Below are 222,985 nucleotides of genomic sequence, written 5' to 3'. Positions count from 1 at the left end.
TCAGCTGACTTTCCTGATGAAACACGCGACCAATGATTTTTCGCGTTGGGATTCCGCGCAAAGCCTGCTGGCGATTTATATCAAGCTTAACGTGGCGCGCCATCAGCAGAAACAGCCCCTGTCATTGCCGCTGCACGTTGCGGACGCGTTCCGCGCCGTGCTGCTCGATGAGAACATTGATCCGGCGCTGGCGGCGCAGATTCTGACGCTGCCGTCCGAAAACGAAATCGCCGAACTGTTCGAAATTATTGATCCAGAAGCGATTAGTGCGGTTCATGAGTCAATCACTCGCTGTCTGGCGGTTGAGATGGCCGATGAATTCCTGGCGGTTTATCACGCCAACAGCCTGCCGTCTTATCGCGTTGAGCATGGTGATATTGGCAAGCGTTCGCTGCGCAACGTGTGTTTGCGTTACCTGGCGTTTGCCGATCCGGTTCAGGCCGACAGGCTGGTCAGCGCGCAGTTCGAGCAGGCAGACAACATGACTGATTCACTGGCGGCGATGTCTGCGGCGGTGGCGGCCAACCTGCCTTGCCGCGATCGCCTGCTGGCGGCTTACGATAACCGCTGGCATCAGGATGGTCTGGTGATGGATAAATGGTTCATTCTGCAAGCCACCAGCCCGGCAGCCGATGTGCTGGCGCAGGTGCGTGGCCTGTTGAACCACCGTTCGTTTACCATGGGTAACCCAAACCGCATTCGATCGCTGATTGGCGCGTTTGCACAGGGCAATCCGGCAGCGTTCCACGCGGCAGACGGCAGCGGTTATGCCTTCCTGACTGAAATGCTGACTGACCTCAACACCCGTAACCCGCAGGTTGCTGCGCGAATGATCGAACCACTGATCCGCCTGAAACGCTATGACGAAAACCGTCAGGGCCAGATGCGTCAGGCGCTGCTAAAGCTGAAAGGGCTGGAAAATCTTTCTGGCGATTTGTACGAGAAAATCACCAAGGCGCTGGATGCCTGACTGATTAACGGCTGACATTTAGCTTGCAAAAGACAAGGGCGACAGAGATGTCGCCCTTTTTTAATCGCTTGAAAATAAGCTTAACGCTGTGCCACTTTAACTTCGGCGGCAACGGGCTGAGGGCGCAGCACGCGGTCGAGCACCTGTTCTTCCAGCTCGGCAAGTTTTACAGAACCTCGTCGGCGAGGACGGGGTAAGTCAACCAGCATATCCAGGCCTATTTCACCTTGCTCAATCAAGATCACTCGGTCAGCCACGGTTACCGCTTCGCTGACGTCGTGAGTGACCAGCAACACCGTGAAGCCGTGCTGTTGCCAAAGGCGTTCAATCAGGCTCTGCATCTCGATACGTGTCAGAGCATCTAATGCGCCTAAAGGTTCGTCAAGTAACAGCAGGCGAGGTCGGTGAACCAGTGCGCGAGCCAGCGCGACGCGCTGCTTTTGTCCCCCGGATAACGCAGCGGGCCACTCATTGGCACGGTCAGCGAGGCCGACTTCTTCAAGCGCGGCCTGAGCTGCCGGTCGCCAATGGCCTTTCAGACCCAGTCCGACATTATCAATCACTTTCTTCCACGGCAGCAGGCGGTCATCCTGAAACATCAGGCGGGTGTCTTCCTGCACCTTGCTCAGTTCGGCGCTGCCACTCAGCAGATCGCCGCTGGTGGTTTTCTCCAGCCCGGCCAGCAGGCGCAGCAGGGTGCTTTTACCACAGCCGCTGCGGCCTACCACGGCGACAAACTGTCCGGGAGAAATCCGCAGATTGACTTCTCTCAGCACCGTGCGATTGCCGTATTTTTTAACAATACCGGCCAGAGTAACCGGCGTGCCTTGCGGAATTCGAGTCGGTTCAGTCATGCGGTTGCTCCTTGTTTACTTTGGTAAGCCGGGTGCCAGCGCAACCAGACGTGTTCAAGCGAACGCGCCACGATATCCGCCAGTTTGCCGAGGGCAGCGTACAGGATGATGGACACGACCACGACGTCGGTTTGCAGGAATTCGCGGGCGTTCATCGCCAGATAACCAATCCCCGAGTTGGCAGAAATAGTTTCGGCAACAATCAGCGTCAGCCACATAAAGCCCAAGGCAAAACGCACACCGACCATAATCGAGGGCAGCGCGCCCGGTAATACCACCTGCCAAAACAGTGGGAATCCTGATAAACCATAGCTGCGCGACATTTCGAGCAATCCACGGTCGATATTGCGAATGCCGTGATAGGTGTTGAGGTAGATTGGGAACAGCGTGCCGAGGGCAACCAGAAAAATTTTCGCCGACTCATCGATGCCAAACCACAGGATCACCAGCGGGATCAGCGCCAGATGCGGGATGTTGCGCAGCATCTGCAGGGAGCTATCCAGCAGGCGTTCGCCCCAGCGTGAAAGTCCGGTAATAAAGCCGAGCAACAGACCTATGCTGCCGCCAATCACAAAACCGGCCAGCGCACGATAGGTACTAATTTTCAGGTTGACCCAAAGATCGCCGGATTTGGCCAGCGTCCAGAAGGCTTCAATTACCGCACTGGGCGAGGGCAGAATGCGGGTTGAAAGCCAGCCTGCCTGCACGGAAATCTGCCAGCTGGCGACTAACACCACCGGAACAATCCACGGCGTTAAGCGATTTATCCAACGTTCAGTCATGTTGCTCATGATTCGTCCTTAACTTTCTGACACGCGCTGTGGTGCAAAATCATGGGCAACCAACTCACCGTGAGCCTTGATGGCGCGGCGGGCAGGGCTTTCAACGTCTTCGGAGGTTGCCAGATTAAGATGTGGGAACAGCAGTTCGCCGACGCGGTAGGCTTCTTCCAGATGCGGATAACCGGAAAGCACAAAGGTATCGATACCCAAGTCAGCATATTCCTGCATTCTTGCGGCGACTGTTGGACCGTCACCGACCAATGCAGTGCCTGCGCCACCCCGAACCAGGCCAACACCGGCCCACAGATTCGGGGCAATTTCCAGCTTGTCGCGCTTGCCGCCGTGCAATGCCGCCATGCGGTGCTGCCCCACAGAGTCTGTTTTAGCAAATTTGGCCTGCGCCTTGGCGATGGTCTCATCATCCAGATTGGCAATCAGGCGGTCGGCGGCTTTCCAGGCCTCTTCCGTGGTTTCGCGCACAATTACGTGCAGACGAATGCCGAATCGCACTGTACGGCCATGTTTGGCGGCCTTGGCACGGACTTCAGCAATCTTTTCCTTAACTGCCGCAAGAGGCTCACCCCAGGTCAGATACAGTTCAACTTGTTCACCCGCCAGCTCTTTTGCAGCTTCAGAAGAACCGCCGAAATAAAGAGGCGGGCGCGGCAGTTGAACCGGCGGATGCAGCAGGCTGGCACCCTTAACGCTGATGTGTTTGCCTTCGAAGGTCACGGTTTCACCTTCCAGCACTCGACGCCAGATATGAGTGAACTCGGCAGAGGCCTCATAACGTTCTTCATGATTGAGGAACAAACCTTCTGCGGCCAGCTCTTCCTCGTCACCACCGGTCACCAGATTGAACAGCGCACGGCCATTGGACAGGCGATCCAGCGTGGCGGCCTGGCGGGCGGCGAGGGTCGGGGAGATGATCCCCGGACGCAGCGCGACTAAAAACTTAAGCTTTTGCGTAACCGGGATAAGCGACGCAGCCACCAGCCAGGAATCTTCACATGAGCGGCCAGTCGGGATAAGCACGCCGCCAAAACCGAGGCGGTCTACGGCCTGGGCAATCTGGGTCAGATAGCCGTGATCCACGGCTCGCGCGCCTTCGCTGGTGCCGAGATAGTGACCGTCACCGTGAGTAGGTAAAAACCAGAATACGTTCAGACTCATGTGATATTCCTTTTTTCTTTACACCGCGTGGGTGTGCTTTCAATTTGGGTAAACAACGGCGCTATGCGCCATGGTCGATGGATTAAGTAAACTTACTGGGCCAGCGCAGGCGCCTGCCAGATACGATCTTTTATCTCGATGGGTTTTGGCAGCAGGTGATTGGCATAGAACAAATCGGCCGTGGCCTGTTGACGTTTTTCTGTTTCTGCATCTACTGGGCGAATTGTTTCGTCATCAGGTAAATGAGAGAAATATGTGGCGATGACTTTTTCTGGCAAACCAGTCGATTTCGCCAACAGTTGAATACTCTGCTTGGGCTCGCTTTTGATCAGCGCATTCGCCTGACTCAACACCTGCAAGACTTGCGAAATAAACTGCGGATGGGCCTCGGTAAATTTCTTCGGCGCCAAATAGAAAGAACCGGTCTGGTTCAGCGTGCTGCCATCAAGCAGGACGCGAACGTCACCGTGGTTCAGTGCCGCAGAATAGTACGGGTCCCAAATTGCCCAGGCATCGACGTCGTGCTGCTGGAATGCGGCCATTGCGTCTGAAGGTGCCAGATACTGTGGTTTGATATCGGTGTATTTCAGGCCGGCATTTTGCAGTGCGCGCAGCACGAAATTGTTGGAGCTGGAACCTTTCTGGAACGCCAGCGTGTGTCCTTTGAGGTCAGCCACAGTTTTAATCGGGCTGTTTTCAGGCACCAGAATCACCTCGGCCTTGGGCTGCGGGGGCTGATAACCGACATAAAGCAGGTCAGCACCGGCTGCTTGCGCAAACAGCGGCGGTAAATCACCCGTGCCGCCGAAGTCGATACTGCCGACGTTCAGTGCCTCAAGGATCTGCGGGCCTGCGGCAAACTGATCCCAGGTAATCCTGGTATTCGGAAAACGCTTTTCAAATAGATGATGGCTTTGCGCCAAAATCAGCCCAATCGATCCTTTCTGAATCGCAATATGGAATTCAGCCGGATCTTTTTCCTGCGCCTGAACCGACATGACACTGCTCAAACCTAAAGTGAGGGCCAAAGTGGCCAAAATACGGGAGCCAAAAATAGTCATTAATAGTTATCCATATCAGGCGTGAGCGTGTTGACGTTTTGCACGGGCGATAGCAAGAGAATGGCGATGGCCCAAAGCGGCCAGGAAAGTTTCCAGGGAGTCATCAAGACGTGACTGCAAACCCTCTTCCAGTTCGGCCGGGAAGTTCTGGTATTGGCCGACCAGCCTGTCGTCGGCAAACACACCTTGCAACACTTCTTGAGCCTTCAGTGCATTGAGAACCGGTTTCAGCGCGTAATCGATTGCCAGCATATGACCGATCGAACCTGCGGTGGCCAGTGGCAAAACGACTTTATGTTCAAGGGCGCGCTCGGGCAGAAGATCAAGCAGCGTTTTCAATGCACCAGAAAATGAGGCTTTATATACAGGGGTGGCAATAAGCAAACCATCGGCGGTCTCTAACTGCGCAATGAGTTCTTTCAGCTGCGGGCTATTGAAGTTGGCAAACAGCAAGTCTTCGGCTGCAAAGTCTTGCAGGCTGTAAGAAATAACTTCTACACCACGCTCCTTTAACCACTGTTGACTAATGGCCAGCAAGGCGGAAGAGCGAGACGGCTGACGCGGGCTACCGGCGAGTGATATGACTTTCATTGCATCCCCTTATAACTGTAAGTTATATAACTAACAAATTTGTGCAGAATTTGAATTAAATTAACAGGCCTTAGCTTATGACTGGAAATCTAAATTCTGGGTTTTAATAGATTGAAAATGGATATAAGGTTAAAAATCGTCCGACATTGAGGAGTTACTGTGGCGAGAATGTTTTAGAGAGGAAAATAAAAAAGGTATCGTTTGCCTGCCAGCGCGATTTTTCACGGGAATCAATTCCAATTAGTCGTGCCTTAGTCGATAATATCGCCCCGACTGGCCACCAGCCATTAGCCACCGGGACCTCAGGAGAATCCATGTTTTATCCCTTAGTAAAGAAAGCACTGTTTCAGCTCGATCCAGAGCGTGCGCACGAATTAACTTTTCGCCAACTCAGCCGTCTTTCAGGTTCTCCGTTCGAGTTTCTGATCCGTCAATCGGTGCCTTCCAAACCTGTTACCTGCATGGGATTAACCTTCAAAAATCCATTAGGGCTGGCAGCAGGTCTGGATAAAAACGGTGAATGCATTGACGCCTTTGGCGCAATGGGATTTGGATTCGTAGAGGTTGGAACCGTCACGCCACGCGCGCAGGATGGCAATCCCAAGCCGCGTATGTTTCGCGTAGTTGAAGCGGAAGGCATAATTAATCGCATGGGGTTTAACAACCACGGTGTCGATAATTTAGTCAATAACGTTAAAAAATCACACTTTGGCGGCGTGCTGGGTATTAATATTGGCAAGAATAAAGATACCCCTGTCGAAAATGGCGCAGACGATTATTTAATCTGCATGGAGAAGGTTTATCCTTATGCCGGTTATATCGCCATTAATATTTCGTCACCAAACACTCCGGGATTACGTACTCTGCAATATGGTGAAGCGCTTGATGATCTTTTGGGGTCAATCAAGAATAAGCAGCTTGAATTGCAACAGCGTCATCAAAAATATGTACCCGTTGCGGTTAAGATCGCGCCGGATCTTTCTCATGAAGAGTTGATCCAAATAGCCGACAGTTTGGTCAAGCATAATATGGATGGCGTAATTGCGACCAACACTACGCTGGAGCGTAATTTAGTTGCCGGTCTGAATTATGGTAATGAAGCGGGTGGATTAAGCGGTCGCCCCGTGCAGCTGCAAAGCACGCAGATTATCCGCATGTTGTCCGAAGAATTGAAAGGCAAGATGCCAATTATTGGCGTTGGCGGTATTGATTCTTTAACTTCTGCGCGTGAAAAAATGGCTGCGGGTGCATCATTAATTCAAATCTATTCCGGGTTTATCTATCATGGCCCGCAACTGATTAAAAATATTCTGATGAATATATAGTTGTTGCTCACAATTATTTTGTAAACAAAACGGGCCGGGGCTTTATTTCTGCTTCCGGGTCGTTTATATTTTATTCATTGAGTATTTAGTGTACTAGTCAGTGATTATCTCTCTTTGCGGGCCACCAACCTACGATTTGTCCTATATTGAGGTTCCCGCAAATAGTGTTACCGTTGGGCAATAAATTCTGTGGCCGGTCACTTGCATTGAGTGGCGCTGTGCCAATCATGCGGGCGAGGTAAATAGGATAACGTAATGAAAATCAAACCAGACGATAATTGGCGTTGGTATTTTGACGCTGAACATGACCGATTGATGCTGGACCTTGCCAATGGCATGATTTTCCGTTCCCGTTTTCCTGCGAAAATGCTGACGCCTGATGCTTTTGCCGAATCTGGTTTTTGTGTCGACGATGCTGCGTTATATTTTGATTTCGAAGAGCAGTGTAAAAAAATTAAATTAGCCGCCGAACAACGCGCTGAATTAGTTCTCAATGCCTTAGTCGCTTTTCGATTTTTAAAACCGCTGATGCCAAAAAGCTGGCATTTCACTCAACAATATCATCCTTTCCAGCCGGATAATGGTCAGTTGGCCTGCGTTAATGTTATGGAATCGGGTGAACAGGTAACTTTGCTGGTGGTTGAGTCAGGGGATAATGCCAGTTTGTGCCTGTTGGCACAGGAACGGCTGACTTTGGCCGGCCGAGGCATGGTGCTGGGTGACGCCATTAAAATCATGCATGACCGTTTGATGCCTGCGCAAATTAAAGCTGAAGCCGTTTACGACAGGGCAGTATAAACAGGCTCCTGCGTACTTTTATTACCCGACTCACTTTTCTATTTAAGATCATCGGGTTTATAAACCGCTTCGCTGAAGCCGAACTCTATATTATTCCAATATTAGATCCGACGCCGGAACACAGCTGCAAGAAAGAATTTTACCCTGTTTACCAATGGCGCTGGCTTTAAGTGCATTAACTTCACCCTCGACCATCGTCAATTTACAACTTCCGCAAATCCCCGCGCGACACGAGTAAGGGATCTTGAATCCTTGCTGCTCCAGCTGTTCTAACAGGATCTGCTGATTATTACCCTTAAACTCGCTGCCTTTATATGTGATAGCCACTGGTTGCGCTTCGGTTTCCGGCAGTTCGACATTCTCAACCACAACACCGGCCGAATAGCGGCGCGCAGGTTTGGTTGCGAGGATCTCCACGCTGTCGCCAGCGCGAATAATGCCACTGTTACGGGCAATCATATTCTGGCCGAAATCGACGTCGCCATCATCGGCGGTGCGATAACTCTGCAGCGTTTTCAAAGGTTCACCGGAAGGATGCTTCCTGCCGCGTTCGGTACTGACAGTAGTCAGCACGCAGCGGCTGCAAGGTTTGACCAAATCAAAAATCACGCTGCCGACGCGGATAGTCTGCCAGGTATCTTCGGCGTAGGCTTCAGCACCTGTTATCACCAGATTAGGTCGGAACTGCTCCAGCTTGACGCTGGCCGGGCATCGCTGCTTGAGATCGAACATCGAGGCTTCGTTGAGTAATAGATAAGGGAAGCCGTCAGCAAAAGAAAGCGGGATCTCAGGCTGGTTTTTAACGCGGCGAGTAAGATCCTTTCCGACCCAGCGCAACTCTACGTCACGTTTAAGATAACCGCTTAACCAGCGGTTGATGTCGGCAGGTGCAATCTGGGCAGTGAACTGATTTCCCCACACCTCGGTGGGTGCAGACTGCTCGGCAAATTCAGCGAATTTTACCGATACGCTGTTGCGGCCATCAGGGCTGGTTAAAATTAAACCATCAGGTAACAAAGCCGGTGTAAACTGCACCAGCTGCGGATACTGGCGGGCGGTAATAAACATCCCCTGGGGATCGGTTAGCATGAAGAGGCGGTCAAATGCCAGACCGCTGGGTGTAACCTGAGCATGCGAAAGTTGCAGACCGCGCATGGATTTGACTGGATGAACGTACAAGCGTGACAAACTGACCACTATTACCTCCGGGCCACACCAACAATCGGCTTTCTATACGGGCGCTAATTATTTGGTATTGGGCTCTTTTTATGTTGTAGCCACAGACTTTATGACAATCTTGCAAGATTAGCTATAATGCGCAGCTCATTATACCCGTCGTCCTTGCAACCGCAGCGGTGTTGGCTGCGCTCGCGCGCCCTAATCACTTACTGATGTAAGCTCTCGGGGAGATTTACTCGCTTGCCGTCAGGCTGTCTCATCTGGAGTTTTCTCCAGCAAATGCCAATGGCGTTGGGTATGTACCTTACTGATTAAAGTAAGGAAAGTTTTTAATTGTAGGAAATAACTTCTAGGTGATTACGTCAATATGAACTCTTTGTTTGCCAGCACGGCGCGTGGATTGGAAGAACTATTAAAAAGCGAACTTGAAACGCTGGGTGCGCAGTCCTGCAAAGTAGTGCAGGGAGGAGTCCATTTTGAGGGCGACGATCGCCTGCTTTACAAAAGTCTGCTGTGGAGCCGTTTGGCTTCGCGCATCCTGCTTCCTTTAAATGAATTTAAAGTTCACAGCGATCTCGACCTGTATCTGGGCGTGATGGCTATCGACTGGCCGAGCATCTTTGGCGTCGAGAAAACCTTCGCGGTGCATTTTAGCGGCCTGAATGATGAAATCCGCAACAGCCAATACGGCGCGTTGAAAGTTAAAGATGCGATCGTTGACAGCTTTACCCGCAAGATGGACGAGCGTCCGAATGTGGCAAAGCAGCAGCCTGATATTCGCGTCAACGTTTTCCTGCAGCGTGATACTGCAAGCGTTGCCCTCGATCTCAGCGGCGAAGGCCTGCATCAGCGCGGTTATCGCGACCTGACGGGTCAGGCTCCGTTGAAAGAAAGCCTGGCAGCGGCAATCGTCATGCGATCCGGCTGGCAGGCGGGCACGCCGATGGTCGATCCGATGTGTGGTTCTGGCACCCTGCTGATTGAAGCCGCGATGATCGCCGGCGATCGCGCTCCGGGCCTGCATCGTCAGCACTGGGGCTTTACCGCCTGGTCTAACTTTAATGAGGAACTGTGGCGCGAGTTGACCACTGAAGCCCAGGTGCGTACGCGCCGTGCGGTACAGGAAACCACCTCACGCTTCTTTGGTTCAGACATCGATCGCCGGGTCATTGAAATGGCGAAAGCCAACGCCCGCCGCGCCGGTGTTGCCGAGTTGATAAGCTTTGAAGCCGCAGAAGTTGGCAAGCTGAAAAACCCGCTGCCTGAAGGTCCGGTAGGCACTATTATCAGCAACCCGCCCTACGGCGAGCGACTGGAAAGCGAACCGGCACTGATTGCCTTGCACAACCTGCTGGGCCGCGTAGCTAAAACGCAGTTTGGCGGTTGGCAACTGTCGCTGTTCAGCGCCTCACCAGAATTGTTGAGCTGTTTGCAACTGCGTGCCGATCGTCAGTTCAAGGCGAAAAATGGCCCGCTGGAGTGCGTGCAGAAAAATTATCAGCTGGCTGAAAATCCAAATGGTACCGCCGGAACACAGATTGCCGAAGATTTCGCCAATCGCCTGCGGAAAAATGTTAAGAAATTGGAAAAGTGGGCGAAGCAGCAGGGCATTGAATGTTACCGTCTATACGATGCCGATTTGCCAGAATACAACGTTGCGGTAGACCGTTACGGCAGCAAGGTTGTGGTGCAGGAATACGCGCCGCCGAAAACGGTGGATGCGCAAAAAGCCCGCCAGCGTTTGTTTGATGTGATCAATGCCACCTTGTCGGTGCTGGATATCTCTTCCAGTCAGCTGGTGTTGAAAACCCGTGAACGGCAGAAGGGCACGAGTCAGTACGAGAAGCTGGCACAAAAAGGTGAATTCTTGCAGGTTGAAGAGTTTAACGCCAAATTCTGGGTTAACTTGACCGACTATCTCGATACCGGCCTGTTCCTGGACCACCGTATCGCCCGCAAAATGCTGGGTGAAATGAGCAATGGCAAAGATTTCCTGAATCTGTTTGCCTACACCGGAACCGCAAGTGTGCATGCGGGTCTGGGTGGCGCGCGCAGCACGACTACTGTCGATATGTCGCGCACTTATCTGGAATGGGCTGAAAAAAATCTGCGAGTTAATGGCCTGACCGGTCGTCAACATCGCCTGATCCAGGCCGACTGCCTGTCGTGGCTGGCCAATGCCGATGAGCAATTCGACCTGATCTTTATCGATCCGCCAACGTTCTCCAACTCGAAACGTATGGCCGAAAGCTTTGACGTTCAGCGCGATCATCTGGCGCTGATGAAAGATTTGAAACGCATTTTGCGTCGCAACGGCACTATCATGTTCTCAAACAACAAGCGCGGTTTCCAAATGGACGCCGAGGGTTTGAGCAAACTTGGCCTGAGCGCGAAAGAAATTACCGGCCAGACTCTGTCTCAAGACTTTGCCCGTAACCGCCAAATTCACAACTGCTGGTTAATCACTCACGCCAGCGAGGAAAAATAAAGTCTATGTCGTTAATTAGCATGTCAGGTGCCTGGTTGTCTTACAGCGATGCGCCTATTTTGGATAACACCGAACTTCATATCGAACCTAACGAGCGCGTCTGTCTGGTTGGGCGTAACGGCGCGGGCAAATCGACTCTGATGAAGATCATCAACCGCGAAGTGCCGCTGGATGATGGTCGTATTGTGTACGAGCAGGACTTGATTGTGGCGCGTCTGCAACAGGATCCGCCGCGCAATGTTGCCGGTACGGTATTCGATTTCGTTTCTGAAGGTGTTTCTGAACAGGCCGAACATCTGAAAGCCTATCATGCCATTTCTCATTTGGTCGAAACCGATCCGAGTGAGAAAAACATGAACAAACTGGCACAGGTTATGGAAATCCTCGATCATCAGGGCCTGTGGCAGCTCGACAGCCGTATCAGCGAAGTGCTGTTGCAGCTGGGTCTTAACGGCGATACTGAGCTTTCTGCCTTGTCCGGCGGCTGGTTGCGTAAAGCCGCGCTGGGCCGTGCGTTGGTGAGCAACCCGAAAGTATTGCTGCTCGACGAACCAACGAACCACCTTGATATCGAGAGTATCGCCTGGCTGGAAGAGTTTCTGAAAGAATTCCAGGGCAGCATCATCTTTATCTCGCATGACCGTTCATTTATCCGCAACATGGCGACCCGCATTGTCGATCTCGATCGCGGCAAGCTGGTGTCTTATCCGGGTAACTACGAGCTGTATCTGACCAGCAAAGAAGAAGCGCTGCGCGTTGAAGACTTGCAGAATGCCGAATTCGACAAAAAACTGGCGCAGGAAGAAGTGTGGATCCGACAGGGCATTAAAGCGCGTCGTACCCGTAATGAAGGCCGCGTGCGTGCATTGAAAGCCCTGCGTAAAGAGCGTTCCGATCGCCGTGAAGTGATGGGGACCGCCAAAATGCAGGTTGTCGAGGCTTCCAGCTCCGGCAAAATCGTCTTCGAGATGGAAGACGTTAACTACAGCGTGGCCGGTAAGCAGCTGGTTCGTGATTTCTCTGCGCAAGTTATGCGTGGCGATAAAATTGCTCTGGTTGGCCCGAACGGCTGTGGTAAAACCACGCTGCTCAAGCTGATGCTCAGCCAGCTGGAGGCCGATAGCGGCCGCGTACACTGCGGGACCAAGCTGGAAGTCGCCTATTTCGACCAGCACCGCGCAGAGCTTGACCCGGAACGTACCGTGATGGACAACCTGGCCGAAGGCAAGCAGGAAGTCATGGTAAATGGCCGTTCACGCCACGTACTGGGCTATCTGCAAGACTTCCTGTTCCACCCGAAACGTGCAATGACTCCGGTCAAGGCGCTGTCTGGCGGTGAGCGTAACCGCCTGCTGCTGGCTAAACTGTTCCTGCGTCCAAGCAACCTGTTGATTCTCGATGAACCGACCAATGACCTGGATGTTGAAACTCTGGAACTGCTGGAAGAGCTGATCGACAGCTATCAGGGTACTGTGATGCTGGTAAGCCACGACCGTGAATTTGTAGATAACTCGGCGACCGAGTGCTGGATTTATGAAGGCGACGGGGTGATCAACAGCTATGTTGGCGGTTATCACGATGCGCACCACCAGCGCAGCTCGCAGCGTATCCTGCGTTCTTCTGCTCCGGCCGAAAGCAAGGCAGCGCCAGCGGCCAAAGCTGAGCCGGCAAAACGCACCGCTAATAAAATGAGCTACAATCAACAGCGCGAGCTGGAACAGTTGCCTCAGAAAATCAGCGAGTTGGAAGGGCGTATCGAAGACCTCGGCAAGCAGATGAGCGATGCCAGCTTCTTTACGCGTCCTCACGATGAAACCCAGCAAGTGCTGAATGCTCTTGCCAGCGCCGAGCTCGAGTTAGAGCAGGCGTTTGAGCGCTGGGAAGCGCTTGAAGCTCAGAAGAACGGCTAAGTTCGCATCTTGCTTCTGCCGTCTCTCCCGTGGGAAAGGCGGCAGAAGTGTCGTTTTTCCCCGTGTTTCGCCATTGAGGAGTTGAATGTGTGTTCACACTCTAATGACCCGCACATCTTGTGCCCCCAGTGCGATCTGCTCGTTACTCTGCCCACTTTACAATACGGCCAGAAGGCTAACTGTCCTCGTTGTAAATCAACGCTTACCACTCGCTGGCAGGAACCGCGCAAACGCCCGGTGGGTTACGCCATAAGCTCGCTGTTTATGCTGCTGTTGGCTAACCTGTTCCCGTTCGTGAACATGAATGTCAAGGGTCTGACTAGCCAGATTACCCTGATTAAAATCCCTCAGGTGCTGGTCAGTGATGACTATTCCAGCATTGCTTCACTGTTTATGATCGTGGTGCAACTTATCCCGGCATTCTGCATGGTGTCGATCATCATCCTTTGCGGCGGCGTTACGTTGCCCAGAAAATGGAAAATCCGCATCGCCTGGGTGTTGTTCCACCTTAAAGCCTGGTGCATGGTCGAAATTTTCCTGGCCGGCGTGCTGGTCAGCTTTGTGAAACTGATTGCCTATGGCGAGGTCGGGATTGGCACCAGCTTCATTCCTTATGTCTTATTCTGCCTGTTACAAGTGCGCGCGTTTCAATGCACGGATCGCTTCTGGCTATGGAACCAGGCGGTACCGGCACCGGTGATTGCCCAGCCTTTGCGCGTCGGCCAAAGCGGGCTTTCTCAGGGATTGCGTTCTTGCGCCTGCTGTATGGCGATTTTGCCGGTCAGCCAGCAAACCTGTCCGCGCTGCTTTAGCAAAGGCTATGCCCGTAAAAAGCACAGCCTGCAGTGGACCATGGCGCTGCTGATCACTTCCATGATGCTGTATATCCCGGCAAATTTAATGCCGATAATGATCACCCAGTTCCTCGGCACCAAGATAACCTCGACTATTATGGCGGGCGTGGTGTTGCTGTGGAGTGAGGGATCTTATCCGATAGCGATGGTGATTTTTATCGCCAGTATCATGGTCCCTTCGCTAAAAATGCTGGCTATTGCCTGGCTTTGCTGGGACGCCAATGGGCGTAAGAAAGTTGACCGTGAAAGACTGCACGTTGTCTATGAGGTGGTTGAGTTTGTCGGGCGCTGGTCAATGATCGACGTTTTTGTAATCGCGGTGCTGTCGGCACTGGTCAGAATGGGGCAATTAATGAGTATTTATCCGGATATCGGCGCGTTGCTCTTTGCACTGGTCGTGATCCTCACGATGTTCGCCGCAAGTACATTCGATCCCCGTCTGATTTGGGATCGCTCAGGAATCTTTGAAACCAAGGAGCAACTCGATGGCGGAAAATAAGCCTACTCACGAGGAAAACAACGCCGGGATCGCTGAGGTCGGCAAGATCAAACGCTGGTCGCCCGTGTGGATCATTCCGGTACTCACCGCGCTGATAGGCGCGTGGATCCTGTTCTATCACTTCAGTCATCAGGGCCCGGAAGTGACGCTTATTACCACCTCCGCCGACGGCATTGACGCGGGTAAAACGGCAATCAAAACCCGTAATGTGAACGTCGGGCAGGTTGAAAGCGTGACCTTAAGTGATGACTTGCAGCATGTCATCCTCAAGGCGCGTCTTGATTCTGGCATGGAAAAAATGCTCAAGAACGATTCTGTGTTCTGGGTGGTCAAGCCGCAAATAGGCCGCGAAGGGATCTCGGGTCTTGGCACGCTGCTGTCGGGCGCTTATATCCAGCTGCAACCCGGCTCAAAGGGCGATGAGAAAGAACAGTATAAATTACTCGATTCTCCGCCGCTGGCCTCCCCGGATGCGCAGGGTATTCGCGTAGTGTTGACCAGCGATCGTGCCGGTCAGCTCAATCCGGGCGATCCCGTGCTGTTCCGAGGTTTCCAGGTGGGTACAGTGGAAACCAGCCACTTTGATCCCGCTTCGCGTCAGCTTCGTTACCAAATTTTCATTCGTGCGCCTTACGACAGTCTGGTGACGACCAATGTCCGATTCTGGAAAGACAGCGGCGTTAACTTTGATATGTCATCGTCAGGTATTCGTGTCGAGATGGGCTCGTTGACCACGCTGTTTACCGGCGGTGTCAGCTTCGACGTGCCAGACGGCTGGGAGCGCGGCGCTAAAGTTGATAGCAGTGCAACCTATGCATTGTTTAACGATCAGCGCAGCATTCAGGATTCTCTGTATACCAATCACACCGATTATGTGCTGTTCTTCAGCGATTCCGTGCGTGGCCTGCAACCTGGTGCGCCTGTTGAGTTCCGCGGCATTCGATTGGGTACTGTCGGACAAGTTCCGTATCAGAAATTCGGCATGCAGAATCAAATCGACAGCGATTATCGTATCCCGGTGTTAATCCGTATCGAGCCTGAACGCTTCAACAAGCTGTTGGGTAAAGATTTTAATATGGATGAACGTTTGCAGGACGCGCTGAAGCACGGCTTACGCGCTTCGCTGAAATCGGCCAACCTGTTGACCGGTTCGCTGTATGTTGATTTGGACTTCTATCCGAATGCTAAACCGTGGAAAGGTCCGTATGCCCTTGATGGCCAGGCACTGTTGCCAACGGTTAGCGGCGGATTGGCGCAGATTCAACAAAAACTGATGGCAACATTGGATAAAATCAACGGCTTGCCATTGAATCCTATGATTACCGAAGCGACGAAGACGCTGGCGCAAAGTCAGAAAACGCTTCAGTCGACGCAGAAAACCATCGATTCGCTCAACGCTATTGTGGCGAGCAAAGAGATGAAAAATCTGCCACAGGATATGCAGAAAACGCTGTTGCAGCTCAATCGCAGCATGCAAGGCTTCCAGCCTGGTTCACCGGCCTATATCAAGATGGTTGGAGATATGCAGCGCCTGGATGAAACTTTGCGTGAACTGCAACCGGTGCTTAAGACTCTGAATCATAAGAGTAATGCGTTGGTATTCGCCGCCCCAGGGCAAGATGATCCTCAGCCGAAGAAGGCCAAATAATGATGAAATGGATACCTGTCGTCTTAGCGTTGTTTCTGGCTGCCTGTAGCAGCGATGGCAAGAAAACCTATTACCAGTTACCGACTGTCAATAGTTCAGCTCCGACAGCGGTGGTGAGCACGGGCGGCGGATTAACACCGACCGTTGAACAGCCAAAACTGTGGATTTCGCAGGTTAGCGTGGCTGATTTCCTCGGCACTTCGGGACTGGTTTACCAGACCAATGATGTGCAATACGTGATGGCGGCCAATAATCTGTGGGCCAGTCCGCTGGACCAGCAGTTGCAACAGACTTTGCAAACCTATCTGGGGCGCAGTCTGCCAGGCTGGGTTATTTCGGGTCAGCAGGCCAGTGACGGCAAGCAGGAGCAGCTTGCGGTCAACGTGACGGGCTTCCACGGCCGTTATGATGGCAGGGCGCTGATAAGCGGTACGTGGACGCTCACGCGCGATGGCCAGGTCACTCAGCACAACTTTAATATCGAATTGAAGCAGCAAAAGGATGGCTACGATGCACTGGTCAGAACTTTGGCTAGCGGATGGCAGCAAGAAGCCAACAGCATTGCTGCACAAATAAGATAAATTATTTTTATTGGTTCGATAAAAAATCCCGATTTCTCCGCTTGGAGAGGTCGGGATTTTTTTATGGTGATCAGGTGGATGAGGCTCTGGCTTGCACGATTAGCTAGCGCGCAATCTATAAAGATAGCCCAATATTGTGACAATGGCGTGAATTTTGCGCATTGACCTGCACGACGATCGAGGCTATTTGTTAGATGTGGACGCAGATGCGCACCACTGTTTTCTTTCCACTTGACCTGAATAACGAGGGACACGAGGCATGAAGAGACAAAAACGCGACCGCCTGGAACGAGCACAATCACGTGGATACCAAGCCGGCATTGGAGGACGTTCGAAAGAAATTTGTCCTTACCAATCATTAGACCAAAGGTCACACTGGCTTGGAGGTTGGCGAGAGGCCATGGAGGTTAGGGCAGTTAACGCATAACTTGCGCCTGACAGTAAAGGGATAACCTCCGCCCGCGGCGGAGGTTTTTTGTTTGAGCCTGAGTTTTACCTCTTCTCTTTAGTTTTCCGAATCAGATTTCTTCCTGCATAACCTGTTCTTTGATTGCTCTGGCTGTCTTTGAGGCATCTGATGGGTTATCTATCAATAAGCTTTTTTCCCGCAGACTGTCTTCCAGAATATCTAAAATTTCCCCATCGACCTCACTGTCAAATTTTCGGGCAAACAGGTTCGGATTCGTCAGCAGAAAATTGGCATCGTTCGCAGTAAAATCACGCGGACGCAGTTTGACTGTTCCCATCGGTACCCAATCAATTGCTCGCATATCATCATTCACCAACTGTGGCTTGAAGCTGGTATTCATCATCACCGTCTGGAAAAAACCTTCATCGGCGATCAGCGTATTACGATAAAAGTCTTTAAACTTTTTAATTTCGGGACTATGGGTAACAAATTCGCAAAATTCACGGCTGAGGATCACCCACTGATTACCGATATAGGGCGTGATGTTGGGAATAAATTTGCGCTCAATAATCGGATCACAAACCACTTCATTATCATTTTCATAAACATAGTTGTGAATACGGTGCAGAGTATCTGGCCTGACTTTTTTCTGATCTAACACTTTCAGAAATTCTTTACCCTGATGCGCTGACAGGTATTCGCGAATATATTCCTGCGATTTAAGCGGAAAATCCTGACCGCTAAGATTGATAAAGAACTTCCATTTATTACTCATTTTCAGCAGCTTATTAATGCCGCGCAGTTCTGCGTCCACCAGGCTGTAACCTCCCCAAACTGCATTTTCACTTTTCAGCAGAGTCGTATTGGGAAAGTGGCTAAGGAATTCTTTAATTTCTTCCTGTAATACCGGACCTGAGCGTTTATCTATGTGGATAACATAATGATTTTCAAGGTGATAGATAGCTTTGAAAAGGCGTTTGAACTGATTCGGAAAACGGTGAACCAACAAAAGATAGGCAATCATGATTAAAATCCTGGGTGAGCCATTCTTTTGTCTACATTTATATTTAATCAACGCAGCGCAAACTCTGCCGGTGAGCTGACTCAGGCAAACAAAATAAGGATAAAAATAAAATGAAAACCCCCCGTCTTAATCGATTAAGACTGGTGGCAGCAAATGTCACTAAAAAAGTAAAGAATTGACGGACTTGATGAGGATGGAAGGAATGAATTGTGCAAGACAAACAGCAACGCTTCTGCGTCACTATAACACAGTTAGGTGGCAACACTGTTGGATTGCCAGAGATAAACGCTTAGAGGACAGTTGCGCGCAATAAAAAAGGCAGGAACCGTGAGGAGCCTGCCTTTTTATCGAGACGAAAAGTATTAGAAAGCAGCGGTGTCTTTAAACAACCCAACTTTAAGATCGGTAGCGGTGTAGATAACCTCGCCATCAACCAGTACTTCGCCATCTGCCACACCCATGATCAGTTTACGATTAATCACGCGTTTGAAGTGCAGACGGTAAGTCACTAATTTTGCCGTTGGCAGAACCTGACCAGTGAATTTAACTTCACCTACGCCCAGTGCGCGGCCTTTGCCTTCGCCGCCCAGCCAGCCGAGGTAGAAACCTACCAGCTGCCACATAGCGTCGAGGCCCAGGCAACCTGGCATTACAGGGTCACCAATAAAATGGCAACTGAAGAACCAAAGATCTGGATTGATATCTAACTCGGCTTCAACGTAGCCTTTGTCGTAGTTACCACCATCAACGGCCATTTTGACGATACGATCCATCATCAGCATATTGCCTGACGGCAATGGTGGTCCACCTGCTCCGAAAAGTTCGCTACGGCCAGAGGCCTCCAAGTCTACTTTCGTATAGGAATCGCGTTTTTCTACCATGTCTTCTTTAAGCCTTATTTTATTGAAGCACGCATGTTAGCTAACACCTGTAAGCTGAACAAGTCCGATCAGCTGCGACTGAACCAGTTTAACCAGCGAAGAGGCCATATGAACCGCGGACGTTCTGATGCAGAAACCAGCGCAATCCTTTCCTGAATTAGCCCCAATAGATTAGGGGTTTCCTGTTCTTCTTCCGAAACAGTATAAGGTAAGCCAGTCAAGATAGGGAGAGCATCTGCAGCATTTTCTACCGCCCAAAGATGGAATGTTCCTTCACGCACGGCATCGATAACCTGTTGATGTAAACAAAGATTACGCACGTTGGCGAGAGGAATAATCACCCCTTGCCTACCGGTCAAACCACGGCGCTGACAGACCTCGAAGAACCCTTCGATTTTCTCGTTGGCACCGCCGATAGGCTGCACGTTACCGAACTGATCGACTGAGCCAGTAACGGCAATTTGCTGATTAATTGGCTGCATCGCCAATGCGCTGACCAAGGCACAAAGTTCTGCCAGCGAGGCGCTGTCACCGTCAACCTCACCATAAGATTGTTCAAAAACGATCGATGCCGAGAAGGGCAGGGGCTGATCGAGTTCGAGTTCGGCAATCAGGAAGGCTTGCATAATCATCATGCCTTTAGCATGAAGATTGCCGCCCAGTTCAGCTTTGCGCTCAACGTCAGTGAATTCGCCGTCACCAGTATGCACCACGCAGCTTATCCGCGAAGGTTCGCCGAATGCGCGCGGATGACCCGGATATTCAAGCACTGACAGGCCGTTGATCTGGCCAATAACTTCGCCGTCGGTCTCAATAAAGATCTGTCCGAGTTCGATTTCGTCCTGCATACGCTCTTGCAGGTAGCTTTCACGCCACGCACGGGTAGAAATGGCGGCATCAAATGCTTTGGCTGTCAGCTGAGGTTCATCATTGTACAGCTCGGCTTCCAGCAGTTGGGCAGACAGCCATGACGGACAAAGTGGCAAACAGCCCTGATCGCTGCTAAATCGCACGGCGGCCTTCAGTAATTCAGGCCATGCGTCTACGGAAAGACGAGGTATTTCCAGTTCATCTGCCAGCGTATTGACGTAAGCGCACCATTTTTCCATGTCGTCAGTGTCGGACAGTGGCAGGTCGGCTTCAAATTCGCCATAAAACGCGGATTCCAGCAGCTCTGGCTCCATGTCATTAAGTTCCCCAAGGGAAACGCGATCGCCAACCAGGATCAGTTTGACGTCGAGCGGCATAGGGGGAATGCTGACAGGTAAAGGCCGAGACTCATCGGGAGAAACCCAGTAATAGCTCTCCTGAGTAATCATTTGCTTGAGGCGAAGCCACAGTAGCGGTTGCGCCAGCAGCGAGCGAATCGACAAGATCAGCACACCGCCATTAACCTGATGAATTAAACCGGGTTGCAGTTCAACTTGGTCCTTGTAAACGCGGACACAGCCGAACAGCTGCTCTGGCTCAATCCATTCCTGATAAAGACAGCCTGATGTTCCGACGAAAGGTGCATTGGCATCCTGTGCAGGCTTAACCTGGATCTTGCGTCCGTCAATCTGGTATTCGCTGCCTGCGAGTTCATCGGCTTCTGGCAATATCTCGGTTACAGCGTCGGCAAGACGTGAGAGGTAGTCTCGGCTTTCCTGACCTTTAACGGTCATAAAACGCGTGCGCGAATTGGGATGACAAAACAGCGAAAGCCCATTTTCCAGACGTGGCTGGATCACGGAGAAATCAACCGGCTCCAGCTGATCGGCTGTAGCAAAAATTGTCTGGTATGGCGTAGAATCCGGCAGTAAGAGCTGCCAATCAAGTCGGTTATTGGTCAATGTGTTAGCTGTAGTCTTCAAAAGGGAAAGGGCGATTATACAAGAATAAGTTCTGCTGCATACCACGAGAGTCACGCAAAGGTCATGCAGATGTGACATTCTGTCGCTTATGGCTGAAAAATAACCACTTGGTTCCTCTGGATGTCGTGACATATTTAGAGTAAAAAGTGACATAAAGCTGCTATGCTTATCAACGTTACGGGGTCACAGAAGAGCTTGCGATGAAATATCAGCAACTGGAAAATCTTGAGAGCGGTTGGAAATGGAAGTATCTGGTCAAAAAACACCGCGAAGGTGAAAGGATCACCCGACATATCGAGAACAGTGCGGCGCAGGAAGCCGTGGATCAACTCCTTCGACTCGAAAATGAACCGGTAAAAGTGCTTGATTGGATCAACAATCACATGAGTAAGGCTTTAGAGAATCGCCTAAAGCAGACTATCCGTGCGCGCCGTAAGCGCCATTTCAATTCAGAGCATCAGCACACTCGTAAAAAATCTATCGATTTAGAGTTTCTGGTTTGGCAGCGACTTGCCGCGTTGGCACAGCGTCGAGGATCAACGCTTTCTGATACTATCATTCAGCTGTTGGAAGATGCGGAACGTAAAGAGAAGTACGCGACACAAATGTCATCTCTCAAGCATGATCTTTTACAGATCCTCGATAATAAAGAAAGCCAAGGTTAAACAGGGCATTCGGGCCACGTGCCTGATTCAGCTAAAGCTAAGGCATAAAAAAAACCCCGCAATGCGGGGTTTTTTAATTCAGAGCTATCAAAAGATAGCGCTATTACTTAAGCCTGTGGCTGAGTAACAACGTCTTTGATGCCTTTAACTTCAATTTCTACGCGACGGTTTGGTGCAAAGCCAGCGATCTGAGCTTTAGTTGCACGACCAGATTTGTAACCGAGGTTACCAGTGATCTGGTTACGTTCGCCTTCACCACGTGCAGAGATCTTGTTAGAAGGGATACCTTTAGATACCAGGTAATCCACTACTGATTGAGCACGTTGCTCAGACAGTTTCTGGTTAGATGCTTCTGAACCGACTGGGTCAGTGTAACCCAGAACTACTACTGAACCGTCTTTCGGATCCAGTGAGCTCAATTGGGTGTACAGCTGATCCAGAGCCTGACGGCCTTCTGGTTTCAGAGTTGATTTGCCGAAGGTGAACAGAACGTCAGATTTCAGAGTGAACTTGTGAGTCTGTACAACTGGAGCTGGTGCTGGTGCCGGAGCAACAACTGGAGCTGCTGCATCTTCCTGACCGAAACGGTAAGAAACACCAACAGACAGGTTAGCGTTGTCTGGACGCGCGCCAACAGTAGCAGCATCACCAATGTTGTTAACCCACTGGTATTCCAGGCGGGTAGCCCATTGTTTGGTGATTGCATATTCGAAACCAGCTGCAGCCACTGGAGAAACACCAGTGTCGTTATCGCTGATGCGAGTGCCGTTGCCAAAGTTGCCTTTAGAATCTGCACGCCAAACCATTGCACCCAGACGAGTGTAGACATCCAGATCGTCAGTCAGTGGGTAGCTCAGTTTGGTGGTCAACTGAATACCTTGAGTTTTGAATGCGCCGTTGTTTACGCTGCCCTTGTAAGCCATACGACCAAGCCAGTCATATCCCAGTTCGAAGCCCACGTATGGGTTCACTTGGTAACCTACAAACGCACCAGCACCCAGTTGGCTGTCACGAGTTGGGCCATTGCCTACGCCTTTGTATGCGTTTGACATACCATGGTCGTGATACTGGGACCAGCCCAGTTTACCACCGGTGTACCAGGTGTTATCTTGCGGTGCGGCTTGCGCTACGGTCGCGAAACCTGCCAGTGCCACTGCTAATGCGATAGCTGTCTTTTTCATTTTTACGCCTCGTTATCATCCAAATAGGCAATTGAGCTTTAAGCTTTAAGCCCTTGGTTAAATTCCTTCGTCCAAGTTATTGCTTCACTTAGGTACTTGCTACTTTATCGTAAGCATTATAAGAGCAACCTTGGCGAACTAAAGTCTACAACGTGGCGGGAAAGTTACAAGCTTGATGTGATAACGCTCAGGAAAAAAAGAGGAAAATGTACACATTTCTTAACATCATAGACAAAATGTTGACGAAACTATGGGTTTTAAAAGCTCAAAAACACCCGAATTTACTGGGCTAAAAGGCCTTTTCAGCACAAAAAACTGAAAAGGTCTCATTTTTCGTAGGATTACTCCTAATTTGAATTAATGGTATACGGAAGAGTGAATTTTTACTGCTGAGGGTTGTCCGGCGACAGAAAAGGGGTCGTTTTGAGGCTTCATGATGAAACCATACGATCCTCCGACCTCTGCCGCGATCTGCAATCTTTTGCGATCTGAGTCACTTAATTCTGGCAACCATCCCAGCACGACGCTGTAGTTCCCGGTCAATAAAGCGCGCTCCATGGCATCGACGGATGCGATCCCCTGTAATTGGCTTACCTGCACTATTTTACTGACCGGCAGACCTGATTGAGCAAGCCAGCGACGGCTAAGCTTTTGCGTTGGTGTCAGCCACAGTAGCCACCGAGACTGCTCACCGAGGTGGTGTAAAAGAGGTAAAAGCAACTGAACTAGCGCGGGTTGATCTTCACTATAGACGAACTCACTGAGTAAGCCACTGTTAGCCTTGGAATTCTGGCTCATCGGCGCAGCGCTTGCCGAAAGGGGATGCTGACTTAAATGAGGGTAATGACGGTGATGAGTTCGCATAGTATTGTTCCACTAGTGAGTAACTGTATGGATATACAGTACTGCTGCTGTGGCGAGAGATCAACCTAAATTTTCCAAGACGTCTCGCATTTTTTTAATGCAATGGGCAGTAAATGAATTTTAGATTTGGCGGCATCCCTCGCTTTGCGTATTTTGCCTTTAGCGTTTCATGTACTTATAAATTTCTCATTGATAGCTACCATGGATAAGGAAATCAATATGTTAAATGCAACTAAAGCAAGGGTGGCTCAGGCCATAAAAGTGCTTATACCACTTGGATTGATCCAATCAAGGCCACAGTTTGGTGGTTACAGTCTGTCATCGGGAGGCGCGATGTTTGCTCTTGTCGCCGAAGGGGAACTTTATTTACGTGCGACTCATGAAAACGAAGCAATGATGAAGCAGCTTGCGATGCGGCAGTTTATCTATCCCAAAAGAGGGATCGAAATCTCGCTGCGATATTTTCAGGTTGACGAAGCTCTGTGGCAACAGCCGCAGCGTCTGATTGAGCTGGCCAATGACTCAATTGCGGGGATGCACAGTGAGCAAGCGCAAAAAAAGAACAATCCTGCACGATTAAAAGATCTGCCCAACATTAGTCTGTCGATGGAGCGTCTGCTCTGGCAAGTTGGGGTGAAAAGTTTCGATGAACTGCGATCGCAAGGCGCAATCAACACCTACGTTAAGCTAACTTTAATCAATAAGAAGGCGGGGTTGAATATGTTGTTTGCGCTGGAAGGGGCGATTTTAGGGTATCATCAGACCGTATTACCTGACGCCTCCCGCCATGAACTCATCAACTGGTTCAATCTGCAAAGGCAGGAGGGCCAAGTGTAAGCATAACCAGCAGGCAAACACTTTCCCTGCTGGTTAATGCGTTAATTTTATGCGACTTTTTCGACGGTGGAGATTTTCACACCCAGCGTGGTCATTTCCGGCAGATGCTCAATCAACAATCTAAGCTGCTGTAGCACCAGCTGTTCTTTGGTATCTGCAGCCGTGGTTTTAGCCTGGATCCTTTCTGACAATTGACTGCGCAACTGATGGATATGGGCCTTTTCTGCGCCTTCGCTATGCAGTGCTCCATCAACATAGCTGGCTGCATCATCCAGCAGCTTTAGCGTTTCAGTATCCTCAAGTTTTTCACGATGAGCCCCCAGCGTGGAGATATAGCTGAGCATGGTGTGATTGAGGCAAAGCAGGCGAAATGCCGATTCCAGCGTGTCCGGATTATTGTCTTTCTCAGACGTCATATTCGACACCACCGACGCTAACTCCGCGTCGCAATTATGCGCGTCGCGCCTGGCGATACGATAATCCAGGCCATTATCTTTGCCCTGATGATATTGCACCAGAATGGCATCCAAATAACGACAGTTGGCGTAAAAGGTTTTGTTGACCACCGCGGGTAACTGCCGGAATCGCCAGTCCGGCCAAACATAGCTGACGGCCAACCAGGCAATCAGGCAGCCTAGCAGGGTGTCGATGATGCGCGGGATAGCGACCTCAAATCCTTGCCCCATGAGGTTGAACAATAGCAGCGCCAGCAGCGTAATAAACATGGTGGCCTGCGCGTATTGCACGCTGCGAAAGGTAAAGAACAGCATCCCGCAGAGTACAATCAAGATCATTTGCCCCTCAAGAGAGGGGATGAAGTAGAGGATTGGCATCCCCAGCGCCACACCGGCTAGCGTACCCACTACGCGCAGGGCCAGACGCCGACGAGTAGCGCTATAGTTTGGCTGGCAGACGAACAGGCTGGTCAGCAGGATCCAGTATCCATGATTAAGCCCGCTGAACTGAATGAACGTGTAGCCGACCAGCAGCACCAGCGACATTCTCACCGCGTGGCGAAATAGAGCCGATTTCGGTGTCAGATGACGTGAAATACGCAGCCAAATATCTTGAAATCCACTTATTCGGTCATCGGCAAACGTTTTTGGACCTGCAGGCTGGTCGTCAGAAAGCGCCTGCTCAGACTCCATGTTCAATAGATTGGCATCGATGGCGCGCAGGTTTTTAATCAGATGGCGTAACGCTTTGATCAGGCTGCTGTCATGATCAAGGGCAGACTGGCGCTCAATAGCCTCGCCAAGCCTTATAAAAGCCCTCTCAAACAATGGATTATGTTGATATTTTTGACGATATAAAATGCATTGGGACAGTTGCTGACAGGCGGTAGATTGCATGCTCATCAACCGCTGCAAGCGGAACAAAATATCGGTGTGATGAAATTGTTCGCTAAGCTTTTGATACTGCACGTGGATTGAACTGGCGCGCTCATGTATATCCTGCGCGACAAAATAGTACTGCAGCGTGCGCCGTGTTCCCTTCTGGCCGCGATCCCCTTTTAAACGACTTTGTAGCGCCGTTTTGGTTTCATTCAATGTTGATACCAACTGGCTGTTGGCCATCGCCAGATTGACCAGCTGCTGGTTGTTGCTGCCATCCTGATCGGGATCAAACATGATGGATTTCGCATCCAGATAAACAGCCAACTGCTGATAACAGCGAGAAATATGGTCCTGTAACGGGCGAATCGGAAACACAATGTGACCGGTTAGCGTCAGAAGGTAATACCAGAGGGTGCCAATCAACAGTAGCAGCGACTGTTCGTACCACACAGGATAAACGTTATTGATCCCCAGCATGGTGTAAATGGCAATCAAAAGTGCGCCAAATGCGATGGTCGCATAACGCTGCCCTAGCGCGCCGAGTAGGATAAAGCCGCAGGTTGAAAAGGTTAGCCCGATGGCGAACAACCAGGGATAGGGAAAGAGTAAAACCACGGAAACCGAGGCGATAAAAAACGACACCAACGTAATCAGTAAGTTACGAAGCCGCCCCGCCAACCTGTCATCCAGGTCACTCAAACCGGCGGCAACGAGGCCCAGCGTAAGCGGGATGGTTAGCTTGGGCTGTGAGAGGAGCCAGGGACCGGCTACGGTCCCGGCAAGAGCAATAAAAATGCGAATGCTGTACAGCAAATTGCTGTTGTAAGCATAGCGCCGCAGACCTGGTGCGATAGAAAGCACGGAAAACTCCAGCAACAAGGTGAATTAGAAACTCAGCGGAAACGTCCGTTATTTCTTAAACGCGCAGCGCTGGCTTCGCGTGCCTGTCTCGCCAGCTCGACAGAAACCACGCGTCTTCCAACCGGCCATAGCGCGATGCCAGCGATTTTAAAGTTTGCGATGCCAACGGGAATGCCGATGATGCTGATACACTGCGCAATGCCGATGGTGATGTGTGAAAGACACAGCCACCAGCCAAAGAAAATCAGCCAGAAAATGTTTAATAAAGTTCCGCCGCCAGAGAGCAGGGCGTTGCGTTTTTCCGGATATAACTCATCCACATGAATCGCTTCATTGCCAAAAGGCAGAAATGACAGGCGGGTGATTTCCCAGCAGGAGCGAGTCAGCGGTAAGGTAAAAATCAGCACGATGCTGATAACGGTGGCGAATAGCCAGGCAAGAGTGGTAAAAAATCCACCCAAAACGAAATTTAGAATATTCAGTACAGTACGCATAAAAAGTCCCGTCTTTGATTTAAGCTGTCCAACGCCATTACGTTACGTTTTTCCTACTCTTATGTATTCTACTCTGTTTTTGGTGCTGGAGCGCCACCGCCTATCACAGGTAAACTGTTTTGGGACTCGCTCATAAATTAAAAATCATGGCGCATAAACATGGAACTGAAATCGACATCATTTGGCAAGCATCTGGCACAGCATCCTTACAACCGGGTGCGGCTTCTGAACGCGGGGGTCGAGGTCAGTGGCGATAAACACAACTATTTAATCCCTTTCAATCAGCTGCTCAATATTCGCTGTAAGCGCGGCATTGTCTGGGGCGAGCTGGAGTTTGAGCTGCCGGAGGCCAAAGTGGTGCGCCTGCACGGCACCGAATGGCAGGAAACTCAACAATTTTATCACTATTTAATGAAAGCCTGGCAGAGCTGGAGTCTCGAAATGAGCGAGGTCAGTGCCGGGGTTTTGCAAAAGCAAATCGAAAATATCACCCGCATTGAGCAGCAAGACAGCTGGTTTAAACGCTCACGGCTGGCGGAAGTGCAAAAGCAAATCCAGCAGGCGTTTGAGGCGATCCCTGTGCCGGTTGAGCGATTGGTCGAGTTCGATAACTGCCACGACGATTATGAAACCTGTTTGCGGTGGTTAAAGCAGGGATCGCAAAGCGTGATGGAGCGTAATCAGGCATGGACCGAGCAGGTTATCAGCCAGAACCGGGATTTTTTCGATAACGTCGAAACGAGTCCGCTCAATGACAGCCAGTGTCGCGCCGTGGTTAACGGTGAAGATGCCGTCTTGGTGCTGGCGGGGGCAGGCAGCGGTAAAACATCGGTGCTGGTGGCGCGCGCTGGCTGGCTGTTACTGCGTCAAGAGGCACTGCCAGAGCAGATTTTGCTGCTGGCGTTTGGACGTCAGGCCGCTGACGAAATGAACACCCGTATTAAAGAACGCCTGAAGATCGACGGTATTAAAGCCAAGACATTTCATGCTCTGGCGCTGCATATTATTCAGGAAGGCAGCAAGAAATCACCGAAAATCAGCAAGCTGGAAACGGACAGCAAAGCTCGCCGTAGCCTGCTGGTTAAAACCTGGCAACAACAGTGCGCCGAGAAAAAGGCTCAGGCCAGCGGTTGGCGTCAGTGGCTGACTGAAGAGCTGGAATGGGAAGTTCCTGAAGGCGATTACTGGAAAAACAAGGCGTTGGCCGAGCGTTTGGGCAGTCGTCTCGAGCGCTGGCTCGGATTAATGCGCAGCCACGGCGGCAGTCAGGCTGAGATGATTGAGCAGGCTTCTGAAGAAGTCCGCGAACTTTTCCAGAAACGTATTCGCCTGATGGGGCCTTTATTGAAAGCGTGGAAAGCCAAACTCAAAGAAGAGGATGCGGTCGATTTCTCCGGTCTTATCCATCAGGCTGTCAATATTCTTGAAAAAGGCCGTTTTGTCAGCCCATGGAAACATATTCTGGTCGATGAATTCCAGGATATTTCCCCGCAGCGCGCGCAATTACTTTCGGCTTTACGCAAGCAAAATAGCCAAACAAATTTGTTTGCCGTGGGTGATGACTGGCAGGCAATTTATCGTTTCAGCGGTGCCGAGTTACAACTGACCACCGCTTTTGCTCATCATTTCGGCGAAGGTGCACAGTGCGCGTTGGATACCACCTATCGCTTTAACGATCGCATCGGTGAAATCGCCAATCGCTTTGTCCTGCAAAATCCGCATCAACTTAAGAAGCCGTTGAACAGTTTGACTAAGGGCAACAAGAAAAACGTGGTGATCTTGCCTGAGGATCAGCTTGAGAAACTGCTCGATAAACTCAGCGGCTTTGCCGAAGATGATGACCAGATTCTAATCCTGGGTCGCTACCATCATTTGCGCCCTGAGGTGCTGCAAAAAGCCGCGACGCGCTGGCCGAAACTCAACCTTGATTTTATGACTATCCACGCCAGCAAAGGTCAGCAGGCGGAGTATGTCATTATTGTCGGACTGCACGAAGGCAATGATGGCTTCCCGGCGGCGGCGCGCGAGTCGGTGATGGAGCAAGTGTTGCTGCCAGAACCAGAAGATTTTGCAGATGCAGAAGAGCGCCGTTTGTTATACGTTGCCATCACCCGCGCCAAACATCAGGTCTGGCTAATGCAGGACAAATCGCGACCTTCGGTGTTTGTCGAGCAACTGGAAGCGCTGGGCGTGCCGACACAGCGTAAACCATAAAATCATGCGTCATCGGCAGGCTTGCTGACGACGCGCAATTTTAATGCCTTATTTCAGGCGATCTTGCAAATAACGCTGATAATCAGGAATGCTGATTTCAACTTTTTGCTCGAACAGTGGGGATTGGATTAGGAAATCTGCAGTCGAGCGGTTGTTGGCGACCGGAATATTCCATACCGTAGCCAGTCGCAGCAGCGCTTTGACATCTGGGTCATGCGGCACCGCATTCAGCGGGTCCCAGAAGAAAATCAATACATCAATTTTCCCTTCAGAAATTAAAGCACCCACCTGCTGGTCACCCCCCATTGGGCCGCTAAGCATGCTTTTCACCGGCAATCCGGTATTTTTCTGCACCAGATTCCCCGTAGTCCCGGTGGCATACAACACGTGTTCACTTAACTGAGCCTTGTTGGCATCGACCCAGCTCAGCAAGTTGCTTTTACAGTGATCGTGAGCAACGAGGGCAATATGTTTCTGTTTTGTAATCGTACGAGTGGTGTATTCCATCAGTCTGGCCTTAAGAGGGAGTATGGGGAATAGATTACTTAAACTCGGTTTTTCTGGGAAGCAATTAGCGGCTAAATAGGGTAAGCAAAGTGGCAATCGTGACAAGTATCAGATTAATGAGCAGAAAATTCACCTATTGTACTGTCGATACGCGGGGTGTGCCGCAGCATCGACCATAAAGAGAAAGATACCGAAGCGGTAACATTTTCGGCATGTAATGCTGAATTATTCTCAGTACGGCTGGCGTTTAAGGTCATGGCGCTCTTTTTAGTCAGTGCAAAAGCCGGAATCGAAGCCGGATGACCGGACAAATTATATTGGGTCATGGCTGCTTCCAGGTTGGCAGGATTGGCGTCTTTAATCTGTAACAGCCGATCCTGTCGGTAACTAATCTGATTACCTTTTTCATCCAGCAGAGCAATATTCATCTTTTGGCTGAAATCACGCCCTTCCTGCTCGGTAGTTAACGGCGGCAGACTGATGCTAACCGCATGAAGATTTTGTGCATTAAAGGCCACGATAATCGGCGGGGAGTGATAAATAGTTTGGGGAGCAGCGCCAAGATGCATATTTTTGCTGATTTGAAACAGCAGTTGATGTTGACCGGCGTCGAGTTCGAGGCTGTCAGCACCTTTTAGTATTGGCCCAGAAACCTGTTTGCCGTCGACAACCAGTAGATCAATTTCTGGTGAAAGTTTGAGGCTTAAGGCGTAAGCAGGCGCACTCAGGTTGGCCAGTAAAATACCGGCAACCATAAAACCAAGCTTCATCATTATCTCCAGCCCCAGTGACTCACCGCATTATTATTCAGCATTGCTTATATTGTGTCAAAGTTTTACAAAATGTATTTTAATTTATAGTGCTGAAACACCTGTTAAAAAGAGAAAGTTTTTTAATAAAACCTTCACTAGAGTCAGACTGAATTACACTTAACTAACCTACAACTTGGGGAGAGAAGCGAGTGAAAGACACTGAGCTAGCTGTATTACTAAAGAATATCAAAAGCATAGCGTTGGTGGGGGCGAGTGATAATCCTTCTCGCCCCAGCCACGGTGTGATGAGATATCTGCTCGACCAAGGCTATGATGTAACTCCGGTCAGTCCAAAATTGGCAGGGCAAACTTTGCTGGGGCAAAAGGTGGTGGCAACGTTGGCCGATATCCAGCATCCAGTTGATCTGGTTGACGTATTTCGTAATGCAGAAGCAGCGTATGGCGTGGCGCAGGAAGCCATTGCCATTGGGGCCAAAGCACTATGGCTACAGATTGGGGTGATCAACGAACATGCAGCTGTGCTGGCTAAAGAGGCTGGTTTGGCGGTAGTGATGGATCGTTGCCCGGCGATTGAAATTCCCCGTCTGGGGTTGGCGCATTGATGATGTGATTATTCAAGCAGCCAAAATTCAAAGCATAAAAAAACCGGTCATCAAGGACCGGTTTTTAAGTTTCAGCTATTATCTGAACAATTAGTTACGCAGGCGAGGCGCCAATAGCTGGCTACGCACAGATTCCGCCAGCTCATCCAGAGTGCTTTGTTCAGGATGTGGAATGCGTGCCTCATGATCGATTTGAATTTCTGCCAGATAAGTATGCATTGGCTGTCCTTCGTTATCTTCCATCACTACGTGATACCAAGGGGCGGCGCGCATCGCGTCATCGGCCTCGATTTCGGCAGCCTCTGGCTTGTCGAGCGAGAACTCGGCATCAACGTCAATAACCACGCCCAAATAGCCCAACATCCGATGGCGGACCTGTTGGCCAATGCCATACTTGCTGGCGACCCCATATTTGCTAGCTAACATAGCGACCTCCTCAAAAGTGTAACTTGTAAAGGATATGGGGCCAAAGCGTGCATTTTCAACCCGTGTGCTTTTTAAAGCTTACGCTGAAACCAGACAGGCGAACCCTTTCAGATATAAACCTTCAGGATAAGCGCCGGTTACCGGATGGTCAGCGGCTTGACGGAACTGTTCAACAAACTGGATCTCGCGGCCCGCGTCCAGCGCAGCATCGGCAAGAATTTTTTGGAACAAATCGGTAGGCAGCAGGCCGGAGCAAGAGAAACTCAGCAAAATGCCGCCGGGACGCAGCAACTGGATCGCCAACATGTTGATGTCTTTATATCCACGACAGGCGCTGGCCAACTGACTTTTGTTCTCGACGAATTTCGGCGGGTCCATAACAATCATGTCAAACTGCTCGCCCTGCGCGCGATATTTACGCAACAGCTGGAAAACGTCATCTCGAACAAATTCGGCCTTGGAAAGATCGAGCTTGTTCAATTCTACGTTTTTGCGCGCGATATCCAGCGCATCCTGTGAAGTGTCAACGTTGATCACTTTCTCGCAGCCACCCATCAGCGCGGAAACAGCAAACGCACCGGTATAAGAGAAGCAGTTCAGTACTTTTCGGCCAGCGGCATAGTTGCGCGCTGCGAGACGGCTGTCGCGCTGGTCAAGGTAGAAGCCGGTTTTATGGCCGCCTTTGATATCAACCAGCAGGCTCATACCGTGTTCCTGAATTGGCAGCAGATCCGGCGGATTTTCACCCAAGATCAAACCTTGTGTCAGTTCAAGACCTTCTTTTTTACGTACCGCAACATCGGAGCGGTCGTAAATTGCACATTCAGGATAGCAATGCTGTAATGCGCCGAGCAGCGCGGCACGTTGATATTCTGCGCCTGCCGAGAGCAGCTGCAATACCAGGAAATTCTGGAAGCGGTCGATGGTAATACCGGGCAAACCGTCAGATTCACCGGCAATCAGGCGATAACCATCAAGCCCGTCGCGTTTGGCAATCCAGTCACGCCAGGTTTGTGCCTGCTGCAGACGGCGAATAAAGAATTCGATATCGATAGCTTCGTCTTGCTTGAAGCTCCAGACGCGAGCCCGGATTTGAGAGTTAGGAGAATAGGCGGCAGTTGCCAGCCATTTACCCTGATTGTCTAAAATATCAATAGTATCGCCGGAGAGCGCTTTTCCTTCGATGCGTAATACTGCCCCGGAAAACACCCACGGATGGCGACGAAGAAGGGATTTTTCACGGCCTTTGGCCAGATACAAACGTGCAGTCATATAATTAGGTTCTGTCGGTCGGGAGACAAAAAAGAGCGACATTGTCCGAGCAAGAGAATGAGATTGCAACGAATCAAATCGCTATGAGGAGATAATTATGCCAAAAACCAGTATAGCCGCTTACGTTTATGGCCGAGTACAGGGTGTCGGCTTTCGATTTGCAACCCAGCAGCAGGCCAACGGGCTGGGATTAACGGGTTATGCCAAAAATCTCGACGACGGCGGTGTCGAAGTTATTGCCTGCGGTGAGCAGCAGCAAATCGATCAACTTCTTGACTGGCTCAGGCAAGGCGGCCCAAAACATGCCAAAGTGGATAAGTTGTTAACTGAGCCCAGGGCCGTTGCCGAATACCAGGGTTTTGGCATTTGCCACTGATCGCCGATGCTTTATTAAATACATTTAACCGGTTTTGGCAGACCGGCAATTTTGGTGGCCTGCTTGGCAGGGCCTTCAGGAAACAGGCGATAGAGATAACGACTATTGCCTTTTTCTTCACCGTATTTATTTGCCATGGCCTTTACTAGCATACGGATTGCTGGAGAGGTGTTGAACTCCAGATAAAAATCACGCACAAAACGGACCACCTCCCAGTGGGCGTCGCTAAGAACAATCCCTTCTTCTTCAGCCAGTATCGGGGCCAGCGCTTCCTGCCAGTCGGCGCTGTTTTTCAGGTAACCTTTGGCATCAGTTTCAATAACCTGGCCGTTAAACTGCAGCATATAACCTCTGAAATCTTGAAAGCAGTGCGCAAGTTTAGCAAAAAAGCGGTCCGCGCCAAACAAAAAGCCCCACCATTGGCGGGGCTAGGAGCAGGTTTAGCCATCAAATTTAATTACTGCGTGACGATAAACCCAGAATGCTTAGCAGGCTGACAAAAACGTTATACAACGACACGTAGAGGCTCACCGTGGCTCTGATGTAATTGGTTTCTCCGCCGTGAATGATGTTACTGGTTTCCCACAAAATGGCGCCAGCGGAGAACAAAATAAACAGACAGCTAATTGCCAGCGACAGGGCAGGGATATGCAGGAACAAATTGGCGATGACCGCCACCAGCAACACCACAAAACCCGCCATCATCATGCCAGACAGGAATGACATGTCTTTACGTGTAGTCAGCACATAAGCCGAGCAGCAGAAGAACACTAGAGCCGTACCGCCAAGCGCTAACATAATAATGTCGCCTGCACCGGCTGCCAGCAGTGAACTAAGCAAGGGTCCCAGCGTGTAACCCATAAAGCCAGTCAGCGCAAAGGTACATAGAATACCTGCCGGACGATCGGCCATGCGATAAGTGAGGAACATCAGCCCATAAAAGCCGACCAGAGTCAGGAGCATGCCCGGTGAAGGCAGCATCAATACGGTGCTGGCAGTTGCTGTAATTGCCGAAACACCCAGCGTCAGTGCCAGCAGGAAATAAGTATTACGCAGCACTCGATGCGTGCTGAGCAGTGAGCCAGCGCGTGAACGTGAAGAGGCAACGATACGATCCATTTTAATAATCTCGCTTATCGACAAAAAGTGAAGTCGGTGAAAAAGCATGTAGAGTGGGATGATAGATAGTTGCCTCGCGTGATTAAAGGGGTTTTACCCTTCTTTACCACCTGCCTAGGTTCTTTACCGGCAATGAATAAAAATAACCGCGATTAGCCGCCGACGTTGATGAAAATTTGTTAATAATGACGATAAAATCAGCATTCGGATGCCTAAAGTCGATTTTTACTGCAAATGAATAAATTCCGGCTTTACAACCCGATCGCCTATGTTTATAGTGCGTTCCGTTGCGGAGGGGTGGCCGAGCGGCTGAAGGCACCGGTCTTGAAAACCGGCGATGGGAAACCATTCGAGAGTTCGAATCTCTCCTCCTCCGCCATAAACAACACAAGAAAGCTGCTAAGAAATTAGCGGCTTTTTTTGTATCTAAAATTTGTGATTCTGTATGCCAAATACAAAGCCAGCCCGAAGACTGGCTTTAGAAATTAAACGGGTGCACCTGAATTCATACATCACAACCAATGGGCGGGAGCGAACCCCCGCCATTGAGTCGCTTCTACCTTTAGGCCTTGCAGGCCATCAAAGCCTCAACCGTCAGTAATATGCTCGTAATGTGGAGCTCACAAAGCGCGGGCCCCTTTATAAGTACAATCAAAACAATGGCCATACAAATAACCATCACGGCATTTACTATTAGTTTTAGGGGCATTTCTGACCTCCTTATCCTTGCCTTGCGGCGGGTAAGAGGCTAACCTGATGTTGTTGATGCATGCAGATAGGCCTCGATTTGATTAACTTCAATTCGGGGCTTTTCTCTTTCTGCCTTCACATACTCTCTACAACATGACTGCTTTACATCGTACTTCATGCTCGGGACAGAAAGATCCAGAGCACCCGCAAGCAGTGTACCAACATCCCAATCCAATTGATCAAATAATAAGCATTAAAATCAATTGTTTAAAATTTTAAAACACCACGGTTGGCATTTTGATTCCCATTGATATAGCTCTTTAACTCAGCTCGTTTAATGGCCTGATCAACTTGCATTCATTTTCGGATTGTTTTCCCAACGACTTTTGTTTGTAAAATCGACACTTCCCACGTCGCTGAGCCTTTTTCCGAAAAAAATTGAATTTGCGCCGATTTTTCAAGCAAATGAACAACATCGGGCTTTACATCCTCATCGCCTATGTTTATAGTGCGTTCCGTTGCGGAGGGGTGGCCGAGCGGCTGAAGGCACCGGTCTTGAAAACCGGCGATGGGAAACCATTCGAGAGTTCGAATCTCTCCTCCTCCGCCATAAACAACACAAGAAAGCTGCTAAGCAATTAGCGGCTTTTTTTGTGCCTGTCGCATTTCAAAAAACGCTTATTTTAGGCTATCTGCCTGCTTTTCATTACGTCGCCCTTATAAAGCAACCTCCCGCAGCCCGCGAAACGTTTGCTCAAAAAGGCTAGCCCAAACGTTTATCCACCGCATCCCTGAAGCGATACCAGCCACTGGCAAAGGGCAGGAACCACGGATTACCGTTATAAAGCGGGATAGTTTGAAAATCAGCGCGATCAAACGATAGCGGTTGTTTTTCGATTGCCAGAATTTTTTGCGCCAACCGGTAGCCCAGCCAGCTCATCAGCGCTACGCCGTTGCCGTTGCAGCCTACGGCATAGTCCCCGTTATCCATCTTTCCGACGTGTGCGGTTTTATCCGCCGTCATGCCGACATTACCGCTCCAGGCGTGACTAATGCGGTAATCCGCCAGCTCCGGCCAGATATCCAACATTCTTTGACGAATTTTAACTGCCGCACTGCGATCATCGACCTGCAAGATCCCGGGTCGTGATCCAAAGAGTAACCTCGTGCCGTCAGGAGAGGGGCGGGTATAAATCAGATCGCGTCGGCTGTCGGTTATCATGCGTTTTTTAGGGATCAGGTACTCAATCAGATCGGCAGGCAGCGGTTCGGTGGCAATTTGATAGCTTTTCACCGGTACAATGCGGCGCGCAATATTTGGCGTTGCCTGTCGGCCGGTGTAACCGTTAGTCGTGATCAGCACTTTTTCGGCGTTCACGGTGCCGCGCTCGGTCAAAACTCGCTTACCGTTGGCACTTTCTTCAATCGAGTTAACTCTTGCATGGGAAAATAGCTGCACGCCGTAGTGTTTTGCCAGATTACGCAGTGAACGGTGATATTTTCCCGGATGAATACCCCCGTACTCGTCCACCAGAATCCCGCCGTGATAAAAGTGGGAACCGATGACTTCTGACTGGCTATCGCGATTGATCTTATGCACGGTGACGCCGGTAACGCGGTTCAAGATGTCGCCCATTTCATACAAACGTTTCATCTGGGTCGGCGTGTGGCCGCCAAAATAGCGACCGCCAATGTAAAGGTCGGCGTCGAGATTTTCCTCACGCACCAGTTCCTGAATAAAGGCAAAAGAGGCTATTGAATCGGCAATCATGTTTTTAAACAGTTCTGGCGAGATACCTTTTATCGCGCCGCCAACCACCAACTTTTGTCCGCTGCTGATCATCCCGCCAGTGCGCGTGCTGGCACCGCTGCCCAGGCGATCGGCATCCAGCACAGCAACCTGGCGACCGTTGCGCGCGAGTTCAATTGCAGCATTCAACCCGGCATAGCCTGAGCCAACAATCAGAATTTCCACCGCCGACGGCAGCGGATCAAGTTGAGTTTCTGGTTCACTGGCGTCCCACCAATAGGGGGCAGGAGTGAAATCCGAGGTAAAAATATTATTTTGGCTGGACATGGTTTTCTCTGGGTTCGCTATCACAAAGGGATTACAAAACTTGTCCGAGAAACTCGCGAGTTCGCGGGTCCTGCGGGGCATCAAAAATCTGCACGGGTGGACCGGCTTCGACGATAGTTCCTCGATCGGTAAAGCACACTCTGTCGGCAACCTCGCGGGCAAAGCGCATCTCGTGAGTCACCAGCAGGCAGGTCATGCCTTCCTCCGCCAACTCACGGATAGTATTAAGCACCTCTTTCACCGTTTCCGGGTCCAGCGCTGCCGTCACTTCATCGAACAAAATGATCTCCGGCTGCATCGCCAATGCCCGTGCGATCGCCACTCGCTGTTGCTGACCGCCGGAAAGTTCGCCGGGATAACGGGCCTCTTTGCCGGAAAGACGGACCTTGGCAATCAGCTTCATGGCGCGTTCTTCAACCTCATCGCGTCGATGTTTCAGTACCTGAATTGGCGCCATCATAATGTTGTCGAGCACGGTGCGATGGGGAAACAGGTTGTACTGCTGGAATACCATGGCTACTTGATGGCGCAACGGGCGCATGGCTTTTTCGCTGTGGATTTCATGCACCCGGTGCTGGCCAACGCGAACAAATCCCTCTTCAAACGGCAGCAGCCCGTTGATGCAGCGCAAAATAGTCGATTTTCCGGAACCGGACGGGCCGATGATACATACCGCCTCGCCCTTGGCGACATTCATGGAAATGCCTTTCAGCACCTCAGTGTTACCAAACGATTTATGGACGTTATCGACTTCAATCAATGCGTCGGTACGGGCTATCATATGGCGTCCCCTTTGGTTTTGTTTTCCAGACGTCGCGCCAGTAGCGCAATCGGATAGCAGTAAAAAAAGAACATCAGCAGCACGGCTACGTAGAAGTAAATCAGCGTGCTTTCGCTCTCCATGGCCAGCGTAGTGCGTAGCAGCGTGACCACTTCCTGCACGCCGGTGACCGTCGCCAGCGCGGTGGAAATCATCAGTAGTGCATATAAGCTCATCCAGCCGGGAATAATGCGCCGCAGCGCCTGCGGTAAAATTACCAGCCGATAAATTTGCAGATGGCTGTAACCCAGCGAGCGGGCAGATTCCCACTGTCCGGCATGAATGGATTGCACCGCGCCGCGAATAATTTCGGCAAAGTTGGCCGCCGTCGGCAGACTCAGGCCGATAATTGATTTAGCTACCGGCGAGAAATCAAAGCGAATACCGAACAACTCGGCGTGGTAGGGCAGCAGGTAAAGCATCGAAAACAGCAGCACGAGCCAAGGGGCGTTGCGCAGAAAATTCATCAATAGAATTGCCGGGCGACGCAACCAACCACGGTGCGCCATCATCGCAATGCCCAGCAGCACGCCCATTACTGTTGCAGCGGCCATGCTGATAATGCTTATAAAAATATTGAGCGCAAAACCGCCGGTAATCGGCCAGCCTGACATACTGCCGGTTAATAACAGAGGCAGCCTCGCCACTACCAGCATCCATTGCGATGCGCCGTGACCAAAAGTGGTAAACACCAGCAACAGCAGGGTCAAAATCGCAACAGCCTGTTTAGTCTGACGTTTACGGCGGATATAAAGAACGTCACTCAGCATCTCAACCTCCGTTACCATAGCCGGGATAGGCAAACAGGCGTTCCAGGCAGGACAGTCCCCACGCCAGCAGGCTGACCAGCACCACGTAAATCACCAGCACCAGCAACATTACTTCCAGCGTGCGGAAAGTGTCGTTGTAGATTTGTCCTGCGGCATACATCAGCTCGGGGACGGTGATGACCGAGGACTGCGAGGTAGTTTTGAACAAATTGGTCAGCACATTGGTTAAAGCCGGTAAACAGACCCGTGAGGCAATCGGCACCTGAACGTGGCGGAATAACCCCAGACGGGTGTAACCCAGCGCTCGCGCGGCCTCCAACGTGGCCTTGGGTACGGCTTCCATACCGGAGCGGAAAGCTTCGACGCACAGCGCGCCGCCAAACAGGCTAAGCGACACGCAGGCCGAGGCAAAGGCGCTGAACAGCGGTTTTTGCAGGCCGGTAACCGGGTCCTCCACGGTAAAGCCCAGCTGAGTCAGGGTGAAGTAAAAGAAAAGCATCTGCAGCAGCGGCGGCGTATTGCGAAACAATTCAACAAAAAGCTCAATCAGCGCATCCAGCCAGGCAATCCGCAGAGTCAGCGCCAAAGTGGCGACCAGTCCGATAACAATGGCAAACAGCGAAGAGATAACCGCCAGTTCAAGGGTTATCCCCACGCCTTTGAGCAACCACTGCTGATAGACCGGATCAAGAAGCCAGGTGTAATCGAGTCCAGCCATAAGTCTTGCTCCTGCCGATTATTTTGCCGCAGCGCGGGCAGCTTCAGCGCGTTTCGCGATGTAGTCGGAAGCCGGCATATCGAACTGTTTTTCCCACGCGATCAGCTTGTTTTCACCTTCGGTCTTGACGATTGCTGCGTTAACCGCTTTCAGGAATGTCTCGTCACCTTTGCGCACGCCACCGGCCATCGGCAGGAATTCATAAGGCTGAATGGCAATTTTGTAACCCTTCCAGTCCGGCTGCTCGAGCTTGTTGCGAAGCGTCATGTCATCAAAGGCCATTGCCACGCAGCGATTATCCTGCAAGGCACGATAGGCTTCCGGCAGCGCGGTGAAATTCACCAGATTGATTTTGTATTTTTCGGTCAGCAGTTTGTTGTAGTACGAGCCTTGAATGCCGCAAACGTTTTGCCCGGAAAGCTGTTCCCATTGGGTAAACTTCGCTTCCTTGCGCGCAATCACCGAGGCTCCGGCAGCCGAAACATAAGGCACGGTAAAGTCGATTTCTTTGGCGCGCTCAGGCGTTACGCCCAATGTCGCCATGATCAGGTCAATCTGACCGGCCTGTAAAAATTGAATACGGTTGGAGGCGTTGACGGGGACCAGCTTGATTTTGTCGGGTGAGCCAAGCAGTTGGTCAGCGATAGCGCGTGCCAGCTGGATCTCGAAGCCGTCAGTTTTGCCCTGCGCATTCATAAAACCGTACGGTGGATAATCATTTTTAACGCCAACGGTCAGTACGCCACGACTTTTGATGTCACTCAGCGTATCGGCGTGAGCCAGCATGGGCGCCAGAACCAAAATCGATGCAGCAACGGTGCGAAGCAGTGTGCGATGTTTTTTCATGGTGTCGGACCTTATTGTTGTGAGTGAGACAAAATGCCCTGGCTAGAGGGTCAAGCTAATGCGCATGGCATCAAACATGGCGGCGTGAATATCACGACTCGCCAGTGCGTCGCCGATGCGGAAAATGGCAAATTCGCCGGAGTGACGGTCAAAATCAGGCTGTGGAGCAAGGTCGACAAACGCCTGCCAGTCAGTGTTGCCGTGGTTGTAAGCCTGTGATTTAAGCTGGTGAAAAAGGGTGTCGTCGGGGATTGAACCATGTTCGACCACCACCTGATCCACCTCGCGAATCATTTCCTGCTCGGAAAACTGGTTGCGAAGCCGTGCCAATAAAGCGCCGTTTTCGCTGCGAGTCAGGCTGACAAGCTGATGGTCCGGAGTGATTACTCCGCCCAATTGATAAATGTTACGCAGGTGAACGGCATAGTTTGAGGCGGTCATCTCCACGCCTAAACGATTTTCTGGGGTGACAATCTCTACCTGACTGCCAGCGCGCAGCATTTTTTCGGCGCATGATGGGCCGGGATTGTAACCATTGTCGTCAAACAGCAAAACGCGTGCAGCGGGGGCAACTTCATCGGCCAGAATGGCGCGTGCGCTGACCGCCAGTTCATGTCCGGCAAACTGCCCGAGGCTGGCGGTTCCTCCCGTGGCGATAATCACCACCTCAGGCTGGCAGTGCAAAATATCCTCTGCCGTAGCGCGAATGCCCAGTCGCAGGTCAACGCCGCGATTTTCGATTTGCAGCAGCAGCCAGCGCGAAATATCGGCTAACTGAGCGCGCCATCCGCCTTTGGCCGCTATCAACGTCTGGCCGCCAACTTTGCTTTGTGCTTCAAATAACGTGACCTGATGGCCGCGTTCTGCACAAACTCGGGCGGCTTCAAGTCCTCCAGGACCTGCACCGACGATCACCACTTTCCTTTTATCTACGGCAGGGGTGATTTCGTGGGCCAGGCTGGTTTCACGGCCAGTGACTACGTTATGCAGGCACAGTGATTGCCCGCCGAGATGCAGGCGCTCCACACAATAGTTGGCACCCACGCACGGGCGAATATCCGCACTGCGCCCGCTCAGGGCTTTTCTCACCAAATGCGGATCGGCAATGTGCGCCCGCGTCATGCCAACCATGTCAATCTGCCCGCTATTAACGGCCTGCGCAGCCTGATCCAGTGTGAGAAATCGCCCTGCGTGGAAGACGGGAATTCCGGCAGCGCGCCGCATCTCACTGGCTAAATCCACATAAGGATGCGGCGGGGCCCACATGCCGGGGATCGACCGCGCCAGCCCCATCGGTGAGGCGTTTTGCGCGGTAGAAATAGTCAGAAAATCCACCAGACCCGATTTGCCATACAGCTCGGCAATCTCCAGACACTGCTCATGATTCAGACCATCGACGATCATCTCGTCGCTGGGCAGGCGCAGACCGGCAACGTAATCGTCACCGGAAAATTTACGAATCGATTCAAAAACTTCAAGGCCGAAACGTGCACGGTTTTGCAGCGATCCGCCGTAACCATCGGTACGCTGATTGGTGGCCGGTGAGAGAAACTGACCAATCAGATGCGCGCCGGAGCTGATGATTTCCACCGCGTCAATATCACCCTCACGGCAGCGGCGCGCGGCCTGTCCGAAATCGGCAACGACGCGGCGAATGTCAAACTCGTCCATCTCGCGGGCAAAGGAACGATGAGCAAATTCTTTCAACGCAGAGGGGGCAATCGGAGCTAGCCAGGGATCTACGTCATAACGAGAGCGATGGCCGAGATGGCTAAGCTGGCACATTAGCGCGGTATCGTGGCGATGAATGCGCGCTGCAAATTCGCGAAACGCCGGAATAATGTCATCGGCGGCGACGGAGATTTGTCGCCATTGGCCGGCGGGGGAGTCCATCGAAACGGAAGAAGAGCCGCCGAAACTGGTCATCGCCAGCCCGCCTTTGGCTTTTTCTTCATGATAGGCAATATATTTTTCACCCGGCTTACCGGCCACGGCATAGCCCGGCGCATGACTGGTGCTCATCACACGATTTTTCAGCGTTAGCCCCTTAAGGGTAAAAGGGCTGAACAAAGTCGTGAAATGTTCTGGTAGCGTTGCGTCCTTTGCCTGCTGATTATCAAATGCCTGGGTCATGGTTTGCCTACCTGTACTCAGTAAATGATGCCGCCTGGTTGTCAATTGAATGTGATGTATGCTAAATCTTGTGTCAATAAAAAACCACATACCGAAATCTTATGTTAACTTGTTCCATAATGTGGAATTTAAAGGTTTTTGATGGAGAGTTTGGATGAGTGAATCGGCGGTAAAGAATGGGGTGCAACTTTTAGATCGAGCAGTACTTTTGCTTGATTTGGTGGCCAGTGCCGGCAGCGATGGCGCGACACTCAAAACGCTGTGTGAGCTATCGGGTCTGAATAAAGTCACCTGTCACCGCATTCTGAATTCGCTGGTGGATCACGGTTTTCTTAACAAAATGCACGGCGGAAAACATTACCGTCTTGGAACCAAGCTGTTGATATTGGGCGTGAAGGCGGCGAATGGGCCCGGTTTACGTCATCATTTTCAACCTGCGTTGGAACGCATTCGTCAGCAGACCGGAGAGACAGTGATGCTGATGGCTCGCGACAAAGATGATTCAGTCTGTATTGACCGCTTTGACGGAGACTTTCAGATGCAAACGCTCACCGGTTCCATTGGTGGCTTTGTCCCGCTGGGCGTGGGGCCGGGCAGTCTGGCGATCCTGTCATTTTTGTCGCTGGAAGAACGTGAGCAGATTATTGCCCGAAACCTGCCGCGCATGACGGGATACCCGATGCTGACGCCAGAACGTATTGAACGCTGGATAGCGGAAACGACGGAGCAGGGGTTTGCCATTGATTCCGGTGAATTAATTCCCGGAATTGCCGGTATTGCGGTGCCCGTGACCGTATCAGGAACCGGTACTGTCGCCTCTTTGGGTCTGACGCTGCTTTCTCCGCGCCTGACGCCAGAACTGATCGCGCAGCACGTAGCTTTGCTGCGTGAAGAAGTGGCTAAAATCGAACCAATGCTTAACCCGCTGGATAAACGCCTCAGCTCACCTGAACGGGTATCTACGCGCTAACTAATTGATTATCATTTCTTTTTACCAACATTAAGAGAGCAAGCCGATGAGCAATAGTCCACGACGAGTCGCCATGATAAGCGGAGCCAGCCGAGGAATCGGCGCGGCGATTGCCAAAAACCTGATCGACAACGGCTGGGATGTCAGTCTCGGCTGCCGCAAGCCGGAAGACGTGCTGATTGAGCATCAAGACCGCCAGTTGGTGTGCCAATTTGACGCGCTCGACCCGCAAACTGAAGACCGCTGGGTTGCCGCGACTGTGGCAAAATTCGGAAAAATTGATGCCATTGTGCACAATGCCGGGGTGATGTTGCCGGTATCAGTGCTTAAAGCTACGGATGAAGAATTTGATCAAACCTTTGATACCAACGTGAAATCTCCAATGCGCCTGAGCCGAAAAGTGTGGCCGCATCTGGTGGACAGCGGTCAGGGGCGTATCGTGATACTGGTGTCGCTGTCCGGCAAGCGCGTCCGCGGTGAGCGTTCAAGCCTGTATTCTATGAGTAAATTTGCTGCGCTGGCTTTGGCTCACGGTCTGCGTCGCATTGGTGATGAGGCAGGAATTCGCTGCACCGCAATTTGTCCGGGATTCGTCGCCACCGATATGGGCACCGCACTTTCCAGCGCCGAACCGGAAAAAATGACCCAGCCTGAAGACTTGGCACACCTGGTTCGCACGGTTCTGGAGCTGCCAACCACCACCAGTATTGCCGAGATCCCGGTAAACTGGACGGTTGAAGATCAGTATTAATCACTTATTTTTCATTTGATTGAGGTAAGTAATGGGACCTATAGTCGATGTTGTGCCTTCTTCGGCAGATTTCCCGCGCCAGACAGAGGTCGTCGTCATTGGCGGGGGAATAGTCGGTATCGCCACCGCGCTGGCTTTGGTGAGGCAAGGCGTGCAAACCGTGTTGCTGGAAAAGGGCACTGTGGCCGCCGAACAGTCCAGCCGCAACTGGGGCTGGTGTCGCCGCACTGGTCGCGATATTCGCGAACTGCCGCTGATCAATGCCAGCATGCAACTTTGGGAAACCATGAACCAGACTACGGGTCGTGAAACGGGGTTTCGTCGCGAGGGAATAATCTATAGCTCGCGCAACGAACAGCAGCGCGAGAGGCATTTGCGCTGGATTGAGGAAGCCAGACAGTACGATATCCACAGCCAGATGCTCGGCCCGTCGGAGTTGGCCGCGCGAGTTCCGGGTCTGACCTCAAGCTTTGCCGGTGCGCTTTTTACCGAGGCCGATGGGCGTGCCGAACCGCAAAAAGCAGCACCGGCCATGGCGATGGCAGCTATTGAGGCGGGCCTTAATCTGCAACAGCACTGCGCGGTTCGCACCATCGAGCGCAGCGGCGGGCGAGTCACTCAGGTTGTTACTGAACACGGGGCGATAAACTGCCAGTCGGTGGTCGTTGCCGGAGGAGCCTGGTCGCGTTTGCTGCTGCAAGGCTGCGGTGTTGAAATCCCACAGCTTAAAGTGCTTTCAACGGTAATGCGTACCCGTCCGCTCGAGGCCGATATCTCTTCCTGCGTGAGTTTGGGGAGCGTCGCGATGCGCAAGCGGCTCGACGGCGGCTGGACTATCGCCAGTTCGGCCACCAACGTGGTTGATATTACGCCTGATGGGCTGCGTTTTATGAAGCAGTTTATGCCGGCGTTTAAGGTTGAGCGGGGAGCGTTGAAGCTGAAACTGGGGGCGAGATTTGTTGAGGAAGCGCTGTTATGGAAACCTGGGCAAGCTGATAAAACGTCCATTTACGAGCGCATTCGCGTGCTGGATCCCGCGCCGCATCAGCCTTCATTGCAGCAAATGGTGGGGGATCTGAAACGGGCATTGCCAGCCTTCGACGGATTACAGGTGGCACAAAGCTGGGCTGGGCTGATTGATACTATGCCGGACGCTATCCCGGTGATCTCTGGCGTAGACAACGTTGCCGGGCTGTACATCGCAACGGGTTTTTCAGGGCACGGTTTTGGTATTGCTCCCGCGGCCGGTCAGCTGATGGCGGATTTGGTGCAGAACGCGACTCCAATTGTCGACGCCACGCCTTATCGCCTGTCGCGTTTCACCGATGGTGAGCTTGTGCGCGCTCAGCACTGGCTGTGAGCATGAGAATTGGCATTGGCTTCGTCGCAGAATCCGAGTCATAAAGAGTCCCCGCCTAATAAAAAAATGGCTGTTTTGGCCATTTTTCCATCACATTTACTTATTTCTTGTCTGCATTACACTGCGCAAAAGCAAAAATTACAGTGTTTGCGGGCAAGTTATTTGCTTTGAGCATTCGCGCTGTGCCACAGCAGCATGCTGCCTTCTGTGTGGCCAGTAACCGGATCGCTGGCCGGAAGTGGCACTTTGGCGACCGCTTTGCTGCGTGCGGCAAGTTTTGATGGTTCGTCATGGCACAAATCGGCAGTGGTATTTGGCGGATAAGCCCCGACCATCATAAAGTTGTCATCGGCAGAGACTTGTTTGTGACCGACACCGGCTGGCAGCAGCAGTACATCGCCTACATTCACCTGAATAATGCTACCTTTCTCGCCACCCAGTTGTAGCTTGGCCGAGCCGGCAAACACCCCCAGCGCCTCGGGCGTATTGCTGTGGAAATGGGTAAAGGTATAGACGCCATAGCGCCACTGCGGCGGCCAACCGTTGGTGCTAAACAAATGCTCGAGATAGTCGGCATTGTCTACCGCCTCGGGAGGAATGACACGATGATAAATCAGCACGGGCAGGGGGCTGTTGGGCACGCCGCCGTCGGGTTTGGTGATGTGCAAAACCTCCATGGCCACCTCTCTTGGCTCGGCAAAGCTCCACCGCGGAAGTGTCATTAACGGTATAAAACCGAGAAGAGCACAAAAACGTCTTCGATCCAGCGGCATTGGCACTGCTCCTTGTCCGTATTGGGCACTGACCTGCTCGGCAGGGTTTGATGAGCATAAATTATTCCGCTCACATTATTCTCAATGGCTTACCTTCTTCATTTATAGAACAAAATGGCTGGAATATCACGCAGAGGTGTCGGCTTTCTGACCGTAATCGTGTCTAAAAGATCAGATAAAGCCGAATTAGGGCCTGAATCAACAAATAAAAGTACTAAAAATTTGATTAATGACCATTTTCTTCTAGCCTTAATGGAACATAAAGCACTTCTGGAGGAGAAGTCATGAATAAGAAAATGTTGATTATGGTTGCTACAGCGGTTTCCGTACTTGCGGGTTGTCAAACTTATGACCGAGCTGCAAGCTATGTTAAAGATCCAGTGGTCAGTGATGTGAAAGTCGGAATGACCCGATCTCAGGTTCGCGCAATTGCCGGTCCACCGTCTACCGAAATTACCATGATCCACGCGAAAGGGACTTGCCAGACTTATGCCGTTGCCCCTCGTGATGGCAAAGCACAGACCTATTTTGTTAGCTACAATGACACCGGTCATGTGATGAACAAAGGCTTCCAAAGCTGTTCAGATTACGATAAAGACCCACAGTCAGGCATGTAATCTGCTTGCTCTGAGTTCAAAAGAAAGCCTGCTATCGTAGCAGGCTTTTTTGTGGGTAATGGCCGGCAGCTTTCTTTAAGTGGTCAAGCCTGCTGCGTTACGATGCGCACGCCCACCTTGCTCACCCGTTTACCTTCCATCTCGGCGATTGTCCAGGTCAGGCCATCCCACTCGATATGGTCGCCAATAACCGGTTCACCCCCCAATAGCTGGATGACGAAATGCCCCAGCGACAGCGTTTTGTCGATTGATTCGTCGAGGTTCAAACCATAGACCTGAGAAATGGCTTCCAACGGCGCATCCGCTTCCAGAATAAAGTCGCCGAAGAAGCGTTCGTCCATCACGACCGCATTGGTATCGCTGAACAGCTTGCCTAATTCTGGTAAATCTTTCTCCTGACCGATTACGCAAAGAATATCACCCTCCTTGAGCCGCGTGCTGCCGGTAGGATGCAGCATCACCGTGCCGCGAAACAGCGCCGCGATGCGAGTTTCTTTCGGCATTTTTAAATCACGCAGTGCCGCACCGACACACCATTTCTCAGACCCAAGTTGATAGATGAAATGCTCCCACTGGGTATAGATGTCAATGTCTAGCCCAACGCGGGAAATAGGCGTCGGGGCAGGGGGAATAATCACCTTGGCTTTTTTCGCCGCAAATCCCAGCGAAGTTCCCTGCAATAGCAGCGAGACCAGCACGATAAAGAACGCCACGTTGAAATAAAGATGCGCTTGCGGAATACCGGCCATCATCGGAAATACGGCCAAAATAATCGGAACTGCGCCGCGTAAACCCACCCAGGAGATAAAAAAGCGCTCGCGCAGGGTAAAATTTTTGAAGGGCAGCAGGCCGACAAATACCGATAATGGGCGGGCAAACAGGATCATCCACAGCGACAATGCCAGCGCAGAAATAGCAATCGGCAGCAGATCGCTGGGCGTCAGCAGCAGGCCCAGCACCAGGAACATGGCAATCTGGCTCAGCCACGCCAACCCATCGAAGGTCTGCATGATGCCGTGTTTATTTCGCACTGGCAGGTTGCCCAACATCAAACCGCAGAGATAAACCGCTAGAATCCCACTGCCGTCGAGGCTAACCGTAGCAGCATAAACGAGCAAGCCGCCGCTGAAAGCCAGCAAGGGATAGAGACCGGTTGGTAGTGTGACGCGGTTAATAAGCTGTTGCAGCAGCCAGCCACCGACCAGCCCGAAGCTAATGCCTAATCCAAACTGGCGGATCACGTCGACGACGAACATCCAACTTAGCCCGTGCTCGCCCTTGGCAATCATATCGATCAGGGTGATAGTCAGAAATACAGCCATGGGATCGTTGCTGCCCGATTCTATTTCCAGCGTCGCACTAACGCGTTCGTTTAATCCTTTACCGCCAATTAGCGAAAACACGGCGGCGGCATCGGTTGATCCAATAATCGCCCCGATCAACAAACCTTGCATCAGGTTGATGTGAAATAGCCAGGCGGCGGCGAGGCCGGTCAATCCTGCGGTAATCAGTACGCCAACGGTGGCCAGCGAAAGTGCGGGCCAAAGTGCCACGCGAAATGATGAGGCGCGAGTGCGCATGCCGCCATCGAGCAGGATCACCGCCAGTGCCAGATTGCTAACCAGATAGGCGGCGGGATAGTTGTCAAAAACGATACCACCAATACCATCGACCCCGGCCAGCATGCCGATAGCGAGAAAGATAACCAGGATAGGAATGCCAAGGCGTGACGAGAGCGAGCTAAGCAGAATACTTGCTGCTACCAACATTGCGCCTATGAAAAAAAGTGTGTTGATAGTACTCGCATCCAATGTGTCATTCTCCTGTGAATATAGCGGCGATGAAGCAGTCACTCGGTCAATGACTATAGTGTTAATTTAACAGGAAATTGTAATATCCGCTGGCCTAAGTGCGGATTTTTATTGACCAATAAGTCGAGCTGATAATTTCTGGTTGGTTGTCGTCTAAAACTTATCGATTTGCGGCTTTGGACTCCTAAAAGCCATGGAAACGCTATGCTTATTAAGTTGAGATAAATGCTCAAACTAATCAATGACTGAATGGCAATAGGGAGGCAGCAATGGCTAAATTTACTGGAATTCATCGTGAGGTTTTACAGGATGGCACCATAAAGCATGTATTGGTGCGCGACGAGGAGGGAAACGAACACGTTAAAGCGGCTAAAGATTATATTTCTGAAGGGATTCGACCACAGCTCGAGGATCTGCCCGAAGTGGGGACTGACTCGGAATTTCCGCAAGATGCGGCTAATTGATATCACTGTGCCCGCAATCTCGTTCATTGATTTTCCGCAGCGCGGGGCTTTAGATGCTGCACACGGGCTTTAGGTGCTGCGCACGGGCTTTTTAAGGTCAATGATCACCGAGGAGTTTTCCGGTTCACGAATTTCAATGGTCAATTAACCGGCCGCGCCGGAACCGGGCAAGAGGTCTCCAGGGCGAGCCCTCTTGCATCTCCGCGTTTTGGGTGCTGCGCATGGGCTTTAGGTGCTGCGCACGGGCTTTTTAAGGTCAATGATCACCGAGGAGTTTTTCCGGTTCACGAATTTCAATGGTCAATTAACCGGCAGTGCCGGAACCGGGCAAGAGGTCTCCAGGGCGAGCCCTCTTGCATCTCCGCGTTTTGGGTGCTGCGCATGGGCTTTAGGTGCTGCGCACGGGCTTTTTAAGGTCAATGATCACCGAGGCGTTTTTCCGGTTCATTAATTTCAATGGTCATTTAACCGGCAGTGCCGGAACCGGGCAAGAGGTCTCCAGGGCGAGCCCTCTTGCATCTCCGCGCCCCTTTGGTGTCGCTTATTTGTACGGCACCAGACGATGAGTTCGTTTCAGTTGCCAACGTGTGTGGCGTTGGTCGCGCCGCTGCGCGGTCCCCTCGTTCGTTCGAAAGCCAAAAGCGTCTTTCTCACTCCCTCAGCGCCGCCCCGAGACCGCCAATCAGATCATCGACACTTTCACTTTAATTTTATTTTAAAAAAGATTTTGCCTGAGGAAACGGCTTTTGACCGCCGTAGAGTTGCCGGTTTTTCTTTTTAGCTGCTATTGGCGGCCTCAGGCCTACGCTGAGCGAAGGAAAGGGAGACGCTTTTGGCTCCCGACTGAGTGAAGGCAGCCCGCAGGGCCGTGGCCAACGCCACGCACCGAGGCTTCTGAAAAGATCTATTTTTTTTGCACCAATCTGGTCACAAGAAAAGGGGCCCGGGATTCTTAAGGGTGGCGGCCCAAGGGCCACCCTTGAGGCGGTCTGGGCCGCCACCCAGTAAGCGCAGCGCATAAAGTTGAAGTTGAATTTGAAGTTAAGCTAAAGGCCGTGCGCAGCATCAAGTGTGGCTTTGGTCGCGATCAACTTTTAAGGTCAATAATCACCGGGGAATTTTTCCGGTTCACTCATTTCAATGGTCATTTAACCAGCCGCGCCGGAACCGGGCAAGAGGTCTCCAGGGCGAGCCCTCTTGCATCTCCGCGTTTTGGGTGCTGCGCATGGGCTTTAGGTGCTGCGCACGGGCTTTTTAAGGTCAATGATCACCGAGGCGTTTTTCCGGTTCATTAATTTCAATGGTCATTTAACCGGCAGTGCCGGAACCGGGCAAGAGGTCTCCAGGGCGAGCCCTCTTGCATCTCCGCGCCCCTTTGGTGTCGTTTGCCTGTACGGCACCAGACGATGAGTTTGTTTCAGTTGCCACCGAGTGTGGCGTTGGTCGCGCCGCTGCGCGGTCCCCTCGTTCGTTCGAAAGCCAAAAACGTCTTTCTCCCTCGCTCAGCGCCGCCTCGAGACCGCCAATCAGGGCTATTAAAGAAAAATCGGCAACCTAAGCTGAGGTCAAAAGGCCTTTCTTCTGACAAGAATTTTTTTTGAAGGTGACATTCTGTGAATATCGGTTTTATTAATTCAAAAACGAAATCAAAAGTTATATTTAGTCTCGAACAAACCTAAGAGACCTATCTTTGTGAGATCGGGTTTTGACCGCCGTAGAGTTGCCGGTTTTTCTTTTTAGCTACTATTGGCGGCCTCGGGCCTACGCTGAGCGAAGGAAAGGGAGACGCTTTTGGCTCCCGACTGAGTGAAGGCAGCCAGCAGGGCCGTGGCCAACGCCACGCACCGAGGCTTCTGAAAAGATCTATTTTTTTTGCACCAATCTGGTCACAAGAAAAGGGGCCCGGGATTCTTAAGGGTGGCGGCCCAAGGGCCACCCTTGAGGCGGTCTGGGCCGCAGCCCAGTAAGCGCAGCGCATGAAGTTGAAGTTAAGCTAAAGGCCATGCGCAGCATTAAAGGCCGTGCGCAGCACCTAAGCCATGCGCAGCATTATGGGCCGTGCGCAGCATTAAAGGCTTTGCGCAGCACAAGATTTTGACTTAACTTTCTTGATTTAAAATAGTTTTTTGAGGATTAAAAAGAAAAAAACCAGCAGGTAAATCGGACGGGTGGACCGATTAGCTGCTGGCGATCATCAAAGTTGATGAGCTAAGGAGAAACTGAGGTCGTCAGTGATCTTTTAATGCAGTATCCGTGCCAACAACGGCGAGCTTTCTATTTTTAAGCAGCGCGTTAAGCAGGATAGCCCCGAAAGTGGCGGTGCCTATTCCACCCATGGTGAATCCACCGAAGGTCAGCGAAAAGTTGCCAGCCCCCAGCACCAGCGTCACCGCGACCATAATCAGGTTGCCATTCTGGTTCAAATCCACCTGGTTTTGCAGCCAGATGCGAGCGCCAGCAACGGCAATCAGGCCAAATACTACAATTGAAGCGCCACCCAAAACCGGACCGGGGATGGTATGGATTAATGCACCAAATTTGGGAGAGAAGCCCAACAGAATGGCAACTACGGCGGCAGCAACGAAAATAAGTGTCGAGTAAATCTTGGTTACCGACATTACGCCGATATTTTCAGCATAAGTTGTAACCCCTGTGCCGCCCGCAGAGGCAGAAAGCATGGTGGCCAGTCCATCACCGACAAAAGCGCGGCCCAGAAACGGGTCAAGATTTTTACCGGTCATTCCTGCAACAGCCTTGATATGACCCAGGTTTTCGGCAATCAGAATTACTGCAACCGGCATCAGTAACAGCATCGCATGGCTGCTAAACACGGGTGCGGTAAAGCTCGGCATGCCAATCCACGCGGCGCTGGCAATGCCACTAAAATCAATAGGCTTGCCCCAACCGAGCACGTTAGTGATGACAAAATAAATCACATAGGCCGCAATGAGGCCCAGCAATAGCATCAGACGCTGCATCAGCCCGCGAGTAAACACTGCAACACCGCCAATACACAGCACGGTTACCACCGCCATCCAGCTGTCAAACATTGAGGCAGAGACACTGTTGACCGCGATCGGTGCCAGATTCAGCCCAATCGCCATCACCACGGCGCCAGTAACTACCGGCGGCATCAGTTTTTCAATCCAGCGCGTGCCGACTGCCATCACCACAAAGCCAATCAGCGTATACAGTGCACCACAGGCAATAATACCGCCCAGCGCCAGCGCAATATTCGGATTGGGGCCGTGACCGCTGTAGCCGGTGACGGCAATCACCAGGCCGACAAACGAGGCGCTGGAACCCAAATAGCTCGGCACACGACCGCCGACGATGATGAAAAACAGCAAAGTCCCAATCCCTGACATCAGGATTGACACATTGGCGTCAAAACCCATCAGCAGCGGCATTAACACTGTCGCGCCAAACATCGCTACCGCGTGCTGTAAACCCATGATAATCGTTGGTATTAAAGGCAAACGCTCGTCCGGAGCAATCACTGCACCTTCCAGACTGCCGGTCCTTTTTCGCCATTGAGGAAACCAGGTATTCGCCATCGTCTTCTCCACGTCTTGTTAATATCGCTGTGATAAAAAAACAGAGGAAAGGCCTGCTGTCAGGCCTGTGATTTTTGACGTATCAGAGGGTGATAGCGTCGGTCGAAATAGACCAATCCGTGGCTTTCATCATTACGTAAAATATCGATGACTTCGCAAAACAAAACATCATGGGTGCCGACGCTGGTGACCTGACTCACGCGGCAGTCGAACGAGGTCAGTGCGCCTTCGAGCGCCGGAGAGCCGCTCGCCATCGCAGTCCAGTTAGCGGCAGCAAAGCGCTGCTCCATCGGCGTCTTACCGCCAAAAAGATTAGAAAGCCCTTCGTGGCTGTCGGACAGCGTGTTGACACACAGCACCTGATTCTGCTGGAAAATCGGATAAACCGAAGCCGAGCGATTCAGGCATACCAGCAGCGTTGGCGGGGTGTCGGTCACACTGCACACCGCTGAGGCCGTAAATCCTGCACGTCCGGCCTTGCCATCGGTAGTGATGATATTCACCGCCGAACCGAGGTGTGACATCGCATCGCGAAAGGCCTGTTTTTCGACCCCGGCCAGTTCAGTCAGCGGGATGTCGAGAATTTTTTCAGGCATGGGTTCCAGAGATAATGGTTTCAAAGACATAAATCACTCCGCTATTCGCTGGTTCAGATGATTTTACAAACGCGCTCAAAGGCCAGTCGCGGCGCACGCGGATAAACCTTGCCGCTGTCGCCATAGCCGATATTGAGCAAAAAGTTGGCTTTCCAGCCGCTCTCTGCCAGGAAGGTGTCGTTAACTTTGGCTTGATCGAATCCAGACATTGGACCGGTATCGAGACCCAGCGAGCGCAGCGCTAGGATCAGATACGCCGCTTGCAGGCTGGCATTGCGAAACGCAGTCTCGTGGGCCAACTCAGGGCTTGAAGTGAACCACGAGCGGGCATCACCGTGTGGATAAAGCTCCGGCAGCAGATCGTAAAACGCCGGATCGTAAGCCAGAATGGCGGTCACTGGCGCGCTCAGAGTCTTTTGCAGATTGCCGCTCGACAGTGCAGGAGCGAGCTTTTCTTTTTGCTCCTGGCTGCGAATAAACACCACGCGCAATGGGCAACAGTTAGCCGATGTTGGCCCCATGCGCGCCAAATCGTAGGCCTGTTGCAGCAGTTCGTCGCTGACCGGTTTTTCCTGCCAGCCATTGTGAGTCCGTGCTTCAGTAAATAATGTTGCCAGTGCGCTGGCAATTAATGCGTCGGCCATTGGGACTCCGAAGTCTGTGGATTGGCATCGCTCGCAAAACGCAGCAGCCATTCCAGTAAAAGAGGGTTGAAGGTTTCACTATCGGTCACGCTCATCGCATGGCCGCCGTAGTTCATTTGCAAGTGCTCACCAATCGGCAGATTGCGCGCCAGCGTGCTCGAGCAGTGCCATGGTACCAGCAGATCATCTTGGCAGCTGAAAGCCAGCGTCGGCGTATTAATGCTGTCCAGACTATCGCTGAGATCGTGCGCCATCAGTGCCTGCAAGCGATGCAGCAGGTTTTCCATTCCTTGAAAATGCTCAACCTGATGCGCCTGTTCGTTGTCCAGCAAATCCGCGTGGGCTGAAAGCCAGTCAGCCGGATACAGGAACAGCGGCTGGGCGCGCACATAGGCTTCCACGCCGCTGTTGAGCAGCAAATCCTGGCGCACCATGAAACAGCGGCGAGTCTGGCTATCAAGCACTGTCCAGCCGTTGACAACCACCAGACTTTCCAGCAGCGCCGGGTAGCGTTGGGACAAATGCAATCCAATATTGCCACCTAATGCATGGCCAATAAGATGGCAGCGGTCAATCTTAAGAGTATTGAGCAGCGCGGCGAGCTCGTCTGCCATGTCTTCCAGGCGATAACCTGCCGGAATCACGCCCTGACTGCGGCCAGTACCAAACTGATCGTAGACGACGACCCGAAAATGCTTTTCCAGCATTGCCAGCTGTGGCTGCCAAAATCCGTGTACGCCGCCCAGACCCGACGAAAGCACCACAGTTTGCGCCGTAGGTAATGTACTGCCAGAAACTTTGTAAAACAGGGACGTTTTGCTCATGCCATTCTCACCTTGTTTCGCGGTGTCGTTATTTGCCTATGTGGGCAACGGAGGCTATCTCTACCAGCGCTTCGGGTTTGACCAGGCCACACTGTATGCAGAAACGAGCCGGTTTTTCGCCGGGAAAATATTCGGCGTAGACCTGGTTAACTGCGGCATAGTTGCTCCAGTCGGTGATGAAAATCGAGTTGAAAGTCACGTCATCCATGGTGCCGCCCGCGGTTTCAATCACCCCTTTGATGGTCTCCAGTACATGGCGGGTTTGCGCCTGGGCATCACCGGGAAACACCACATTATTATCTTTGTCGAACGGCAGGGTTCCGGAAACATAAACAATGCCGTCAGCCAGCGTGCCGGGAACAAATGGCGCAATGGGTACGCCGGTGCCTTCGGGGATGATGATGCTCTTTGGCATAATGCTTTTCCTTTTCAAAGTGTAATGGGCAATATTTATTGTCTGTAAGTCAGGCCGTTTGGCTCAATTTCTCTGCGGTTTTCGCTACCGTGTTACAGAAACTGTCGACGTTGGAAACCCAGCCGAAGAAGGTTTCAATGTTGTATATCGCCGCTTTCTGGGCAAATTCCGGACCCGCCTGATGGGTTGCGTCTTCCAGCACGACGCTGAAATATTCCAGGAAGAAACCATCGCGCAGTGTGGATTCCACACACACATTGGTAGCAATCCCGGTAAATACCAGATGATGAATGCCGTAGCTGCGCAGCAGGCTGTCGAGTTGGGTATTGAAGAAGCCGCTGTAGCGCGGTTTTGGCAGCACAATGTCGCCAGGCTGTAGTTGTAATTCATCAACCAGATCGTAATCCCAGTCACCCTTGGCCAGCAGCTTGCCCATCAGTTGCGGGTGCTTGCGCATGGTTTTCAATGCATTGGATTTATGGAAGTTTGGTGAACCTTCACCGCCAGCCTCGACGTATTGATTATCCCAGCCGTTCTGGAAAAAGATCACTTTAATGCCCGCAGAGCGAGCGGCAGCGATAGCGCGTTTGATGTTGGCGATTACCGGGCCGGTATGTGAAACGTCAAAACCGGCCAGATCCAGATAGCCGCCCTTGGAGGCATAAGCATTCTGCATATCTATGACGATAAGCGCCGTCTGCTGCGGGGAAAAGGCCAGCGACTCAGGACGCGCGGGTAAAATAACTTCGCCGTCAACCGAACCTGGATCACGACGTACCACGGCATTTTCAACAATTTTCATTACGCGACCTCTTTTTCGGCAGATGAGTCATTAAGCAGATATTGGCGAGTTTTCATTAATGGCTGGATAAACTGGCCAAAGTTTTCAATTCCCTGAACAAAATCGTCGAAGGTTAGCAGTACGCCCTCGGTGCCTGGTACGGTAGCAATTTCGTCGAGCATTTTTGCCACGTTGGCGTAGGAACCTACCAGCGTACCCATGTTGATGTTTACCGCTGAAGTCGGGTCGCCCATCTGACGAACATTGGTATCCGCGCCAGATTTGGTGTCTTTGCTGGCCTGATCGGTCAGCCAGGCCAACGCCTCGCTGTCAGCACCTTCTTTGTAAGACTCCCACTTGGCGCGAGCCGCGGCGTCACTTTCATCAGCAATAATCATGAACAATACATAGGAAGCGACATCGCGTTTTTCGGCTTCGGCGGCAACTTTCATGCGTGCAGGAACGGCTGCAAATGCGGTCGGGGTATTCACGCCTTTGCCAAAGCAGAAGTTGTAGTCGGCATATTTGGCAGAGAACGCCATGCCAGCATCGCTTTGCCCGGCACAGATAATTTTCATCTCGGCCTGCGGACGCGGACTGACGCGGCAGTCGTCCATCTTGAAAAATTCGCCTTTCATGTCACAGTGTCCGGTGCCCCACAGGTCACGCAGCACGGTGACGTACTCGGTTAAATAGTCATAACGACGGCTAAAATACTCATCGCCTGGCCACATTCCCATCTGCTCATACTCAGGCTTCTGCCAGCCAGTAACGACGTTGACGCCAAAGCGGCCGTTGGAAATCGAGTCAATGGTCGCGGCCATGCGTGCAACAATCGCCGGTGGCATAACCAGCGTAGCGGCGGTAGCGTAAAGTTTGATTTTGCTGGTCACAGCAGCCAGACCCGCCATCAGCGTGAAAGACTCCATGTTGTGTTCCCAGAATTCAGTCTTGCCACCGAATCCGCGTAACTTGATCATCGAGAGCGCGAAATCAAAATTATAATGTTCGGCTTTTTGTACGATGGTTTTGTTCAGCTCAAAAGTCGGCTGATACTGTGGCGCGTTTTCTGAAATCAACCAGCCATTGTTACCGATAGGAATAAAGACACCGATTTTCATAGCACACCTCTTGAATGAATTTGGCCCGGCTTAGGCAGGGCGCTTCGACTACCTGTCTATCCAAATCAACACAGCGCGGCTTGAGTGCATCCTGCGGGTTCCTAATTGCGCCTTGCTGTTCGACTACGTAAGGTATTGATTGCAAACTCGATGCCAGTTTTTAAAATTCATTTATTATCAATGTGTTAAATATGTGTGCTAAATTTTGGTAGAGCAAATGGTCTAAATCGGACCATTTGGTAAAAAATAACTGCACGAAAATCATGCAAGATTGAACGAAAATGGTGCGAAAATGCCTGTTGATTAGACTGTGAGAAGCAGTAAATTCCGGGCAATGGGCGGGCATGGTCGTGATGACAGGGTTTTGTTATGCTTGGCAAACGCAAGAGTCGATGAATAGAGGATGAAGCCAGTGGCAGCAGAGGGAACGACCGGGAACAAAAAGCCGCCGAGCCGGCGTTCGCGTGCCGTGGCGGCAAAACGGACCACGATTATGGCTGCGGCATTAGAGTTTTTTTCTTTGTACGGTATTCATGGTACCAGCCTTGATCAGGTGGCCGAGCGGGCCGACGTTTCAAAAACCAATCTGCTGTATTACTTTCCGTCAAAGGAAGATTTGTACGTTGCGGTTTTGAAAGACTTGCTGGATATCTGGCTAGAGCCTCTGGCGGCGCTGAATGCCGATCAGCAGCCAATGCAGGCAATTAAAGAATATATCTATCTCAAGCTTTGCGTGTCGCGTGACCATCCTCAAGCTTCACGACTGTTTTGCCTGGAGATGTTGCAGGGCGCGCCGCTGCTTAAACAGGTGTTGAGTACTCATCTTAAACAGCTGGTTGACGAAAAATCTGCGATTATTCGTGGATGGGTAAAAGCCGGACAACTTGCGCCGATAGAGCCTTTGCATCTGTTGTTTATTTTGTGGTCAACCACCCAGCACTATGCCGATTTCGGCGTGCAGATTGAAGCTATTAGCGGCCAGACATTAGATGACGAGGCTTTCTTTGAGCAGGCGGTGTCTAACTTACAGCAGATTATTATTCAAGGTATCAGGCCGCGAGAGTAATGTTGCCAACTCTTGCCATCGATAAAAAAATGCCCATCTGGTTAAACCGATGGGCATTTTTCATTGATTGAGCAGCGGCATTACTTCAGTGCTGGCTGCTTTTTACAACGGATCCAGTAGCCGATTCCCAGAATAACGAACCACAGTGGCGTAACCATCAGTGCCTGGCGGGTATCATCTTGCAGTGTCAACAGCACCAGTACGAAGGCGAAGAATGCCATCCCGACCCAGCACATTAAAATCCCCAGCGGCATTTTATATTCCGAAGCGGCGTGCAGCTGTGGGCGTTTACGGCGATAAACCAGATATGAACACAGGATAATGGTCCAGACGAACATAAACAGAATCGCTGAAACCGTGGTAACCAGAGTGAACACCGTCAATACGTTAGGGATTAGATAAATCAGCACTACGCCTGCCAGCAGGCAGATGCAGGAGAAAATCAGTCCGTTGGACGGTACGGCACGCGAAGACAGTTTGCCAAAGGCTTTTGGCGCCATTCCTTCCTGTCCCAGACCAAACAGCATGCGACTGGTGGAGAAAATGCCGCTGTTGGCGGAAGAGGCGGCGGACGTCAGCACCACAAAGTTGATGATGCTGGCAGCAGCGGGCAGGCCGGCAAGCACAAACAGTTCAACGAACGGGCTTTTATCAGAGGCAACCGAGCTCCACGGCGTTACGCACATAATGGCAATCAGTGCGAAAACGTAAAACATGATGATACGCAGCGGAATGGCGTTGATAGCGCGGGGCAGCGATTTTTTCGGATCTTTAGTCTCTGCTGCGGTGGTGCCTACCAGTTCAATGCCAACGAAGGCGAAAATGGCAATCTGGAATCCGGCAAAGAAGCCGCTGATACCTTTCGGGAAAAACCCGCCGTTGTCCCAAAGGTTGCTGAATGCAGCCACGGAACCGCTTGGCGTCTGGTAGTGCATCAATACCATTACCAGACCGGTAATGATCAGACCGACGATAGCGACAATTTTGATCATCGCGAACCAGAATTCGGTTTCGCCGAACATTTTTACCGTCGCGAGATTAAGCCCAAACAGGATCAATACGAAAATTAGCGAGGCGACCCATTGTGAAAGACCCGGGAACCAGAATTGTGCGTAAGACGTGACGGCCACGACGTCGGCAATGCCGGTAACTACCCAGCAAAACCAGTAGGTCCAGCCGGTAAAATAGCCAGCCCATGGACCGAGCAGGTCGGCGGCAAAGTCGCTAAATGACTTGTATTCGAGATTGGACAGCAGCAATTCACCCATCGCACGCATCACGAAAAACAGCATAAAGCCGATGATCATATAAACGAAGATGATAGAAGGGCCGGCGAGGCTGATCGTTTTGCCAGAGCCCATAAACAGGCCGGTACCAATGGCACCCCCGATGGCGATCAACTGAATATGCCGATTGCTTAAATTTCGGCGCAAATGTTCCGGTGTTTCTTCTTCCGTTTTTGCAATGATTTCTGTCTCGTTTTGCATAGCTTTCAGGTTCCTGTCATGTATGGAATAAGAGCTCTAACCGGCTCTTTTCTCTATTATTGTGGTGAATTCTGCCGCTTGAGGATGAACAGCATTCGGGCAGGTGTGCCACATAGTAATGTTAAATTCCGGCGCATTATAACTTCGTGAAGAAAAAATCTGACAGCAAATGTACCTTTATTTTTACAGGGTTATGACAATGCTCACTTCCTCGGCAATCTCAGTGTTGCTTTGTCCGTTTTGCGCGGGTCAATGTCATTTAGCGAGGCGCGACACTTTGCAGATTGCGCCATACTTGTTTCTGGCAGCGGAATTTGGTCCGCACTCAAGAATGGAGAAATACTATGTTAGCCAACCCGTCGCAAAAATACGTGGCCTTCCCACCGGTAAATCTGCCCGACCGTCAATGGCCGAGCAAAACCCTTGATAAGGTTCCGCAATGGTGTTCAAGCGATTTACGGGATGGTAACCAGTCGCTTGCCGAGCCAATGGATAACCAGCGTAAGCGCCAATTTTATGACATGCTGCTGCGTTGTGGATTCAAGCAGATTGAAGTGGCATTTCCTTCGGCTTCGCAAACAGATTTCGACTTTGTCCGTGGTTTAATCGAAGACAAGGCCATTCCTGAAGATGTTTATATTCAGGTATTGACTCAATCGCGCAGTGATTTAATCGAACGTACCTTTGAATCGCTGATTGGCGCGCCGCGTGCCATCGTGCATTTATATAACGCGACATCGCCGATGTTCCGCGAAGTGGTGTTTAACACCGATAAAGCTTCCACAGTCGAATTGGCAGTGCGCGGTGCCAGGCAGATCCGCCAGCTTTGCGAAAAGTATCCGCAAACAAAGTGGACCTTTGAGTATTCGCCGGAAACTTTCTGCATGACTGAACTCGATTTTTCGCTGGAAGTGTGTGAAGCGGTTGCCGCAGTCTGGGAGCCTTGCGCCGAGCGGCCGATGATCCTCAACCTGCCAGCCACGGTAGAAGTGAGCTCACCCAATATTTATGCCGATCAGATTGAGTGGTTCTGCCGTCATTTCAGCCGTCGCGATCAGGTTTCTATTAGCGTGCATCCACACAATGACCGTGGTACCGGAGTCGCCTCTGCCGAACTGGCGTTGCTGGCCGGTGCCGACCGCGTTGAAGGGTGCCTGTTTGCCAACGGCGAGCGCACCGGCAATGTCGATTTAGTGACTATGGCACTAAACTTCTACACTCAGGGTATTTCTCCGGGCCTGGATTTCAGTGACCTCAAAGGCATTGTTGAAATTGTCGAGCAGTGTAATCAGCTGCCGGTGCATCCGCGCCACCCGTATGCCGGTGAACTGGTATTTACTGCCTTCTCAGGTTCGCATCAGGACGCGATAAAAAAAGGTTTCGCGGCGCAAAAACTGCGTGGAGATCAGCGCTGGAATGTCCCATATTTGTCGCTGGACCCTGCCGATGTTGGCTGTAGTTATGAAGCGGTGATCCGCGTCAACAGCCAGTCTGGCAAGAGTGGGGCGGCGTGGTTACTTGAGCAGAACCATGGGCTTAAGCTGCCGCGCGGGTTGCAGATTGCGTTTAGCAAAGCGGTACAAAAAGAGACTGACACCAGCGGAAAAGAGATGAGCACCAGCGACATCTGGCGTTTATTCCGTCAGCAATATGGTCTGATAGATCAGCCGAAAATGAAGCTGCTGAGCTATGACATTCGCAGCGATGAAAGCAGCGTTCGCCAGTTTAGTGCCAAGGTAAATTATCAGGGCAAAGAGCTGACCTTGACCGGAAGCGGCAATGGCTTGCTGTCTTCAGCCGTGGATGCACTGCATCGGACGTTTGATTTAATGCTGGAGATTGGCGATTACGACGAGCATACGCTGGGACACCAGAGCCACAGCCGTGCGGTGGCCTATGTCAGCGTTCAGCGCCCTCAGGGAGAAAGAGTTTACGGCGTGGGAATCGACAGTGACGTTTCCAGCGCCTCTCTCCAGGCGCTGTTTAATGCCAGTGCTCAACTTTTAGGATAATGACTCTGCTGTTTCTGCGGCGCGTGCCGCAGAACTGAAATATTCGCTGGGTGACACGCCCAGCGTTCTGCGAAACATGGCGCTGAAAGCACTGGGGCTGTCATAACCTAGCTCCAGCGCCACATCTAATACCGATTGCCCCAATGCCAGCCCGTTCATTGCAGACAATATCTTCGCTCGTCTAATCCAATCGCTAAAACGCAATCCGGTCTCGCGCTGAAAGCGGCGTGACAGCGTTCTCCCACTGATCCCCATGTTGGCGGCTATCTCTTCCAACTCCCAGGCAGCAGACAAATCTTGTTGTATTTGCTGGCAAATAGCCAAAAGCTGAGGATCGCGCGGTTCAGGAAGATGCAGTGGCAGGATTGGCAACAGTCGTAGTTCGTCGAGGATCAGTTCAATGATTCGTTCGTCGCGTCCGCCTACGGCATAATTTTCCGGAACGCTAAAAGAGGCCAGAATAAGTTCGCGCAGCAGCGGTGAAACCTGGACCACCTGGCACTGATCCGGCAAGTCGGCGCGAGCGAGAGAATCAACAAATAAAGTGCGTGCCTGTACGCCACCGATAAATCGCAGACTATGAGTAACATTGGCCGGCAACCACACGCCGCGGCCGGGTGGCACCATCCAGACGCCGTGATGAGTAGTCACCTGAACAACGCCGGAAAGAGCATGAATTAGCTGGGAGCAGCCATGACTATGCGACGGCTCAAAGTCTCCGTGTTGATAGTCGATTGCCTTTGCGACAAGCGATTGGTTTTTAGCTAAAAAATTCTCATGCATGGTAATCACAGCGTCCGGGGTGCAGGCAGTTAACGCACAAAGTATCAGGGGTGCGGATTGTTCTTCGCGTCTTCGGCCGCTTTTCTGGCCTCTTCGGCAATTTTATGCAGTTCTTCTTCGGTGAGTTGTTCGGCAACTTTATGCATTTCTGCCAATCCATCACTAACGTGTACATCATCAGCTTTGGTTTTGTTTTCACTGGATTTTTCAGTCATAAAAAGAGCCTCTGGTTGAAAGTAAACGGTTCTTTATTTTAGCAGATTTAATCTATTGGGCGTTTATCTCAAGAGAAACTTTGGCTCACGACTTGATGAGGATCAGCTTAATGACAAAAAAAGAGAGCCGCGGGCTCTCATATAAATGTGTTTAAAGTTAACGCGTTATTATTGGCGGTAGCCAAGTTTGATCTGCTGTAGGGTCGCGTTGAAAATTTCAGCCTGCTGTGGGTCTTCAATTTGGGTAATGAATTTTTCGAGATTCAGCACTGCTTTGCTCGCATCAACCTGGCCGATAGCCTTGAGTAAAAAGGTGACGGTGGCCTTCAGACAGGCAACTTCGGTTGCGAGGGTTTCAACGTTTGCCTGGGTGTTAAAATCAGATGCGCTCATTTAAGCTCCTTAAAACTGGCCACTCTTTGGAGGCCATTGGGGTCGTTTGAAAATTTATCGCCAATATGGGGACAAGCTGCACAAAAGGTTGCACCATATTAGCACAGTCATCTTCTGGCGTGGAGCACCTTGCCATTAGCACTGGGTAAAACACTATTCTGGCGTTACGGATAAAGCAGATGCAGGGATAGGATTCTAAACAAAGTCTCTAACATGAGAATGCTTCAACCTAATGTTGACGCTTTTTCATATTAAAAATTTAATCAAGCTCACAACAAAAAAATAATTCCTGATTAAATCAGTAATATATGTTTTCCGTTGGCTGCTGTTATTTTGCTCGTTAATAAAATCGTCATGACCAAATGCAGTTTTTGCTTATCTTGTTATCTTCGTCTTTTGACGATTGTTGCGCTATTTCATGATTTTTATAGGATTTCGTCTTATACTGGAATAAGCCTGTACAGTAGACTGGAATTTCTCCCTTACATTTTTAAAGGTTAAGTTTTTGCAATCAGTACTTGGTTAATTTCTCCCGCATGCAGTAAAATACGCCAGTTGATTTAATTAGCTTCAATACTATTTTTTATATCCGCAGTCATGTTTGTTGCTTTCAGGTCTTACCTGGTACTAATGAAAAATACGACCGTGTGACGCCCTTAATTTTGGAGAGTTCTCTTTGATTAGCGTTCTTCTTGTAGATGACCACGAACTGGTGCGCGCAGGGATTCGACGCATTCTTGAGGATGTCAAAGGCATCAACGTTGTTGATGAGGTGCAATGCGGTGAAGATGCCGTAAAATGGTGCCGCAGCAATCATGTCGATATCGTTTTGATGGACATGAGTATGCCGGGTATCGGCGGCCTGGAAGCCACAAAAAAAATTGTGCGTTTTTGTCCTGACATCAAGATAATCATGCTGACGATATATACCGAAAACCCTTTGCCCGCGAAAGTGATGCAAGCCGGTGCGTCCGGTTATCTCAGTAAAGGAGCTGCACCACAGGAAGTGGTTAATGCAATACGTCTGGTAGATTCTGGCCAGCGTTATATTGCCTCCGATATCGCTCAACAAATGGCGCTTGGCCAGCTTGAGCCACAGTCTGAAACGCCTTTTGACAGCCTTTCTGAACGTGAGCTGCAAATTATGTTGATGATAACCAAAGGACAAAAAGTCACTGAAATCTCAGAGCAGCTTAATCTCAGCCCTAAAACGGTAAACAGCTATCGTTACAGAATGTTTAGTAAACTAAATATTAATGGTGATGTAGAATTGACCCATCTGGCAATTCGCCACGGTCTTTTCAACTCGGAGACGTTATCTGGCAGTGAGTAATGAGCGCTTTGATCCCCAGGCCTTTTTAAAAACGGTCACCAGCCAGCCCGGCGTCTACAGAATGTACGATGCAAGCGGGACGGTCATTTACGTTGGTAAAGCCAAAGATCTTAAAAAGCGGCTTTCCAGTTATTTTCGTGTCCAGGTCTCAAGTCGCAAGACTGAGACACTGGTCAAAAATATCGAGCAGATCGATGTCACGGTAACTCACACAGAAACCGAAGCATTGCTGCTTGAGCATAACTACATCAAGCTCTACCAGCCGCGCTACAATGTATTGTTGCGTGACGACAAATCTTACCCGCTAATTTTCCTGAGTGCCGATAATCACCCGCGACTGACCATTCACCGTGGCGCTAAACATGCCAAGGGCGAATATTTCGGTCCGTTCCCAAATTCTTATGCTGTTCGGGAAACATTGACCCTTTTACAGAAACTGTTCCCTATTCGCCAATGCGAGAACAGTGTCTATCGCAACCGCTCCCGCCCGTGCCTGCAATATCAGATTGGGCGTTGTCTAGGGCCTTGCGTCAGCGGGTTAGTGAGCGAAGATGAATATAAACAGCAGGTTGATTACGTTCGTCTTTTTCTGGCCGGGAAAGACCAGCAGGTTGTAACTCAGCTGATTGAGCGCATGGAAGATGCCAGTAAGAATCTTCGTTTCGAAGAAGCGGGGCGTTTTCGCGACCAGATCCAGGCGGTGCGTCGTGTTACCGAGCGCCAATTTGTCAGCGGAAACAGCGAAGATCTCGACGTTATCGGCGTTGGCTTCGAGTCCGGTATGGCCTGCCTGCATGTGCTGTTTATCCGTCAGGGTAAAGTACTGGGCAGCAGAAGTTATTTTCCCAAAGTGCCGGGTGGCACCGACATGTCAGAAGTGGTGCAAACCTTTGTTGGCCAGTTTTATCTGCAAGGTAGCCAGGCCCGAACGCTGCCGGGCGAGATCCTGCTCGATTTCAGTCTGCCGGAAAAAGACCTGTTGGCCGAATCACTGAGTGAAATGGCGGGTCGCAAAGTTTATATTCAGAGTAAGCCGCGAGGCGACAGGGCGCGCTATCTCAAACTGGCTCGCACCAATGCGACTACCGCCCTGACAACCCGTTTGTCCGAGCGTTCTACCATCCATCAACGTATGGCCGAGCTTGCCAAAACGTTAAATCTTTCCGAGATTAACCGGATGGAATGTTTCGATATTAGCCATACTATGGGCGAGCAGACTGTGGCTTCATGTGTCGTATTTGACGCGAATGGTCCAGTGCGCGCCGAGTATCGTCGCTATAATATTACCGGTATTACCCCCGGCGACGATTATGCCGCGATGACACAGGTTCTCAATCGTCGTTATGGTAAAGCTATCGAAGAGGCAAAAATCCCCGACGTTATTTTCATTGACGGCGGCAAAGGCCAGCTGGGGATGGCTATCGATGTGTTTAAACAATTAGACGTGGCGTGGGATAAGACCAAGCCGCTGCTGATTGGTATTGCCAAGGGTGCAGATCGTAAAGCCGGTCTCGAGACGCTTTTTTTCAAAGCCGAGGGCGAGGGCATTGCATTGCCATCTGACTCACCCGCACTGCATGTGATACAACATATTCGTGACGATTCGCACGATCACGCTATTACTGGGCACCGAAAGAAACGAGCGAAGGTCAGAAATACCAGTGCGCTTGAAGAAATTGAAGGGGTAGGGCCAAAAAGGCGTCAGGTTCTGCTTAAGTACATGGGAGGCATCCAGCCATTATTGAATGCCAGCGCAGAGGAAATTGCAAAAGTGCCGGGTATTTCACACGCATTGGCAGAAAAAATCCATAATGCGTTGAAACACTAGGGTCATTGTAGCAACATACTCATAATATCTACATCGGACAGATAGTTACCTAAGCACATGCAATTTAATATACCGACGTGCCTTACCCTATTTCGCGTTGCGATGATCCCGTTCTTTGTACTGGCTTTCTATTTGCCGTACGTCTGGGCTCCAGCCGCATGCGCGTTAATCTTTGTTTTCGCCGCTATCACTGACTGGTTTGATGGCTATCTTGCTCGTCGCTGGAAACAGACGACGCGCTTTGGTGCGTTTCTCGACCCAGTGGCCGATAAAGTGCTAGTGGCAATTGCGCTGGTGCTGGTGGCAGAATACTTCCACGCCTGGTGGATAACCTTGCCGGCAGCAACCATGATTGCTCGTGAGATTATTATCTCTGCACTGCGTGAATGGATGGCGGAAATTGGCAAACGCAGTAGCGTGGCGGTGTCGTGGATAGGCAAGGTTAAAACCATGGCACAGATGCTGTCATTGGTCGCTCTGCTTTGGCGTCCAGATGACATTGCAGTGGCAGTGGGCGTTGTAGCGTTGTACATCGCTGCGGTGCTGACATTCTGGTCAATGTTCCAATATTTGTTCGCTGCGCGAAACGATTTGCTGGAACCTTGATCGAAGTGATTTAAAAAGCGGCAAACAGTCGCGATAAGCAGATAATTTTATTGACTCATCGCGTCATCTAAGTAGAATGCAACGCATCGGAAGGCAGCAAGCCAACAGCCAGAAGATAAGTTAAAAAAATCAGTAAGTTCTGATTAAAGCGGGAATAGCTCAGTTGGTAGAGCACGACCTTGCCAAGGTCGGGGTCGCGAGTTCGAGTCTCGTTTCCCGCTCCAAATTCGATATATAGAATCAAGTTCTGTATAACAGTAAGATTAGTAAAGAATTAAGGCGCGTTAACAAAGCGGTTATGTAGCGGATTGCAAATCCGCCTAGTCCGGTTCGACTCCGGAACGCGCCTCCAATTTTCCCGGAGCCCGGGTGGTGGAATCGGTAGACACAAGGGATTTAAAATCCCTCGGCGTTCGCGCTGTACGAGTTCAAGTCTCGTCCCGGGTACCATGGAAAATTACAGTATTATCATAAGCATAAAGTAGTAATGTCGTTATGCCACCTTCGGGTGGTTTTTTTGTTTTTGGGATTTCATAATATCATTTCATAATATTATTGGTCACCACCGTAGGAACGACCTTCATTTTTCTGTCATAAATCGCAGTTTGCGATGCATTTTTATGCCCGGTAATCGCCTGCTTGTTGTATAGATTTCCGGTCAAATCCGAAATGTCTTTCGCCCTCAAATCATGAAAGGTGAAATCGAATTCAATTTCAGGAAATTTTGCCTTTGCTTCATCCCTAGCAGCTGCGCAGAAAACCTGAGGTAATTTGTTAGGTAGATAGGGATTTTATTTAAAGCATCTGATTGAAAAGAAATTCAAAAAGATGCTTTATTGAAAACTTGCCGTAAAAGCGGAGTTAGCCTTTGGCTGACAGGGCGGGGATGACGTGCTGCGGGTCGCGCTCAATGGCTCTAAGCAGTGCTTTGGCAGGGCCAGTGGGTTCTCGCCGGCCTTGCTCCGAGTTTTTAACGTATCAACGCTCACTGAAAACAGTTTTGCGAAGCCGCTTTGTGACAATCCGAAAGCAGTTCTGATCGCCTTGACCTGAACGGCAATCACGTTAGTTTCACGCGAAGGCTCGCGCGAGCCTTCAACAATTTGCTCCAGTAAGAGATCGCAAAAAAGCATTGTGAGTTATAACATTATGATTAATAACGCCCATAAGGGGACATGCTTAATACAAAACTTGCTTGTAGATAAAACGGTGAGTTTTTAGCTAATTTTTTCCTTAACTTAGGGAAATAGCGTTAATTCCAGCTTTGAATTTGGCGATAAGTTTTGAATATTTATTTAAATAAATATACATAGTTCGCTTTAATAGTTAATTCTTTAACTTATTCAAGAGAGTTATTTGAAATTAATGAGTGGCTAACGATATATGAATTTTGAGATGGCTGAATGATTTTTAGGATTTAATACTTATTAGGAGCGTGTTAGTCTGGTTTTTCCATGCAATCAGAAAGGAAGTTTATATATGTCAAATGAAGACGTGCTTGTCTATATTCCATCAAGTCTGGATTGTTGTGAATGCCAACAACTCGCCTGTTTACGGTTCAATTACCAAATCGAGGATTTACCTCAGCTTCCCACTGCAGGAAAGCTGTTTACTGGCCTTACTCTTGAGCAGGCAAAGGTTATGGCGGCATTCCTTGATGAGTATATTCATAACACCGAATTGTCACGCTTACCTGTATTTTTAAACTAAAAGTATTAGTTTAAAAAGTTAACGTAATGCATGTAGCGAATATTGACGCCATCAATAGTGGCGTTTTCAAAAGCACATACATTATTTGGGTAGACTTAGCCGTGATTAGTTTATAGGGAATGCATTCAAATAATCAAATCATTAAATGCATATTTGATATTCTGCCTAGGCTACCAACCAGGTGAAACGTATTTCTCCAGTGAAGACTCTCTGAATAGTTGGTGTTGCACTTTGCCATCGACAAACCACTCACAGCGGTATTTTTCATCATCCTGATCGTAACTGTCGATAGTCATTTTTGGACCACCAGATTTAAGCAGTACTACGTCGCCCGCTTCAAATTTCTCTGCCATCTGTATTTCCTCATAACAAGGTAAAATTCCCTTTGAATATGGTTGATATTGCAGATAATTCAAGTCGCAAGGCCCGCGGTTCAAGTCTCTTGATGAGATTCATTACAGTGAGTTTCGGCGATTTTATACGCAATGAAGATGAATATACCCTCCATTTTAAAAACTTTAGCTTAATTTTCGAAGGTGAAAAAAGAGCAAAAGCCGCCTAGCCTCAACTCTTTTTACTATCAGAATTTCTTTAGATTTCGTACTGCACTCCGCGAACGACACCAATAATTTCACAGTTGTCGCAAATCGGAATATTGGCATAGCGCGGATTGAGAGGAACAAGGTATTTGTTTGGACCATCAATGACTAACTTTTTCATTGTGGCCTCGCTAGTACCGGCTATACGAGCGACAACAATTTTGCCATTGGTGGCTTCGACATTGGGATCGACAATCACAGTAGAGCCTTCCGGGATGCTAGGCAGACCAGATGGATTAGTCATTGAATCACCACGCACTGTTAAAGCGAATGCGTCTGAAGACACTCGTAATCCGGTTTCCATCCAGTACTCTGCTCTCTCAAAAAGTTCACTTGATTCCGATTCTGTAAACACCCCAGCTTGTACCCATGAGAGTATCGGGATTTTCCTGACGCTGGTTGCCAACGGCTGAAGGCCTGTAAAATCAGTACCATACAACACATAAGCTTCAGTGGTGTTAAAGTATTTTGCAAGCTTTAACAGTGACTCTGCTTTAGGAACGTTTAAATCCTTCTCCCAATAGCCCACCGTAACGTCTGATACACCGCAGTATTCACCGAGGACTTTTTGTGTTGTTTTAGTCACACGGCGTAGTCTTTTTAGTCTCGCTCCTACTGATTCCATAAATTACTCTCACCAATCTTATCTACGTTGCATATGATAAAACTTAACTATAGGCATACTAGCTAATTTAACTTAGGTTGGGAAGATCAAGGATTAATAATTCTTAGGTATGACTTATGTTGATGACTTTAGCAAACCAAAAAAGCTTACACGGTCCGCAAAAAGCCATTTACTCTGTTAAAAGTGGTTACTGAGTCACGTAGCAATCCCGTAAAAAGCATGCCGCGGCCGCAACTCAAATGGCGTAAATTAAAATATCATTACTTTATGGATGGCTTAACATGCTGTTTATTAAGGCCATTCACTTTATGCTGGGTATTCAAGGGATTTGAAAAAATATTTTTTGATCTGAGCGGAATGTATTACGCCACTTCAGCCATTGATTAGTACATATAAGAAACTATTGAGTATCGGTAGTACAGTTGGCCAAAATCGGTGGCAGGTCAAATTTTATCCATTAGATTCACTGTCTGAAAATTTCAATAATTTAGCTTTAGGTTCTCTTAAGGCTGGACCCACAATTCTTATTTATTTCTTGATATTGCTAAGTATTTTAGAGATTTCGCCTCGGTATTTTTATTCATGCGCAGCAGTTTCTCACTCGACACCTCCCAGATTCACATAAGTTATGTTCACTAATTTTTGCTAAGTTAACTTAGTTTTATTTGATCAAACTTAAGTTTGAATATAAAATCTAAGTTAACTTAGCAGGGTGATGCGTAGCTAATAGAACTTGGGTATGGATGTTTTAACCTGGGAAATCAACTCAGCCGCTAAATGGCAAGGTATGAATAAGCGATCTTTGGAGGACATCTTATGAGAGATATACCACAAGTTCTGGAGCGGTGGGGCGGCTGGGCGGCAGCGGATCACAGTCAGTTGGATTGGCAGAAAACGGCTGCCGGTTTCCGGGGATTATTGCCACGCCCTTCATCTTCGCGAATCAGCTGCTGCGATGATGACGGACTGTTAATTGACGGCTGTGTCACGCGCCTCCAGACTTCGCGGCCTGAAGAATATCAGCTGCTTATTCTGCACTATGTCATGAAGCAGCCTAAGCGTGCGATTGCCCGCTCTATAAAACGTGATGAAAAACTGGTGCGGATCATGCTTCAAATGGCTGAAGGATTCGTCGAAGGATGTCTGGCAATGTTAGATGTAAAGCTGGATATGGACCCGATTGTTGAAATTTATCGCGAACCTAAAGAAATCTTCACGCGGTCCGCAATAAGCCGTTTACTCTATCAATAGTGGTTACTGAGTCACGTCGCTAACCCAGAATGTAAAACCTCGCTTCGGCGGGGTTTTTTGCGTTTAGACCTCAAAAAGAGGTGATGTTGAATGTTTAAAAGTTTTTTCTACTGGCTGAAAAGCCTTTATTACACACCGGCAAATGCCAATGAAAATACCACTGAAGAGGAAATAACCATGAGTGAATTAGCCCCTAATGTTTCAAATGCAACCGTTGCTGATGCGACACCTGCGGCAGATGCCACTGCTGCGGATACCGCCTCGGTGACACCAGTGACGGACGTAGCTTCTGCCAATGCCGCATTGGCAGCGGCTTCTACAGATACATCATCTTCTGATACCGAATCGGCCAGCAGTTTGGCTCAAGCTGATGCAAGTTCACCCCTGGATGATTTTAAGGCCAAGGCTCAGGCTTTTGTAGAGTTTGTGGAAAAGGGGATTGAAGTTTTGGGTCAGGAAGCTGAGGCCGAACTGGTTGCGCTAAAGGAAAAATATTTCTAAGCGCCTAGGTGAATTGATTAGTTTAAACAAACAAATTTACCCTGCTTTGGCAGGGTTTTTAGTTTCATTCTAAGGGTCACTTCGGTGGCCCTTTTTGTTTACCTCTTTAGTGCCGAGTAATCAACCTCCCAAGACTTTATGTCGCAACTGACTCCGGCGCTGAAACTATGACTACAGAGCACAGCCAACAACAGTTGGAGGTGGAGACTATGAAAATGAACCCACAAAGTGACGGATTCTGGACGCATTTTTGGGCCACGATCACTGCACTCTTTAGTGCGGCGGGTCTGACCACTGAACAATGGATTTATGTGTTCTGCGCCATCTTCGGCGCATTGCTATCTTTTAACTCTTATCGCAACAACAAACGTGCCCTGGTAAACCGCGAAAATGAAGACTCGAAAAGAACCGAGATCCTTCGTTCCTATCTTGCCGGTAGAAAAAATAATACGGAAGTGGATACCGCAAGCGTCGCCGAAGAGGTGAAAGATGTGATGAATAAGGTAGGTTCCTGATGGCTATGTCAGCAGCATTGAGAAGCAAATTAGTCAAATTGGGCGGCACTACCGCATTAACTATTGTGATTGCCTTACTTGGCGGGCCGGAGGGCGTTGAGGGGCAAAAAAGTACCCCTTATCGCGATGCGGGTGGGGTATGGACCGTTTGTAGTGGTATTACAGGGGCTGATGTTGTTCCGGGGAAATATTACTCGGACAAGGAGTGTGAGGCTCTGTTGCTAAAACACTTGCAGCCGGTCAAAAAAGCCGTCGATGCGGCAGTCAAAGTCCCCATCGATAATTACACCCGAGCTGCGCTGTATTCCTTCGCCTACAACGTCGGTGTCGGCGCTTTTAAACACTCTTCTTTACTCCGACACCTCAATGCCGGTGATACCAAGGCTGCCTGCGATGACCTGCGCCAGTGGGTTTACGTGAATAAACAGCGCAATCGCGGGCTGATAAACCGGCGGGAAATCGACCGGCAAGTGTGCCTGATGAGGCAATCATGATTAATAAAATTGCGGTGATGACTACTGTGCTGATCCTCGCCTGCATAGGCCTGTTGCTGGCCGTTGCCTTTCATTTTTATGGAAAAACGCTAACGCAGGCCACGGCATTGACTGCACTGACCCAACAAAAGGAGCAGGCCGAGTTTATCACTCAGTCACAGGCCCTGAGCGTAGGGATTTTCAACCAGATAGCCGGAGCGACGCTGAATGAACAGAAAAGTAGCCAGACCGCCAGTCAGCAGCGGCAGACAGTTATTAAAACGGTGCTTGCAACGGCGCCCTGCGCTGTGGTGCCTGTTCCTGCTGCCGCTAATGACAGCCTGCTCAACCACTACAACGCAGTACGTCAAAGTTCCAGTAACACCAATTCCGGCAAGCCTTCTGGCACAGTGTCAGCCGTCGTCTCCTCCCGCTGACCCCCTCAACTACGGAGCATCTGTTGTGTGGAACGAGCTTTTATTGACTGATTTGCAAAACTGCAATGCCCAACTGGATGGCATTCGCCAGATAGAACAGGCAAGACAGAAGTAGCCTGCGCCGTTAATTATTAAGGGATATTCGCCGGGCAGCATCGACCTGCCCGTTGAATCTTTTCAACTTGTGATTATTTTGTTACAAACTTAAAATCATCATAAAGCAGCAGTTCTATTCCGATCGGTATAAAATGACATTTTTGAAAATGGCGAGCTGTTGATCCTACTATGAAATGGTTATCAAAAAGTGCGATTTTATTTGCCGTAAAGACCTGTATTGCGGCCTTTCTGGCGCTTTACATTGCGCTTAAACTTAACCTCGATAAACCAGCCTGGGCCATGGTTTCGGTTTATGTCATATCACAACTTTATTCAGCCTCCACTGTTTCTAAAGCGATTTTTCGCTTCTTAGGCACCGTTTTAGGCGGGATTTTTATTTTCATCATCTATCCCCTTACCGTTCAGCATCCTGTACTTTTCAGTCTCAGCGTGTCGCTATGGGTTGCCTGCTGCCTGTTCCTCTCGCTTCACGATCGCACGCCCAAAAGTTACATCTTCATGTTGGCTGGCTATAGTGCCGCAATCATGGGCTTTGCCGATGTCACCACGCCGCTCGGGATAACCTACACCGTTATTTCCCGTGTTGAAGAAATCACTGTTGCCATTATTTGCAGCAGTCTGATCCACATGCTGGTGTTCCCGGTGCGCATGCGCAATCTGCTCGAGAGTAGTGTTAGCAATTGGTATGAAAGCGCCAAAAAGCTTTGCAACGAATTATTGACCGCCGAATCGAAAGACAGTACGCCGGAAAGGGCGCAGATTCTGGTGCAAATGGCCAACTATCCACTGTCTGTGGAAACGTTGATCACTCACTTGGTGTATGAAGGCGATTCTGCGCGTAAGCTCATTCGGCTAGTGAGTGCTCAGTACCAACATCTGTCTTATTTAATCCCTACGTTAACTGCTATTGAAAAACGCCTCAGCCTGTTGGCGGAGCAGGGGATTGTTTTTCCTGACTATGTCGCAGAGTCCTTTAATCATTTTCTGCAATGGCTCAACAGTCCGGAGCAAAGCGGGCAAGCCAAGTGGATTGAAAGCGACATCAGCGCCTCTCAGGAACGCATCAAGGGACAATATGAGCGCGAAGAAATCAGTGCCGAAGAGGGCCTGTTGCTGATTGGCCTGCTCGAGCGTCTGCAGAATTTTATTCGCTTGTCCGAGTCTTACATGGGGGCTAAAGAACGCGTCAGCAGCATGGGTACCGAGAGAAAACGCGACAAAGTCAAGCTCATCAGGAAACACGCCGACCGTGGCATGATCCTGCTTTCTTGTTTTACCGCTTTTACTGCCACCATGATTGGTTGCATGTTCTGGATAGGCACCGGCTGGAAAGATGGCTCTACCGCGCCGATGATGGGAGCGGTGGTGTGCTCATTCTTTGCTTCGATGGACAGCCCGGTTGGCTCGATGAAAGTATTCCTGAAAGGCGTGTTGGTGGCCATTGTCATCAGTATCTTTTATGTCGGGCTGTTAATTCCTCCTGCGATTAACTTCGAATCGTTAATCATTGTGCTGGCACCCGGTCTTCTTGCCCTGGGTTTAGTTATTGCCAACCCCTCAACCAACTTCCTTGGGCTAATTGTTGCCACCCAGATCCCGGGTTTTATCGGTATGACTCACAATCTTAAACCTGATTTGCTGTCGATCATTAATGCGTCGGTTTCTACGGTAGTCGGTATTGTGATTGCCGTGGTTTTGACGGCGGTTATCCGTAACAAACGGCCTTCCTGGACTGCGAAACGTGTGCTGCGTCGCGGTATTAAAGAGCTGTTGCAGTTTACCTCTGAAATCAAAATGAATGCCTCATCGTTATTGGCGCGTCAGAGGTATGTGGCCAGTATGATCGATAAGATAAATATCATTCTGCCGCGAAACACCGTCGACCCAATTCCTGACGTAGCTTTGGGGGGGAATTTGATTACCGAGATATGGCTGGGGGTCAATTGCTACGATTTTTACGCCCGTCATCAGGATTTACTCAGGGAAAATATTCTCGATAGCGACGCGTTAATGGCTGAAATTACTCGCTATTATAAAAAAAGGCTAAAAAATATCTATATCAAGCCGCCGCAGTCACTTTTGGACGAACTCGACAAATTGCTGTTGCGAACTGAGTTTCTGTGCCGCTCGAACATGCAGTTATATACCCCATTGTTTTATCTGTTCAACATCCGCATGGCGCTGTATCCCGCGCAGAGATGGCCTGAACAATAACCACTAAGTTTCAGATTAATAACGGAAAGTCACTTTAATGTGACTTTTCGTTTTATTTATACATAATTGTGAACATCTTTGTTACAAACAAAACAAGATAACTGCTTTATTAGAGGTATAAAATAATTCTTTAAAATTTACGTGATTTGTTTAAATAAAAAATGAAGTGGCTGACAAAAAATGCTTTTTTGTTCTCGGTAAAAACCTGTATTGCTGCATTCCTGGCTTTATACATCGCTTTAAAACTTAATCTTGATAAGCCTGCCTGGTCCTTGACCTCAGTTTTTATCATCTCTCAGCTTTACTCCGCGTCGACGCTCTCAAAGTCCGTATTTCGTCTTTTGGGAACGCTGTTGGGAGGCGCATTTATTTTCTTTATTTATCCGATCACGGTTCAGCATCCGCTGCTTTTCAGCGTAAGCGTTTCGCTGTGGATTGCTTTCTGCCTTTATCTTTCGCTGCACGATCGCACGCCTAAAAGTTATGTCTTTATGCTGGCAGGATACAGTGCGGCGATTATGGGCTTTGCCGACGTCACCTCCCCGTTGGACATCACCTATACGGTGATTTCGCGAATTGAAGAAATCGCTGTCGCCATCGTCTGTAGCACCTTGGTACATATGATCATTTTCCCGGTTCGTATGAGTACGTTGCTGGAAAATAGCGTCAACAACTGGTTTGAAAGCGCCAAGAAAATTTGCGGGGACATGCTGACGCGCGTGTCGAAAGAAAAGTCGCTGGAGCATGAAAATATCCTGATCCAGATGGCCAATTATCCGGTCAACGTCGAAGTGTTGATCACCCACTGCGTTTATGAGGGCGACTCGGCGCGTACACTAATCCGCATGGTGACGGTGCAATATCAGCATCTTTCTTATTTAATCCCGACCCTGAGTGCGATTGAGAAACGGCTGATCTTGCTGAGCGATCACGGTATTACCTTTCCTAATTTTGTTGCCGAAACTTTTAGCCACTTTCTAATTTGGCTCAATAATCCTCAGCAGTTTGGTGATACCACCGTGCTGGTGGATGAGATGATAGCTTCACAGGAAAGCATCAAAGATCTCTATATCCGTGGAGAGATGAGCGCGGAGGAGGGGTTATTGTTAACCGGCCTGGTTGAGCGCCTGCAAAACTTTATCCGTATAGCTCACGCTTATCTGGCAGTAAAAGAAAAAGTCAACGCGTTAGGCGATGAAAGGAACCCTGCGAAGTTTAAGCTATTTAAAAAGCATGCTGATAAAGGACTGATTTTCCTGTCTTCACTGACGATTTTTATCGTCACTATGCTTTGCTGTCTGTTCTGGATTGGCAGCGGCTGGAAGCACGGCGGTACCGCGCCAGTGATGGCATCGATTGCCTGTTCGTTTTTTGCGACTCAAGACAGCCCGATTGCCTCGCTGCAGGTTTTCCTCAAGGCGGTCATTATCGCCATCGCTGCCAGCCTGATTTATACCCTGATTCTTATCCCCACGGCGACCAGCTTTGAAGCATTAGTGATGTGTTTAGTGCCGGGTCTACTGGCTTTGGGGTTCGTCATTGCCAATCCGGCGACTAATATCTTTGGTCTGATTATCTCGACGCAGATCCCAAGCTTTATGGCCATGAGCCATGATTTCCGGCCCGATCCACTGACGATTATCAACTCGGCAATCTCTACCATTGTCGGCATTCTTATTGCGGTGCTGGTTACGGCAATTATTCGTAATAAACGACCTTCCTGGACTGCAAAGCGCGCGCTGCGCAGAGGAATAAAAGATCTATTGCAGTTCACCCAGGCAATTAAAATGAATAAATCGTCATTGCTGGGGCGTCAGCAATATGTGGCGGGAATGCTGGATAAAGTTAATATCATTTTGCCGCGTATCAAAGTGGACCCTATTCCTAATGTGGCCCTGGGGGGCAATCTGATAACAGAAATCTGGATTGGCGTTAGCGTATTTGATTTTTACGCCAGACATGAAGAGTTGTTGAGAAACAACGGTATTGATACAGACGCGCTGCTGTTTGAGATAAACAATTATATTAAGAGCAGGCTGAAAAACATTTACGTAGCGCCTCCGCCATCGCTGCTGGGCGAGCTGAATCAGCTGTTATTAAAGCTGGAACCAGCATGTCGGGCCGATATGCATCTATTTATGCCGCTGTTTTATCTATTTAATATCCGTATGTGGCTCTATTCTTCAGAGCGCTGGCCAACCGTTTAAATCCTGCCTGACGCTGCTGCGGACCTGCGTTTTCGGTCCGCAGCATTGCCTGTTTTATCAAATATTTTCTAGCTCTATGTCTTTGGTTTTCGGTCCCAATATCGAGATAACCAACACCACAATGATCATACTGGCGACGATAAACGACAGTACGCCAATATTGCCGGTGTATTGCAAAAACATTCCGATAATAATGCTGCTAAACACTGTCGATAGGCGGCTAAACGAGTAGCAGAAGCCAACGGCAGTGACGCGAATACGCGTCGGGAACACCTCGGTTTGATAAGAGTGGAAACTATAGGTCATCCAGGCGTTACAGTAGCTGACCATAAATCCGCAGAAGATCATGCCGATTGGACTGCGCTGGAGACCAAATAGCGCACCAAAAATGACTACCCCCAGCGCGCCTGCCACTACCTGCCACTTGATCTCGAACTTGTCGGCGTAGAGTACTGAAATCAGACACCCCAGAGGAAAACCGAGCGTGATTACTATTGAGTAAGACAGGCTGTGGGTGAAGCTGCTGCCTTGTCCGGCCAGCAGAGCAGGTAACCAGTTGCCGAAACCAAAGAAGCCAATGGCCTGAAATATATTGAAAATCATTAGCATAATAGTGCGAGAACGGAACTGTGGCGTCCAGATTTCTTTGAATCTTCCGCGACGCTCGAACTGTTGTTCATCATGTAGAGTCACCAGACGCTCAAGGCGTTCTACCTTCGCTGCTCCACACTGTTTTTCCAGATCTTCAAGCACTTCAAGGGCTTTATCAGCTTTGCCATGCTGTAACAGCCAGCGAGGAGACTCAGGCAGTTTTTTGCGCACGATCCAGATAAACAGTGAAAACACTACGCTGACCAACAACACGTAGCGCCATCCGGTAAGGCCAAACCAGGTATGCGGAACGAACCACCATGAAATCAGCGCTACCACCGGGACCGACATAAACTGGATGAAAAATGAAAAGGCGAAGGCTTTACTGCGCAGGCGAGTAGGCACCATTTCAACCAGATAGGTGTCGATGGTTACCAGCTCGATACCCAAGCCAACACCGACCAGAAAGCGCAGGAAAATTATCCATTCGGCCTGGTTCTGAAAGACGATAAGCAGAGTGAAAAAGCTGTACCACAACAGGGCAAACATAAAGGTCAGGCGACGACCAAACTTGTCGGCCAACGGACTCAGAAGGCTGGTGCCGACAAACAGGCCGAGGAAGGTCGAAGAGGCGAAAGCGGCCTGATCCGAAATACCAAATACGCCAGCGCTGCCGGTGTGGAAAATGCCTTCAGCGATCAATCCCGGGCTAATATAAGCCGTTTGGAACAGATCGTAGAGTTCAAAGAAACCACCTATTGCCAACAATATTATAAAGCGCCACAGTCCCGGTGATGAGGGCAGGGCGTCTATCCTGGTGATCAGCTCAGGGGCATTAATTGCCGCCGACTGATGCGATAAAGACGATGAATGTGCGAATTCCATAAGTACCATTACCCGTTAAAAAAACTCCACCATGCTAAGTTTTTATCACCGGATTTAAATTCGGAATAAGGTTTCAAGATGTAAAAAAATAGAGGAATATTCTGATTAAAATTATCTTGGGAGATAATTAGCTTTGTATCTGTATCAAATCCCTGAAGCTAGTATTTATCCGATTCGCACAAAACTCATTCAGTAAATATTCAAATAAAGTTGAAGTCGTCAAGTCGGGCGTTTAATGGTGATTTATTAAAAAAACCATCAGCAATCAAGGGCTTTTAAAACTGATCTTTTCCTGAGATTTTCCCAATAAAAAGCTGAGTAACATCCACCCACAGGCCAGTGCTACGCTAAAAATCGCCATCGGCGCTAATGCCAGCCCTAATACACTTAGCGCCTGGTAGGACCATGCGCCAATCTGGTCACCGGTGCGATAAACCAAGGTGTCGATAAACACCTTTGCATGATATTTTTCCTGCTTGCTGACTACGGTAAACAGGATTTCACGACTTGGTCGAGCCAAAGCAAAATTAACCGCCCGCCGTAAAATAGTGAATCCAACCAGAATGCTTAGAGAAGGTGCCCAACCCAGCCAGGCAAAACCGATGATGCTAATAAAAGGCAGCAGCGCCAAAGTATAAGGTGTACCAAAACGGGAGATGATACGACCCGTAACCGTCAACTGACAGAGTAAGGTCAGAATATTGATCGCCAGATCGACGCTGGCAAAAAAGGCGGTACGCTGACTTTCATCGCTGAAAGCCTGCCTAACGATGCTGGCTTGCTGAAAATAAAGCAGGGTTGAAGTGACTGAGTAAAACAGAATATAACCGCAGATACCTAGCAAATAAGGAGATTTTATCGTTTGTCGAATTCCGGCCAACAGGGGTGTCAGCACGTTTTTGGCCGTTTCGTTCACCAACATATTGCCGGTAGTTTCTTCGGCAGGCTTCTTTAGCTGCGCCCCGCGTCGCGATAATCTCACCGCGCTGAATACCGAAATCTGCACCAGCAATGCCGATAGCACCAACAGCGCTGAAGTTGAGAGGTGTCGGGCCAGCAAGGCAGTGACTGTAGAACCGGCTATTGCACCCACTGTGGCTGCGGCCGCCAGCAATCCAAACAGTCTCTTTCCTCGTCGGGTATCAAAGACATCGACAATCAGCGCCCAAAAAACCGAGACGGCAAATAGATTGAAAACTGAGACCCAGATAAAGAAAATCCGACCAACCCAGCGGTTATTTAATCCACCAGGCAGAAAGAACAGCGCGGCGAACAGCAGCAGAATCAGGCTACAGAAATGGTAGCTGTAGGCAATAAAGCGTTCACGCGGCAGGCGCTGAGTCAGGAAATTATACGGCCACTGCAATAGCAGCATCGTCACCAGCACCGCGCTGAATAACCAGGGCAGGGTATTAGCCCCCGCGACGGTACTGATCGTATCGCGGATTGGTCGGATAATGTAGTAAGCACAAAGCAGTGAAAAAACGTATAACCACCCCCACAGCAGAGGGGCGATTTCTTCACGGCGTACGCGCACCACTTTATGCCAAAGCCTTGGCCGAAGAAGGCGATGCAAAAAGTTATTTTTCAGCCTCATCAAGAAGGATTGGCCAGGCTAGCGCGCAGCTCTTTTTCGTTTAAAGCCTGTAAGAACAGTGATGATCCGGGTTGGAAAAGCTTGGCGCTGTCAAGATTACCGGTAACGACCGGCACGAAGCCCGCAGCATGAATCAAAGTAGAAATCGCTTCAACGGCGGCGTGACTGTCTCCGGCCAACGGTACGGCAATCAGCGGCGATTGATGGGCATCGGAAGCCAACGTGCTGGCCGCTATCGAGTTAAAGGCCCTGACGACTTGAGCGCCGGGCAAGAATTTTGCGCTTGCCCGACCGCTGCCGATGCTCAGCGCGGTTTGTGCGGTTTGACCATCGCGACCTGGATACGGATTACCGACATCGAGTACGATTTTATTTTTCAACGCGGGTCCCAGCGTTTTGCCCAGTCCCGGCAAAGCTCCGTAGGGAACCGCCATCACTACCACGTCGCCAAACTGGGTTGCCTGCTGCACCGTGCCGACCTGGGTGTTATGCCCCAAAGAGCTGGCAAGCGATTTCAGTTCATCTGGATGACGCGAGGCGAACATTACCTGATAGCCAGCATCGACCCACAGTTTGCCTAATGTCGATCCCATCTGACCGCCGCCAATAATGCCAATTTTATGCAGCGGACGCGGCGCGGCCAATGCCTCGGAAGATAGCATTGCTGTGCTGGTTAATATCAGGATTAACGCTAAAGGTAGCGCAGTGGCCAAATGAGTCAGGCGTTGGACAAAACCTGATAATTTCCTTAAAAACATGATTTTTTCCTCAATTTATTGCGTCACAACGGGTCAATAACTAACTATTGGTACCGGTCCCATTTTGATCGAACAATTTGGTATCTATCTTATTTTCTTAGCTTTGTTGCCAACGTTGCCGAATACCACCCTGAGTTCCGGTCACCGGATCGGTAGTCGGCATGGCGATCCGCGCTATGTTTTGACGTGTTTCGGCGAGCTTGGAAGGATCGTCGTGATAAAGATCCGGGCTTAATCCAGTAGGGTAGGCCCCCAATACTTGAAAATCGGCGCTGGCGGAAAGCTGTTTATGGCCTACTCCGGCGGGTATGAGAATGACATCACCCTTCTGGATTGTCGCTGTCGGGCCGGTTGCGCCACCCAACTGAACTTTTGCCTGACCCTGGCTGACGCCCAATAATTCATGGGTGTTGGAATGATAATGGGTGAAGGTGAATATCTGATAGCGCCACTGTACAGGCCAGCCGTTGCGGGCAAATAAATCAGTAAGATAGCCATCGGTATTGGCGATGTTTTTGGGAACGGCCTGTTGGTAAATCAATAGAGGAAGTTTATCGTTGGGCACGCCGCCAACGGTTTTATCTAAGGTGAGTGAGCGGATGTTGACGTTCGGCTGACTGTCTTGCGCGTAGCCGGTCAATGGCATGGCTGAGGCCAGTAACAACAGCTGGCAAAAATCTCTTCTTGAAACTTGATGACGGTTGAGAATCTTCATTAAACGCTCCTGTGCCTGGGTTAACACATTGCCTGGGATGGCTTTATGAACGCAGACGCACCTTTGCCAAAGCAAAAAGTGTCGCGAACCCACAGTTAAAATATGTGAGTTAGATCGCAATTTTGTCAAGGTCAGGAGCAAAATGAACAGAATAAATTGTGAAGGATTAGGAAATAAAACAGCCCCGAAGGGCGTTTATAGGGCTAGAAATCGCCCGCAGGTTCAGGATTACTTATTGCCTTGAGTGATAAAGGCAAATGGTAATTTGGCTGGCTTGAGAAGAAGGCTTGCAGAGCAACGCGCTTGCTTCGATCAACGGAAATTTCTTGCACGGTTTTGCGGAAAATACTGTAGCGTCCGCAGGTGGTGCAGGTTACGTTAACCACTTTTTCAGTCAGGTTGAGTGAAGTTTTGGTCTTGGTTGTACTTTGGCATAATGGACACTCGTCAGGAGTGTTAACTGCGGTGGAGCTCATAAAACCTCCGGTTTTATTTGGGCCAGCAGGTAGTATAGCGCAAAAAGCGGTCAAGACCTTAATGCTAATTGATTAAAAGACGATCTGTTTTTTTAAATGCTCAAGGACTGGGCATAATCAATGGTTTACACGACTTATTTTCATTCGTTGTAACAAAGCTCAAACTAAGAATAAAGTAATGTTAAGAAACCGAAGAGGATATCTAACATTATGGCACTTACCCAACATATTGATAGCAGTAAGTATCGCAAAGTTTTTGTGGTTGGCGATCTTCACGGCTGCCTGACTCAGCTGAATCTGGCGCTGGAGTCACAGGCATTTTCTGCGCGGGAAGATCTGCTGATTTCGGTAGGCGATCTTATCGATCGCGGTGAAGACAGTATCGGATGTCTTGAGCTGATGGAGAAACCGTGGTTTGCCTGTGTCAGAGGCAATCATGAGCAAATGGCAATCGATGCGCTGCAAGGTCGTAATGTAGACCGCTGGCTGAGAAATGGCGGCGACTGGTTTTTTAAACTGCCGCCAGCGTTGGAAGCGCGCGCTCGGGAGCTCATCATTCAGGCCGCAAACTTGCCACACATGATTGAAATCACTACAGACGATGGACAGTTCACGGTCGTCGCCCACGCCGATTATCCGCTGAACACTTATATAAGTGGGCAACCCGTTGATGACTACGCCGTAATATGGAATCGCGAACGGATAACCGAGTCTGCTGCAGGTAATTTATCGACTATTGCGGGAGCGCAGCGATTTTATTTCGGCCACACTCCAGTGGAAGAAATCAAGAAATATGGTAATCAGTATTATATTGATACGGGCGCGGTATTTGGCGGACATCTCACGTTACTACAAATTCAGTGATATTATTGAGTTAATCAGAAACAAGGCGGTACTGAATTTTATCTCCCGAGAATAATAGATCATGGAAAACAAGCGTGAAGATCGGCTACAAAGATTGCTGCTGGCCTTGAAAAAAAGTGACAAGATCCACCTTAAAGATGCGGCATTGCTGCTTGATGTGTCGGAAATGACTGTTCGGCGTGACCTCAATGGGGCGGCATCTCCGTTAATTCTGCTCGGCGGTTACATTGTTATTGATCCGAAAAACAGTCCGGCAACGCACTATTTTGTCAGCGAGCAGAAATCTCGTCAGGTGGCTGAAAAGCAGCATTTGGGAAAACTGGCCGCGCAGTTAATCAATGATGATGACCTGGTGTTCTTTGATTGCGGAACTACCACGCCCTATATTATTGAGCAAATTCCTGACGAGCTTGTATTTAGTGCCATTTGTTATTCGCTTAATACTTTCTTGGCTTTGCAGGATAAACCCAACTGTGAAGTCATGATGTGTGGGGGAAAGTATCGAGCCAGTAACAGCGTCTTTATTCCTTTTGGGCACAACAACAATGAGCTGAGCAATACTTTGCCGGATAAGGCTTTTATTTCCGCTGCGGGAATTAGCCTGGAGTATGGTGTCAGCTGTTTTAATTTCGATGAGCTGATCATGAAACACCCTGCAATGCAGCGTTCGCGCGAGAAAATTCTCGTGGCCGATAGCAGCAAGTTTGGACAGGTTCGCCCCGCTTCTATCGCGCCTTTGAATGAATTTACCGCGCTGGTGACAGATTCCGCACCGCTGCCAGAATATATCGATTATTGCCGGCAGTCAGGTATCAGGCTTCTCTATTAATAAGTCTTAGCGCATGGCGGAAATTTTCTCGACCGACTGGTAGAAGACCACTTCAAATACTCCGGTTTGTCGGCCATCGCTGAGATACTGTTCATAGCATACTCGGCCATCAGGGCGGTAGCCGCTGTTGGCGAGATGAATACTATAGAAATCATTCCAGGCCTGAGCAAAATTGTCGTCATCGACAGTGGTATGAAATGCTGCATAAGTCCCGGCAGGCAAGGTTTGTAGCGTAATTCCCTCACTGTGATTATCCAGCTTGAAATCCTCATTTACGCTGACCGATGGGTCGGCGCGGCAGGCTTCGGGTGGGGTGGTATTCGGGTTATCCCAAAATATTGTCAGCCATTCTCCCTCCGAGAGTTCGTTCGCCTCGGCCCAGGGTGTCAGGGTTGAGAATCCCTGCTTGATGGTAGTTTCATAAGGTCCGACCACGCGGTGGCTGGCGACAACTTTTGCAGGTTTTTCCAGGATCATAAATGCCACAATATATTCCTCATCTTCAGTGAGTTAAGTGATAACTGCGATTAATCCTATAACAGATAGCCAAATAAACCGTGCGAACTGCTCTACGTCATATAACAGTCAGCGTGATAAAATCAGGCTATCAAATTGCAGTATAGCCCTGACTGTAGTGAGGTTTTCAATGGATGTCGTTAAAAGTATTCTGAATAGTGAAATAGAGCGCATTAATCGTACCGAAGGCCGTGATGGCAAACCGCGTATTAACAATGAATTCTTTATTCATCACCCGTGGCTGTGTCTGGCAATGTTTGTCGGTTATATCGCAGTGGGTGTTGTCATGTACGCTTCGCCTTATATGGGGCTGGGCTGGTTTGCCGGTTTCACCCTATTTCTGGTATTTATGGCCGCGATGCTGCTGCTGGAAATCAAGCCTACCTATCGTTATGAAGATATTGGCGTGCTGGATCTTCGCGTTTGCTATAACGGGGAATGGTTTTTCAGCCGTGAAATTTCTTCGCAAGCAGTGGATACCCTACTGCAAAGCACGGTCGTAGACAGCAGATTCAAATCCCACGTCAAAAGTATTGTGCAAAACAAAGGTGCGATAGACTTCTATGATGTTTACGATCTGGACAGGCAATATCAATCTCATGTGCCTGCTTCACAAAGTTCAAAAATCGCCTGATAAAAAGAGCGACAAGTTTCATTTCTGCTCTGACTCTTCTGCGGCGGCTCTGTTAAACTGATGGTTAAGTACTATGCAATGAAATGTACGCAAAGAAATGATAAAATGTTCTTTGCAAGCCTCAGGAGCCGTCGTGGAACGTATCAAACTTTCTATTCATCATCTGCATAAACTCGTTGCTGGCGAAAAAGTCGCGGCTAATGCTACAGCCAGGATTTATGCAGGGGATCAACTCATTGTCGTCGAAGAAATGCAGGGCCAAACGGCCTGGTATGATCGCTACATTCACGCGAAAGACGATAATGGACAGCCTTTGCGGGTCGAATGGGACTGTGACGGGGACGCCAGCATGGACGTTTCTCGTGTCGAAGTCTGTTCTTGCTGCGGCGGCGATGAGAGTTTGCACGGTTAAGCGTTTTCGCCCTGTACCGATAGCGCGAGTAAATTGTTTAGGAGCGAGTAATGAAATTTCTGAATAATGAATTTGAGTATCGTACCTGGATTATCCAGGAAATTTTCCAGGCATCAGTTGTCGGTGAACCGTCTGACTTTGCCGACCAGGAAATTGATGATTTTATCTTTGACGCGCGCCCCGTGGCGTATCCATGTATCGCCGTGATGATTCAGACCCCTGGGCAGCCGGGCGTTTGCGAACCTCGCTTTGTCTATAAAGAGCAGGTTTTCGAGTGGGCACATCAGATGGGATTTGGCTTCGACAGCTAAGCCCTGGAATAATCCAGGGCCTGACAGCTTTATCAAGCACGTTAATTTTCACTGACGTTGCTTAATCAGACGTTTTTACGATCTATCTTCTCTTCGCCCCAAAACAGATAGTCTTCTTTGGTTTTGGCAAAAGCGACAGGCAAGACTTCATCATTGCCTTCTTCCCAGATTTTCTGGGCCAGTACCTCGTCATTATCCGCCAATTCGAAAATAGCCTCAGCAATCTCGTGAGAGGTTTCGCGGACGTTGGCCCAAGCTTTTATATTTGAACTTGTCATACCTTTCTCCTTTGTTTTGGCACTCCTTAACTATGGGTGCTGGTTCGGAGAGACGCAAATTTGAATGGCTAACTGTTGTGCAATCGCGGCTGTACTAGAGATGCGAGCGTGCTATCACGCTTTTCGACAGCACAGATTAATGGTATCTGTTCCGCGCTGTCGTTTATACTTATCAAACACTGTTTGTCAGGCGCTGAACGTCAGGGAGGCAGTATAATGATTAAAAACACGCGGTGTTTAAAACAAGGTGATAACGATGAGTGACGATATTTTTGATTTTGATATAGATGCTGCGCTGGAAACTGCTGAAGAGAAAGCCGCCGAAAAGGCGTCTGCCTTACCGGAAGTTTTGGAAGATGAAGCAGACTGCGAAAGCTGCAAAATCTGATTCAGCATCTATTAAGATAAAATTTAAAGAACCGCTTCGGCGGTTTTTTTGTGGGCTTAAACTGCCAATTTTTCTTTTCAAGCATTTTTTTAAAAATAATTTCCAGAAAAATTTAGAGGATTAAATATCCAATTTATTAAGCAGGGTGTTAATTTTTTCTTTGGCGCCATAGCCTTACGTATTCGTAACAATTGCAACTGCGCTGAAGCAACTGTAAGGAAATTGTGAGCCGCCGGTAAATGGGATAAATTCCTATAGAACAGCTAGATAGCCAGAGTAAACTCACTCCCATCAGATCGGATAGATCCTGGAGTGTAATATGAAAAAAATAATGTTGATGCTCGCCGTGGTTTCCGCCTTGTCAGGCATCCCGGCAATAGCACATGCAAATGTCTCGGTCGGGGTTAATGTCCCTGGCTTATCACTGAATATTGGTTCCCGCGATCATCGTGGTTATTACTGGGATGGCGGTGACTGGCGTCCACCGGGCTGGTGGGCAGAGCATCGTTATTATGGCGGTCGTTGGGTTTATTATCGCCCTGGTCCGCCGCCGCCGCCACGTGGTTACTACTGGCGTGAAGGTCCACCACATTGGCACGGTGGCCCACCTCCGGGCAGATGGCATGAAGGCCCGGGCAGATGGCATGATGGTCCACCTCCGGGTCGCTGGTAACAGCTATAACCCGCAGGTAAAGTAATTTATTGAGTAATAAAGATTTTTAGTACAGGGTTGGCGCTGGCTATGCGAAGGCATCCCCAACGTCAATTCTGTACTTCTTTAAATCAAGATCGGCACATCTTTGTAAAGCCATAGAATAAAGCGTTAGTTACCACGAACTTCTACCAATACCGGGCAGTGCGCATTGGCCACTACCTCGGCACTCACCGAACCGCTAAACATTCTGCCAAACGCCGTTAAATGGCGATGCCCCATGATAATCACCGACGCATTTTTACTTTTCGCTTCCGCGACCAACGTTTCCCCAGCCGATCCTATTACCAGATTTCCCTGAGCCTTAATGCCTGCTTCAGACAATTTGCGCAAAGCGTTGGTTACCACAGCTGTGGCCATATCCTGCTCGGCCGTGGCGGCAGGGTACTCAATAACGTCCGCTGGCTGTTCTTGCTTATTGGCAAATGCGTAAGATTCATCGATACAACAGGTGACATACACAGTCGGTGAGCCGTATTGAGCAACCTGACTGGCCAGCGCGAGCACCTGTGGCATTTGCGATGAACCGTCCACCGCCACGATAATCACATCAAACATAGCCTGTTCCTTTTTTCAGGGATATAAAGACCAAATGAGTTGGTTGTTTATAAATGCGTTATTGAAGTTATTTAGCGCTATTTAGTCGGCCAATTTCGCCGATCAGCGACTCTTTGCAGCGCAAGATGGCCTGCTCGACGATTTGCTGCCTGGAGCCGAAGCGCTCGGTAGGCATCAAAACAGAAATGGAATAGTGCCCAAGAATAGTTTCAATCGCGGTCGACATGGTCGAAACGCCCAACACGGTTTCGCCACTTTCCATTGAGATGCCAGTGGACCTGACCTGTTCAATCTTGGTCAGTAACGTGCTGATATCTTTCACCGTATTTTTGGTAGCAGGCTCCAGCGTTTCACCCACCAGCTGGCGTATTTCTTGATTGCTTTTCATCGAGAGCAGGGCGCGCCCGGCAGAGGTGCTATAAATGGGCAAGTTGAGACCAAATTTGGGCACAACACGCAGTTCACGCTCGGCGACAATGTAATGAATGTTGGATATTTGCCTGCCGCTGGCGCGGCCTAACGAGACGGTTTCTTCAGTTTCATTACACAGCTGTTGCAAGTAGGGCGAGGCAATGGCGATGACGTCGGTGTGAATGGTGGAAACCAGACGCAGTAACATTGGCCCCAGCCGCACGCCTCCAGCCCCTTCGGTACGAACCATGCCTTCTTCTGCCAGCGCGGCGACAATTCGTTGCACCGTTGAGCGCGGTAACTGTACCTCATTGGCAATTGCGCCCAGGCTCAAACCCTCAGGATGACTGCCTAACGCGTTCAGGATAGCGGCCGCGCGGGAGATGACCTGTATCCCACCGCTGCGTTCTTCGTCCGCTAAAATCTCATTATTCATTGCATCAATCCTTCTAAATTTTCGCTTCCCTGCCTCGATTATACCCTATCAATGGAGTGCCAGTGTGTACTTAAAACCGTCAAAAACCACATTGCAATACACTGCACCGTATTATAGTATCTTGTCAGTGTATCGTATAGTGATGCACTGCATCATTTAAATAATTAACAAATCTTTGCAATTACTGTCTTTCAACCTCTGGTATAAAAATGATTATTAACGCCGTTGAGCTGAATAAATAATATATGAATCAGCAAACTACACCTGTCAGTTCCCCAAGCGTGCCTGCCGCACCACCTCCCCCAGCGCCACAGCCTTTTACCTTAAGGCTGGTTATTGGAATGATTGGGGTCCTTATAGCCTCGATGTTTTCTGGACTCAATGATCGAGTGACTGACATCGCATTGGACGATGTACAGGGCGCGCTCAATATCAGCAGTGATCCTGGTAGTTGGGCAATCGGTGCTTATCAGGCTGCTGAGGTAGCCGCCATGATGCTGGCTCCCTGGTTTGCGATGACCTTTTCTCTACGACGATTTGCCATTGGCGTTTCGCTGGGCTTTTCACTGGTCGCTGCGGTGCTGCCTTATTCGCCGAATATCGACACTTTTATAGCCCTACGCGTGATACAGGGGATTTTTGGTGGTGCATTGCCGCCGTTGTTGATGACCGTTGCGCTGCGATTCTTGCCGCCAAAGTTCAAGCTCTACGGCCTCAGCGCCTATGTGCTTACCGCGACTTTTGGCCCGAATGTTGCCACCACGCTGGCGGCATTCTGGACTGATGTTGTCGGCTGGCAGTGGGTATTCTGGCAGGTAATCCCGCCATGTTTGCTGGCGGCCACGCTGATCGGCTACGGAATTCCTCAAGATCCTTCCCGTTTTGAGCGATTCAGGCAGATTGACATCGTGGGCATGCTAACCGGCACCAGCGGTATCGCCTTGATGGTGTTGGTTCTGCAACAGGGCGAGAGGCTCGACTGGCTGAATTCACCGCTGATTGTGGTGATGTTGCTGTCGTCGATTGCGCTACTGCTGGTCTTCTTTATCAATGAATGGTCACACCCGCTGCCGCTGTTCAAATTGCAGATGCTGAAACGGCATAACTTGAGTCACGGCTTGTTGACGCTGGGCGGATTAATGGTGCTGGTGCTTTCCGGCTCGGCACTGCCATCGAGTTATATGGAAAGCGTGCAGGGTTTCCGCGCGGTGCAGGTCGGCCCATTGGCGCTGACGATTGGTCTGCCACAGCTGATCATTGCTCCACTAGTGGCGGCGGTATTGAATATTCGCTGGGTAGACAGCCGCGCGATCCTGATTATCGGTCTGGCGCTGATTGGCATCTCCTGTTACGGCGGCAGCCATATCACTGAGGGATGGGCCAGACAGAATTTTTACTGGTTGCAGGCGATGCAGGCCTTTGGTCAGCCGATGGCGATTTTACCTGTACTGATGGGTGCCACAGGCGTAGTGCAACCGCCAGAAGGGCCTTTTGCCTCGGCGATGTTCAACACGGTTCGCGGGTTTAGCAGCGTAATGGGCTCCGCGCTGGTTGGAGAATTCTCCACTAAACGCGAGCAGTTTCACTCTAATGTGCTGTTAAATCATGCCGGTAGCGTTAACTCACTGCTTTCCCAGCCTTATGACGGCGATGGAACCTTTCTGGCACCGCTGAATCCAGACGGATCCGCGGTTTCAACGGAGGCGTTAAGCGCATTTTCATCGTTGGTTAAACGACAGGCCACAATTTTGGGAATCTCAGACAGTTATCTGATGATTATCGGCATTGCGATTGTGTTGGCACTGTTAACCATTTTTTTGCCTAAACGCACTTATCCGCCGCAGTCGCTGTTCAAGAAACCAGACTAACTACGCCATTTTTGCTTAAAGACTATCAATAAGAAAATCGAGAGAAAAAGAACCATGTCAAAGACATCTTCAATCAAACCTGTATGGCTGGCAGTGGTCGCTATCATTATTTTACTGGCCATCGTTGGCGGGTATCTGATTTCCGGGCAGACATCGCCAACCACCAATGATGCCGTGATATCCGCCGACTCCACGCTGGTCGCCCCGCGAATTTCCGGCACCATCCAGTCTGTGCTGGTTGAGGATAATCAAACGGTAAAGGCGGGGCAGCTGCTGGCCAAGATTGACGATCGAGATTACGTTAACGCGGTACAAACAGCCCAGGCGGCATTGGAAACGGCGCAGGCGCAGATGCAAAGTCTAGTTGCACAAGTGGCCAAACAAGGGCCGACGATCGATCAGGCACGGGCAGTGGTCAATGCCGATGCGGCGGGTCTGGTTTATGCTCGCAAGAGCGCCGAGCGTTATAAAGCGTTGTCGGCCAGCGGTTCAACCTCGCTGGATCTGCGTGATGACTCTGATGCCAACTATCGCCAAAAACTGGCTTCGCAACAGAGTGACATGGCGGCGGTGCAGGCTGCAGAGAGGCAACTGGATGTCTTGAAAGCCGAGCAGTCGCAGGCCAAAGCGGCTATTGATTCTGCGCAAACGGCATTGCAGCAGGCACGGCTTAACCTGTCCTATACCGATATCAAGGCCCCGGTTGATGGGGTGGTGGGGGTGCGTTCAGTGCGTGTCGGGGCTTATGTCAGCGCGGGTACTCGTGTTCTGGCGGTAGTGCCGGTGCGCGAGGCCTATGTGGTCGCCAACTATCTGGAAACTCAGTTGGCTCATGTTCAGCCACATCAGACGGTGAGCATCAAAGTCGATGCTGTTCCGGATGTGACCTTCAAGGGTACGGTAGACAGCATCGCGCCAGCAACCGGCGTGACGTTCTCGCCTATTACCCCGGATAATGCGACCGGCAACTACACCAAGGTCACGCAGCGTCTCGAAGTCAAGATTCTGCTCGATGCCAATCAGCAGGATTTGTCGCGCCTGAGAGTCGGCATGTCAGTGGTGCCAACGATTGATATTCATAGCCGATAGCTTGTAACGAAGAAAACTGATTTATCGGGAAGGGAAGAGCGGCACTGCGCGGCGGTTCAACCCTTCCGCCACGCAGTGCCTGTCATCTTGATTAACTCTGCTGCTGGTTGCCCGCAGTAACAGGTTTGTCGTCTTTATCTTCTTTCATAAACTGCCATTTGCCTGAGAACAGGAATCGCAGCAATGGAATGCGTTTGTGCACCTCATAAAGGAAGAAGGCGATACCAAACACAAACACCAGCCCCAACCAGAAGCCCAACCAGTCACTTTTGATCAGCGGAGTAATAAACGCGCCATAAATCAACGTTAAAGGGTGGTGAATCAGGTAAACAAACAGCGATGCATTAACCAGGTAAGTGACGAACGGCGACTGGAAGTTCAGCACGTAATGGCTGAACGAGAACACCACGTTGACCATCAGAATGCCCAGCAGGCTGGTAATAATTGCATCCAGCTCCATCGAATAAAGCTCTGGCGTATTTACATGCTGGTTAATCATGTAAGCGGCGAACAGCAAGATACAAACCGCACAGGCAGGAACCGAGGGTTTAAGGAACATGCTTTTTAAGCTGGCAAATTTATAGGTACAGGCACCAATAAAGAAGAACGGCAGATAAAAAAGCGTCTGCATCACAATAAAGTTAAATGCACCGTTACCTAACAATTCAGGGGCAAAAAGATACAGGCTGCGATTAAACGCCGCGTATATTAATCCGAAAAATAAAAATAATATTGAGACTTTTCCTAATGAGTCAGCCTCGCGAATTATTTTAATAATCCGATTATTCTTATTTTCTTTTAATGCCCGGAATAAATAGAAGGAGATGGCGGTTAATATAACCAGAGTTAACAGGAACCATAAATGTGCTACCAATTCCCAAACGGTGATATTAAGTTTCTGGTACAAATCCATCGTTCCCCAGTTTGCGAACTTGTCTGTAAAGAAGTACAGGAAGAACAACTGCGGGATGGTAATCAGCGGGAACGCCGCGGCCAGCGGGATGGCGACACGCTCTAGCCGCACCTTGAGCCACTTGTGGCGCTCGTAGCGCTCGTACAGCATGTAGGAGAAGTAGCCTGAAATGACAAAGAAAACCTGCATGCGAAAGGCATGAATAGTATCGTTTAATATTGTCAGACCATCAGAGGGCGTCGCGCTGTTAACAGCCCAAATATGACTGGAATAAATCAACGATATATGAAATGGAATACCGAGCAGCATTAAGTATGCTCGTATGGAGTCCAAAAAGAACTCACGTGGTTGAGTTTGTGGTTTCATAATGATCCATTTTAGCAAAATATCCGTTGACCACCGCTTGTTTTCTTATCAATTTACTCATTAATAAGAACTGTCTGCTTTTTGTAAAGCGACAACAGTAGCGGGCCGCAACCCTACTATAGACTCAGACAAGTTTCCATAGCGGGACTTTCTCCGAATTGATATCCTTGTACAACTATGTGCTTAAACGGTTCATCAACGTGATGATCCATTCACCTCTCAGTTGTCGGATTTCCGACTATTCCTTAAAATGGACTAAATGAGTTGAGCGCATTTAAAGGAGGGGACGTGCCGGGTAAAAATTTTTCCAAAGGGCCAGATATGACTAAAGTCCGTTTGCTGAGTGCCGCAGTGTTGATGACCTTGTTCACATCATCTGCCTGGGCTTTTTCTATTGACGATGTCGCCAAGCAAGCTAAAACGCTGGCTGATAAAGGCTATGAAGCGCCTAAAACCAATCTGCCATCGCAATTTCGCGACATGAAATTTGCGGACTACCAACAAATACAGTTCAATCATGACAAAGCGTATTGGAATAATCTGAACACGCCGTTCAAGCTTGAGTTTTACCATCAGGGAATGTACTTCGACACTCCGGTCAAAATTAACGAAGTGACCGCAAACAGTGTTAAAGAAATCAAGTACAGCCCGGACTATTTTAATTTCGGTAATGTTAAACACGACGCTGACTCGGTAAAAAACCTCGGTTTCGCTGGTTTCAAAGTTCTTTATCCAATCAATAAAGCAGATAAAGATGATGAAATTATGAGCGTGCTGGGCGCGAGCTATTTCCGTCTAATAGGTAAAGGTCAGGTCTACGGCCTGTCGGCTCGTGGTCTGGCAATCGATACTGCGCTTTCCTCTGGGGAAGAGTTCCCACGTTTTCGCGAGTTCTGGATTGAACGTCCTAATCCGGACGAAAAACACCTGGTAATCTATGCGCTGCTCGACTCACCTCGCGCAACCGGTGCCTATCGTCTCGACGTTTACCCTGGTAAAGAAGCCTCTGTAGACATCCAGGCCAAGATTTATCTGCGTGACAAGGTTGGAAAACTGGGTCTGGCACCATTGACCAGTATGTTCCTGTTTGGCCCGAACCAGCCTTCAACCGTGATGAACTATCGTCCGTCACTGCATGATTCTGATGGCCTGTCGATTCACGCCGGTAACGGTGAGTGGATTTGGCGTCCGCTGAACAATCCGAAGCACTTGTCGGTTAGCCAGTTCACTATGGAAAATCCGAAAGGCTTTGGCTTGCTGCAGCGCGGTCGTAACTTCCACGAGTATGAAGATCTCGACGATCGCTACGATCTGCGTCCAAGCGCCTGGGTAGAACCAAAAGGCGATTGGGGCAAAGGTAAGGTCGAGCTGGTGGAAATCCCGACTGCGGATGAAACCAATGACAATATCGTGGCCTTCTGGACACCAGATCAACTGCCAGCTGCCGGCAAACCGATTGATATCAGCTACCGCCTGCACTTCACCCGTGATGAAGACAAGCTGCATTCTCCGGACTCTTCCTGGGTATCACAGACCCTGCGTTCGGCCGGCGATGTCAAGCAGTCAAATCTGGTGCGTGAACAAGACGGCAGCATTGCCTACGTGGTCGATTTCGTGGGTCCTGCCCTGAAATCACTGAAACCGGATACCCCGGTCGCGTCTCAGGTCAGCATGGGCGACAACGCCGATCTGCTTGAGAATTCTGTCCGCTATAATTCTGTCACCAAGGGCTGGCGTTTGACGCTGCGTCTGAAAGTGAAAGATCCCAAGAAGCCGGTTGAAATGCGCGCTTCTCTGGTTAATGGCGACAAAACGTTGAGCGAAACCTGGAGCAATCAGTTACCTGCCAATGAATAAAACAACGCATTCTACTCAAGAGTACGTAGAGGCATTGCCCCTGACTGAGACTCAGAAAGGGGATATCACTCAGCAACTTCCGGCTGCTGATGATGTTGCTTTCACGTCTCTGCATCACCGCCTCGGCGGTGATTCTGCGGTGGCGATTGAAACCGCTGACGCACAGGCGCCACTTGCTTCGGTGAAAGCGCGCATTGGCGAAGGCTGGCCAGACGCCGACGAGAACGGCACGTTATCCGCCGTGGATAACGAAGGCCGTACCGTGGTGAAAGCCATGCCGCCAGTCAAGCGTTCCAGCATGTTCCCAGAAATTTGGCGTACCAACCCGGTAGGCCGCTTCTGGGATACGCTAATGGGGCGCAGCGCGATTGCCCGCCGCTACACTTCTTCTCAAATGCCGGAGTCAGAGAAAAGGTGGCGCGCAGCAGGTTCCATTCGCCGTTATATCTTGCTGGCGCTGATGCTGGTGCAAACCGCCATCGCCACCTGGTACATGAAAACCATTCTGCCGTATCAGGGCTGGGCGTTAATCGACCCGTCCGATATGCTCAATCAGGATCTGCTGCAATCCGTGCTGCAATTGTTGCCGTACGTGTTGCAGACCGGAATTCTGGTGCTGTTTGCGATACTGTTCTGCTGGGTTTCGGCCGGTTTCTGGACTGCGCTGATGGGCTTCCTGCAACTGATGATGGGGCGTGATAAATACAGTATTACGGCTTCCACAACCGGTAACGAGCCGCTGAATCCCAATAATCGCACCGCGCTGATTATGCCGATTTGTAACGAAGACGTTGAACGGGTTTTTGCCGGTCTGCGAGCGACCTATGAGTCAGTAAAAGCCACCGGCGATCTCGACCAGTTTGATATTTACGTTCTCAGCGACAGTTACGATCCGGATATCTGCGTGGCCGAGCAAAAGGCGTGGATGGAAGTCTGCCGCGACGTCGACGGCCACGGGCGCATTTTCTATCGTCGTCGTCGTCGTCGCGTGAAGCGCAAAAGCGGCAACATCGATGACTGGTGCCGTCGTTGGGGCGGAGAATATGCCTACATGGTTATTCTTGATGCCGACAGCGTAATGAGCGGTGAATGTCTCACCGGTCTGGCACGACTGATGGATGCAAACCCTAACGCCGGTATTATCCAGTCTGCGCCAAAAGCGTCAGGCATGGATACGCTGTATGCGCGCTGCCAGCAGTTTGCAACACGCGTTTATGGCCCATTGTTTACTGCCGGTCTGCACTTCTGGCAGTTAGGCGAGTCGCACTATTGGGGCCATAACGCCATCATCCGCGTGAAGCCGTTTATCGAGCACTGTGCACTGGCACCTCTGCCGGGCGAAGGTTCGTTTGCTGGTTCGATTCTGTCGCATGACTTCGTAGAAGCCGCGCTGATGCGTCGCGCAGGGTGGGGCGTGTGGATTGCCTATGACCTGCCGGGAAGCTACGAAGAGTTGCCGCCAAACCTGCTGGACGAGCTGAAACGCGACCGCCGCTGGTGTCACGGTAACCTGATGAACTTCCGTCTGTTCCTGGTTAAAGGCATGCACCCGGTTCACCGCGCCGTGTTCCTGACTGGCGTGATGTCTTACCTGTCTGCTCCGCTGTGGTTTATGTTCCTGGCACTGTCTACTGCGTTACAGGTTGTACATACGCTAATGGAACCACAGTACTTCCTGCAACCGCGCCAGCTGTTCCCGGTGTGGCCGCAGTGGCGTCCCGAGCTGGCAATCGCGCTGTTCTCGACCACCATGGTGTTGCTGTTCCTGCCTAAGCTGCTGAGTATCGTGCTGATTTGGGCCAAAGGTGCGAAACAATACGGTGGAGCGATTCGTCTGCTGCTGTCGATGCTGCTGGAGATGCTGTTCTCTGTGCTGCTTGCGCCGGTGCGTATGCTGTTCCACACCGTTTTTGTGGTCAGTGCGTTCCTGGGTTGGGAAGTGGTCTGGAACTCACCGCAGCGTGACGATGATGACACCCCTTGGGGCGAAGCATTTAAGCGTCACGGCTCACAGCTGTTGCTGGGTCTGGTTTGGGCTAGCGGTATGGCCTGGCTTGATCTGCGCTTCCTGTGGTGGTTGGCGCCAATCGTCTTCTCGCTGATCCTTTCGCCGATCGTGTCTGTGCTTTCCAGCCGGGCGACGTTGGGTATCAAGAGCAAGGCCGCCAAACTGTTCCTGATCCCAGAAGAGTACGATCCGCCGCGTGAGTTGATCGCGACAGAAGAATATCTGAAGCTTAACCGCGAACGTATGCTGAAAAATGGCTTTATGCACGCGGTGGTCAACCCGACTTTCAATGCACTGGCAACGGGTATGGCGACTTCGCGTCACCTGCTGCGTCAGACAATTGAAAACGGTCGTCGGCAAACGCTTGAAAAAGCCTTGCAGAGCGGGCCGAAAAGCCTCGGTAAGGCCGATCGTCTGGTGCTGCTGAGTGACCCGGTGATTCTGGCAAGACTGCACTCGGCTGTGTGGACCAATCCAGAATTACACGAATGGCGAGACTATTATGGCGAGCTGCCGCGTAACGTTCAGGCCTTCCCTGAAACGCAAACGCTGGAAGTGAAAACCGCCTGAGAATATTGGGTTGCCAGTTAAAGCGGTAGCCCATTCTCAACGGCATTTAACTTCATAAATCAGACGGTTGAGCTAAATAAAACGGGCAGTTTGCGTGATGCAGACTGCCCGTTTTTTTATGCGCAAAAGATTTCAGAGAAGGCTTTTTACTCCCTTAACTCACTTGGCCGGAGCCTGATCTTCTACCGCTGCCAGCTTCTCAACTGTGGTGTGGAAGGTGTCCTCATTCAGCTTGGGTAAGCCATCGAAAACCACCTTGTTGCGGTAAAGATCGCGATCTGCTTCAACAATATGCGGTTGAGTATTCAGACTGCCAGTCGCAACACAGATGTTGTTAACATCTTTCAATTTCGGATCCCAGATATTGCCCATCTTGCTACAGCTATCTACCCAGACAAACTTCTCGTTCGGGTCGAGTTTCGAAAGCTGTTGTTCTAAAGGAGCTGAAAGATAGACGTCAAACATCGGGTCGACCCTGCCATCGGTAACCCGCAGGATTAGAGGATATTTGAACGACACGCCGGAGAAGTTCAGCATTTTGCTGTCGGTGTGCAGTACATAATCGGTGATCGTTTTCGGAAAATCCCACATCTTGATAATTGCCGGTTTCCAGCGCAAAACGTGACGACGGATATCGCGATAGTTATTGGCGAGCGACTCGCTGGTCAGGCTGCTGCGCCCCAGTCCGATATAGTTGTCGCCGCCCATCACATCCAGCACGGTCGCACCGTTATCCAGCGTGGTTCTCTTCTGACTGATGACCTGATTATTGGAGCCTGTACCGCGCAGCACGAAGAACAGATCTCTACGATTTTGTTTGGTCAGAATCGAATACGCGGTGTTGTTCATTGCCAGATGGTCAGAAGACACCACAATCACTGTATTTTTGAAATACGGCGAGGCCTTGATTTTATTGATAAGTTTTGCAACCTGTTCCTGACTACAGGCAACGGCGCTTAACGACTGATTGCGCTTGTTGTCATAGGAATAGCTTTTTCTGTTGCAGGTCGCATCAATATAACCGTCGGGATGATGAGTATCGACGGTCAGCGCGAACAGTGAGAAAGGTTTACCGGCTTTAGACAACTCGATAAAACGATTGTAAACGAAGTCCAGCATCGTATCGTCATACCAGCCCCATTCATTTTTATAATTTGCATCTTTGACTAACGGCTTAAGCTCGTTATAGCCATAGAGATGGTCGATGCCGTGGGTCGACAGCAATAGTTCTTTGCCGGCAAATGCCAGGTTCGCGCCCTGATAAAAATAGTTGGTATAACCAGAAGCTTTCAGGATATCGCCAAGACAAACGCTGCGCGGATAAAAGGTCGACAACGAGCTTGACGCGTTGCTGTCAAAAGGGGCAAAAAGCGGGATGCCGCACAGGGCCGAAACCATGCCGGATACGGTGTTTTCTGCCCCGGGTATCTGAATGGTATTACTGAAGTCTAGCGACTCTTTCTTTATTGCGCCCAGTTCAGGAGTCAGGTCCGGAAATAAGTCATTATCGAAATAAGTACGCTCGAGGCTTTCACCAAAGATATACACCAGATTAGGCTTGCTGCCGTTGATAGTCTTGACCGCGTCTTTATAGTTTTCGGAAAAATCAGACTTATCATCGCCATACTGAGAAGTAGTCAGACTGACCAACTGGGCCGTAGCGGGCGAAGTACCAATCGCCAGCAGCGCAAAAAGCAGCGCTCCATAATTGTAAGTGATCCTGCGGTCGGTGTTTTTATTGCGTAAAATTAACCAGGTCAACAAGCCAAAGATCAGGAAAATAAATACGATCAGGCCTATTGCCGGGAGAACATATTTGCCAACTCCGGCGCCGGTCAGACTATTGGTAATGGTAAACAACACCTCGTCATTTACGCCCTCACCGGTGAAGTAATTACTTGCAGTCCAGATAGCGCTCAGGAGCAGAAACAGCGCCGAAAGTAACAAATTCACGGAGATCCAAAAGGAATTTCGTTTCGCCTTGAAGATACTGAGGGTAACTGAGGCGATAAAAAACAAAACGGAAATGAGTTCAAGTGCCATGCACTTTCCTTGAGTGGGAATTAACCGATGGTGTAATAACCCTTTGATAAAAAACATCTAATTAAAACGGAGATGACTCTTATTCAATAGGACCCTTACGGTTCATCTTAATATAATTTTAATAAACAATTCTTATACAGAATGATCGCGCCGCATTTTATAGCATTTTCTTATCTAAGGTGAAGCCTTATGACAGTATTGGTTTTACGTTTGCTTAACGCAGGCAGAGGCTTTGGCTGTGGTAAACTTAACACTAGAAACGGTAAGAAAAAGGGGATTCTGGTGTGAACAAGGGTGTAATCGCAAGGGCAGTTGTGCTTGGGGTTGCCGTGGCTACTTTATCCGGCTGTGGCAGCATTATAAGTCGTACAGTACCGGGGCAAGGGCATAATAATCAATACTATCCGGGCGTGCAGTGGGATTTACGCGACGGGCCGTGGCGATATGTCACCGTCATCGATGTTCCGCTTTCGATGATAGTAGATACCTTTATGCTACCTATTGATGCCCGCCACGGGCCGTACGAGTAAAATCAGGCCAACCGCGCCTGACTGGCAAAATTAATCAACGTCACGTCCTGGATAGTCGTCTTCATCGTCCCATTCTTCAGCCGCGGCGGCACCTTCTTCCGTATCCAGTGGCGGCTCTAGCTGATATTCGCCTTCGTCCCATTCATACAACGTATTCTCGTCCTGCCATTCCTCCAGCAATTCTTGCTTATCAAAATCGTCATCAAAAACTGCCTGTGCAGCTTCGCCGCTCAAGAAGCTTAAATCCTGAGTCTCTTCGCCTTCCTCGGCACCGAACTCGGCTTCCCACATGGTGTCGCCGTCTTGCATAATATATTTCTGCAAGTTGAGCTGGCTGACTGACGGTGATTCGTCGTCTGAAGTTTCGGCATTTTTCTCCAGAAACTCTTCTCGTGCTGCATCTATAGCCTCTTCCAGCGTGGCATACAGTGACATATTTCCTCCTTTTACACAGGTTGCAGTGTTTTTAGGAAAGGATAGTTGAAGATTTACGGCTCACAGACAATTAGGAATAAAAAAAATTAATTTGCGATTCGGTAGGAGATTTATTGAGCTAAAAGACCGCGTTAGTTCAACTTGAGTAATGAAGGGCGGGGCACTGTTAAATGATGAGGACTATCACTAATGGCTATGTTTAATCCCCCCCATCCAGGGGAAATTATCTCAGGCATTCTTGAAGATTTAGGTGTCGGGATCCGAGAACTAGCGCGTGCGCTTGATATAGCCCCTTCAACGGCACAGCGTTTAGTCAGTGGCCAAGCGGCCGTTTCACCAGAGATGGCAATAAAACTGGCGGCAGTATTAGGAAGCACTCCTGAAATGTGGATGCGGCTACAAGCGAGCTATAGTTTGGAAGTTGCTGCAAAAGCTGTTGATACCTCTCGACTGACCCAGCTTTATAAGCCTACTTCTTTTACGCCTCATTGGATTTAAGGGACAATGTATGCGCTACAAGATGGGGAAACGGACGAGGGCTATTTTCGGGAATTTCACTTTATAAACGGGATTGCAGGCAATGAGTAATAATCGCTTTCTGCACCGGCAATAACCACTGCTTTTGCTGATAACCGGCAAAATTTGCATAGAGCAGAGGATCAAAATCCAATTCTTGTCCGATGGTGAAAGGGGGCGTGGGCAGGAGTTTGGGCCGACCGAGCTTTTGCAGCAATGCTTCTGTGAGTGAGAGCGGTGTTGCACAATTTGGAGGCCAACCGTCAGTTATCACAACATCCGCGTTAAAATCGAGTGTTGAAGTAAATTTTACCCCTTGTGATCCATCGTGAAATTGCCGATCGCAGAAATGGGTCAGCTGTAAACCCAAGACTAAAGCCAGCTGGTGCCATGAGCGGAAGACATTAGTCGTTGGCCCCCAAAGGCAAATACGCAGCTGGTTTATCGCCCCTATCGACTTATTAATCCAGAATGCATCGGTTAACACCTCGCACGGATGTCCCTGACTGGACATAGCATTAATCACCGGTTTAGCAGAGTGCTTTGCAAACTGCGAGAGCCTCTGGTGATTTGCTTCTCGAATCACATAAAGACTGTAAAAGGGGTCAAGATAACCGGCTAGATCCTCCACGCGTTCAGCTGTTTTCAAAAGATTCGGCAGCTCGATAAAAGGGATTTCAAGCTCCTGGAATGCCTGAATAAAGGTCGTGCGCGTTCGTATGCCATTTCCTTCGAACGACCAGGCTGCTTTGCAATTTAGGGATTTCAATGGGGCTTCCGCCAACCGCCAAATCTCATAAACGTTTTCAACGCTGAGTTCACTTAACGCTATTAGATTCATCACATTATCTCGGATATTGACCCATCTTGAAGTTCAGGCTTTTTTTAACCGTTGGCCATTCGCTGTCAATAATCGAGAAAATTACCGTATCGCGATAGGCACCGTCGGGATCCTTTTGCATATTGCGCAATACGCCGTCCTGCTTGGCGCCGAGGCGCGCAATGGCGGCTCTGGAAGTGTGATTGTGCCAGTGGGTTCTGAATTCCACCGCAATGGCGGCAAGTTGTTCAAACGCATGCTGTAACAGCAGATATTTACACTCGGTATTGACTGCGGTTTTTTGCACACTTTTCGCATACCAGGTAAAGCCTATCTCAACGCGGTGATGCTGATTATCTGCGCGGCAAAAACGCGTGGTACCCACTATCTGCCGAGTTGCGTTAAGCATTACCGCAAATGGCAGAGAAGCTCCGGCCTGCTGCTCTTTTAACGCTGTTGCGATGTAACTCTCAACGCTGCTTTTAGTCGGCACAGAGGTGTACCACAATTTCCATAACTCCCCGTCGGCGCACACCTTACCGAGTTCCTCGGCGTGTTCGCTGCGCAGGGGGATTAACGTGACCGTTTTGCCAGGTAGTGTGATTTCTTGCAGCCAGTTTTCAGAAGTCATAATCCTTTATTTTTCCTTTAATTAGAGCATTCCTATACCCTATAACTCCAAAACGGTTTTGCCAATAGGTTTTAGGAAAATCGATGGTTAGTTTGCAAGCGTTTTTGTCAATGGAGATTCAGCTTTGCAAAGAGGGTGCGGCGATAGGGTAAAGGTTTAGCAAACGGGGTTTATTCATTGAAAATAGTGGCTCAAAGTAAGCCTGAATTCATTTGATAAGGCCGTTGCCATGAAAATTTCTACCCGCAGTATCTTGTTACCGCTTTGTGGTATTGCCGCGTTAATCAGCGTGGGAAGCCATGCGGCAGAGTCTACGGAAAAAGCTCCACAGAATGCGCCTGTCAGTCACCCTCAGGATGAGCCGCCGTTTCACGGTGAAGGCCCGCATTTTCCACCCATGGGGATGATGATGCCGCCTCCGCCAATGCACGGTTTCTGCCACGGCGGCGAACTGTTCTGTGCATCGGTTGCCAGTGATAATCCCACCGATACGCTGCAAAAGTTGAACGGTGTGATCCCTGCTCCAACTGCCGGTAAACACTATGAAGTGCGCGTATCTGTGATGGAAGTCCCGGACTTCCCGCACCATGAGCATGGTCCAAGAGGCCCGCAGCCGGAAGGCAACAAATAGCGTTTTGACTCATTCAGCGTCATTCGGGGCAGGGCAGAGGTCTTACTCTACCGTTGCCTGGCTCGGACGGCGCTGTAAACTCCAATAGGAGTAGCAGGCATTAAACAAGACGACACAGGCGGTGACGCAAAATACTGCTCTAAACCCATAACCTGCCGAAACTGATGCGCCTAGCAAGGGGCCGGTTACGTTTCCGACATCGCGGAAAGACTGGTTATAGCTAAATACTCGCCCGGCGACCTGATTAGTACAGTTATAAATCAGCAAAGTTTGTACTGCTGGCAGTAATGCGCCATCGCACGCCCCCAACAAGAATCTGAGAATCCCCAACTGTAGCGGATTTTGCACGAACGCCATCGGGATAAGCAGCAGCACCGACACTCCAAGCATTGCTACCAAAATTCTCTCAGGTCCAATCCTGTCGCCCAACTTGCCTAATTTCGGCGCGCTTATCAGTGCCGCCACCCCCGGTACAGAGGCGATCATTCCGCTGATAAATGCCAGACTTTGGGTATTTCCGGCCAGTTCACGGACGTAGAGGGTCAGGATTGGCGCGATCGAGCCGGTGGCAACCTGAATGATTAAGGTGGTGATAAACAGGCACAGCACTAATTTGGGATCTTTAAGCGAGGCGAAAACCTGCTTGCGGTTAAGAATATCTTTCTTGTTAACCGGAACAAATTGCTCGCGGATGAGATACAGCGTCATCAGGAAGCAAATAAACAAAACCGTCGCGGTAATAAAGAATACCGGTCGCAGGCCGTAACTATCGGCCAGAATTCCGCCAACTAATGGACCAATCAGCGCACCGCTTACCGCGCCGGTGGATAAAGTCCCTAACGCCCAGCCACTTTTATTGCGCGGTATTTGAGTGGCTATCAGGGCATTGGCATTAGGCACGAATCCGCCGAGCAAACCCAGCAGTGCACGCAGGATAAGAAACTGCCAGATATTTTGCGCCATTCCCATCAGCGCCATGACGATGGCCATTCCCAGGGCCGAGCGCAACAGCATGATTTTGCGCCCTTTGCGATCGGCCAGGCCGCCCCAGAACGGCGAGGCAACGGCAGAAAACAGGAAAGTAATGCTGAACACTAGCCCTGACCACATGTTCAGGGATTCATGACCTGTGACGCCGAGCGTTTCAATATAGAGCGGCAGGAAGGGCATGATAAGACTGAAGGCTGCACCGGTGAGAAAACAGCCGATCCAGGCAACAAAGAGATTGCGCTTCCAATTAATGGGTTCTGGTGCTTGGTCCGATGCGGGTGCCGAGGTCATAAAATACCAATGAGTGAGGTCCATTTACTCTGTGAAGAGGGCAAAACAGAGCACAACAATAGTGAGTTAGCTCGATAATTATGCGCCGAATTATTACCCACTTCAATCGTGTTACTAACTTATTACGAAAAATTAAATAAGATTATCAAGATGAGAATAGCGAGGATATCAGATAAAAATCACAACAAAATCAGGTTTAAAGCCGGGTAACCCAGACCTGGGTTACCCGTGAAATCTGCAACTTAACGCAGTGCAGGATTACTCATCACCGAGTAACGACCGCTGCCGAGCAACATAATCACTAGGCCACCAAAGAAATACAGAGCCTCGCCTTCAAGCCCCCAGGCCCCCACTTCGGTGAGGGTGAAAAATTTACCCCCGACAACCAGCAGGACAGCAACAACCAGATTGAAAGACATTACCAGAGCCGCAGGGCGAGTAAAGATACCCAGAATAATAAGGATTGGGGCAATAACCTCACCAATGTATGCGCCGTAGGCAATAAAGCCCGGCAGGCCGTGAGAGCCTAGCATCTGGACAATCCAACCCACACCATTTTCCATTTTGGCGACACCGTGGAACAGGATCAGGATGCCGAAAGTCAGGCGTAACAGTAGCTTGCCAAAGTCAGGATGATCGGTAATCCGAGTAAAACAGGTGTTCAATTTTGCCAGCATAGTGTTGTCCTTTAAAAGTGTGAAAGCAGCCAATCGACGTTTTAAGCTTTAATCATGAAAAAATCAGAGATTAATCACGTCAGGAAATTATGACTTAGTATTGGCTGCATTTCGTTCAGAGGAAATCAGATAACTTTGATGAAGTCTGTCAAAAAAACTGTTTTAGCAAACCAGAAGGGTTGAAATACAAAACCCTCTGGCAGTAGGTTTGTCATTGCCAGAGGGGCAGAATGGAAAAAAGGATTAATACAGTGAAGACTCGCCTTCAGGACGGGTTTTAAAGCGACGATGCAGCCACATATATTGTTCTGGGGCGAGCTTAATTTCGTCCTCAACCACTTTATTCATATAAGTTGCCGCCACAACTTCATCATCGAGCGGGAAGTTTTCTACCGCCGGATGGAGCAGCAGTTCATAACCTTTACCGCCAGGTAAACGGCGCGGTGTAAAAGGAATAATTGCCGGTTTGCCCATTCTTGCAAGCAGATAGGTACCGGTAGTAGTCGCGGCTTTATCAACCGCAAAGAAAGGCACGAACACGCTGGCCCGTGGGCCATAATCGTGATCCGGCGCGTACCAGATGATATCGCCCTGCTTCAGGCTGCGGATCATACCTTTAAGATCTTTGCGATCGAGCATCGCCTTATTTGACCGCATACGGCCTTTGGTTTGCATCCAGTCCATTAGCTTATTGTCATGTGGACGATAAACGCCGATGCCTGGATTGTGGATGCCGAAAATGCGTGCGCCGAGTTCAAGCGTCAGAAAGTGAACACCAATCAACAGCACTCCCTGCTGGTTATCACGAGCCTGCTGAATGTGCTCCAGACCGCTGACCTTAAACCAGCGTTCGATACGCCAATCAGGCCAGAACCACGCCATTCCCGTTTCAAACAGTCCCATGCCGACGGATTCAAAGTTTTTTACTATTAACTGATCGCGCTGATTTTGCGGCATATCCGGGAAACATAGCTCAAGATTACGCTGCGCGATGGTAGAGCGGCGCTTAAGAAAACGCATGGAAAAACGACCGATACCGCATCCCAGACGATAAATAACTGGATAGGGCAAAAGCACCAATAAATACAACAGTCCCAGACCCATCCAGGTAGGCCAGTATCTTGGATGCAATAATGAACGGTTAAAGGTAGGTACTTGAGTCATAAAATCTCTGCGTCATAGTGTTGAAGTAGGAAAATATAAGCTCCGTCCAGACTGTATTCGCGACCGGATCCCATGAGGTAACGCGCCGTGAAGCCAAACAATCTGCTAGCAGCTCGCCGAGGTAAACACCTGCTTAATGTGATATCACATTGTTACAGCCGGTAAATTTGTCTCAGCAAAGGGGTTTATTTTGACATTTTTTTTAATCAAGTTGAAAAACCAAGGCATTAAAACATAATTTACAATGGGTTAGACTCTGAATCCACGCGAAAACGAATGAAATTTATCCTTTGTTTATCATTTTTGAACCGCACGGTTTTTGCATTACCGCTGCAAGGGATTGCAGGAGCCGCCTGGGGCTTGCGACTTGAATATTGTTAAAGAACCCGATTTTGTCAATTTCTAGGGTACATTCTTTGATTATTTAAAATGAAGGTCGTCGCTGATTCGTGGCTTGGCCTGATAAGCCATAAAAAAAGGACATCTGACTACAGACGTCCTTTGGTTGCGCATAGTTAATGAATTAATGATTACTTGGCGTTAAATAAGCCTTTAACGGCATGAGGTTCACTGCGCCAATACTGTTTCGGAGCACTGACTTTGGCACCGAGTTTGGCGGCAGCGTGCCATGGCCAGCGTGGGTCATAAAGAATACCGCGCGCCAACGCAACCATATCTGCCTGGCCGGTGCCAATAATGGCTTCCGCCTGCTCCGCTTCAGTGATCAGGCCTACCGCAATGACTGGCATATCCACGGCTTGTTTAATGCTTTGTGCAAAAGGTACCTGGTAATTTGGGCCAACCGGGATCTTCTGCTGAGTTGAAAGACCTCCGCTTGAAACGTGAACATAATTACAACCCAGTTTTTCAAGAACTTTAGAAAGCTCTACGGATTGCCCGATGTCCCAGCCGCCTTCAACCCAATCACTGGCAGAAATACGCACGCCAATCGGTTTGTTGTTGGAGAAGACTTGACGAACCTCCTGATAAATTTCCAGCAGCAGGCGAATACGGTTTTCAAATGAGCCACCGTACTGGTCAGTGCGCTGGTTGGAAAGAGGTGAAAGGAACTGATGCAGCAGATAGCCGTGCGCGCCGTGAAGTTCAATCAGATCAAAGCCCAGCTTGTCAGCGCGTTTGGCGCTTTCAACAAAGGCTTTTTTGAATTCATTTATTCGTTCAATAGACATGGCCTGCGGGGCCGCATCGGTGTCGGCAAAACCAATGGCTGAAGGAGCAACAGTTTGCCAGCCGCCCAGTTTTGCACTGATCTGTGTTCCACCTTCCCATGGTGCGTAGCAAGAAGCTTTACGCCCGGCATGACCTAACTGTATACCCAGTGGAATATCACTGTTTTCTCGCAAAGAAGTGACAAGATCCGCCATTGCCTCTTCGGTTTCGTCATTCCACAGGCCTAAATCCTGGGGAGAAATACGACCTACGGCTTCAACGGCGGTGGCTTCCAGGATCAACAGTCCAGCTCCCGAGAATGAAAGTTGACCAAGGTGGGCATGATGCCAAGAGGTTGCCTTACCTTGTTGTGCTGAATACTGGCACATTGGGGCTATGATGATACGGTTCTCTAAGGTCAGTGAACCCAGTTTGATACTTTCAAATAGCTTGCTCATAGTGAACCTCGAATGAGTTTGGGTTTATGAAGTATGCACACAATTTGCGTTAACCGAAGCTTTAATCCTGGTGGCTTTTTCAGGTATGATAGCGCCGCTTAAATTTTTACTCTGCTTAGAATAGCCTCAACGAAAGACAGGAAAGTACACCATGCCAGTGTTACATAACCGAATTTCTAACGAGGAACTGAAAGCGCGCATGTTGGCCGAGACCGAGCCGCGTACTACAGTTTCTTTTTACAAATACTTCCATCTTGATGATCCTAAAGCATTTCGTGACCAACTCTACCTCGAATTGGTTAAGTTAAATGTTTTTGGCCGCATTTATGTGGCCAAAGAAGGCATCAACGCACAAATCAGCGTGCCGCAAAGCCAATTTGAGGCCTTTAAGCAGCTGTTGTTTACTTGTCATCCCGCTTTTGAAAATATTCGTTTGAATATTGCACTGGAAGATGATGGCAAGTCGTTCTGGGTTTTACGTTTCAAAACTCGTGAGCGCATCGTTGCCGACGGCATAGATGATGAGACTTTTGACCCTTCCAACGTAGGTGAATACCTCAAGGCGGAACAGGTCAATGCGATGATTGACGATCCGGACGCTCTGTTTGTCGATATGCGTAACCACTATGAGTACGAAGTGGGGCACTTTGACCAGGCGATTGAAGTTCCTTCCGACACCTTCCGCGATCAGCTGCCTATGGCCGTTGATATGCTTAAGGAAAATAAAGACAAGAAAATTGTTATGTATTGCACTGGCGGCATCCGCTGCGAGAAAGCAAGTGCTTACATGCTGCATAACGGTTTTAAAAATGTTTATCATGTCGAAGGTGGGATCATCGAATACGCACGTCGTGCCAAAGAGCAAGGCTTGCCGGTTAAATTCAAAGGTAAAAACTTTGTCTTTGACGAACGTATGGGCGAGCGTATTTCAGACGACGTCATTTCCAACTGTCATCAATGCGGCGCTGAATGTGATAATCACACTAACTGCCTGAACGACGGCTGTCATTTGCTGTTTATCCAATGTCCGGCCTGCGCTGCAAAGTTTGAAGGATGCTGTAGTGAAATTTGCCAAACCGAGCTGAAGCTGCCTCCTGAGCAGCAGCGCGCACTTCGTGCCGGCCGTGAGAATGGCAATAAAATCTTCAATAAATCCAAAGGATTATTGCAGACCACTATGCATATTCCCGCCCCTAAAGATGCCACTTCTCAAGATTGATTAGCGGTCTCTCGGGTCAAGCCTGCAGATATTTTCCCGCAGGCTTGGCCCTTTGTATCTATTTATTAGCTATTGGAAATCTGAACTTCCAGGGTCTGTGCCGTAGCCTCAATTTTTTTGAGCGCTACTTTAAACAAATGAAACTGTTCACTATCCAGTTCGGAAAATATTTTCTCTATAGCCTCGTGTTTTGGCTGTTGAACCGCCTCAAGTGCTGATATCCCCTGGTTTGTAAGCTCAAGAAGCTGCGCTCGCCTATCGGTTGGATGTCGCTTCCTTACCAACAATTCGTCTCTTTCCAGCGCATCAATAGCATCGGTGATCGTGCGGGGTGACTGTTGTAATTGCTGGGCGAGTTCACCTGGCCGACAAGTTCCTTCATTACTGATAATCGAGAGTAATTTCCCTCGGGCAAGAGACAGGCCCTGTGCTGACATCGCCGAATCAACTTGCTTGCGCATCAGACGAATGACGGACAGCATCAGCTCAACGATTTCCAGAGAATCTGTAGCATTTAATTTATTGCTCATAATTTGCAGAGGCTCATTGTTATGTGGCTGAGTGGGTCGAAATAATTGTCTTAGGATAGGCCAATATTGTGGTGTATTTACCTCTCATTTATTTCAGGGAGATGTCACTTATCATCAGTGTAAATTTTATCTTAGCCCCGGTTTTGCTGACTATGCTTTAGTGAAGCGTATCAAAATTTTGACAATTTCTTTAACCCTGAAATTATATAATTACATTATAAATCAAGTTTTTGTGATTTTTTTATTTACTGGATTGATGCAGGTTTACAGCAGCTATGGATGCCAATAAATACCGCAAACTTGATCAATATCTCTTTTTTGTATAGGTTAAAGATATGTAAATTTGTGTGTTTCAAATAAAAAACGGTCCGGATTTAAATGCCGTTTTAAACACAAAAAAAAGTGAATAATAAACGCAGCTGCATAGCCTTCGCATCATGTTTATTCGTCATGAATGAATAGACCAAATGACCAGGGAAGCGAATGCTATGGTGCTGCACTGAAAGTCATAGTGGCAACATCTGAGGTTATTTTATGCATGATTCAACAGAATCTCACACTTCACACATCAGATTTTGGCGTAAGCGTAATAAGCCAGAGCTGACTCTAGACGACATCACCATTGTAGACCGAAAAATGCTCAATCGCGCCGTTGGTGCTGCGGCATTGGGCAATGCTATGGAATGGTTCGATTTTGGTGTCTACAGCTTCCTTGCCGTCACCATCGGCCACGTATTCTTTCCCAGCGGTAGCGCCTCGGCGCAGCTGATTGCGACATTCGCGACTTTCGCTGCTGCTTTCTTGGTGCGACCATTGGGCGGCATGGTCTTCGGACCTCTTGGCGACCGTATTGGCCGTCAAAAAGTGTTGGCATTCACTATGATTATGATGGCCACCGGGACTTTTTGTATTGGTTTGATCCCAAGTTACGAGCGTATTGGTCTTGCTGCGCCGATCTTGCTGCTGGTGGCCCGTCTGGTGCAGGGCTTCTCAACTGGAGGGGAATACGGTGGAGCGGCGACATTTATCGCTGAATACTCAACCGATAAACGCCGTGGATTTATGGGCAGCTGGCTGGAGTTCGGCACCTTGGGCGGCTATCTGTTGGGCGCTGGCTTAGTCACCGGTTTGACAGCTTACATGTCCTCCGAGCAGCTGCTGGCCTGGGGTTGGCGTATTCCTTTCTTTATTGCTGCGCCGCTGGGCCTGTTCGGTTTATATATTCGTTTAAAGCTTGAGGAAACCCCTGCTTTCCAGAAACATATGGAAAAACAGGATGAGATTGAGCACAACAAACCACAGCAAACCTTGCTGGAAATGTTGCGTAAGTATTGGCGTCCAATGTTGCAGTGTATTGGGCTGGTACTGTTGTTTAACGTCTCCAATTATATGCTGACGTCATATATGCCTAGTTATTTGACTAGCGTTTTGGGCCTGAGTGAACTTAGTGGACTAATGCTTATCATGGTGGTGATGTTTATCATGATGCCGATGACACTGCTGTTAGGTTACTGGAACGATCGTCTGGGGCGGAAACCGGTCCTGCTGGCCGGAGCCGGTGGACTTATTCTGTTTTCAATCCCGGCTATGATGCTGATTGGCCACGGTGGAATGACAGGAGTATTCTGCGGCCTGATGCTGCTGGGCGTGTTGCACACTTTCTTTAGCGGAACCATGCCAGCCGCGTTACCTGCATTGTTCACTACGAATACTCGCTATAGCGCATTAGCCATTGGTTTTAATATTTCAGTATCTCTGTTTGGCGGGACTACACCGCTGGTCACTTCATGGCTGGTATCGACCACCGGCAACGTGATGGTGCCAGCTTATTATCTGATGGGGGCTGCGGTCATCGGTGCTGTTACTGTTTTCTCTCTGAAAGAGAGCGCTCGCAGGCCACTCATGGGTTCAGCTCCGGCCGTTGAAAACAAAGAAGAGGCTAAAAAGTTGTTGAAGAGAATTCATTTACGTCGTAAAAAACGTGATGAAGAAAAAGCCGATTTGGTAAATAACACTCCAGCTCGTTAATCTATGCTGCTTTAAAGAGTTTTAATAAAAAGGCTTCGAAAGGTAGCCTTTTTAAAATAATGTTTAATACTATCGAGTCAGTGAGAAAATATCGGCTTTTGTTTGACGACTCATTGGCTTTTGTGCCAGTGGGTTAATTGGCCAATAAAAATATTTGATCAAATTATAAATAAAACAAAACTCGAGTCGATTTCTGACTTTAATTTTTTGAGTAATATGTCGTTTATGCACATAAACCGTTCTATCACTAATATTGAGCTTTTTAGCAATACGATAATTTGGCACTTCAGCCATCCAGTCATTCATAACCAAAATCTCTTGATCACTGTAGATTGAGTAAGGTTGGGTGCAAATTTTTAATGGTGCCCGAGTTGAGGCTAAATCATTCAAACGGTGTAATATTGAGTTAACCATCTGTTTTTTAAGTATTAAAAAATTTTCGGCGATAGTAATTGGTTCATCACTTTCTGGATAGTTGGCATCCAGATAACAGTAAATTCTGCTGGTGGTTCTTAACTTTAAAAAATTATTAATATTACAGCTGGTTTGAGTGCTGTGGCAGTGGCTAGTCATATTTGCCAGAATAATATCAGGTTTTAAATTCGTCGCTTCAACTAACGCTTTTTCCAATGAGTCAACGTCTACTACTTCAATTTGACGATTTTTAGTTAACACCGAAAGCATACCTAGACGCATGTATCCACACGGCTCTACGATAAGTATTTTCATCATTGACGTCCTTGTTGTATTTGCCAAAAGAAAAAGACGATCACTCCTGTGATCCCGAAAATTCAGAATAGGGCGAAATAATAGGCAATGTCAAATAACTGTTTAAAAAAAATTGCGAAATATAGATGGGGGTTATTTTTGTCATAATAATTATTCGCCGAATGGATTAATCGGCGAATAATTCAATCATTGATGTAGTGTTATTTGAAACGAGAAAGCGAAAACGGCGTCATGTCAGTTTTAGGCGGGAGATCCTGCGCGAATAAGGACACAGTTTCGCCTAATGCGCTGGCGAATTTAAATCCATGGCCACTTAAACCCGAAATAACCAGCGTGTTGCTGTGACCAGGTACTCGATCGACAATGAAATCTTCATCTTCTGTCACGTCATAGGTACACGATGCACCGTGCAGGCATACGCCAACTCCCGGCAAAAATTGACGCAGGACACTGAAAACTTCTCGGCCGTCCTCCGCTACGCTACCAAACGGTGTGCGTTGCTCTGGAGAATCAATAGGTTGTCCGCCATTGTGTTTGCCAAGCTTCAGGCTGTCTTTTACCGCCGGAAAGCCATAAAACTGATCGCCCGCGGTGGTTTCAACGGTAAATGCCGGGAAGTGATTCTCTTCGCTGTAGCGGCCATCTGCCTGATGCCAGGCAAACACCTTGCGCATTGGTGTCATTGGCAAAGACGGCAGGAATTTTTTCACCCAGGTGCCTGCGGTCAAGGCTAGCTTGGGGGCGCGATACTCACCCTCTTTGGTGACGACGACTGCCGTGTCACCTTCATAGCGAATAGCATCTACCGGGCAATTAAATAGCTGTGCACAGCCTGCTTCTCTGGCGAGTCGGATATAGCCAGAAATCGCTTTTTCGCAATACAGGTAACCTGAATCCGGCTCAAATACGCCGCAGTAATCGTCAGTTACATTGAGCTGAGGCCATTTATGTCGAATTTGATCGGCATTAAGAGATTGAGTATTGAGATTGAATTCCACTGCGCTGGATTTAACGTTGGCAATAAACTCTGATCCTTGCGGACCAATATTGATGACACCGCAAGAGCGGAAGATTTCTTCGCCAGTCAGGAAACCTAGTTCGTTCCACAGTGCCTGCGCGCGTAAAACCATAGGCACGTAGCGCGCACCTTCACCGTAAGCGTGACGGATAATTCGCGTCTCACCGTGGTGACTGCCTTCCTTGTGCGGCGGCATTGCGCTGTCAATCATCAATACTTTCAGTCCGGCACGGGTGGCATAAAAGCCTGCTGCAGCACCCACAGAACCACTACCAACCACAATTAAGTCATAATCCATCAGACAAAGGTTCCTCAACAAAAAATAAAAGGGGACAGGTCATGATAGTGATTTATTGGGGCGAATGGCAAGGCAGAAGGAGGCATTAAAAAAGGCACCCGGAGAGTGCTCGCGGGTGCCTTAGGCTAAAGGTTTCTGATTAATGTTTTCTTTGATCAAGATACTCATACTCGTGTGATTCGATCTTTTCTATGCCAGCTTCAAGGATATTGATCAGTTGCCTGGCAACGTCGGTAGTTAACCATAAGGTTCTATCTACCTGAGCATCCTCTGGCGGTTGGTCTTTAGAAGACAGGTAATGAAGACGTATCATCATGGCGTCGTAAGAATCTACGGTACTGATATCCCAACCTACAAGCGGGTGTGTCTGAATAACTTCGTCATTTCTGTCCATATAGACCCCTTAATTTGTAGTGACTAGCGTGAGTGACTAACGAGGATCAATGCGGCTCATTATCTGGTGAGCAGATTAAGTATAAGCATTTCTCATAAATTTGGCATAGAAATCCCTTATTTAGTTGTAAATAAATTTTTGAGTACAATTTATAGGCGTTGTTTGGCACATTCGATAAATAAAAAAGCCGGACAGCGACGCCCGGCAAAGTTACTTTTGGCTTATTCAGCCTGGTTATTATCAATTTATAGGGTGATTAATATTCGCTTTCATTAGAAAACCAGTCATCGGCGCTTTCCCAGGTTTCCTGCAATATTTCTTCGATCAGATCTTTATCAGTTTTCAAGCCGCCCATCACTGTAAGATTATTGGCACCGGCATAGCGGACGTGCACGCTATTATCGGTGTCAGAGAATTTTTTATTGATACGCTTACTCAGCTCGCCTGACAGTGCTTCCAGTGCGCCTGCCGGCAATGGTTTGGTCCTGTCAATGCAGACTTCAATACGCATGATTGCCACTCCGTATAATTAATGCTGTGAATATATACAGTTAATTTAAGAAGAGCAAGAGGGAGAGTTAAAAAACGGGAAGGGCGCTGCCTTCCCGTGATATTACGTGCCCATTAACAGGCGGTGACTTTCCAGTTCAGTGTTTGGCCGGCCAGGAAAGGCACGATGGAATCATTACCCAAAGGAATAGTTTCAGGCTGAGTCACTGGCGTGCGGGTCAACTCAACGGTTCCTTCATTCAGCGGCAACCCGTAGAAGTTCGGGCCGTTCTCAGAGCAGAATGCTTCAAAATGCTGTAACGCATTCATCTCTTCAAACACAGTGGCATAAGCAGATAGCGCCAGAGGAGCGTTGAAACAGCCTGCGCAGCCGCAGCTGGACTCTTTCAGATGTTTAGCGTGTGGTGCAGAATCAGTGCCCAGGAAGAAACGTTTATTACCGCTGGCAATCACTTCACGCAGCGCTTGCTGGTGTACGTTACGTTTGAGGATTGGCAGGCAGAACAGGTGCGGACGCACGCCCCCGACCAGCATATGATTGCGGTTGAACATCAGGTGCTGTGGAGTAATCGTCGCGCCCAAATATTCGTTACCGCTTTGCACATACTGCGCCGCTTCCTGAGTTGTGATGTGCTCGAAAACAATTTTCAGCTGCGGGAACTGGCGACGGATAGGGTCCATCACTTCATCAATGAAACGCGCTTCACGGTCAAAAATATCAACATCGGCGTGGGTCACTTCTCCATGAATAAGCAACGGCATGCCAATTTTCTGCATGCGCTCCAACACCGGATAAATGCCTTTAATGTTTGTCACACCGTGGCTGGAATTCGTGGTCGCATTGGCCGGATACAGTTTAGCCGCGGTAAATACCCCCTGCTCGAAGCCGCGAGACAGCTCATCGGGATCCAGTGAGTCGGTCAGATAGCAAGTCAGCAGCGGGGTAAACTTGTGTCCCGCCGGAATGGCCGCTTCGATACGAGTGCGATAGGCAATCGCAGCTTCAACCGTGGTAATTGGCGGTGTCAGGTTTGGCATCACAATAGCGCGACCAAAAACTTCACTGGTAAACGGCAATACTGTATTTAACACAGCATCGTCGCGAAGGTGGATATGCCAGTCGTCTGGGCGGCGTATTTTCAAAACTTGCGGTATTGCGGTCATGTTACAAAACTCCGGCATTGAGAGACAGGACGTTAGAATCAGGTGCAGTAATGGGAGCATTATCGGCGGGGTATAAGGATAAGCGCAAAATGTAAAGGATGCATCAGTTTGTTAGGTTAACATTGAAATCAGTGTTAATCGGCGAGCATAGTTGAAGGTAATTATTAGACCTTCTTAAATTATCTAGGTGCTTAGAAGCGAAAGTTATTATACAGGAGCTGAATCTATGGAAGTCCGTATCGTTGCCCCACTGACCGTAAAACCAGAGTACATCGAAGAAGTCACCCACGCACTGTTGGACGTTGTGGCAGCAAGCCGCGAAGAATTGGGTTGCCTGCAATACGATTTACATCGTGAAATAGACAATGCCAACAGCTTTGTCTTTTACGAGCGCTGGCGTTCTGATGAAGCGGTTGCCCAGCACGAGGCAAGCGAACATTTTAAACACTTTGTTAAGCAACTGGATGGCAAGCTCGAGAAGATTGAAATCAAGAAACTCAAGCTGTTCGCCTGATATCCTGAGATACGATAATAAAAAAACCCGCCATTGGCGGGTTTAATAGTTTTGAATCTAGCGTCGATTTACTGTGGCATTTCTGGCTTGGTTGCCGGAGCTGTCGCAGTGGTTACCGCGGCATGACCGCCGGCAGAACCTTTACCATCGAAATCATAGGCTGGGCGAACCCAGTCACTGAAACGAGGCGGCTCGGCAACGTAGACGGCAGCCGGGGCTTTTGTCATCGGCGCAGTCGCATGATGCTTGAAGCGAGGCTGTGCATCGCCTGATGCCTCAGTTTTTGCAAAGGATTCAACCGCTTTTGGCTCAGCGACAGACTGCTCCACGACAACCGGTGCTGGAGACGCCGGAACTTCAATTGCCGGTGCCTGAGCTTCAGTTGCCTGAATACCTGCAACTTCCAGCTTAGCCGAGGCTTCTTCTGGCTGTGCCTGAGGCTTGGCTTCTTCAACCACTGGCTGGGCCGTTTCAGCTACTGGTTCAACCGTAGCTGGAGAAGCGATAACTTCTTCAACTTCAGGTTCAACAGCCGCCACTGGCTCCACAACAACTGGTTCCACAACAACTGGTTCCATAACAACTGGCTCAGTAGGAGTGGGTGCCGGAATTTCAGCATCAGCGACTTCCAGAGTCGCAGGCTCAACCACGTGAGGTTCAGCGGCTACTGCAGTTTCGGCTTTAATAGCTTCACCTTCCTGCTCAATAACCTGCTGCGCTTCTTCGAAGGTCAGGGCAGCTGACTTGACTGGAGTCTCAGCAATCGGTGCCGACACTGCCGGAGCAGTTTCAGTTACCGGAGCAATCACTGTCGCGGCTGGAGTATTTTCCTGCGCAATGGCAACCTGCTCAGTCAACACTGCTGCCTGAACCACTGGCTCGTCGTGGCGCTGAGTTTGTTCGTTCTGCGACTGGACGTGTTCAGACTGCACTATCGGATAAGAGATCCACACTTTACCAGACGCCATCTCTGGAGAGACAAACGCACCCGCCAACGGCATCGGCGACTGAGTCGGGTAACGTTCATCACGGTAACGACGACGGCGTTGGCCGCTGACGCGCAGGTGACGCGGAGAACGACGTGAGCGGCGTGGCATACCGTTTTCACGGTTGTTGTCCTGCGCATCGTCGGTATCTGCATCATTAGTCACTTCAAGAGGTTGCGCAGTATCAGATACTTTTACGTCTGCGGCTTTTGGCTCGACAGGACGCTCAACCGGTTTAACGCCGGTAATCAGCATCTGTGCAGCATCTTCAACGTCCTGGTCAACTTCAGCGGACTCGAAACGAATCTTCTGGTTAAGCGGACGACGTTGGCGACGGTGAGAAGGCATGCGATCTTCTTGCTCTTCTACGGCGACAACCGGTGCTGCTACAACTTCTTCAACGACAACTGCTTCAGCAACTTTCTCTTCCTGCTGATTTTTGCGTTTGTCATCATTACGGCGACGTGAACGATCGCCACGTTCGCGACGAGGCTGCTGTTCTTCGCGAACGCCAGCGTTTTCAACATCCTGAACTGCGGTTTCTGCAACAACAGGCTCTTGATTACGACGGTTGCGCCGCTGATCTTCGCGTGGCTCGCGGGTATCGGTACGAGTATCGTTGCGTTCCGTGCGGTCAGAACGTTCGTTACGACTATCGGTACGGTTTTCGCGGTTATCGCGATTGTTGTTGCGATCTCCGCGTTCACCACGTTCACCGTTGCGATCGCGACGAGTGCCCTGACGACGCTGATTGCGGCGCTCATTGTTACGGCGATTTTCAGTTTCTGCCGCGGTTTCCGGCTGGACCTTAACTTCTTCAACCGGTTTCGCTTCAGGCTGAGGCTCTGAGGCAAACAGATTTTTCAGTCCACCAAACAGTTTGCTCATAAAACCAGGTTTAGCGACGGTAGCCGAAGCCGCAGGTGCGGTGTTCACTGAGGTAGTGCGAGTTTGGACAGGCTGCGCCGCGGCCGCTGGCTGCTCGTAGGCTGCCGGAGGCGCTTCTGCTGGCAGCGCGAAGGTCGCCAGAGCCGGTTGCTCGGGACGTTTACGCTCGGCTGGCAGATCTTCAGAAGGTTGCAGCATTTCAGCTTCGTGCAGCTGAGGAAGCAGGTAGCTCAGAGTTGAAGACTCTTCACCCTTGCGCACGCGCAATACGTGATAGTGCGGAGTATGCATCTGGTCGTTTGGCACGATAACCGCGCGAACGCCGCCCTGACGCTTCTCGATAGCGTTTACCGACTCACGTTTTTCGTTAAGCAGATAAGAAGCAATCGGCACTGGCACGATAGCGTGAACTTCTTTGGTATTTTCTTTCAGTGCTTCTTCTTCGATGAGACGAAGAATAGACAGAGAAAGGGATTCGTTATCACGGATGGTACCGGTGCCGCTACAGCGTGGGCAAACGTGATGGGTAGATTCACCCAAAGATGGGCTCAGACGCTGACGTGACATTTCCAGCAGGCCAAAGCGGGAAATGCGACCAATCTGGATACGTGCACGGTCCTGACGGACGGCGTCGCGCAGACGGTTTTCAACTTCACGCTGGTGGCGAACCGGGGTCATATCGATGTAGTCGATGACGATCAGGCCGCCGAGGTCACGCAGACGCAGCTGACGAGCAATCTCTTCTGCTGCTTCAAGGTTGGTATTGAACGCTGTTTCTTCGATATCGCCACCGCGAGTTGCGCGAGCGGAGTTGATGTCGATAGCCGTCAGGGCTTCGGTAGTATCAATAACGATTGAACCACCGGAAGGCAGGCGAACTTCACGCTGGAAAGCGGATTCGATCTGCGATTCGATTTGATAGTGACTGAACAGCGGGATCTCGCCGACGTACGGCTTGATTTTGCTGCTGAAATCAGGACGGCCCAGCGCGGCAATGTGCTCTTTTGCCAGTTCGAGAACCTTTGGGTTGTCGATCAGGATTTCGCCGATATCCGGACGCAGATAGTCACGGAAGGCGCGAACGATTACGTTGCTTTCTTGATGGATCAGGAACGGAGCAGGGCGGCCTTCAGCGGCTTTCTTGATGGCATCCCAGTGTTTCATACGGAAGCTCAAGTCCCACTGCAGCGCGTCTGCGTCCTTGCCTACACCGGCGGTACGCACGATGAGACCCATGCCATCAGGGAGTTGCAGAGAAGACAGAGCTTCTTTTAATTCGGTACGGTCATCACCTTCAATCCGGCGGGAAATACCCCCGGCACGTGGATTATTAGGCATTAACACTAAATAGCTGCCGGCCAGACTGATAAAAGTAGTCAGTGCTGCGCCTTTGTTACCACGTTCTTCTTTATCAACCTGAACAATGACTTCCTGGCCTTCGCGCAGAACATCTTTGATGTTTGGACGACCATGGGAAGAATAATTGCTGGGGAAGTATTCGCGGGCGATTTCTTTGAGAGGGAGAAAACCATGTCTTTCCGCACCATAATCAACGAATGCTGCTTCAAGGCTAGGTTCTATGCGGGTGATTTTACCTTTGTAAATATTGGCTTTTTTCTGCTCATGCCCAGGACTTTCAATATCCAGATCGTAGAGCCGCTGTCCATCTACAAGAGCAACGCGCAACTCTTCTTGCTGAGTTGCGTTAATCAACATTCTTTTCATCTTTAACTTACTCGTTATTTTTGCATTATTGTCAGAACTGCGGGCAAAATAACCTCTATGACCGGATAAACCGTTGGCCCCGAGTCTTCTCGCATAGTCGTCAACCTCCCGGTTGTCGCCTGCATAGGGGCGCATTATTTCGGTAAGTCTGCTTTTGCCGGGTAAATAACCACAGCTTTGTGAAAACAGTACTTTTAGTAGGGGAATAGCCTCTGATTATAAGTAGACAGATCTCATTCCATTTGCCGGCCAAGCTGCAACCCGCAGCCCGCTAATTGCTTGATTTCACATTACGTCTTACGCCATTGCTGCGTTTTTGTGCGATCAGGCAAATCTATAATTCCAGCGTTTTCCCTAAGTTCAAGAGAATCAACGCGGAAGTGACTTCATTATTCCATTGCTGGCACTGATATAGCAAGGTGACTTTTAAGTGAAGGTAAAGTTTATTTAGCACCATTGGACGCTGTTACCGTGCCTTTATTCTCCAAAAAATCGCCGCTTTCAAGTAATCCTCTACAGTTGCTGGTAAACTTAGAGTTAAGCACAGAAAAATCTGCGGCGCGAACCCCGCCTTTAATATTTAGAACCATCTAGAATCATGGCCAATGAAAACTGAGAATCCAACTGTACAATTAATCCCCATTACCGATGAAGAAGCGGGTCAAAGAATTGACAACTTTTTGCGCACTTTCCTTAAAGGTGTGCCGAAGAGCATGATTTATCGCATTTTGCGTAAAGGGGAGGTTCGCGTTAACAAAAAGCGAATCAAGCCGGAATATAAATTATTGGCGGGTGACGAGATTCGCGTTCCTCCGGTTCGGGTCGCCGAGCGCGAAGAGGGTCAGGTTTCTGCCAAGCTCGACAAAGTCGCTGCATTGGAACACTGCATCCTGTTTGAAGACGATCATCTGCTGATCCTCAATAAACCTTCAGGAACGGCAGTTCACGGCGGTAGCGGTTTAAGTTTTGGCGTAATTGAAGGCCTGCGGGCGCTGCGTCCCGATGCGCGTTTCCTGGAGCTGGTTCACCGCCTGGACCGCGATACTTCCGGCGTTCTGCTGGTAGCCAAAAAGCGTTCCGCGCTGCGTTCTCTGCACGAGCAATTGCGCATGAAAACCATGCAAAAAGATTACCTTGCATTGGTTCGCGGCGAGTGGCAGTCGCACTGCAAGGTTGTACAGGCACCACTGCTGAAGAATATTTTGCAAAGCGGTGAACGTATTGTTCGTGTCAACAGTGAGGGTAAACCTTCCGAGACGCGCTTTAAAATTGAAGAAAAATACGCTTTCGCGACACTTATAAAGGCCAGCCCGGTTACCGGACGTACTCACCAGATTCGTGTACACACGCAGTATGCTGGTCATCCGATCGCTTTTGACGATCGCTACGGCGACCGCGAATTTGATGCACAATTGGCAGGTGCCGGTATCAATCGCCTGTTCCTGCATGCCGCTGCGCTGCGTTTTGAGCATCCGGCCAATGGCGAAACGATGCGTATCGAAGCGCCGCTGGAGCCAAAATTGCGTAATGCTTTAATCAAGCTGCGTAAAAGCGCTAAATAAATTCAGCCGGGCCATTTCCTGCCCAGCAAGATAAATCGAATACAAAAGCGCCGCAGGGCGCTTTTTTTATGCCGGTTGGTTGAGTGGATTAATGCCGTGTTCTCGCAGCAGAGCCAGAAGGGCGATCAGCGGCAGACCAATCAGCGTGTTCGGATCGCGGCCATCGAGTTTTTCGAACAGGCTGATACCCAATCCTTCGCATTTAAAGCTGCCAGCACAGTCATAAGGCTGTTCCAGTTGTAAATATCCAGCAATTTCTTGCGAACTTAAAGGACGAAAATGCACGTCAAAAGTTTCGCAAAGCGTCTGTACCTTGCCGCTATCACTGTCGAGCAGACTCAGGCCGGTATAAAATCGCACCTTTTTGCCACTTGCCTGCTCGAGTTGGGCACAGGCCCGTTCAAAAGTGTGAGGTTTGCCGAGGATCTTTGAATCGATCACACAGACTTGATCCGATCCAATAATAAGATGGCCGGGGAAATTTGCCGCCAGTGCGTGCGCCTTTTGCGCAGATAAGCGACAAACCAGATCCTCCGCTGACTCTTGCTCGTGCGGCGTTTCATCAATATCTGGCGCGGCGCAGCTGAATTTTAGCGTGGTTTTTTCAAGGATTGCGCGACGATAGGCCGAGGTAGAGGCCAGAAGGATCCTTTTTTGGGTCATTGTTTGCATAATTTTTTTCACAAAGCATGGCGTTATTGAATCACACATTTTAAACTGTCCGCCGCTGAGGAAGCGAATATTGGTGAAAGGAGCAGTAAAATGCCCTTTTTCTTTGACTCTATGTCGTTACAAAGTTAATATGCGCGCCCTATGCAAAAAGTAAAATTACCCTTGGCTGTTGATGCCGTTCGTACCGCCCAAAAGCGTTTAGATTACATTGGAATCTATGACGCTGAACAGGTGACGCGTGTTGCAGCATCAGTAGTCAGTGTGGATACTGAAGTTCAAACCTCTTTGTCGTTTGATATCGACAATCAGCGTCTGGCCGTTATTAAAGGTCAGTCGGATGTCACCGTTACTCTGGAATGTCAGAGATGTGGCAAGACGTTCGAGCATCAGGTTCACACAACATATTGTTTTAGTCCTGTTAAGAACGATGAACAGGCTGAGGCATTACCGGAAGCGTACGAGCCGATTGAAGTCGACGATTTTGGCGAAGTTGATCTGCTGGCAATGATTGAAGACGAAATTATTCTTTCACTGCCTGTCGTTCCGGTACATGAATCTGAACACTGTGAAGTGTCCGACGCGGAAATGGTATTTGGCAAACTGCCTCCCGAGGCAGAGAAACCGAATCCGTTTTCCGTATTAGCAAGTTTAAAGAAAAGTAATTGAGGAGTAAGGTCCATGGCCGTACAACAGAATAAACCAACCCGTTCTAAACGTGGCATGCGTCGTTCACACGATGCTCTGACCACCGCCACTTTGTCTGTTGACAAAACTTCTGGCGAGACTCACCTGCGTCACCATATCACTGCCGACGGTTTCTACCGCGGTCGCAAGGTTATCGGCTGATTTCTTACTTGCTAACTATTTACTTGATAACATTAAACTTGTTAAGTAATAGCAAGGCGATACCTTGAAACGTCTGACCATCGCGTTAGACGTTATGGGCGGGGACTTCGGTCCTTCCGTCACAGTGCCTGCTTCATTGCAGGCACTGACCTCTAATCCTGAACTCAATCTTCTTCTTGTCGGCAATCCCGATGAAATCACACCCCTGTTGGCTACAACCGATCCTGCCTTACTGGACCGGATAAAAGTTATTGCCTCAGAGTCAGTGATTGCGAATGATAGCCGAGTTTCTCAGGCCCTCCGCGCCAGCCGTGGCAGCTCGATGCGCATTGCGCTTGAGTTTGTTAAAAGCGGCGAGGCACAGGCCTGCGTCAGCGCCGGAAATACCGGTGCATTGATGGGATTGGCAAAATTGGTTATAAAGCCTCTTGAAGGCATTGAGCGCCCGGCGCTAATGACCGTGTTGCCGAATCAGCAGCGCGGTAAAACCGTGGTGCTTGATCTGGGGGCAAACGTCGAATGCGACAGCCGTATGCTGGTGCAGTTCGCCGTAATGGGATCGGTCATGGCCGAAGAGGTTGTCGGCACAGTTAACCCGCGTGTCGCCCTGCTGAATATCGGTGAAGAAGAGTCCAAGGGGCTTGATAACATTCGAGAAGCAGCCGCAATTTTAAAAAACATACCCGTAATCAATTATATCGGCTATCTTGAAGGCAATGACCTGTTAACCGGTAAAACTGATGTTATGGTGTGTGATGGTTTTGTCGGTAATGTCACACTGAAAACTATGGAAGGTGTGATCAGGATGTTTTTGTCGTTGCTTAAATCCTCTGGGGAGAATGGCAAGAAGTCTTGGTGGATGCGATGGTTTGGGCCAGCTTTGCAAAGAATAGTTCAAAAAAAATTAGCAAAGCATTTCAAACATTTAAACCCCGATCAGTATAATGGCGCAAGTTTGTTAGGATTACGCGGCATCGTGATAAAAAGCCATGGCGGAGCAAATCAGCGGGCGTTTGCTGTAGCTATCGAACAGGCTGTTCAGGCGGTGCAGCGGCAGGTTCCCGAGCGGATTGCCGCGCGCCTTGAGGCTTTATTACCCAAGAGTGACTGACTGTACATGTATACAAAGATTCTCGGTACGGGGAGCTACTTGCCCGTACAAGTTCGGACTAACGCCGACTTAGAAAAAATGGTTGAAACCTCGGACGAGTGGATCGTAACGCGCACAGGTATTCGTGAGCGTCGCATTGCTGCGCCGGATGAGACTGTAGCCACAATGGGCCTGACCGCTGCTGAGAGAGCGCTGGAAATGGCAGGCGTCGATAAAAACGACGTTGGATTGATCATTGTTGCCACAACCTCGTCTTCCCACGCCTTCCCGAGTTCTGCCTGCCAGATTCAACACCTGCTGGGCATCAAAGACTCGGCATCGTTTGACCTGGCTGCGGCTTGCGCAGGGTTTACCTATGCGTTAAGCGTTGCAGATCAATACGTTAAATCGGGAGCCGTCCGTTATGCGCTGGTTATCGGTTCTGACGTGTTGTCCCGCAAGCTCGATGAAGACGATCGCGGCACCGTTATTCTGTTTGGCGACGGCGCAGGCGCAGTGTTGCTGGGCGGTTCGCAAGAACCTGGCATCCTTTCTACTCACATGCACGCCGACGGTCATTACGGTAATCTGCTGAGTCTGGAATATCCAAACCAGAAAACCCCTGACCAATCTGCCTATGTCAAAATGGCCGGTAATGAAGTATTTAAGGTAGCTGTAACTGAACTGGCACATATCGTCGATGAAACTTTGCAGGCCAATAATATGGACCGCGAACAGCTCGATTGGTTAGTGCCTCATCAGGCAAACCTGCGCATTATCAGTGCCACAGCCAAGAAATTGGGCATGGGCATGGATAAAGTTGTAGTGACCCTCGATCGTCACGGTAATACTTCAGCGGCGTCTGTGCCTACTGCATTTGATGAAGCCGTTCGCGATGGACGCATCCAGCGTGGACAATTAGTGCTGCTTGAGGCCTTTGGTGGTGGTTTCACCTGGGGCTCTGCATTGGTTCGTTTCTAATTTTTGCGAACCTGATCAAATTTTTGACTCAACAGAGCGCTGCTGATTCAACAGGGCTTTGTTGTTTTCACGGATTAGCAAAATTTTACGGGATAAGTAAATGACCAAGATTGCTGTAGTTTTCCCCGGGCAAGGCTCGCAGGCGTTGGGAATGCTTTCTGACCTCGCGATCGCGCATCCGATCGTAGAAGCGACCTTTGCTGAAGCTTCTTCAGTTCTGGGCTATGATTTGTGGCAGCTTGTTCAGCAGGGCCCGGTCGAAGAATTAAACAAGACCTGGCAAACTCAGCCTGCCTTGCTGGCGGCGTCGGTAGCAATCTGGCGCGTTTGGCAGCAGGAAAAAGGCACCGAGCCAGCATTAATGGCCGGTCACAGCCTGGGTGAATATTCTGCGTTGGTTTGTGCCGGTGTTCTGGATTTCAAACAGGCAATCAGCCTGGTTGAGCTGCGCGGCAAGCTGATGCAGGAAGCGGTTCCTGAGGGTACGGGCGCAATGTACGCCATTATTGGTCTGGATAACGCTTCTATCGCCAAAGCCTGTGAAGAGTCCGCCGAGGGCCAGGTCGTAGCTCCGGTAAACTTTAACTCTCCGGGCCAGGTAGTTATTGCGGGTAACAAAGAAGCCGTTGAGCGTGCTGGCGCAGCATGTAAAGCCGCTGGCGCCAAACGCGCACTTCCATTGCCGGTTAGCGTTCCCTCGCATTGTGCATTGATGAAACCAGCGGCAGATAAAATGGCCGTTGCGTTACAAGACGTCAGTTTCAGCCAGCCACAGTATCCCGTTGTCAACAACGTAGATGTCAAGGTTGAGACTTCTGCCGAAGAAATTCGCAGCGCACTGATTCGTCAGCTTTACAATCCGGTTCGCTGGACTGAAAGCGTTGAATACATGGCACAGCAAGGCGTGGAGCAGTTAGTTGAGGTGGGTCCGGGTAAAGTATTGACTGGATTGACCAAACGTATTGTTGACACCCTGACTGCGGTTGCAGTGAACGATACTGCAAGCTTGTCAGCGGCGCTTGAACAATAAAAAGAGGATAATAATGAGCTTCGACGGAAAAATTGCTCTGGTCACTGGCGCAAGCCGGGGTATTGGCCGAGCTATTGCAGAGAAACTGGTTGCCGGTGGCGCACGTGTTATTGGCACCGCGACCAGCGAACAAGGTGCTGAAGCTATCAGCGCCTATTTAGGCGAAAACGGCAAAGGTATCGCTCTCAATGTGACTGAATCTTCGTCAATTGAACAATTATTGGCGACGATTCGTGCTGAATTTGGCGAAATTGACATTTTAGTCAATAATGCTGGCATTACCCGTGATAACCTTCTGATGCGCATGAAAGATGACGAGTGGCAGGATATCCTGGATACTAATCTGACTTCTGTGTTTAAGCTGTCAAAAGCGGTAATGCGGGCTATGATGAAAAAGCGGTTTGGCCGAATCATCACCATTGGTTCTGTTGTTGGAACCATGGGTAACGCAGGGCAGGCGAACTACGCGGCGGCTAAAGCCGGTTTGATTGGTTTTAGCAAGTCTTTGGCGCGTGAAGTTGCTTCACGCGGCATTACTGTCAACGTCGTGGCTCCTGGCTTTATTGAGACGGACATGACAAGGGCGTTGACAGATGATCAACGTGCAGGCATTTTGTCATCAGTTCCAGCCAACCGGTTGGGCGATGCAAAAGAAATTGCCAGCGCTGTTGCATTTTTAGCCTCTGATGAGGCCAGCTACATCACTGGTGAGACTTTACATGTCAATGGCGGCATGTACATGATCTGATAATCACTAGGATTCTGCTTATTTGGTTTTAAATATAGTCAAATAATGCAAAATAGTGGTTTGACCAGCCGGGATTTAGTTGCATCTTTTCCAACATTTTATACACTACGAAAACCATCGCGAAAGCGAGTTTTGATAGGAAATTTAATAGTATGAGCACTATCGAAGAACGCGTTAAGAAAATCATCGTTGAACAGCTGGGTGTTAAACAGGAAGAAGTAGTTAACTCTGCATCTTTCGTAGACGACCTTGGCGCAGATTCTCTCGACACCGTTGAGCTTGTTATGGCTCTGGAAGAAGAGTTTGATACCGAGATCCCTGACGAAGAAGCTGAAAAAATCACTACTGTTCAGGCAGCTATTGATTTCATCAACAACGCTCAGGCGTAATCGAAACTTTTCTTTTTATAAGTTTTGATAGTTAGGCGGTCAATTGACCGCCTAAGTTTTTTTTGTCCCACGGTATTTTTTTCCCTCCCTGGAGGATATACGTGTCTAAACGTCGAGTTGTTGTGACTGGACTTGGCATGCTTTCTCCTGTCGGCAATACGGTAGAGTCCACCTGGAACGCTATTCTTGCCGGTAAGAGTGGCATTGGCCCTATCGACCATTTTGATACTAGTGCATTCGCAACGCGTTTTGCTGGCTTAGTCAAAGATTTCAACTGTGATGAATACATCTCGCGCAAAGACGCTCGCAAGATTGACCCCTTCATTCAGTACGGTATTGCCGCCGGTGTTCAAGCTATGCGTGATAGCGGGTTTGAAGTCACCGAAGAAAATGCGCCGCGTATCGGTACCGCGATTGGTTCTGGCATTGGTGGCCTGGGTCTTATCGAAGAAGCCCACAGTGCATTGATCCATGGTGGACCGCGCAAAGTCAGCCCATTTTTCGTACCTTCTACCATCATAAACATGACCGCTGGTCAGCTGAGCATCATGTTTGGATTACGTGGACCGAGCATTTCCATTGCCACTGCCTGTACCTCAGGCGTCCACAACATCGGCCATGCCGCGCGCATCATCGCCTATGATGATGCTGATTTGATGCTGGCCGGTGGCGCAGAAAAAGCCTGTACGCCATTGGGTATTGGCGGATTCGGTGCAGCGCGCGCGCTGTCGAAACGCAACGACAATCCTCAGGCCGCAAGTCGCCCGTGGGATAAAGACCGCGACGGTTTCGTGCTGGGCGACGGTGCCGGGATCATGGTGCTGGAAGAATACGAACACGCTAAAAAGCGCGGTGCGAAGATTTATGCCGAAGTTGTCGGTTTTGGCATGAGCAGCGATGCATATCACATGACATCTCCACCAGATGATGGTGCCGGAGCCGCATTATCGATGGAGAATGCGCTGCGTGATGCAGGGATTTCCGCCGCCAAGGTGGGTTATATCAATGCTCACGGTACTTCAACGCCAGCGGGTGACAGGGCTGAAGCTGAAGCAGTTAAATCTGTTTTCGATGCTGATGCGCGTCGCGTAATGGTCAGCTCGACCAAATCCATGATTGGACATCTGCTGGGTGCAGCCGGTGCTGTCGAGTCGATTTTCAGCGTGCTGGCGCTGCGTGACCAGGCCGTTCCGCCAACCATTAATCTGGATAATCCAGATGAAGGCTGCGATCTTGATTTTGTCCCGCACGAAGCGCGGCAGGTTAAGGGCATGGAATACACCCTGTGTAACTCTTTCGGATTTGGTGGCACCAATGCTTCTCTGGTGTTTCGCAAACTGTAATTAAACGCTTTGCACAGTCAAAGGCCCGATTCCGGGCCTTTTTGCCGTCTGTAGCCTGGCGTGCTGTGCCGTATTGAAAGTAGGAATGATCTCGTGGTATCCATGAGTCGAATACGCCAGTCTGACTGCCGAAAAGGAGAGGAGCGATGTTTTGGATTAACGGGATTGAACAGCGGGTGATTTCAGTGGCCGATCGCGCAGTGCAGTTTGGCGATGGCTGTTTTACCACCGGCTGGATAAAAAACGGCGAGGTGCAGCGGCTTGAGGCGCATATTTCCCGTTTGCAGCAAGCCGTTTCCAGATTGATGATGCCGGAATGTGACTGGCCGGTGTTAATCGATGAAATGCGTCGCGCGGCGTCCAGTTGCCAGCAGGAAGGGGTGATTAAAGTTATTCTTTCGCGTGGCGAGGGTGGGCGTGGTTACAGCAGCCAAGGCTGCGTTGGGCCGACGCGAATTATGTCGCTCAGCCCTTATCCGCAGCATTATCACCGGTGGCGTCAGCAGGGGATAGAACTGGCACCCAGCCCTGTCGCACTGGCGCGCAATCCTCTGCTGGCCGGAATTAAGCATCTTAACCGACTTGAACAGGTGATGATCCGTCGGCATCTGGATATTACCTCGGCACACGAAGCGCTAGTGGACGATACCGATGGCATGCTGATTGAGTGCTGCGCCGCCAATATCTTCTGGCGTAAGGGCAGCAAAGTTTTCACCCCTGACCTTTCACACTCCGGCGTTGATGGTCTTATGCGACAGCACATTATTTCAATACTAAACGATTCACGCGACTTTAGCGTCGAAACAGTGCGAGAAACTCGAGGAGTGCTGGAAAATGCGGAAGAAGTTGTCGTTTGTAATGCCTTGATGCCAATTCTTCCAGTCAGAAAGATAGAAAACTGGCATTATACCGCAGCGAAACTATTCGAGTTTTTACAGCCACGTTGTTGTTGAACAAGCTAATTTGTATTTAAGTGAAAGAATCATGAAAAATAAAAAAACCAAAATTTTCGGCATCATTGTTATTGTTCTGCTGGCCTTGACGTTTGCTGGCTATCTTAAAGTCGAACGTTTTGCCGATCGCAAATTAAACATAGTCAAAGAGAAGATTTTTACCTTACCTGCCGGGACGGGAAGGGTGGTTCTGCAAGATATGCTGTATCAACAAAAGCTGATCAAATCACCGACGTTGTTTGGTTGGCTACTGCGCGTTGAACCTGAGCTGGGCGAATTCAAGGCCGGCACCTATCGTTTTCCCGAGGGTATGACGGTCCGTCAAATGCTCGAGCTGTTAAAAAGTGGCAAAGAAGCACAGTTCAATATTCGTTTCGTCGAAGGTTTCCGCTTACAGGACTGGATGCAAGAGTTGCAAAAAGCGGGTTATCTTAAGCATGATCTGACGGGTAAAACCGACGATGAAATCGCCACGGCACTGGGCATGAAAGATGCTAAAAACGCCGAGGGCTGGTTGTATCCGGATACCTACGCCTACACGGCAGGGACCAGCGATTTGTCACTGCTGAAACGCTCGCATCAGCGGATGGAGAAAACGGTCGATCAAATCTGGAAAGACCGCGATACTTCGCTGCCTTACAAAACGCCAACCGACATGCTGACCATGGCCTCGATCATTGAGAAAGAAACGGCGATCAAAGATGAACGTAAAGAAGTTGCTTCGGTGTTTATCAATCGCCTGCGTATCGGTATGCGACTGCAAACTGACCCGACGGTGATTTACGGCATGGGTGACAGCTATAAAGGCACTATCAGCAAGAAGGATCTTGAGACCGCAACGCCGTATAATACCTACGTGATTGATGGGTTGCCGCCTTCGCCGATTGCGATGCCGAGTGAGGCGTCTATCGAAGCCGCAGCTCATCCGGCGAAAACCGATTTTCTTTATTTTGTCGCTGATGGCAAGGGTGGGCATACCTTTACTACCAACCTCGACAGCCATAACAAGGCAGTGCGCGCGTATCGCGACCTGATGAAAAACAAGAATGAAAAGTAGTTTTATCGTTATTGAAGGCCTTGAAGGGGCGGGTAAAACCACTGCGCGAGACGTTGTGGTAAATACTCTGCGCGAGCAGGGCATCACCGATATTCAGTTTACCCGTGAGCCGGGCGGTACCCCGCTGGCCGAAAAGCTGCGTGATTTAATCAAAAACGGCATAGAGGGTGAGCAGCTTACAGATAAAGCCGAAGTGCTGATGCTGTATGCCGCACGGGTTCAGTTAGTTGAGAACGTAATCAAACCAGCGCTGGCCCGAGGTTCCTGGGTGGTTGGCGATCGTCATGATCTCTCTTCTCAGGCCTATCAGGGCGGAGGACGAGGTATTGATAATCAGCTAATGACCTCCCTGCGTGATACCGTACTCGGAGATTTTCGGCCGAGCCTGACGTTGTATCTTGATCTCTCACCGGTGATTGGTTTGCAGCGCGCCCGCGCCCGTGGCGAGTTGGACCGAATCGAGCAAGAGTCGCTGGCATTTTTTGAGCGTACTCGCGCGCGTTATCTGAGCCTGGCCAAAGAAGACTCGAGCATCAAGACTATCGATGCTTCACAAACAATTGAACAAGTCAGTTGCGCTATTCGCCAGACTTTAATCGACTGGATTGCGCAGCAACGCCAGCAGGAAACTCAGGAATGAACTGGTATCCCTGGTTAAACGGCCCTTACCGGCAGCTAGTGGCTCAATATCAGGATGGACGCGGTCATCACGCGCTGCTGATGCATGCTGCCAAAGGCATGGGCGAAGATGCGTTGGTCTATGGCCTGAGCCGCTGGTTGCTGTGTCAGCGTCCGGAAGGGGAAAAAAGCTGTGGCAAATGTCATAGCTGCAACCTGATGATTGCTGGTAACCATCCTGATTGGCACGTACTGACACCAGAGAAAGGCAAAAACAGTCTCGGTGTCGAACCTATTCGCCAGTTAATTGAGACGCTGTACAACTATTCTCAGCAGGGCGGGGCTAAAGTCGTTTGGTTACCCCATGCCGAGCTGCTGACCGAAGCGGCGGCCAATGCGTTGCTTAAAACGCTGGAAGAGCCGCCGGAGCGCACCTATTTTCTGTTGGGATGCCAGGAGCCGTCCAGGCTATTGCCGACCCTGCGTAGCCGCTGTTTTTATTGGCATTTAACGACACCCGATGCTGCACTTGCCAGTCAATGGATTGCCCGCCAGCTGCAAGTCGCGCCACTGGCTATTCAAACAGCACTCAGGCTGGGAGAGGGTACGCCGTTGGCCGCGCTGGAATTACTCCAGCCCGAACGCTGGAAACAGCGCGAACAGCTTTTTCAGCAACTAACCCTCAACTGGCAACAGCGTGATTTACTCTCACTGCTGCCACAGCTAAATCATGACGACGCCGCCGATCGCCTATTTTGGCTTTGTTCGCTGCTGCTGGACGTTATTAAAACTCAACAGGGTGCAGGACATTACACCATTAATCTCGACCAGCAGCCGTTGATTGCTCAGTTGGCGAGCGGCCTGGGCAATTCGGCTCTGCAAAAAGATCTGCAAGGGTGGATGCACTGCCGTCAACAGCTTCTCGGCATCGTGGGTGTTAACCGCGAGCTGCTGCTCACCGAACAGCTACTGGAATGGGAACATTCCCTGTAGAGAGTTCTCTGTAAAACTGAAATTCCTCGAAAAATTAAAGAGTTAATACTATGTTTTTAGTCGATTCACATTGTCATCTCGACAGCCTTGATTATCAGACGCTGCACAGCGGTGTAGACGACATGTTAGAGAAAGCCCGTGCCCGCGATGTGAAGTTTATGCTGGCGGTGGCCTGTACGTTGCCTGGTTATCGCGAAATGGCTGAATTGATTGGCGATCGCCCTGAGGTTGCCTTCTCTTGCGGCGTGCATCCGCTGAATATTGAGGGTGGTTACGACTTTGACGAGCTGCGCAAGCTGGCTGCCGATCCGCGCGTTGTGGCGATGGGTGAAACCGGTCTGGACTATTTTTACCAGAAAGAAGATTTCCAGCTGAAATTGCAGCAAGATTCTTTCCGTCATCATATCCGCGTCGGCCGTGAGCTTAACAAGCCGGTCATCGTGCATACTCGCGATGCACGTCAGGACACGCTAGATATTCTGCACGAAGAAAAAGCCGGGGAGTGTGGCGGCGTATTGCACTGTTTTACCGAAGATAGAGCAACTGCAGAGATCTTATTGGATCTGGGTTTCTACATCTCTTTCTCTGGGATCGTAACTTTCAGAAACGCAGAGCAGCTGCGTGAAGCCGCTCGCTACGTCCCGCTGGATCGCCTGTTAATTGAAACCGATTCACCTTATCTGGCGCCGGTTCCTCATCGTGGTAAAGAAAATCAGCCAGCTTATGTCCGAGATGTTGCAGAATATCTGGCGGTATTGAAAGGCGTGAGCCTGGAAACGCTAGCGGAAGCGACTACGGCTAACTTCTCGCGCCTGTTCCACGTAGATGCAGCAAGGCTTGCATAGATTCCCCCCCCCCCAAATATTTTTTGCCTCGTAATAAACATATTAAACGCTTCTGATATTCGGAAGCGTTAGGCTAATTCTTCTCAATCCCTGCCCAAAACACCCCGATTTATTGATATTAGGAAACTTTTCAGACAGGAATAGGCGTTTTTTTAACAAAACGTGACTGTCATCAATTATTATTGCGGCGATTTATTTTACCCTTCGTAAAAATTAAAAGGGGCAAATATATGTCCCGCCCGCCGCGGTTAAAAATGCCGCAGCAACAGGGTTGATGGCACCAGCTAAAAACCCTGAGAAGTAGATACTCCATTATTATCAGTAGCAGCGTTTGGCGTTGCACGCTGATGAATACGGGAGTATCACGCACCATTACTCAGGAGCACTCCCAATATGTTCAAGAACGCGTTTGCAAACCTTCAAAAGGTCGGTAAATCGCTAATGCTGCCCGTTTCCGTATTACCTATCGCAGGCATACTGCTGGGTGTCGGTTCCGCAAACTTTAGCTGGCTGCCAATCGTAGTTTCACATGTTATGGCCGAAGCGGGTGGGTCAGTTTTCGCCAATATGCCGCTGATATTTGCCATCGGCGTGGCGCTAGGTTTTACAAATAATGACGGCGTATCTGCGCTGGCGGCGGTTGTTGCTTACGGCATTATGGTGAAGACCATGGCCGTGGTTGCGCCGATGGTGCTGCAATTGCCGGCGGCCGAGATTACCAGTAAGCATTTGGCTGATACCGGAGTTTTGGGAGGCATTATTTCTGGCGTCATTGCCGCCTATATGTTTAATCGCTTTTATCGTATCAAGCTGCCCGAATATTTGGGATTCTTCGCCGGTAAACGTTTTGTGCCAATTATTTCAGGCCTGGCCGCGATTTTCCTCGGCGTGGTGCTGTCCTTTATCTGGCCACCGATTGGCAGCGCTATTCAGACCTTCTCTCAGTGGGCTGCCTATCAGAACCCGGTCGTGGCATTTGGCATTTACGGTATCGTAGAACGCGCGCTGGTGCCCTTTGGCCTGCATCACATCTGGAACGTGCCTTTCCAAATGCAGGTTGGTGAATACGTCAATTCAGCGGGGCAGGTATTCCACGGCGACATTCCACGCTACATGGCGGGTGACCCGACAGCGGGTAAACTGTCAGGTGGCTTCCTGTTTAAAATGTATGGACTGCCAGCGGCGGCGATTGCGATTTGGCATTCAGCTAAACCAGAAAATCGTGCCAAAGTGGGCGGCATCATGATTTCAGCCGCGTTGACCGCGTTCCTGACGGGTATTACCGAGCCGATCGAATTCGCGTTTATGTTTGTTGCGCCGATTCTGTATGTCATCCATATGATTTTGGCCGGTCTGGCATTCCCAATTTGTATTTTGCTCGGCATGCGTGATGGCACCAGCTTCTCTCATGGTTTAATCGATTTTGTGGTACTGAGTGGCAACAGCAGCCGCATCTGGCTGTTCCCGATCGTCGGCGTCATTTACGGTCTGGTTTATTACACTATTTTCCGTGTGTTAATCGTCAAGCTGAACTTGAAAACACCAGGCCGGGAAGACACGACGGCTACTCAAACAGCCCAGGGTGGTAGTGAGATGTCAGCCTCTCTGGTTAAGGCATTTGGTGGCAAAGAAAATATCACCAATCTTGATGCCTGTATTACCCGTTTGCGAGTTAGCGTGGCGGACGTGACCAAGGTTGATCAGGTGAGTCTCAAACAGCTGGGCGCGGCGGGGGTAGTTGTTGCTGGCTCAGGCGTGCAGGCGATTTTTGGTACTAAGTCTGACAATCTGAAAACTGATATGGACGATTATATTCGCAATAACTGACCTGTATGATCAGCCCTGTTAGGGCTGTCATTTCGTTTCGAAATCTTTAAGGCTTGATGAATTTCATCAGGCCTTTTTTCCTTTCTATTTCTCCGCCACCCACTTCTTATCCTGAACCTACCTTGCTTTGGCTAACATCGCGAAACACCTAAAATTAAATAATTATCAAGAAAAATGCATTCATCATATTAATTATAACTTAAAGTAGTCACTGATTATTAAATTTATTTAAATTTGATTTTTAATAATCACTTCTTTTTTAGTGATTAATGTGTTGATTATTATGCCATTAATTTCTTTAAATATCATTGGTGTTTCGATTATCGCTTATAAGGTGGTGCTTATTTTTTGCTATAAGGGTAAAATTAATTTCCGCGATATTTTCATGCTATTTTATATTTAATTTATTTTTAATGGCTGTGTTTTAAATAATATTAAAGCAAGGGTGTGCTGTCTTTTTTTCTTGCGCTTGAGTTTTTCGTAATAAATAAGTTGTTCAATAGTATTAATCCAATGCAACGGAGGCAATATGGATATGTTCAAGGGTTTGATTCATTCTAAAAAAATCAAAATTGGTAAAGCCCAAAAACTCGCAATGATTATTATGTTTTTTATAATGATCGCGTGTGTCATTTTTAATTTTGCACTGGCTTCGTCTAATTCGATCCCATCCTTGGGTTCCGAAAATAACAATCAGCAACAGGCGAAGGAGAATGATAAAAATGATGCCCTTCCTTTAACCTCGTTCATGGAGCAGTTGGGGCCTTCATTAGCTCAGGAGCCGCTATCTCAGCAGCTATCCTCAAAAGCTGCCAGCGCACTGAATAGCCAAGCCTCGAAACAAATCGAACAGTTCCTGTCTTTTTCTGATTCGAATGTAAGAGCCAGTATTAATAGCGGTCTAAATAGAAATAGCCGCTTTGAATTCGGGCTCGATCACCTTTATCCCTGGATGGAAACAGAAAAGAATACTCTCTTTTCACAACTGAGCTTTCATCGCTGGAACGAGCGTAATCAGCTGAATTTGGGGTTGGGCTATCGCTTTAGCCTCAATGATAATCTAATTTTAGGCTCCAATGTCTTTTATGATCAAGATGTTACGCGAGGGCATAAGCGTATGGGCCTTGGGTTAGAGGCGTGGACTGAGCGGGTCAGGAGTTCCTTTAACTACTATGTACCTCTCAGCGGTTGGAAACACTCCAAAGATAAACAGTTTAATCAAAATCCTATGCACTACGATTTGTACGAGCGTGCAGCCCGTGGGTGGGATGTTAATCTGGAGGCATTAATATTTAGGCCGCTTTCAGCAAAAATGACGTGGTTTCAATGGTTCGGTAAGGAAGTTGATTCGCTGGGGAGTCGAGATCGAGTCAGTGCTGACCCCTATGGTCTGACAATTGGTTTGAAATGGCAGCCAATTTCTTTGTTGGGTTTCATGCTTGAGGAGACGCTAACGGCCGGTCAACCTAACGATCACAAAATTGGAGTCAATTTTTCCTGGAAATTTAGTCAGAGCATGCAGCATCAGCTTAATCCAGAGCAAGGCCAGGCAATGAGTGCCTTGGCTTTATCACGTAAAGACTTTGTCACGCGTAATAATAATATTGTTTTAGAATATAAAAGAAAGGAAGTATTTAGCCCGCTCTATTTTATGCCTGAACATATGATATTAAAAGCCGGGGAGCCAGGAGGGAGCAATATTGCTAAAGGCGGTTATAGTGGAGTAATAAAATATACCTCCGATCAACAGGCAATAGCCAAAGTTGAATTAGATAGTGGGTATGTTACGCCATTAAAACGCGGTGAGACAGTCATTCACGCTCAGGAATTTCAACAAGGTAGATGGCAGACCCCCGTTAATAATGCTTCTTATCGGGTTACCGTTTTACCAGGGAATATTGCTCCTGCAGCATCTAATGTGAATATCGCAGGCACACCTAATGTTGGCGAGACACTCACGGCGAGTTATCTTTTCGTAAATAATGAAGGGAATGACGAAATAGCCGGCGGTTCACCGGTTAAATGGTTTAACGCAAAAGACAGTTCTACAATATTAAGCCAGACCTTAAGCTATAAAATCACCGAAAAAGATCGCGGGCAGGATATTGTATTCCAGGTAACGCCGACTAATAAAGACAAGATCTCTGGAGATTTGGTAGAAAAAACCGTTAACATTCCGGAGATTAAATTGAGTCAACTTTTAGTTGCCAATGGAAATACTTCAGTGGAAGGCGATGACGTTATCGTATTTCCTCAGGCGAGCCAAGGGCAGCTATTTTTAACCGCCATTGTCAAAGACAGTAATAATAAACCTGTTTCAAAGGCAACGGTGTTTTGGCATCAGAAAAACTCAAGTCTTGGCAGCATTAGCACACGCGTGGGCGTCACTGACACACGCGGAGAAATGATTATTCGCTATGAGGGAATTACCAAGCCTGGCAATGACACCATCACGGTAAGTCTAGAGTCTGATACTGGCGAAGGGGCATCTCTCGATTCAACCACGAAGTCACTCTCACGCCATATTAGAGTGGAGTTCTCTGCTGGAAAAATAGATCCGCTACCCGCGTTAACACTCAGCGTTGGAGAAAGTAAAACCATTACTCCAACGGGGGGGATTACTGGCGGTGAGTATTTATTGACCTCGAAATCTACAGATATTGTTGCTATCGAGCAGGGTAAGCTGGTGGCTAAGAAAGCAGGCGTGGCTGAGGTAATTGTTTCCCAAAATGCCAATCAAAATGTTAATGCACCCATCCCGATAACTTTCACTGTTAACGTAATTAAAAAACTATCAGATGCACTTCAGGCCAAATCGGTCACCGTTGATTTTGGTGCATCGACTCAAATGCTTCAGGTCTCCGGCGGCAACGGCGGGGCTTACCTCTATGAATCTACTGACAAAAGCATTGTTAAGATTTCGGCAACAGGCGAACTGACATTTGTTGAGGCGGGCAGTACTAACATCATTGTCAGTCAGGAGGCCACAGCAACAACGGCAGCCCCAAAAGACGTTATCGCAAAAGTTAACATCAAAAAATCCGCAGGCACGGCGCTTAAAGTAAGCCCGCTGGCGCTGAAAGTTGGTGAATCTAACAATACAGAAGTAAAAGGCGGCAATGGCGGCAAAATTACCTATGAGTCAGCCAATCCTGCAATCGCTAGCATAGATAATACGGGAAAAGTGACCGCTCATGCTTCCGGCTCTGCAACGGTAACGGTAACTGAGGCGGAGAGTACCAACTACATCAGTCAGAAGGCTACGCTAACTGTTACTGTCGATATGAGAGATGCCATCGCGCTGGAGGCTGATCCCGTGTCATGGGCCTTTGGTACAGTGCCGCGCCCGCTAATTATCAGGGGGGGTAATAATGGGATTTTGAGCTATGAATCTGCGGATAACAGCATTGTAGAGGTTAGCCGCACAGGCGTTATGACGTTTGTGAAAGCGGGCCGAACTCATATCACCGTAAGCCAGGCGGCAACGGAAAGCATAGCTGCTCCGCAAGCAATCGATGTTGAGGTTACAGTACGGAAAATAATTGGGCCGGTATTGTCAGCGAGTCCAATGACGTTAAAAGCGGGAGAAAAGCAAGAGTTAAGGCTGAAAGGCGGAAACGGTGAGCGAGGCGGCGTGCTGAGTTATCGCAGTGACAAAGATACTGTCGCCAGTGTAGACAGTAATGGCAAAGTCACTGCTCATACCTCAGGAAAGGCAAAGGTGACAGTGACAGAGGCTGAAAGCACCAATTACATTGGCCAGCAGGCAATGCTTACCGTCACTGTTGATCTGAAGGATGCGACTGCACTAAAAGCCGAGCCAGTGATTGTGGAGTTCGGCGCAGCGGTTCAAAAGCTGGAAGTTACCGGCGGCAATAACGGTTTACTTAGCTTTAACTCGCTGAATAAAAACGTTGTTAAGGTGAATAGTCAGGGAGAATTAACGTTTGTTGGCGCGGGCAATACCAGCATCGTCGTCAGTCAGGCTGCCACCGATACAGTGGCTGCACCTAAAGACATCACCGTTGCCGTAAATATCAATAAGACTACAGGCACGGCGCTCAAGGTAAGTCCGCTGACGCTGAAAATTGATGAGTTCAAAAATGCCAAGATAACGGGCGGCAACGGCGGCAAACTAAGTTTTCGCAGTGACAAAGAAACAGTCGCCAGCGTAGACAGTAATGGCAACGTGAAAGGGCATATGAAAGGCACGGCAACGTTAACCGTTACTGAAGAGGAGAGTGTTAATTATAAGGGGCAAAAAGCCACGCTCGCTGTCACCGTTGGGGTTAAAGATGCGCCTGCATTGCAGGCTGACCCAGTGATAGTTGACTTCGGAGCGCCAGCTCAAATGCTGAAAGTTACCGGCGGAAACGACGGTGCTTTCTTCTATAAGTCTTCGGGTAGAAACGTGGTGACTGTTTCTGATAGTGGCGAACTGACGTTTGTGGGGGCGGGTAATGCCAGCATTACAATAAGCCAGTCAGAAACCAATACTTCGGCAGCTCCTGAATCCATAAATGTTTCTGTTACCGTTAAACACGCAGCGCCGGAGATTAAAGATTTGAAGATTACCGGGCAGCCAGCTATAGGAAGTAAGCTAGAGTCGTCATATACCTACATTGGCCACGGAATGGCAGAGGGGAAAACGGGCTTCCAGTGGATGAACGATAAAGGTTGGATAACCGGTGCAACGAGTAAAGACTACGTTATAAGCCTGGCTGATGCTGGAAATGAAATATTTGTCAATGTTGTTCCACAAAATACCTTAGGAGAATATGGTAATAATATTAATTCTAATAAAATAAAGGTATTGGTAACAAAACCAGAGGCTCGCAATGTCAACCTTAGCGGAAGAGCATTTGAAGGCACTAGCTTATTGGTTAAATACGACTATGTCGGCAACGGCTCAAAAGAAGGGAACTCCGAGTTTGAATGGTTCAGAGATTCTGTCCCGATTGTTGAAGCAAGAGGAAGAACCTATCTGACGTTGTCTGATAAGGATATCGGCCACAAAATTTCTGTTAAAGTGACCCCAAAAAATGAGAGTGGCGTGTCTGGTTCTACCAGCGCTTCCCAGAATGTTGGGCCAGTGTGGGGAATACCGGAAGCAAGATTTGTGAAAATTGACGGCAAACCGATTGTTGGAAGTGTGCTCAGAGGGGAATATACATATGCCGGCCTGGGCGCAGATGAAGGTGAGACCCGTTTTCAGTGGAATAAAGGGCAGCATGGTATAAACGGAGCAACGCAGCGTAGTTATACCATTCAGGCAGCTGATTTAGGCTCTCGGCTATATTTGACAGTAACGCCAAAGAATGTCAAAGGTGATGAAGGGCAGAGGGCAGATGCATGGACGGAAACTGTCATCGCCGTTCCTGAGGTGACTAATGTTAAAATCAGCGGCACACCAAAAACAGCAGAGACACTCTCAGTCAATTACTCCTTCCAAAGCAATGGTGGAGGCGGAGATGCTTCGACGTTTCAATGGTATTTAAACAGTAAGCCGATATCTGGAGAGACTCGCAATTCCTATAGAGTGCTTAGAAACAATGTAAAAGGATTCATCACGGTAAAAGTCACGCCTAAAACTCAGCAGGGTTTTACAGGATCAATCGTGACATCAAGCAAAACTAGCGCAGTATTGCCTATAAGCGACGGGAAGCTAGATCTTTACAATTATGGATGTAACTATCAACTTAGCGGCAATAACACTTCAGGAAGGGTTTCATGGAATATTGCCAACGTGAGCGATTCCCAAATTAAGGTCATTTTCCGACGCAACTCATCAGTAGTATATCAGAGCAGTGCTTATGAGGGAGTGAAAAGGGACATTGAGGCTGGGAATCATGAATATGAAGTAAATGTTGAAGACCAGTATGGTAATTCTAGCGAAAAAGTAAGAGTTTCTTTCATGAATCAAGGTTTTCAGTGTAACGCATGGATTTCGACAGGAGGTACGATCGTTATACCTAGCTGGCCGAACTAAAGTCATAACCCATAGTGTCAATTGATTGTTTCAAAATTAATTAGCCTTAATAAACGAGGGCGGCATCTACCAACGAGTAGATGCCGCCCTGATTGTTTTGCTGATTAAACCAGCAAACACCTTAAGAAACTTGAAAATAGTGGAACGGCTGAATCATACTGCGCTCACAGCTTAAGTAGTGAAGAGCTATCAATGGAGAGAAGTCATGGCCGAAGAAACAATTTTCAGTAAAATTATCCGCCGCGAAATCCCGGCAGATGTAGTTTATCAAGACGAACTGGTTACCGCTTTTCGCGATATCGCGCCGCAGGCCCCCAGCCACATTTTGATCATTCCTAATATCCTGATCCCCACGATGAATGATGTGACGGCAGAGCATGAGGCAGCTTTAGGTCGCATGATGACCGTGGCCGCTAAAATTGCCGAGCAGGAGGGGATCGCAGAGAATGGTTACCGTTTGATTGTTAACTGCAACAAAGACGCCGGTCAGGTGGTGTATCATATACATATGCACCTGGTTGGCGGCCATAATCTAGGCCCTCTGCTGGCGCACTAAAATGCGGCTGGTTCGTTAGATACCCACACCGGTGGGTATCTTGCCGTTTAACGAGGGAAAGGTATGCGATTTTTGATGGCTTGTGCTGTGTTGTTTTTTCTGGCGGGCTGTAGCACTAAACAGGGCATTGCTCTGAATAATCAACAAACCGTGATTATGGAGTCCCCAGTGCTGACCGCCGGTATAATTCCAGGCACGCCGTCGCTGGGTAGCGATCAGGGGCGGCAGAAGGCCACCTTGTCGCTCAGTAATAATCAGTCAAAATCGATAGCAGTTCATTATATATTCTATTGGTATGACAAGCAGGGATTAGACCTGCTGCCTTTTGCCGAACCGCGAACGATTACCGTTCCGGCGGATTCAAACGTTGATATCTACTCGCTAAACGGCAATCTTGATGCGTACAGCGTGCGTGTACACATCTATCTTTAATATCCCGTACGGAGAGGGTTGATGAAAAAGTATTTACTCGTGGCATTGGCAACTTTGGCGTTGAGCGGTTGTATTTCCACACAGCAAGAACAACAGCAGCAAACACAGACCCAACCTCCGGCGACTACTGCACCTATCACAACGGTGCCGCCTATTGGTGCGCCCGAAACGTCGGGCCAGCCTCCGGTTGAAACCATTCCACAACCACCGAAACTGCAAAGTATTGACTGGAGTGCAACGGTTCAGCCTCTGGTGGCTAAAATGCTGAAGGCTGAAGGCGTTCAGTCAGGCAGCGTTCTGCTTCTGGATAACGTGAAAAACAGCACCAATGGTTCGCTGCAAACCGGTAAAATTACCGATGCAATGCACACCGCGTTGGCGTCTAACAATACCTTCACCGTCGTTCCCGCTTCGCAGCTGGCAACAGCCAAACAGGCGATGGGATTATCTGCCGATGATAACCTGGTTTCACGCAGCAAGGCTATTGCACTGGCACGTCAGGTCAATGCCCAATACGTGTTGTACAGCGATGCCAGCGGAAACGTGAAGTCACCGACGCTGGATATGCAACTGATGACCGTTCAGTCTGGCGAAATTGTCTGGTCAGGCAGTGGTGCAGTTCAAAATCAAAACTAATCCTTCCCTCGAGGCATGGGTTAAAAAATATCTTCCGGCGGATTATTCCGCCGGTTGCATTTTTACACCTGTAGAAGGTCTCAGCAGTGAGAGCTGGCGTATCGAAGCAGCAAGCGGTGTGTATCTTGCGCGATTGCAGTCGACTGAAAAACGACAGCTGGGTATCGACAGGCGCAGGGAAAATCGGTTGTTGCGTCATCTATCTTCAAAGCACATTGCCCCACAGGTTTATGCCTGGGCCTGTCCGTGGCTGGTGGTGAATTGGATCGCCGGAGAAACGCTTGATGAGAAGCACTTTTTTGCCGCTCAGTCTCAACAACAGCTGGCCGCTCTGCTGGCAAAGCTTCACCGCAGCCAGCCGTGTGGCGAAACGCTGGATATCAAAAGGCGTTTTGCCGACTATTGGCAACTGATTGACCGCCGCCGGTTAACGCCGTCCTGGCTGCATTTACATAAACGGTTACTCAAGCAACGATTGCCTAGGGCGTTAAAAATATCTCTCGCGCATATGGATATTCACCCGCAAAATTGGGTCAACAGCCCTGAAGGAATACGTTTGATCGACTGGGAGTACGCGGTGTCTGCGGATATAGGCCTTGAATTTGCCGCGCTATTTAGCGGTAATGCTTATAGCAAAACTCAGCGGTATGAATTGTTGCAAGCGTATGCCCAACAAGGCGGTTTTGGTGATGTTGCAAGGCTTGAGCAACAGGTTCGCCAGTGGCGACTTTGGCTCGAATATTTGATGCTGATGTGGTTTGAAGTGCGCTGGCAGCAAACGGCCGATATTCGTTATGCAAGCTGGGCGCAGCCACTGCGTCAGAAATTATTATCTGAATTTTAGAACAGGAGTATTGGGTCTTGGGTCCAGTCATGTTAGATGTTGCCAGCTTCGAGCTGGATGCTGAAGAGCGCGAAATTTTACAGCACCCGCTGGTGGGTGGATTGATATTGTTTACCCGTAATTATCACGACGTTGAACAGTTGCAGGAGCTGATCCGCCAAATCCGCGCGGCTTCCCGCGAGCGTCTGGTGCTGGCGGTCGATCAGGAAGGCGGTCGTGTTCAGCGTTTCCGCGAAGGTTTTACCCGTATCCCTGCGGCTCAGTCTTTTGCTGCTTTAAACGATGAGCGCGAAGCCGGTAGCTTGGCAGAAGAGGCCGGTTGGCTGATGGCGGCAGAAATGATCGCCATGGATATTGATATCAGTTTTGCCCCAGTGTTGGACATCGGCCATATTAGCGCTGCGATTGGTGAGCGTTCTTTCCATCAAGACTCGCAAAAAGCGCTGGATATCGCCGAGCGCTACATTCGCGGTATGCACGCGGCTGGCATGAAAGTGACCGGCAAGCATTTTCCCGGACATGGCGCAGTCACTGCCGATTCTCATAAGGAAACGCCACGGGATAATCGTCCGTTGGAAGTAATCCGCCAGCATGACATGGCCATTTTCCGTCAACTGATTGAACGCAAGATGCTCGATGCTGTGATGCCTGCACATGTGATTTATACCGATGCCGATCCTCTCCCAGCAAGTGGATCGCCTTACTGGTTAAAGAAAATATTACGCCAGGAACTTGGTTTTAAAGGCATTATTTTCTCCGACGATCTGTCGATGGAAGGGGCTGCGGTAATGGGCAGTTACGCCGAGCGCGCTCAGGCTTCATTGAATGCTGGCTGCGACATGATTCTGGTTTGCAATAACCGTGATGGCGCAGTTAGCGTGCTCGACAACCTGCCGCCAATGAAAGCCGACGGTGTGGCCTCGCTGTATCACGGCGGTGGCTGGCACGGCAAATCGAGTCGACAGGCATTACGCGACTCCGATCGTTGGAAAAAATCCCACCAAGAGCTTACCGAGCTAGATACTCGTTGGCAGGCACACAAACAGGCTTAATATTTTCTGCGCTAAACATCTGCTGTAACGATTCTCCTCCTCGGCTTCCCGGTGCTAACTAATTGAATAGCAAGATGCAAAATTTTTGTTATCACCGGGGATTATCAAAAACAATTGATGTAGATCAATTTTGGTATAATCAACGGACTCCCGCGTGTTATCCTCATTCTTGAAGATGATTTAACTTGAGCAACCCTATGTTATCTAAGGATAATAACGTTACCCTTAGATAACATTTGGTTTACATTTGAGGGAGTCATAGTGACTGAAGCAAAGAAAAAAATTGTGATAATCGGCGGTGGAGCGGGCGGTCTTGAGCTTGCGACCAGCCTGGGTCACAAACTTGGCCGCAGCAGCAAAGCCGAGATAGTGTTGGTCGACCGCAACCACAGCCATCTGTGGAAGCCGTTGCTGCATGAAGTTGCCACCGGAAGTCTTGACGACGGCGTCGATGCGTTAAGCTATCTGGCTCACGCGCGCAATCATGGATTTACATTCCAAATCGGCTCTTTAACCGATATCAATCGTGAAAATAAAACCATCAAGTTGGCTGAAATCCGTGACACCAACGGTGAGCTGCTGGTGGCCGAGCGCGACCTGGCTTACGATCAGCTGGTTATGGCGCTGGGCAGCACTTCAAATGATTTCGGTACGCCGGGCATTAAAGAAAACTGTATCTTCCTGGACAACCCGCATCAGGCACATCGCTTCCACAATGAAATGCTTAACCTGTTTCTGAAATATTCGGCCAATCCTGATAAAACCGGGACAGTTAATATTGCGATTGTTGGCGGTGGCGCGACGGGCGTTGAACTGTCTGCCGAGCTGCATAATGCAGTAAAAGAATTGCACAGCTATGGCTTTGAAGGCCTTCAAAATAGTGCGTTAAACGTGACACTGGTTGAAGCTGGTGAGCGAATTCTGCCTGCACTGCCTGCGCGTATCTCCGAGGCGGCGCATCAGGAATTGACCAAGATTGGCGTTCGGGTCTTAACCAAAACCATGGTAACAAGCGCGGAGAAAAAGGGTCTAAACACTAAGGATGGCGAATTTATTGCTGCCGATCTGATGGTGTGGGCTGCGGGTATTAAAGCGCCTGATTTCCTCAAAGATATTTCAGGGTTGGAAACCAACCGCATTAATCAGCTGGTGGTCGAGCCTACGCTGCAAACCACGCGCGATCCTGATATCTACGCGATTGGTGACTGTGCTTCCTGTGCCTTGCCGTCAGGTGGTTTTGTGCCTCCGCGCGCGCAGTCTGCGCATCAAATGGCTTCTCGCTGTTTTGCCAATATCATCGCACAGCGCAACGGTCGAACGCTGAAACCTTATCTCTATAAGGATCACGGTTCTTTGGTCTCGTTGTCGCGCTTTAGCACTGTTGGCAGTCTGATGGGGAATCTGACCAAGGGCTCGATGATGATTGAAGGCCGTCTGGCCCGCATGGTGTATGTTTCTTTATACCGCATGCATCAGATTGCTCTGCACGGCTATATTAAAACAGGTTTAATGATGTTTGTTGGCAGTATTAATCGGGTTTTGCGCCCGCGACTCAAGCTTCACTAAGTCGCTATTTGGCCTCCGGTTTTTTTTAACTGGAGGCTGAATCGATTCGAGTTTCTTTCTAATTAATGTTTATTAACTTCTTGGCTATTCACCATATCTTCGGGACAACTTTTAATTTGGTTTGTTAACACTGTTTTCCTGAGAATTATCTTAAAGATAGATTTACACCTCTCACTTCCCGTGTTTTATCCAAATGTCTTATTGTCCGTCGTAGGCTAATTGAGCAAACTTTACCGTGATATCACTTTCAGGAGGATGTCCTGTGAATAAGTCAATGTTAGCTGGCGTCGGGATAGGCGTCGCAGCAGCCCTGGGGGTTGCGGCAGTAGCAAGTATGAACGTTTTTTCTTCCGGTCCTCAATATGCGCAGGTCGTCAGTGCAACGCCTATCAAGGAAACCACGAAAACCCCGCGTCAGGAATGTCGTAATGTGACCGTGACGCACCGTCGTCCAGTACAGGATGAGAATCAAATCGCGGGCTCATTGCTGGGTGCGGTTGCCGGTGGGGTGATTGGTCATCAATTTGGTGGCGGTCATGGGCGCAGTTTGGCGACAGTTGCGGGAGCAATCGGCGGTGGTTATGCGGGTAATCGTGTCCAAAGCAGCATGCAGGACAATGATACTTACACCACTCAGCGTCAGCGTTGTACCACAGTGTATGACAAGTCAGAAAAAATGCTGGGCTATGATGTGACCTACAAAATCGACGGCCAGCAGGGCAAAGTACGGATGGATCACGATCCTGGTACCAAGATCCCGTTGGATAAGAGCGGGCAGTTGGAATTAAGCACCGTTCGTAGTTAAGAACTTGTCCAATAATACGCTCTGCCAAATATCGTGCATTTAAAAACAATAGTTAAAGATGTTTAAATGACGATGTAGGACACCCATGGCACAGTCGTAAAAGATAAATTGCCAATGAAAAGCCCGAGTTTTAAGCTCGGGCTTTTTTGTGCCTGTTATTTAACAATTAATTTAGCCAGGGAGCTGATTGGCGGCGAACTCTTCCAGCAGCTCATCAACAAACTTCAGACGTTTTGGTCGGTCAGTAAGATCCAGCATAAACTTCAGTTTGCTCGGACCATCGAGGCGATAAACCTGTGGCTGCTTCTGTAACAGGCCAATCAAGTAACTCGGATTGACACGATTTTTGTCGCTGAAATCAACAAAGCCGCCGCGCTCGTTGCCTTCAATGCGCTTGATGCCGAGTTGTTTGGCTTTCAGGCGCAGTATGGCGATGCTGAGCAGGTTGCGCGCGCCGTCGGGCAGGGTGCCAAAGCGGTCAATCAGTTCGACCCGCATTTCGTCGACCTCCTGTGTGGTACGCGCACTGGCGATGCGTTTATACAGCGACAGGCGAGTGTTAACATCGGGGATAAACTCTTCTGGCAGCAGCGCGGGCATGCGCATTTCGACTTCGGTCTGGCTGGTAGTCAAGTCTTCCAGAGAAGGTTCACGGCCTTCTTTTAACGCTTCGACGGCGTTCTCCAACAGCTCCATATACAGCGAGAAGCCAATGGTACTCATCTGGCCGCTCTGGCCTTCGCCGAGTAGCTCACCGGCACCGCGGATCTCGAGGTCATGAGTTGCCAGTGCAAAACCAGCACCTAAATCTTCAAGCGAGGCAATAGCTTCGAGGCGTTTATGCGCATCGACAGACATCGCCTTCGGATTTGGCGTCAGCAGGTAAGCGTAGGCCTGATGATGCGATCGGCCTACGCGGCCTCGCAGCTGGTGCAACTGTGCCAAACCGAAATGGTCGGCGCGTTCAATGATGATGGTATTGGCGCTGGGAATATCGATCCCGGTTTCGATAATGGTGGTACATACCAAAACATTAAAACGCTGGTGATGGAAATCATTCATCACCCTTTCGAGATCACGTTCGCGCATCTGGCCGTGTCCGATGGCAATTCGCGCCTCGGGCACCAATTCAGCCAGGCGTTCCGTGGCTTTATCGATATTGGCCACGTCGTTATAGAGATAGTAAACCTGCCCACCGCGCAGGATTTCGCGCAGGATTGCCTCGCGAACGACCAGGCTGTCGTACTCTCGCACGAAGGTTTTTACCGCCAGACGTCGTGCCGGTGGCGTGGCGATAATCGACAGATCACGCATGCCGCTCATCGCCATGTTCAAGGTTCGTGGAATAGGCGTGGCGGTCAGCGTCAGGATGTCGACATCGGCGCGCATTGCCTTGATTCGTTCTTTATGACGCACGCCAAAACGGTGTTCTTCATCGACGATCAGCAGGCCCAGATCTTTCCAGCGTAAATCGCTTTGCAGCAACTTATGAGTACCGATAATGATATCGACTTTGCCTTCAATGGCCTCTTCCAGCACCGTTTGCTGCTCTTTGGCGCTGCGAAAACGTGACATCATTTCAATACGGATTGGCCAGTTGGCGAATCGATCGCGGAAGTTATCGAAGTGCTGCTGTGCCAGCAGGGTGGTCGGCACCAGTACGGCAACCTGCTTATTGTTGGAGACGGCAAGAAACGCGGCACGCATCGCAACTTCGGTTTTACCAAAGCCCACATCACCGCATACCAGGCGATCCATAGCCAGTGGCTGGGTCATATCGGTCAGCACGGCGTTAATGGCCTGTGACTGATCCACGGTGGTCTCAAACGGGAAGGTTTGGCAGAACAGCTGGTATTGTTCCTTGTCGTGCTTGAAGGCGAAGCCTGTCTTGGCCTCTCGCTGAGCATAGATATCCAACAGCTCGGCGGCCACGTCACGCACTTTCTCTGCTGCTTTTTGCCGCGCTTTAGACCAGGCTTCACCGCCGAGTTTATGCAACGGCGCAGATTCGTCGGCACCGCCGGAATAGCGGCTAATTAAATGCAGCGAGGAAACCGGCACGTAAAGCTTGTCTTCCCCCGCATAGGTTAAAATCAGGTATTCGGCCTTGATGCCGCCCGCTTCTAGAGTCGTCAGGCCGAGATAGCGTCCGACGCCGTGTTCGAGATGCACTACCGGCTGACCGGGGCGCAATTCGGCAAGGTTGCGGATCAGGGTATCGGTATTAATTGCCCGGCGAGTATCCTGCCTGCGACGGGCAACGCGCTCGCCGAGCATGTCACTTTCGCACACCAGCGCGAGCTGATTTGCGGTATCCAGGAAACCCTTTTCGCAGGCACCGATCATGATGTATCGGCCCGGGGCGACGGCTTCTTCAATTCGCGTAATCAGCCGTGGATTGATCTTGATACGGCCAAGCAAATCTTGCAGCGTTTCGCGACGACCCTCACTTTCCACCGAGAATACCAGGCTGCCGCTAAAGGATTCGTTAAAACGGCGCAGGTTATCCATCGGCGCTTTGTTTTGCGGCACCACAGATAAGTCCGGCAAAGTCTGATAGCCAAGATTCGTATTGGCGGCTTTAGCGGACAACTCATCGGTTTTCAGCTGAACCCGTGGCCACTGTTTCAGTTCGGCAAACAGCCCATCGACTTTTAGCCACAGCAGTTCTGGCTCCACCAGCGGACGCATCGGGTCAACGCGGCGGCTCTCATAGCGCGTCACCACGTCAAGCCAGAAGCGCTCGGCGGCGTGTTCGAGATCGCCAGTATTGAGCAGCAACGTATTTTTCGGCAAATAGCTGAACAGGCTGCTTAGCGGCTGGCTGAAAAACAGTGGCTGCCAGTATTCAATACCCGCCGGGAAAGTGCCTTTAGTTACCTGCTGATAAACGTGCTCGGCGTCGCGGCGCACTTCAAACTTCTCGCGAAACTGGCTGCGGAACAGCTCGATAGCGTTTTTGTCGGTAGGAAATTCGTGTGCCGGAAGCAGATTAATAAAATCAACTTCACTCAACGTGCGCTGGGTGTCGACGTCAAACAGGCGCAGGCTGTCGATTTCATCGTCAAAAAAGTCAATGCGGAACGGTTCGTCGCTGCCCATGGGGTACAGGTCAAGCAGGGCACCACGGGTGGCAAACTCGCCGTGTTCCATCACCTGGTCGACACTGCGATAGCCCGCCTGCTCAAGCTGTGAACGGAGCTTGTCGCGTGACAGGCGCTGGCCTTTCTTCATCACCAGCGCATGGCCGTGCAAAAACTCGTGCGGGCAAACGCGCTGCATCAGAGTATTCACCGGCAGAATAATAATTCCCCGTTCCATTGTCGGCAGTTGGTACAGGCTCGACAGGCGGGCAGAAATAATTTCCTGATGTGGGGAGAAACTGTCATAAGGCAGCGTTTCCCAGTCAGACAAACTGATGACTTTATGCTCGGTAAACTGCTGGATCTCATCACGTAAACGCAGAGCATTCTGCATGTCAGGAGCGATAAGCATCACCGGACCTGGGTGGCGTTCACTGATTTGCGCACACTCCAGCGCACAGGCTGACCCAGTCAGTTGCCCGAGTTGGCGGGTATCGCCGGGACGTTCTGGCAGTGAGTAACGCGTTCCTTGAGGCATTTTTTGAAGCATAAGCTATTTCGCTATCTCTTTAGTCGGCGGTAAGGGCCAGATTTATAAACCGTATCTTGCGATGGTGTTTACTATCAGGTCAATCCGATTTGTACACGACTCTTCATAAATAAAAGCCGCAAAGTTACACCGTTAATGGTTCCATAAAGCGCATGTAGCCTTTATTATCCTTGATCACTTTGCAATGAGCTACTGCACTTAACGGATTTCATGTATCAACCTGTCGCGTTATTTATCGGCCTGCGTTACATGCGCGGGCGTGCTTCAGACCGCTTTGGGCGGTTTGTCTCCTGGCTATCCACCATTGGCATTACCCTTGGGGTGATGGCGCTGGTCACTGTATTGTCGGTTATGAACGGATTTGAGAAAGAACTCGAAAGTAATATTTTGGGTCTCATGCCTCAAGCGTACATCACCACGCCGCAGGGATCGCTGAATCCACAACAAATTACCCACGATGACGCCGCAAAACTGCAGGGTGTGAATCGAGCTGTGCCGTTTACTACCGGCGATGTGGTGCTGCAAAGCCCCGCCAGCGTAGCAGTTGGCGTGATGCTGGGAATTGATCCGCAGCAAAAAGACAATTTGTCCAATACGCTGGTGGGTGTGAGTCAGCAGGAGCTGCAGCCGGGTCAATTCAAGGTCATTCTTGGCGACCAGCTTGCGCAGCAGCTGAAAGTCAAGCGCGGCGACCAGCTGCGTCTGATGGTCACCAGCGTCAGCCAGTTTACGCCGATGGGCCGTATTCCCAGCCAGCGTCTGTTTACTGTAGCAGGCACTTTTGCTGCCAACAGCGAAGTTGATGGCTATGAGATGCTGGTCAATATTCAGGATGCTTCGCGCATGATGCTTTACCCGTTGGGCAACGTCACCGGCTGGCGTTTGTATCTGAATAAACCGCTTGATGTCGACTCACTGAGTACCCAGTCGTTGCCGAAGGGCACGCAGTGGAAAGACTGGCGCGAACGTCGCGGAGAGCTGTTCCAGGCGGTGCGCATGGAGAAAAATATGATGGGCCTGCTGCTTAGCCTGATTGTGGCGGTTGCGGCGTTCAACATTATTACCTCTCTTGGCCTGCTGGTGATGGAAAAGCAGGGCGAAGTCGCCATCCTGAAAACCCAAGGCCTGACTCGCCGGCAGATTATGGCGATCTTTATGGTGCAGGGTGCCAGCGCCGGTATTATCGGAGCACTGCTTGGTGCCTTGCTGGGCGTGCTGCTTGCAACCCAACTTAACACCATCATGCCTGCGATTGGCGTATTGCTCGACGGCGCTTCATTGCCGGTGGCTATCGAGCCGACGCAGGTCGTGGTTATTGCGCTGGTGGCCATGGTCATCGCGTTGTTGTCTACGTTTTACCCTTCATGGCGCGCCGCCGCCGCCCAACCCGCAGAGGCTTTACGTTATGAGTGATTCTTTGTTGTTGCAGTGCGAAAACCTCTGTAAAACTTACCAGGAAGGCAAACTGCATACTGACGTGCTGCGTAATGTTTCGTTTGCCATCAAGCCGGGTGAGATGATGGCGATTGTCGGCAGTTCTGGTTCTGGTAAAAGTACTTTGCTGCACCTGCTGGGCGGTCTGGACTCTCCCACTTCCGGCGAAGTGGTATTTAAAGGCAAGTCGCTTAACGAGATGTCTTCAGCCGCCAAGGCTGAATTGCGTAATCGTCAGTTGGGCTTTATCTACCAGTTCCACCACTTGCTGCCAGATTTCACGGCGCTGGAAAATGTGGCAATGCCGTTGCTGATTGGTAAAAACAAGGCTTCCGAAGTGCAGGATAAAGCCCGTGAAATGCTGGCTGCTGTAGGGCTTGAGCATCGCAGCAAGCATCGTCCTTCCGAGCTGTCGGGCGGTGAGCGCCAGCGTGTGGCGATTGCTCGTGCGCTGGTGAATAACCCGTCTCTGGTGCTGGCCGATGAACCGACTGGTAACCTTGACCAGAAAAATGCTGACAGCATTTTTGAACTGCTTGGTGAGCTTAACGTCCGTCAGGGCACGGCGTTTCTGGTGGTCACCCATGACTTGCAGTTGGCTAATCGTCTTAGCCGTCAGTTGGAAATGCGCGACGGCAAGTTACAGCAGGATTCTACCCTGCTGGGGGCGCGTTAATGTCAGCGATGCCTTTTTCCCTGCTTATCGGCCTGCGTTTTAGCCGTGGCCGCCGTCGTGGCGGCATGATTTCACTCATTTCGGTGATTTCCACACTGGGAATCGCGCTGGGGGTGGCAGTATTGATCGTCGGCCTGAGTGCGATGAACGGTTTTGAACGTGAACTTAAAGATCGCGTGCTTGCGGTCGTACCTCACGGGCAAATTAGTCCGGTCAATCAGCCCTTTAACGGCTGGCAGGGCGTGATAGATCGCGTTGAGAAGGTGCCGGGTATTGTTGCCGCCGCGCCTTATGTGCAGTTTAGCGGGCTGATTGAAAATGGTGCCAAGCTGCGTGCTTTACAGGTTAAAGGTGTTGATCCACAACAGGAAGGGCGCGTTAGCGCTGTGCCAAACTTCGTACAGGGCGACGCCTGGCAGAATTTTAAAGCCGGCGAGCAGCAGATAATCCTGGGTAAAGGGGTCGCTGATGCCCTAAACGTCAAGCAGGGTGACTGGGTCACGGTCATGATCCCCAACAGTGACCCCGAAATGAAGCTATTGCAGCCCAAGCGCATTCGTCTGCACGTCACCGGTATTCTGCAATTAAGTGGTCAGCTCGATCACAGCATGGCGATGGTGCCGTTGGCCGATGCTCAGCAATATCAGGAGATGGGAACCAGCGTGACCGGAATCGACATCAAAGTTAATGATGTCTTTGCTGCCAACAAACTGGTTCGTGATGCGGGAGAGGTCACAAAAGCCTACGTTTACATTAGCAGTTGGATAGGTACTTACGGTTATATGTATCGTGATATCCAGATGATCCGCGCCATTATGTATCTGGCGATGGTGCTGGTGATCGGCGTGGCCTGCTTCAATATTGTCTCTACGCTGGTGATGGCGGTCAAAGATAAAAGCAGCGATATTGCCGTGCTGAGAACCTTGGGCGCTAAAGATGGCCTGATCCGCGCGGTGTTTATCTGGTACGGTTTGATGGCCGGTTTGGTCGGCAGTGTTTGCGGCGTAGTGATCGGCGTGATTGCATCGCTGGAGTTGACCAATATTATCAACGTATTGCAAAAATTGGTCGGGCATAAGTTTTTATCCGGTGATATTTATTTCATCGATTTTTTGCCATCGGAACTGCATTGGTTAGACGTGGTCAGCGTTTTGGCTACCGCACTGGTATTGAGCCTGCTCGCCAGCTGGTATCCTGCGCGTCGCGCTAGCCGTATTGATCCCGCACGCGTGTTAAGCGGCGGTCAGTAAACAATCTTAACGATTAAACACGTTTTCCGAGTCAAGAAAAGGAGCGGTGAATATGCGCACAAGCCATCGGCTGCGTCGATTTCGCAAAAATAAGCGCATACGCCATCAGCGTTTTCGGTCAAATATCTTCCATCGCGACAGCATGGCCGCGGCGCAGTTAAAGAGACCGTTTGTTGTGGTGCTCACCGGAGCCGGAATTTCGGCCGAGTCAGGGATACGTACTTTCCGCGCCGCAGACGGCCTGTGGGAAGAGCATAAAGTCGAAGACGTGGCGACGCCTGAAGGTTATCGCCGTGATCCACAGCTGGTGCAGGCGTTTTACAATGCCCGCCGCCAACAGCTGCAGGAAGAGGAAATCAAACCTAATTCCGCGCACTACGCGCTGGCTACGTTGGAAGAGGCGTTGGGCGATAACTTTTTACTGGTCACACAAAACATTGATAACCTGCATGAGCGCGCAGGCAGTTCACGGATTTTGCATATGCATGGTGAATTGATGAAAGTGCGTTGTACCGAGTCCGGACAGGTATTTGACTGGCCCAAGGACTTATCGGTAGACGATCGCTGTCACTGTTGCCAGTTCCCGGCACCGCTGCGCCCGCATGTGGTGTGGTTTGGTGAGATGCCGGTGCGCATGGATGAAATTTACACGGCGCTTTCCAGGGCGGATTTCTTTATCGCTATCGGTACTTCTGGCCACGTTTATCCGGCTGCAGGATTTGTTCACGAAGCCCGCATACAGGGAGCTCACACCTTTGAACTTAACCTTGAGCCTAGCCAGGTCGAGAGCCAGTTTGACGAGCGTATTTACGGCCTGGCCAGCGAAGTAGTGCCGGAGTTTGTGCACGCCTTCCTAACCAATAAGAGTGAGAGTTGGGGTTAAATCTCGGGTTCCAGTAACGCAAGGTATAATGACCTGAAGCAATATCCGTGATATTCAGGCTGCGCATAATGAGGTCTTATCGCCTCTGGATACCTGAATATGGATATGTTACTGGAACGCTTCTTGCACTATCTGACTTTTGATACCCAATCAAAAGTGAACGCCAAGTCTACCCCAAGCAGTGACGGGCAAACCCGACTCGCTTACTCACTGCGGGACGAACTTATCTCTTTAGGATTCGACGCGGTAACGTTAAGCCCCAAAGGCTGCGTAATGGCAACCCTTGCCACCAACGTCAGCTGGCCGGTGCCAAGTCTGGGGTTTATCGCCCATCTGGATACTTCGCCTGATTTTTCCGGCAAAAATGTCAACCCACAGATTATCGAAAACTATCGCGGTGGTGATGTCGCACTGGGTCAGGGAGAAGAGTATCTCTCACCAGTGATGTTCCCTGTCATGCACCAGCTGCTGGGCCAAACATTAATCACCACCGACGGTAAATCCCTGCTCGGTGCCGATGACAAAGCCGGGATTGCAGAAATAATTACTGCCATGCAGCGTCTGAAAAACAGCAATCTGCCGCACGGCACGCTGCGTATGGCTTTTACGCCCGATGAAGAGATTGGCAAGGGCGCGCAGAATTTTGATGTTGAGCAGTTTGCAGCCGATTGGGCCTATACCGTTGATGGTGGCGGGTTGGGCGAGCTTGAGTTCGAAAATTTTAATGCTGCTTCAGCCACCATAAAAATCGTCGGTAACAATGTGCATCCCGGAAGTGCGAAAGGAGTGATGGTCAATGCCCTGTCATTGGCGATGCGTTTTCATCTCGCTTTACCTGATGATCAAACACCGGAAACCACCTCTGACTATCAAGGGTTTTATCATCTTACCAGCGTCAAGGGCACGGTAGAACGCGCCGAAATGCATTACATCTTGCGTGATTTTGACCACGCAGGATTTTCTTCGCGTAAACAGAAGATGGTGGAAGTGGCTGAGCGGGTAGGAAAAGGGCTGCATCCGGATTGTTATATTGAAGTGACGTTGGATGACCATTACTACAACATGCGCGATGAAATCCTCAAACATCCGCACACCATCGAATTGGCGAAGCGGGCAATGGCAGATTGCAATATCAAAGCTGTAATCAGGCCTATTCGCGGCGGCACCGATGGAGCACAGCTCTCGTTTCGCGGATTACCCTGCCCGAATATTTTCACCGGTGGCTATAACTTCCACGGCAAGCATGAGTTTATTACTTTGCAGGGAATGGAAAGTGCGGTTGAGGTGATCATGCGTTTGGCACAATTGGTGGCTGAGGATCATCGTTGATCCTGGTCTTCCCCTGCAAGCAGGGGAAGGAGCCAGCGGCATTGATATTATTCGTTAAAATACCAGTAGCCGTTGTTTACCAGTGCACAAAGCAGTGCAAGGAAGGAAGGATCTTCCATCGCATCGCCGAGCATAGCGTGGGTAACAGTCATATTACGGCTCAATGCATCGGCCGCGTGCAGATGCTCAGTCTCAATCTTTTCGCCGTTTACGTAGCAACGATCGCCAACACGCAGCACGCGCAGGCCACCGAGACGTTGCAGCGTTTCGCCTGCTTCCAGTAATTCGTAAACTTCACCAGGCTGATAAGGCGGCTCGGGTGGCGCAACGTCAAGCTCATGGCGCGATTGGGAAATAAATTCACCCATCCAATTGTTGAAGTGCTCAGGGTTGCCTATCAGATCCTGCATCATGCTGCGCATACCGTCGAGCTCGTGTTGCTGGATCTCGGCAGAGTTTTCGCGTTTCACCAAGTCTGCATCGGTATAGCGTTTGCCGCCTAATTCACGTGACAAAACGTAATCTGCAAAGCCGCTTATCATCTCGCGCGAACTTGGCGCACGGAAGCCAACGGAATAGTTGATGGCATTTTCCAGTGAGTAACCTTCGTGCGGGAAACCTGGTGGAATATAGATAATATCGCCCGGTTCCATCTCTTCATCGATGATGGCATCGAAAGGCTCAACCTGCAGCAGATCAGGATGAGGCGTGTGCTGCTTCATCGGGATCTTCTCGCCTACTCGCCAGCGACGACGGCCAGTGCCCTGAATGATAAATACATCGTATTGGTCAAGATGTGGGCCAACGCCGCCGCCGGGAACCGAGAAGGAGATCATCAGATCATCCATGCGCCAATCGGGTATCTGGCGGAAAGGGCGCATCAGGCGTGCGGAAGGCTCGTGCCAATGATCGACAGCCTGAACAAGAATCGACCAGTTGTTTTCGCCAAGGTGATCATAGCTTTCGAAAGGACCGTGTTTCACATCCCAGCGCCCTTGGTCATGGCTGACCAAACGGCTATCGACTTCATTTTCCATGGCAAGACCTGCCAGTTCGTCGGGAGAAATCGGATCGATAAAGTTTTTAAAGCCGCGTTTAAGCAGGACTGGACGTTTTTGCCAATAACGAGCAAAAAATTCGTCCCAGTCTAAATCAAGTTGATAATCCATTTAGTTTTTCCACGGATTGCTAAAGTCTGTGATGGATTATAACGGAACATCGCGGTGCTGGCTTAGGCAATCGCCAGCAAATTTGTACAATGGTGCGTCAATCACATCATGTTGGCGCGCTAAATCAGGATTGATCGCTGTCATGCTGCTGGCCAAAGCAGATGCGCATGCTGGCACCCCCCAACTCACTTTCACCGATCAGGATCTTGCCATCATACTGCTCGATAATTTCGCTGGCGAGAGACAGCCCAAGACCCTGACCAGGCCGCAGAGTATCCGCTCGCTGTCCTCGTTTGAAAATTAGCTCACGCTGATGTTCAGCAATTCCAGGGCCGTCGTCCTCAACCAAAATCACTAGCTCGTTTTCAGTGTGCACCGCGCTGATTTCTACAAATTCAAGACAGTATTTGCAGGCGTTGTCGATGACATTGCCCAGAATCTCCATGAAATCGTTTTTTTCGCCGATAAAGGTGATTTCCGGTGAAATGTCTACCGTTAGCTCAACGCCTTTTCGTTGATAAACCTTATTCAGCGCCGAACACAGGCTGTCGAGTAACGCAGGAACCGAGTGGATTTCTCGCACCAGAATCAAATGTTCGGAACGCAACGTGGCGCGATGCAGGTAATAGCCAATCTGTTGTGAAATACGGCTGATCTGCTCGAGCATGATCGGTTCGGCTTTCTCGATTGTCATCTGCTGGCTGTTACGCAGTGAGCGCAGGGTGGTCTGTAACACCGCCAGAGGTGTTTTCAGACTATGAGTCAGGTCGGCAAGTGTCGTGCGGTAACGGTCATAACGACTACGTTCGCTGCTGAGCAAAATATTCAGGTTACGCACCAGCCCGCGCAGTTCGTGCGGCGTGTGCTCGTCGAGCAGTTCACGCTCTTTGGTTTCCAGCTCGGCAACCTGTCCGATGAGCGCCTTGATAGGTCTCAGGCTCCAATAGGCCACCAGCCACAGCAGTGGCACCACCAGCAGCAGGTTGGCGAGCAGCACATAGCTAAACCATTCCCACACCAGGTCAGAGTGCTGCAATTCTTGCGGAATACTGTCGATGACCACGATATTCAGCGCCGGTAAACGAGAGGTCGCCGCATAGGTATTGACCGCCACCGAGTGCGTCATTGCCGTGGCGTTGTTGGCATCATAATTTTTGAGCTGATTCTGTGCGCGCGGATTATTGCCTACTACTTCACTGGAGGTGAGTGGGTCGGTGTCCAAATCGTAAAAGCCGGCTTTGTTCAGCCAGCTTTTTTGTATTTGCGCCTCAAGATCCGGCACACGGCGCTGCGCCCAGAGTAGCTTGCCGTTATTATCGTAGATAAATACTAACGTCGGGAAGTTGAGATCCAAATCCGGGGGCACATTGATGCTGAGTTTGTTGTCTCGCCATTGGGCAAGGCTAAAAAACAGGTTACTTTCACCGCGCAGCAGGCGGTAAGCCGTTTTATCAAAGCTCACCATGTAGCCGACCACCGCCACCAGGCCATAGGCCAGCGACAGGGCAAGCACCACCGCCGCAGTCGCCATCATATAGCGCGAACGCAGCGAGAACGGATTTTTACTCTTGGATCTCATTAGATTCAAGGCCGAATATCAAAGCGATAACCTTGACCTCGAACCGTTGTAATCACCTCGACCGGATGTTCAACCTGCAGTTTTTTACGTAAGCGACCCATCAAAACGTCAACGGTGTGGCTCTCGCGCAGTTCGGCATCGGGGTAAAGCTGCAACATCAGGCTGTCTTTGCTGACTACTTTTCCAGCGTTGCGGATCAGCGTTTCAATGATGGTGTATTCAAAAGCGGTAAGTTTAACCGGTTGATCGTTAACGGTAAGCTCACGACGAGACAGGTCAATACTGAACGGCGGCAGGGCAATGACCTGTGAGGCAAGCCCGCTGTTGCGGCGCATCAAGGCCTGCATGCGAGCAATGACTTCTTCCAGATGAAAAGGCTTGGTGACGTAATCGTCGGCACCGGCTTCCAGCACCGCAACTTTGTCCTGCCAGCTTTCACGCGCAGTCAGTACTAGAATCGGCAATTTTACCTGATGATTGCGCCAGCGCTGGATCATGCTGAGTCCGTCTTCACCGGGCAAACCCAGATCGACGATAGCGATATCCGGCGCATGTTCCTGCAGAAAATAGTCGGCCTCTTTGGCATCCTCTGCGGAATCTACCTGATTACCCATTTCCCGCAGCTGCACAGAAAGGTGATGGCGCAAAAGCGCATTATCTTCAACGACTAAAATTCGCATAACGTTCTCCGGTTTCGGCTAAGGCTCATTATGATCGTCATAAGATAAACCTGTTATCAACCATAAGGTGGAAAATATAAACGAAATATAAATGAGAAACGAAAGGCGCGTCGGGTTATTTGTTCATAACGTGACGAAATCGGGCGAGAGTTAAAAAAATAGGGCAAAAACGCGTGGTTTCTGCCCCATCGAACTTATTTTAAACTGACGGGGATTATTTCAGTTCGTCAACCATGGTGGTCGCACGGCCAATATAGTTGGCTGGGGTCATGGCTTTCAGGCGTACTTTCTCTTCTTCCGGCAGCTCCAGGCTGTCGATGAAGACTTGCATGCCCTGAGCATCAACGCGTTTACCACGAGTCAGCTCTTTCAGTTTTTCGTATGGCTTTTCAATACTATAACGGCGCATTACGGTTTGAATTGGCTCAGCCAGCACTTCCCAGTTGCGGTCCAGCTCGCCAACAAGGTTAGCTTCGTTGACTTCAAGCTTGCTGATGCCTTTCATGGTTGCCTGATAGGCAATCAGCGCATAGCCAAGACCCACGCCCAAGTTACGCAGCACAGTGGAGTCGGTCAGGTCACGCTGCCAGCGCGAAACCGGCAATTTGCTCGCCAAATGTCCCAGAACGGCATTCGCCAGACCCAGATTGCCTTCGGAGTTTTCGAAGTCAATTGGATTAACTTTATGCGGCATGGTTGAAGAACCGATTTCGCCAGCAATAGTTTTCTGTTTGAAGTGGTTCAGCGCGATGTAACCCCAAATATCACGATCGAAATCGATCAGGATGGTATTGAAGCGTGCAACGCAGTCAAACAGCTCGGCAATATAGTCGTGCGGCTCGATTTGCGTGGTGTATGGGTTCCAGGTAATGCCCAGCGAGGTCACAAACTCTTCGCTGAACTGATGCCAGTCAACCTCAGGATAAGCCACAATGTGCGCATTGTAGTTGCCAACAGCACCGTTAATTTTACCCAGGATTTCAACCTGTTGCAGCTGCTTAACCTGACGATCCATGCGGTAGGCGACGTTAGCCAGCTCTTTACCAATGGTTGACGGGGTCGCAGGCTGTCCATGGGTGCGAGATAGCAGTGGAATGTCGCGATACTGGTGTGCAAGCGCTTTAAGAGAATCAACAATTTTTAACCAGTACGGCAGAACCACGTCCTGACGGGCAGTTTGCAGCATCAGCGCGTGAGACAGGTTGTTGATATCTTCAGAGGTACAGGCAAAGTGGATGAACTCGGAAACCGCATGCAGAGCCGGGATGTCTGCTACTTTTTCTTTCAGGAAATATTCCACAGCCTTGACGTCATGGTTAGTGGTTTTTTCAATGTCTTTAATACGCTGTGCGTCTTTTTCATCGAAATTGGCCACCAACTGGTCAAGGAAAGCGTTTGCGTCGGCATCAAAAGCAGGAACTTCTTTGATTTCTGCACAGGTGGCCAATTTTTGCAGCCAACGTACTTCAACCTGCACGCGAAATTTCAGCAAACCAAATTCGCTGAAGATTGAGCGCAGCGCGCTGACTTTGTCACCGTAGCGTCCATCAACGGGGGAAACGGCTGTCAGTGAGGATAATTCCATCGGTAGCAACTCCAGGATCTTATTAACAGTAGAATTTCATACCTGCTTGCAGCAGGTATAACAAATCAGATTTTCAGCAACGGGCGAGGATGCTTTTCGCCTGTTCGAACAATCGGTTACGGGAAAACATTAGCTGCAGACGGCCACCGCCTACTTGCTGCCAAAGTACTGCTGCGCGGATACCCGCGAGAAGCAAGGCCCGGACTTTAGCCTGAATTTGCGTGTTCTGCAAAATTGCCGGTGTGCCGATCACTTGAATGCGCGGACCGGCAGGGCTGACAATATCGACATATATCGACGCCAGCGAACTCATTACCTGCTCCGATTCCAGTTCAAAATGTGCCAACTGGCGATCTAACTGATCGATGCGCTGACCCAACTGATCCATGGACGATTTTTTTGCGTGCAGTTTACGCTCAAGCACCATCAGACTCAAAGTATAGCGCGTCAATTCCGCGCCTAATCCCTGACGGTTGGCGTTGAGCACGCCGAGCAAGGTTTCGAGCCCCATTTTGAGGTTGGCTTCATTATTGCCATACACTGCCAGTGTGGAAGCCGGATTCATTTCGAGCAGGCTGCGCAGTGAAACGGTCATTTCTTCCTTGGCGCAGTTACCTTCGTGGGCCAATTGCTGAACTAAACGCGCAGATTGGCACATACCAGCCAATGCCAGCGTAATGTCATAATAGTTTTTGGCCACGATTACTCCTGTAAGCGTTGCTCAATAGCAACATTCTGCGACTTTTTCTGAGTGCCCAACTAATGGCGACAGATCATGCCATAAAACGGCGGCTAAACACAGCGCCGAAAGGCAGCGAATCCATTGCTAAAGTCGATAACATAAGTCCAAGAGCGTAAACCTGGTGGGTAATAAGCGTTTTATGGCAGAATTATCGTCCAGTTGCGCGCAGAATCACCGACTGGGTCACCTCAAAAAGGAAAATCAGATGAAGAAGTTAGCCTCATGGGTGTGCTGCATTGGTGTGTTACTTACTGCTATGGCGGCACATGCTGCAACGCCGGGTAAGGCAATCGATAAAAAAATTGAGGATTGCTCCAAAAAGGCCGTCTCGACCTTGGACTCTGAAGGCTGTTTGCAACAGGGGTACACCGACTGGGACAAGGAGTTGAACGTCCAATATCAGGCTCTGTTAAAAGGGCAATCTGCGGCGGCTAAAAAGGCTATCGTTCAGTCACAGCGCGATTGGCTGGTTTATCAGAAATCGTATTTCGCCGCGTTGGATAAATTTTATCAGCAGCAGCAGGGCACAGTCTGGGGAATTGTCGATTTGCAGGCCAAGCTCGACTTTATTCGCAACAAGGCGATTGAGTTAAATACCATGGCGGCGAGTCTGGACGTTAGCGGCGGGAATGGCTAATACCTTTCATTTTTCATTTTTCATGCTGCAGCTGTCATGCTTCCTTATTACCCCAGTCACTTATCTATGTAAGCTCATAGGGGAAATTAGGTTGCTACCTTGCTGCAGCATCAAATCTATTGGGTATGAATTATTGAATTAGCGGGATGCGTTGCTCAATAACGCCGCCGCCAAGGCAGATTTCACCCTGATAGAATACGGCTGACTGGCCCGGAGTGACTGCCGCGACAGGTGATTCAAAGCGAACTTCGATACGGTTGTCGTCGAGCGGTGTAATCACGCAGGGAATATCTTCCTGACGATAGCGTGTTTTCACTACGCATTGCACAGCAGTAGAAATTGGCTGGCGATCGACCCAATCCAATTGCTGGGCGATCAGTCCAACGGACATCAGACGCGGATGCTCGTGGCCCTGTGCGACATAAAGAATATTGTTGGCCACGTCTTTATCGACCACATACCACGGATCTTCTCCGCCGTCTTTTTGACCGCCAATGCCCAGACCCTTGCGTTGGCCAAGGGTGTGGTACATCAGACCCTGATGCTGCCCCATGTCCTGACCGTCAACGCTTTTGATAGGACCCGGTTGGGCTGGCAGATAGCGACCCAAAAAATCACGGAATTTACGCTCGCCGATAAAGCAGATACCGGTGGAATCTTTTTTCTTCGCCGTCACCAGCTCTTGCTCTTCCGCGATGCGGCGAACCTCTGGTTTCTCGAGTTCTCCGACAGGGAACAGGCTTTTGGCAATTTGGTTGCTGCCGAGCGTGTACAGGAAATAGCTTTGATCTTTATTGCCATCGAGGCCGCGCAGCAGCTGGCTTTGCCCGTTGCTGTCCTTGCGACGCACGTAGTGCCCGGTGGCAATATAGTCAGCACCTAAATCTTCAGCGGCGAACTCCAGGAAAGCTTTGAACTTGATTTCTTTATTGCAAAGAATATCCGGGTTTGGCGTGCGTCCGGCCTTGTATTCCTGCAGGAAATGTTCGAAAACGTTGTCCCAGTATTCGGCTGCAAAGTTAATGGTATGCAGCTTGATGCCCAGCTTGTCGCTTACCGCTTGCGCATCGGCAAGGTCAGTCGCGGCGGAGCAGTATTCTTCATCGTCGTCCTCTTCCCAATTCTTCATAAAGAGCCCCTCGACCTGATATCCCTGTTGTTGTAGCAGGTAAGCAGAGACTGAGGAGTCGACGCCGCCGGACATCCCGACGATCACTTTTTTCTGGCTGTTGTCTGACATAGCAGTTCCAAAACATAGAGTCATAACCCGTTTAATGCCGTTCAGGCGAGGATGAAGGCCGCGCGCCAACGACATTTTTTACGGGGGCTTAAAAATAGCGGGAAGAATTTTATCACGTTGCCGCCTTTGCTGCACCGCCGATCGGTGCGGCGGGCAAGAGAGCGTCAATTAGTGTGGAAGATTGTAATTGCCCAGAAGATCCAGCGGATAGCGCGCGCCTTGTTGATACAAACGAATACTTTCTGCCACTAGCGGGGAGCGCAGCTCGGCCGAGTTGATAATTTGTTCGGCACTTAGCCAACGACAGCCAGAGATATCGCTATCTTGCGGGAAAGTGGCCACAATCTCAGGTAAATCAATCACAAACGAGAAACGCAGGAAAGAGGTTTTATCCGGAGCCTGCCATTGGTGCAACCCAAGGAAAAATTGCGGTGGTGCATCAAGGCCCGTTTCTTCAAACAGCTCGCGTTGAACAGCGGCAATCAGCGTTTCATTGGCCTCAAGATGTCCCGCAGGCTGGTTTAGGGTCAGCTTGCCGTTGACAATTTCCTCAACCAGCAAGAATTGTCCCTGGGCATGAACCACACAGGCGACAGTTACGTTCGGTTTAAACATAAGGTATTTCCTTCCATTGTCCCGGAGCCAAATCGCCAAGGGTAAGATCACCCATGCTGTAACGGATAAGACGTAAAGTAGGATAGCCGATATGCGCCGTCATGCGTCGCACCTGCCGGTTTTTACCCTCATAAAGCGTAATTTTGAGCCAGCGGGTAGGAATATTTTTACGTTCACGGATTGGCGGCACGCGCTCCCAAAGCCATTCAGGTTCTGCAACGAGTTCAACTCCAGCAGGGAGAGTTTGACCATCTTTAAGCGGCAATCCTTGGCGGAAGGCTTTCAAAGCAGATTCTTGTGGTTCACCTTCAACCTGGGCAAAGTAAATTTTGGCGGTACGTTTACCTGGCTGAGTGAGCTTCGCCTGCAACTGCCCGTCATTAGTCAGCACTAACAGACCTTCACTATCGCGGTCTAGGCGACCGGCCGCATAGACGTCGGTAATAGAAATATAGTCTTTTAACGTTGCTCGCCCAGCTTCATCGGTAAATTGCGGTAACACATCGAAAGGCTTGTTGAAAAGCAGCACCTTACGTGGCTTTTTCGAGTCTTGACTTTCTCGATGAGACTGGGTGCTGAAACGTTTAACCTTGTGATTCTTAACAAATAATTTATTCATGATGGTTGTAGTTGAGAATAATTAGCGCATTATACTTGAAAAAGGTTTCGGTTTGGCGTCGGCAAATTATTGAAGTAATATTAACCGGCATCTTACAAATAATTAACATAAATCATTAACATAATAGTGCGCTGAAGGAGAGGTTAATGGAAAGCAAAGTTGTTGTTCCTACTGAAGGTACCAAGATTACCGTTGATGCCAAAGGTAAACTGGTCGTTCCCAATAATCCTGTCATTCCTTACATCGAGGGGGATGGTATTGGTGTCGATGTGACCCCGGCAATGCTCAAGGTTGTCGATGCGGCGGTCAAGAAAGCGTACAACGGTGAGCGCAAGATTTCCTGGATGGAAATTTATACCGGTGAGAAATCCGTTGAACTTTATGGTCAAGACGTTTGGCTGCCGCAGGAAACGCTGGATCTGATCCGCGAGTACCGCGTTGCGATCAAAGGCCCATTGACCACTCCGGTCGGTGGCGGCATTCGCTCACTGAATGTGGCTTTGCGTCAGCAGCTTGACCTGTATGTCTGTCTGCGCCCGGTTCGCTATTACACCGGTACGCCAAGCCCGGTCAAACGCCCGGAAGATATCGACATGGTAATTTTCCGTGAAAACTCAGAAGATATCTATGCTGGCATCGAATGGAAAGCAGGTTCTGCCGAAGCAGATAAAGTGATTAAGTTCCTGCAAGACGAGATGGGCGTGAACAAAATTCGCTTCCCGCAGCAATGCGGCATCGGCGTTAAACCTTGTTCGGAAGAAGGCACCAAACGCCTGGTACGTGCGGCCATTGAATACACTATCACCAACGATCGTGATTCACTGACTCTGGTTCACAAGGGCAACATCATGAAATTTACCGAAGGTGCCTTCAAGGATTGGGGCTACCAGCTGGCTCGCGAAGAGTTTGGCGGTGAACTCATTGACGGTGGACCTTGGGTCAAAATCAAGAATCCTAACAATGGCAAAGACATCATTATTAAAGACGTTATTGCCGATGCCTTCTTGCAACAGATTCTGCTGCGTCCGGCTGAATATGACGTGATCGCCTGTATGAATCTCAACGGTGACTATATTTCCGACGCATTGGCGGCGCAGGTTGGCGGCATTGGTATCGCACCGGGCGCAAACATTGGTTCTGAATGCGCACTGTTTGAAGCTACCCACGGCACGGCACCGAAATACGCCGGACAGGATAAAGTGAACCCTGGTTCAGTGATCCTGTCTGCGGAAATGATGTTGCGTCATTTGGAGTGGTTCGAAGCGGCAGACCTGATCGTTAAAGGTATGGAAGCGGCGATCGCCAAGAAAACCGTGACCTACGATTTCGAACGTCTGATGGACGGCGCCAAGCTGCTGAAATGCTCTGAGTTTGGCGATGCGATGATCGCTAATATGTAATGCGGTCATTTTCAAAATAAACATGGGGCGGACGCAGGTCCCCCTTTGTTTTTAACCCTCTAAATATTCCTCTGCAAAACCCCTGCAAAACTCTTCTGCAAAACTGTACAAAATACGCACTGATTAAATCGCCAAAACAACCCAGTCCTTTCCTCGGTCATCGTTATAGCGATCTGTCATTTGCTGGTTTTTGTGGCCTAATAACTTTTGTGTGTCGATGCCCTGGGCACGGTAAAGCCGTTCTGATAGTGAGCGCTGTTCGTGGAATGTTGGCGGGGTACCTTCCGTCCACTTTAAGCCGCTGCGATCTCGAACCTGGGAGAACGATGACGTTATAGAAGCGGCTGAAACTTTACCCCCACGCTTTGCTATTCCTGTGGTGTGATGGATGTGCAAAATATAGGGGCTAACAATCATATCCCGGCAACGATTTATAATATCCCTCAGAGAAATGTCCAACGCATCGCAACGCAGTGAAAGCGGGATCGCCAGCTTCATTCCCGTTTTCTCCTGTTCAACATGCAGATGGTCATCCCATATATCGGAAAACTTCATTCGCGATATATCACCCAGGCGCTGGCCAGTAGCGACGGCAAGGAGCATAGAATTTTGTACGTACTTTTGAGCACTCTCAGCCGCTTTAAAAATCACTTGCCACTCTTCAAGATCAAAACGTTCTCGCTGAACTTTATTCACTGGCTTTCTGGTGGCCATCGCTGGGTTGTAGCCTGGACTAACCTCGCCGGCATGCTGCGCTTCTTTATAGACATCAACTAACACCATGCGCACAACCTGGGCCATTCTGCGCTGTCCCTTGTCTTTATACTGCTCGATGATGGCAGCGATGTCCTTTGCTCCAACCGACTGCAGTTCCATAGACCCACATTCACGCCTGAAGGTTTCAATGGGGGCTGTTTTTTGCTTAAAGGTGTTCAACTTTATTTCGGCAGCCTTCAACCTTTCCTTCTGGATCATGAGATACTTATCCAGCCAACTCGTAACAGTAATCGACATCCCAATTTTGGTACTAATCCTCTCCTTTATCGTAAACATCTGCTTCATTTTTTGCTCGGCAAGCCGGGAGTTCGCCTCAATCGCTATTGCTTTTGCTTCCTCTTCGTTATCACCTAAACCATGAAACTTCCCAGTGAACGGGTGTTTATAACGCCAGTAAACTTTTTTGGTTCTGGCGTCGGTATAACAGGACAACCCAGGGATGTTCACGTTGTATTTACGTGGACGTGCCATCTTCGAGAATCCTCATTAAACGTGGATTATCATCCTTCAAGATAACGGGTTTATCAGCCATGCCAATGAATCGCGCTGACGCTTCAACACGCCAGCAACGCCCAGCCTTAAAGGGTGGGGGAGATATCATGCCGCTTTTTGCATACCTCAGCAGTGTTGGTTTGCTGGGTATCGGCGCGGAAAACTCATCCCGAGCCCATGCATCTAACGTTAATGTTCTCGCCATAAATTACTCCATATATTAACCTGCTGCACACAGGGTGATATTTAAGTGCTTGCTGGTGGAAACTCTGCCACGGGATCAGCAGATAAAACGCTAATGCCAGCGGCTTCAACAGCTTTACGGTCCATAACTCCACGAACGTTATATCCATCCATAAAATCCGAAGAAATATTGGTCTTAACGGCATCAGACATCTGCATGTCTTTAGGGAACTTCACCGGCTTAACCTCGGCGGCGCGGCGGGCGAGGAGCTCTTTTGCTATGTTCTCTGCCTCACCCCACCGTAATGAAGGGGATCGTCTTTCCATAATTTCTATAAGACGTTCATCACTGATTTTATCGCTCATGCTTCACTCCAAAAATCCTCAATTGCCGCGCCCATTCGCTGCAACCATTCTGCGTATTTCAGCGCGGCTTCTCGCTCCGACCCGTAATCTTTTGGAAAACCTGCCATAACCATATTGGCGGTATAATGACGGTAGTCCAGCCTGCCAGATATAATCAATTCTTGGTCAATAATGGACCTGCTGTTCTTACCAATTACCGGAACCGTTCTTGAGGCTTGCTGGACATAATAAATTGTTTCAGTAGTTCTGTTTTCACGGTCAAGCTTGTAGGAAATTAACTGCGAAAATGTCGGCATCACGCCTCCTCGCCATCGACAGTTTTAACGGTGATGCCAGCAGTCTTGTACTGGTTGATTGCCCAGTCGGTTGCAGAACACCAACCTTCGGCATACTGCCTATCAAACCCGCTTCTATGCATAACCTCACCAACAGTTAGTTTTTCCAACACCACGACAGGTGGCGCAGGGTGGGTAAACAGTGGCTGGTATTCGTACCAGATAACGGTTGGTTTTGGTGCTCCTTCTACAAGCACTCTAGTGTCAATAGTCCAGTGGTCTGAAATTCCATACAATTCACGTCGTTCGGCTGTCGCTCGGCAAGCCCATGCCACAGGCACCGCCGCCCCGCGCAGCGCGGCAATCTCGGCCTCTGCCGCTTCGAGTCTGGTAAATACTGACCTAATTTCATCTTTGCAACGCGAACAGCTGCCGCAGCCACTACCGAATTGAAGGGAGCCTTTGCAAATAACTCCCTCTACGAGCAAGGTTTTATTGGTCATGAGGTTGCTCCTTCATCACTAGGCGGCCATCCATCAGTGCCTCTTTAATAGCGTTAAATTCCCAGCAGTAGATATTGGCATCTACGTAGACCCGCAGTCCTTCACGATAATCGTGCTTCTTGCGCTTAATGAATGCCTCCGCGCCTTCTCTGGTGAAATGGCTATTAACGTATTCCCACTCCTCGCTATATCCGATGACGGTGTGATTTTCTAACTCCCCTACCGCACCAGTTAAAAAACTCCTGGACGGTATTTGCAGACATTGCGCCCCAATATGCCGTCCAAGAACTGCCATAGCAGCTGATGGTGATTTTGCCTTTGTGCTCGGCAATGTTGTCCACGATCACTTCAACTGGGTCTAGATTCTTGAGCTCGGTTAAACGGAGCCTGGTAATCTGTGAGTTTTCAATTTTCACGATTTAACTCCTTCACCAAGTTTCGCTAATTCGGTGTTAAACACCGCTTCATCAACCCAGATAACAAGCCCAACCTTATTAGTGCCGGCCAGTTCTCCAACTGCTGTGACTGCATCAGTTTTAAAAGAGATAGTGGAGTGGGCTTTAGCGGTGCGGATGCTGGTGATAGCGTGGTTTAGGATTTGGTAGTTAATGCGATCGTCACCGATCACTTTGATGAGTTGGGACACTCCAACTTTCATAGGCACCTCACAAGCGCATAGGCATGACGATGACGGAGGCTTTACCGAATGCTCCAGTGATATCAATTTGAGCAGACCCTTCTGGCCCGTTTGGCTTGATCGCAATCCCTGACCATTTGCGGTTATAGAGTTTTACCAATTTTTCAATATCGCTGAGATAACCGGCATTAAATCCAATCTCATGAACTGCAACGTTTTGTTTGGGTAAAACGCGTTTATAATCGGGATATTTTCCATCGATCATTTCACCGAGCGCCAAGCCAACTTTTTTATCAACACTGTCTAGGTAGGTTACGACCCCAGATTCGGTATCAATCGTCAGGTGATCAAACGCAATGAAACGAGGGCCGGTGATTCTGACGATGACATTTTCCGTTAACCCTTCAGTTTCATGCTCACCGATAAACATTCGATGACCGTCAGTGCTAATTAATTTCTTATCCGGAGTGAAGCAGATCCCGCAAAGGTAATAGCGTGGATCTTTCTTTGCCATAAAAATCATGGCGCCGAGGATTGCTTGTTTGGATGCGGTAAGGATCATGCTGTCACCTTTTTAAATTCAGAAGAGGGAACAGTGTTACCGTCGTTCATCATGTATGCGGTCGCCATCTGTTCAGCGTCGCCCATAGCATCGTGGAGGGCATTGTGTTTGATCATTGGGAAGCAGGGCTGGTGGTCTTTGATGTAGCCTTTGCCGCCGCGCACCATTGCATCGATGTACGTTCGAATGTCCCGCTTGCCGTTATATTTCCACGGGCAGGTGATTCCTGCAGCGCGATAAGCGTTTTCTAAAATAGAGCCGTCAAAGTCGGTACCGCGAAAGAAGATCCGTGCATCCGGATGTGTTGCTATCCACCTCTTCAAGTCTGAGAGGGATTCACCCAGGCTAAGACGTTGACCGGTCAGGGCTTCATGAGCCTCTTCGCCTTGCTCATGCCACCATTTCTGGGTTGAAGGGCTGACAGTGCGGCCTGACATCAACTGGTCGAAAGAATCAACACAGCGATAAAATGCGAACTTGGAGTTGTCCTGCAGCTCAATGTCATTTGATACATCCATGATTGCCTGCTGCGTTGTGTTCAAGTCAGTTACATCGAAAGCAAAAGCGCCAATCGAGAGGATTAGCGCTGTTGTGGTTACATCCATCGTTTCGGTATCGATGGTGATTGCGTTTACTGTCATGGTTATCTCCACAATGCCTGTCTGCAAACAGGGTTAGTACGGCTGGACTTCTTCCCAGCGCTTGAGGAACTGGGCGCGGGCCTGCGCTGGGTTAAGCGGGCAAATCGGTTGAGCGCATGGCTCTATGCCTACCAGAACAGGCCATTCGGTACCGTCATAAAGTTCAAAGTCGCGTCGCTCGGTGGCCAGCATGATCAAGTCAGCTTTTTTAACCTCAGGACTCATTACCAGTGGTATGCAGTATTTGAGGCGTATAACTTTATCCAACCGGGCTTCTACTCGTTTGTAGTCGGGTAGCAGCAGCTTTAGCGGCGCGGGAATGTCTTTGCAAAATGCCTCGGTGGCATCATGGAGTAGGGCTTCCCATGCGAGGTGCGGAGGCACCAGGTAACTGGTTAAGACGGAATGCTGGGCCACGCTGTAGAACTGCGGGATTTGCCCGTTAAAACGGCATTCATGGGACAAGCCCTGAGCGATACTATCTTTATCGAAAACGTGAGGGTCTGGCGCGGTGTAGTCGAGGTACTTACCAGAAAAGGTGGCAATACGGGTCATAGAAATCTCCACAATGAAAAAGACGCCTGCAAGCGCCGGTAACACTTCACGAAGCCACCCGGTTACGGGTGACTTGATGAATTGCTAACGCTGAATTTCACCGCCGAGTGATTGGAAGAGGTTGTTATACAGAGCTGATAATTCGCCAGTGAAAAGCACAAAGTCGGCATCGAAGCGCTGTGCGGCATCTTCACGATCAATATCATCATTCTGCTCAAGTAAAGCGTCAGAAAACTTAATGCGTTTGATGGTCAGGCTATCATTGAGAGAGAACCCAATTCGCTCCTGCCAATTCAGGTCCAGAGTGGTAACAAGTTTGCCGCTTTCTATATGAGCGCTAATCTCATCACTAACTAAAGCCTGCCTTTTACAGCGGACAATCCCTCCCTGTTCCAGAATGGCTTTTAATTCAGCCGAATCTCCCAGAGCAAAACCAGCTGGCACATTGCCGTTGCGCACCCACTCAGTAAGAGTCAGCTCGATAGGTGTTTCCATGGTCACCGGCACGACAGGCAAGGATCCCAAACTCTTTCGCAAAAGTGCCAAAGCATCTTCAGCGCGGCGTGAGCTCGGCGTGGCGACTGTGATCAGACTGGTTGAAGTGTCAATCCAGATAAATACCTGAGATTGCTTAGTAAAAGCGCGTGGCATGAGAGTATGTAGAACCTCATCCCTTATCGAGTCGCGCTCTGTTTTCTTCAATTTGCGGTGCTGTTCCAGCTCAATTTGTTCTGTTTTGTTAATCAATTCAGCCTTGATTACGCCCGAAGGGAGGATCTTTTCTTCTTTCTGTACACAAAGCAGAATCTGGCCGTTTACTGAATGCGTTAGTGAATCACTGAGCTTTCCCATCGGCGAAACCCAGCCAGTTTTCGCCATGTCCTGGCTACCACATGGCGAAAATACGAAATGCGAAAGCTGAGTGTTCAACTCATCAATGTTCAAAGATACCTCACGGTTGAGGCGGTAAATCACGATGTTTTTAAAGAGAGGATTAGTCACGGGGCAATCTCCAAGGTAAAAAAAGCACCAGGCTTCTGCAAAAGACTGGTGCTAGACGGTTACTCCACATAGAGAAGGGGTCAACGGGGCTTATACTGTACAAAGGTTTAAGGGGTAACCGTTGGCCCCTTCTCTATTTGTTAGTAAAAGCGAACAAAATTTAGCCAAAGTGATATTGTCTATGGTGTGGGAGAATTCTTAGTCACCTTGGTTAAGGTTCTATTCCCCCTGGGAGTGAAGTCATGCCGGACATCATCGTTTCATGTAAGAAATGTCAATCAACTCAATTTGATATCCTAGCCGCTACGACAAGAAGTAAAGTTATTAATTCCATGGTTTGTAGGGTATGTGGGCATAAAGTTGTAATAGAAGAAATAATGGATTTTATTGTCTATCCGTATCGACCTTAGTCTGTTAAAAAAACTAAAATCCATGGTCTTTTTAATTAAAGTAATTTTATTAATTTTGCTAAATTTAAATATTAAAAAAGCGGCTGGCCAAGTCGAGACACTACACTTACCTACTTCTTAAAAGTGGATTAAGTTGACTAGCTGCTAAATTTAAAAAAATTTTGTTATGACCTTTTAAATACTTCTGGAATTTAGTCTAGAACTGGCAGTTTTCCTAAATATTTATAATGCGTCCTGTACGATGGTTTCATAATAAACTTTGAGTTAACCTATTGAGTTACCAGTACACAATTTGAAAAAGGAATTGATTTGTCTGAAAAACAAGATGTTTCTGTGTTTCCTGTTACCGGTTGGCGTGTCGGTCCGCTATTAGGACATGATGTTATTCTTATGCAATTTCATTTCATCACATCAACTCTGCATCCCTTGGATGAATCTCAAGACGGTATTCTTTACGGTATTACACCCGACATGGCCCGCGCTCTCATAATTCAGCTTGAGGGGAGTATTGAGTCCTTTAGAACCTCCCAGATTTATTCACCGGACGAAACTAATCACTAAAATAGTCATGCTCAAAAATGAGTTCGTATTTTCTCACTTACTCAGGGAGCGATATTTATTAGACTTTGATGCTGCTTGACCCGCTTATCAAGGGGGTTGGGAGTAAAATTACATTATCCCACTAATCTTCGGAGAGTTTTAAGTGACCAACGAATTTGGAAGTCAAATTACGGAAAAAGGTAAGGATGTTTTTGAGCTAGTTGTAGAATATCTCTTAGCCAGAAGGCAATCCCTCGTTGTGCCCGATTTAGCAGCCCTTATGGAAATTTATGAGCAAACAATCAACTCTTCCAAAGAAGCAGCTAAAGACTAGTTAGTATTGTTGTATGCCGTCTCTTCCGGCTGTCAAACCTGATCGCCACAGCGGTTACCAGACCCTTCCCACTTCAGGATCCGGATTGACGACACTCACAGTCTCGCATTGTGGGTTATGCCTCATTACGCGGTGAGTTCGCGCCCCAGCGTTAGCCAACTCATCTGGGGAAAGCAGTGTTAACGACAGTACGCTGTCAGCCTGGCTGCTAAAGCAGAAACTTTATTCATGCGCCTGATACAGTAGGCGCAGGGTAAAGTCACTTTTTCTTCTTGTTTGGAGAAAAAACCTTGTAACCTGAAAGCCTCAAAACGTTCATTAATGCCCATAGCTGTTCCTCAGAAAAATCAGCGGCAAGAATTTCTTCTGGCGTCATCTCCTTAATAGGTGCGGCTATGTAAAGCTCACCATGCTCCTGCTTGTCTTGCCATTTAGGGTCATTCCTCCATGGGGCATAATTTCGCATCTTCATTACTCCTCTTATCTAACGTTGGGGTAGGGGTTAATGCTGGGATTTTTAGCCACGCCCAGCCGTGATTTCCCTGCTTTCCACAGTCAAAGGAAACTGATAATTTGTTCATTCCACGGTCAATTAAGGGATGTAAAATGCCAGACACAATAAACCCCATCCATAACAAATACATGGCATCACAGCAAATCATTATTGAGTTGATAAGGGCTGGAAAAATCTCAGTTGGTAGTGCAGATTCAGCTGCAAAAGAAATCAATTCTTTATACCAGCAACTAGTTGATGGTTATCAAAAAACACACGGACGCTAATTTTTATAAAGCTCAATTAAGGCCGATTTAACAATTTGAGCCAGCTTAACTGCTGGCTCATTATCAATTGGCTGTGAAATAAGCATCAATTCTTTAAGCAATTCTTCTGCATGATTCCTTGTTGATTCAGGTAATTCAAAAAATTTCATCTTCTCTACTACGCTAAGTGGTATTGCCAAAACCCTCGCAAGCAAGGGCAGTGGTAAGGACACTTATTGATTCAGATGATCTGGACTCCCAGAATCCCCGCGGGTGCGGTGTAAGCATACCTGTTTTAGTTCCACGCACTTTTTGAGAGTTCCGGTTTTTCAGCTATCAGCCGGTATTCTTCCGGCGTCAGGTTATTCAGGGATTCATGAGGCCGCTCGCTGTTGTATTCCGTCAGCCAGCGCTCTGTGATTTCCCGTGCTTCATTCAGCGTTCTGAACAGATAAAAATCCAGTATTTCGGTCCGGTACGTTCGGTTAAACCTTTCTATAAACGCGTTCTGTGTTGGCTTACCCGGCTTGATAAATTCCAGCATCACGCCATGCTCTTCGGCCCATTGCGCCAGAGCCAGTGATATCAGTTCCGGTCCGTTATCCATTCGCATCTTCAGCGGATATCCACGATTTGCCGCTATCCTGTCCAGCACCCGCACGACACGCTGTGCCGGGATATTCAGGTCAATTTCGATAGCCAGAGCTTCACGGTTAAAATCATCGACGACATTGAAAGTCCGAAAACGTCGGCCACATGTCAGCGCGTCGTGCATAAAATCGATGGACCAGCTTTGATTGAGCGCTTCCGGCGTTGCCAGCGGAGCCGGATTGCGCACCGGCAGGCGTTGTTTACCCTTGCGACGAAAATTCAGTTTTAACAGACAGTAAATCCGGTGTACCCGCTTGTGATTCCAGACGTGCCCCTGCCTGCGAAGCACCTGAAAAAGCTTCTTAAATCCGTAGCGAGGGTAGCGTTCAGCCGCCTCAGTCAGGCTCTGGATCACTGCTTCATCACGTCGTGTATCCGGTTGATAACGAAACACCGTCCTGCTCAGCGATAACGTCCTGCATGCCTGGCGTAAGCTCATCGAAAACTGCGCGGTCAGATAGTTGACGAGCTCACGCTTTACCGCTGGTTTTAAAGCTTTTTTTCGATGACGTCTTTCAGCGCCCGGCATTCCAGACTCAGATCGGCAAACATCTGCTTCAGACGACGATTCTCGTCTTCAAGATCTTTGATCTTTTTGATATCAGCGGCTTCCATCCCGCCATATTTCGCCTTCCAGTTGTAATAGCTGGCTTCTGAAATAGCGGCCTCGCGGCAGACATCTTTGACGGTTCGTCCGGCTTCGACAGACTTAAGAACGGCGATGATCTGGTGTTCGGTGAATCGAATCTTACGCATGGCGATCTCCTCAGGGGACATAATCAGTATGCCGGAAGATCTCTAAAAGTGAATGGTTCGGTTAAGAGGGATGCTTACAGCGGGAGTTGAATCAGCCTGATTGTTAAAGAGCGGTGCAAACACGGTGCTGCATGTTTGCTCAATGGATATCAATGTAGGATAACTTACATATTGACGTCAAGATTATTTGTAGGAAAACTTACATTTTTATTTAAAAGTTCATTGAGAAGGGCAGAATAGGTACATGAGTTAAGGGATTGCAGGCGAAAAAAAGCCCGCTATGACACGGGCAAGTATTCTCGGAACAAAGGAACATCAGTCACCGCTAGAGCGGTGCCTAAGTAAGTTAGTCTTATTGATGGTATTAAATGAGGTCGAACGAACACTTTATGTCGAATCTGACTTTTGCGCACAATGGGCACAATAAACAGAACAATTGACTTTTTATCCGGTGGATATGAGAACGTAAGGCAAAAAAAACCACCGCAGAGGGTGGTTATCTTTGAACTATCTGGTGGGATATTGATCAATCAAAACCAATGAAAACCTTTGGCCATCATGCCAGCAAGCCCTAAAGCAACAGCTATGAGTGCTCCAAAAATCAATCTGAAATCAGTGCGAGCATCTTTCTTTATCTCACGCACATCGTCTTTTATCTCTTTTATAGAGTTTTTAATATGCTCAACATCAGATTCGAGTCTGGCTATTCTTATCTCCATATCACCTCCACCGCCACCGCTTTTACTATTTACAAAACCTTCTTCAGTATGCTCCTGAGAAAAAGTATTGTCTAACTTGGTTTTGCTATCGAAATTAAAAACCTGACCCATTTTTTACCTCATCTTATGCCAGGCAGTTGAAGCGATAAAATAACTATCCATTTCATCTTGAACGGCTTCATCTTTCAGCAAAGTAGCGTTTACCCTGTAAGTGCCTTCGCTAACTAAGATATGCTCTTTAGGTTGAAAAACGATATGGAGGACTGTTTCATTTTCCGTACTATTGTACTCTGTTAGATTAAATGGAGTAAGCGACTGGATCTCATCATGTATGGGTTTGCCTTTATCATCAAAAACATCAAATCGAAGATTAAAGTAGGGATCTGATTTTGGAACTAAAATATAAGCACCCACAAGGAAATTTATTGGGGCAGGGAACTGCTCAAAATTAAAAACAGCTTGATTGATAACACTGGAATTCCCATCACCAAATTTAAAAATTTCAGCTGTATACAGTGATAAAACTCTAAAAACTCTCATAATCATAACCCTTAATCATAATTAATTAATGATGTTCAAGGTAGGTTTGCAATCTTTGCATCAACCACAACACCAATAATCGTACAGTTCCCATTGATAGGGATCATGCTGTACTGAGGGTTAAGTGGTTTGAGGTACTTGTTCCCGGCATCTGTGACAAACTTTTTAAAGGTAGCTTCGTTGTCATTTTCGATTTTCGCTACTACCAACTTTCCATTGATTGGCTCTACTTCTGGATCAACTAGGATAACCATACCTTCTGGGATACTCAGCCCAGCTGGTGCAGTCATTGAGTCACCTTTAACATCTAACCAGAATGAGTGATCGGAGCATTCGACAGTGGTTTCATACCAGCGGTCGATAGATTTGCGATGATATGATTCTACTGCCTCGGCCCAGTGTCCCGCGCTAACCCAACTCAGAACCGGGAAAGAACCTTTGGGCTCATATGGACCTACGTAAGAAACATTTTCTTCTGCTTTTTTTGTTCCATCTACAAGCCACTGAGGGTGACATTTTAGGGCAGCAGCAAGCATCTGGAGGTTTTCACCACCAGGTTTATAGTCACCAGATTCCCAACCGGTAACTGTAACGCGATTGACCTTGATCAGCTTAGCCAAGTCAGCTTGCGTTAATTTCAATTCTTTTCGCCTAGAGCGAATACGTTCATTCATTTCCATGTAGGCAATCCTAACATTAAGCAATGTAGGATTCCTTGACTCCTTAATGTAAGTTATCCTACAATCGTTTTGTCGCAAATCTAATAATTGAAGGGAAAAATGATAAAAAACGAAGTTATCACTTACTTCGGAGGTGTGGGAAAAACGGCTAAAGCGCTAGGCCTCTCTCATGCATCCGTATCTGGATGGTCCGAACTCATTCCAAAGGGAAGAGCTTTCGAAATTCAGGTGCTTACAAAAGGCGCTCTAAAGGTGGATGTAAGCCTTTATGACAAACCTACAGCAACAGCCATTTAAAGATAACTACTAAAGCGAGATCAACATGGTAGACATCAAAGAGACAGTGAAAGCGATGTGCAAGGCGTTACCAGGTGGCCGGTCTGCTATGGCTGGTGGTTTGGGAATGACCTTGGCTCATTTCAATAACAACCTTTACGAAAAGAACGGGTGCCGCTTCTTCGAACACCACGAACTGGAAGCAATGGAAGACCTATCAGGGACAAGTTTGTTGGCCGAATATTTTTCTCAGCGGCGCGGGGGTATGCATGTGGATATTCCTGCCTATGAGGAGTTGGACCAAGTTTGTTTATTTGAAAAGGGCGTCCGCACTGCCGCTAATCGTGGTCATGTTGATCAGATTATAGAAAAGTCTTTGGAAGATGGTGTGATTACTCAGGACGAAGCAGACGAAATTATGACATATCACAATCGCCATATTTCTGCCCGTGAAGATGAAGTGAGATCAATCGTTCGACTTTATTCGAAGTCACTTAAGGCAGGTAAGAAATGATTAATCAAAAAGAGGTTGGTGTGCAGGTTGCAGCCCGCACACCGGTTTGCGCCAGCTCTTCATTGTGGAATAACCATCGCTTGGACAGTCTATCTGATCCGCTATCTAAACCGCAAATCCGCTGTTTACCACTTTGTGGCAAGGGAGATTCATACCGGTATGTTGGAAATGTACAGGGCGTTGATGAAGTCATCAACTACCCAGACTTGCCTGCAATTGTAGAAGCTAAGCGAGTGCAACTCATCCGGGAGTATGGGGCTTCTTTATGAGCATGACTTTGATGGCTAAAGCCATGAGTATAAAAGTGGGCAATCACCTGCGTAAGTTGGTTCTCATCAAGCTTGCCGATAATGCCAATGATAAGGGTGAATGCTGGCCGTCTTATCAACATGTAGCGGACCAATGCGAATGCAGCAAAAGCGCGGTTAAAGGGCATATTAACTCTCTGATTGATATGGGTCTTGTCTTGAAAGAGAACCGTCTTGGCGTGAACAACGGCAAAGGTAATACGTCGAATCTTTACTATTTGATGCTAGATAACCCTGTGTCATCAGAAAGCATAGGGGGTAGGGCACCAAAAAACACACCCCCTATGGCACCAGAAAACCCACCTGTAGTATCTGATGCCACACCCCCTGGGGCAGCAGATGGCACCAGAATCAGTCACCCTTTAGAACCAGTCAATGAACCTTTAAAACCCTCTTGTCAGCTTCCTGCGGAAACCGACCCTGAGGTTCAAGTCACTGACGATGCCAAAGCGGTTTTGCAGCACCTGAATCAGCTTACTAACCGCCGCTGGCAGGTCTGTAAATCCTCATTGAGCGGCATTCGTGGCCGCTTGAGAGAAGGTTTTACAGCTGAACAGTTGCTGCTCACCGTTGATTACATGGTTGAGAAGTGGCGCAACGACGAAGAAATGTCGGACTACCTGCGGCCGACAACGCTTTTCCAGCCAACAAAGTTTCCTGGCTATCAGGGTTCAAGCGAGGCGTGGGAAAAGAAAGGTCGCCCAGCCCGAGTGAATGGCAAATGGGTGCGCAGTTCTCAGCTGACCAAGGCAACCGGCGACATCCCTGAAGGCTTTAACCAAAACCTACCTGCAGCACCAACCCAAGGAGGCACTGATGATGACTTCATCTAAATCGGCCAACGTGATGGCGCGGTTCCTTGCTTTGAAACCGGCACACGTTGAAGCGCATTGCAAAACTGGTTCTGAACTCATGGCCTGGCAGCAGGAGGAGGGGCTTAAGGCATCAAGGTTGGTTGCAGACCAGAACCGTCAGGCGCGCATTGAAAAAATTCTCGGTCGTTCGGGGATCCAGCCACTTCACCGCGACTGTGGTTTTAAAAACTACCTCGCAGAAACGGAAGACCAACAGCAAGCGCTTGCGCTGGCTAAGTCCTATCTGCGCGACTTCGGTAACACCCACGGAGGATTCGTTTTTTCTGGCAACGTAGGTACTGGTAAAAATCATCTGGCCACTGCGATTGTGCGCTCACTGATTACCAAGAACAAAGCCGCAGCAATCATCACCGTAGCTGAGTTGTGCCAGAAATTCCGCTCTACCTTCGACAAGAGCAGCCCACTGAAAGAAGCCGATCTGATGCGCGATATCTGCCGTCTGGATTTACTGGTGCTGGATGAAGTCGGTGTACAGAAGACGGCAAACAATGATTTTGAAATCAATTTGCTGAGCCAGATTATCGACCGCCGCCAGTTGCAGCTTAAGCCTACTGGCATGCTGACCAACCTAAACCACTCCGAAATGTTTGCACTGCTGGGTGATCGAATTATGGACCGTCAGACCAACGGTGGTATGTGGGTGCCGTTCACCTGGAATAGTTTCCGCAGTCGCAAAGGGGGCAGGGCATGAGAAAGATTCGTTTAGAAGTAGATGAGTTCGAGCGTGCAGCGATTAATGCAGGTGTGCGTGACGTCATTAGGGCAACGAACCTGAAAGATGCGCCTAACTCCCAGCTTTACCGAGTGATTCAGGCAGCAATGGGACCGGACTGGCACACCCTACGCGATTTGGAGCTGTTGGTTTTGAACATGTTCGGACAAGCCGACACACAGCCAGCCATCAGCGCCCGGCTGCGAGAAGTTGACCCGATGGTGCATGGACTACGTAAAGATAAACGCGTGGTTAGGGATTTGGATACAGGTAAACAGGTTTGGTTTTATCGCTTAGTAGCCACGAACTACGAGGACAAAGCAGCATGAATATTTTGACTGAGCAGCAGGGAAAAGTATTGGAATTCATCGCTGGTTTTATCGAGAAGAATCACTTTCCTCCAACGCGCACAGAAATTGCGGATCATCTTGGTTTTAGGTCCGCGAATGCTGCCGATGAGCATGTTAAGGGATTAGTCCGTAAAGGTTAACGCCCAGAATCTTGATCATCTTTCAGCTGATCAAGTCAATGAAAACTGGAATGACCGCCTTGGTAAGGCACGTAAAACATGGTTCGGCATGGAGCAAGATCATGCTCGGCAGTTGATCAGTCAGGAAAACAGATTTCAGGATTTTTTATTGGATTCTGGGTATGAGTTTCTCGGGCAGTATGAAAATGGACCGTTAACCTTTACAGCCAGGAATCAATTTATACGGTTTGATAATCAATATTATCGAATAAATGCGACAACTGATGTTGGATTTACAACCACTGGAATTAATGGTGCATCGTTTATTAATGATGTAACGCATCTGGTTTTAATGGATGGCGACACGCTTAGGCAAAATCTTGCTGGATCAGATGGAGCTAGTTTAATAGGGTTTAGAGAATCAAATGTTAGTAATGCTCTATCTCAAATTATGCGACTTGAGGATATTGGTGTTGCACCTCCTTTTTTAGGATATGACGAGATTAATGATCTTGTACTTATGAAGATACAAGAGGCCTTGGGTGATACTAATTTATTACACACAGGTTCTTTATCTATTTCGCACACACCTACAGGTTTAACCCGAGGCGCTACTGGGCTTTCTATAAGAAGCGGGCAACCCAGCACTAATGCAGGAAATCATGGTGGGTTGGTTCCTCAGGTGACCGGTGTTAAATCTGCAATGGAGCTTTACGATTTAGGCACACTTGATGTGGTGGCGCTTTATTCTGATTGCACATTGACACCAAGAGAAGCGTGGAAGAATGTTTCTTCTTGTACTTATTCTTCAAATACGGCAACTTTTTCCAGCGCTGATACTATTGCTGCTAGTTTAATTAAAGTTAACTCAGTATTAGTGACGAAGCATGCTATACCTTGCAAAGGGATTGTAAAATCAATTTCAGGAAAAACCGTTACTGTAGATATGTGGGCGAACAGCAACAGTACAACAACTACGCCAAGTGATAATGTTGGCCTGGTTATTAACCCATTTAACAAGGGCTGGGCAGGTAATCTTAATATAATAATACCTGAAGACACGGATTATATTACGGCAACAGGGTTAGAAATAGGGATCCTTAATAAAGGGATACAAAATCCGAACTCATTAAATGGCATTGACATGGTAGTCCTTGATGGAGAATACGGTGCTACTGCTGGGTTTTATGCACACGGAGCTACACTACACTCTTGGGCTTATGGGTTCCTTTCTGCTGGCAATAGTAATAACTTCGTTTCGCAAAGCGGAGTAACTCAGCCATACAATGGTTTTGTGGAAAGATCTAATGCGACGGTTGGATTCCGATTTTCTAATCTTAACGCTTTCGCTACAGAAGTTTGGGCAAAAACTGAAAATGAAACTGAGGTCTCTCCGTCAAAATTAACTAGAATAATAGACCCAAATGGCTGTGATGTTAAAAAACCCGAGTTAATACTTCAGATCGGTTCATCAATTAAAATGCCAACTAACTACCCATTGGGTTATATTAATGTGCCTGGTATTACAATAACTTTACCTGCTATTGCAGACCTTCCGCAAGCAGGGTATAAATATACGTTTAGATTGTTTGAAATAGGGAGTTATAGTTTTTTAACATATAATAATGAATCGCAAATCAATGGTTATTCTACTTTCGAATTTACAACAACTAAAATTTATCAAACCGTAGACATACAGTTTGATGGCACATACTATCAACTTTTCGGACCTTACTAATATGAAAAATATAATCATCGACGATGTTACTGGAATTGTTTTAGTCATAGTTCAAAATGACAAAGGTGTCAGTTTTCCAGCACAGGTAAAATTAGCAGATCACCCTGATGAAAACTCTGCAATTTTAGCTGCTACAACTGAAGCGCAAGATGCTTTAAATAACGCTGTTAAATCTTAACGAGAGGATATTATGAAAACAAGAAAAGAGATTGAACTAGAGTTAGCTTTGTATAGTTCGCAAATGCAAGTTTTACAAAAAGAAAGTGAGCTAATTAGGCTAGGGGCAATAGGTTTAGAAAGTAAAATAAAAAATGCTAAGGATGAGCTTATTGAGTTTGATAATAAAAAATAAGAATGATAAGCCTAAATCTAACTAAATCTTTTGGGTTTGATGGTGAATGCAGTTAAGAAAAGGAATTGATTGGCGTGGGGGGGGGGCGGACATCATCAATGATGTGCGCACTGGGGAGTTTGATGACTGCCCGGTGATGTAGACGAAAAAAAACCTCTGGGTTAACAGAGGTTCTCTTTCTTCCAAGGATCCGCGTATCTTTTACGTATCCTTTTTAGTATCGATGGTGTCAGTGCTTCGTCCTTGCCATTCTCATAACTTACTGGTTTGTATGAGTTTGTCCGGTCACTGTCCTATCTAATTTGGTGGAGCTGGGGGGATTTGAACCCCCGACGCTGGTGCCAACCCCGCGATGCAAGAAATGGTAAAACCTGTAAAATTCCTTCTGCAAAACTAAATTTATTCTTCGTAAATTCATGTAGTTACAAACACCGTTTTTTGCAGATAAAGACATGTCGTAAGGGAAGTATTTTCTTTTCTAATCAATGTATTAAATTATTTACTTCGCTCTGTTGCTGCGTCATTTGGAGTGGTTCGAAGCGGCAGACCTGATCGTTAAAGGTATGGAAGCGGCAATCGCCAAGAAAACCGTGACTTACGATTTCGAACGTCTGATGGACGGCGCCAAGCTGCTGAAATGCTCAGAGTTTGGCGATGCGATGATCGCGAATATGTAATCTCGGAAAACGAGGTTGCAAACGACGGGAGCCGAGAGGGTCCCGTTTTTTATTACGGCGAGCCTTTGTGGGATCCACTATCAGTACGCCGTTGCTATCCAAGGTGCAGTAACTTCCTCGGCAACAAGGTTATTGTCGGTAACTAGAATCAGCCGATTGGCGTGATCGCTGTATTGAGTAATTATATTAATCCCAAACTCGGACAATCTGGCAGCAATATTTCCCAGCTCATCAGGCTGTTGCTGATCCAGCTTTCTGATTAGAGGTTTGTGAATGCCCTGCACTGCAAAGCCTTCGGTCTCAAGCGCAGACTTGGCCTTTTCGCCATCCTTCACCAGAAAATGTGCATGGCATTGCCCATTGACAGTAAACACACCGCCACCTTCCTGACTGATCCCATAGAGACCTAGGATCTTGCCGAGCCACGCCAGCTCTCCGGGTTCATTTTTTAAAATCACATGAATATCGTACATCCGTTTACCATTGCAAATTTCTTAAGAGGAGATGATATGACTGAAGATGCAATGCTTCCACACCCAGCTCGAAACCCATTATTCAAAAACAAAAAATTCGTTAACCTGCTAAATTTTCTGGTTTTTCCCAATAATATCTTAACGCGTTGAGAGTCGTTCCGCCGGGGACTGTCTCACTTTTGATTTCAACAATCTTGCCGCCGCAGCGTTCATAAAACTGGCGTGATGGAAGGTTTTGTTCGTAGCACCAAAGATAGAGGCCATCGCCTGGATGGTTGTTAAACACCCAGCGCGCCGCCGCTTTTAGCAGGGCAATACCAAATCCTTTACCTTTGGTCGCAGGGAGCACGTGCAGGTTGTCAACTAATGATCCCCAGTGGGGATCTTTCGCGCCAAAAACGCTTACAAAGCCAACCGGAAGTGAATCATCTTCAGCCACGATCACCGTGTGGTCGGCTTGCTGAGTGTCAAACTTTTCCAGCCAATAATTTAACCGTTCCTGCTCAATGGCTCCGGCCAAATACTCGGCAGAAAAAATCCCCTGATAGGCGCTACGCCAGCTGGTGGTATGTAGCCGTGCAATAAGAGGAGCATCATGTGAAACAGCGTCCCTGAGCTTCATGTTGTGTCCTTAAAATCATGATAAAAACCTGATTTTACAGATTAACTCTGGTCTGCCAACCGAAAATTACCCACAGAAATTTAACAAAAAAACCAGCCATTAATGGCTGGTTTTATATATCAAAAAAAACGGGTTTCCTGCAATTTATCCAGTGAAACTCCCGTAATGGCAGGAGTTAGTGCTGTGGTTGTTGCAGTTGCTGTTTTTTCGCTTCTGCTTCTTTCTGCTCTCTGGCTTTAGTCGCCATATGGTGACCCACTACGCAACCCCCCACGGCACCCAACACAGCGTGATGATGGGCTACGTGGCCTGCAACAGCGCCTACAGCTGCTCCTTTAATACATCCTTCCGCATGGGCCATTGAAGTTGCTGACATCAGCACGGCGAAAGCAGCGGCATAGCAAGAAAACTTGTTCATAAAATAATTTCCAAAGAAAAAAAGACTCATGATGAAGATCTCACAACTTGCCGTTGTCGTCATGGAGGCTTCTGTAAGCAATTAATGCTATTTTGCTGCTAATTTTACAGATGAGTAAAAAGGGGGTGGTAGCTCTCAGCAGTGCTGCAAGAGGTATTTACAAATCACAGCGCTGTCGTGCAATGATTTATGAAGGTTTAAGATTGGTTAATCGCGGATTTTGCTTTAAAGTGAAATGTCTGTATGAAATATGCTCAATCAGTGTTTTTAGTTGTCAGTTTTTTCTGCAACACAAATGAGGATGCCGCTATGTCCAACCAAGAGCAGTTACAGGCGCTGATAGCACGTATCGATGCGCTGGAACAACGCGAAAAGCAACTCACCTATGCCTCTAATGCCTATCAGGCAATATTAACAACCCTGTTGGGCAATCTCGATAAAACGACTCGCGATAAAGTGATCACGATGGTTGATCAGGCTCACGATATTGCCTATGCCAGAGCCAACGTGGAGCAGAAAAGCAATATTTTGGGAGCTGATGACATTACCCAGCGCATTTTTCTGTTTGCTCAGGGGCGCGCATCTCAGTCCAGATAATGGCTTAACGATAATTATCAGGAACGCCTGTCAGCTTTGAGCAGGTTGATGGCCGCGCCAATCAAAATGCGCTGCTGCACGCCAGCCGTGTTTAGCTCGTCTTCCAAATAATGAATCAACGAATCTGCCGTAAGGGGTTCTCCGCGATGCCGCAGCTGAATCACAGCTTCACCAATAATACGAGCAACTTCGTCCCAAAGGGGTTGGATCTCGCTTTCCGAGAATTGCATAGGGCCTCCCATCTGTACGATTGATGTTCAATTTATCATCTGAGAAACCTGAGGCAAGGGCATTAACCTAACAATTCTGCCTACGTGGGGGAGTAGAAAGGGGATATTTGAGTAATCAACCCCGCCTTTCAAGTACTTGGCGGGGTGATTCTGGCCTGAGTAAATTCTGAAATCAGTGTTTAATCACATAAAGATCTTTAGCAAAAACTCGGCCTTGTGGGTCATGCTCATCAAAACCGCCGATAAAAGGCTTCACTAGTCGGGCGCTGACGTAGTGATAAAGTGGCACCACCGGAGCCTGCTTACTCAGAATATCTTCAGCTTCCTGATAGTCTTTTTGCACCTGATCTTTGCTGGTAGCTGCCAGTGCATCATCCATCACTTTGTCATACTCGGCATTTTTGAAGTGCGGAGTATTTTCACTGTTGCCACTGCGGAAGGTATTCAGAAACGTTGATGGCTCGTTGTAGTCTGCAATCCAGGCATAGCGCACCACCTCATAGTTACCTTGATGCATGGTGTCCAGCATGGTTTTCCATTCCTGATTCTGCAACACGGCGGTCACGCCCAGATTTTTCTTCCACATCGACGAGGCCGCTATAGCAATGCGCTGGTGAGATTCATTGGTGTTATAAAGCAGATTGAATTTCAAAGGATGATCGGGGCCAAAACCCGCTTCGGTCAGCAGTTTTCGCGCTTCGACATTGCGCTGCTCCTGCGTCCAGCTGGCGTAGGCCGCAGGTTTGAAGGTGTATCCGCCGGTATTTTGCGGCGTGATGGTATAAGCAGGAGTTTGCCCCTGTCCCAACACTTTATTGGCAATAATGTCGCGATCCAACCCCAATGCCAAGGCTTCTCGAACTCTGACGTCGTTAAACGGCGGCTTCTGATTGTTGAACGCATAATAGTAGACACCGAGATAAGGATTGGCGTGGACTTGAGAACCCAACTCCTTCTTCAACGAGGCAAACTGGATTTCCGGAACACTTCCGGTGATATCAATCTCACCGGCCTTATAGCGGTTAATATCGGCTGCGCCCGAGCCCACCGGCAAGTAGGTCATTTGCGACAGTACAGTGTGGTCGTTGTCCCAGTATTGGGTATTGCGCACAGCAACGACACGCTCGTTCACTGTCCAGGTTTTTAGTTTAAAAGGCCCGCTGCTAACCATATTGCCAGGTTGGGTCCATTTTTCTCCATACTTTTCAACATTAGCCTGACTTACCGGAAACAGAGAATAGTGGGCAACCATTTGCAGGAAATAAGACATCGGACGGGTTAATTCAATCTGTACTGTTTGTGGATCTAATGCCTTTATACCTAGCTGGTCAGGAGGCAATTTACCGGCAATAATTTTGTCGGCGTTAACGACGTTAACCGTGCCGAGATAGCTCTCATAGGGCGAGGCGGTTTTCGGGTCGATCAGGCGACGCCAGGTGAAAACCACATCCTGCGCGGTAATGGGGGTGCCATCAGACCAGCGGATGCCGGGGCGCAAATGAAAGGTCCAGGTTTTATTATCTTTAGTCTCCCAGCTGGTTGCGAGCTCGGGATGGGCATTACCGTTATCATCGATGCTGACCAGTCCGACAAACAAATCGCTGAGAATATTACTTTCGACGTCGCTTTCGGCCTTTTGTACATCAAGAGTTGCAGGCTCTGAGGCATTGTTACGCACCACTTCCTGTTTTTGGGCCAGCACGACGCCCTGTGGTACGACGGCGGCCTGAGCGGCGAGAGGGGATAATCCAAGACCTGAAACCAGTGCGGCAAGAGGAAGTAATTTAAGGACGATGTTGCTTCTTTGCATCAGTATTTTCCCATTCAATTAATAGTCAAAATATCAATGAATAACAGGTAATTGATAACGCTAACCGTAAGATTAAGCAACAATTAATGAATGGTTTATTATTAGTGGTTTCAGAGTTTTAAATTTGAAAATCGATGATGAAGAACTCGCCTTCTAAGCTTTTTACTCGATTCAGCCCAGAAGCTTTGATGAAATTCAGCGATGACGTGTTATCCTTTGCGCCGAATTTTTTATGCCTATTTTTAGTACCGAGGAGTCACCGGGATGTCAGAGAGCTTATCCAAAGATCAGGAACTTGAGTCAGACTTGGTCGCGTGCCAACTGGTTATCAAACAGATTCTGGATGTCATCGACATTATTGCGCCGACCGAAGTGCGCGATAAAATGTCTCATCAGCTTAAAAGTATTGATTTCAGCACGCATCCTGCGGGTGCGGATCCCGTTACCCGTCGGGCAATCGAGAAAGCAATTTCGCTGATCGAACTGAAGTTTACCAAACACGACAGCTAATTATTGATGTCGGATTAACCCGCAAGCCTATGCTGCGGGTTAATCCTTTATTCAAACAGCGTTGCTGATTAGGATTTATCGACAACCTTATCAACCTGTTTGAGTATCGGGCATTTGGCAACACCGATTACGCCACTGTCCGTGTGCAGATACTGTGAGTCAACGATACCGCGAGCCGTCAGGTATTGGCACTTGAGGCCAAGGCCAGCTGCATTTTCACTGCTACCGACCGTAACGCCGTAGCCTGAAAACAGAAAAACAGCATAAATGACCGCCAGTACAACAATTGTTTTAATCAAACCCATTTTATACACTCCCTTTATGGCTTAAGCCGCGAAGCAGTATAACCTTAGTGTGGTGAGATCTGCTTCTCTAATTCTCTGAAAAAAATCATGAAAAGACTTAAGCGTTTGAATGATTTGTGCGCGGCCAACCACCTATTGGGCTTACTCTGTTTGAAGTTTGTTTAACTTAGGCAGAGTAGGATAGGCTGATGTTTTATTCGTGTCGGACGCAGTGTTTTGGGCATCTACAAACGTGTGATAAATCCTAAGAGAACTGCTATCAAACTGAAGAAACCGCTATTTTCTATCAGGAAAATTATTGCCTTTATCATTTTTGGGCTACTTTGTGTCGGGCTTTATTTGCTGGCCCTTAACAGCTATTGCGATCAGGGGGGGAATTTCGACCTCGGAATTTGCTCGGTCACCTCATTTATTCCCTGGTAACATCTGCCGCCTGTCGGAAGCTTCTGTATTTTTGCTAATACCTTCCCTGTATCTCTGACGATGATAAGATAGTTATCTGGTTAACTACATTGTGGGATCGTCAATGTTCGATCAATTTTTGGGCCAAACTAGTCTGGCCACGATAGTGCTGGGATTACTGTCAGCCTTGATATTTTTGCTGGTGTGGTTTGTCGTTAACCGGGCCAGTGTCAAAGCTAATCGCCAAGTTCAACTGCTGACTGAAATCGCCGAGCAGCAACGCCGTCAAACCGAACTGCTGGAAGTTTTGGCCAAAGCGCAGGGAAAGGGCGTAGTCGATGAATACGATGATGATTCTGTTTCTGGCCTGCGCGGTTTCATTCCTAAAAGATAGTGACACGTCTCTTAAGCCACTGCTGCGCTGATAGTTCCTCGTTTATTTTTCCATTCATAAAAATGTATTAATTCTGCTGTAGCGTGTTGCATAACAACTCAGCAGGATAATTTCCAGATGATTAAATGGTCTGAAGAACACGACAACGAATTGAATCACAACATCGCTTTACTCACCGGGGAAGATCCCGACAAGTGGTATCCCTACGGTGGAATGAAGGGGAAAGACTACTGCAACAATCCTTCCGATGCCTGGCCAATCATTTGCGCCAACAAAATAAATCTCAATTTCAATGAATTACCAGACAGCAAATCTTGGTGCGCGCACATTTCCAGTGAAGAAGGCAAGTGGCAGGCAAGCAGCGCCAAGCCATTGCGTGCGGCTATGATTTGTTTTTTATTAAGTAAAACTTGCGCATAGCGAAAAGCAGACAGATACTCATTCTGTTACAAGATCCAAGCAAAGCAGTGATTCGAATAAGCGTCGCGTAAAGCGATGAGTATCAAGTGAGTAATGTTTCCTCAGTTTGACAGTATTGTCTAAGACGGAGTCCATTATGAAGCGCATCATTAAAGGTGATAAAACTCTCTCTCATCTGGTCGTGGCTCATGCAGCCATCGACAGCCACGAAAAAGCCTATGGCAAAAGACGCCAGGGCTGGCCTTCTACGTACATGATCAAATACAAAGACAAACGCGTTGCCGTGGAAGTTGTCACGCGCAGGCAGTCTTATGTTGCGACTTTAATGATTGGAGCCCGAAACCTGACCAAGCTTTGTGGGATGGCAGCCTGAGCCTTGGGCTGACAGTGAAAACAGTTAACCGACCTGATTTGTAACAGTCGTCTTAGTGTAAAGAGTTTAAAGCTGTAAAAACAAAAAGCCCTGCCGGTGCTTTAATCATCCGGCGGGGCTTTTTATTTTTCCTGCCAGGGGCCGTGCTTAAACACACCTGACCGTGATTGACATCTCTTTGCAAATACCCCTTTGCACTTTTTGTAGTGAAAAGCATCAAACCTTTATGATACTAAAGAGATAGAGGTTGGTTTTGTATCCACACTGCCTGCCAAAAAATTTATCGATAAGGGAAACTATGGCTGAAAAAAATCCCTACTATGATCCTGCGAAACCGCATCATACCCCGCAAGGTTTCACTAATCCCGAACCGGACACGCGCAACGAAGGCGATCTCAAACGCTGGCGCAAAGAGCGAAAAGCACAGGGACATCCTCGCCCACCGGGCAATGGCTACGATCATTTTATTAATCAATGGTGTCAGACCCCTGATTTTGGCGGGACTGAAGATCGTCTGTGGTTTTTGGGACACGCCTGCCTGCTGCTGCGCATTGCAGGGCGTTATATTTTGACCGATCCTGCACTTTCCGAGCGTGCGTCGCCGCTAAGTTTTTATGGCCCTAAACGCAGGACGCCGGCGGCAGTTACTGTGGCCAGCCTTCCGGTGATCGATTACGTCATGATCTCGCACAACCATTATGACCATCTAGATAAATCGACAGTTCGTAAACTCGTCAAACGTTTCCCTCAGGCTATTTTCCTGGTGCCGCTGGGCATGAAGCCTTGGTTGGAAAGGCAGGGCGCTCATTACATTGAAGAAATGGATTGGTGGGATGCGCTGATTTTAGAGGGGGTTAGTTTTCACGCCGTGCCTGCCCGTCACTGGAGTATGCGCACGCCATGGGACAGAAATCGTTCTTTGTGGTGTGGATGGGTGGTCAAGCATCGTGATCTGAGTTTTTATTTCTCGGGCGATAGCGCCTATAGCGAACAATTTATTCAGATTGGTGAGCGACTGGGACCATTTGATATTGCAGCGATTCCTATCGGTGCCTATGCACCAAGATGGTTCATGCATTCTCATCATATGGACCCGCAGCAGGCAGTTCAGGTGTTTAAGGAAACACGGTGTCAACGAGCAGTTCCCATTCACTGGGGGGTGTTTGAATTAGCCGATGAGTCCTTAGATGAACCACCAAAAGAATTAGTGATGGCGATTGAAGAGGATGGGTTAAGCGTAGAGAATTTTGCACCGCTGAAAATAGGCGAGCATATTTCGCTATGAATTGACGGGCGCTTTATTTTCGTCACGAATAATTAGCGCCCGAATACTCACAGATGAGAGCTTTTATCATTTAAAATCTGCTTTTAAACCCGGGTAATTATCTTAACTCAGGCTCATTTTCATCAAAATCTCATCGTTGAATTTTATAAAACTCAAAGTCATCTTGTTCCATTATTCAGAACAAAAAGCTGTCAGGGTTCAATATTAGCCTAGTATCTTGAGATAAATTGATTTTTAGCCCGCAGATGGCCTTTCTGGTCTTAATGAGCGGCCTGCATTTTTGCTCCTGCCTGCAAGCTGCGCCCTGACTGGGTTTGTATATTAAATGTTAACGGAATGATGCCACTCTGAAAATGATGGGGTCGTGCTGTGTGCGTAAACTGGGATAATAATTAATAAAAATTCCAATAAAATCACAGTTATTATTAATTCAAATTTTGAATATGTATTGTCGATTTTTGTATATATTTTTTAAGATCAACTTAGGCCTTTTAATATAAAGTTCATCTCATTGTAAACTTTCTTGTTTATAGCGGTGGCTTTGTGATTCACTAATTATGGGTGGCGCGAAAAGTAGACAATTTTCTATGATCTCAACTGCGATAAACTTTATTTTGGTTATCATAATTGCGCACGCTTAAGGTGCAGTCTAATAATAATCAACAGTGTTTTGCACCAGATTAGTACCATTATGCCTGATTTGAATAGTGCATAAACAATCAATCGCTGCTTTGTTCTGGCGCAATGTTTGTGCAGATTTTTTCATTGCCCAGGTTTAAGGTTGTGGGTGGCATTATGCCGCCTGTAAAACTCAAAGAAGCCTGCTATGACTGATAGCAGGGGATGGCGAGGTGCTTAAAATTTGACTGGAAAAAATGCGTAAAAACTTGCGAAAAACTCATTTGTGTTATATCAAATACGATAATAATGCATTAAAAATTGAATTTAACTCTTACTGTCCGCTGATTATTGATCAATAATCAGATGTGAGTCGTTATTGATTTGATTGTTAGGCCCTGCTGAGTTTCGAGCAGAAAGTACTAGTCCTATCAACCTATTTTGGCCTCACTTGACAGTAAGTGCCTTTAAGCGGCTCAAATATGTGCGACAAGTCCATCGCTGATTAAAAATGGCTTGCCATTAAATTCAGAGTATGTGATAACGCATCTGGGTAAAACGAGGTACAGTTCTGTATATGTGTGGCATTTTCAGTAAAGAAGTTTTGAGTAAAGACGTTATCGTTGAATACCGCTTCCTTGCCGATTTTTATCTTAGTGCCTCAAGCAGTAACGACTCAAGTTTGTCTGTGTAACGCCGAAGGGCGGTTTAAACAATCCAAAGGAAATACTCAAAATGGCAAAGATCAAAGGTCAAGTTAAGTGGTTCAACGAGTCTAAAGGTTTCGGTTTCATCACTCCAGCTGACGGCAGCAAAGACGTGTTCGTACACTTCTCTGCAATCCAGGGTAATGGCTTCAAAACCCTGGCTGAAGGCCAGAACGTTGAGTTCGAAATTCAAGATGGCCAGAAAGGCCCATCTGCAGTTAACGTAACTGCAATCTAAGCAGCGTTAGCTGTCAAAAAAAACCCGCCTGGTTGCGGGTTTTTTTGTTTTTGTCTTAAGGCGGCAACGCGACATTTAATCCGGCAAAATGATAATCCCCGATTGCTGATTGCGGCCACTGATACCTGGAATGGAAGGGTCCTGCGCGCGCTTGAGGCTGTTGCGCCGAAAGCTGGTGTATTTGTGGCGGTAAACCTTTCTCGTTTCATCCCGTTGCGCCAAGTCGATTCCTGCCACTGTTGAGGCCTCGGTACAAATCGTGCAGCTGCCGGCATAATCAACGGATGCGAATCCTGCCTGAGTCAACTTGGCATAGGCAATCGCTGGCAGGTCGAGATGCCGATAAGAGGGGGAAATCAGTGCCGGTGGCAAATTCAGGCCGTGCCGAAACTCATCTACCAGTTCCTGACTGACCTCATAGCAGCAGGCGCCTGCCGCAGGCCCAATAGAAACTACCCAATCCCGAGTTGAACCCGACTGATTAATACGCCGCGCCATTTGTTCAAGAATACCGTTGCGCAAGCCGCGCCACCCGGCGTGTACTAATGCTACCCCGTGCCCCTGCTTGTGGCTAAATATCACCGGCAGGCAGTCGGCGGTAAACACGCTCAGCAAAATTCCCGGTTGTTCAGTATAAAAACCGTCGGCCTCGCCGCAGGCCTGTTGAGGGAATAAGACATCAACAATCCTGACTCCGTGAACCTGTTTCTTTTCCGGCAAACTGGCACTAAAGGGCTGCAGCGATTCGGGCAACAGCGCTTGTTTACAGCCAAATCCGTGCCTGATAGACGGGATTTGGCTGAGCAGGACAGAAATATCACTCATGGCATCACTTATGGTTAATCAGCGCAGGTTAATGATAAGAAATTAATAGAATAGATTTAGTCGCACGAGTCAAATCCAGTGTAGCCTGTTTTTTAGCTCGCCGACCATGCTATTTGTCTTGTTCTCCAGCCTGTCTCGGAACAATCAGGGCAAAAGTTGCAACCTGCAATCGGCTTCTTTAGACTTAGCGCAGCCATCCGCAAGACGCCCGAATAAAATCGGCAGCATCACCTTTCTGGAAACATGCATGACCTATCAATGTCCTCTTTGCCATCAACCCCTGCAACGCCTCGATAAACTGTGGCGCTGTGAAAACAATCATCAGTTTGATAATGCCAAAGAGGGATACGTAAACCTGCTGCCGGTGCAACACAAACGCTCCAAAGAGCCGGGCGACAGCGCTGAGATGATGATTTCGCGGTGCACTTTCCTTGAGGGCGGGCACTATCAGCCGCTGCGCGACCGTTTGGTCACTCTTTTGGACCAGCATTTACCGGCAGGAGCTGAATCACTGCTGGATATCGGCTGCGGCGAAGGCTATTACACTTCTGCGATGGAGCAGGGGCTAAATACCCGCCGTGAAATGCAGATTTACGGGCTTGACGTCGCCAAGGTGGCAATCCGTTATGCAGCAAAGCGTTATGGCAAGGTTGAATTTTGTGTGGCCTCAAGTCATCGCCTGCCGTTTGCCGATAACTCACTGGATGCCATTGTGCGCATCTACGCGCCGTGTAAAGCCCCTGAGTTACATCGGGTGTTGAAATCTTCAGGATGGGTGTTGACGGTGGCTCCCGGCCCAAGGCATCTCTATCAGCTTAAAGGGCTGATTTATAATGAGGTACAGCTGCACAGTGATGTGGAAGAAAGCCTTGCGGGATTTCAACGGGTGAGCACTGAGTCGTTGAGCTATAAAATGACCTTAAACGGCAAGCAGGCCTCGGATCTTTTACAGATGACGCCTTTCGCCTGGCGCGCCACTGAAGCAGTGATGCTGAGTTTGTCGCAGCGTGAGCACTTTAGCTGCGAAACAGATTTTACTATCAGCCTGTTTCGTCGTATTGATTAGGTAAATACTACAGGCGGTCTGACCGCCTGTAATTAAGCCCGGGGTGAGTTACTGATAGTTAACCATAAACTTATAAATACTCTCGAGATCGTCCATTTCTTTAACCCGCACCAGCAATCTCTTCTGTTCCAGTTGGATCACCAAAATTCCGTCCTCCGAAAGGTTCATCGCCTTGATGCGATCGTAGGTAATAAAAATATTGGCGTAATAGAAGCCGATAGGTTTAAACAGCATTTTTGGCAATCGGATGAACGAGATATAAAAGGCAATAATTGCCAGACTTACCAGTAAGTAGGTGGTGACAGGGCTGCCCTGAGCGTAGATATTGTTGTAGAGCAGGATTGCCAGCAGGCCGATAAAGATCACCGCATCCAGCTTGTTTCTTCTTTGCAGGTTAACCTTGAGCAACGTTTTGCCGCGAGTTTTTCCCATAATAAATTCATCGAAAACGGCATAGGCCAACAGCAGAAAAATAAAGATAATCAGGGCAATATCCGTAACCGTCATTCCGCGTTTCCCTCCAATAAAAAACCGGAGGCGATAATGCCCCCGGTTACACTTTACTGCTTAGCGACCCAGCAGGCCAATCCAGTAACCAAAAATACCCAGCACAAAGAAGCCCATGATGATCCACAGCGCATTGACTTTTTTGCGCAGTAGCCACATACAGCCGAAGGTTAACAGTAAAGGCACCAGACCCGGCATCAGCTGGTCAAGGATCCCCTGTACCGTTGTTACCGTGGTATGACCGGTATTATCGGTAATTTTGGAGACCACCAGCGGGATGTTGACGTGGGTCCATTTGTTAACCAATGCTCCCATGACAAAGAGGCCGAGAATTGACGCCCCCTCAGTCAGTTTTTGCAGGAAACCGCCGCCCATATCGCTAACGATATCAACGCCTTTCTTGTAGCCATAGGCTACGCCGTAATAACGGTTCAGCAAACGTACAAGGTTGAACAGCACGAAGAACAGCAAAGGACCGAGCAGGCTACCGCTCATCGCGATACCGGCACCCAGCGCTGCAAACACCGGACGTACGGTACCCCAGAAGATCGGGTCACCCACGCCGGCCAGCGGACCCATCAAACCGACTTTCAGGCCGTTGATCGCCGCGTCGTCGATAGGTGCGCCATTGGCACGCTGTTCTTCCATCGCCAAGGTTACGCCCAGCACTGGCGCTGCGACGTAAGGATGGGTATTAAAGAACTCCAGGTGGCGTTTAATCGCCTGTTTACGGTCATCGTTGTTTTCAGGATACAGACGACGAATAACCGGCACCATGCAGAAGCAGAATCCCAATGCCTGCATACGTTCAAAGTTCCATGAACCCTGAAACAGGTTTGAGCGTAAGAACACACCGCGAATATCGCCGGGTGTGAGTTTTTTTACTTGAGTTTGATCAACCATTTCTCTCACCCTTAGTCCAATTCGTTGTCGAGGTCGTTAACGCCATGAGCCGGTCCGGCAGCCTGTGCAGACTTGTTGTATTTTGGACTCAGCTGGATATACAGCACTGCCATCACCACACCAATCACGCCCAGTGCAACCAGGTTAAAGTTGGTGAAGGCGGCAGTCACGAAGCCTAGATAGAAGAACGGCATCAGGTAGCCAGCACGCATCATGTTGATAACCATCGCGTAACCGACCACTACGATCATGCCACCTGCGATGTTAAGACCGCTGGTTACGACTTCTGGAATCGAGCTGAGCATGCTCTGCACGACGCTGGTCCCTACGGACACGGCAACAATTGCAGCCGGAATAGCGATACGCATTGCCTGTAGGATCAGGGCCGAGACGTGTATCCATGAGATGGCACTCAAGTTGCCTTTTTCGGCCGCCTTATCAGCTGCGTGCTGGAAGGCGACGGTTATGGTACGAACGATAATGGTCAATACCTGACCCGCAGCGGCCAATGGAATAGCCAGCGCAATACCAGCACCAATCGACTGCCCGCCGGCAATGACCAGAATGGTCGAGATTATCGAGGCGAGGGCGGCATCAGGTGCGACAGCGGCACCGATGTTCATCCAGCCCAGGGCGATCATTTCCAGCGTCCCCCCGATGATAATCCCGGTTTTCATATCGCCAAGCACGATACCAATCAACGTACAGGCTACTAACGGACGGTGAAACTGAAACTCATCCAGGATGGATTCCATCCCGGCAATACATGCGACAATAAATATCAGCACAATTTGTAGTGTGGTGATCTCCATTGACCTTCTCCTATACCAAGGAAGCTGAGTAAAATAATGCCGACTTGAACAGTCCATTGCCTTGTTATCAGCCGGACTTTCTGCGCTGGCTTTATTAATTCATCTTGTTAATCAAATCCATCATCTTCAGACGGCTGTCGGAAGACACTTTGCGCACTTCAAGTTCGATACCCTGGCTATTTAATTTCTTAAACGCGTCGATATCTTTCTGATCAACGGAGACCGCGTTGGTGACCTGAGTTTTACCTTGTTTAAACGCCATACCGCCAATATTGACCGAAGGAATTTTAACGCCGCCGTCAACCACCCGAACCACATCGGTAGGATTGGTGAAAAGCAGCATTACGCGGTCACCGGCGTATTTAGGGTTGTCATAGACACGAATGGCTTTGGCAACGTCGACCACGTGAGCGGTGACTCCCGGAGGCGCAACCTGCGTCAGCAACGTTTTGCGTACCGTATCGGCCGCCACTTCATCACTGATAACAATGATGCGGTTAACGTTGGTTTCCTTGGTCCAGCGGGTAGCGACCTGGCCATGAATCAGACGGTCGTCGATGCGTGCAAGACCGATCTTCATGTGATCGTTAGGACCCAGTACTCTGGCTGGAGCGGCTGGAGCGGCTGGAGCGGCAACTGGCGGGGCAGTAACGGGCTTATCACTCTCCGGTTCGGCAAACTTTAAGGCCCTGACTCCCAATCTACCGGTTTCGAGCGCAATGCCGGTCAGCTCGGCAAGAGTCGGGTTGTCGTCACGGCCCATAAAGGTCTCGACCAGCATAGGAATGTTAACTCCGGTGACGACCTCATAATTTTCTTTGTCGAGAACAATACGGCTGGCGGCATTAAAAGGGCTGCCGCCCCAGGTATCGACTAAAAACAGCACGCCGCTGCTCTTGTCGAGGTTTTCAAGCTTTATGTTGTATTTTTCAACCAGTGTATCGGCGTTTTCCCCAGGGACGAAATCGATAAAGGCGACGTTGTCTTGATCGCCAATTAACATTTCCGTCGTTTTCAGCAGCTGTTCGGCCGCTGAACCATGAGTGCCGATGATAATAGCAATACTCACTCGCTACCTCCTCTTGTGACCCGTCGAGCGGGTTCTGCACTTAAGTGATAAAGCTTTTATAATTCGTCAGCAGGATCCCTTGACGAATGCTGTGTTCCCTACATTATTTTCGAGTTGAAAAAACTCTGTCTTCCTTTTGTTTCTGAAAAATCAATAACCAAACAGTGTAAAAACCGGTCGAATGTGTCGACTGGATTTATTTTAGTGTGTGAAAAAATAAATTTTGTGACGACTGTCTGCTATTCAGATTCGAATGTTAATCAGCGCGTGCTGTTTTGAACGTTTCAATGATTTACGGCAAAAAACAACTTAGAGCTTAGGCTGAATTGAGGATAAGCGCCCCAAAAGGGACTTTGCGAAAACAAATTGAGCTGTTACATTGTATTTCCAATTATTACACAGGAGTGCCGGGCCTCAGCCCACCCTATGGACTGTCACCGACGACGCTTAACTTCGCTTCATTCCGCTACATTATTATTCCCCTTGAAAGCCGTATCCCTTAATGCAAGGCCATCGCGCCGCTGTTTGCGGAGTCTGATATGGAATTTTTAATGGACCCCTCGATTTGGGTCGGGTTGCTGACGCTTATCGTTCTTGAAATCGTGCTGGGCATCGATAACCTGGTGTTTATCGCTATTCTTGCGGACAAACTGCCGCCAAAGCAGCGCGATAAAGCAAGAATCATTGGTTTATCGCTGGCATTAGTGATGCGCCTTGGGCTGCTTTCGCTGATCTCGTGGATGGTTAAACTCACCTCGCCGCTGTTTAGCATTGCGCAATTTACCTTCTCCGGACGCGATTTGATCTTGCTGATGGGTGGCCTGTTCCTTCTGTTTAAGGCTACCAGCGAGCTGCATGAACGGCTCGAAGGGCACAACGGCTTGGGCGGCAATAATCGGGGTTACTCCAGTTTTTGGTCTGTAGTGGCGCAAATTGTGGTGCTGGATGCCGTGTTTTCACTTGATGCGGTGATCACCGCCGTGGGTATGGTCAATAACCTGGCTGTCATGATGACAGCAGTCGTTATCGCAATGGGCGTCATGCTGTTGGCTTCTAAGGCATTGACACGATTCGTCAATGCGCATCCAACGGTGGTGGTGCTGTGCCTCAGCTTCTTGCTGATGATCGGTCTGAGCCTGATTGCTGAAGGTTTTGGTTTCCATATTCCAAAAGGTTATCTCTACGCGGCGATTGGCTTCTCGGTGATTATCGAGCTTTTCAACCAGATTGCTCGCCGTAATTTCTTGAAAAGTCAGTCACACCTTCCAATGCGTGAACGCACCGCCGAAGCTATCCATCGTTTGATGGGTGGCAAACGCGACAGCGATCGTCACGAGGAAGAACAGCATGGCGATGCGCTCAAGGAAGAAACCTTCGCCGAGGAAGAGCGTTTTATGATAAGCGGCGTTTTGACTCTGGCTTCCCGCACTTTGCGCAGCATTATGACCCCACGTAACGATATCTCATGGGTTGACTGCGAGCGTTCGGCTGATGACATCCGCATGCAGTTGCTGGACACGCCGCACAGTTTGTTCCCGATTTGTCGTCAGTCGCTGGATGACGTTATCGGCGTGGTGCGAGCCAAAGACTTGCTGGTGGCATTGGAAAATGGCGAGGATATCGTGGCATTTGCTGCTCAAACGCCGCCGATCGTGGTGCCAGAAACCATGGACGTGATCAAGCTGTTGGCGGTATTGCGCCGCGCCAGAGGCCGCTTGGTCGTAGTCAGCAACGAGTTTGGCGTAATTCAGGGGCTGGTGACACCGCTTGACGTTTTGGAGGCCATCGCTGGCGAATTCCCTGATGAAGACGAAACGCCGGACGTTATTGTTGATGGTGACGGTTGGATGGCAAAAGGCGGCACCGATCTGCATTCGCTGGAGCAGTTGCTGAACACTTCTGATCTGGTGAGTACCAACGCCGATTACGCCACGCTGGCCGGTTTGCTATTGTCTGAATCCGGGCAAATGCCAGTGCAAGGCGAGGTGATTGAGATGGCGGCGCTGCGTTTTGAGGTGATCGAGGTTTCGGAATATCGCATCGAGCGCGTGCGCATTACCAAGATTCCACTTCACAATGAGTGGAGCGAAATAGAGTAATTCAAAGGGGCAGACATCTTAAGATGCTGCCCCTTGGTTTAATCTGCCTAATTAGTTATCCCTGAACGTCATCTTTTTAGAAACAATTCTGCCAGACAACATTAGGCTGCCAACTCAGGCTGCTAACTGAACTTGCTAACTATCATTAGTCACACTGCACTTTTTAGTCACACTGCACTTTAATTGCCAAACCACCGCGAGAGGTTTCGCGATATTTAGCATTCATATCTTTACCGGTTTCGTACATCGTCTCGATGACTTTATCCAGGGATACGCGCGGTTCACTGGTGCGGCGCAAAGCCATGCGTGCGGAGTTAATCGCTTTTACCGAGGCAATGGCATTTCGCTCGATGCACGGAACCTGGACTTGCCCGGCAACGGGGTCACAGGTCAGACCGAGATTATGCTCCATGCCAATTTCTGCCGCGACGCAAACTTGTTCCGGGCTGCCGCCAAGCAGTTCGGTCAGACCCGCCGCTGCCATTGAACAGGCCACGCCAACTTCACCCTGACAACCGACTTCCGCTCCGGAAATTGAGGCGTTCATCTTGTAAAGGATGCCAATAGCGCCGGAAGAGAGGAAATAGCGCTGATAAATATCTGGGCTGACCGAGCCGATAAACTTGTCGTAGTAGGCTAAAACTGCAGGCACGATCCCGCAGGCACCATTGGTAGGCGCAGTGACCACGCGGCCGCCGGCGGCGTTCTCTTCGTTAACCGCCAATGCGAACATGTTCACCCAGTCGATCACTACCATCGGGTCATTGGACAGTTTGTCATTGGACACCAACATGCGGCGCAGAGCCGAGGCGCGACGCGGCACACGCAGCGGGCCAGGCAGCACGCCTTCAGTATTCAGGCCACGATCGATGCACGCTTGCATGGTGTGCCAGATATTCTCGAAGTACTGATCGATCTCGGCTTTGCTGTGCTGTGCCAGCTCGTTTTTCATCATTAAACCAGACAGCGAAAGCCCGGTCTCACGGCATTTTTGCAGCATTTCGCTGGCCGAGTTGAATGCGTAGGGCACTTCAACCTCATCAAGCACCGGCTGGCCAAAATGCTCATCATCGACGATAAAACCGCCGCCAACGGAATAATAGGTTTTGCTGTAAACCCTCTGCTCGCCGACGTAGGCGTGAATTTGCATGCCATTCTCATGACGTGGCAGATTTTCGCCACGAAACACCATCCCAGTATCGCGAGGGAAATCCACCTCGTGCTGCGTGCCGCCGATAGGCAGGCGCTGGCGCTGTTCAACGTCTTTGATAAAGTGAGGAATGCCGTCGATATCCACGGTATCGGGCTTATTACCTGCCAGACCAAGGATGATCGCAACATCGGTGTGGTGACCTTTACCGGTCAGAGACAATGAGCCGTAGACGTCTACCGCAATGCGAGTCACGTCAGACAACAGGTTTTTTTCCAACAGATCATCGGCAAACTGTTTGCCCGCTTTCATTGGGCCCAGCGTATGAGAGCTGGACGGGCCAATACCCACTTTGAACATGTCGAAAACACTGATCACTTTAACACTCCTGGATAGGGACAACTGGCGCAGGTGAATCACGGGAGACCGCATTGCCCAAATATTGCTTATTTATTGTTCGGTTGTTAGAGGTATAGTGTAAAAGGGTGTGACGGAGAACGCAGCGTTTTTCGCATGAAAAAAAGTAATTCATCAAATAAGTGTGAAGCTGATGGGGACCTGGGTCACAGAGGGCCGTCAATTGGCGATTTGTTGAGCCAATTGCAAGATAATTCCGGCGGTCATTCCCCATACAAACTGTTCTTCATACCAAGAAAAATACACCCGACGGCTGATGCCTTTGCGGTGAATTTCCAGCGGGTGATAGCGTGAAAAATTCAGCGCCTCCTGCAAGGGGATTTCAAATAATTCGGCGACCTCATCTTCATTGGGATGCAGCGGAGTATCCACCGGAATCAACCCAACTACCGGCGTTACCCGGAATCCGCTGCTGCTGTCGACTGGATTTAGCTGGCCTAAAACGCGCACCATTGCAGGCGGAATTGCCACCTCCTCGTGCGCCTCGCGCAGAGCCGTGAACACTGCGGAAGGGTCAGAAGCATCGGTTGCGCCGCCGGGGAAGGCAACTTGTCCAGCGTGTTTGCGCAGCCTGTCTGAGCGGCGAGTCAGCAAAATTGTCGGCTGTTCGCGGCAAACAATCGGGATAAGCACCGCCGCCTGGCGCTGTCCTATTGCCTTGCGAACAGGCGTTGTCGGCAAATGCAGCTGAAAACGGCGCACAAAGTCTTCAACCTCGGCGGGTAGGGGGGCGAGCTGAACAAGGCTCATGGCGCGATGCTCTCGCCGAGCAATGGCAGGATCCGGGCGACTTTATCAAAGGTTTCCTGATATTCCGCCTGCTCCTGGCTGTCGGCAACAATGCCGCCACCGGCCCAACAGTAGATTTTCCCGTTCTCGGTCAATAGGGTACGAATGGTGATGCTACTGTCCATGGTGCCGCAGAAACTGAGATAAGCGATGCTGCCGCAGTAGCCATTGCGTCGCTGAGGTTCCAGCTGTTCGATAATCTGCATGGCGCGGATTTTCGGCGCGCCGGTGATTGATCCTCCGGGAAAGCAGCCGCGTAATAGGCTGGCCGCATGACAGCTTTCCGGCAGGGTGGCAGTTATGGTGCTGACCAAGTGATGAACGGCCGGGAAAGGCTCGACCACAAACAGTTCGGGAACCTTGACGCTGCCGGGAATCGCCACGCGGCCAATGTCATTGCGCAACAGATCGACGATCATCAGGTTTTCTGAGCGATCCTTCGGTGAATTAGCCAGCCTGTCAGCCTGTAAGCGATCGGTTTTTGGATCGTCACTGCGCGGCAGCGTACCTTTGATCGGGCGGGTCTGGATCCTGTTTTCCTCGAGCCAGATAAAACGCTCGGGCGACAGGCTTAGCACAGCATTTTCGGGCAGTCGCAAGAAAGCCGAAAACGGCGCCCGATTGGCCTGATTGAGACGTAAAAAGGCTTTCCATTCGTCGCCACGGTAATTGGCCTCGAAACGCTGTGTCAGATTGATTTGGTAGCAGTCGCCGCTGTGCAAATATTCCTGCACCTGCTGGAATTTATCGCCGTATTCTTCGCGGGTCATGTTGGCGCGCCAGGCGGAATCCAGTTTGAATTCATGAGCCGTGGGGGCCTGCTGATATTGCGCCAGCCAGGCAAGTCGCGCCTCGATATCCTCGTAGCTAACCAGCGTCAGGCGTTGTAAATGGTGGTCGGCAATCAGTGCCCAGCTGTAAATTCCCATCGCCATATCAGGCAGGTTGATATCACGCTGTGCCTGAGTGGGTAAATGCTCGATGGTTCTGCCAAGGTCATAGCCCAACAGCCCAAGCGCACCGCCAAGAAATGGCAGGTCGTTGTTGACCTCAGGCTTGATGCGGCAATGTTCCAGTTCGTTTTGCAATAGGGTAAAAGGGTCAATTTCACTGACTTCAGGCTGACTCAGTTCCTTACGGCGGATTTCCGTGTGCTGACCGCGAGTGGTCAAAGTCACAATGGGGTCAGCCACCAGAATATCAAAGCGGTTGTGTGCATGATCGGCCGAACCGGAGTGCAGCAGCATTGCCCAAGGCTGGCAAGACAGCGGCGCAAAGCGGCTAAGCAGCGCATCGGGTTGATAAGCAAGGGTTTTAAAATCAATGGACTGGGCGGCTGGCATTTTATTTGAAAGTTCCTGACACGATGAAAACGCGGTTCCTGACTTGCCGATCCTAGCATAGATTTGATGCCGGTAGGTCATCGGCAAATTAAGGCGTATAATGCCCGGCTAAGCCCGAAACAATGACAGGAACACTCTTATGCTCACCGGTATGCCCTCACTTTCACATAAAGAGCAGCAAGAAGCCGCAGATCGCATCCATGAATTAATGCAGACTGGCATGAGCAGCGGTGAAGCTATCGCTACAGTTGCCGCTGAAATTCGTGAGACCCACAAAGGTGATCGCGTGACGGTTATCTTTGATGATGAAGACGACTAATAACTCGTTTTGAGGATTTTGGCCGTTGCGCGCAGGAGTGACTATGCGCAACGGCTAGCAGGATTTCGCTTCTAACTAACTGATAAAATTAACCTTTCACGACCACTGCAGCGGCCGCTTTAATCGCTGTTTCAACGGCCTGTTCAATGGTTTCACCAATCGATAGCGCCACGCCTAAACGACGTTTGCCGCTGATTTCCGGCTTACCAAATAAACGCACCTGATTAGACCCGATCAGCGCATGTTCAAGGCCGCTGAAGCTAACGTTGTTGCTGGTCAGTTCTGGCAGGATCACGGCAGAAGCGGATGGACCGAACTGGCGGATAGTGCCGATAGGCAGGCCCAGGAAAGCGCGGACGTGCAGTGCGAACTCGGAAAGATCCTGAGAAATCAGTGTCACCATGCCGGTATCGTGTGGACGTGGTGAAACTTCGCTAAACACCACTTCATCGCCACAAACAAACAGTTCAACGCCAAACAGGCCGTGACCACCCAGCGCCTTAACCACGCTTTCGGCAATATCTTTCGCACGTTGCAGCGCCAGATCCGTCATCTGCTGTGGCTGCCACGATTCTCGGTAGTCGCCGTCTTCCTGACGATGGCCGATCGGCGCACAGAAATGAATGCCGTCAACCGCGCTGATAGTTAGCAGGGTTATCTCAAAATCAAATTTAACTAAACCTTCCACGATCACTCGGCCACCGCCAGCACGGCCGCCCAGCTGGGCATAGTCCCATGCTGCCTGCAGCGTTTCTTCACTGCGGATCAGGCTCTGGCCTTTACCTGAAGAGCTCATTACCGGCTTGATAATGCACGGATAACCGATTTCCTGCACAGCCTGCTTGAAGCTGGCTTCATCGTCGGCAAAACGGTAGGTAGAGGTTGGCAGTTTCAGCGTTTCGGCTGCCAGACGACGGATACCTTCACGGTTCATGGTCAGGCGAGTCGCTTCTGCACAAGGCACTACGTTATGGCCCTGTTTTTCCAGCTCGACCAACATGCTGGTGGCGATCGCTTCGATTTCTGGCACGATATAGTCAGGACGCTCGCTTTCGATCAGCCGCTTCAGCGCTTCACCATCCAGCATGTTGATAACGAAGCTGCGGTGGGCAACCTGCATCGCAGGCGCGTCAGCATAGCGATCGACCGCGATCACTTCCAGGCCAAGACGTTGGCATTCGATCGCCACTTCTTTGCCCAACTCGCCAGAGCCCAATAACATGACGCGGGTGGCGTCGGTGCGCAGTGCAGTTCCGATGGTTAACATAGCGGGATACCTAACTCTTTGTCAGTGATATTAAAATTAATAATTCTGTTATTAATCAAAGATTTTATTGATTAATAGTGCTTGGCTTTAAAACCTTTTTCCGACGGGTCCGGAATTGTTTCGGCGCATTATATAGCAAAATATCCTGCTACGAAAACGATTGCGCGCACTGGCGTCGATTTGCGTGATCGCCATGAATATGCGTTAATAGTCAGGCATTCGCGATCGAGGCGGGTGCTTTTTCAAAAGTAAAGGATAGTAAAATGAGCAAGTTAACTGGTCAGGTAAAATGGTTTAACGAGAGCAAAGGCTTCGGTTTCATCACTCCTGCGGATGGTTCAAAAGACGTTTTCGTACATTTTTCTGCAATCAACAGCGATGGTTTCAAAACTCTGGCTGAAGGTCAGAACGTAGAATTCACCATTCAAGACAGCCCGCGCGGCCCGTCTGCTGCCAACGTCATCGCTCTGTAATCAGTTTGCTGGCTTGTTTAAGCCAGACCGCCAGTTTTTTACCGGCTACTGAAGATGCAAGATCACGTTTCTCTAAAACCCGCCTCTGCTGCGGGTTTTTTTGTGCCGGCCTGATTTGCCGCAAAAAGTGTGCTGCATAAAGTAGAGCGCTAAGGCGCGATTATCCCTTCTCTGTTATTATCTAACCCATTACATGGTGCCGATTATCCTGCGCCGCTTCGTTTTATTCGCCTTACATAAAGAGTTATCGCCTTGAGCACGCATTCTTTCTCCACACTGACTTTGCCATCCGAACAGCTTTCCAACCTCGAAGAGTTGGGTTACGCCCAAATGACGCCAATCCAGGAAGCCTCGCTCCCTGCCATTCTGCTCGGGCAGGATGTGCGCGCCAAGGCGAAAACGGGCAGTGGTAAAACCGCCGCCTTTGGCATTGGCCTGCTGGATAAAATCACCGTTAGCGATTTTTTCTGCCAGTCTCTGGTGCTGTGCCCAACGCGTGAACTGGCGGATCAGGTCAGCAAAGAGCTGCGTCGTCTGGCTCGTTTTACCCAGAACATTAAAATTCTGACTCTGTGTGGTGGTCAGCCGATCGCGCCACAGCTTGATTCGCTGGTTCATCAGCCGCATATCGTTGTGGGTACTCCAGGCCGTATTCAGGAACACTTGCGCAAAGGCACGCTGAAGCTGGATCAGCTGAAAGTGCTGGTGCTTGATGAAGCCGATCGCATGCTGGATATGGGATTTAGCGAAGATATTGAAGACGTGGTGAGCTATACGCCGCCATCGCGCCAAACACTGCTATTTTCCGCAACTTATCCGGCGGGCATCGAGCGCATCAGCGACAAGTTTCAGCGTCAGCCTCTCAATGTTGAAATTGAAGGCGACGAAGACGTTGCCGATATCGAGCAGGTATTCATCGAAGCCGATCGCCACAGCCGTTTGTCGCTGCTGGCCGCAGTGCTGTATCAGCATCAGCCAACGTCATGCGTGGTGTTCTGCAATACCAAGCGCGATTGTCAGGAAGTGGCCGACACACTGGCCAGCAAAGGCATCAGCGTATTGGCGCTGAACGGTGATCTGGAACAGCGCGATCGCGACCGCGTTCTGGTGCGTTTCTCCAACGGCAGCTGCCGCGTGCTGGTTGCAACCGACGTCGCCGCCCGCGGTTTGGACATCAAACAGCTAGGTCTGGTCATTAACTACGAGCTGTCTTTTGATCCAGAAGTGCACGTGCATCGCGTGGGCCGAACCGGGCGTGCCGGAACCAGCGGTCTTGCTATAAGCCTGGTTGCGCCGCAGGAAATGGGGCGAGTCAACGCGCTCGAAGACTACACTCATAAGCGTTTTAAATGGCAGCCAGCCGCTCAGGCTCTTGCAGCGCCAGCGACCACTCTGGAACCTGAAATGCTGACCCTGTGCATTGACGGTGGCCGTAAAGCCAAGATCCGTCCTGGCGATATTCTCGGTGCATTAACCGGTGATGCTGGCCTGACCGCCGCTGAAGTTGGCAAAATTGATATGTTCCCGATCCACGCCTACGTCGCGATTCGCAAAAACAGCGCCAAGAAAGCCCTGCAGCGTTTGCAGGAAGGCAAGATCAAAGGCAAAAACTGCAAAGCCGTTTTGCTTCGCTAACCTGTAAAGTATTCGATCGCGAACTGAAATAATCGAGAGGAGCAACACCCAACAATGATGACACCTCCAAAGGCTGAAAAACGTCCGTTTCCGATGACTGTGCACGGCGACACTCGCGTAGATGATTATTATTGGCTGCGCGATGACGAGCGCAGCAATGAAGACGTATTAAATTATCTTCAAGCTGAAAACGCGTGGACCGAGCAGGCGATGCAACCGCATCAGGCGTTGCGTGAAAAACTGTATCAGGAAATGGTTGACCGTATTGCGCAGCAGGACCACTCCGTTCCTTATGTGAAACACGGTTATCGGTATCAGACTCGTTATGAGCCGGGCAACGAATATGCAATTTACTTCCGCCAGCCGGAAGGCGAAACCGAGCATTGGCAAACGCTGATTGATGGCAACGAACGTGCCGCCGATCGTGAGTTTTATACCCTCGGCGGCCTCGATGTCAGCCCTGACAATGCTCAATTGCTGGTAGCGGAAGATTTTCTGTCACGACGCCAGTATGATATTCGCGTTAAAAACCTGAAAGATGACAGCTGGTCTGAGGAAGTTCTGAGTAATACCTCAGGAAGTGCCGAATGGGCCAACGATTCTAAAACCATCTTCTATGTGCGCAAGCATAAAACCACGCTGTTGCCTTATCAGGTTTATCGCCATGAAGTCGGCACTGATCCGGCCAATGACGTGCTGATCTACGAAGAAAAAGACGACACATTTTATGTCGGGCTGGATAAAACTACTTCCGAGCGTTATATCCTGATCCATCTCGACAGCACCACGACGTCTGAAGTGCTGCTGCTGGACGCCGATAATCCGCTGGCAGAGCCGGTGATGTTTGTGCCGCGTCGCAAAGATCATGAATACGCCTTCGATCACTATCTGGGTCATTTTTATATCCGTTCAAATAAAGACGGTAAAAACTTTGGCCTTTATAAGAGCGAAACTGCCGATGAAGCTAGCTGGCAGACACTGATCGCTGCGCGCGACGAGGTGATGCTCGAAGGTTTCAGCCTGTTCCGCGACTGGCTGGTTATCGAAGAACGTCAGGATGGCCTGACCCACCTGCGTCAAATCCACTGGCAGAGCGGTGAAGAAAAATCGCTGAAGTTTGACGATCCGACCTATGTGACCTGGCTGTCATTCAATCCTGATCCCGACACTTCCAAGTTGCGTTATGGTTACTCTTCCATGACCACTGCCAGCTCATTGTTTGAGTTGGATCTCGATACTGATGAACGCAAGCTGCTGAAACAGCAGGAAGTTAAAGATTTTGATTCTGCCAACTATCGCAGCGAACGCGTGTGGGTAAGCGCTCGCGACGGCGTGAAGGTGCCAGTATCACTGGTCTATCGACAGGATACCTTTAAGCCTGGGCACAACCCGCTAATGATCTATGCTTACGGATCATATGGCAGCAGCATGGATCCAGGGTTCAGCGGCAGCCGTTTGAGCCTGCTGGATCGCGGTTTCGTATTTGCGCTGGCACATATTCGCGGTGGTGCCGATCTCGGTCAGCAGTGGTATGACGACGGCAAACTGCTTAACAAGCTTAACACCTTCCATGACTTTATCGACGTCACCCGTGAGCTGGTTTCTCGGCAATATGGCGACAGCGAACAAGTTTATGCGATGGGCGGCAGCGCGGGCGGCCTGTTGATGGGCGCGGTGATTAACCTGGCACCCGAGCTTTATCACGGTATTGTTGCGCAGGTACCATTCGTTGATGTGGTCACCACTATGCTTGACGAGTCAATCCCGCTGACTACCGGCGAGTATGACGAGTGGGGCAATCCGAATGATAAAGCCTATTACGACTATATTCTGCAATATAGCCCTTACGATCAGGTAAAAGCGCAGGCATATCCACACATGCTGGTCACTACCGGTCTGCACGATTCTCAGGTGCAATATTGGGAACCGGCCAAGTGGGTCGCCAAGTTACGTGACTTGAAGACCGATGATAATCAGCTGCTGATGTACACCGACATGGATTCGGGACACGGCGGTAAATCGGGGCGCTTCAAGGCTTACGAAGATATCGCGATGGAATACGCTTTCGTGATTGCGCTAAGCCAGCCAAAATAAGACCTGCTAAGGTAAACTCAGGGTTTACTCACTAGTCACGAGGCAATAAAAAAGAGGCGGTTGTCCCAGCCTCTTTTTACTTTCAACTTCTGCTTATTCAACTTCTGCTTAGTTCCGCAGCCCGTTAGTTCTGTAAAAAATACTTCAGGCTGTAGCGCATGTCGGCACTCAGGTTGTCGATCGACTTCAGCATCCATCGTAGATAGCCCGGATCTTGCGCCGCTATCTCGGCAATTTTCTGCCCACGATATTTGCCAAATTTCAGCGTGCGTAACAAAGTAGGGCGGTCAACAAGTGCGACCATCTCTTCCGCGCTCCAACTTGTCTCTTTTAAAATCAGCTGCAGCAGCGAGGCCGTGACATAGCAATCATACAATGCGCGGTGTGGATGCAGATGTGCCGGTGGCGTGGTGTCGAGTTGCAAGCTGTTTCGCAAATTTTGCAGGCTATAGCTTGGCAGATTGGGGAACACTTCACGCGCCAGTTTTACCGTACAAATCCACTGACCGTTCATCTCAGGCAGCATTGCGCGATCAAAGGCTGCATTGTGAGCCACATAGAAGGGATGATTTTGATACCTTCTAACCGCAACGGCAATGCGCGGTTTGTCTTCCACCATTTCTTCAGTAATGTGATGGATAGCCATTGCCTGCGGGCTGATTTCCCGGTCAGGACAGACCAGATCGCTCATGGGCTGAGTAATGATACCGTCGACCACATCGACAGAGGCGATTTCCACCACGCCGCCGTTAAAGCCACAGGTTTCTGTATCTATCACCCTAAAAGTCATGCTTTGCTCCTGATGGTTTATGTCCCCTGATAGCTTAACAGCTCGACCTGTCCTTGCCAGCCGTTTTGAGTTTGCCTGGCGATGGTAATGGCGTCCTGATTAGCCGGAGCCACGGCAATCACATGCCCCTGCTCGGACCAAATCGCGCTTTTACCGGCCGGAACCCATCCCCCAGTTGGAGCGCAATGATTTGCCATCACGACAGTCATGCGGTGTTTTTCGGCATAGTTGCGCATCATCTCGCTTTCGCGCAGATAGCTAGGCTCTGAGACAAGCACTCCGGCAGCGTAAATTTCAGCCCCGTGCTCGGCCGCAAACTGTGGATGAGAAGCGAAACCGATATCTGCACAGATTGCCAGACCCAAAACTTTGCCACAGACGTTAAGCTGTGGACCGCCCTGACCGGCAGTGAAAAAGTGTTCTTCACTTTCGTGCAGATGCTGCTTGGTATAAGAATAAAGAGTGCCGTCGGGGGCAAACACGACAGCGCCAATATAGAGAGCATCACCATCGTTGCAGCATAAAGGAGCGCCAACTACAATCGTCATTTCATGATTTTTTGCCAGATTTCGCAAGGTTTCGAGACGGGAGTCCTGCAAAGTCAGACCTAACTTGCGGGCTAAATCAGGTTCATAGCCTGTTAATGACAGTTCGGGAAAAATCAGCAGGTTTACACGATGCGAGGCGGCGAGCGCGATGGCTTGTACATGGCGATTGATATTTACTTCGATATTACCAGCCAGGCAGGTGATTTGCGCTGCAGCAATAATAAAGTCACTCATTGGTTACTCTCAGATGTTTTTTAGCTCGGGCCTTTTAACAAAAAACCCGCGTTAGGCGGGTTTATCTTGATACGAAGTCATGTGTTAAGCAGAAGCCTTCTTGGCCTTTTTGTCTGCTTTTTTCTCAGCTGGGGTTTTCAATGGCTTTTTCTTCGCATTTTTTTTGCTATCCATTCCTTTACTCATACAGGCCTCTCTATAGCGGGTTGGATTGGGTTGCTATGCTATTTACTGCCTATTTGAGTAAAGTTGCAATAGAAGAGCGGCTTTTTTTCAACAATCTGTTGTTATGACAGCGGTTGTTTTTATTTGGCAACACCAAGCGCTTATTATCTGCACAGTGGCGCTGATTTAATGTGCTGTTAATCGAAAATATCCCGCTTTTTTTGTATTGAGAGTGCAAGGAGATTGACCCCTCTCGCTGGATACGCTGTTATTAAGACGAGCAAGCAAATCAATACACTGGAATGAAAAAACAACAGGAAATGTCATGCCTAAATTGAAAGGGTTGTATTTACCTCGGGAAGCATATGCCAGTGGATTGCTGGATACCGGTGATGGCCATCAGATTTATTGGGAGCGCAGCGGCAACCCAAAAGGTAAACCGGCGGTATTTCTTCACGGCGGTCCAGGCGGCGGCTGTTCGGCGGTTCATCGCCAGCTTTTTGATCCCAACGATTACGACGTGATGCTATTTGATCAACGCGGCTGCGGACGTTCGCTGCCCCATGCCAGTCTTGAAAATAACACCACCTGGCATTTGGTAGAAGATATTGAACGACTGCGTGAGATGGCCGGTGTCGAAAAATGGCTGGTGTTTGGTGGTTCATGGGGATCGACGTTGGCGTTGGCCTACGCGCAAAAGCATCCCGACCGCGTCAGTGAATTAGTTATGCGCGGCATTTTTACCATTAGAAAGCAGGAACTGCTGTGGTATTACCAGGACGGAGCCTCACGTTTCTTCCCCGAAAAATGGCAGAACGTTTTGTCGATTCTTTCTGAAGAAGAGCGCAAAGATGTGATCGCCTCATATCGTGCGCGCCTGACCAGCGGCGATCGCGCCGTTCAACTTGAGGCAGCAAAAGTCTGGAGCTTGTGGGAAGGGGAGACCGTGACCCTATTGCCGACAGAAGACTCGGCTTCCTTTGGCGAAGATGATTTTGCACTGGCTTTTGCCCGCATCGAGAACCACTATTTTACCCATCTGGGCTTTATGGATTCCGATGACCAGCTGCTGCGTGATGTTGAAAAGATTCGCCACATTCCTGCAGTGATTGTGCACGGGCGCTACGATATGGCCTGCCAACTGCAAAATGCGTGGGATCTTTCACAGGCTTGGCCAGAAGCCGAATTGCACATCATCGAAGGGGCAGGGCATTCGTTTAATGAACCCGGCATTCTTGATCAACTGATCCGCGCCAACCAGAAATTCGCCCGCACATGATGCTCTATTCTCGCCTGCGCGATGAAGCCGATTATTTTTGTTTCGGCTCATAAGGCAGGCGGGAATATTTATGTGATTCCGCACGATAAAACGCCACTCGTTCCCGAAAATAGTCGCGCAAATGGGCTACTTGCTCACGTTCGGCTATCTCTGCTACCACCGGCATGTTGTAGCGCTCTTTAAATGCCACGGCGGAGGCTGCCAAATCGACGTTAATTTTATCCATCTCTTCTTTACTGGTTTCCGCCAGATTACGATTCATTATCTCTTCCTGCTCATTGGGTGTTAACAGCCATTCATGCATGTATTGTACAAGAGCCAGAGGCTGAGGTGAATGCCTCTAGAGTGCCATATCGAGAACAATTAAATCTAAATGAGATTATCAATCATTTATATTCACTTTTGAGAACGAATGTTAATGGGTGATATTTAGATAAATAAATAATAAATCGAAATAAGAATGATTCTTTTTAATAGTAATTTATTGTTGTAAATAATTATCAATAACAACTTAATTATTATTTATGAAAAATAAAATCAATATAAATCATGGGTTTAAAATTATTCTTTGATTTTAATTATATTAGTTTAATCAAGGCTTTTTATTTTAATTCGAGTTGTGCATAATGCTCACAAATAATGCAATATAACGAATAAGAAATTTAATTTTATTAAATTCTGGAGATTCATCGTGCTTAAAGAAGATATGATCAAACAGCTTAATGACCAACTGAATCTTGAATTCTATTCAGCTAATTTATATTTGCAGATGAGTGCCTGGTGTAGTGATAAAGGTTATGAAGGTGCTGCTGCCTTTATGATGGAACACTCCCGTGAAGAAATGACCCACATGCAGCGCCTGTTCAAATACGTGAGTGACACTGGTGCTCTGCCGTTACTGGGCACAATTCAGGCACCGCGCTCAGATTTCGAATCACTGGCCGACGTGTTCAATCTGGCTTATCAACACGAGCAATTGATCACTGAAGAGATCAACAAACTTGCTGATCTGGCAATGACCACTAAAGATTATTCGACCTTCAACTTCCTGCAATGGTATGTTGCCGAGCAGCATGAAGAAGAGACCCTGTTCAAGTCTGTTCTGGACAAACTTGGCCTGGTTAGCGATACCGGAAACGGCCTGTTCCTCGTCGATAAAGATTTGAAGGAAATTGTCGCTCAATCACCGGTGGTGTGATTTAAACACAATAATCGATTTTCGTAATTAAGACCAAGCGCAGAGCAACCTAAAAGGGCTCTGCGTTTTTTGTCCTTATTATTCATAAGATTATTAGTATCTCAGCCTTGGCTTTTTGTGCGAAAATAGCTTATTCCTGCTTCTCATCTTTGTTTACATACCAATTTTCACAGATCCCGGCGACAGTTTGCGCTAAAGTTGCGCGTGAATTTTTCATATTCATTAGTCAAGGATAAATTGTGTCTATTAAAAAACTGAAGTCTTTGCGTATTCTCAGTTCTGCCTGCGTATTAGCCGCAGGTTTGATTTCACAACAGGCTTTTGCTCACGCGCATCTAAAAACCGAGACCCCAGCCGCAGATAGCCAAATTAGCGTGGCACCCACTGAACTTACGCTCGGTTTTAGCGAAGGCGTTGAGCCAAATTTTAGTAAAGTCGAACTAAGAGGTCCTGACAATAAGTCAGTAAAAACCGGTGATTTCAAACTGGCTGCCAAAGATAACACTCAAGTTTTGATTGCGCTGCCAACACCCCTGACCAGCGGAAAGTATTTGGTTTCTTGGCACGTTGTTTCTGTAGACAGCCATAAGACCCAAGGTGAATACAGCTTTACGGTGAAATAATCCTATGAGCCTGGCGTCACTTTTTGTCATTTGCCGTTTTGTGCATTTCGTTTCGGTGATGCAACTTTTTGGCGCCTGCGTTTTTACCCGCCTGCTGTCGCCAGAAGTTTTCACTTCAATACTGGCGCGTAAAAACCAGACGCTAATTACCACTTCAGCCGTTGTTTCAGCATTCAGTGCGTTTGTGATGCTGGCGATCCAGGCCGGGGTAATGGGGAATGGCTGGCCCGATACCATCAACCTTAACGTCTGGATGCTGGTGCTCACGACCACTTTTGGCGACGTTTGGCGCTGGCATATGCTGATGGCCGTTTTCGCATTGTTGCTGGTGCTGATTGATGGCTTGCCTGGGCGTTATCTGCTATTGATTTTGCTCAGTATCGGGTTACTGATAGGCCAGGCGCTAATTGGGCACGCGGCCATGCTTGAGGGCTCATTAGGCGTATTGCAACGAACTAACCACGCCATACATTTACTGAGTGCTGGCTACTGGTTTGGAAGTCTGATCCCCTTGATGACCTGTATGACATTTACCCATCAACCTGCGACACGTCCGGCGGCTATCCTGACTCTGCTGAGATTTTCTACTTATGGGCACATCGCTGTCGCGCTAGTGATATTGACCGGGGTAATAAATAGCGCCTTTATACTGCAGAGATGGCCTGCCAACATGCATTCGACGTATGAATTGCTGCTGGTCTGTAAAGTCTTGCTGGTGGCGCTAATGGTACTAATAGCAGTCTATAACCGTTATCGATTGGTCCCAAAGCTGGCGATGCACACACAGTTGGCCCAAAAGCGCATGATGGTTATTTGCTGGGCTGAGTTCGGATTGGCCCTTTTGGTGATTGCGTTGGTCAGCCTTTTTGCTACCCTATCGCCCAATTAAATCGACTTAGTGTCTTTCGCTGTAAGAATGAATTAGAAAGTTAAACGAGGAAGAGTCATGAAGAAAATACTACTTGGGTGCCTGCTGTTTACCCTGTCGGCCAGCTGCTTTGCGGCACCGCAAGTTGTCACCGTTAGCCGCCTGGAGTATGGCAAAACATGGGCATTTACCCGTGAAGAAGTGATGCTTCAGTGCCGACCGGGCAAAGCTTTGTACGTAATTAACGACAGCACCCTGGCTCAGTATCCGCTAAATGACATCGCTATTCAGCAGGTAAAACAAGGCTTGACCACTGCACTACCGTTGAACACTATCCAACTTGATGACCCTAATAACCCAGGCCATAAAATGAGCCTCGCACCGTTTATCGAACGAGCAGAAACCCTCTGTTAAATGCTGAATTATGTCCAGAGGCTGACTGCGTTGGCCTCTGATTGGCAATGCGCAAAATCTCTTCTCAATAACGATTTTTGATGCCAATTTCGAATCTTAAATGATTGGTTTTGAGGTTGCGGTCACAAATCTAAACTCATTTCCTAAAGTTATTATCACTTAACGTCAAAGTGGCTGGAAAAGCATCACACCTCAACTACTCTTTAACATGTAAGGCTTAACCGCCTGCATCAATGCCAACTTTTAGCGCACGGCTCTCTCCCAAGAGCCATTTCCCTAGACCGAATATAGGAATCGTATTCGGTCTTTTTTTTGCCCCACTTTAATATCAATCATTTACAATTAAATCAATGAGTTAGGCACACCATTTCCTGCCATTCTACCCTGTAGGATCCTCTGCCGCCATTTTGCCGCCACTTTTACCCGCTGTTTTCACCCCCAAAATCGATAACGGATTATTGGTTAAGGCATGATTTTTTAGGGCAGTTGTATGCTGTGAGCTTTAGTGCAAGATTGGCCTAGTTTTGCCAGTTAATCAGTTCGTCCAAATCATTGAGCAAAGCCGGGAAATAACTTTCATCAATACCGATCAAGTCAGTTAACGTAATGCTTTCAACATTGTTTTCAGGTTTTAATACCATCTCTAAGGCAACAGAGCCCGTTGATTCATCAGGATAAAAGGTCAACATTACTTGTTCAAAAACACTGCTGAAAACAATTTTATCACTCTTCTTTTGGTTCTTAAGAGATTGGTATAACCCAATCAATTCTTCTTTGATAGTCTCAAGATCGCCAGCCATAAACTCTGCCGAGAATTGGGTTTTCAGTTGTGGAATTGAAAATTCAACCCACACCATAATGCGGTCATAATCAGCACACTCGGGTTCAGGGATCCTCTCGTAGGGTGCTAATTTTAAAAGCTTTGTTCCACTTTGAATATTAATCATTCAATTACCTTATGGTATGTACTGAAAATGCATGATAGTCCAGTCTTTCTCTCTGACTACAACCTCAAGACGATATAACTTATAGATATACTTGCCTTTGTTTTGTTTGTCTTCCACAAGTCTATACATTCGACTTTCATAACGGAATAAGCCGGGTTTTTTTAATGAATCTGCTGTTCTGACACCATAGCGAATGACTTTTTCTTGTATCAGGAGAGGGACATATCTACCGGGTTAAAGCATATGTCTGGCAGCTGATTCTGTCATTTTAAGACTGCGCGCGGAAAGACCCACTTTGAGCCGCCCACGAAGCAAATTAATTGTTGCCTGACTGAGTTCAACTCTAGCCGCTGCTTTGACTCCACTTTCAAGCAACGCTTTTCCAAGTCTAATAAGGCGAAAAGCGCCAAATGCGAGCAGTGCTATATCGGTAGGATCGATCAGAGGTGTTTCAAGCGGGGCTTCTTCCAAACGAATAAAAATGCCACTGCTGTCATAAATACGCCATAACCCAGGAGCCTGCATTACAGATTAGCCAATACACATTCCAGACTCATCATCGAGAATAGGCTTCGAATCAAGAGGCACATTACGCGGAGGAAGTTCAAAATAGTTGCCTGGCTGCAACGGTGACTTAAAAGCATAAAGCCTTCCCGGCTCTTCCGTCGTTATAGATCCTTGCATAACTAGTGTGGCCTCCTGATGATGGTTGATGACCAAAGCATAAATTACATTGAAGTGTTCATCTACAGCGGATTTAATTACGCAGGAATTAATTACTTTCAGAAGATATTTATACCTTCGACATGCTCAATTTATTACCATTTTTGACAGGCATTTTTGCACCTAAAATCGATAATGGGTTATTGGTTAATGCGTCTTCTAAGTGGTCCGGTGCAAAGTGCGCATAATGCATGGTTACCCTGATATCTGAGTGTCCGAGGATGCGCTGAAGCACGATGATATTGCCACCGGCCATCATGAAGTGGCTGGCGAACGTGTGGCGCAGAGCGTGGGTCATCTAATCACCTAGGAATAGCAAAGAGTAATATTGCAGGTTGGCTCCAGCGCGTGCAGATCCTATGCAATGCAATTGTACAATGTGCCTTGGATACAAGGGCAGATGCTAACTTGTTATTTACTGAAGAACTTGCAAAAGCAAGTTTTAAAGGGATGGGCAAGCTCAATAAGGATAAACCTCTTTTAGACGAGATTTTGGCATTAGGTATAAAGTTCGTGCTAACTCGTATGTTTGACGCCTACGGCTTCAGCATACAAAAAGAGTTGTAGGATTTGCCATCCCCAAAATGCTTTTAAATGGCGGTAAACTTGAACATGCAGGTTATTGGGAAGCCGATTTAAGTTTCGTTTCAAATAATTTTTCAGACCCTAATTTTTTGTATAATAACTCAGGATCTTGGTTAGTAGATTTAGGCGTAAAAGATTTACGTAATGGAAGTTGGATTTTGCGAGTTGATGACAAATACGACATTTATGATGTTATTTTGTTGCCCGGTATAAAAATAAGCATTATCAATAATGGCTCAAGTTTCAGTTGTGGTATCGATGAAGTTGCCGCAACAGATAAAGTCATAATTGCATTAGAGTATAAATTTTAAAGGGAATAAGCATGGAAGCTATATTTATTTCATTCGCTTTTGCGATTCGGACGATTAGTCTTATATGTCAAAAGAAACAAGGTGTTTTTAGAAAAATAGTAGAATCGTTGTTCTCATTTATCTATTTTGTTATAGCCGGAGCAGTGAGCGATATTCTTGAGTTCCTGCCCATAAGTATCATTTTATTTTTGATTGGCTGGAGTATCATCCATTAAGCAAATCGATTATACAACAAACGAATGGCATCTAATGAAGATCTATTTCGTGAACATAAAGGGGTTTTAAGAGTCTACGAAATAGATAATATATTATGTTGCGAAATAGAATAGGATTAAGAATATTCTGTTCCAAATATATAGCTTAAAACAAGAAAAACTTCTCTAATAATTTTTTTTCCACAGCATTATTTTAAATAATGAGCCAAATAGCTTTCTTAAATATCAATGCAAAAGATGAGTATGAATTTAGAAATTCAGACGTTTTTAAATATGATGAATACCCTTCAAAAGGATGTTGCCACTTAGCGCGAAAAATGAGAACGTTCATCTAGATAGGATTGAAGTCGATATCATTTTAAAGAAACAGGTGAGGATGTCGATCCTTATAAATGGGCAGAAATGTTAGAAATTTCATAATTAATGCATATAAAATTCAAAGGAAATATAATCATGGAAGAAATTTTATCACCACTGGTTAAGTATATAATTCCATTTATTACTACATTAATCGCTGTTGTTGCATTATTCAAAGGTTGGGTTTTTCCAAGCGACCGTCTTTTTGATAAACAAAAAAAATTAAGTAAGTTTTCATATGAGCTTTATAAAATATCAGGGGAAGAGCATCTTAAAGAACTTTCAGTTGAATATGGTTATGCTGCAATAACTAAAGAGTTGTTTCTTACGAAAGAACAACGCATAGCACTAATTAAAAGTAAAGATCCTACTCGCGATATAGATTTATTTAGAAAGTGTAGTAGCTTACTGACTATAAGACCTTCCCCCCTTTCATTTGAGTGGAAGGCACCAAGGCATAAATTTAAATTATATCGAGGATTAGTTGAGTTAGTGAGGGTGACTTTATATTTTGGCGGAGCTTATTTAGCTACTCTCCCACTAACATTCAATGTCTTACTACCAGAAAGAGCTTATGCGAAATTCTTAACATTGAGTTTACTTAATAAATGGCTATTGGTCTTGTATATAGTCTCTGTAGGTGCTGGAGTAGCTTTGACTAGTTTGCACGGGTTATCTAAACTAACATTTGCCAGAGAGCTAAGAAAGCGACATCTAACATATTGATTACTATAGTTCTATTGCCAATGATGAGTAACCTTGTCTTGTAATGCATCGATTATAAAGGCCGAGATTCAGCTTCGATATTTTCTAATTATTTATTTATAACGAATAATTGCAGAATTATCCTGAGGTTTCCACTAATTTTCATATTCGGTCTTTTTAAAGCATGACGTACTCTTTCCCCTTTGTATCAAGCTATTTGTTAGTCATTTTTGAACCATTGAGGTAATTGATTAGCCGCGAGCTTAATAGTTCTGTATTGCTCCAATTCAAGCCGTTCGCGTCTAACTGTGATTTTGATGGCACGGATAAGCGCGAGATGCTTGATTACATTGAATGCACCGGCAATGGCCGCTGGTTCGAGCCACCAATCGATTAAGGTTAAATGTTCAGATGAAAACGCTGGAAAATATTGATTGGAGAATGCAGGTAAATAATCCGAAGGGGCAGTATTCATCACAAGGTATACGACTAATCACACCTTGTGATGTGTGTCATCATATCAAATCATCTGGAGTGCGATAGACCACGTGTTCAAGTGCGTTGCGGAAGATATCTGACTGTACAACATCTTTTTCTGTCTCTAAACGCTCAAGAAGTTTGATCATAATGGCCTTGTTGTTTACCAACCGTCCGCTCGATGCTAATTCTATTTTTATGTCCTGGATAACATCCGATTCGCTTATGTAGACTGTGGAATTGAAACGGGATCCACCTAACTCGACGCTGTTTATTTGAGACATGTTTGTAACCCTTTAAGTATCAAAAAAAATACCACTGAAGATGGAAATCAAATAGCACCTTCAGTGGCAATGCAAAGCATCTTCGTTACTTGCCCCAGAGGAGCACTTGGTAAAGTTATACAAAAAATCTTAGTTGTACAACTTTAGGTGGGGCATTTTGTGCTAATTAACTTTTCTTAAACGAAATCCCAAGTTTGTTAAGTTAACTGAAATTAAAGGGGTTTTCGTCCATCGAAAATATGCGAGATGTGGCCAGTTTTTCTTGACTACCACAATGTCCACGCAGATTGCTGTCAGTTAATACTTCGGCGAGTTACTTGATGAGGTTTGAATTGACAATCATTCTCATTAAAATTGGTTTTAGCCCTTGAATGTTGGAAAACCAAATCTGTACCGCAAATAAAAAATACAAAATGTTCTACGCTAACAATGTTGTAAGTTAATACCGACGTAACAAGCTGCAATAGACAGTTTTTCATCGTGCGATTTTCTCATCCAAAAGGAACTGAAAAATGAGCGAAGCAATGTTTGAACAGGCTCCATTACAACTGCTGACGCAGTTTGGGTTGGGTGATAAAGTCACATTAGTCAGTTTTCCCGTGGGTATTCCGCCAGTTAGTTATCGGCTGGAGGCATTGATTACCGAGGCTTACGACGGTAATTTCGAGGGTGAAATAACAAAAGTGATCCCATTGGGGCGCGAAGAGTTTCAGCTGCATCACTTCCAGCCCGGCGGCCATGTGGAGTTTCGGAGCGGGAATATTCTGGGAAACGCACCATAAGAGAATTTTAAATTTTCAACTTCCGTTACATTACACTTCTTCTTTATTCGCTGTGCTGACGGTAGCCTTATCTGTGTTGGCACAGCTGAAATCAGATACCGCTGATTTATGCGCAACCACTACTCTGCCACGGTTTAGCTCTGTAACTTTGTATCGCTACATTGGCGATGGATTCATCTTGGTTAATTCGTGGAGGCTTAAAAGTGCGAAAGTTTATACTTGTTTGTGCTGCATTGGTGTTGGCGGGCTGTTCTGCTGGTCCTTATGAACCCACGCAGCAGGTGTTGCAAGCCTATGCTAGTCAAAAACCCGGTACCACTAAAATTCGCGTTCATCGCCAACCGCAGATTGCGGGGTCCATCCTCGACGAAAGCTGTCCTTTGATCGTATATATGGACAATAAAGAAGTTGCCGGGCTGCAGAAAAATCAGTACGCGGATCTCTATGTGCCTAACGGTACTCATAGTCTGAAAGTGAAGTTTTCATGTGCTATCACACCGCTAGATAAAGCTATGACCATACAACTGGACGGTACGCCGCAAACTTATGAAACAGGGTTGAATAGCGCACAACGTTACAGTTTGACAAGAGTGAATTAAAGTTATGTCCCTGATGATTGAAAATAATGTGCTAGAAGAACGCCTGATTCTGGTTGACGAACATGATAATAATGTCGGAGTCGGTACCAAGCTGCAGGTTCACCGCCAGGGTGCGCTGCATCGTGCTTTCTCGGTGTTTATTTTTGATAGTCAGGGACGATTAATGCTGCAGCAGCGGGCCAGTGGCAAGTATCACTCTGGCGGATTGTGGACAAACTCCTGCTGCGGGCATCCTCGTCCCGGTGAAAGTAACCATGCAGCCTCTACGCGCCGGCTGTTTGAGGAGATGGGTTTTACCTGCGAACTTAACGAGGTTGATCAAATTCTTTATCGCGTAGACGTGTCTAACGGTCTGGTGGAAAATGAATATAATCATACTTTTATTGGCTCATTCGACCAGATGCCAAATCTGAACCCGGAAGAAGCTGAAGGATGGAAATGGATGCCGGTGGTTGACGTTTTCACCGCCATCAAGCAAAACCCTGCGCACTTCACTGCCTGGTTTAAAGTCATTCTGGCACATTTTGGTGATGAAACTATTCAACAGTGGGCCGATCGTTATCGTTCAGCATAATCAGCGACTTGCCGTTTTTAGCTGAGTCGGTGGTGATGATGCCATGCAATTTACCATCGCGGAAATGCAAGGCCACGCCATCATCAGCGGCATAGGCCGGAAAGATACTCTGCTCTTTTTGCAGATTGGTAAATGACTCTTCTCGTCCTTCTTCCGATCCAAAATGCGGGCACATTACGCCAGTGATAAGCCCCATTCCAGGTATCAGCGAATAGCCTCCACCAGAATCGGAATGCCCCAAATCAAACCAGCAAATCGCGCCCGCGCTGACGCCACACAATACTGTGCCGTGACGCATGGCGGATTTGAGTTGCTGGTCGATGGAAAATTCGCGCCACACTGCCAGCATGGCGCGAGTATTGCCACCCGCTACAAAGATGACGTCGGCCTGCGAGATGAGTTCATCTATTTGTTTAACTGTATGGTAGGGCGCGCGAAATAGTGAAAGGATTTGAACCTTGTGCCCAGCAGAAACAAATTTTTTCTCAAACTGCTCGATTCTTTCCGGCACGTCTCCACTGGCAGTAGAGATGTAAAGTATCTGCGGATCTTCTTTATTCGTTAAGGATAGAATATAGGCGTCGATAGGCGTGATTTGCTGTAAATCTGC

At 49.0% G+C, this 222,985-nt stretch carries 235 protein-coding genes, 5 tRNA genes and 3 pseudogenes (2 of these 243 cut by a window edge); 123 read left to right on the top strand and 120 right to left on the bottom strand.

What is annotated here, in order from left to right; translation table 11 throughout:
* Nucleotides 1–970: the 3' portion of an aminopeptidase N gene (pepN, locus tag AB3G37_RS17370; RefSeq protein WP_369788610.1), read on the top strand. Its footprint begins 1,682 nt before the window's first position; the window shows 970 of its 2,652 coding nt (coding positions 1,683–2,652); its start codon lies beyond the left edge, outside the window; it ends in the stop codon at nucleotides 968–970.
* Nucleotides 971–1,050: 80 nt separating this feature from the next.
* On the opposite strand, the gene ssuB is transcribed toward pepN, so the two are convergent.
* From ssuB to AB3G37_RS17340, 6 genes are all read right to left on the bottom strand, one after another.
* A complete protein-coding gene (gene ssuB / locus AB3G37_RS17365) occupies nucleotides 1,051–1,824 on the bottom strand; it encodes an aliphatic sulfonates ABC transporter ATP-binding protein (RefSeq protein ID WP_369788609.1) in 774 nt (257 codons plus the stop codon).
* A complete protein-coding gene (gene ssuC / locus AB3G37_RS17360; protein WP_009636616.1) occupies nucleotides 1,821–2,615 on the bottom strand; it encodes an aliphatic sulfonate ABC transporter permease SsuC in 795 nt (264 codons plus the stop codon). Before ssuC ends, ssuB begins: the two co-directional genes overlap by 4 nt.
* Before the next feature lie 9 nt (nucleotides 2,616–2,624).
* A complete protein-coding gene (gene ssuD / locus AB3G37_RS17355) occupies nucleotides 2,625–3,779 on the bottom strand; it encodes an FMNH2-dependent alkanesulfonate monooxygenase (protein WP_009636615.1) in 1,155 nt (384 codons plus the stop codon).
* A gap of 92 nt (nucleotides 3,780–3,871) precedes the next feature.
* Nucleotides 3,872–4,840 (bottom strand): aliphatic sulfonate ABC transporter substrate-binding protein, encoded by a 969-nt coding sequence (locus tag AB3G37_RS17350; protein WP_369788608.1) that lies wholly within the window; start codon nucleotides 4,838–4,840, stop codon nucleotides 3,872–3,874.
* A 15-nt stretch (nucleotides 4,841–4,855) separates the two neighbouring features.
* Nucleotides 4,856–5,431 (bottom strand): NADPH-dependent FMN reductase, encoded by a 576-nt coding sequence (gene ssuE / locus AB3G37_RS17345; RefSeq protein ID WP_009636613.1) that lies wholly within the window; start codon nucleotides 5,429–5,431, stop codon nucleotides 4,856–4,858.
* Nucleotides 5,432–5,585: 154 nt separating this feature from the next.
* Entirely contained in the window at nucleotides 5,586–5,747 is a 162-nt protein-coding gene (locus AB3G37_RS17340; RefSeq protein ID WP_369788607.1) for a hypothetical protein, read from the bottom strand.
* Between AB3G37_RS17340 and pyrD the strand changes: the two genes are divergently transcribed.
* Together pyrD and AB3G37_RS17330 are read left to right on the top strand one after the other, a co-directional pair.
* Complete coding sequence (pyrD, locus tag AB3G37_RS17335; RefSeq protein ID WP_009636612.1) at nucleotides 5,746–6,756, top strand: quinone-dependent dihydroorotate dehydrogenase; 1,011 nt, start codon at nucleotides 5,746–5,748, stop codon at nucleotides 6,754–6,756. The genes AB3G37_RS17340 and pyrD overlap by 2 nt on opposite strands.
* A gap of 255 nt (nucleotides 6,757–7,011) precedes the next feature.
* Nucleotides 7,012–7,554: a cell division protein ZapC gene (locus AB3G37_RS17330; protein ID WP_009636611.1), complete on the top strand. Its 543-nt coding sequence runs from the start codon at nucleotides 7,012–7,014 to the stop codon at nucleotides 7,552–7,554.
* Between the two features lie 90 nt (nucleotides 7,555–7,644).
* Here the strand turns inward: AB3G37_RS17330 and AB3G37_RS17325 are convergent, their stop codons facing one another.
* On the bottom strand, nucleotides 7,645–8,751 hold the full coding sequence (locus tag AB3G37_RS17325; RefSeq protein WP_369788606.1) for a YcbX family protein: 1,107 nt from the start codon (nucleotides 8,749–8,751) through the stop codon (nucleotides 7,645–7,647).
* Between the two features lie 349 nt (nucleotides 8,752–9,100).
* Here AB3G37_RS17325 and rlmKL point away from each other — a divergent pair, with 349 nt between their 5' ends.
* The 6 genes from rlmKL to rmf all read left to right on the top strand — a co-directional run bounded on the left by rlmKL (nucleotide 9,101) and on the right by rmf (nucleotide 17,140).
* Nucleotides 9,101–11,221 (top strand): bifunctional 23S rRNA (guanine(2069)-N(7))-methyltransferase RlmK/23S rRNA (guanine(2445)-N(2))-methyltransferase RlmL, encoded by a 2,121-nt coding sequence (gene rlmKL, locus AB3G37_RS17320; protein WP_369788605.1) that lies wholly within the window; start codon nucleotides 9,101–9,103, stop codon nucleotides 11,219–11,221.
* 5 nt (nucleotides 11,222–11,226) lie between these two features.
* Nucleotides 11,227–13,131 carry an ABC transporter ATP-binding protein gene (locus tag AB3G37_RS17315; RefSeq protein WP_369788604.1) on the top strand — a complete coding sequence of 635 codons (1,905 nt, stop codon included), beginning with the start codon at nucleotides 11,227–11,229 and terminating at the stop codon, nucleotides 13,129–13,131.
* A gap of 87 nt (nucleotides 13,132–13,218) precedes the next feature.
* Nucleotides 13,219–14,484 carry a membrane integrity-associated transporter subunit PqiA gene (gene pqiA, locus AB3G37_RS17310; protein WP_369788603.1) on the top strand — a complete coding sequence of 422 codons (1,266 nt, stop codon included), beginning with the start codon at nucleotides 13,219–13,221 and terminating at the stop codon, nucleotides 14,482–14,484.
* Nucleotides 14,471–16,132 carry an intermembrane transport protein PqiB gene (gene pqiB / locus AB3G37_RS17305; RefSeq protein ID WP_369788602.1) on the top strand — a complete coding sequence of 554 codons (1,662 nt, stop codon included), beginning with the start codon at nucleotides 14,471–14,473 and terminating at the stop codon, nucleotides 16,130–16,132. Before pqiA ends, pqiB begins: the two co-directional genes overlap by 14 nt.
* Nucleotides 16,132–16,713 carry a membrane integrity-associated transporter subunit PqiC gene (gene pqiC / locus AB3G37_RS17300; protein WP_369788601.1) on the top strand — a complete coding sequence of 194 codons (582 nt, stop codon included), beginning with the start codon at nucleotides 16,132–16,134 and terminating at the stop codon, nucleotides 16,711–16,713. The genes pqiB and pqiC overlap by 1 nt, the downstream gene beginning before the upstream one ends.
* A 259-nt stretch (nucleotides 16,714–16,972) precedes the next feature.
* Nucleotides 16,973–17,140 carry a ribosome modulation factor gene (gene rmf, locus AB3G37_RS17295; protein ID WP_009636604.1) on the top strand — a complete coding sequence of 56 codons (168 nt, stop codon included), beginning with the start codon at nucleotides 16,973–16,975 and terminating at the stop codon, nucleotides 17,138–17,140.
* 91 nt (nucleotides 17,141–17,231) lie between these two features.
* On the opposite strand, the gene AB3G37_RS17290 is transcribed toward rmf, so the two are convergent.
* From AB3G37_RS17290 to AB3G37_RS17280, 3 genes are all read right to left on the bottom strand, one after another.
* Entirely contained in the window at nucleotides 17,232–18,146 is a 915-nt protein-coding gene (locus AB3G37_RS17290) for a beta-1,6-N-acetylglucosaminyltransferase (protein ID WP_369788600.1), read from the bottom strand.
* A 362-nt stretch (nucleotides 18,147–18,508) separates the two neighbouring features.
* Entirely contained in the window at nucleotides 18,509–19,027 is a 519-nt protein-coding gene (gene fabA, locus AB3G37_RS17285; protein WP_369788599.1) for a bifunctional 3-hydroxydecanoyl-ACP dehydratase/trans-2-decenoyl-ACP isomerase, read from the bottom strand.
* A gap of 68 nt (nucleotides 19,028–19,095) precedes the next feature.
* A complete protein-coding gene (locus tag AB3G37_RS17280; protein ID WP_369788598.1) occupies nucleotides 19,096–20,859 on the bottom strand; it encodes an AAA family ATPase in 1,764 nt (587 codons plus the stop codon).
* A 221-nt stretch (nucleotides 20,860–21,080) separates the two neighbouring features.
* On the opposite strand from AB3G37_RS17280, the gene matP reads away from it, so the two are divergent.
* Nucleotides 21,081–21,545, top strand: a complete 465-nt coding sequence (matP, locus tag AB3G37_RS17275; protein WP_369788597.1) for a macrodomain Ter protein MatP — start codon at nucleotides 21,081–21,083, stop codon at nucleotides 21,543–21,545.
* Between the two features lie 107 nt (nucleotides 21,546–21,652).
* Here matP and ompA read toward each other — a convergent pair whose 3' ends face one another.
* Both ompA and sulA read right to left on the bottom strand, forming a co-directional pair.
* Nucleotides 21,653–22,726, bottom strand: a complete 1,074-nt coding sequence (gene ompA / locus AB3G37_RS17270) for a porin OmpA (RefSeq protein WP_009636599.1) — start codon at nucleotides 22,724–22,726, stop codon at nucleotides 21,653–21,655.
* A 357-nt stretch (nucleotides 22,727–23,083) separates the two neighbouring features.
* Entirely contained in the window at nucleotides 23,084–23,590 is a 507-nt protein-coding gene (sulA, locus tag AB3G37_RS17265; RefSeq protein WP_037378119.1) for an SOS-induced cell division inhibitor SulA, read from the bottom strand.
* A gap of 219 nt (nucleotides 23,591–23,809) precedes the next feature.
* Here sulA and AB3G37_RS17260 point away from each other — a divergent pair, with 219 nt between their 5' ends.
* Nucleotides 23,810–24,427, top strand: a complete 618-nt coding sequence (locus AB3G37_RS17260) for a TfoX/Sxy family DNA transformation protein (protein WP_009636597.1) — start codon at nucleotides 23,810–23,812, stop codon at nucleotides 24,425–24,427.
* A 47-nt stretch (nucleotides 24,428–24,474) separates the two neighbouring features.
* On the opposite strand, the gene yccS is transcribed toward AB3G37_RS17260, so the two are convergent.
* On the bottom strand, nucleotides 24,475–26,625 hold the full coding sequence (gene yccS / locus AB3G37_RS17255) for a YccS family putative transporter (protein WP_369788596.1): 2,151 nt from the start codon (nucleotides 26,623–26,625) through the stop codon (nucleotides 24,475–24,477).
* A 32-nt stretch (nucleotides 26,626–26,657) separates the two neighbouring features.
* Nucleotides 26,658–27,119 carry a YccF domain-containing protein gene (locus AB3G37_RS17250; RefSeq protein WP_369788595.1) on the bottom strand — a complete coding sequence of 154 codons (462 nt, stop codon included), beginning with the start codon at nucleotides 27,117–27,119 and terminating at the stop codon, nucleotides 26,658–26,660.
* A 159-nt stretch (nucleotides 27,120–27,278) separates the two neighbouring features.
* Here AB3G37_RS17250 and helD point away from each other — a divergent pair, with 159 nt between their 5' ends.
* The gene (gene helD / locus AB3G37_RS17245; protein WP_369788594.1) at nucleotides 27,279–29,333 is read left to right on the top strand and encodes a DNA helicase IV; all 2,055 of its coding nucleotides are present in this window, start codon (nucleotides 27,279–27,281) and stop codon (nucleotides 29,331–29,333) included.
* Between the two features lie 48 nt (nucleotides 29,334–29,381).
* Here helD and AB3G37_RS17240 read toward each other — a convergent pair whose 3' ends face one another.
* Nucleotides 29,382–29,840 (bottom strand): methylglyoxal synthase, encoded by a 459-nt coding sequence (locus AB3G37_RS17240; RefSeq protein WP_009636593.1) that lies wholly within the window; start codon nucleotides 29,838–29,840, stop codon nucleotides 29,382–29,384.
* A gap of 113 nt (nucleotides 29,841–29,953) precedes the next feature.
* A complete protein-coding gene (locus tag AB3G37_RS17235; RefSeq protein WP_369788593.1) occupies nucleotides 29,954–30,613 on the bottom strand; it encodes a DUF2057 family protein in 660 nt (219 codons plus the stop codon).
* 188 nt (nucleotides 30,614–30,801) lie between these two features.
* On the opposite strand from AB3G37_RS17235, the gene AB3G37_RS17230 reads away from it, so the two are divergent.
* Nucleotides 30,802–31,215, top strand: a complete 414-nt coding sequence (locus AB3G37_RS17230; RefSeq protein WP_009636591.1) for a CoA-binding protein — start codon at nucleotides 30,802–30,804, stop codon at nucleotides 31,213–31,215.
* Nucleotides 31,216–31,305: 90 nt separating this feature from the next.
* Here the strand turns inward: AB3G37_RS17230 and hspQ are convergent, their stop codons facing one another.
* Both hspQ and rlmI read right to left on the bottom strand, forming a co-directional pair.
* Nucleotides 31,306–31,641: a heat shock protein HspQ gene (gene hspQ / locus AB3G37_RS17225; protein ID WP_009636590.1), complete on the bottom strand. Its 336-nt coding sequence runs from the start codon at nucleotides 31,639–31,641 to the stop codon at nucleotides 31,306–31,308.
* Nucleotides 31,642–31,719: 78 nt separating this feature from the next.
* Nucleotides 31,720–32,913 (bottom strand): 23S rRNA (cytosine(1962)-C(5))-methyltransferase RlmI, encoded by a 1,194-nt coding sequence (rlmI, locus tag AB3G37_RS17220; RefSeq protein ID WP_369788592.1) that lies wholly within the window; start codon nucleotides 32,911–32,913, stop codon nucleotides 31,720–31,722.
* A gap of 97 nt (nucleotides 32,914–33,010) precedes the next feature.
* Between rlmI and yccX the strand changes: the two genes are divergently transcribed.
* The gene (yccX, locus tag AB3G37_RS17215; protein WP_369788591.1) at nucleotides 33,011–33,289 is read left to right on the top strand and encodes an acylphosphatase; all 279 of its coding nucleotides are present in this window, start codon (nucleotides 33,011–33,013) and stop codon (nucleotides 33,287–33,289) included.
* Between the two features lie 14 nt (nucleotides 33,290–33,303).
* Here the strand turns inward: yccX and tusE are convergent, their stop codons facing one another.
* Both tusE and yccA read right to left on the bottom strand, forming a co-directional pair.
* Nucleotides 33,304–33,633, bottom strand: a complete 330-nt coding sequence (tusE, locus tag AB3G37_RS17210; protein ID WP_009636587.1) for a sulfurtransferase TusE — start codon at nucleotides 33,631–33,633, stop codon at nucleotides 33,304–33,306.
* A gap of 109 nt (nucleotides 33,634–33,742) precedes the next feature.
* Complete coding sequence (yccA, locus tag AB3G37_RS17205; protein ID WP_009636586.1) at nucleotides 33,743–34,408, bottom strand: FtsH protease modulator YccA; 666 nt, start codon at nucleotides 34,406–34,408, stop codon at nucleotides 33,743–33,745.
* A gap of 291 nt (nucleotides 34,409–34,699) precedes the next feature.
* Between yccA and AB3G37_RS17200 the strand changes: the two genes are divergently transcribed.
* Nucleotides 34,700–34,787: transfer RNA gene (locus AB3G37_RS17200), tRNA-Ser, on the top strand.
* A 183-nt stretch (nucleotides 34,788–34,970) separates the two neighbouring features.
* Here AB3G37_RS17200 and AB3G37_RS17195 read toward each other — a convergent pair.
* Nucleotides 34,971–35,075 carry a hypothetical protein gene (locus AB3G37_RS17195; protein ID WP_369790986.1) on the bottom strand — a complete coding sequence of 35 codons (105 nt, stop codon included), beginning with the start codon at nucleotides 35,073–35,075 and terminating at the stop codon, nucleotides 34,971–34,973.
* Between the two features lie 545 nt (nucleotides 35,076–35,620).
* Here AB3G37_RS17195 and AB3G37_RS17190 point away from each other — a divergent pair.
* Nucleotides 35,621–35,708 (top strand) — tRNA-Ser (locus AB3G37_RS17190).
* A 153-nt stretch (nucleotides 35,709–35,861) separates the two neighbouring features.
* On the opposite strand, the gene AB3G37_RS17185 is transcribed toward AB3G37_RS17190, so the two are convergent.
* Genes AB3G37_RS17185 through AB3G37_RS17160 form a run of 6 tightly spaced genes read right to left on the bottom strand, consistent with a single transcriptional unit; the run spans nucleotide 35,862 to nucleotide 42,462 of the window.
* Nucleotides 35,862–37,175, bottom strand: coding sequence for an NAD(P)/FAD-dependent oxidoreductase (locus tag AB3G37_RS17185; protein WP_369788590.1), 1,314 nt, complete (start codon nucleotides 37,173–37,175; stop codon nucleotides 35,862–35,864).
* 31 nt (nucleotides 37,176–37,206) lie between these two features.
* Nucleotides 37,207–37,956, bottom strand: a complete 750-nt coding sequence (locus tag AB3G37_RS17180) for an amino acid ABC transporter ATP-binding protein (RefSeq protein WP_369788589.1) — start codon at nucleotides 37,954–37,956, stop codon at nucleotides 37,207–37,209.
* Nucleotides 37,953–38,765, bottom strand: a complete 813-nt coding sequence (locus tag AB3G37_RS17175) for an amino acid ABC transporter permease (RefSeq protein WP_369788588.1) — start codon at nucleotides 38,763–38,765, stop codon at nucleotides 37,953–37,955. Before AB3G37_RS17175 ends, AB3G37_RS17180 begins: the two co-directional genes overlap by 4 nt.
* 1 nt (nucleotide 38,766) lies before the next feature.
* A complete protein-coding gene (locus tag AB3G37_RS17170) occupies nucleotides 38,767–39,483 on the bottom strand; it encodes an amino acid ABC transporter permease (RefSeq protein WP_009636582.1) in 717 nt (238 codons plus the stop codon).
* Between the two features lie 18 nt (nucleotides 39,484–39,501).
* Complete coding sequence (locus AB3G37_RS17165; RefSeq protein WP_009636581.1) at nucleotides 39,502–40,329, bottom strand: transporter substrate-binding domain-containing protein; 828 nt, start codon at nucleotides 40,327–40,329, stop codon at nucleotides 39,502–39,504.
* A 42-nt stretch (nucleotides 40,330–40,371) separates the two neighbouring features.
* Nucleotides 40,372–42,462, bottom strand: coding sequence for an FAD-dependent oxidoreductase (locus AB3G37_RS17160; RefSeq protein WP_369788587.1), 2,091 nt, complete (start codon nucleotides 42,460–42,462; stop codon nucleotides 40,372–40,374).
* A gap of 154 nt (nucleotides 42,463–42,616) precedes the next feature.
* Between AB3G37_RS17160 and AB3G37_RS17155 the strand changes: the two genes are divergently transcribed.
* The 3 genes from AB3G37_RS17155 to AB3G37_RS17145 are packed head-to-tail and all read left to right on the top strand — an operon-like array spanning nucleotide 42,617 to nucleotide 45,543.
* Nucleotides 42,617–43,432 (top strand): IclR family transcriptional regulator, encoded by an 816-nt coding sequence (locus AB3G37_RS17155; protein ID WP_369788586.1) that lies wholly within the window; start codon nucleotides 42,617–42,619, stop codon nucleotides 43,430–43,432.
* Nucleotides 43,433–43,478: 46 nt separating this feature from the next.
* Nucleotides 43,479–44,183 (top strand): SDR family NAD(P)-dependent oxidoreductase, encoded by a 705-nt coding sequence (locus AB3G37_RS17150; protein ID WP_369788585.1) that lies wholly within the window; start codon nucleotides 43,479–43,481, stop codon nucleotides 44,181–44,183.
* Between the two features lie 31 nt (nucleotides 44,184–44,214).
* Nucleotides 44,215–45,543, top strand: coding sequence for an NAD(P)/FAD-dependent oxidoreductase (locus AB3G37_RS17145; RefSeq protein ID WP_369788584.1), 1,329 nt, complete (start codon nucleotides 44,215–44,217; stop codon nucleotides 45,541–45,543).
* A gap of 158 nt (nucleotides 45,544–45,701) precedes the next feature.
* Here the strand turns inward: AB3G37_RS17145 and AB3G37_RS17140 are convergent, their stop codons facing one another.
* Nucleotides 45,702–46,316, bottom strand: coding sequence for a cupin (locus AB3G37_RS17140; protein WP_037378112.1), 615 nt, complete (start codon nucleotides 46,314–46,316; stop codon nucleotides 45,702–45,704).
* A gap of 284 nt (nucleotides 46,317–46,600) precedes the next feature.
* Between AB3G37_RS17140 and osmE the strand changes: the two genes are divergently transcribed.
* Nucleotides 46,601–46,933 (top strand): osmotically-inducible lipoprotein OsmE, encoded by a 333-nt coding sequence (osmE, locus tag AB3G37_RS17135; protein ID WP_009636575.1) that lies wholly within the window; start codon nucleotides 46,601–46,603, stop codon nucleotides 46,931–46,933.
* Between the two features lie 83 nt (nucleotides 46,934–47,016).
* Here osmE and AB3G37_RS17130 read toward each other — a convergent pair whose 3' ends face one another.
* Nucleotides 47,017–48,744, bottom strand: coding sequence for a potassium/proton antiporter (locus AB3G37_RS17130; protein ID WP_369788583.1), 1,728 nt, complete (start codon nucleotides 48,742–48,744; stop codon nucleotides 47,017–47,019).
* A 269-nt stretch (nucleotides 48,745–49,013) separates the two neighbouring features.
* On the opposite strand from AB3G37_RS17130, the gene AB3G37_RS17125 reads away from it, so the two are divergent.
* On the top strand, nucleotides 49,014–49,208 hold the full coding sequence (locus tag AB3G37_RS17125) for a hypothetical protein (RefSeq protein ID WP_369788582.1): 195 nt from the start codon (nucleotides 49,014–49,016) through the stop codon (nucleotides 49,206–49,208).
* Between the two features lie 2,228 nt (nucleotides 49,209–51,436).
* Here the strand turns inward: AB3G37_RS17125 and rutG are convergent.
* Genes rutG through rutA form a run of 7 tightly spaced genes read right to left on the bottom strand, consistent with a single transcriptional unit; the run spans nucleotide 51,437 to nucleotide 57,146 of the window.
* A complete protein-coding gene (rutG, locus tag AB3G37_RS17120; RefSeq protein ID WP_369788581.1) occupies nucleotides 51,437–52,765 on the bottom strand; it encodes a pyrimidine utilization transport protein G in 1,329 nt (442 codons plus the stop codon).
* Between the two features lie 59 nt (nucleotides 52,766–52,824).
* Nucleotides 52,825–53,361 carry an NADH-dependent FMN reductase RutF gene (gene rutF / locus AB3G37_RS17115; protein WP_369790985.1) on the bottom strand — a complete coding sequence of 179 codons (537 nt, stop codon included), beginning with the start codon at nucleotides 53,359–53,361 and terminating at the stop codon, nucleotides 52,825–52,827.
* Nucleotides 53,362–53,414: 53 nt separating this feature from the next.
* The gene (locus tag AB3G37_RS17110; protein WP_009636570.1) at nucleotides 53,415–54,005 is read right to left on the bottom strand and encodes a malonic semialdehyde reductase; all 591 of its coding nucleotides are present in this window, start codon (nucleotides 54,003–54,005) and stop codon (nucleotides 53,415–53,417) included.
* Nucleotides 53,990–54,814, bottom strand: coding sequence for a pyrimidine utilization protein D (rutD, locus tag AB3G37_RS17105; protein ID WP_369790984.1), 825 nt, complete (start codon nucleotides 54,812–54,814; stop codon nucleotides 53,990–53,992). Before rutD ends, AB3G37_RS17110 begins: the two co-directional genes overlap by 16 nt.
* 43 nt (nucleotides 54,815–54,857) lie before the next feature.
* Complete coding sequence (gene rutC, locus AB3G37_RS17100) at nucleotides 54,858–55,244, bottom strand: pyrimidine utilization protein C (protein ID WP_009636568.1); 387 nt, start codon at nucleotides 55,242–55,244, stop codon at nucleotides 54,858–54,860.
* Between the two features lie 49 nt (nucleotides 55,245–55,293).
* Complete coding sequence (gene rutB, locus AB3G37_RS17095) at nucleotides 55,294–56,046, bottom strand: pyrimidine utilization protein B (protein WP_369788580.1); 753 nt, start codon at nucleotides 56,044–56,046, stop codon at nucleotides 55,294–55,296.
* Nucleotides 56,046–57,146, bottom strand: a complete 1,101-nt coding sequence (gene rutA / locus AB3G37_RS17090; protein WP_369788579.1) for a pyrimidine utilization protein A — start codon at nucleotides 57,144–57,146, stop codon at nucleotides 56,046–56,048. Before rutA ends, rutB begins: the two co-directional genes overlap by 1 nt.
* Nucleotides 57,147–57,549: 403 nt before the next feature.
* Here rutA and rutR point away from each other — a divergent pair, with 403 nt between their 5' ends.
* A complete protein-coding gene (gene rutR, locus AB3G37_RS17085) occupies nucleotides 57,550–58,212 on the top strand; it encodes an HTH-type transcriptional regulator RutR (RefSeq protein ID WP_009636565.1) in 663 nt (220 codons plus the stop codon).
* Between the two features lie 80 nt (nucleotides 58,213–58,292).
* Here the strand turns inward: rutR and cycA are convergent, their stop codons facing one another.
* The gene (gene cycA, locus AB3G37_RS17080; RefSeq protein ID WP_369788578.1) at nucleotides 58,293–59,699 is read right to left on the bottom strand and encodes a D-serine/D-alanine/glycine transporter; all 1,407 of its coding nucleotides are present in this window, start codon (nucleotides 59,697–59,699) and stop codon (nucleotides 58,293–58,295) included.
* 344 nt (nucleotides 59,700–60,043) lie between these two features.
* Between cycA and leuA the strand changes: the two genes are divergently transcribed.
* Nucleotides 60,044–61,711: a 2-isopropylmalate synthase gene (leuA, locus tag AB3G37_RS17075; RefSeq protein WP_369788577.1), complete on the top strand. Its 1,668-nt coding sequence runs from the start codon at nucleotides 60,044–60,046 to the stop codon at nucleotides 61,709–61,711.
* Here the strand turns inward: leuA and AB3G37_RS17070 are convergent.
* The 3 genes from AB3G37_RS17070 to AB3G37_RS17060 form a co-directional block, all read right to left on the bottom strand.
* The gene (locus AB3G37_RS17070) at nucleotides 61,703–62,494 is read right to left on the bottom strand and encodes a helix-turn-helix transcriptional regulator (protein ID WP_369788576.1); all 792 of its coding nucleotides are present in this window, start codon (nucleotides 62,492–62,494) and stop codon (nucleotides 61,703–61,705) included. The genes leuA and AB3G37_RS17070 overlap by 9 nt on opposite strands.
* Nucleotides 62,495–62,538: 44 nt before the next feature.
* Complete coding sequence (locus AB3G37_RS17065; protein ID WP_009636561.1) at nucleotides 62,539–62,709, bottom strand: hypothetical protein; 171 nt, start codon at nucleotides 62,707–62,709, stop codon at nucleotides 62,539–62,541.
* A gap of 168 nt (nucleotides 62,710–62,877) precedes the next feature.
* Nucleotides 62,878–63,102: a DUF2594 family protein gene (locus AB3G37_RS17060; protein WP_009636560.1), complete on the bottom strand. Its 225-nt coding sequence runs from the start codon at nucleotides 63,100–63,102 to the stop codon at nucleotides 62,878–62,880.
* Between the two features lie 676 nt (nucleotides 63,103–63,778).
* On the opposite strand from AB3G37_RS17060, the gene uvrY reads away from it, so the two are divergent.
* The 6 genes from uvrY (at nucleotide 63,779) to AB3G37_RS17030 (ending at nucleotide 67,319) form a co-directional block, all read left to right on the top strand.
* Entirely contained in the window at nucleotides 63,779–64,435 is a 657-nt protein-coding gene (gene uvrY / locus AB3G37_RS17055) for a UvrY/SirA/GacA family response regulator transcription factor (protein ID WP_009636559.1), read from the top strand.
* A 61-nt stretch (nucleotides 64,436–64,496) separates the two neighbouring features.
* Nucleotides 64,497–66,263 carry an excinuclease ABC subunit UvrC gene (uvrC, locus tag AB3G37_RS17050; RefSeq protein WP_369788575.1) on the top strand — a complete coding sequence of 589 codons (1,767 nt, stop codon included), beginning with the start codon at nucleotides 64,497–64,499 and terminating at the stop codon, nucleotides 66,261–66,263.
* Nucleotides 66,264–66,320: 57 nt separating this feature from the next.
* Nucleotides 66,321–66,869, top strand: coding sequence for a CDP-diacylglycerol--glycerol-3-phosphate 3-phosphatidyltransferase (gene pgsA, locus AB3G37_RS17045; protein ID WP_009636557.1), 549 nt, complete (start codon nucleotides 66,321–66,323; stop codon nucleotides 66,867–66,869).
* Between the two features lie 148 nt (nucleotides 66,870–67,017).
* Nucleotides 67,018–67,093: transfer RNA gene (locus AB3G37_RS17040), tRNA-Gly, on the top strand.
* A gap of 54 nt (nucleotides 67,094–67,147) precedes the next feature.
* Nucleotides 67,148–67,221 (top strand) — tRNA-Cys (locus AB3G37_RS17035).
* Nucleotides 67,222–67,232: 11 nt separating this feature from the next.
* Nucleotides 67,233–67,319, top strand: a tRNA-Leu gene (locus AB3G37_RS17030).
* A 411-nt stretch (nucleotides 67,320–67,730) separates the two neighbouring features.
* Here the strand turns inward: AB3G37_RS17030 and AB3G37_RS17025 are convergent.
* Nucleotides 67,731–68,002 (bottom strand): annotated as a pseudogene (locus tag AB3G37_RS17025) (helix-turn-helix domain-containing protein).
* A gap of 346 nt (nucleotides 68,003–68,348) precedes the next feature.
* Between AB3G37_RS17025 and AB3G37_RS17020 the strand changes: the two are divergent.
* Nucleotides 68,349–68,579, top strand: a complete 231-nt coding sequence (locus AB3G37_RS17020) for a hypothetical protein (RefSeq protein ID WP_369788574.1) — start codon at nucleotides 68,349–68,351, stop codon at nucleotides 68,577–68,579.
* A 170-nt stretch (nucleotides 68,580–68,749) separates the two neighbouring features.
* On the opposite strand, the gene AB3G37_RS17015 is transcribed toward AB3G37_RS17020, so the two are convergent.
* Complete coding sequence (locus AB3G37_RS17015; RefSeq protein ID WP_009637765.1) at nucleotides 68,750–68,932, bottom strand: YodC family protein; 183 nt, start codon at nucleotides 68,930–68,932, stop codon at nucleotides 68,750–68,752.
* A 238-nt stretch (nucleotides 68,933–69,170) separates the two neighbouring features.
* Nucleotides 69,171–69,803, bottom strand: a complete 633-nt coding sequence (locus tag AB3G37_RS17010; protein WP_037378818.1) for a LexA family transcriptional regulator — start codon at nucleotides 69,801–69,803, stop codon at nucleotides 69,171–69,173.
* 816 nt (nucleotides 69,804–70,619) lie between these two features.
* Here AB3G37_RS17010 and AB3G37_RS17005 point away from each other — a divergent pair.
* The 7 genes from AB3G37_RS17005 to AB3G37_RS16975 all read left to right on the top strand — a co-directional run bounded on the left by AB3G37_RS17005 (nucleotide 70,620) and on the right by AB3G37_RS16975 (nucleotide 77,518).
* Nucleotides 70,620–71,054, top strand: a complete 435-nt coding sequence (locus tag AB3G37_RS17005) for an antiterminator Q family protein (RefSeq protein ID WP_009637767.1) — start codon at nucleotides 70,620–70,622, stop codon at nucleotides 71,052–71,054.
* Between the two features lie 90 nt (nucleotides 71,055–71,144).
* Nucleotides 71,145–71,555, top strand: coding sequence for a hypothetical protein (locus AB3G37_RS17000; RefSeq protein WP_369788573.1), 411 nt, complete (start codon nucleotides 71,145–71,147; stop codon nucleotides 71,553–71,555).
* A 209-nt stretch (nucleotides 71,556–71,764) separates the two neighbouring features.
* On the top strand, nucleotides 71,765–72,070 hold the full coding sequence (locus tag AB3G37_RS16995) for a hypothetical protein (RefSeq protein WP_009637769.1): 306 nt from the start codon (nucleotides 71,765–71,767) through the stop codon (nucleotides 72,068–72,070).
* On the top strand, nucleotides 72,070–72,564 hold the full coding sequence (locus tag AB3G37_RS16990) for a lysozyme (protein ID WP_369788572.1): 495 nt from the start codon (nucleotides 72,070–72,072) through the stop codon (nucleotides 72,562–72,564). Before AB3G37_RS16995 ends, AB3G37_RS16990 begins: the two co-directional genes overlap by 1 nt.
* Nucleotides 72,561–72,980, top strand: coding sequence for a hypothetical protein (locus AB3G37_RS16985; protein WP_369788571.1), 420 nt, complete (start codon nucleotides 72,561–72,563; stop codon nucleotides 72,978–72,980). Before AB3G37_RS16990 ends, AB3G37_RS16985 begins: the two co-directional genes overlap by 4 nt.
* Nucleotides 72,981–73,265: 285 nt before the next feature.
* Nucleotides 73,266–75,311 carry an FUSC family protein gene (locus tag AB3G37_RS16980; RefSeq protein WP_369788570.1) on the top strand — a complete coding sequence of 682 codons (2,046 nt, stop codon included), beginning with the start codon at nucleotides 73,266–73,268 and terminating at the stop codon, nucleotides 75,309–75,311.
* 161 nt (nucleotides 75,312–75,472) lie between these two features.
* Complete coding sequence (locus tag AB3G37_RS16975) at nucleotides 75,473–77,518, top strand: FUSC family protein (protein ID WP_369788569.1); 2,046 nt, start codon at nucleotides 75,473–75,475, stop codon at nucleotides 77,516–77,518.
* Nucleotides 77,519–77,575: 57 nt separating this feature from the next.
* On the opposite strand, the gene AB3G37_RS16970 is transcribed toward AB3G37_RS16975, so the two are convergent.
* The 5 genes from AB3G37_RS16970 to AB3G37_RS16950 form a co-directional block, all read right to left on the bottom strand.
* Complete coding sequence (locus AB3G37_RS16970; RefSeq protein WP_369788568.1) at nucleotides 77,576–78,994, bottom strand: MFS transporter; 1,419 nt, start codon at nucleotides 78,992–78,994, stop codon at nucleotides 77,576–77,578.
* 265 nt (nucleotides 78,995–79,259) lie between these two features.
* Nucleotides 79,260–80,531: an NTP/NDP exchange transporter gene (locus tag AB3G37_RS16965; RefSeq protein ID WP_369788567.1), complete on the bottom strand. Its 1,272-nt coding sequence runs from the start codon at nucleotides 80,529–80,531 to the stop codon at nucleotides 79,260–79,262.
* Nucleotides 80,532–80,590: 59 nt separating this feature from the next.
* On the bottom strand, nucleotides 80,591–81,349 hold the full coding sequence (locus tag AB3G37_RS16960; protein ID WP_369788566.1) for an NADPH-dependent F420 reductase: 759 nt from the start codon (nucleotides 81,347–81,349) through the stop codon (nucleotides 80,591–80,593).
* A gap of 97 nt (nucleotides 81,350–81,446) precedes the next feature.
* Nucleotides 81,447–82,064 (bottom strand): cupin domain-containing protein, encoded by a 618-nt coding sequence (locus AB3G37_RS16955; protein WP_009637777.1) that lies wholly within the window; start codon nucleotides 82,062–82,064, stop codon nucleotides 81,447–81,449.
* A gap of 203 nt (nucleotides 82,065–82,267) precedes the next feature.
* On the bottom strand, nucleotides 82,268–82,540 hold the full coding sequence (locus tag AB3G37_RS16950) for a hypothetical protein (RefSeq protein WP_009637778.1): 273 nt from the start codon (nucleotides 82,538–82,540) through the stop codon (nucleotides 82,268–82,270).
* 210 nt (nucleotides 82,541–82,750) lie between these two features.
* Between AB3G37_RS16950 and AB3G37_RS16945 the strand changes: the two genes are divergently transcribed.
* Both AB3G37_RS16945 and deoR read left to right on the top strand, forming a co-directional pair.
* Nucleotides 82,751–83,404, top strand: a complete 654-nt coding sequence (locus AB3G37_RS16945) for a metallophosphoesterase (RefSeq protein WP_369788565.1) — start codon at nucleotides 82,751–82,753, stop codon at nucleotides 83,402–83,404.
* A gap of 61 nt (nucleotides 83,405–83,465) precedes the next feature.
* Nucleotides 83,466–84,233: a DNA-binding transcriptional repressor DeoR gene (gene deoR, locus AB3G37_RS16940; RefSeq protein WP_369788564.1), complete on the top strand. Its 768-nt coding sequence runs from the start codon at nucleotides 83,466–83,468 to the stop codon at nucleotides 84,231–84,233.
* A gap of 6 nt (nucleotides 84,234–84,239) precedes the next feature.
* Here the strand turns inward: deoR and AB3G37_RS16935 are convergent, their stop codons facing one another.
* Nucleotides 84,240–84,710 carry a GyrI-like domain-containing protein gene (locus tag AB3G37_RS16935; protein WP_237713089.1) on the bottom strand — a complete coding sequence of 157 codons (471 nt, stop codon included), beginning with the start codon at nucleotides 84,708–84,710 and terminating at the stop codon, nucleotides 84,240–84,242.
* A gap of 169 nt (nucleotides 84,711–84,879) precedes the next feature.
* On the opposite strand from AB3G37_RS16935, the gene AB3G37_RS16930 reads away from it, so the two are divergent.
* The 3 genes from AB3G37_RS16930 (at nucleotide 84,880) to AB3G37_RS16920 (ending at nucleotide 86,106) form a co-directional block, all read left to right on the top strand.
* Entirely contained in the window at nucleotides 84,880–85,383 is a 504-nt protein-coding gene (locus AB3G37_RS16930; protein ID WP_009637782.1) for a YlaC family protein, read from the top strand.
* Nucleotides 85,384–85,516: 133 nt separating this feature from the next.
* Nucleotides 85,517–85,795, top strand: coding sequence for a hypothetical protein (locus AB3G37_RS16925; protein WP_369788563.1), 279 nt, complete (start codon nucleotides 85,517–85,519; stop codon nucleotides 85,793–85,795).
* 50 nt (nucleotides 85,796–85,845) lie between these two features.
* Complete coding sequence (locus tag AB3G37_RS16920) at nucleotides 85,846–86,106, top strand: hypothetical protein (RefSeq protein WP_009637784.1); 261 nt, start codon at nucleotides 85,846–85,848, stop codon at nucleotides 86,104–86,106.
* Between the two features lie 65 nt (nucleotides 86,107–86,171).
* On the opposite strand, the gene AB3G37_RS16915 is transcribed toward AB3G37_RS16920, so the two are convergent.
* Nucleotides 86,172–86,384, bottom strand: coding sequence for a YccJ family protein (locus AB3G37_RS16915; protein WP_009637785.1), 213 nt, complete (start codon nucleotides 86,382–86,384; stop codon nucleotides 86,172–86,174).
* Between the two features lie 256 nt (nucleotides 86,385–86,640).
* Here AB3G37_RS16915 and AB3G37_RS16910 point away from each other — a divergent pair, with 256 nt between their 5' ends.
* A complete protein-coding gene (locus tag AB3G37_RS16910; RefSeq protein ID WP_009637786.1) occupies nucleotides 86,641–86,772 on the top strand; it encodes a hypothetical protein in 132 nt (43 codons plus the stop codon).
* A 319-nt stretch (nucleotides 86,773–87,091) separates the two neighbouring features.
* Complete coding sequence (locus tag AB3G37_RS16905) at nucleotides 87,092–87,445, top strand: DUF2502 domain-containing protein (protein ID WP_369788562.1); 354 nt, start codon at nucleotides 87,092–87,094, stop codon at nucleotides 87,443–87,445.
* Between the two features lie 150 nt (nucleotides 87,446–87,595).
* On the opposite strand, the gene AB3G37_RS16900 is transcribed toward AB3G37_RS16905, so the two are convergent.
* Together AB3G37_RS16900 and AB3G37_RS16895 are read right to left on the bottom strand one after the other, a co-directional pair.
* Nucleotides 87,596–88,042 carry a universal stress protein gene (locus tag AB3G37_RS16900; protein WP_369788561.1) on the bottom strand — a complete coding sequence of 149 codons (447 nt, stop codon included), beginning with the start codon at nucleotides 88,040–88,042 and terminating at the stop codon, nucleotides 87,596–87,598.
* 67 nt (nucleotides 88,043–88,109) lie between these two features.
* Nucleotides 88,110–88,889 carry an IclR family transcriptional regulator gene (locus AB3G37_RS16895; RefSeq protein WP_369788560.1) on the bottom strand — a complete coding sequence of 260 codons (780 nt, stop codon included), beginning with the start codon at nucleotides 88,887–88,889 and terminating at the stop codon, nucleotides 88,110–88,112.
* A gap of 245 nt (nucleotides 88,890–89,134) precedes the next feature.
* Here AB3G37_RS16895 and AB3G37_RS16890 point away from each other — a divergent pair, with 245 nt between their 5' ends.
* Entirely contained in the window at nucleotides 89,135–90,757 is a 1,623-nt protein-coding gene (locus tag AB3G37_RS16890) for an MFS transporter (RefSeq protein WP_369788559.1), read from the top strand.
* A gap of 54 nt (nucleotides 90,758–90,811) precedes the next feature.
* Complete coding sequence (locus AB3G37_RS16885; protein ID WP_369788558.1) at nucleotides 90,812–91,846, top strand: HlyD family secretion protein; 1,035 nt, start codon at nucleotides 90,812–90,814, stop codon at nucleotides 91,844–91,846.
* 91 nt (nucleotides 91,847–91,937) lie between these two features.
* On the opposite strand, the gene mdoC is transcribed toward AB3G37_RS16885, so the two are convergent.
* Complete coding sequence (gene mdoC / locus AB3G37_RS16880; RefSeq protein ID WP_050956173.1) at nucleotides 91,938–93,125, bottom strand: glucans biosynthesis protein MdoC; 1,188 nt, start codon at nucleotides 93,123–93,125, stop codon at nucleotides 91,938–91,940.
* A 321-nt stretch (nucleotides 93,126–93,446) separates the two neighbouring features.
* Between mdoC and AB3G37_RS16875 the strand changes: the two genes are divergently transcribed.
* Nucleotides 93,447–94,982 carry a glucan biosynthesis protein G gene (locus AB3G37_RS16875; protein WP_369790983.1) on the top strand — a complete coding sequence of 512 codons (1,536 nt, stop codon included), beginning with the start codon at nucleotides 93,447–93,449 and terminating at the stop codon, nucleotides 94,980–94,982.
* Nucleotides 94,975–97,560, top strand: a complete 2,586-nt coding sequence (gene mdoH / locus AB3G37_RS16870; protein ID WP_369788557.1) for a glucans biosynthesis glucosyltransferase MdoH — start codon at nucleotides 94,975–94,977, stop codon at nucleotides 97,558–97,560. Before AB3G37_RS16875 ends, mdoH begins: the two co-directional genes overlap by 8 nt.
* Before the next feature lie 159 nt (nucleotides 97,561–97,719).
* Here the strand turns inward: mdoH and opgB are convergent, their stop codons facing one another.
* On the bottom strand, nucleotides 97,720–99,603 hold the full coding sequence (gene opgB, locus AB3G37_RS16865; protein WP_369788556.1) for a phosphatidylglycerol--membrane-oligosaccharide glycerophosphotransferase: 1,884 nt from the start codon (nucleotides 99,601–99,603) through the stop codon (nucleotides 97,720–97,722).
* A 284-nt stretch (nucleotides 99,604–99,887) separates the two neighbouring features.
* Between opgB and AB3G37_RS16860 the strand changes: the two genes are divergently transcribed.
* Nucleotides 99,888–100,133 (top strand): YceK/YidQ family lipoprotein, encoded by a 246-nt coding sequence (locus AB3G37_RS16860; protein WP_369788555.1) that lies wholly within the window; start codon nucleotides 99,888–99,890, stop codon nucleotides 100,131–100,133.
* A gap of 30 nt (nucleotides 100,134–100,163) precedes the next feature.
* Here AB3G37_RS16860 and AB3G37_RS16855 read toward each other — a convergent pair whose 3' ends face one another.
* On the bottom strand, nucleotides 100,164–100,568 hold the full coding sequence (locus AB3G37_RS16855) for a MysB family protein (protein WP_009637797.1): 405 nt from the start codon (nucleotides 100,566–100,568) through the stop codon (nucleotides 100,164–100,166).
* A gap of 189 nt (nucleotides 100,569–100,757) precedes the next feature.
* Here AB3G37_RS16855 and AB3G37_RS16850 point away from each other — a divergent pair, with 189 nt between their 5' ends.
* A complete protein-coding gene (locus AB3G37_RS16850; RefSeq protein ID WP_009637798.1) occupies nucleotides 100,758–101,066 on the top strand; it encodes a HigA family addiction module antitoxin in 309 nt (102 codons plus the stop codon).
* Nucleotides 101,067–101,127: 61 nt separating this feature from the next.
* Here AB3G37_RS16850 and AB3G37_RS16845 read toward each other — a convergent pair whose 3' ends face one another.
* Both AB3G37_RS16845 and AB3G37_RS16840 read right to left on the bottom strand, forming a co-directional pair.
* Entirely contained in the window at nucleotides 101,128–101,925 is a 798-nt protein-coding gene (locus AB3G37_RS16845) for an ornithine carbamoyltransferase (RefSeq protein ID WP_369788554.1), read from the bottom strand.
* A gap of 4 nt (nucleotides 101,926–101,929) precedes the next feature.
* Nucleotides 101,930–102,535, bottom strand: coding sequence for a GNAT family N-acetyltransferase (locus tag AB3G37_RS16840; protein ID WP_369788553.1), 606 nt, complete (start codon nucleotides 102,533–102,535; stop codon nucleotides 101,930–101,932).
* Nucleotides 102,536–102,764: 229 nt separating this feature from the next.
* Between AB3G37_RS16840 and AB3G37_RS16835 the strand changes: the two genes are divergently transcribed.
* Nucleotides 102,765–103,166, top strand: a complete 402-nt coding sequence (locus tag AB3G37_RS16835) for a hypothetical protein (protein WP_009637801.1) — start codon at nucleotides 102,765–102,767, stop codon at nucleotides 103,164–103,166.
* Between the two features lie 42 nt (nucleotides 103,167–103,208).
* Here the strand turns inward: AB3G37_RS16835 and mdtG are convergent, their stop codons facing one another.
* From mdtG to AB3G37_RS16815, 4 genes are all read right to left on the bottom strand, one after another.
* Nucleotides 103,209–104,447 (bottom strand): multidrug efflux MFS transporter MdtG, encoded by a 1,239-nt coding sequence (gene mdtG / locus AB3G37_RS16830; protein ID WP_369790982.1) that lies wholly within the window; start codon nucleotides 104,445–104,447, stop codon nucleotides 103,209–103,211.
* 242 nt (nucleotides 104,448–104,689) lie between these two features.
* The gene (locus AB3G37_RS16825) at nucleotides 104,690–105,124 is read right to left on the bottom strand and encodes a DoxX family protein (protein ID WP_009637803.1); all 435 of its coding nucleotides are present in this window, start codon (nucleotides 105,122–105,124) and stop codon (nucleotides 104,690–104,692) included.
* 243 nt (nucleotides 105,125–105,367) lie between these two features.
* A complete protein-coding gene (locus AB3G37_RS16820) occupies nucleotides 105,368–106,288 on the bottom strand; it encodes a Kdo(2)-lipid IV(A) acyltransferase (RefSeq protein ID WP_009637804.1) in 921 nt (306 codons plus the stop codon).
* A gap of 530 nt (nucleotides 106,289–106,818) precedes the next feature.
* Nucleotides 106,819–107,916, bottom strand: a complete 1,098-nt coding sequence (locus AB3G37_RS16815) for an NADH:flavin oxidoreductase/NADH oxidase (protein ID WP_369788552.1) — start codon at nucleotides 107,914–107,916, stop codon at nucleotides 106,819–106,821.
* Between the two features lie 151 nt (nucleotides 107,917–108,067).
* On the opposite strand from AB3G37_RS16815, the gene AB3G37_RS16810 reads away from it, so the two are divergent.
* Nucleotides 108,068–109,135: a rhodanese-related sulfurtransferase gene (locus tag AB3G37_RS16810; protein WP_369788551.1), complete on the top strand. Its 1,068-nt coding sequence runs from the start codon at nucleotides 108,068–108,070 to the stop codon at nucleotides 109,133–109,135.
* Between the two features lie 65 nt (nucleotides 109,136–109,200).
* Here the strand turns inward: AB3G37_RS16810 and AB3G37_RS16805 are convergent, their stop codons facing one another.
* Nucleotides 109,201–109,665, bottom strand: a complete 465-nt coding sequence (locus tag AB3G37_RS16805; protein ID WP_009637807.1) for a MarR family winged helix-turn-helix transcriptional regulator — start codon at nucleotides 109,663–109,665, stop codon at nucleotides 109,201–109,203.
* Nucleotides 109,666–110,199: 534 nt separating this feature from the next.
* On the opposite strand from AB3G37_RS16805, the gene proP reads away from it, so the two are divergent.
* Nucleotides 110,200–111,693 carry a glycine betaine/L-proline transporter ProP gene (proP, locus tag AB3G37_RS16800; protein ID WP_369788550.1) on the top strand — a complete coding sequence of 498 codons (1,494 nt, stop codon included), beginning with the start codon at nucleotides 110,200–110,202 and terminating at the stop codon, nucleotides 111,691–111,693.
* Between the two features lie 69 nt (nucleotides 111,694–111,762).
* Here the strand turns inward: proP and AB3G37_RS16795 are convergent, their stop codons facing one another.
* The 5 genes from AB3G37_RS16795 to pyrC all read right to left on the bottom strand — a co-directional run bounded on the left by AB3G37_RS16795 (nucleotide 111,763) and on the right by pyrC (nucleotide 115,806).
* Nucleotides 111,763–112,425, bottom strand: a complete 663-nt coding sequence (locus AB3G37_RS16795; protein WP_237713087.1) for a response regulator transcription factor — start codon at nucleotides 112,423–112,425, stop codon at nucleotides 111,763–111,765.
* Between the two features lie 197 nt (nucleotides 112,426–112,622).
* On the bottom strand, nucleotides 112,623–113,738 hold the full coding sequence (gene solA, locus AB3G37_RS16790; RefSeq protein WP_369788549.1) for an N-methyl-L-tryptophan oxidase: 1,116 nt from the start codon (nucleotides 113,736–113,738) through the stop codon (nucleotides 112,623–112,625).
* A gap of 139 nt (nucleotides 113,739–113,877) precedes the next feature.
* Nucleotides 113,878–114,132 (bottom strand): biofilm formation regulator BssS, encoded by a 255-nt coding sequence (gene bssS, locus AB3G37_RS16785; protein WP_009637811.1) that lies wholly within the window; start codon nucleotides 114,130–114,132, stop codon nucleotides 113,878–113,880.
* Nucleotides 114,133–114,388: 256 nt separating this feature from the next.
* The gene (dinI, locus tag AB3G37_RS16780; protein WP_009637812.1) at nucleotides 114,389–114,643 is read right to left on the bottom strand and encodes a DNA damage-inducible protein I; all 255 of its coding nucleotides are present in this window, start codon (nucleotides 114,641–114,643) and stop codon (nucleotides 114,389–114,391) included.
* Between the two features lie 113 nt (nucleotides 114,644–114,756).
* Entirely contained in the window at nucleotides 114,757–115,806 is a 1,050-nt protein-coding gene (pyrC, locus tag AB3G37_RS16775) for a dihydroorotase (RefSeq protein WP_369788548.1), read from the bottom strand.
* 226 nt (nucleotides 115,807–116,032) lie between these two features.
* Between pyrC and AB3G37_RS16770 the strand changes: the two genes are divergently transcribed.
* A complete protein-coding gene (locus AB3G37_RS16770; RefSeq protein ID WP_369788547.1) occupies nucleotides 116,033–116,320 on the top strand; it encodes a putative quinol monooxygenase in 288 nt (95 codons plus the stop codon).
* Nucleotides 116,321–116,388: 68 nt separating this feature from the next.
* Here the strand turns inward: AB3G37_RS16770 and rne are convergent, their stop codons facing one another.
* Nucleotides 116,389–119,919, bottom strand: coding sequence for a ribonuclease E (rne, locus tag AB3G37_RS16765; protein WP_369788546.1), 3,531 nt, complete (start codon nucleotides 119,917–119,919; stop codon nucleotides 116,389–116,391).
* Between the two features lie 605 nt (nucleotides 119,920–120,524).
* On the opposite strand from rne, the gene rluC reads away from it, so the two are divergent.
* Complete coding sequence (gene rluC / locus AB3G37_RS16760) at nucleotides 120,525–121,481, top strand: 23S rRNA pseudouridine(955/2504/2580) synthase RluC (RefSeq protein WP_009637816.1); 957 nt, start codon at nucleotides 120,525–120,527, stop codon at nucleotides 121,479–121,481.
* A gap of 66 nt (nucleotides 121,482–121,547) precedes the next feature.
* On the opposite strand, the gene AB3G37_RS16755 is transcribed toward rluC, so the two are convergent.
* The gene (locus tag AB3G37_RS16755; protein WP_009637817.1) at nucleotides 121,548–122,153 is read right to left on the bottom strand and encodes a nucleoside triphosphate pyrophosphatase; all 606 of its coding nucleotides are present in this window, start codon (nucleotides 122,151–122,153) and stop codon (nucleotides 121,548–121,550) included.
* A gap of 141 nt (nucleotides 122,154–122,294) precedes the next feature.
* Between AB3G37_RS16755 and yceD the strand changes: the two genes are divergently transcribed.
* The 22 genes from yceD (at nucleotide 122,295) to AB3G37_RS16645 (ending at nucleotide 146,753) form a co-directional block, all read left to right on the top strand.
* Nucleotides 122,295–122,819 (top strand): 23S rRNA accumulation protein YceD, encoded by a 525-nt coding sequence (yceD, locus tag AB3G37_RS16750; protein WP_369788545.1) that lies wholly within the window; start codon nucleotides 122,295–122,297, stop codon nucleotides 122,817–122,819.
* Nucleotides 122,820–122,831: 12 nt separating this feature from the next.
* A complete protein-coding gene (rpmF, locus tag AB3G37_RS16745) occupies nucleotides 122,832–122,999 on the top strand; it encodes a 50S ribosomal protein L32 (RefSeq protein ID WP_002210931.1) in 168 nt (55 codons plus the stop codon).
* 64 nt (nucleotides 123,000–123,063) lie between these two features.
* Nucleotides 123,064–124,110, top strand: coding sequence for a phosphate acyltransferase PlsX (gene plsX / locus AB3G37_RS16740; protein ID WP_369788544.1), 1,047 nt, complete (start codon nucleotides 123,064–123,066; stop codon nucleotides 124,108–124,110).
* Nucleotides 124,111–124,116: 6 nt separating this feature from the next.
* Nucleotides 124,117–125,070 (top strand): beta-ketoacyl-ACP synthase III, encoded by a 954-nt coding sequence (locus AB3G37_RS16735; RefSeq protein ID WP_369788543.1) that lies wholly within the window; start codon nucleotides 124,117–124,119, stop codon nucleotides 125,068–125,070.
* A gap of 100 nt (nucleotides 125,071–125,170) precedes the next feature.
* Nucleotides 125,171–126,100, top strand: a complete 930-nt coding sequence (gene fabD / locus AB3G37_RS16730) for an ACP S-malonyltransferase (RefSeq protein ID WP_369788542.1) — start codon at nucleotides 125,171–125,173, stop codon at nucleotides 126,098–126,100.
* 13 nt (nucleotides 126,101–126,113) lie between these two features.
* Nucleotides 126,114–126,848, top strand: a complete 735-nt coding sequence (gene fabG / locus AB3G37_RS16725; protein ID WP_369788541.1) for a 3-oxoacyl-ACP reductase FabG — start codon at nucleotides 126,114–126,116, stop codon at nucleotides 126,846–126,848.
* 152 nt (nucleotides 126,849–127,000) lie between these two features.
* Nucleotides 127,001–127,237: an acyl carrier protein gene (gene acpP / locus AB3G37_RS16720; protein WP_009637825.1), complete on the top strand. Its 237-nt coding sequence runs from the start codon at nucleotides 127,001–127,003 to the stop codon at nucleotides 127,235–127,237.
* Nucleotides 127,238–127,338: 101 nt separating this feature from the next.
* Complete coding sequence (fabF, locus tag AB3G37_RS16715) at nucleotides 127,339–128,580, top strand: beta-ketoacyl-ACP synthase II (protein ID WP_369788540.1); 1,242 nt, start codon at nucleotides 127,339–127,341, stop codon at nucleotides 128,578–128,580.
* 146 nt (nucleotides 128,581–128,726) lie between these two features.
* Complete coding sequence (gene pabC, locus AB3G37_RS16710) at nucleotides 128,727–129,533, top strand: aminodeoxychorismate lyase (RefSeq protein ID WP_369788539.1); 807 nt, start codon at nucleotides 128,727–128,729, stop codon at nucleotides 129,531–129,533.
* Nucleotides 129,534–129,564: 31 nt separating this feature from the next.
* Nucleotides 129,565–130,590 carry an endolytic transglycosylase MltG gene (mltG, locus tag AB3G37_RS16705; protein ID WP_369788538.1) on the top strand — a complete coding sequence of 342 codons (1,026 nt, stop codon included), beginning with the start codon at nucleotides 129,565–129,567 and terminating at the stop codon, nucleotides 130,588–130,590.
* Nucleotides 130,580–131,230, top strand: coding sequence for a dTMP kinase (tmk, locus tag AB3G37_RS16700; protein ID WP_369788537.1), 651 nt, complete (start codon nucleotides 130,580–130,582; stop codon nucleotides 131,228–131,230). The genes mltG and tmk overlap by 11 nt, the downstream gene beginning before the upstream one ends.
* Nucleotides 131,227–132,201 carry a DNA polymerase III subunit delta' gene (gene holB / locus AB3G37_RS16695; RefSeq protein ID WP_009637830.1) on the top strand — a complete coding sequence of 325 codons (975 nt, stop codon included), beginning with the start codon at nucleotides 131,227–131,229 and terminating at the stop codon, nucleotides 132,199–132,201. The genes tmk and holB overlap by 4 nt, the downstream gene beginning before the upstream one ends.
* A gap of 50 nt (nucleotides 132,202–132,251) precedes the next feature.
* Nucleotides 132,252–133,046 carry a metal-dependent hydrolase gene (locus tag AB3G37_RS16690; protein WP_369788536.1) on the top strand — a complete coding sequence of 265 codons (795 nt, stop codon included), beginning with the start codon at nucleotides 132,252–132,254 and terminating at the stop codon, nucleotides 133,044–133,046.
* 393 nt (nucleotides 133,047–133,439) lie between these two features.
* The gene (gene ptsG / locus AB3G37_RS16685; RefSeq protein WP_369788535.1) at nucleotides 133,440–134,873 is read left to right on the top strand and encodes a PTS glucose transporter subunit IIBC; all 1,434 of its coding nucleotides are present in this window, start codon (nucleotides 133,440–133,442) and stop codon (nucleotides 134,871–134,873) included.
* Between the two features lie 529 nt (nucleotides 134,874–135,402).
* Entirely contained in the window at nucleotides 135,403–140,862 is a 5,460-nt protein-coding gene (locus tag AB3G37_RS16680) for an inverse autotransporter beta domain-containing protein (RefSeq protein WP_369788534.1), read from the top strand.
* Between the two features lie 205 nt (nucleotides 140,863–141,067).
* Nucleotides 141,068–141,418, top strand: a complete 351-nt coding sequence (gene hinT / locus AB3G37_RS16675; protein ID WP_369788533.1) for a purine nucleoside phosphoramidase — start codon at nucleotides 141,068–141,070, stop codon at nucleotides 141,416–141,418.
* A 63-nt stretch (nucleotides 141,419–141,481) separates the two neighbouring features.
* Nucleotides 141,482–141,850 (top strand): YcfL family protein, encoded by a 369-nt coding sequence (locus AB3G37_RS16670; protein ID WP_369788532.1) that lies wholly within the window; start codon nucleotides 141,482–141,484, stop codon nucleotides 141,848–141,850.
* A 21-nt stretch (nucleotides 141,851–141,871) separates the two neighbouring features.
* Nucleotides 141,872–142,486, top strand: a complete 615-nt coding sequence (lpoB, locus tag AB3G37_RS16665) for a penicillin-binding protein activator LpoB (protein WP_369788531.1) — start codon at nucleotides 141,872–141,874, stop codon at nucleotides 142,484–142,486.
* Nucleotides 142,446–143,330 carry a phosphotransferase gene (locus AB3G37_RS16660; RefSeq protein WP_369788530.1) on the top strand — a complete coding sequence of 295 codons (885 nt, stop codon included), beginning with the start codon at nucleotides 142,446–142,448 and terminating at the stop codon, nucleotides 143,328–143,330. Before lpoB ends, AB3G37_RS16660 begins: the two co-directional genes overlap by 41 nt.
* A 17-nt stretch (nucleotides 143,331–143,347) precedes the next feature.
* The gene (gene nagZ / locus AB3G37_RS16655; RefSeq protein ID WP_369788529.1) at nucleotides 143,348–144,382 is read left to right on the top strand and encodes a beta-N-acetylhexosaminidase; all 1,035 of its coding nucleotides are present in this window, start codon (nucleotides 143,348–143,350) and stop codon (nucleotides 144,380–144,382) included.
* Between the two features lie 261 nt (nucleotides 144,383–144,643).
* On the top strand, nucleotides 144,644–145,948 hold the full coding sequence (locus AB3G37_RS16650; protein WP_369788528.1) for an NAD(P)/FAD-dependent oxidoreductase: 1,305 nt from the start codon (nucleotides 144,644–144,646) through the stop codon (nucleotides 145,946–145,948).
* A gap of 262 nt (nucleotides 145,949–146,210) precedes the next feature.
* The gene (locus tag AB3G37_RS16645; RefSeq protein WP_009635782.1) at nucleotides 146,211–146,753 is read left to right on the top strand and encodes a glycine zipper 2TM domain-containing protein; all 543 of its coding nucleotides are present in this window, start codon (nucleotides 146,211–146,213) and stop codon (nucleotides 146,751–146,753) included.
* Nucleotides 146,754–146,924: 171 nt separating this feature from the next.
* Here the strand turns inward: AB3G37_RS16645 and mfd are convergent, their stop codons facing one another.
* Nucleotides 146,925–150,374, bottom strand: coding sequence for a transcription-repair coupling factor (mfd, locus tag AB3G37_RS16640; RefSeq protein WP_369790981.1), 3,450 nt, complete (start codon nucleotides 150,372–150,374; stop codon nucleotides 146,925–146,927).
* A 222-nt stretch (nucleotides 150,375–150,596) separates the two neighbouring features.
* Here mfd and lolC point away from each other — a divergent pair, with 222 nt between their 5' ends.
* The 5 genes from lolC (at nucleotide 150,597) to pepT (ending at nucleotide 155,958) form a co-directional block, all read left to right on the top strand.
* Complete coding sequence (lolC, locus tag AB3G37_RS16635; protein WP_009635784.1) at nucleotides 150,597–151,799, top strand: lipoprotein-releasing ABC transporter permease subunit LolC; 1,203 nt, start codon at nucleotides 150,597–150,599, stop codon at nucleotides 151,797–151,799.
* A complete protein-coding gene (gene lolD / locus AB3G37_RS16630) occupies nucleotides 151,792–152,496 on the top strand; it encodes a lipoprotein-releasing ABC transporter ATP-binding protein LolD (RefSeq protein WP_009635785.1) in 705 nt (234 codons plus the stop codon). Before lolC ends, lolD begins: the two co-directional genes overlap by 8 nt.
* 8 nt (nucleotides 152,497–152,504) lie before the next feature.
* Nucleotides 152,505–153,746: a lipoprotein-releasing ABC transporter permease subunit LolE gene (gene lolE, locus AB3G37_RS16625; RefSeq protein WP_369790980.1), complete on the top strand. Its 1,242-nt coding sequence runs from the start codon at nucleotides 152,505–152,507 to the stop codon at nucleotides 153,744–153,746.
* Between the two features lie 52 nt (nucleotides 153,747–153,798).
* Nucleotides 153,799–154,629 carry a Sir2 family NAD+-dependent deacetylase gene (gene cobB / locus AB3G37_RS16620; protein WP_009635787.1) on the top strand — a complete coding sequence of 277 codons (831 nt, stop codon included), beginning with the start codon at nucleotides 153,799–153,801 and terminating at the stop codon, nucleotides 154,627–154,629.
* Between the two features lie 99 nt (nucleotides 154,630–154,728).
* On the top strand, nucleotides 154,729–155,958 hold the full coding sequence (gene pepT, locus AB3G37_RS16615) for a peptidase T (protein ID WP_369788527.1): 1,230 nt from the start codon (nucleotides 154,729–154,731) through the stop codon (nucleotides 155,956–155,958).
* 47 nt (nucleotides 155,959–156,005) lie between these two features.
* On the opposite strand, the gene AB3G37_RS16610 is transcribed toward pepT, so the two are convergent.
* The 5 genes from AB3G37_RS16610 to hflD all read right to left on the bottom strand — a co-directional run bounded on the left by AB3G37_RS16610 (nucleotide 156,006) and on the right by hflD (nucleotide 161,671).
* Nucleotides 156,006–157,127, bottom strand: coding sequence for a JmjC domain-containing protein (locus AB3G37_RS16610; protein ID WP_369788526.1), 1,122 nt, complete (start codon nucleotides 157,125–157,127; stop codon nucleotides 156,006–156,008).
* 124 nt (nucleotides 157,128–157,251) lie between these two features.
* Entirely contained in the window at nucleotides 157,252–158,706 is a 1,455-nt protein-coding gene (phoQ, locus tag AB3G37_RS16605; RefSeq protein WP_009635790.1) for a two-component system sensor histidine kinase PhoQ, read from the bottom strand.
* A gap of 5 nt (nucleotides 158,707–158,711) precedes the next feature.
* Nucleotides 158,712–159,386, bottom strand: a complete 675-nt coding sequence (gene phoP, locus AB3G37_RS16600) for a two-component system response regulator PhoP (protein ID WP_009635791.1) — start codon at nucleotides 159,384–159,386, stop codon at nucleotides 158,712–158,714.
* A gap of 214 nt (nucleotides 159,387–159,600) precedes the next feature.
* Nucleotides 159,601–160,971, bottom strand: a complete 1,371-nt coding sequence (gene purB / locus AB3G37_RS16595) for an adenylosuccinate lyase (RefSeq protein ID WP_369788525.1) — start codon at nucleotides 160,969–160,971, stop codon at nucleotides 159,601–159,603.
* 73 nt (nucleotides 160,972–161,044) lie between these two features.
* Entirely contained in the window at nucleotides 161,045–161,671 is a 627-nt protein-coding gene (gene hflD, locus AB3G37_RS16590; RefSeq protein ID WP_009635793.1) for a high frequency lysogenization protein HflD, read from the bottom strand.
* 247 nt (nucleotides 161,672–161,918) lie between these two features.
* On the opposite strand from hflD, the gene AB3G37_RS16585 reads away from it, so the two are divergent.
* Nucleotides 161,919–162,350, top strand: coding sequence for a lysozyme inhibitor LprI family protein (locus tag AB3G37_RS16585; RefSeq protein WP_369788524.1), 432 nt, complete (start codon nucleotides 161,919–161,921; stop codon nucleotides 162,348–162,350).
* Between the two features lie 130 nt (nucleotides 162,351–162,480).
* Here the strand turns inward: AB3G37_RS16585 and mnmA are convergent, their stop codons facing one another.
* From mnmA to rluE, 3 genes are all read right to left on the bottom strand, one after another.
* Complete coding sequence (mnmA, locus tag AB3G37_RS16580; RefSeq protein ID WP_369788523.1) at nucleotides 162,481–163,590, bottom strand: tRNA 2-thiouridine(34) synthase MnmA; 1,110 nt, start codon at nucleotides 163,588–163,590, stop codon at nucleotides 162,481–162,483.
* A gap of 168 nt (nucleotides 163,591–163,758) precedes the next feature.
* Nucleotides 163,759–164,205 carry an NUDIX hydrolase gene (locus AB3G37_RS16575; RefSeq protein WP_369788522.1) on the bottom strand — a complete coding sequence of 149 codons (447 nt, stop codon included), beginning with the start codon at nucleotides 164,203–164,205 and terminating at the stop codon, nucleotides 163,759–163,761.
* Nucleotides 164,198–164,824: a 23S rRNA pseudouridine(2457) synthase RluE gene (gene rluE, locus AB3G37_RS16570; protein WP_369788521.1), complete on the bottom strand. Its 627-nt coding sequence runs from the start codon at nucleotides 164,822–164,824 to the stop codon at nucleotides 164,198–164,200. The genes AB3G37_RS16575 and rluE overlap by 8 nt, the downstream gene beginning before the upstream one ends.
* A gap of 146 nt (nucleotides 164,825–164,970) precedes the next feature.
* Here rluE and icd point away from each other — a divergent pair, with 146 nt between their 5' ends.
* Nucleotides 164,971–166,224, top strand: coding sequence for an NADP-dependent isocitrate dehydrogenase (gene icd / locus AB3G37_RS16565; protein ID WP_009635798.1), 1,254 nt, complete (start codon nucleotides 164,971–164,973; stop codon nucleotides 166,222–166,224).
* Between the two features lie 123 nt (nucleotides 166,225–166,347).
* Here the strand turns inward: icd and AB3G37_RS16560 are convergent, their stop codons facing one another.
* The 11 genes from AB3G37_RS16560 to rdgC all read right to left on the bottom strand — a co-directional run bounded on the left by AB3G37_RS16560 (nucleotide 166,348) and on the right by rdgC (nucleotide 172,217).
* Nucleotides 166,348–167,472, bottom strand: coding sequence for a phage integrase Arm DNA-binding domain-containing protein (locus tag AB3G37_RS16560; RefSeq protein WP_369788520.1), 1,125 nt, complete (start codon nucleotides 167,470–167,472; stop codon nucleotides 166,348–166,350).
* A complete protein-coding gene (locus AB3G37_RS16555) occupies nucleotides 167,456–167,698 on the bottom strand; it encodes an excisionase (protein ID WP_369788519.1) in 243 nt (80 codons plus the stop codon). The genes AB3G37_RS16560 and AB3G37_RS16555 overlap by 17 nt, the downstream gene beginning before the upstream one ends.
* Nucleotides 167,699–167,739: 41 nt before the next feature.
* Nucleotides 167,740–168,042, bottom strand: coding sequence for a hypothetical protein (locus tag AB3G37_RS16550; protein ID WP_369788518.1), 303 nt, complete (start codon nucleotides 168,040–168,042; stop codon nucleotides 167,740–167,742).
* Nucleotides 168,039–168,338: a hypothetical protein gene (locus tag AB3G37_RS16545; RefSeq protein WP_369788517.1), complete on the bottom strand. Its 300-nt coding sequence runs from the start codon at nucleotides 168,336–168,338 to the stop codon at nucleotides 168,039–168,041. Before AB3G37_RS16545 ends, AB3G37_RS16550 begins: the two co-directional genes overlap by 4 nt.
* Nucleotides 168,338–168,820 carry a hypothetical protein gene (locus tag AB3G37_RS16540; RefSeq protein WP_369788516.1) on the bottom strand — a complete coding sequence of 161 codons (483 nt, stop codon included), beginning with the start codon at nucleotides 168,818–168,820 and terminating at the stop codon, nucleotides 168,338–168,340. Before AB3G37_RS16540 ends, AB3G37_RS16545 begins: the two co-directional genes overlap by 1 nt.
* Entirely contained in the window at nucleotides 168,810–169,115 is a 306-nt protein-coding gene (locus AB3G37_RS16535; protein ID WP_369788515.1) for a hypothetical protein, read from the bottom strand. Before AB3G37_RS16535 ends, AB3G37_RS16540 begins: the two co-directional genes overlap by 11 nt.
* 117 nt (nucleotides 169,116–169,232) lie before the next feature.
* The gene (locus AB3G37_RS16530; protein WP_369788514.1) at nucleotides 169,233–169,478 is read right to left on the bottom strand and encodes a hypothetical protein; all 246 of its coding nucleotides are present in this window, start codon (nucleotides 169,476–169,478) and stop codon (nucleotides 169,233–169,235) included.
* A gap of 7 nt (nucleotides 169,479–169,485) precedes the next feature.
* Nucleotides 169,486–170,019, bottom strand: coding sequence for a hypothetical protein (locus AB3G37_RS16525; RefSeq protein WP_369788513.1), 534 nt, complete (start codon nucleotides 170,017–170,019; stop codon nucleotides 169,486–169,488).
* A complete protein-coding gene (locus AB3G37_RS16520; RefSeq protein ID WP_369788512.1) occupies nucleotides 170,016–170,660 on the bottom strand; it encodes a 3'-5' exonuclease in 645 nt (214 codons plus the stop codon). The genes AB3G37_RS16525 and AB3G37_RS16520 overlap by 4 nt, the downstream gene beginning before the upstream one ends.
* 33 nt (nucleotides 170,661–170,693) lie before the next feature.
* On the bottom strand, nucleotides 170,694–171,215 hold the full coding sequence (locus tag AB3G37_RS16515) for an HD family hydrolase (protein WP_369790979.1): 522 nt from the start codon (nucleotides 171,213–171,215) through the stop codon (nucleotides 170,694–170,696).
* 84 nt (nucleotides 171,216–171,299) lie between these two features.
* Nucleotides 171,300–172,217 carry a recombination-associated protein RdgC gene (gene rdgC / locus AB3G37_RS16510; protein WP_369788511.1) on the bottom strand — a complete coding sequence of 306 codons (918 nt, stop codon included), beginning with the start codon at nucleotides 172,215–172,217 and terminating at the stop codon, nucleotides 171,300–171,302.
* A 719-nt stretch (nucleotides 172,218–172,936) separates the two neighbouring features.
* Here rdgC and AB3G37_RS16505 point away from each other — a divergent pair.
* Both AB3G37_RS16505 and AB3G37_RS16500 read left to right on the top strand, forming a co-directional pair.
* Complete coding sequence (locus tag AB3G37_RS16505) at nucleotides 172,937–173,188, top strand: bssS family protein (RefSeq protein ID WP_369788510.1); 252 nt, start codon at nucleotides 172,937–172,939, stop codon at nucleotides 173,186–173,188.
* Between the two features lie 142 nt (nucleotides 173,189–173,330).
* Entirely contained in the window at nucleotides 173,331–173,501 is a 171-nt protein-coding gene (locus AB3G37_RS16500) for a hypothetical protein (protein ID WP_369788509.1), read from the top strand.
* Nucleotides 173,502–173,760: 259 nt separating this feature from the next.
* Here AB3G37_RS16500 and AB3G37_RS16495 read toward each other — a convergent pair whose 3' ends face one another.
* Complete coding sequence (locus tag AB3G37_RS16495; RefSeq protein WP_369788508.1) at nucleotides 173,761–173,967, bottom strand: hypothetical protein; 207 nt, start codon at nucleotides 173,965–173,967, stop codon at nucleotides 173,761–173,763.
* Nucleotides 173,968–174,107: 140 nt separating this feature from the next.
* Here AB3G37_RS16495 and AB3G37_RS16490 point away from each other — a divergent pair, with 140 nt between their 5' ends.
* Entirely contained in the window at nucleotides 174,108–174,281 is a 174-nt protein-coding gene (locus AB3G37_RS16490; RefSeq protein ID WP_369788507.1) for a hypothetical protein, read from the top strand.
* Here the strand turns inward: AB3G37_RS16490 and AB3G37_RS16485 are convergent.
* The 5 genes from AB3G37_RS16485 to AB3G37_RS16465 form a co-directional block, all read right to left on the bottom strand.
* Nucleotides 174,278–174,493, bottom strand: a complete 216-nt coding sequence (locus AB3G37_RS16485) for a hypothetical protein (RefSeq protein ID WP_369788506.1) — start codon at nucleotides 174,491–174,493, stop codon at nucleotides 174,278–174,280. The genes AB3G37_RS16490 and AB3G37_RS16485 overlap by 4 nt on opposite strands.
* 62 nt (nucleotides 174,494–174,555) lie before the next feature.
* A protein-coding gene (locus AB3G37_RS16480; RefSeq protein ID WP_369788505.1) for an IS3 family transposase occupies nucleotides 174,556–175,667 on the bottom strand; the annotation gives its coding sequence in 2 pieces (ribosomal slippage) (nucleotides 174,556–175,406 and nucleotides 175,406–175,667; 1,113 coding nt in all).
* 530 nt (nucleotides 175,668–176,197) lie between these two features.
* The gene (locus AB3G37_RS16475; RefSeq protein ID WP_369788504.1) at nucleotides 176,198–176,497 is read right to left on the bottom strand and encodes a hypothetical protein; all 300 of its coding nucleotides are present in this window, start codon (nucleotides 176,495–176,497) and stop codon (nucleotides 176,198–176,200) included.
* 3 nt (nucleotides 176,498–176,500) lie between these two features.
* Nucleotides 176,501–176,926: a hypothetical protein gene (locus AB3G37_RS16470; RefSeq protein ID WP_369788503.1), complete on the bottom strand. Its 426-nt coding sequence runs from the start codon at nucleotides 176,924–176,926 to the stop codon at nucleotides 176,501–176,503.
* A 35-nt stretch (nucleotides 176,927–176,961) separates the two neighbouring features.
* A complete protein-coding gene (locus AB3G37_RS16465) occupies nucleotides 176,962–177,600 on the bottom strand; it encodes a LexA family protein (protein WP_369790978.1) in 639 nt (212 codons plus the stop codon).
* Nucleotides 177,601–177,705: 105 nt separating this feature from the next.
* Here AB3G37_RS16465 and AB3G37_RS16460 point away from each other — a divergent pair, with 105 nt between their 5' ends.
* The 11 genes and pseudogenes from AB3G37_RS16460 to AB3G37_RS16410 all read left to right on the top strand — a co-directional run.
* A complete protein-coding gene (locus AB3G37_RS16460; RefSeq protein ID WP_369788502.1) occupies nucleotides 177,706–177,903 on the top strand; it encodes a Cro/CI family transcriptional regulator in 198 nt (65 codons plus the stop codon).
* A 25-nt stretch (nucleotides 177,904–177,928) separates the two neighbouring features.
* The gene (locus AB3G37_RS16455) at nucleotides 177,929–178,396 is read left to right on the top strand and encodes a YmfL family putative regulatory protein (RefSeq protein WP_369788501.1); all 468 of its coding nucleotides are present in this window, start codon (nucleotides 177,929–177,931) and stop codon (nucleotides 178,394–178,396) included.
* The gene (locus AB3G37_RS16450; protein WP_369788500.1) at nucleotides 178,393–178,665 is read left to right on the top strand and encodes a hypothetical protein; all 273 of its coding nucleotides are present in this window, start codon (nucleotides 178,393–178,395) and stop codon (nucleotides 178,663–178,665) included. Before AB3G37_RS16455 ends, AB3G37_RS16450 begins: the two co-directional genes overlap by 4 nt.
* A complete protein-coding gene (locus AB3G37_RS16445; RefSeq protein WP_369788499.1) occupies nucleotides 178,662–179,537 on the top strand; it encodes a conserved phage C-terminal domain-containing protein in 876 nt (291 codons plus the stop codon). Before AB3G37_RS16450 ends, AB3G37_RS16445 begins: the two co-directional genes overlap by 4 nt.
* The gene (locus AB3G37_RS16440) at nucleotides 179,521–180,270 is read left to right on the top strand and encodes an ATP-binding protein (RefSeq protein ID WP_369788498.1); all 750 of its coding nucleotides are present in this window, start codon (nucleotides 179,521–179,523) and stop codon (nucleotides 180,268–180,270) included. The genes AB3G37_RS16445 and AB3G37_RS16440 overlap by 17 nt, the downstream gene beginning before the upstream one ends.
* A complete protein-coding gene (locus AB3G37_RS16435; RefSeq protein ID WP_369788497.1) occupies nucleotides 180,267–180,620 on the top strand; it encodes a hypothetical protein in 354 nt (117 codons plus the stop codon). The genes AB3G37_RS16440 and AB3G37_RS16435 overlap by 4 nt, the downstream gene beginning before the upstream one ends.
* Nucleotides 180,617–180,781, top strand: a complete 165-nt coding sequence (locus AB3G37_RS16430) for a LexA family transcriptional regulator (protein WP_369788496.1) — start codon at nucleotides 180,617–180,619, stop codon at nucleotides 180,779–180,781. The genes AB3G37_RS16435 and AB3G37_RS16430 overlap by 4 nt, the downstream gene beginning before the upstream one ends.
* An 88-nt stretch (nucleotides 180,782–180,869) precedes the next feature.
* Complete coding sequence (locus AB3G37_RS16425; RefSeq protein ID WP_369788495.1) at nucleotides 180,870–182,498, top strand: hypothetical protein; 1,629 nt, start codon at nucleotides 180,870–180,872, stop codon at nucleotides 182,496–182,498.
* A gap of 1 nt (nucleotide 182,499) precedes the next feature.
* Nucleotides 182,500–182,676: a hypothetical protein gene (locus AB3G37_RS16420; RefSeq protein WP_369788494.1), complete on the top strand. Its 177-nt coding sequence runs from the start codon at nucleotides 182,500–182,502 to the stop codon at nucleotides 182,674–182,676.
* 12 nt (nucleotides 182,677–182,688) lie between these two features.
* Nucleotides 182,689–182,850, top strand: a complete 162-nt coding sequence (locus tag AB3G37_RS16415; protein WP_369788493.1) for a hypothetical protein — start codon at nucleotides 182,689–182,691, stop codon at nucleotides 182,848–182,850.
* Between the two features lie 512 nt (nucleotides 182,851–183,362).
* Nucleotides 183,363–183,527: pseudogene (locus AB3G37_RS16410) on the top strand (NADP-dependent isocitrate dehydrogenase); the annotation flags it as partial.
* 80 nt (nucleotides 183,528–183,607) lie between these two features.
* Here AB3G37_RS16410 and AB3G37_RS16405 read toward each other — a convergent pair.
* The 3 genes from AB3G37_RS16405 to AB3G37_RS16395 form a co-directional block, all read right to left on the bottom strand.
* The gene (locus AB3G37_RS16405; protein WP_369788492.1) at nucleotides 183,608–184,000 is read right to left on the bottom strand and encodes an amino acid-binding protein; all 393 of its coding nucleotides are present in this window, start codon (nucleotides 183,998–184,000) and stop codon (nucleotides 183,608–183,610) included.
* Between the two features lie 100 nt (nucleotides 184,001–184,100).
* Complete coding sequence (locus tag AB3G37_RS16400; protein WP_369788491.1) at nucleotides 184,101–184,622, bottom strand: N-acetyltransferase family protein; 522 nt, start codon at nucleotides 184,620–184,622, stop codon at nucleotides 184,101–184,103.
* Nucleotides 184,623–184,797: 175 nt separating this feature from the next.
* The gene (locus AB3G37_RS16395; RefSeq protein WP_037377788.1) at nucleotides 184,798–185,040 is read right to left on the bottom strand and encodes a hypothetical protein; all 243 of its coding nucleotides are present in this window, start codon (nucleotides 185,038–185,040) and stop codon (nucleotides 184,798–184,800) included.
* A 309-nt stretch (nucleotides 185,041–185,349) separates the two neighbouring features.
* Between AB3G37_RS16395 and AB3G37_RS16390 the strand changes: the two genes are divergently transcribed.
* Nucleotides 185,350–185,637: a hypothetical protein gene (locus AB3G37_RS16390; RefSeq protein ID WP_009635802.1), complete on the top strand. Its 288-nt coding sequence runs from the start codon at nucleotides 185,350–185,352 to the stop codon at nucleotides 185,635–185,637.
* A 17-nt stretch (nucleotides 185,638–185,654) separates the two neighbouring features.
* Here the strand turns inward: AB3G37_RS16390 and AB3G37_RS16385 are convergent, their stop codons facing one another.
* Together AB3G37_RS16385 and AB3G37_RS16380 are read right to left on the bottom strand one after the other, a co-directional pair.
* A complete protein-coding gene (locus tag AB3G37_RS16385) occupies nucleotides 185,655–185,867 on the bottom strand; it encodes a hypothetical protein (RefSeq protein ID WP_009635803.1) in 213 nt (70 codons plus the stop codon).
* A 172-nt stretch (nucleotides 185,868–186,039) separates the two neighbouring features.
* The gene (locus AB3G37_RS16380; protein WP_369788490.1) at nucleotides 186,040–187,677 is read right to left on the bottom strand and encodes an ABC transporter substrate-binding protein; all 1,638 of its coding nucleotides are present in this window, start codon (nucleotides 187,675–187,677) and stop codon (nucleotides 186,040–186,042) included.
* A gap of 264 nt (nucleotides 187,678–187,941) precedes the next feature.
* Here AB3G37_RS16380 and AB3G37_RS16375 point away from each other — a divergent pair, with 264 nt between their 5' ends.
* On the top strand, nucleotides 187,942–188,187 hold the full coding sequence (locus tag AB3G37_RS16375; protein WP_009635805.1) for a DUF2766 family protein: 246 nt from the start codon (nucleotides 187,942–187,944) through the stop codon (nucleotides 188,185–188,187).
* A 68-nt stretch (nucleotides 188,188–188,255) separates the two neighbouring features.
* On the opposite strand, the gene AB3G37_RS16370 is transcribed toward AB3G37_RS16375, so the two are convergent.
* On the bottom strand, nucleotides 188,256–188,492 hold the full coding sequence (locus AB3G37_RS16370; protein WP_009635806.1) for a YobH family protein: 237 nt from the start codon (nucleotides 188,490–188,492) through the stop codon (nucleotides 188,256–188,258).
* Nucleotides 188,493–188,777: 285 nt separating this feature from the next.
* On the opposite strand from AB3G37_RS16370, the gene AB3G37_RS16365 reads away from it, so the two are divergent.
* The 7 genes from AB3G37_RS16365 to cspE all read left to right on the top strand — a co-directional run bounded on the left by AB3G37_RS16365 (nucleotide 188,778) and on the right by cspE (nucleotide 192,929).
* Complete coding sequence (locus tag AB3G37_RS16365; RefSeq protein ID WP_369699983.1) at nucleotides 188,778–188,915, top strand: PhoP/PhoQ regulator MgrB; 138 nt, start codon at nucleotides 188,778–188,780, stop codon at nucleotides 188,913–188,915.
* 103 nt (nucleotides 188,916–189,018) lie between these two features.
* The gene (locus tag AB3G37_RS16360; RefSeq protein ID WP_369788489.1) at nucleotides 189,019–189,288 is read left to right on the top strand and encodes a YebO family protein; all 270 of its coding nucleotides are present in this window, start codon (nucleotides 189,019–189,021) and stop codon (nucleotides 189,286–189,288) included.
* 117 nt (nucleotides 189,289–189,405) lie between these two features.
* Nucleotides 189,406–189,708, top strand: a complete 303-nt coding sequence (locus tag AB3G37_RS16355) for a phage protein NinX family protein (protein WP_009635809.1) — start codon at nucleotides 189,406–189,408, stop codon at nucleotides 189,706–189,708.
* Nucleotides 189,709–189,844: 136 nt separating this feature from the next.
* Nucleotides 189,845–190,081: a DUF4060 family protein gene (locus tag AB3G37_RS16350; protein WP_009635810.1), complete on the top strand. Its 237-nt coding sequence runs from the start codon at nucleotides 189,845–189,847 to the stop codon at nucleotides 190,079–190,081.
* A gap of 298 nt (nucleotides 190,082–190,379) precedes the next feature.
* Nucleotides 190,380–191,366 carry an MBL fold metallo-hydrolase gene (locus tag AB3G37_RS16345; RefSeq protein ID WP_009635811.1) on the top strand — a complete coding sequence of 329 codons (987 nt, stop codon included), beginning with the start codon at nucleotides 190,380–190,382 and terminating at the stop codon, nucleotides 191,364–191,366.
* A 1,195-nt stretch (nucleotides 191,367–192,561) separates the two neighbouring features.
* Nucleotides 192,562–192,678, top strand: a complete 117-nt coding sequence (locus AB3G37_RS16340; protein WP_071988409.1) for a DUF2627 domain-containing protein — start codon at nucleotides 192,562–192,564, stop codon at nucleotides 192,676–192,678.
* Nucleotides 192,679–192,719: 41 nt separating this feature from the next.
* Nucleotides 192,720–192,929 (top strand): transcription antiterminator/RNA stability regulator CspE, encoded by a 210-nt coding sequence (cspE, locus tag AB3G37_RS16335; RefSeq protein ID WP_002221949.1) that lies wholly within the window; start codon nucleotides 192,720–192,722, stop codon nucleotides 192,927–192,929.
* A gap of 75 nt (nucleotides 192,930–193,004) precedes the next feature.
* Here cspE and AB3G37_RS16330 read toward each other — a convergent pair whose 3' ends face one another.
* On the bottom strand, nucleotides 193,005–193,754 hold the full coding sequence (locus AB3G37_RS16330) for a polyphenol oxidase family protein (RefSeq protein ID WP_369788488.1): 750 nt from the start codon (nucleotides 193,752–193,754) through the stop codon (nucleotides 193,005–193,007).
* 247 nt (nucleotides 193,755–194,001) lie between these two features.
* Here AB3G37_RS16330 and rlmA point away from each other — a divergent pair, with 247 nt between their 5' ends.
* A complete protein-coding gene (rlmA, locus tag AB3G37_RS16325; RefSeq protein WP_369788487.1) occupies nucleotides 194,002–194,820 on the top strand; it encodes a 23S rRNA (guanine(745)-N(1))-methyltransferase in 819 nt (272 codons plus the stop codon).
* Between the two features lie 48 nt (nucleotides 194,821–194,868).
* Here the strand turns inward: rlmA and AB3G37_RS16320 are convergent, their stop codons facing one another.
* The 4 genes from AB3G37_RS16320 to manX all read right to left on the bottom strand — a co-directional run bounded on the left by AB3G37_RS16320 (nucleotide 194,869) and on the right by manX (nucleotide 198,111).
* Complete coding sequence (locus AB3G37_RS16320; protein WP_009635815.1) at nucleotides 194,869–195,327, bottom strand: DUF986 family protein; 459 nt, start codon at nucleotides 195,325–195,327, stop codon at nucleotides 194,869–194,871.
* A gap of 60 nt (nucleotides 195,328–195,387) precedes the next feature.
* Nucleotides 195,388–196,230, bottom strand: a complete 843-nt coding sequence (locus AB3G37_RS16315) for a PTS mannose transporter subunit IID (RefSeq protein WP_009635816.1) — start codon at nucleotides 196,228–196,230, stop codon at nucleotides 195,388–195,390.
* Between the two features lie 11 nt (nucleotides 196,231–196,241).
* Nucleotides 196,242–197,042 carry a PTS mannose/fructose/sorbose transporter subunit IIC gene (locus AB3G37_RS16310; RefSeq protein ID WP_009635817.1) on the bottom strand — a complete coding sequence of 267 codons (801 nt, stop codon included), beginning with the start codon at nucleotides 197,040–197,042 and terminating at the stop codon, nucleotides 196,242–196,244.
* A gap of 94 nt (nucleotides 197,043–197,136) precedes the next feature.
* A complete protein-coding gene (gene manX / locus AB3G37_RS16305) occupies nucleotides 197,137–198,111 on the bottom strand; it encodes a PTS mannose transporter subunit IIAB (protein WP_009635818.1) in 975 nt (324 codons plus the stop codon).
* A gap of 539 nt (nucleotides 198,112–198,650) precedes the next feature.
* On the opposite strand from manX, the gene AB3G37_RS16300 reads away from it, so the two are divergent.
* Nucleotides 198,651–200,210, top strand: a complete 1,560-nt coding sequence (locus tag AB3G37_RS16300) for a TerC family protein (protein ID WP_369788486.1) — start codon at nucleotides 198,651–198,653, stop codon at nucleotides 200,208–200,210.
* A gap of 163 nt (nucleotides 200,211–200,373) precedes the next feature.
* Here AB3G37_RS16300 and AB3G37_RS16295 read toward each other — a convergent pair whose 3' ends face one another.
* The 3 genes from AB3G37_RS16295 to pabB all read right to left on the bottom strand — a co-directional run bounded on the left by AB3G37_RS16295 (nucleotide 200,374) and on the right by pabB (nucleotide 203,909).
* The gene (locus tag AB3G37_RS16295) at nucleotides 200,374–201,738 is read right to left on the bottom strand and encodes an L-serine ammonia-lyase (RefSeq protein ID WP_009635820.1); all 1,365 of its coding nucleotides are present in this window, start codon (nucleotides 201,736–201,738) and stop codon (nucleotides 200,374–200,376) included.
* A gap of 198 nt (nucleotides 201,739–201,936) precedes the next feature.
* Complete coding sequence (locus AB3G37_RS16290) at nucleotides 201,937–202,527, bottom strand: CoA pyrophosphatase (protein WP_369788485.1); 591 nt, start codon at nucleotides 202,525–202,527, stop codon at nucleotides 201,937–201,939.
* Nucleotides 202,524–203,909 (bottom strand): aminodeoxychorismate synthase component 1, encoded by a 1,386-nt coding sequence (pabB, locus tag AB3G37_RS16285; RefSeq protein ID WP_369788484.1) that lies wholly within the window; start codon nucleotides 203,907–203,909, stop codon nucleotides 202,524–202,526. The genes AB3G37_RS16290 and pabB overlap by 4 nt, the downstream gene beginning before the upstream one ends.
* A gap of 139 nt (nucleotides 203,910–204,048) precedes the next feature.
* Here pabB and AB3G37_RS16280 point away from each other — a divergent pair, with 139 nt between their 5' ends.
* Nucleotides 204,049–204,228 carry a YoaH family protein gene (locus AB3G37_RS16280; protein ID WP_369788483.1) on the top strand — a complete coding sequence of 60 codons (180 nt, stop codon included), beginning with the start codon at nucleotides 204,049–204,051 and terminating at the stop codon, nucleotides 204,226–204,228.
* A gap of 88 nt (nucleotides 204,229–204,316) precedes the next feature.
* Here AB3G37_RS16280 and purT read toward each other — a convergent pair whose 3' ends face one another.
* Nucleotides 204,317–205,495, bottom strand: a complete 1,179-nt coding sequence (gene purT, locus AB3G37_RS16275) for a formate-dependent phosphoribosylglycinamide formyltransferase (RefSeq protein WP_369788482.1) — start codon at nucleotides 205,493–205,495, stop codon at nucleotides 204,317–204,319.
* A gap of 263 nt (nucleotides 205,496–205,758) precedes the next feature.
* Between purT and cspC the strand changes: the two genes are divergently transcribed.
* From cspC to AB3G37_RS16260, 3 genes are all read left to right on the top strand, one after another.
* The gene (cspC, locus tag AB3G37_RS16270; RefSeq protein ID WP_009635825.1) at nucleotides 205,759–205,968 is read left to right on the top strand and encodes a cold shock-like protein CspC; all 210 of its coding nucleotides are present in this window, start codon (nucleotides 205,759–205,761) and stop codon (nucleotides 205,966–205,968) included.
* A gap of 252 nt (nucleotides 205,969–206,220) precedes the next feature.
* On the top strand, nucleotides 206,221–207,603 hold the full coding sequence (dbpA, locus tag AB3G37_RS16265) for an ATP-dependent RNA helicase DbpA (protein ID WP_369788481.1): 1,383 nt from the start codon (nucleotides 206,221–206,223) through the stop codon (nucleotides 207,601–207,603).
* 54 nt (nucleotides 207,604–207,657) lie between these two features.
* On the top strand, nucleotides 207,658–209,697 hold the full coding sequence (locus tag AB3G37_RS16260; protein WP_369788480.1) for a S9 family peptidase: 2,040 nt from the start codon (nucleotides 207,658–207,660) through the stop codon (nucleotides 209,695–209,697).
* Between the two features lie 124 nt (nucleotides 209,698–209,821).
* On the opposite strand, the gene exoX is transcribed toward AB3G37_RS16260, so the two are convergent.
* Nucleotides 209,822–210,487: an exodeoxyribonuclease X gene (exoX, locus tag AB3G37_RS16255; RefSeq protein ID WP_369788479.1), complete on the bottom strand. Its 666-nt coding sequence runs from the start codon at nucleotides 210,485–210,487 to the stop codon at nucleotides 209,822–209,824.
* A 17-nt stretch (nucleotides 210,488–210,504) separates the two neighbouring features.
* Nucleotides 210,505–211,269 carry a carbon-nitrogen hydrolase family protein gene (locus tag AB3G37_RS16250; protein ID WP_369788478.1) on the bottom strand — a complete coding sequence of 255 codons (765 nt, stop codon included), beginning with the start codon at nucleotides 211,267–211,269 and terminating at the stop codon, nucleotides 210,505–210,507.
* Nucleotides 211,270–211,759: 490 nt separating this feature from the next.
* Here AB3G37_RS16250 and pip point away from each other — a divergent pair, with 490 nt between their 5' ends.
* Nucleotides 211,760–212,713 carry a prolyl aminopeptidase gene (gene pip / locus AB3G37_RS16245; protein WP_369788477.1) on the top strand — a complete coding sequence of 318 codons (954 nt, stop codon included), beginning with the start codon at nucleotides 211,760–211,762 and terminating at the stop codon, nucleotides 212,711–212,713.
* Nucleotides 212,714–212,744: 31 nt separating this feature from the next.
* On the opposite strand, the gene AB3G37_RS16240 is transcribed toward pip, so the two are convergent.
* On the bottom strand, nucleotides 212,745–212,975 hold the full coding sequence (locus AB3G37_RS16240) for a DNA polymerase III subunit theta (RefSeq protein ID WP_009635832.1): 231 nt from the start codon (nucleotides 212,973–212,975) through the stop codon (nucleotides 212,745–212,747).
* 429 nt (nucleotides 212,976–213,404) lie between these two features.
* Between AB3G37_RS16240 and ftnA the strand changes: the two genes are divergently transcribed.
* The 4 genes from ftnA (at nucleotide 213,405) to AB3G37_RS16220 (ending at nucleotide 215,816) form a co-directional block, all read left to right on the top strand.
* On the top strand, nucleotides 213,405–213,911 hold the full coding sequence (gene ftnA / locus AB3G37_RS16235; RefSeq protein WP_009635833.1) for a non-heme ferritin: 507 nt from the start codon (nucleotides 213,405–213,407) through the stop codon (nucleotides 213,909–213,911).
* 239 nt (nucleotides 213,912–214,150) lie between these two features.
* On the top strand, nucleotides 214,151–214,534 hold the full coding sequence (copC, locus tag AB3G37_RS16230) for a copper homeostasis periplasmic binding protein CopC (RefSeq protein WP_369788476.1): 384 nt from the start codon (nucleotides 214,151–214,153) through the stop codon (nucleotides 214,532–214,534).
* Between the two features lie 4 nt (nucleotides 214,535–214,538).
* Complete coding sequence (gene copD, locus AB3G37_RS16225; protein WP_369788475.1) at nucleotides 214,539–215,423, top strand: copper homeostasis membrane protein CopD; 885 nt, start codon at nucleotides 214,539–214,541, stop codon at nucleotides 215,421–215,423.
* A 57-nt stretch (nucleotides 215,424–215,480) separates the two neighbouring features.
* On the top strand, nucleotides 215,481–215,816 hold the full coding sequence (locus AB3G37_RS16220; RefSeq protein WP_009635836.1) for a YebY family protein: 336 nt from the start codon (nucleotides 215,481–215,483) through the stop codon (nucleotides 215,814–215,816).
* A gap of 518 nt (nucleotides 215,817–216,334) precedes the next feature.
* Here AB3G37_RS16220 and AB3G37_RS16215 read toward each other — a convergent pair.
* The 4 genes and pseudogenes from AB3G37_RS16215 to AB3G37_RS16200 all read right to left on the bottom strand — a co-directional run.
* Entirely contained in the window at nucleotides 216,335–216,763 is a 429-nt protein-coding gene (locus AB3G37_RS16215; protein WP_369788474.1) for a hypothetical protein, read from the bottom strand.
* Nucleotides 216,764–216,997: 234 nt separating this feature from the next.
* Nucleotides 216,998–217,288, bottom strand: coding sequence for a hypothetical protein (locus tag AB3G37_RS16210; protein WP_369788473.1), 291 nt, complete (start codon nucleotides 217,286–217,288; stop codon nucleotides 216,998–217,000).
* A 6-nt stretch (nucleotides 217,289–217,294) separates the two neighbouring features.
* A complete protein-coding gene (locus AB3G37_RS16205; protein WP_369788472.1) occupies nucleotides 217,295–217,447 on the bottom strand; it encodes a hypothetical protein in 153 nt (50 codons plus the stop codon).
* A gap of 109 nt (nucleotides 217,448–217,556) precedes the next feature.
* A pseudogene (locus tag AB3G37_RS16200) lies at nucleotides 217,557–217,784 on the bottom strand (tyrosine-type recombinase/integrase); the annotation flags it as partial.
* A gap of 286 nt (nucleotides 217,785–218,070) precedes the next feature.
* On the opposite strand from AB3G37_RS16200, the gene AB3G37_RS16195 reads away from it, so the two are divergent.
* Both AB3G37_RS16195 and AB3G37_RS16190 read left to right on the top strand, forming a co-directional pair.
* Nucleotides 218,071–218,382 carry a hypothetical protein gene (locus AB3G37_RS16195; protein ID WP_369788471.1) on the top strand — a complete coding sequence of 104 codons (312 nt, stop codon included), beginning with the start codon at nucleotides 218,071–218,073 and terminating at the stop codon, nucleotides 218,380–218,382.
* A gap of 668 nt (nucleotides 218,383–219,050) precedes the next feature.
* The gene (locus AB3G37_RS16190) at nucleotides 219,051–219,680 is read left to right on the top strand and encodes a hypothetical protein (protein WP_369788470.1); all 630 of its coding nucleotides are present in this window, start codon (nucleotides 219,051–219,053) and stop codon (nucleotides 219,678–219,680) included.
* 199 nt (nucleotides 219,681–219,879) lie between these two features.
* On the opposite strand, the gene AB3G37_RS16185 is transcribed toward AB3G37_RS16190, so the two are convergent.
* Nucleotides 219,880–220,134 (bottom strand): hypothetical protein, encoded by a 255-nt coding sequence (locus AB3G37_RS16185; RefSeq protein ID WP_369788469.1) that lies wholly within the window; start codon nucleotides 220,132–220,134, stop codon nucleotides 219,880–219,882.
* Between the two features lie 40 nt (nucleotides 220,135–220,174).
* Nucleotides 220,175–220,420 (bottom strand): biofilm development regulator YmgB/AriR family protein, encoded by a 246-nt coding sequence (locus AB3G37_RS16180; RefSeq protein WP_009635842.1) that lies wholly within the window; start codon nucleotides 220,418–220,420, stop codon nucleotides 220,175–220,177.
* Nucleotides 220,421–220,932: 512 nt separating this feature from the next.
* On the opposite strand from AB3G37_RS16180, the gene AB3G37_RS16175 reads away from it, so the two are divergent.
* The 3 genes from AB3G37_RS16175 to idi all read left to right on the top strand — a co-directional run bounded on the left by AB3G37_RS16175 (nucleotide 220,933) and on the right by idi (nucleotide 222,375).
* Nucleotides 220,933–221,202, top strand: coding sequence for a hypothetical protein (locus AB3G37_RS16175; protein WP_009635843.1), 270 nt, complete (start codon nucleotides 220,933–220,935; stop codon nucleotides 221,200–221,202).
* A gap of 203 nt (nucleotides 221,203–221,405) precedes the next feature.
* A complete protein-coding gene (locus AB3G37_RS16170; RefSeq protein WP_009635844.1) occupies nucleotides 221,406–221,801 on the top strand; it encodes a hypothetical protein in 396 nt (131 codons plus the stop codon).
* A 4-nt stretch (nucleotides 221,802–221,805) separates the two neighbouring features.
* The gene (idi, locus tag AB3G37_RS16165) at nucleotides 221,806–222,375 is read left to right on the top strand and encodes an isopentenyl-diphosphate Delta-isomerase (RefSeq protein ID WP_369788468.1); all 570 of its coding nucleotides are present in this window, start codon (nucleotides 221,806–221,808) and stop codon (nucleotides 222,373–222,375) included.
* On the opposite strand, the gene AB3G37_RS16160 is transcribed toward idi, so the two are convergent.
* Nucleotides 222,338–222,985, bottom strand: the 3' portion of a protein-coding gene (locus AB3G37_RS16160; RefSeq protein ID WP_369788467.1) for a Type 1 glutamine amidotransferase-like domain-containing protein. Its footprint extends 69 nt past the window's final position; 648 of the gene's 717 nt are visible here — the last part of the coding sequence; its start codon lies off the right edge, out of view; it ends in the stop codon at nucleotides 222,338–222,340. The genes idi and AB3G37_RS16160 overlap by 38 nt on opposite strands.

This window comes from Rouxiella sp. WC2420, assembly GCF_041200025.1.
GTDB lineage: Bacteria > Pseudomonadota > Gammaproteobacteria > Enterobacterales > Enterobacteriaceae > Rouxiella.
Note: the sequence above shows the minus strand (reverse complement) of the source record. Positions and strands in the feature narration are given on the sequence as shown.

What these genes read in the sequence shown, in the direction of transcription:
- AB3G37_RS16930 (WP_009637782.1), top strand. Translation starts at nt 84,880, where the DNA reads ATGGATGTCGTTAAAAGTATTCTGAATAGTGAAATAGAGCGCATTAAT.
- lpoB (WP_369788531.1), top strand. Translation starts at nt 141,872, where the DNA reads ATGAAAAAGTATTTACTCGTGGCATTGGCAACTTTGGCGTTGAGCGGT.
- AB3G37_RS16890 (WP_369788559.1), top strand. Translation starts at nt 89,135, where the DNA reads ATGAATCAGCAAACTACACCTGTCAGTTCCCCAAGCGTGCCTGCCGCA.
- AB3G37_RS17175 (WP_369788588.1), bottom strand. Translation starts at nt 38,765, where the DNA reads ATGCTGAGTGACGTTCTTTATATCCGCCGTAAACGTCAGACTAAACAG.
- mnmA (WP_369788523.1), bottom strand. Translation starts at nt 163,590, where the DNA reads ATGTCAGACAACAGCCAGAAAAAAGTGATCGTCGGGATGTCCGGCGGC.
- idi (WP_369788468.1), top strand. Translation starts at nt 221,806, where the DNA reads ATGTCCCTGATGATTGAAAATAATGTGCTAGAAGAACGCCTGATTCTG.
- AB3G37_RS16370 (WP_009635806.1), bottom strand. Translation starts at nt 188,492, where the DNA reads ATGGGTTTGATTAAAACAATTGTTGTACTGGCGGTCATTTATGCTGTT.
- bssS (WP_009637811.1), bottom strand. Translation starts at nt 114,132, where the DNA reads ATGGACAGAAATGACGAAGTTATTCAGACACACCCGCTTGTAGGTTGG.
- AB3G37_RS16385 (WP_009635803.1), bottom strand. Translation starts at nt 185,867, where the DNA reads ATGCAATTCTCGGAAAGCGAGATCCAACCCCTTTGGGACGAAGTTGCT.
- AB3G37_RS17000 (WP_369788573.1), top strand. Translation starts at nt 71,145, where the DNA reads ATGTTTAAAAGTTTTTTCTACTGGCTGAAAAGCCTTTATTACACACCG.
- AB3G37_RS16955 (WP_009637777.1), bottom strand. Translation starts at nt 82,064, where the DNA reads ATGAAGATTCTCAACCGTCATCAAGTTTCAAGAAGAGATTTTTGCCAG.
- AB3G37_RS16575 (WP_369788522.1), bottom strand. Translation starts at nt 164,205, where the DNA reads ATGTTTAAACCGAACGTAACTGTCGCCTGTGTGGTTCATGCCCAGGGA.
- AB3G37_RS17160 (WP_369788587.1), bottom strand. Translation starts at nt 42,462, where the DNA reads ATGACCCAGGCATTTGATAATCAGCAGGCAAAGGACGCAACGCTACCA.
- AB3G37_RS16210 (WP_369788473.1), bottom strand. Translation starts at nt 217,288, where the DNA reads ATGCAGGCTCCTGGGTTATGGCGTATTTATGACAGCAGTGGCATTTTT.
- AB3G37_RS16185 (WP_369788469.1), bottom strand. Translation starts at nt 220,134, where the DNA reads ATGAATACTGCCCCTTCGGATTATTTACCTGCATTCTCCAATCAATAT.
- AB3G37_RS16435 (WP_369788497.1), top strand. Translation starts at nt 180,267, where the DNA reads ATGAGAAAGATTCGTTTAGAAGTAGATGAGTTCGAGCGTGCAGCGATT.
- AB3G37_RS17125 (WP_369788582.1), top strand. Translation starts at nt 49,014, where the DNA reads ATGGCTAAATTTACTGGAATTCATCGTGAGGTTTTACAGGATGGCACC.
- AB3G37_RS16425 (WP_369788495.1), top strand. Translation starts at nt 180,870, where the DNA reads ATGGAGCAAGATCATGCTCGGCAGTTGATCAGTCAGGAAAACAGATTT.
- ssuE (WP_009636613.1), bottom strand. Translation starts at nt 5,431, where the DNA reads ATGAAAGTCATATCACTCGCCGGTAGCCCGCGTCAGCCGTCTCGCTCT.
- AB3G37_RS16315 (WP_009635816.1), bottom strand. Translation starts at nt 196,230, where the DNA reads ATGGTTGATCAAACTCAAGTAAAAAAACTCACACCCGGCGATATTCGC.
- rpmF (WP_002210931.1), top strand. Translation starts at nt 122,832, where the DNA reads ATGGCCGTACAACAGAATAAACCAACCCGTTCTAAACGTGGCATGCGT.
- AB3G37_RS16680 (WP_369788534.1), top strand. Translation starts at nt 135,403, where the DNA reads ATGGATATGTTCAAGGGTTTGATTCATTCTAAAAAAATCAAAATTGGT.
- mdtG (WP_369790982.1), bottom strand. Translation starts at nt 104,447, where the DNA reads ATGACCTCGGCACCCGCATCGGACCAAGCACCAGAACCCATTAATTGG.
- AB3G37_RS16290 (WP_369788485.1), bottom strand. Translation starts at nt 202,527, where the DNA reads ATGAGCCTTGTTCAGCTCGCCCCCCTACCCGCCGAGGTTGAAGACTTT.
- AB3G37_RS17150 (WP_369788585.1), top strand. Translation starts at nt 43,479, where the DNA reads ATGAGCAATAGTCCACGACGAGTCGCCATGATAAGCGGAGCCAGCCGA.
- holB (WP_009637830.1), top strand. Translation starts at nt 131,227, where the DNA reads ATGAACTGGTATCCCTGGTTAAACGGCCCTTACCGGCAGCTAGTGGCT.
- AB3G37_RS16535 (WP_369788515.1), bottom strand. Translation starts at nt 169,115, where the DNA reads ATGGCAGTTCTTGGACGGCATATTGGGGCGCAATGTCTGCAAATACCG.
- AB3G37_RS16340 (WP_071988409.1), top strand. Translation starts at nt 192,562, where the DNA reads ATGTGTGGCATTTTCAGTAAAGAAGTTTTGAGTAAAGACGTTATCGTT.
- acpP (WP_009637825.1), top strand. Translation starts at nt 127,001, where the DNA reads ATGAGCACTATCGAAGAACGCGTTAAGAAAATCATCGTTGAACAGCTG.
- AB3G37_RS16975 (WP_369788569.1), top strand. Translation starts at nt 75,473, where the DNA reads ATGAAGTGGCTGACAAAAAATGCTTTTTTGTTCTCGGTAAAAACCTGT.
- AB3G37_RS16875 (WP_369790983.1), top strand. Translation starts at nt 93,447, where the DNA reads ATGACTAAAGTCCGTTTGCTGAGTGCCGCAGTGTTGATGACCTTGTTC.
- rmf (WP_009636604.1), top strand. Translation starts at nt 16,973, where the DNA reads ATGAAGAGACAAAAACGCGACCGCCTGGAACGAGCACAATCACGTGGA.
- fabD (WP_369788542.1), top strand. Translation starts at nt 125,171, where the DNA reads ATGACCAAGATTGCTGTAGTTTTCCCCGGGCAAGGCTCGCAGGCGTTG.
- AB3G37_RS16770 (WP_369788547.1), top strand. Translation starts at nt 116,033, where the DNA reads ATGGAAGTCCGTATCGTTGCCCCACTGACCGTAAAACCAGAGTACATC.
- AB3G37_RS16560 (WP_369788520.1), bottom strand. Translation starts at nt 167,472, where the DNA reads ATGGCACGTCCACGTAAATACAACGTGAACATCCCTGGGTTGTCCTGT.
- AB3G37_RS16850 (WP_009637798.1), top strand. Translation starts at nt 100,758, where the DNA reads ATGGCTATGTTTAATCCCCCCCATCCAGGGGAAATTATCTCAGGCATT.
- AB3G37_RS16825 (WP_009637803.1), bottom strand. Translation starts at nt 105,124, where the DNA reads ATGCTGGCAAAATTGAACACCTGTTTTACTCGGATTACCGATCATCCT.
- AB3G37_RS16835 (WP_009637801.1), top strand. Translation starts at nt 102,765, where the DNA reads ATGAAAATTTCTACCCGCAGTATCTTGTTACCGCTTTGTGGTATTGCC.
- AB3G37_RS16905 (WP_369788562.1), top strand. Translation starts at nt 87,092, where the DNA reads ATGAAAAAAATAATGTTGATGCTCGCCGTGGTTTCCGCCTTGTCAGGC.
- AB3G37_RS17145 (WP_369788584.1), top strand. Translation starts at nt 44,215, where the DNA reads ATGGGACCTATAGTCGATGTTGTGCCTTCTTCGGCAGATTTCCCGCGC.
- sulA (WP_037378119.1), bottom strand. Translation starts at nt 23,590, where the DNA reads ATGCGAACTCATCACCGTCATTACCCTCATTTAAGTCAGCATCCCCTT.
- AB3G37_RS17350 (WP_369788608.1), bottom strand. Translation starts at nt 4,840, where the DNA reads ATGACTATTTTTGGCTCCCGTATTTTGGCCACTTTGGCCCTCACTTTA.
- rutG (WP_369788581.1), bottom strand. Translation starts at nt 52,765, where the DNA reads ATGGCGAATACCTGGTTTCCTCAATGGCGAAAAAGGACCGGCAGTCTG.
- AB3G37_RS16380 (WP_369788490.1), bottom strand. Translation starts at nt 187,677, where the DNA reads ATGCAAAGAAGCAACATCGTCCTTAAATTACTTCCTCTTGCCGCACTG.
- AB3G37_RS17020 (WP_369788574.1), top strand. Translation starts at nt 68,349, where the DNA reads ATGTCAAATGAAGACGTGCTTGTCTATATTCCATCAAGTCTGGATTGT.
- mdoC (WP_050956173.1), bottom strand. Translation starts at nt 93,125, where the DNA reads ATGAAACCACAAACTCAACCACGTGAGTTCTTTTTGGACTCCATACGA.
- cobB (WP_009635787.1), top strand. Translation starts at nt 153,799, where the DNA reads ATGCGCACAAGCCATCGGCTGCGTCGATTTCGCAAAAATAAGCGCATA.
- copD (WP_369788475.1), top strand. Translation starts at nt 214,539, where the DNA reads ATGAGCCTGGCGTCACTTTTTGTCATTTGCCGTTTTGTGCATTTCGTT.
- AB3G37_RS16470 (WP_369788503.1), bottom strand. Translation starts at nt 176,926, where the DNA reads ATGAGAGTTTTTAGAGTTTTATCACTGTATACAGCTGAAATTTTTAAA.
- AB3G37_RS16445 (WP_369788499.1), top strand. Translation starts at nt 178,662, where the DNA reads ATGAGCATGACTTTGATGGCTAAAGCCATGAGTATAAAAGTGGGCAAT.
- AB3G37_RS16525 (WP_369788513.1), bottom strand. Translation starts at nt 170,019, where the DNA reads ATGATCCTTACCGCATCCAAACAAGCAATCCTCGGCGCCATGATTTTT.
- rutB (WP_369788580.1), bottom strand. Translation starts at nt 56,046, where the DNA reads ATGAAAATTGTTGAAAATGCCGTGGTACGTCGTGATCCAGGTTCGGTT.
- AB3G37_RS16215 (WP_369788474.1), bottom strand. Translation starts at nt 216,763, where the DNA reads ATGATTAATATTCAAAGTGGAACAAAGCTTTTAAAATTAGCACCCTAC.
- rne (WP_369788546.1), bottom strand. Translation starts at nt 119,919, where the DNA reads ATGAAAAGAATGTTGATTAACGCAACTCAGCAAGAAGAGTTGCGCGTT.
- AB3G37_RS16910 (WP_009637786.1), top strand. Translation starts at nt 86,641, where the DNA reads ATGAGTGACGATATTTTTGATTTTGATATAGATGCTGCGCTGGAAACT.
- pqiC (WP_369788601.1), top strand. Translation starts at nt 16,132, where the DNA reads ATGATGAAATGGATACCTGTCGTCTTAGCGTTGTTTCTGGCTGCCTGT.
- deoR (WP_369788564.1), top strand. Translation starts at nt 83,466, where the DNA reads ATGGAAAACAAGCGTGAAGATCGGCTACAAAGATTGCTGCTGGCCTTG.
- AB3G37_RS16455 (WP_369788501.1), top strand. Translation starts at nt 177,929, where the DNA reads ATGGTAGACATCAAAGAGACAGTGAAAGCGATGTGCAAGGCGTTACCA.
- AB3G37_RS16735 (WP_369788543.1), top strand. Translation starts at nt 124,117, where the DNA reads ATGTATACAAAGATTCTCGGTACGGGGAGCTACTTGCCCGTACAAGTT.
- AB3G37_RS16945 (WP_369788565.1), top strand. Translation starts at nt 82,751, where the DNA reads ATGGCACTTACCCAACATATTGATAGCAGTAAGTATCGCAAAGTTTTT.
- AB3G37_RS17250 (WP_369788595.1), bottom strand. Translation starts at nt 27,119, where the DNA reads ATGCGTACTGTACTGAATATTCTAAATTTCGTTTTGGGTGGATTTTTT.
- AB3G37_RS17010 (WP_037378818.1), bottom strand. Translation starts at nt 69,803, where the DNA reads ATGGAATCAGTAGGAGCGAGACTAAAAAGACTACGCCGTGTGACTAAA.
- AB3G37_RS16980 (WP_369788570.1), top strand. Translation starts at nt 73,266, where the DNA reads ATGAAATGGTTATCAAAAAGTGCGATTTTATTTGCCGTAAAGACCTGT.
- AB3G37_RS16855 (WP_009637797.1), bottom strand. Translation starts at nt 100,568, where the DNA reads ATGTCACTGTATGCCACGCTGGAAGAGGCTATAGATGCAGCACGAGAA.
- AB3G37_RS16240 (WP_009635832.1), bottom strand. Translation starts at nt 212,975, where the DNA reads ATGAATCGTAATCTGGCGGAAACCAGTAAAGAAGAGATGGATAAAATT.
- yceD (WP_369788545.1), top strand. Translation starts at nt 122,295, where the DNA reads ATGCAAAAAGTAAAATTACCCTTGGCTGTTGATGCCGTTCGTACCGCC.
- AB3G37_RS17165 (WP_009636581.1), bottom strand. Translation starts at nt 40,329, where the DNA reads ATGAAAAAACATCGCACACTGCTTCGCACCGTTGCTGCATCGATTTTG.
- AB3G37_RS16440 (WP_369788498.1), top strand. Translation starts at nt 179,521, where the DNA reads ATGATGACTTCATCTAAATCGGCCAACGTGATGGCGCGGTTCCTTGCT.
- AB3G37_RS16990 (WP_369788572.1), top strand. Translation starts at nt 72,070, where the DNA reads ATGGCTATGTCAGCAGCATTGAGAAGCAAATTAGTCAAATTGGGCGGC.
- AB3G37_RS16345 (WP_009635811.1), top strand. Translation starts at nt 190,380, where the DNA reads ATGGCTGAAAAAAATCCCTACTATGATCCTGCGAAACCGCATCATACC.
- fabA (WP_369788599.1), bottom strand. Translation starts at nt 19,027, where the DNA reads ATGGTAGAAAAACGCGATTCCTATACGAAAGTAGACTTGGAGGCCTCT.
- AB3G37_RS16310 (WP_009635817.1), bottom strand. Translation starts at nt 197,042, where the DNA reads ATGGAGATCACCACACTACAAATTGTGCTGATATTTATTGTCGCATGT.
- AB3G37_RS16555 (WP_369788519.1), bottom strand. Translation starts at nt 167,698, where the DNA reads ATGGCGAGAACATTAACGTTAGATGCATGGGCTCGGGATGAGTTTTCC.
- cycA (WP_369788578.1), bottom strand. Translation starts at nt 59,699, where the DNA reads ATGCAAAACGAGACAGAAATCATTGCAAAAACGGAAGAAGAAACACCG.
- AB3G37_RS16610 (WP_369788526.1), bottom strand. Translation starts at nt 157,127, where the DNA reads ATGGATTATCAACTTGATTTAGACTGGGACGAATTTTTTGCTCGTTAT.
- AB3G37_RS17065 (WP_009636561.1), bottom strand. Translation starts at nt 62,709, where the DNA reads ATGACTGAAAAATCCAGTGAAAACAAAACCAAAGCTGATGATGTACAC.
- AB3G37_RS16810 (WP_369788551.1), top strand. Translation starts at nt 108,068, where the DNA reads ATGCCAGTGTTACATAACCGAATTTCTAACGAGGAACTGAAAGCGCGC.
- AB3G37_RS17155 (WP_369788586.1), top strand. Translation starts at nt 42,617, where the DNA reads ATGAGTGAATCGGCGGTAAAGAATGGGGTGCAACTTTTAGATCGAGCA.
- AB3G37_RS16330 (WP_369788488.1), bottom strand. Translation starts at nt 193,754, where the DNA reads ATGAGTGATATTTCTGTCCTGCTCAGCCAAATCCCGTCTATCAGGCAC.
- AB3G37_RS16375 (WP_009635805.1), top strand. Translation starts at nt 187,942, where the DNA reads ATGTCAGAGAGCTTATCCAAAGATCAGGAACTTGAGTCAGACTTGGTC.
- pyrC (WP_369788548.1), bottom strand. Translation starts at nt 115,806, where the DNA reads ATGACCGCAATACCGCAAGTTTTGAAAATACGCCGCCCAGACGACTGG.
- AB3G37_RS16220 (WP_009635836.1), top strand. Translation starts at nt 215,481, where the DNA reads ATGAAGAAAATACTACTTGGGTGCCTGCTGTTTACCCTGTCGGCCAGC.
- AB3G37_RS16180 (WP_009635842.1), bottom strand. Translation starts at nt 220,420, where the DNA reads ATGTCTCAAATAAACAGCGTCGAGTTAGGTGGATCCCGTTTCAATTCC.
- yccA (WP_009636586.1), bottom strand. Translation starts at nt 34,408, where the DNA reads ATGGATCGTATCGTTGCCTCTTCACGTTCACGCGCTGGCTCACTGCTC.
- ptsG (WP_369788535.1), top strand. Translation starts at nt 133,440, where the DNA reads ATGTTCAAGAACGCGTTTGCAAACCTTCAAAAGGTCGGTAAATCGCTA.
- pepT (WP_369788527.1), top strand. Translation starts at nt 154,729, where the DNA reads ATGGATATGTTACTGGAACGCTTCTTGCACTATCTGACTTTTGATACC.
- AB3G37_RS16205 (WP_369788472.1), bottom strand. Translation starts at nt 217,447, where the DNA reads ATGCAAGGATCTATAACGACGGAAGAGCCGGGAAGGCTTTATGCTTTT.
- hspQ (WP_009636590.1), bottom strand. Translation starts at nt 31,641, where the DNA reads ATGTTAGCTAGCAAATATGGGGTCGCCAGCAAGTATGGCATTGGCCAA.
- AB3G37_RS17070 (WP_369788576.1), bottom strand. Translation starts at nt 62,494, where the DNA reads ATGCATGAGAATTTTTTAGCTAAAAACCAATCGCTTGTCGCAAAGGCA.
- AB3G37_RS17110 (WP_009636570.1), bottom strand. Translation starts at nt 54,005, where the DNA reads ATGGCCGACGCATTAATTGCCAGCGCACTGGCAACATTATTTACTGAA.
- tmk (WP_369788537.1), top strand. Translation starts at nt 130,580, where the DNA reads ATGAAAAGTAGTTTTATCGTTATTGAAGGCCTTGAAGGGGCGGGTAAA.
- dinI (WP_009637812.1), bottom strand. Translation starts at nt 114,643, where the DNA reads ATGCGTATTGAAGTCTGCATTGACAGGACCAAACCATTGCCGGCAGGC.
- solA (WP_369788549.1), bottom strand. Translation starts at nt 113,738, where the DNA reads ATGGATTATGACTTAATTGTGGTTGGTAGTGGTTCTGTGGGTGCTGCA.
- AB3G37_RS17290 (WP_369788600.1), bottom strand. Translation starts at nt 18,146, where the DNA reads ATGATTGCCTATCTTTTGTTGGTTCACCGTTTTCCGAATCAGTTCAAA.
- AB3G37_RS16495 (WP_369788508.1), bottom strand. Translation starts at nt 173,967, where the DNA reads ATGCGAAATTATGCCCCATGGAGGAATGACCCTAAATGGCAAGACAAG.
- leuA (WP_369788577.1), top strand. Translation starts at nt 60,044, where the DNA reads ATGTTAGCCAACCCGTCGCAAAAATACGTGGCCTTCCCACCGGTAAAT.
- AB3G37_RS17015 (WP_009637765.1), bottom strand. Translation starts at nt 68,932, where the DNA reads ATGGCAGAGAAATTTGAAGCGGGCGACGTAGTACTGCTTAAATCTGGT.
- AB3G37_RS17240 (WP_009636593.1), bottom strand. Translation starts at nt 29,840, where the DNA reads ATGGAATACACCACTCGTACGATTACAAAACAGAAACATATTGCCCTC.
- AB3G37_RS16300 (WP_369788486.1), top strand. Translation starts at nt 198,651, where the DNA reads ATGGAATTTTTAATGGACCCCTCGATTTGGGTCGGGTTGCTGACGCTT.
- AB3G37_RS16805 (WP_009637807.1), bottom strand. Translation starts at nt 109,665, where the DNA reads ATGAGCAATAAATTAAATGCTACAGATTCTCTGGAAATCGTTGAGCTG.
- lolC (WP_009635784.1), top strand. Translation starts at nt 150,597, where the DNA reads ATGTATCAACCTGTCGCGTTATTTATCGGCCTGCGTTACATGCGCGGG.
- tusE (WP_009636587.1), bottom strand. Translation starts at nt 33,633, where the DNA reads ATGCTGCAGTTTAACGGCCAGGTTATTGAAACTGATGCCAAAGGTTAC.
- ssuD (WP_009636615.1), bottom strand. Translation starts at nt 3,779, where the DNA reads ATGAGTCTGAACGTATTCTGGTTTTTACCTACTCACGGTGACGGTCAC.
- AB3G37_RS17140 (WP_037378112.1), bottom strand. Translation starts at nt 46,316, where the DNA reads ATGCCGCTGGATCGAAGACGTTTTTGTGCTCTTCTCGGTTTTATACCG.
- AB3G37_RS16895 (WP_369788560.1), bottom strand. Translation starts at nt 88,889, where the DNA reads ATGAATAATGAGATTTTAGCGGACGAAGAACGCAGCGGTGGGATACAG.
- AB3G37_RS16995 (WP_009637769.1), top strand. Translation starts at nt 71,765, where the DNA reads ATGAAAATGAACCCACAAAGTGACGGATTCTGGACGCATTTTTGGGCC.
- rluE (WP_369788521.1), bottom strand. Translation starts at nt 164,824, where the DNA reads ATGAATAAATTATTTGTTAAGAATCACAAGGTTAAACGTTTCAGCACC.
- pabC (WP_369788539.1), top strand. Translation starts at nt 128,727, where the DNA reads ATGTTTTGGATTAACGGGATTGAACAGCGGGTGATTTCAGTGGCCGAT.
- AB3G37_RS16820 (WP_009637804.1), bottom strand. Translation starts at nt 106,288, where the DNA reads ATGACTCAAGTACCTACCTTTAACCGTTCATTATTGCATCCAAGATAC.
- AB3G37_RS16190 (WP_369788470.1), top strand. Translation starts at nt 219,051, where the DNA reads ATGGAAGAAATTTTATCACCACTGGTTAAGTATATAATTCCATTTATT.
- pqiB (WP_369788602.1), top strand. Translation starts at nt 14,471, where the DNA reads ATGGCGGAAAATAAGCCTACTCACGAGGAAAACAACGCCGGGATCGCT.
- AB3G37_RS16415 (WP_369788493.1), top strand. Translation starts at nt 182,689, where the DNA reads ATGAAAACAAGAAAAGAGATTGAACTAGAGTTAGCTTTGTATAGTTCG.
- lolD (WP_009635785.1), top strand. Translation starts at nt 151,792, where the DNA reads ATGAGTGATTCTTTGTTGTTGCAGTGCGAAAACCTCTGTAAAACTTAC.
- AB3G37_RS16585 (WP_369788524.1), top strand. Translation starts at nt 161,919, where the DNA reads ATGAAGAAGTTAGCCTCATGGGTGTGCTGCATTGGTGTGTTACTTACT.
- cspC (WP_009635825.1), top strand. Translation starts at nt 205,759, where the DNA reads ATGAGCAAGTTAACTGGTCAGGTAAAATGGTTTAACGAGAGCAAAGGC.
- yccX (WP_369788591.1), top strand. Translation starts at nt 33,011, where the DNA reads ATGCCAAAAACCAGTATAGCCGCTTACGTTTATGGCCGAGTACAGGGT.
- AB3G37_RS16430 (WP_369788496.1), top strand. Translation starts at nt 180,617, where the DNA reads ATGAATATTTTGACTGAGCAGCAGGGAAAAGTATTGGAATTCATCGCT.
- AB3G37_RS16900 (WP_369788561.1), bottom strand. Translation starts at nt 88,042, where the DNA reads ATGTTTGATGTGATTATCGTGGCGGTGGACGGTTCATCGCAAATGCCA.
- rutR (WP_009636565.1), top strand. Translation starts at nt 57,550, where the DNA reads ATGAAGCCAGTGGCAGCAGAGGGAACGACCGGGAACAAAAAGCCGCCG.
- AB3G37_RS17170 (WP_009636582.1), bottom strand. Translation starts at nt 39,483, where the DNA reads ATGGCTGGACTCGATTACACCTGGCTTCTTGATCCGGTCTATCAGCAG.
- AB3G37_RS16960 (WP_369788566.1), bottom strand. Translation starts at nt 81,349, where the DNA reads ATGTTTTTAAGGAAATTATCAGGTTTTGTCCAACGCCTGACTCATTTG.
- AB3G37_RS16840 (WP_369788553.1), bottom strand. Translation starts at nt 102,535, where the DNA reads ATGACTTCTGAAAACTGGCTGCAAGAAATCACACTACCTGGCAAAACG.
- AB3G37_RS16950 (WP_009637778.1), bottom strand. Translation starts at nt 82,540, where the DNA reads ATGAGCTCCACCGCAGTTAACACTCCTGACGAGTGTCCATTATGCCAA.
- AB3G37_RS16540 (WP_369788516.1), bottom strand. Translation starts at nt 168,820, where the DNA reads ATGACCAATAAAACCTTGCTCGTAGAGGGAGTTATTTGCAAAGGCTCC.
- AB3G37_RS16195 (WP_369788471.1), top strand. Translation starts at nt 218,071, where the DNA reads ATGCTTTTAAATGGCGGTAAACTTGAACATGCAGGTTATTGGGAAGCC.
- AB3G37_RS17005 (WP_009637767.1), top strand. Translation starts at nt 70,620, where the DNA reads ATGAGAGATATACCACAAGTTCTGGAGCGGTGGGGCGGCTGGGCGGCA.
- AB3G37_RS16970 (WP_369788568.1), bottom strand. Translation starts at nt 78,994, where the DNA reads ATGGAATTCGCACATTCATCGTCTTTATCGCATCAGTCGGCGGCAATT.
- hinT (WP_369788533.1), top strand. Translation starts at nt 141,068, where the DNA reads ATGGCCGAAGAAACAATTTTCAGTAAAATTATCCGCCGCGAAATCCCG.
- pgsA (WP_009636557.1), top strand. Translation starts at nt 66,321, where the DNA reads ATGCAATTTAATATACCGACGTGCCTTACCCTATTTCGCGTTGCGATG.
- AB3G37_RS16360 (WP_369788489.1), top strand. Translation starts at nt 189,019, where the DNA reads ATGTTCGATCAATTTTTGGGCCAAACTAGTCTGGCCACGATAGTGCTG.
- rlmKL (WP_369788605.1), top strand. Translation starts at nt 9,101, where the DNA reads ATGAACTCTTTGTTTGCCAGCACGGCGCGTGGATTGGAAGAACTATTA.
- ompA (WP_009636599.1), bottom strand. Translation starts at nt 22,726, where the DNA reads ATGAAAAAGACAGCTATCGCATTAGCAGTGGCACTGGCAGGTTTCGCG.
- lolE (WP_369790980.1), top strand. Translation starts at nt 152,505, where the DNA reads ATGCCTTTTTCCCTGCTTATCGGCCTGCGTTTTAGCCGTGGCCGCCGT.
- AB3G37_RS17060 (WP_009636560.1), bottom strand. Translation starts at nt 63,102, where the DNA reads ATGAGCGCATCTGATTTTAACACCCAGGCAAACGTTGAAACCCTCGCA.
- AB3G37_RS16985 (WP_369788571.1), top strand. Translation starts at nt 72,561, where the DNA reads ATGATTAATAAAATTGCGGTGATGACTACTGTGCTGATCCTCGCCTGC.
- pabB (WP_369788484.1), bottom strand. Translation starts at nt 203,909, where the DNA reads ATGCCAGCCGCCCAGTCCATTGATTTTAAAACCCTTGCTTATCAACCC.
- rutC (WP_009636568.1), bottom strand. Translation starts at nt 55,244, where the DNA reads ATGCCAAAGAGCATCATCATCCCCGAAGGCACCGGCGTACCCATTGCG.
- mltG (WP_369788538.1), top strand. Translation starts at nt 129,565, where the DNA reads ATGAAAAATAAAAAAACCAAAATTTTCGGCATCATTGTTATTGTTCTG.
- AB3G37_RS16260 (WP_369788480.1), top strand. Translation starts at nt 207,658, where the DNA reads ATGATGACACCTCCAAAGGCTGAAAAACGTCCGTTTCCGATGACTGTG.
- rutF (WP_369790985.1), bottom strand. Translation starts at nt 53,361, where the DNA reads ATGCCTGAAAAAATTCTCGACATCCCGCTGACTGAACTGGCCGGGGTC.
- AB3G37_RS16845 (WP_369788554.1), bottom strand. Translation starts at nt 101,925, where the DNA reads ATGAATCTAATAGCGTTAAGTGAACTCAGCGTTGAAAACGTTTATGAG.
- AB3G37_RS17185 (WP_369788590.1), bottom strand. Translation starts at nt 37,175, where the DNA reads ATGTCCAGCCAAAATAATATTTTTACCTCGGATTTCACTCCTGCCCCC.
- AB3G37_RS17340 (WP_369788607.1), bottom strand. Translation starts at nt 5,747, where the DNA reads ATGGATTCTCCTGAGGTCCCGGTGGCTAATGGCTGGTGGCCAGTCGGG.
- AB3G37_RS16465 (WP_369790978.1), bottom strand. Translation starts at nt 177,600, where the DNA reads ATGAATGAACGTATTCGCTCTAGGCGAAAAGAATTGAAATTAACGCAA.
- pyrD (WP_009636612.1), top strand. Translation starts at nt 5,746, where the DNA reads ATGTTTTATCCCTTAGTAAAGAAAGCACTGTTTCAGCTCGATCCAGAG.
- helD (WP_369788594.1), top strand. Translation starts at nt 27,279, where the DNA reads ATGGAACTGAAATCGACATCATTTGGCAAGCATCTGGCACAGCATCCT.
- AB3G37_RS16450 (WP_369788500.1), top strand. Translation starts at nt 178,393, where the DNA reads ATGATTAATCAAAAAGAGGTTGGTGTGCAGGTTGCAGCCCGCACACCG.
- purB (WP_369788525.1), bottom strand. Translation starts at nt 160,971, where the DNA reads ATGGAATTATCCTCACTGACAGCCGTTTCCCCCGTTGATGGACGCTAC.
- AB3G37_RS16250 (WP_369788478.1), bottom strand. Translation starts at nt 211,269, where the DNA reads ATGAGTGACTTTATTATTGCTGCAGCGCAAATCACCTGCCTGGCTGGT.
- AB3G37_RS16460 (WP_369788502.1), top strand. Translation starts at nt 177,706, where the DNA reads ATGATAAAAAACGAAGTTATCACTTACTTCGGAGGTGTGGGAAAAACG.
- cspE (WP_002221949.1), top strand. Translation starts at nt 192,720, where the DNA reads ATGGCAAAGATCAAAGGTCAAGTTAAGTGGTTCAACGAGTCTAAAGGT.
- fabG (WP_369788541.1), top strand. Translation starts at nt 126,114, where the DNA reads ATGAGCTTCGACGGAAAAATTGCTCTGGTCACTGGCGCAAGCCGGGGT.
- AB3G37_RS16395 (WP_037377788.1), bottom strand. Translation starts at nt 185,040, where the DNA reads ATGAACAAGTTTTCTTGCTATGCCGCTGCTTTCGCCGTGCTGATGTCA.
- AB3G37_RS17330 (WP_009636611.1), top strand. Translation starts at nt 7,012, where the DNA reads ATGAAAATCAAACCAGACGATAATTGGCGTTGGTATTTTGACGCTGAA.
- AB3G37_RS16175 (WP_009635843.1), top strand. Translation starts at nt 220,933, where the DNA reads ATGAGCGAAGCAATGTTTGAACAGGCTCCATTACAACTGCTGACGCAG.
- AB3G37_RS16350 (WP_009635810.1), top strand. Translation starts at nt 189,845, where the DNA reads ATGAAGCGCATCATTAAAGGTGATAAAACTCTCTCTCATCTGGTCGTG.
- AB3G37_RS17260 (WP_009636597.1), top strand. Translation starts at nt 23,810, where the DNA reads ATGTTAAATGCAACTAAAGCAAGGGTGGCTCAGGCCATAAAAGTGCTT.
- icd (WP_009635798.1), top strand. Translation starts at nt 164,971, where the DNA reads ATGGAAAGCAAAGTTGTTGTTCCTACTGAAGGTACCAAGATTACCGTT.
- ssuB (WP_369788609.1), bottom strand. Translation starts at nt 1,824, where the DNA reads ATGACTGAACCGACTCGAATTCCGCAAGGCACGCCGGTTACTCTGGCC.
- phoP (WP_009635791.1), bottom strand. Translation starts at nt 159,386, where the DNA reads ATGCGAATTTTAGTCGTTGAAGATAATGCGCTTTTGCGCCATCACCTT.
- AB3G37_RS16405 (WP_369788492.1), bottom strand. Translation starts at nt 184,000, where the DNA reads ATGTACGATATTCATGTGATTTTAAAAAATGAACCCGGAGAGCTGGCG.
- AB3G37_RS16515 (WP_369790979.1), bottom strand. Translation starts at nt 171,215, where the DNA reads ATGACCCGTATTGCCACCTTTTCTGGTAAGTACCTCGACTACACCGCG.
- AB3G37_RS16935 (WP_237713089.1), bottom strand. Translation starts at nt 84,710, where the DNA reads ATGATCCTGGAAAAACCTGCAAAAGTTGTCGCCAGCCACCGCGTGGTC.
- opgB (WP_369788556.1), bottom strand. Translation starts at nt 99,603, where the DNA reads ATGGCACTTGAACTCATTTCCGTTTTGTTTTTTATCGCCTCAGTTACC.
- AB3G37_RS16355 (WP_009635809.1), top strand. Translation starts at nt 189,406, where the DNA reads ATGATTAAATGGTCTGAAGAACACGACAACGAATTGAATCACAACATC.
- rlmA (WP_369788487.1), top strand. Translation starts at nt 194,002, where the DNA reads ATGACCTATCAATGTCCTCTTTGCCATCAACCCCTGCAACGCCTCGAT.
- matP (WP_369788597.1), top strand. Translation starts at nt 21,081, where the DNA reads ATGAAATATCAGCAACTGGAAAATCTTGAGAGCGGTTGGAAATGGAAG.
- phoQ (WP_009635790.1), bottom strand. Translation starts at nt 158,706, where the DNA reads ATGAGATCCAAGAGTAAAAATCCGTTCTCGCTGCGTTCGCGCTATATG.
- AB3G37_RS16390 (WP_009635802.1), top strand. Translation starts at nt 185,350, where the DNA reads ATGTCCAACCAAGAGCAGTTACAGGCGCTGATAGCACGTATCGATGCG.
- ssuC (WP_009636616.1), bottom strand. Translation starts at nt 2,615, where the DNA reads ATGAGCAACATGACTGAACGTTGGATAAATCGCTTAACGCCGTGGATT.
- uvrC (WP_369788575.1), top strand. Translation starts at nt 64,497, where the DNA reads ATGTACGATGCAAGCGGGACGGTCATTTACGTTGGTAAAGCCAAAGAT.
- AB3G37_RS17195 (WP_369790986.1), bottom strand. Translation starts at nt 35,075, where the DNA reads ATGGCCATTGTTTTGATTGTACTTATAAAGGGGCCCGCGCTTTGTGAG.
- AB3G37_RS16915 (WP_009637785.1), bottom strand. Translation starts at nt 86,384, where the DNA reads ATGACAAGTTCAAATATAAAAGCTTGGGCCAACGTCCGCGAAACCTCT.
- AB3G37_RS16545 (WP_369788517.1), bottom strand. Translation starts at nt 168,338, where the DNA reads ATGCCGACATTTTCGCAGTTAATTTCCTACAAGCTTGACCGTGAAAAC.
- mfd (WP_369790981.1), bottom strand. Translation starts at nt 150,374, where the DNA reads ATGCCTCAAGGAACGCGTTACTCACTGCCAGAACGTCCCGGCGATACC.
- AB3G37_RS16795 (WP_237713087.1), bottom strand. Translation starts at nt 112,425, where the DNA reads ATGATGAAAATACTTATCGTAGAGCCGTGTGGATACATGCGTCTAGGT.
- AB3G37_RS16280 (WP_369788483.1), top strand. Translation starts at nt 204,049, where the DNA reads ATGCTCACCGGTATGCCCTCACTTTCACATAAAGAGCAGCAAGAAGCC.
- mdoH (WP_369788557.1), top strand. Translation starts at nt 94,975, where the DNA reads ATGAATAAAACAACGCATTCTACTCAAGAGTACGTAGAGGCATTGCCC.
- rutA (WP_369788579.1), bottom strand. Translation starts at nt 57,146, where the DNA reads ATGAAAATCGGTGTCTTTATTCCTATCGGTAACAATGGCTGGTTGATT.
- AB3G37_RS16520 (WP_369788512.1), bottom strand. Translation starts at nt 170,660, where the DNA reads ATGACAGTAAACGCAATCACCATCGATACCGAAACGATGGATGTAACC.
- AB3G37_RS16550 (WP_369788518.1), bottom strand. Translation starts at nt 168,042, where the DNA reads ATGAGCGATAAAATCAGTGATGAACGTCTTATAGAAATTATGGAAAGA.
- purT (WP_369788482.1), bottom strand. Translation starts at nt 205,495, where the DNA reads ATGTTAACCATCGGAACTGCACTGCGCACCGACGCCACCCGCGTCATG.
- rlmI (WP_369788592.1), bottom strand. Translation starts at nt 32,913, where the DNA reads ATGACTGCACGTTTGTATCTGGCCAAAGGCCGTGAAAAATCCCTTCTT.
- AB3G37_RS16530 (WP_369788514.1), bottom strand. Translation starts at nt 169,478, where the DNA reads ATGAAAGTTGGAGTGTCCCAACTCATCAAAGTGATCGGTGACGATCGC.
- AB3G37_RS16815 (WP_369788552.1), bottom strand. Translation starts at nt 107,916, where the DNA reads ATGAGCAAGCTATTTGAAAGTATCAAACTGGGTTCACTGACCTTAGAG.
- AB3G37_RS17180 (WP_369788589.1), bottom strand. Translation starts at nt 37,956, where the DNA reads ATGATAGCCCGTACCGACGCATTGATTGAAGTCGATAACGTCCATAAA.
- AB3G37_RS16920 (WP_009637784.1), top strand. Translation starts at nt 85,846, where the DNA reads ATGAAATTTCTGAATAATGAATTTGAGTATCGTACCTGGATTATCCAG.
- exoX (WP_369788479.1), bottom strand. Translation starts at nt 210,487, where the DNA reads ATGACTTTTAGGGTGATAGATACAGAAACCTGTGGCTTTAACGGCGGC.
- AB3G37_RS17235 (WP_369788593.1), bottom strand. Translation starts at nt 30,613, where the DNA reads ATGATGAAGCTTGGTTTTATGGTTGCCGGTATTTTACTGGCCAACCTG.
- AB3G37_RS16490 (WP_369788507.1), top strand. Translation starts at nt 174,108, where the DNA reads ATGCCAGACACAATAAACCCCATCCATAACAAATACATGGCATCACAG.
- AB3G37_RS16885 (WP_369788558.1), top strand. Translation starts at nt 90,812, where the DNA reads ATGTCAAAGACATCTTCAATCAAACCTGTATGGCTGGCAGTGGTCGCT.
- pip (WP_369788477.1), top strand. Translation starts at nt 211,760, where the DNA reads ATGCCTAAATTGAAAGGGTTGTATTTACCTCGGGAAGCATATGCCAGT.
- AB3G37_RS17315 (WP_369788604.1), top strand. Translation starts at nt 11,227, where the DNA reads ATGTCGTTAATTAGCATGTCAGGTGCCTGGTTGTCTTACAGCGATGCG.
- AB3G37_RS16320 (WP_009635815.1), bottom strand. Translation starts at nt 195,327, where the DNA reads ATGACGGTTACGGATATTGCCCTGATTATCTTTATTTTTCTGCTGTTG.
- proP (WP_369788550.1), top strand. Translation starts at nt 110,200, where the DNA reads ATGCATGATTCAACAGAATCTCACACTTCACACATCAGATTTTGGCGT.
- AB3G37_RS16670 (WP_369788532.1), top strand. Translation starts at nt 141,482, where the DNA reads ATGCGATTTTTGATGGCTTGTGCTGTGTTGTTTTTTCTGGCGGGCTGT.
- AB3G37_RS16755 (WP_009637817.1), bottom strand. Translation starts at nt 122,153, where the DNA reads ATGCAAACAATGACCCAAAAAAGGATCCTTCTGGCCTCTACCTCGGCC.
- osmE (WP_009636575.1), top strand. Translation starts at nt 46,601, where the DNA reads ATGAATAAGAAAATGTTGATTATGGTTGCTACAGCGGTTTCCGTACTT.
- AB3G37_RS16400 (WP_369788491.1), bottom strand. Translation starts at nt 184,622, where the DNA reads ATGAAGCTCAGGGACGCTGTTTCACATGATGCTCCTCTTATTGCACGG.
- AB3G37_RS16690 (WP_369788536.1), top strand. Translation starts at nt 132,252, where the DNA reads ATGTTTTTAGTCGATTCACATTGTCATCTCGACAGCCTTGATTATCAG.
- AB3G37_RS16420 (WP_369788494.1), top strand. Translation starts at nt 182,500, where the DNA reads ATGAAAAATATAATCATCGACGATGTTACTGGAATTGTTTTAGTCATA.
- AB3G37_RS16475 (WP_369788504.1), bottom strand. Translation starts at nt 176,497, where the DNA reads ATGGGTCAGGTTTTTAATTTCGATAGCAAAACCAAGTTAGACAATACT.
- rluC (WP_009637816.1), top strand. Translation starts at nt 120,525, where the DNA reads ATGAAAACTGAGAATCCAACTGTACAATTAATCCCCATTACCGATGAA.